General features: G+C 64.6%; 175 protein-coding genes, 1 tRNA gene, 2 other RNA genes, 6 pseudogenes and 1 riboswitch (2 of these 185 cut by a window edge). Of the genes and pseudogenes, 86 read left to right on the top strand and 98 right to left on the bottom strand.

The window, feature by feature from the left end:
- The 9 genes from btuB to XarjCFBP7645_RS02365 form a co-directional block, all read right to left on the bottom strand.
- Window positions 1–90, bottom strand: partial view of a TonB-dependent vitamin B12 receptor gene (gene btuB / locus XarjCFBP7645_RS02320; RefSeq protein WP_104536086.1) — the start only. Its footprint begins 1,788 nt before the window's first position; 90 of the gene's 1,878 nt are visible here — the first part of the coding sequence; the start codon lies at window positions 88–90; the stop codon falls past the left edge of the window.
- Between the two features lie 116 nt (window positions 91–206).
- A riboswitch (cobalamin riboswitch) is annotated at window positions 207–429 on the bottom strand.
- A 720-nt stretch (window positions 430–1,149) separates the two neighbouring features.
- Window positions 1,150–2,436 carry an O-acetylhomoserine aminocarboxypropyltransferase/cysteine synthase family protein gene (locus XarjCFBP7645_RS02330; protein WP_104536088.1) on the bottom strand — a complete coding sequence of 429 codons (1,287 nt, stop codon included), beginning with the start codon at window positions 2,434–2,436 and terminating at the stop codon, window positions 1,150–1,152.
- A gap of 210 nt (window positions 2,437–2,646) precedes the next feature.
- A complete protein-coding gene (clpB, locus tag XarjCFBP7645_RS02335; protein WP_104536089.1) occupies window positions 2,647–5,232 on the bottom strand; it encodes an ATP-dependent chaperone ClpB in 2,586 nt (861 codons plus the stop codon).
- A gap of 242 nt (window positions 5,233–5,474) precedes the next feature.
- Complete coding sequence (locus XarjCFBP7645_RS02340) at window positions 5,475–6,248, bottom strand: ATP-binding cassette domain-containing protein (protein ID WP_104536090.1); 774 nt, start codon at window positions 6,246–6,248, stop codon at window positions 5,475–5,477.
- A complete protein-coding gene (gene ssuC / locus XarjCFBP7645_RS02345; protein ID WP_104536091.1) occupies window positions 6,245–7,039 on the bottom strand; it encodes an aliphatic sulfonate ABC transporter permease SsuC in 795 nt (264 codons plus the stop codon). Before ssuC ends, XarjCFBP7645_RS02340 begins: the two co-directional genes overlap by 4 nt.
- A gap of 163 nt (window positions 7,040–7,202) precedes the next feature.
- On the bottom strand, window positions 7,203–8,186 hold the full coding sequence (locus XarjCFBP7645_RS02350) for an aliphatic sulfonate ABC transporter substrate-binding protein (RefSeq protein WP_104536092.1): 984 nt from the start codon (window positions 8,184–8,186) through the stop codon (window positions 7,203–7,205).
- Between the two features lie 11 nt (window positions 8,187–8,197).
- Complete coding sequence (gene mgrA, locus XarjCFBP7645_RS02355) at window positions 8,198–9,238, bottom strand: L-glyceraldehyde 3-phosphate reductase (RefSeq protein ID WP_047127064.1); 1,041 nt, start codon at window positions 9,236–9,238, stop codon at window positions 8,198–8,200.
- 16 nt (window positions 9,239–9,254) lie between these two features.
- Entirely contained in the window at window positions 9,255–10,583 is a 1,329-nt protein-coding gene (locus tag XarjCFBP7645_RS02360) for an LLM class flavin-dependent oxidoreductase (protein WP_104536093.1), read from the bottom strand.
- A gap of 64 nt (window positions 10,584–10,647) precedes the next feature.
- Window positions 10,648–12,903: a TonB-dependent receptor gene (locus tag XarjCFBP7645_RS02365; RefSeq protein ID WP_258079490.1), complete on the bottom strand. Its 2,256-nt coding sequence runs from the start codon at window positions 12,901–12,903 to the stop codon at window positions 10,648–10,650.
- A gap of 271 nt (window positions 12,904–13,174) precedes the next feature.
- Between XarjCFBP7645_RS02365 and XarjCFBP7645_RS02370 the strand changes: the two genes are divergently transcribed.
- Window positions 13,175–13,483, top strand: coding sequence for a GIY-YIG nuclease family protein (locus XarjCFBP7645_RS02370; protein WP_104536094.1), 309 nt, complete (start codon window positions 13,175–13,177; stop codon window positions 13,481–13,483).
- A 45-nt stretch (window positions 13,484–13,528) separates the two neighbouring features.
- A complete protein-coding gene (locus tag XarjCFBP7645_RS02375) occupies window positions 13,529–14,236 on the top strand; it encodes a glutathione S-transferase (RefSeq protein ID WP_104536095.1) in 708 nt (235 codons plus the stop codon).
- A 128-nt stretch (window positions 14,237–14,364) separates the two neighbouring features.
- Here the strand turns inward: XarjCFBP7645_RS02375 and XarjCFBP7645_RS02380 are convergent, their stop codons facing one another.
- The 5 genes from XarjCFBP7645_RS02380 to XarjCFBP7645_RS02400 form a co-directional block, all read right to left on the bottom strand.
- Window positions 14,365–15,180, bottom strand: a complete 816-nt coding sequence (locus tag XarjCFBP7645_RS02380) for a DUF3014 domain-containing protein (RefSeq protein WP_104536096.1) — start codon at window positions 15,178–15,180, stop codon at window positions 14,365–14,367.
- Window positions 15,181–16,152: 972 nt separating this feature from the next.
- Window positions 16,153–17,322, bottom strand: a complete 1,170-nt coding sequence (locus tag XarjCFBP7645_RS02385) for a lysozyme inhibitor LprI family protein (protein ID WP_104536097.1) — start codon at window positions 17,320–17,322, stop codon at window positions 16,153–16,155.
- Window positions 17,319–18,920, bottom strand: a complete 1,602-nt coding sequence (locus tag XarjCFBP7645_RS02390) for a hypothetical protein (protein WP_047127069.1) — start codon at window positions 18,918–18,920, stop codon at window positions 17,319–17,321. The genes XarjCFBP7645_RS02385 and XarjCFBP7645_RS02390 overlap by 4 nt, the downstream gene beginning before the upstream one ends.
- A gap of 136 nt (window positions 18,921–19,056) precedes the next feature.
- Window positions 19,057–19,929 (bottom strand): FG-GAP repeat protein, encoded by an 873-nt coding sequence (locus XarjCFBP7645_RS02395; protein WP_047127070.1) that lies wholly within the window; start codon window positions 19,927–19,929, stop codon window positions 19,057–19,059.
- Between the two features lie 11 nt (window positions 19,930–19,940).
- Window positions 19,941–20,414 (bottom strand): DUF3574 domain-containing protein, encoded by a 474-nt coding sequence (locus XarjCFBP7645_RS02400; protein WP_047127071.1) that lies wholly within the window; start codon window positions 20,412–20,414, stop codon window positions 19,941–19,943.
- Window positions 20,415–20,643: 229 nt separating this feature from the next.
- Between XarjCFBP7645_RS02400 and XarjCFBP7645_RS02405 the strand changes: the two genes are divergently transcribed.
- The 7 genes from XarjCFBP7645_RS02405 to XarjCFBP7645_RS02430 all read left to right on the top strand — a co-directional run bounded on the left by XarjCFBP7645_RS02405 (window position 20,644) and on the right by XarjCFBP7645_RS02430 (window position 32,361).
- Complete coding sequence (locus XarjCFBP7645_RS02405; RefSeq protein WP_104536098.1) at window positions 20,644–23,079, top strand: TonB-dependent receptor plug domain-containing protein; 2,436 nt, start codon at window positions 20,644–20,646, stop codon at window positions 23,077–23,079.
- Window positions 23,080–23,205: 126 nt separating this feature from the next.
- Complete coding sequence (gene otsB / locus XarjCFBP7645_RS02410; protein ID WP_104536099.1) at window positions 23,206–23,964, top strand: trehalose-phosphatase; 759 nt, start codon at window positions 23,206–23,208, stop codon at window positions 23,962–23,964.
- Between the two features lie 49 nt (window positions 23,965–24,013).
- Window positions 24,014–25,792, top strand: coding sequence for a glycoside hydrolase family 15 protein (locus XarjCFBP7645_RS02415; RefSeq protein WP_104536100.1), 1,779 nt, complete (start codon window positions 24,014–24,016; stop codon window positions 25,790–25,792).
- On the top strand, window positions 25,789–27,156 hold the full coding sequence (gene otsA, locus XarjCFBP7645_RS02420; protein ID WP_104536101.1) for an alpha,alpha-trehalose-phosphate synthase (UDP-forming): 1,368 nt from the start codon (window positions 25,789–25,791) through the stop codon (window positions 27,154–27,156). The genes XarjCFBP7645_RS02415 and otsA overlap by 4 nt, the downstream gene beginning before the upstream one ends.
- A 329-nt stretch (window positions 27,157–27,485) precedes the next feature.
- A complete protein-coding gene (locus XarjCFBP7645_RS02425; RefSeq protein WP_181126209.1) occupies window positions 27,486–29,924 on the top strand; it encodes a glucose/quinate/shikimate family membrane-bound PQQ-dependent dehydrogenase in 2,439 nt (812 codons plus the stop codon).
- 233 nt (window positions 29,925–30,157) lie between these two features.
- A complete protein-coding gene (locus tag XarjCFBP7645_RS21595; RefSeq protein WP_181126144.1) occupies window positions 30,158–30,406 on the top strand; it encodes a hypothetical protein in 249 nt (82 codons plus the stop codon).
- 86 nt (window positions 30,407–30,492) lie between these two features.
- Window positions 30,493–32,361 carry a methyl-accepting chemotaxis protein gene (locus XarjCFBP7645_RS02430; protein ID WP_104536719.1) on the top strand — a complete coding sequence of 623 codons (1,869 nt, stop codon included), beginning with the start codon at window positions 30,493–30,495 and terminating at the stop codon, window positions 32,359–32,361.
- A 435-nt stretch (window positions 32,362–32,796) separates the two neighbouring features.
- Here the strand turns inward: XarjCFBP7645_RS02430 and XarjCFBP7645_RS02435 are convergent, their stop codons facing one another.
- The 4 genes from XarjCFBP7645_RS02435 to rluD all read right to left on the bottom strand — a co-directional run bounded on the left by XarjCFBP7645_RS02435 (window position 32,797) and on the right by rluD (window position 35,632).
- Window positions 32,797–33,222 (bottom strand): thiol-disulfide oxidoreductase DCC family protein, encoded by a 426-nt coding sequence (locus XarjCFBP7645_RS02435; RefSeq protein WP_181126146.1) that lies wholly within the window; start codon window positions 33,220–33,222, stop codon window positions 32,797–32,799.
- A 70-nt stretch (window positions 33,223–33,292) separates the two neighbouring features.
- Window positions 33,293–33,817 (bottom strand): DUF4166 domain-containing protein, encoded by a 525-nt coding sequence (locus XarjCFBP7645_RS02440; RefSeq protein ID WP_181126147.1) that lies wholly within the window; start codon window positions 33,815–33,817, stop codon window positions 33,293–33,295.
- Window positions 33,818–33,819: 2 nt separating this feature from the next.
- A complete protein-coding gene (gene pgeF, locus XarjCFBP7645_RS02445; protein ID WP_104536104.1) occupies window positions 33,820–34,635 on the bottom strand; it encodes a peptidoglycan editing factor PgeF in 816 nt (271 codons plus the stop codon).
- Between the two features lies 1 nt (window position 34,636).
- Window positions 34,637–35,632, bottom strand: a complete 996-nt coding sequence (gene rluD / locus XarjCFBP7645_RS02450) for a 23S rRNA pseudouridine(1911/1915/1917) synthase RluD (RefSeq protein WP_016901271.1) — start codon at window positions 35,630–35,632, stop codon at window positions 34,637–34,639.
- A 120-nt stretch (window positions 35,633–35,752) separates the two neighbouring features.
- On the opposite strand from rluD, the gene XarjCFBP7645_RS02455 reads away from it, so the two are divergent.
- Together XarjCFBP7645_RS02455 and XarjCFBP7645_RS02460 are read left to right on the top strand one after the other, a co-directional pair.
- On the top strand, window positions 35,753–36,634 hold the full coding sequence (locus XarjCFBP7645_RS02455; protein WP_104536105.1) for an outer membrane protein assembly factor BamD: 882 nt from the start codon (window positions 35,753–35,755) through the stop codon (window positions 36,632–36,634).
- 336 nt (window positions 36,635–36,970) lie between these two features.
- Window positions 36,971–37,957, top strand: a complete 987-nt coding sequence (locus tag XarjCFBP7645_RS02460; RefSeq protein WP_104536106.1) for a hypothetical protein — start codon at window positions 36,971–36,973, stop codon at window positions 37,955–37,957.
- Window positions 37,958–37,966: 9 nt separating this feature from the next.
- On the opposite strand, the gene XarjCFBP7645_RS02465 is transcribed toward XarjCFBP7645_RS02460, so the two are convergent.
- The 3 genes from XarjCFBP7645_RS02465 to sucC form a co-directional block, all read right to left on the bottom strand.
- Complete coding sequence (locus XarjCFBP7645_RS02465; protein ID WP_104536107.1) at window positions 37,967–39,607, bottom strand: NAD+ synthase; 1,641 nt, start codon at window positions 39,605–39,607, stop codon at window positions 37,967–37,969.
- Between the two features lie 426 nt (window positions 39,608–40,033).
- On the bottom strand, window positions 40,034–40,909 hold the full coding sequence (gene sucD / locus XarjCFBP7645_RS02470; RefSeq protein ID WP_011038208.1) for a succinate--CoA ligase subunit alpha: 876 nt from the start codon (window positions 40,907–40,909) through the stop codon (window positions 40,034–40,036).
- A gap of 24 nt (window positions 40,910–40,933) precedes the next feature.
- The gene (gene sucC, locus XarjCFBP7645_RS02475) at window positions 40,934–42,103 is read right to left on the bottom strand and encodes an ADP-forming succinate--CoA ligase subunit beta (RefSeq protein ID WP_104536108.1); all 1,170 of its coding nucleotides are present in this window, start codon (window positions 42,101–42,103) and stop codon (window positions 40,934–40,936) included.
- Window positions 42,104–42,335: 232 nt separating this feature from the next.
- Between sucC and XarjCFBP7645_RS02480 the strand changes: the two genes are divergently transcribed.
- Both XarjCFBP7645_RS02480 and XarjCFBP7645_RS02485 read left to right on the top strand, forming a co-directional pair.
- Window positions 42,336–43,949 carry a sensor histidine kinase gene (locus XarjCFBP7645_RS02480; protein WP_104536109.1) on the top strand — a complete coding sequence of 538 codons (1,614 nt, stop codon included), beginning with the start codon at window positions 42,336–42,338 and terminating at the stop codon, window positions 43,947–43,949.
- A gap of 184 nt (window positions 43,950–44,133) precedes the next feature.
- On the top strand, window positions 44,134–45,528 hold the full coding sequence (locus XarjCFBP7645_RS02485) for a sigma-54-dependent transcriptional regulator (protein ID WP_104536110.1): 1,395 nt from the start codon (window positions 44,134–44,136) through the stop codon (window positions 45,526–45,528).
- Window positions 45,529–45,816: 288 nt separating this feature from the next.
- On the opposite strand, the gene pilB is transcribed toward XarjCFBP7645_RS02485, so the two are convergent.
- Together pilB and XarjCFBP7645_RS02495 are read right to left on the bottom strand one after the other, a co-directional pair.
- Window positions 45,817–47,553: a type IV-A pilus assembly ATPase PilB gene (gene pilB, locus XarjCFBP7645_RS02490; RefSeq protein WP_104536111.1), complete on the bottom strand. Its 1,737-nt coding sequence runs from the start codon at window positions 47,551–47,553 to the stop codon at window positions 45,817–45,819.
- Between the two features lie 144 nt (window positions 47,554–47,697).
- Window positions 47,698–48,129, bottom strand: a complete 432-nt coding sequence (locus tag XarjCFBP7645_RS02495) for a pilin (protein ID WP_104536112.1) — start codon at window positions 48,127–48,129, stop codon at window positions 47,698–47,700.
- A 350-nt stretch (window positions 48,130–48,479) separates the two neighbouring features.
- Here XarjCFBP7645_RS02495 and XarjCFBP7645_RS02500 point away from each other — a divergent pair, with 350 nt between their 5' ends.
- From XarjCFBP7645_RS02500 to XarjCFBP7645_RS02540, 7 genes and pseudogenes are all read left to right on the top strand, one after another.
- Entirely contained in the window at window positions 48,480–49,736 is a 1,257-nt protein-coding gene (locus XarjCFBP7645_RS02500; protein ID WP_104536113.1) for a type II secretion system F family protein, read from the top strand.
- Between the two features lie 6 nt (window positions 49,737–49,742).
- Window positions 49,743–50,606 carry a prepilin peptidase gene (locus tag XarjCFBP7645_RS02505; RefSeq protein ID WP_002812278.1) on the top strand — a complete coding sequence of 288 codons (864 nt, stop codon included), beginning with the start codon at window positions 49,743–49,745 and terminating at the stop codon, window positions 50,604–50,606.
- A 13-nt stretch (window positions 50,607–50,619) separates the two neighbouring features.
- Complete coding sequence (gene coaE / locus XarjCFBP7645_RS02510; protein ID WP_104536114.1) at window positions 50,620–51,249, top strand: dephospho-CoA kinase; 630 nt, start codon at window positions 50,620–50,622, stop codon at window positions 51,247–51,249.
- A gap of 101 nt (window positions 51,250–51,350) precedes the next feature.
- Window positions 51,351–51,935: pseudogene (locus XarjCFBP7645_RS22150) on the top strand (DUF6531 domain-containing protein); the annotation flags it as partial.
- Window positions 51,936–52,313: 378 nt separating this feature from the next.
- Entirely contained in the window at window positions 52,314–55,670 is a 3,357-nt protein-coding gene (locus XarjCFBP7645_RS02525) for an RHS repeat-associated core domain-containing protein (RefSeq protein ID WP_429001456.1), read from the top strand.
- 1 nt (window position 55,671) lies between these two features.
- Window positions 55,672–55,884: a hypothetical protein gene (locus tag XarjCFBP7645_RS02530; protein ID WP_104536118.1), complete on the top strand. Its 213-nt coding sequence runs from the start codon at window positions 55,672–55,674 to the stop codon at window positions 55,882–55,884.
- A 588-nt stretch (window positions 55,885–56,472) separates the two neighbouring features.
- Complete coding sequence (locus XarjCFBP7645_RS02540; protein ID WP_104536119.1) at window positions 56,473–56,868, top strand: SymE family type I addiction module toxin; 396 nt, start codon at window positions 56,473–56,475, stop codon at window positions 56,866–56,868.
- 102 nt (window positions 56,869–56,970) lie between these two features.
- On the opposite strand, the gene XarjCFBP7645_RS02545 is transcribed toward XarjCFBP7645_RS02540, so the two are convergent.
- The 4 genes from XarjCFBP7645_RS02545 to rimK all read right to left on the bottom strand — a co-directional run bounded on the left by XarjCFBP7645_RS02545 (window position 56,971) and on the right by rimK (window position 60,575).
- Entirely contained in the window at window positions 56,971–58,305 is a 1,335-nt protein-coding gene (locus XarjCFBP7645_RS02545; RefSeq protein WP_181126148.1) for a sensor histidine kinase, read from the bottom strand.
- Window positions 58,298–58,975 carry a response regulator transcription factor gene (locus XarjCFBP7645_RS02550; RefSeq protein ID WP_006448355.1) on the bottom strand — a complete coding sequence of 226 codons (678 nt, stop codon included), beginning with the start codon at window positions 58,973–58,975 and terminating at the stop codon, window positions 58,298–58,300. Before XarjCFBP7645_RS02550 ends, XarjCFBP7645_RS02545 begins: the two co-directional genes overlap by 8 nt.
- 90 nt (window positions 58,976–59,065) lie before the next feature.
- A complete protein-coding gene (locus XarjCFBP7645_RS02555) occupies window positions 59,066–59,443 on the bottom strand; it encodes a hypothetical protein (protein ID WP_230608563.1) in 378 nt (125 codons plus the stop codon).
- A 226-nt stretch (window positions 59,444–59,669) separates the two neighbouring features.
- Complete coding sequence (gene rimK / locus XarjCFBP7645_RS02560; RefSeq protein WP_167337518.1) at window positions 59,670–60,575, bottom strand: 30S ribosomal protein S6--L-glutamate ligase; 906 nt, start codon at window positions 60,573–60,575, stop codon at window positions 59,670–59,672.
- Window positions 60,576–61,059: 484 nt separating this feature from the next.
- On the opposite strand from rimK, the gene glgX reads away from it, so the two are divergent.
- Window positions 61,060–63,198: a glycogen debranching protein GlgX gene (gene glgX, locus XarjCFBP7645_RS02565; RefSeq protein ID WP_104536120.1), complete on the top strand. Its 2,139-nt coding sequence runs from the start codon at window positions 61,060–61,062 to the stop codon at window positions 63,196–63,198.
- Window positions 63,199–63,285: 87 nt separating this feature from the next.
- Window positions 63,286–63,411, top strand: coding sequence for a hypothetical protein (locus XarjCFBP7645_RS21855; protein WP_258079066.1), 126 nt, complete (start codon window positions 63,286–63,288; stop codon window positions 63,409–63,411).
- A gap of 138 nt (window positions 63,412–63,549) precedes the next feature.
- Here the strand turns inward: XarjCFBP7645_RS21855 and XarjCFBP7645_RS02570 are convergent, their stop codons facing one another.
- Together XarjCFBP7645_RS02570 and XarjCFBP7645_RS02575 are read right to left on the bottom strand one after the other, a co-directional pair.
- On the bottom strand, window positions 63,550–63,942 hold the full coding sequence (locus XarjCFBP7645_RS02570) for an H-NS family nucleoid-associated regulatory protein (RefSeq protein ID WP_047127095.1): 393 nt from the start codon (window positions 63,940–63,942) through the stop codon (window positions 63,550–63,552).
- Window positions 63,943–64,030: 88 nt separating this feature from the next.
- Window positions 64,031–64,417: a hypothetical protein gene (locus XarjCFBP7645_RS02575; RefSeq protein WP_047127096.1), complete on the bottom strand. Its 387-nt coding sequence runs from the start codon at window positions 64,415–64,417 to the stop codon at window positions 64,031–64,033.
- A gap of 992 nt (window positions 64,418–65,409) precedes the next feature.
- On the opposite strand from XarjCFBP7645_RS02575, the gene XarjCFBP7645_RS02580 reads away from it, so the two are divergent.
- Both XarjCFBP7645_RS02580 and XarjCFBP7645_RS02585 read left to right on the top strand, forming a co-directional pair.
- A complete protein-coding gene (locus XarjCFBP7645_RS02580) occupies window positions 65,410–67,680 on the top strand; it encodes a methyl-accepting chemotaxis protein (RefSeq protein WP_104536722.1) in 2,271 nt (756 codons plus the stop codon).
- A 99-nt stretch (window positions 67,681–67,779) separates the two neighbouring features.
- Window positions 67,780–70,020: a methyl-accepting chemotaxis protein gene (locus XarjCFBP7645_RS02585; RefSeq protein ID WP_047127097.1), complete on the top strand. Its 2,241-nt coding sequence runs from the start codon at window positions 67,780–67,782 to the stop codon at window positions 70,018–70,020.
- Window positions 70,021–70,288: 268 nt separating this feature from the next.
- On the opposite strand, the gene XarjCFBP7645_RS02590 is transcribed toward XarjCFBP7645_RS02585, so the two are convergent.
- The 3 genes from XarjCFBP7645_RS02590 to XarjCFBP7645_RS02600 all read right to left on the bottom strand — a co-directional run bounded on the left by XarjCFBP7645_RS02590 (window position 70,289) and on the right by XarjCFBP7645_RS02600 (window position 73,514).
- A complete protein-coding gene (locus tag XarjCFBP7645_RS02590) occupies window positions 70,289–71,617 on the bottom strand; it encodes an acyl-CoA thioesterase/BAAT N-terminal domain-containing protein (RefSeq protein WP_181126149.1) in 1,329 nt (442 codons plus the stop codon).
- 107 nt (window positions 71,618–71,724) lie between these two features.
- Window positions 71,725–72,429, bottom strand: coding sequence for a LytR/AlgR family response regulator transcription factor (locus tag XarjCFBP7645_RS02595; RefSeq protein ID WP_230608565.1), 705 nt, complete (start codon window positions 72,427–72,429; stop codon window positions 71,725–71,727).
- Entirely contained in the window at window positions 72,426–73,514 is a 1,089-nt protein-coding gene (locus XarjCFBP7645_RS02600; protein WP_181126150.1) for a sensor histidine kinase, read from the bottom strand. The genes XarjCFBP7645_RS02595 and XarjCFBP7645_RS02600 overlap by 4 nt, the downstream gene beginning before the upstream one ends.
- A 539-nt stretch (window positions 73,515–74,053) precedes the next feature.
- Between XarjCFBP7645_RS02600 and XarjCFBP7645_RS02605 the strand changes: the two genes are divergently transcribed.
- The 7 genes from XarjCFBP7645_RS02605 (at window position 74,054) to XarjCFBP7645_RS21600 (ending at window position 82,965) form a co-directional block, all read left to right on the top strand.
- Window positions 74,054–74,605: a sigma-70 family RNA polymerase sigma factor gene (locus tag XarjCFBP7645_RS02605; protein WP_230608567.1), complete on the top strand. Its 552-nt coding sequence runs from the start codon at window positions 74,054–74,056 to the stop codon at window positions 74,603–74,605.
- Entirely contained in the window at window positions 74,598–75,596 is a 999-nt protein-coding gene (locus tag XarjCFBP7645_RS02610; protein ID WP_104536122.1) for a FecR domain-containing protein, read from the top strand. The genes XarjCFBP7645_RS02605 and XarjCFBP7645_RS02610 overlap by 8 nt, the downstream gene beginning before the upstream one ends.
- A 133-nt stretch (window positions 75,597–75,729) precedes the next feature.
- Window positions 75,730–78,837, top strand: a complete 3,108-nt coding sequence (locus tag XarjCFBP7645_RS02615; RefSeq protein ID WP_104536123.1) for a TonB-dependent receptor — start codon at window positions 75,730–75,732, stop codon at window positions 78,835–78,837.
- Between the two features lie 32 nt (window positions 78,838–78,869).
- The gene (locus XarjCFBP7645_RS02620; RefSeq protein ID WP_230608571.1) at window positions 78,870–79,667 is read left to right on the top strand and encodes a Slam-dependent surface lipoprotein; all 798 of its coding nucleotides are present in this window, start codon (window positions 78,870–78,872) and stop codon (window positions 79,665–79,667) included.
- Window positions 79,668–79,752: 85 nt separating this feature from the next.
- Window positions 79,753–81,243 carry a surface lipoprotein assembly modifier gene (locus XarjCFBP7645_RS02625; protein ID WP_258079491.1) on the top strand — a complete coding sequence of 497 codons (1,491 nt, stop codon included), beginning with the start codon at window positions 79,753–79,755 and terminating at the stop codon, window positions 81,241–81,243.
- 22 nt (window positions 81,244–81,265) lie between these two features.
- The gene (locus tag XarjCFBP7645_RS02630; protein WP_047127102.1) at window positions 81,266–81,886 is read left to right on the top strand and encodes a biliverdin-producing heme oxygenase; all 621 of its coding nucleotides are present in this window, start codon (window positions 81,266–81,268) and stop codon (window positions 81,884–81,886) included.
- A complete protein-coding gene (locus XarjCFBP7645_RS21600) occupies window positions 81,883–82,965 on the top strand; it encodes a TonB family protein (protein WP_181126151.1) in 1,083 nt (360 codons plus the stop codon). Before XarjCFBP7645_RS02630 ends, XarjCFBP7645_RS21600 begins: the two co-directional genes overlap by 4 nt.
- Before the next feature lie 256 nt (window positions 82,966–83,221).
- Here XarjCFBP7645_RS21600 and XarjCFBP7645_RS02640 read toward each other — a convergent pair whose 3' ends face one another.
- Window positions 83,222–83,665, bottom strand: a complete 444-nt coding sequence (locus XarjCFBP7645_RS02640; RefSeq protein WP_104536124.1) for a BLUF domain-containing protein — start codon at window positions 83,663–83,665, stop codon at window positions 83,222–83,224.
- Between the two features lie 870 nt (window positions 83,666–84,535).
- Here XarjCFBP7645_RS02640 and XarjCFBP7645_RS22155 point away from each other — a divergent pair.
- A complete protein-coding gene (locus tag XarjCFBP7645_RS22155; RefSeq protein WP_181126152.1) occupies window positions 84,536–84,823 on the top strand; it encodes an energy transducer TonB in 288 nt (95 codons plus the stop codon).
- Between the two features lie 10 nt (window positions 84,824–84,833).
- Here XarjCFBP7645_RS22155 and XarjCFBP7645_RS02650 read toward each other — a convergent pair whose 3' ends face one another.
- The 5 genes and pseudogenes from XarjCFBP7645_RS02650 to XarjCFBP7645_RS02665 all read right to left on the bottom strand — a co-directional run bounded on the left by XarjCFBP7645_RS02650 (window position 84,834) and on the right by XarjCFBP7645_RS02665 (window position 90,321).
- Complete coding sequence (locus XarjCFBP7645_RS02650) at window positions 84,834–85,946, bottom strand: cytochrome-c peroxidase (protein ID WP_104536126.1); 1,113 nt, start codon at window positions 85,944–85,946, stop codon at window positions 84,834–84,836.
- A 77-nt stretch (window positions 85,947–86,023) separates the two neighbouring features.
- Window positions 86,024–88,786, bottom strand: coding sequence for a secretin and TonB N-terminal domain-containing protein (locus XarjCFBP7645_RS02655; RefSeq protein WP_104536127.1), 2,763 nt, complete (start codon window positions 88,784–88,786; stop codon window positions 86,024–86,026).
- A gap of 73 nt (window positions 88,787–88,859) precedes the next feature.
- Complete coding sequence (locus XarjCFBP7645_RS02660) at window positions 88,860–89,579, bottom strand: FecR family protein (protein ID WP_258079492.1); 720 nt, start codon at window positions 89,577–89,579, stop codon at window positions 88,860–88,862.
- Window positions 89,580–89,672: 93 nt separating this feature from the next.
- A pseudogene (locus XarjCFBP7645_RS22160) lies at window positions 89,673–89,837 on the bottom strand (FecR/PupR family sigma factor regulator); the annotation flags it as partial.
- Window positions 89,827–90,321 carry a sigma-70 family RNA polymerase sigma factor gene (locus XarjCFBP7645_RS02665; protein ID WP_104536129.1) on the bottom strand — a complete coding sequence of 165 codons (495 nt, stop codon included), beginning with the start codon at window positions 90,319–90,321 and terminating at the stop codon, window positions 89,827–89,829. The gene XarjCFBP7645_RS02665 and the pseudogene XarjCFBP7645_RS22160, both read right to left, overlap by 11 nt.
- 1,213 nt (window positions 90,322–91,534) lie before the next feature.
- On the opposite strand from XarjCFBP7645_RS02665, the gene XarjCFBP7645_RS02670 reads away from it, so the two are divergent.
- The 3 genes from XarjCFBP7645_RS02670 to XarjCFBP7645_RS02680 all read left to right on the top strand — a co-directional run bounded on the left by XarjCFBP7645_RS02670 (window position 91,535) and on the right by XarjCFBP7645_RS02680 (window position 98,937).
- Window positions 91,535–92,512: a sensor domain-containing diguanylate cyclase gene (locus tag XarjCFBP7645_RS02670; protein ID WP_181126155.1), complete on the top strand. Its 978-nt coding sequence runs from the start codon at window positions 91,535–91,537 to the stop codon at window positions 92,510–92,512.
- Between the two features lie 413 nt (window positions 92,513–92,925).
- On the top strand, window positions 92,926–95,760 hold the full coding sequence (locus XarjCFBP7645_RS02675; protein ID WP_104536130.1) for a PAS domain S-box protein: 2,835 nt from the start codon (window positions 92,926–92,928) through the stop codon (window positions 95,758–95,760).
- Window positions 95,761–95,871: 111 nt separating this feature from the next.
- Window positions 95,872–98,937 (top strand): PAS domain-containing hybrid sensor histidine kinase/response regulator, encoded by a 3,066-nt coding sequence (locus tag XarjCFBP7645_RS02680; protein WP_219842083.1) that lies wholly within the window; start codon window positions 95,872–95,874, stop codon window positions 98,935–98,937.
- A gap of 71 nt (window positions 98,938–99,008) precedes the next feature.
- On the opposite strand, the gene XarjCFBP7645_RS02685 is transcribed toward XarjCFBP7645_RS02680, so the two are convergent.
- The 3 genes and pseudogenes from XarjCFBP7645_RS02685 to XarjCFBP7645_RS02700 form a co-directional block, all read right to left on the bottom strand.
- The gene (locus tag XarjCFBP7645_RS02685) at window positions 99,009–99,527 is read right to left on the bottom strand and encodes a hypothetical protein (RefSeq protein ID WP_104536131.1); all 519 of its coding nucleotides are present in this window, start codon (window positions 99,525–99,527) and stop codon (window positions 99,009–99,011) included.
- 682 nt (window positions 99,528–100,209) lie between these two features.
- Window positions 100,210–102,000, bottom strand: coding sequence for a YbhB/YbcL family Raf kinase inhibitor-like protein (locus tag XarjCFBP7645_RS02690; protein WP_104536132.1), 1,791 nt, complete (start codon window positions 101,998–102,000; stop codon window positions 100,210–100,212).
- Window positions 102,001–102,555: 555 nt separating this feature from the next.
- A pseudogene (locus tag XarjCFBP7645_RS02700) lies at window positions 102,556–102,738 on the bottom strand (zinc-dependent alcohol dehydrogenase); the annotation flags it as partial.
- Between the two features lie 730 nt (window positions 102,739–103,468).
- Between XarjCFBP7645_RS02700 and atpC the strand changes: the two are divergent.
- Window positions 103,469–104,011, top strand: coding sequence for an ATP synthase F1 subunit epsilon (gene atpC / locus XarjCFBP7645_RS02705; RefSeq protein WP_230608577.1), 543 nt, complete (start codon window positions 103,469–103,471; stop codon window positions 104,009–104,011).
- A gap of 69 nt (window positions 104,012–104,080) precedes the next feature.
- A complete protein-coding gene (locus XarjCFBP7645_RS02710; RefSeq protein ID WP_047127114.1) occupies window positions 104,081–105,586 on the top strand; it encodes a DASS family sodium-coupled anion symporter in 1,506 nt (501 codons plus the stop codon).
- 476 nt (window positions 105,587–106,062) lie between these two features.
- On the opposite strand, the pseudogene XarjCFBP7645_RS02715 reads toward XarjCFBP7645_RS02710, so the two are convergent.
- The 3 genes and pseudogenes from XarjCFBP7645_RS02715 to XarjCFBP7645_RS02725 form a co-directional block, all read right to left on the bottom strand.
- Window positions 106,063–106,260, bottom strand: a pseudogene (locus XarjCFBP7645_RS02715) (site-specific integrase); the annotation flags it as partial.
- 142 nt (window positions 106,261–106,402) lie between these two features.
- Window positions 106,403–106,476: transfer RNA gene (locus XarjCFBP7645_RS02720), tRNA-Gly, on the bottom strand.
- Window positions 106,477–106,580: 104 nt separating this feature from the next.
- Complete coding sequence (locus XarjCFBP7645_RS02725; protein ID WP_104536134.1) at window positions 106,581–108,365, bottom strand: autotransporter outer membrane beta-barrel domain-containing protein; 1,785 nt, start codon at window positions 108,363–108,365, stop codon at window positions 106,581–106,583.
- 190 nt (window positions 108,366–108,555) lie between these two features.
- Between XarjCFBP7645_RS02725 and thiS the strand changes: the two genes are divergently transcribed.
- From thiS to XarjCFBP7645_RS02745, 4 genes are all read left to right on the top strand, one after another.
- Window positions 108,556–108,756: a sulfur carrier protein ThiS gene (thiS, locus tag XarjCFBP7645_RS02730; protein ID WP_016903326.1), complete on the top strand. Its 201-nt coding sequence runs from the start codon at window positions 108,556–108,558 to the stop codon at window positions 108,754–108,756.
- 49 nt (window positions 108,757–108,805) lie between these two features.
- On the top strand, window positions 108,806–109,600 hold the full coding sequence (locus tag XarjCFBP7645_RS02735; protein WP_054592191.1) for a thiazole synthase: 795 nt from the start codon (window positions 108,806–108,808) through the stop codon (window positions 109,598–109,600).
- Window positions 109,601–109,773: 173 nt separating this feature from the next.
- Window positions 109,774–110,532 carry a tRNA (guanosine(46)-N7)-methyltransferase TrmB gene (gene trmB / locus XarjCFBP7645_RS02740; protein ID WP_104536135.1) on the top strand — a complete coding sequence of 253 codons (759 nt, stop codon included), beginning with the start codon at window positions 109,774–109,776 and terminating at the stop codon, window positions 110,530–110,532.
- Between the two features lie 74 nt (window positions 110,533–110,606).
- Window positions 110,607–112,469: an SLC13 family permease gene (locus tag XarjCFBP7645_RS02745; protein ID WP_046344012.1), complete on the top strand. Its 1,863-nt coding sequence runs from the start codon at window positions 110,607–110,609 to the stop codon at window positions 112,467–112,469.
- A 19-nt stretch (window positions 112,470–112,488) separates the two neighbouring features.
- Here the strand turns inward: XarjCFBP7645_RS02745 and XarjCFBP7645_RS02750 are convergent, their stop codons facing one another.
- Window positions 112,489–112,830, bottom strand: a complete 342-nt coding sequence (locus XarjCFBP7645_RS02750) for a Rieske (2Fe-2S) protein (protein ID WP_047127119.1) — start codon at window positions 112,828–112,830, stop codon at window positions 112,489–112,491.
- Window positions 112,831–113,073: 243 nt separating this feature from the next.
- Between XarjCFBP7645_RS02750 and XarjCFBP7645_RS02755 the strand changes: the two genes are divergently transcribed.
- The 5 genes from XarjCFBP7645_RS02755 (at window position 113,074) to XarjCFBP7645_RS02775 (ending at window position 117,541) form a co-directional block, all read left to right on the top strand.
- Window positions 113,074–113,349 (top strand): hypothetical protein, encoded by a 276-nt coding sequence (locus tag XarjCFBP7645_RS02755; protein WP_046346044.1) that lies wholly within the window; start codon window positions 113,074–113,076, stop codon window positions 113,347–113,349.
- A 216-nt stretch (window positions 113,350–113,565) separates the two neighbouring features.
- Window positions 113,566–114,279, top strand: a complete 714-nt coding sequence (locus XarjCFBP7645_RS02760; protein WP_016903332.1) for a fumarylacetoacetate hydrolase family protein — start codon at window positions 113,566–113,568, stop codon at window positions 114,277–114,279.
- A gap of 60 nt (window positions 114,280–114,339) precedes the next feature.
- Complete coding sequence (mscL, locus tag XarjCFBP7645_RS02765) at window positions 114,340–114,771, top strand: large-conductance mechanosensitive channel protein MscL (RefSeq protein WP_046344017.1); 432 nt, start codon at window positions 114,340–114,342, stop codon at window positions 114,769–114,771.
- A gap of 109 nt (window positions 114,772–114,880) precedes the next feature.
- Window positions 114,881–116,299: a M28 family peptidase gene (locus tag XarjCFBP7645_RS02770; protein WP_104536136.1), complete on the top strand. Its 1,419-nt coding sequence runs from the start codon at window positions 114,881–114,883 to the stop codon at window positions 116,297–116,299.
- A gap of 189 nt (window positions 116,300–116,488) precedes the next feature.
- Window positions 116,489–117,541, top strand: coding sequence for a LacI family DNA-binding transcriptional regulator (locus tag XarjCFBP7645_RS02775; RefSeq protein WP_016903335.1), 1,053 nt, complete (start codon window positions 116,489–116,491; stop codon window positions 117,539–117,541).
- A 237-nt stretch (window positions 117,542–117,778) separates the two neighbouring features.
- Here the strand turns inward: XarjCFBP7645_RS02775 and XarjCFBP7645_RS02780 are convergent, their stop codons facing one another.
- A complete protein-coding gene (locus XarjCFBP7645_RS02780) occupies window positions 117,779–120,715 on the bottom strand; it encodes a TonB-dependent receptor (protein ID WP_104536137.1) in 2,937 nt (978 codons plus the stop codon).
- Window positions 120,716–120,856: 141 nt separating this feature from the next.
- A complete protein-coding gene (locus XarjCFBP7645_RS02785) occupies window positions 120,857–124,327 on the bottom strand; it encodes a glycosyl hydrolase 2 galactose-binding domain-containing protein (RefSeq protein WP_104536138.1) in 3,471 nt (1,156 codons plus the stop codon).
- Window positions 124,328–124,546: 219 nt separating this feature from the next.
- Here XarjCFBP7645_RS02785 and XarjCFBP7645_RS02790 point away from each other — a divergent pair, with 219 nt between their 5' ends.
- Together XarjCFBP7645_RS02790 and XarjCFBP7645_RS02795 are read left to right on the top strand one after the other, a co-directional pair.
- On the top strand, window positions 124,547–126,511 hold the full coding sequence (locus XarjCFBP7645_RS02790) for a glycoside hydrolase family 97 protein (protein ID WP_104536139.1): 1,965 nt from the start codon (window positions 124,547–124,549) through the stop codon (window positions 126,509–126,511).
- 301 nt (window positions 126,512–126,812) lie between these two features.
- The gene (locus XarjCFBP7645_RS02795; protein WP_258079493.1) at window positions 126,813–128,300 is read left to right on the top strand and encodes a neprosin family prolyl endopeptidase; all 1,488 of its coding nucleotides are present in this window, start codon (window positions 126,813–126,815) and stop codon (window positions 128,298–128,300) included.
- A gap of 55 nt (window positions 128,301–128,355) precedes the next feature.
- Here the strand turns inward: XarjCFBP7645_RS02795 and XarjCFBP7645_RS02800 are convergent, their stop codons facing one another.
- The 8 genes and pseudogenes from XarjCFBP7645_RS02800 to cysD form a co-directional block, all read right to left on the bottom strand.
- Window positions 128,356–129,870 carry a carboxylesterase/lipase family protein gene (locus XarjCFBP7645_RS02800; RefSeq protein ID WP_039512353.1) on the bottom strand — a complete coding sequence of 505 codons (1,515 nt, stop codon included), beginning with the start codon at window positions 129,868–129,870 and terminating at the stop codon, window positions 128,356–128,358.
- Window positions 129,867–130,790 (bottom strand): TrmH family RNA methyltransferase, encoded by a 924-nt coding sequence (locus XarjCFBP7645_RS02805; protein WP_039812226.1) that lies wholly within the window; start codon window positions 130,788–130,790, stop codon window positions 129,867–129,869. Before XarjCFBP7645_RS02805 ends, XarjCFBP7645_RS02800 begins: the two co-directional genes overlap by 4 nt.
- Before the next feature lie 323 nt (window positions 130,791–131,113).
- A pseudogene (locus XarjCFBP7645_RS02810) lies at window positions 131,114–131,296 on the bottom strand (GNAT family N-acetyltransferase); the annotation flags it as partial.
- Window positions 131,297–131,361: 65 nt separating this feature from the next.
- Window positions 131,362–134,037 (bottom strand): M1 family metallopeptidase, encoded by a 2,676-nt coding sequence (locus tag XarjCFBP7645_RS02815; RefSeq protein WP_104536142.1) that lies wholly within the window; start codon window positions 134,035–134,037, stop codon window positions 131,362–131,364.
- 295 nt (window positions 134,038–134,332) lie between these two features.
- A complete protein-coding gene (locus XarjCFBP7645_RS02825) occupies window positions 134,333–137,458 on the bottom strand; it encodes an efflux RND transporter permease subunit (protein WP_104536144.1) in 3,126 nt (1,041 codons plus the stop codon).
- On the bottom strand, window positions 137,455–138,528 hold the full coding sequence (locus XarjCFBP7645_RS02830) for an efflux RND transporter periplasmic adaptor subunit (protein WP_047130381.1): 1,074 nt from the start codon (window positions 138,526–138,528) through the stop codon (window positions 137,455–137,457). Before XarjCFBP7645_RS02830 ends, XarjCFBP7645_RS02825 begins: the two co-directional genes overlap by 4 nt.
- A gap of 257 nt (window positions 138,529–138,785) precedes the next feature.
- A complete protein-coding gene (cysN, locus tag XarjCFBP7645_RS02835) occupies window positions 138,786–140,702 on the bottom strand; it encodes a sulfate adenylyltransferase subunit CysN (protein ID WP_258079494.1) in 1,917 nt (638 codons plus the stop codon).
- 59 nt (window positions 140,703–140,761) lie between these two features.
- On the bottom strand, window positions 140,762–141,670 hold the full coding sequence (gene cysD, locus XarjCFBP7645_RS02840; protein ID WP_104536146.1) for a sulfate adenylyltransferase subunit CysD: 909 nt from the start codon (window positions 141,668–141,670) through the stop codon (window positions 140,762–140,764).
- Between the two features lie 178 nt (window positions 141,671–141,848).
- On the opposite strand from cysD, the gene XarjCFBP7645_RS02845 reads away from it, so the two are divergent.
- The 3 genes from XarjCFBP7645_RS02845 (at window position 141,849) to XarjCFBP7645_RS02855 (ending at window position 146,233) form a co-directional block, all read left to right on the top strand.
- Window positions 141,849–143,696: an assimilatory sulfite reductase (NADPH) flavoprotein subunit gene (locus XarjCFBP7645_RS02845; protein ID WP_104536147.1), complete on the top strand. Its 1,848-nt coding sequence runs from the start codon at window positions 141,849–141,851 to the stop codon at window positions 143,694–143,696.
- A gap of 108 nt (window positions 143,697–143,804) precedes the next feature.
- The gene (gene cysI / locus XarjCFBP7645_RS02850; protein ID WP_016903595.1) at window positions 143,805–145,511 is read left to right on the top strand and encodes an assimilatory sulfite reductase (NADPH) hemoprotein subunit; all 1,707 of its coding nucleotides are present in this window, start codon (window positions 143,805–143,807) and stop codon (window positions 145,509–145,511) included.
- The gene (locus tag XarjCFBP7645_RS02855; protein WP_016903594.1) at window positions 145,508–146,233 is read left to right on the top strand and encodes a phosphoadenylyl-sulfate reductase; all 726 of its coding nucleotides are present in this window, start codon (window positions 145,508–145,510) and stop codon (window positions 146,231–146,233) included. The genes cysI and XarjCFBP7645_RS02855 overlap by 4 nt, the downstream gene beginning before the upstream one ends.
- Before the next feature lie 129 nt (window positions 146,234–146,362).
- Here the strand turns inward: XarjCFBP7645_RS02855 and XarjCFBP7645_RS02860 are convergent, their stop codons facing one another.
- From XarjCFBP7645_RS02860 to XarjCFBP7645_RS02870, 3 genes are all read right to left on the bottom strand, one after another.
- Complete coding sequence (locus tag XarjCFBP7645_RS02860) at window positions 146,363–147,901, bottom strand: PepSY-associated TM helix domain-containing protein (RefSeq protein WP_016903593.1); 1,539 nt, start codon at window positions 147,899–147,901, stop codon at window positions 146,363–146,365.
- Entirely contained in the window at window positions 147,901–149,904 is a 2,004-nt protein-coding gene (locus XarjCFBP7645_RS02865) for a TonB-dependent receptor (RefSeq protein WP_181126211.1), read from the bottom strand. The genes XarjCFBP7645_RS02860 and XarjCFBP7645_RS02865 overlap by 1 nt, the downstream gene beginning before the upstream one ends.
- A 194-nt stretch (window positions 149,905–150,098) precedes the next feature.
- The gene (locus tag XarjCFBP7645_RS02870; RefSeq protein ID WP_104536148.1) at window positions 150,099–150,533 is read right to left on the bottom strand and encodes a DUF2946 family protein; all 435 of its coding nucleotides are present in this window, start codon (window positions 150,531–150,533) and stop codon (window positions 150,099–150,101) included.
- 282 nt (window positions 150,534–150,815) lie between these two features.
- Between XarjCFBP7645_RS02870 and XarjCFBP7645_RS02875 the strand changes: the two genes are divergently transcribed.
- The gene (locus XarjCFBP7645_RS02875) at window positions 150,816–152,012 is read left to right on the top strand and encodes a GAF domain-containing sensor histidine kinase (protein ID WP_104536149.1); all 1,197 of its coding nucleotides are present in this window, start codon (window positions 150,816–150,818) and stop codon (window positions 152,010–152,012) included.
- Between the two features lie 242 nt (window positions 152,013–152,254).
- Here XarjCFBP7645_RS02875 and XarjCFBP7645_RS02880 read toward each other — a convergent pair whose 3' ends face one another.
- Both XarjCFBP7645_RS02880 and XarjCFBP7645_RS02885 read right to left on the bottom strand, forming a co-directional pair.
- Window positions 152,255–152,536 carry a hypothetical protein gene (locus XarjCFBP7645_RS02880; protein WP_104536150.1) on the bottom strand — a complete coding sequence of 94 codons (282 nt, stop codon included), beginning with the start codon at window positions 152,534–152,536 and terminating at the stop codon, window positions 152,255–152,257.
- 197 nt (window positions 152,537–152,733) lie between these two features.
- On the bottom strand, window positions 152,734–153,717 hold the full coding sequence (locus XarjCFBP7645_RS02885) for a LysR family transcriptional regulator (RefSeq protein WP_104536151.1): 984 nt from the start codon (window positions 153,715–153,717) through the stop codon (window positions 152,734–152,736).
- A 162-nt stretch (window positions 153,718–153,879) separates the two neighbouring features.
- Here XarjCFBP7645_RS02885 and cobA point away from each other — a divergent pair, with 162 nt between their 5' ends.
- From cobA to XarjCFBP7645_RS02905, 4 genes are all read left to right on the top strand, one after another.
- Window positions 153,880–155,085, top strand: coding sequence for a uroporphyrinogen-III C-methyltransferase (gene cobA, locus XarjCFBP7645_RS02890; protein WP_104536152.1), 1,206 nt, complete (start codon window positions 153,880–153,882; stop codon window positions 155,083–155,085).
- A 16-nt stretch (window positions 155,086–155,101) separates the two neighbouring features.
- Window positions 155,102–156,061, top strand: a complete 960-nt coding sequence (cysK, locus tag XarjCFBP7645_RS02895; protein ID WP_104536153.1) for a cysteine synthase A — start codon at window positions 155,102–155,104, stop codon at window positions 156,059–156,061.
- A 225-nt stretch (window positions 156,062–156,286) separates the two neighbouring features.
- A complete protein-coding gene (locus tag XarjCFBP7645_RS02900; protein ID WP_104536154.1) occupies window positions 156,287–156,793 on the top strand; it encodes a methyltransferase family protein in 507 nt (168 codons plus the stop codon).
- A 196-nt stretch (window positions 156,794–156,989) separates the two neighbouring features.
- Window positions 156,990–157,529, top strand: a complete 540-nt coding sequence (locus tag XarjCFBP7645_RS02905) for an O-acetyl-ADP-ribose deacetylase (RefSeq protein WP_104536155.1) — start codon at window positions 156,990–156,992, stop codon at window positions 157,527–157,529.
- A 163-nt stretch (window positions 157,530–157,692) separates the two neighbouring features.
- Here XarjCFBP7645_RS02905 and XarjCFBP7645_RS02910 read toward each other — a convergent pair whose 3' ends face one another.
- The 8 genes and pseudogenes from XarjCFBP7645_RS02910 to gap form a co-directional block, all read right to left on the bottom strand.
- Window positions 157,693–158,697, bottom strand: coding sequence for a class I fructose-bisphosphate aldolase (locus XarjCFBP7645_RS02910; protein ID WP_104536156.1), 1,005 nt, complete (start codon window positions 158,695–158,697; stop codon window positions 157,693–157,695).
- Between the two features lie 293 nt (window positions 158,698–158,990).
- On the bottom strand, window positions 158,991–160,457 hold the full coding sequence (pyk, locus tag XarjCFBP7645_RS02920) for a pyruvate kinase (RefSeq protein WP_104536158.1): 1,467 nt from the start codon (window positions 160,455–160,457) through the stop codon (window positions 158,991–158,993).
- Between the two features lie 344 nt (window positions 160,458–160,801).
- On the bottom strand, window positions 160,802–161,449 hold the full coding sequence (locus tag XarjCFBP7645_RS02925; RefSeq protein ID WP_104536159.1) for an HAD family hydrolase: 648 nt from the start codon (window positions 161,447–161,449) through the stop codon (window positions 160,802–160,804).
- Window positions 161,446–162,621: a phosphoglycerate kinase gene (locus tag XarjCFBP7645_RS02930; RefSeq protein WP_104536160.1), complete on the bottom strand. Its 1,176-nt coding sequence runs from the start codon at window positions 162,619–162,621 to the stop codon at window positions 161,446–161,448. The genes XarjCFBP7645_RS02925 and XarjCFBP7645_RS02930 overlap by 4 nt, the downstream gene beginning before the upstream one ends.
- Window positions 162,622–162,930: 309 nt before the next feature.
- Entirely contained in the window at window positions 162,931–164,289 is a 1,359-nt protein-coding gene (locus tag XarjCFBP7645_RS02935; protein WP_104536161.1) for a DUF3999 domain-containing protein, read from the bottom strand.
- Window positions 164,286–166,745: pseudogene (locus XarjCFBP7645_RS02940) on the bottom strand (DUF2339 domain-containing protein); the annotation flags it as partial. The gene XarjCFBP7645_RS02935 and the pseudogene XarjCFBP7645_RS02940, both read right to left, overlap by 4 nt.
- A 504-nt stretch (window positions 166,746–167,249) precedes the next feature.
- The gene (locus XarjCFBP7645_RS02945; RefSeq protein ID WP_104536163.1) at window positions 167,250–167,720 is read right to left on the bottom strand and encodes a hypothetical protein; all 471 of its coding nucleotides are present in this window, start codon (window positions 167,718–167,720) and stop codon (window positions 167,250–167,252) included.
- Window positions 167,721–167,937: 217 nt separating this feature from the next.
- Window positions 167,938–168,939 carry a type I glyceraldehyde-3-phosphate dehydrogenase gene (gene gap / locus XarjCFBP7645_RS02950; protein WP_016902270.1) on the bottom strand — a complete coding sequence of 334 codons (1,002 nt, stop codon included), beginning with the start codon at window positions 168,937–168,939 and terminating at the stop codon, window positions 167,938–167,940.
- Window positions 168,940–169,173: 234 nt separating this feature from the next.
- On the opposite strand from gap, the gene XarjCFBP7645_RS21290 reads away from it, so the two are divergent.
- The 9 genes from XarjCFBP7645_RS21290 to XarjCFBP7645_RS02995 all read left to right on the top strand — a co-directional run bounded on the left by XarjCFBP7645_RS21290 (window position 169,174) and on the right by XarjCFBP7645_RS02995 (window position 175,562).
- The gene (locus tag XarjCFBP7645_RS21290) at window positions 169,174–169,590 is read left to right on the top strand and encodes a hypothetical protein (protein ID WP_146096265.1); all 417 of its coding nucleotides are present in this window, start codon (window positions 169,174–169,176) and stop codon (window positions 169,588–169,590) included.
- Window positions 169,591–169,689: 99 nt separating this feature from the next.
- Window positions 169,690–170,313, top strand: a complete 624-nt coding sequence (locus XarjCFBP7645_RS02960; RefSeq protein ID WP_104536165.1) for an OmpW/AlkL family protein — start codon at window positions 169,690–169,692, stop codon at window positions 170,311–170,313.
- Window positions 170,314–170,432: 119 nt separating this feature from the next.
- Window positions 170,433–171,047 (top strand): OmpW/AlkL family protein, encoded by a 615-nt coding sequence (locus XarjCFBP7645_RS02965; RefSeq protein ID WP_104536166.1) that lies wholly within the window; start codon window positions 170,433–170,435, stop codon window positions 171,045–171,047.
- A gap of 89 nt (window positions 171,048–171,136) precedes the next feature.
- Window positions 171,137–171,952: a S1/P1 nuclease gene (locus XarjCFBP7645_RS02970; protein ID WP_104536167.1), complete on the top strand. Its 816-nt coding sequence runs from the start codon at window positions 171,137–171,139 to the stop codon at window positions 171,950–171,952.
- Window positions 171,953–171,965: 13 nt separating this feature from the next.
- Window positions 171,966–172,790, top strand: coding sequence for an MBL fold metallo-hydrolase (locus XarjCFBP7645_RS02975; RefSeq protein ID WP_104536726.1), 825 nt, complete (start codon window positions 171,966–171,968; stop codon window positions 172,788–172,790).
- Between the two features lie 75 nt (window positions 172,791–172,865).
- A complete protein-coding gene (gene modA, locus XarjCFBP7645_RS02980) occupies window positions 172,866–173,642 on the top strand; it encodes a molybdate ABC transporter substrate-binding protein (RefSeq protein WP_104536168.1) in 777 nt (258 codons plus the stop codon).
- A 15-nt stretch (window positions 173,643–173,657) separates the two neighbouring features.
- Complete coding sequence (gene modB, locus XarjCFBP7645_RS02985; RefSeq protein ID WP_181126213.1) at window positions 173,658–174,344, top strand: molybdate ABC transporter permease subunit; 687 nt, start codon at window positions 173,658–173,660, stop codon at window positions 174,342–174,344.
- Window positions 174,344–174,958 carry a molybdenum ABC transporter ATP-binding protein gene (gene modC, locus XarjCFBP7645_RS02990; protein WP_104536170.1) on the top strand — a complete coding sequence of 205 codons (615 nt, stop codon included), beginning with the start codon at window positions 174,344–174,346 and terminating at the stop codon, window positions 174,956–174,958. The genes modB and modC overlap by 1 nt, the downstream gene beginning before the upstream one ends.
- A 46-nt stretch (window positions 174,959–175,004) precedes the next feature.
- Window positions 175,005–175,562, top strand: coding sequence for a flavin reductase family protein (locus XarjCFBP7645_RS02995; RefSeq protein ID WP_104536171.1), 558 nt, complete (start codon window positions 175,005–175,007; stop codon window positions 175,560–175,562).
- Between the two features lie 18 nt (window positions 175,563–175,580).
- Here the strand turns inward: XarjCFBP7645_RS02995 and XarjCFBP7645_RS03000 are convergent, their stop codons facing one another.
- The 4 genes from XarjCFBP7645_RS03000 to XarjCFBP7645_RS03015 all read right to left on the bottom strand — a co-directional run bounded on the left by XarjCFBP7645_RS03000 (window position 175,581) and on the right by XarjCFBP7645_RS03015 (window position 177,965).
- Window positions 175,581–176,135, bottom strand: coding sequence for a hypothetical protein (locus XarjCFBP7645_RS03000; protein WP_258079495.1), 555 nt, complete (start codon window positions 176,133–176,135; stop codon window positions 175,581–175,583).
- A 27-nt stretch (window positions 176,136–176,162) separates the two neighbouring features.
- Window positions 176,163–176,238, bottom strand: a non-coding RNA gene (locus XarjCFBP7645_RS03005) — sX9 sRNA.
- Between the two features lie 70 nt (window positions 176,239–176,308).
- Window positions 176,309–177,607, bottom strand: coding sequence for a TonB family protein (locus XarjCFBP7645_RS03010; RefSeq protein WP_104536173.1), 1,299 nt, complete (start codon window positions 177,605–177,607; stop codon window positions 176,309–176,311).
- Window positions 177,597–177,965 (bottom strand): BlaI/MecI/CopY family transcriptional regulator, encoded by a 369-nt coding sequence (locus XarjCFBP7645_RS03015; RefSeq protein ID WP_104536174.1) that lies wholly within the window; start codon window positions 177,963–177,965, stop codon window positions 177,597–177,599. The genes XarjCFBP7645_RS03010 and XarjCFBP7645_RS03015 overlap by 11 nt, the downstream gene beginning before the upstream one ends.
- A gap of 151 nt (window positions 177,966–178,116) precedes the next feature.
- On the opposite strand from XarjCFBP7645_RS03015, the gene XarjCFBP7645_RS03020 reads away from it, so the two are divergent.
- The 3 genes from XarjCFBP7645_RS03020 to XarjCFBP7645_RS03030 all read left to right on the top strand — a co-directional run bounded on the left by XarjCFBP7645_RS03020 (window position 178,117) and on the right by XarjCFBP7645_RS03030 (window position 182,285).
- The gene (locus tag XarjCFBP7645_RS03020; RefSeq protein ID WP_104536175.1) at window positions 178,117–180,075 is read left to right on the top strand and encodes an acetyl-CoA hydrolase/transferase C-terminal domain-containing protein; all 1,959 of its coding nucleotides are present in this window, start codon (window positions 178,117–178,119) and stop codon (window positions 180,073–180,075) included.
- Between the two features lie 567 nt (window positions 180,076–180,642).
- Window positions 180,643–181,566: a L,D-transpeptidase family protein gene (locus XarjCFBP7645_RS03025; protein ID WP_181126214.1), complete on the top strand. Its 924-nt coding sequence runs from the start codon at window positions 180,643–180,645 to the stop codon at window positions 181,564–181,566.
- A 2-nt stretch (window positions 181,567–181,568) separates the two neighbouring features.
- Window positions 181,569–182,285: a M23 family metallopeptidase gene (locus XarjCFBP7645_RS03030; protein WP_104536177.1), complete on the top strand. Its 717-nt coding sequence runs from the start codon at window positions 181,569–181,571 to the stop codon at window positions 182,283–182,285.
- Between the two features lie 55 nt (window positions 182,286–182,340).
- On the opposite strand, the gene XarjCFBP7645_RS03035 is transcribed toward XarjCFBP7645_RS03030, so the two are convergent.
- Window positions 182,341–183,102: an SDR family NAD(P)-dependent oxidoreductase gene (locus XarjCFBP7645_RS03035; protein WP_104536178.1), complete on the bottom strand. Its 762-nt coding sequence runs from the start codon at window positions 183,100–183,102 to the stop codon at window positions 182,341–182,343.
- Window positions 183,103–183,203: 101 nt separating this feature from the next.
- Between XarjCFBP7645_RS03035 and XarjCFBP7645_RS03040 the strand changes: the two genes are divergently transcribed.
- Window positions 183,204–184,175: a LysR family transcriptional regulator gene (locus XarjCFBP7645_RS03040; protein ID WP_181126215.1), complete on the top strand. Its 972-nt coding sequence runs from the start codon at window positions 183,204–183,206 to the stop codon at window positions 184,173–184,175.
- A gap of 285 nt (window positions 184,176–184,460) precedes the next feature.
- On the opposite strand, the gene fhuE is transcribed toward XarjCFBP7645_RS03040, so the two are convergent.
- The 14 genes from fhuE to XarjCFBP7645_RS03110 all read right to left on the bottom strand — a co-directional run bounded on the left by fhuE (window position 184,461) and on the right by XarjCFBP7645_RS03110 (window position 203,492).
- On the bottom strand, window positions 184,461–186,653 hold the full coding sequence (gene fhuE, locus XarjCFBP7645_RS03045) for a ferric-rhodotorulic acid/ferric-coprogen receptor FhuE (RefSeq protein ID WP_104536180.1): 2,193 nt from the start codon (window positions 186,651–186,653) through the stop codon (window positions 184,461–184,463).
- A 441-nt stretch (window positions 186,654–187,094) separates the two neighbouring features.
- Window positions 187,095–189,095 (bottom strand): transketolase, encoded by a 2,001-nt coding sequence (tkt, locus tag XarjCFBP7645_RS03050; protein ID WP_104536181.1) that lies wholly within the window; start codon window positions 189,093–189,095, stop codon window positions 187,095–187,097.
- Window positions 189,096–189,331: 236 nt separating this feature from the next.
- Window positions 189,332–190,612, bottom strand: coding sequence for a dicarboxylate/amino acid:cation symporter (locus tag XarjCFBP7645_RS03055; RefSeq protein ID WP_181126156.1), 1,281 nt, complete (start codon window positions 190,610–190,612; stop codon window positions 189,332–189,334).
- A 539-nt stretch (window positions 190,613–191,151) separates the two neighbouring features.
- The gene (locus XarjCFBP7645_RS03060; RefSeq protein WP_104536183.1) at window positions 191,152–192,885 is read right to left on the bottom strand and encodes a BatD family protein; all 1,734 of its coding nucleotides are present in this window, start codon (window positions 192,883–192,885) and stop codon (window positions 191,152–191,154) included.
- Complete coding sequence (locus XarjCFBP7645_RS03065; RefSeq protein WP_104536727.1) at window positions 192,882–194,735, bottom strand: tetratricopeptide repeat protein; 1,854 nt, start codon at window positions 194,733–194,735, stop codon at window positions 192,882–192,884. Before XarjCFBP7645_RS03065 ends, XarjCFBP7645_RS03060 begins: the two co-directional genes overlap by 4 nt.
- Window positions 194,732–195,739, bottom strand: coding sequence for a vWA domain-containing protein (locus XarjCFBP7645_RS03070; RefSeq protein ID WP_104536184.1), 1,008 nt, complete (start codon window positions 195,737–195,739; stop codon window positions 194,732–194,734). The genes XarjCFBP7645_RS03065 and XarjCFBP7645_RS03070 overlap by 4 nt, the downstream gene beginning before the upstream one ends.
- Entirely contained in the window at window positions 195,736–196,197 is a 462-nt protein-coding gene (locus XarjCFBP7645_RS03075) for a DUF4381 domain-containing protein (RefSeq protein WP_104536728.1), read from the bottom strand. The genes XarjCFBP7645_RS03070 and XarjCFBP7645_RS03075 overlap by 4 nt, the downstream gene beginning before the upstream one ends.
- Window positions 196,198–196,199: 2 nt before the next feature.
- Complete coding sequence (locus XarjCFBP7645_RS03080) at window positions 196,200–197,162, bottom strand: DUF58 domain-containing protein (protein WP_104536185.1); 963 nt, start codon at window positions 197,160–197,162, stop codon at window positions 196,200–196,202.
- 22 nt (window positions 197,163–197,184) lie between these two features.
- Window positions 197,185–198,204, bottom strand: a complete 1,020-nt coding sequence (locus XarjCFBP7645_RS03085) for an AAA family ATPase (RefSeq protein WP_046344109.1) — start codon at window positions 198,202–198,204, stop codon at window positions 197,185–197,187.
- 313 nt (window positions 198,205–198,517) lie between these two features.
- Complete coding sequence (locus tag XarjCFBP7645_RS03090) at window positions 198,518–200,464, bottom strand: type IV pilus secretin PilQ (RefSeq protein WP_104536186.1); 1,947 nt, start codon at window positions 200,462–200,464, stop codon at window positions 198,518–198,520.
- Window positions 200,465–200,483: 19 nt separating this feature from the next.
- Window positions 200,484–201,017: a pilus assembly protein PilP gene (locus XarjCFBP7645_RS03095; protein WP_104536187.1), complete on the bottom strand. Its 534-nt coding sequence runs from the start codon at window positions 201,015–201,017 to the stop codon at window positions 200,484–200,486.
- The gene (locus XarjCFBP7645_RS03100) at window positions 201,014–201,679 is read right to left on the bottom strand and encodes a type 4a pilus biogenesis protein PilO (protein WP_104536188.1); all 666 of its coding nucleotides are present in this window, start codon (window positions 201,677–201,679) and stop codon (window positions 201,014–201,016) included. Before XarjCFBP7645_RS03100 ends, XarjCFBP7645_RS03095 begins: the two co-directional genes overlap by 4 nt.
- Window positions 201,676–202,434 carry a PilN domain-containing protein gene (locus XarjCFBP7645_RS03105; RefSeq protein ID WP_104536189.1) on the bottom strand — a complete coding sequence of 253 codons (759 nt, stop codon included), beginning with the start codon at window positions 202,432–202,434 and terminating at the stop codon, window positions 201,676–201,678. The genes XarjCFBP7645_RS03100 and XarjCFBP7645_RS03105 overlap by 4 nt, the downstream gene beginning before the upstream one ends.
- Entirely contained in the window at window positions 202,434–203,492 is a 1,059-nt protein-coding gene (locus XarjCFBP7645_RS03110) for a pilus assembly protein PilM (RefSeq protein WP_104536190.1), read from the bottom strand. The genes XarjCFBP7645_RS03105 and XarjCFBP7645_RS03110 overlap by 1 nt, the downstream gene beginning before the upstream one ends.
- Before the next feature lie 217 nt (window positions 203,493–203,709).
- Here XarjCFBP7645_RS03110 and XarjCFBP7645_RS03115 point away from each other — a divergent pair, with 217 nt between their 5' ends.
- Both XarjCFBP7645_RS03115 and XarjCFBP7645_RS03120 read left to right on the top strand, forming a co-directional pair.
- Complete coding sequence (locus tag XarjCFBP7645_RS03115) at window positions 203,710–206,136, top strand: penicillin-binding protein 1A (RefSeq protein ID WP_104536191.1); 2,427 nt, start codon at window positions 203,710–203,712, stop codon at window positions 206,134–206,136.
- A 229-nt stretch (window positions 206,137–206,365) separates the two neighbouring features.
- Window positions 206,366–207,016, top strand: a complete 651-nt coding sequence (locus XarjCFBP7645_RS03120; protein WP_104536192.1) for a hypothetical protein — start codon at window positions 206,366–206,368, stop codon at window positions 207,014–207,016.
- Between the two features lie 102 nt (window positions 207,017–207,118).
- On the opposite strand, the gene XarjCFBP7645_RS03125 is transcribed toward XarjCFBP7645_RS03120, so the two are convergent.
- From XarjCFBP7645_RS03125 to XarjCFBP7645_RS03165, 9 genes are all read right to left on the bottom strand, one after another.
- Window positions 207,119–208,408: a citrate synthase gene (locus tag XarjCFBP7645_RS03125; RefSeq protein ID WP_024938127.1), complete on the bottom strand. Its 1,290-nt coding sequence runs from the start codon at window positions 208,406–208,408 to the stop codon at window positions 207,119–207,121.
- A 230-nt stretch (window positions 208,409–208,638) separates the two neighbouring features.
- Entirely contained in the window at window positions 208,639–208,881 is a 243-nt protein-coding gene (locus XarjCFBP7645_RS03130) for a type B 50S ribosomal protein L31 (RefSeq protein ID WP_024938126.1), read from the bottom strand.
- Between the two features lie 71 nt (window positions 208,882–208,952).
- The gene (locus XarjCFBP7645_RS03135; RefSeq protein WP_104536193.1) at window positions 208,953–209,891 is read right to left on the bottom strand and encodes a nucleoside hydrolase; all 939 of its coding nucleotides are present in this window, start codon (window positions 209,889–209,891) and stop codon (window positions 208,953–208,955) included.
- Window positions 209,892–210,011: 120 nt separating this feature from the next.
- The gene (gene recG, locus XarjCFBP7645_RS03140) at window positions 210,012–212,156 is read right to left on the bottom strand and encodes an ATP-dependent DNA helicase RecG (RefSeq protein ID WP_104536194.1); all 2,145 of its coding nucleotides are present in this window, start codon (window positions 212,154–212,156) and stop codon (window positions 210,012–210,014) included.
- 29 nt (window positions 212,157–212,185) lie between these two features.
- Window positions 212,186–212,566 carry a RidA family protein gene (locus tag XarjCFBP7645_RS03145; RefSeq protein WP_011038342.1) on the bottom strand — a complete coding sequence of 127 codons (381 nt, stop codon included), beginning with the start codon at window positions 212,564–212,566 and terminating at the stop codon, window positions 212,186–212,188.
- Window positions 212,567–212,835: 269 nt separating this feature from the next.
- Entirely contained in the window at window positions 212,836–215,007 is a 2,172-nt protein-coding gene (locus XarjCFBP7645_RS03150) for a RelA/SpoT family protein (RefSeq protein ID WP_104536195.1), read from the bottom strand.
- Window positions 215,008–215,134: 127 nt separating this feature from the next.
- Window positions 215,135–215,434, bottom strand: a complete 300-nt coding sequence (gene rpoZ / locus XarjCFBP7645_RS03155; RefSeq protein WP_002812428.1) for a DNA-directed RNA polymerase subunit omega — start codon at window positions 215,432–215,434, stop codon at window positions 215,135–215,137.
- A 127-nt stretch (window positions 215,435–215,561) separates the two neighbouring features.
- Entirely contained in the window at window positions 215,562–216,173 is a 612-nt protein-coding gene (gene gmk, locus XarjCFBP7645_RS03160) for a guanylate kinase (RefSeq protein ID WP_104536196.1), read from the bottom strand.
- Between the two features lie 112 nt (window positions 216,174–216,285).
- Window positions 216,286–217,146, bottom strand: a complete 861-nt coding sequence (locus tag XarjCFBP7645_RS03165; protein WP_054592128.1) for a YicC/YloC family endoribonuclease — start codon at window positions 217,144–217,146, stop codon at window positions 216,286–216,288.
- 109 nt (window positions 217,147–217,255) lie between these two features.
- Here XarjCFBP7645_RS03165 and rph point away from each other — a divergent pair, with 109 nt between their 5' ends.
- The 8 genes from rph (at window position 217,256) to XarjCFBP7645_RS03205 (ending at window position 224,950) form a co-directional block, all read left to right on the top strand.
- Window positions 217,256–217,981: a ribonuclease PH gene (rph, locus tag XarjCFBP7645_RS03170; RefSeq protein WP_024938119.1), complete on the top strand. Its 726-nt coding sequence runs from the start codon at window positions 217,256–217,258 to the stop codon at window positions 217,979–217,981.
- Window positions 217,978–218,370, top strand: coding sequence for a VOC family protein (locus tag XarjCFBP7645_RS03175; RefSeq protein WP_104536197.1), 393 nt, complete (start codon window positions 217,978–217,980; stop codon window positions 218,368–218,370). Before rph ends, XarjCFBP7645_RS03175 begins: the two co-directional genes overlap by 4 nt.
- Window positions 218,367–218,966, top strand: coding sequence for an RdgB/HAM1 family non-canonical purine NTP pyrophosphatase (rdgB, locus tag XarjCFBP7645_RS03180; RefSeq protein ID WP_166774176.1), 600 nt, complete (start codon window positions 218,367–218,369; stop codon window positions 218,964–218,966). The genes XarjCFBP7645_RS03175 and rdgB overlap by 4 nt, the downstream gene beginning before the upstream one ends.
- 16 nt (window positions 218,967–218,982) lie before the next feature.
- Window positions 218,983–220,140: a radical SAM family heme chaperone HemW gene (hemW, locus tag XarjCFBP7645_RS03185; protein ID WP_104536199.1), complete on the top strand. Its 1,158-nt coding sequence runs from the start codon at window positions 218,983–218,985 to the stop codon at window positions 220,138–220,140.
- Between the two features lie 224 nt (window positions 220,141–220,364).
- Window positions 220,365–222,788 carry a DUF1631 domain-containing protein gene (locus XarjCFBP7645_RS03190; protein WP_104536200.1) on the top strand — a complete coding sequence of 808 codons (2,424 nt, stop codon included), beginning with the start codon at window positions 220,365–220,367 and terminating at the stop codon, window positions 222,786–222,788.
- Entirely contained in the window at window positions 222,785–223,132 is a 348-nt protein-coding gene (locus XarjCFBP7645_RS03195; protein ID WP_104536201.1) for a PilZ domain-containing protein, read from the top strand. Before XarjCFBP7645_RS03190 ends, XarjCFBP7645_RS03195 begins: the two co-directional genes overlap by 4 nt.
- Window positions 223,133–223,197: 65 nt before the next feature.
- Entirely contained in the window at window positions 223,198–224,523 is a 1,326-nt protein-coding gene (gene pepQ, locus XarjCFBP7645_RS03200) for a Xaa-Pro dipeptidase (RefSeq protein WP_104536202.1), read from the top strand.
- 28 nt (window positions 224,524–224,551) lie between these two features.
- Window positions 224,552–224,950: an XVIPCD domain-containing protein gene (locus tag XarjCFBP7645_RS03205; protein WP_104536203.1), complete on the top strand. Its 399-nt coding sequence runs from the start codon at window positions 224,552–224,554 to the stop codon at window positions 224,948–224,950.
- A gap of 174 nt (window positions 224,951–225,124) precedes the next feature.
- On the opposite strand, the gene XarjCFBP7645_RS03210 is transcribed toward XarjCFBP7645_RS03205, so the two are convergent.
- Complete coding sequence (locus tag XarjCFBP7645_RS03210) at window positions 225,125–226,465, bottom strand: aminopeptidase P N-terminal domain-containing protein (protein ID WP_104536204.1); 1,341 nt, start codon at window positions 226,463–226,465, stop codon at window positions 225,125–225,127.
- Window positions 226,466–226,478: 13 nt separating this feature from the next.
- Complete coding sequence (locus XarjCFBP7645_RS03215) at window positions 226,479–227,021, bottom strand: YecA family protein (RefSeq protein ID WP_104536205.1); 543 nt, start codon at window positions 227,019–227,021, stop codon at window positions 226,479–226,481.
- Between the two features lie 237 nt (window positions 227,022–227,258).
- Between XarjCFBP7645_RS03215 and XarjCFBP7645_RS03220 the strand changes: the two genes are divergently transcribed.
- From XarjCFBP7645_RS03220 to XarjCFBP7645_RS03250, 7 genes are all read left to right on the top strand, one after another.
- Window positions 227,259–227,480, top strand: a complete 222-nt coding sequence (locus XarjCFBP7645_RS03220) for a TIGR02449 family protein (protein ID WP_024938110.1) — start codon at window positions 227,259–227,261, stop codon at window positions 227,478–227,480.
- Window positions 227,477–227,776, top strand: a complete 300-nt coding sequence (locus XarjCFBP7645_RS03225) for a cell division protein ZapA (protein WP_016903560.1) — start codon at window positions 227,477–227,479, stop codon at window positions 227,774–227,776. Before XarjCFBP7645_RS03220 ends, XarjCFBP7645_RS03225 begins: the two co-directional genes overlap by 4 nt.
- A 96-nt stretch (window positions 227,777–227,872) precedes the next feature.
- Window positions 227,873–228,057: non-coding RNA, 6S RNA (gene ssrS / locus XarjCFBP7645_RS03230), on the top strand.
- A gap of 276 nt (window positions 228,058–228,333) precedes the next feature.
- Window positions 228,334–228,924: a 5-formyltetrahydrofolate cyclo-ligase gene (locus tag XarjCFBP7645_RS03235; protein ID WP_104536206.1), complete on the top strand. Its 591-nt coding sequence runs from the start codon at window positions 228,334–228,336 to the stop codon at window positions 228,922–228,924.
- A complete protein-coding gene (locus XarjCFBP7645_RS03240; RefSeq protein ID WP_104536207.1) occupies window positions 228,921–229,391 on the top strand; it encodes an EVE domain-containing protein in 471 nt (156 codons plus the stop codon). The genes XarjCFBP7645_RS03235 and XarjCFBP7645_RS03240 overlap by 4 nt, the downstream gene beginning before the upstream one ends.
- A 106-nt stretch (window positions 229,392–229,497) precedes the next feature.
- Complete coding sequence (gene rpiA, locus XarjCFBP7645_RS03245) at window positions 229,498–230,145, top strand: ribose-5-phosphate isomerase RpiA (protein WP_104536208.1); 648 nt, start codon at window positions 229,498–229,500, stop codon at window positions 230,143–230,145.
- A gap of 163 nt (window positions 230,146–230,308) precedes the next feature.
- Window positions 230,309–230,686: the 5' portion of a DUF192 domain-containing protein gene (locus XarjCFBP7645_RS03250; RefSeq protein WP_104536209.1), read on the top strand. Its footprint extends 72 nt past the window's final position; only the first 378 of its 450 coding nucleotides appear in the window; its start codon is at window positions 230,309–230,311; the stop codon falls past the right edge of the window.

Here is a 230,686-nt window from a genome sequence, read left to right on the forward strand (position 1 = left end):
GGCGGCCTCGGCATGGGCCAGGGTGGCCACGCACAGCGACAGCCCCACGGCCAGCACCGCACGACGCGGCAAAACGGAAGAAAGGGACATCGACTGCTGCTCCTGGAACCGCGCCTACCCGCGCGGGGGCAATGGGGGCGGCAGGCAGCAACGGGCCAGGCGTCCAACGCCGCAGCGCCAGACGATCAAGGCCACGCCCACCGCGTGCCGGTTCAATCCCTCAGGCCGGTCTCCGGGCTCGCGAGTGGAAGCCTGCGCCTCCGATGCCGCGCCTTCCCATGCGACTGCACAGTGGCGTGTTGCGGCATCTGACCTCGCCCACCGTTGCGGGGGCAGCTCCGGCATTGCAGCTCGCCAAGGCGATCCGCGCACCGGATTCCCGTTTAAACCACCGCAACTCCGGCAGTCACCTCAGGGGCGCGCATGGTAGCAGGATTGTCCGGCGGCGCCTCGGCGGTCTCCGGCAACCGGCCAAGCGCAGCGCCACACGCCTGGATGGTGAATCCCTACTCCCTTCTCCCACCGGGAGAAGGTGCCCCGAAGGGGCGGATGAGGGTACGGAGCGAAGCCTCATGCCATGCTTGGGGACAGTGCATGCAAGTTTTAGCCAAATGGCAGCGCTGAGCTCGACCTAGCACATGTGAGTGGGCGTCGCCCCCGCCGTACGCTCACCCCAACTCCCGCTCTGCGCCCCGGCCCGCGCTTGCGGCGCGGGCGCTCCAAGGCACGCGCGCCCATGGCGCGCCAGCTTTGCCTCCTCGCCCCGAAGGGAGAGGGACTTCGAGCCGAACTTCATTGGCGTGTTCAAGATTTCCGGGTCATGGAAGTGACGTGCCGAGACGGCAGCGTGGCCGGGGATCGGCGGAGAGCGGCACACGGATGTGCCGCGACGGCGAGTCAGACAGGATCTCTGCCGAGCCGAAAAGCCGATCCCCGGCCGCGCTGACGCCCTGACCGAAGCTAGTACCGACAGGCAGTGTGCTTCGCCGTACCCTCACCCCAAGCCCCACTCCGCGCCACGGCCCGCCCTGCCAGCGCGGGGGCACCACGTCACGCGCCGGTGGCACGCAAGCTTCGCCTTGGCGCCACGTTGGAGAGAGGCCAGCTCGCCCCCTTCGCCTATTCCAACCAGAAAGGGGCTCTAAAACCTCACGCCCCCTGCAGCGCCTGCTCCAGATCCGCCAGCAGGTCGTCGATATGCTCGATGCCGATCGACAGCCGCACCGTGTCTTCGCTGACCCCGGCATGTTCCAGTTCGGCCGGTCCCAGCTGACGGTGCGTGGTCGATGCCGGATGCGTTGCCAGCGACTTCGCATCGCCGATGTTCACCAGCCGCGTGAACAACTGCAGCGCATCCAGAAAACGCGCGCCTGCCGCGCGCCCGCCGGGCAGGCCGAAGGTCAGCACGCCCGAACCATGCCCGCCCAGATACTTCTGCGCCAACGCATGCTCCGGATGCTCCGGCAGCGCGGCGTAATTGGCCCAGGCAACCCGCGCGTGCTGTTGCAGATACCTCGCAATCGCCAGCGTGTTGGCATTGATGCGCTCCATCCGCAGCGGCAGCGTTTCGATGCCTTGCAGGATCAGGAACGCATTGAACGGCGACAGCGCCGCGCCGGTATTGCGCAGCGGCACCACGCGCGCACGGCCGATGTAGGCCGCTTCGCCCAGCGCTTCGGTGTACACCACGCCGTGATAGCTCACGTCCGGCTCGTTGAGGCGTGGAAACCGCTGCCTGTGTGCGGCCCACGGAAAGCGCCCGCTGTCCACGATCGCCCCGCCGATGCTGTTGCCATGGCCGCCCAGGTACTTGGTCAGCGAATGCACCACGATGTCGGCGCCGAAGTCGATCGGCCGCAGCAGCGACGGCGTGGCCACGGTGTTGTCCACGATCAGCGGCACGCCGTGCGCATGCGCCACCGCGGCCACGGCCTCGATATCGGTGATGTTGCCGCGCGGATTGCCGATCGACTCCACGAACACTGCTTTGGTACGCGCATCGATCAAGCCGGCAAACGCCTGCGGATCGCGATAATCGGCAAAGCGCGTGCCGATGCCGAACTGCGGCAAGGTATGCGCGAACAGATTGTAGGTGCCGCCATATAAAGCACTGGAGGAGACGATATTGTCGCCGGCCTCGGCGATGGTCTGGATCGCATAGGTCACCGCGGCCTGCCCGGAGGCCAGCGCCAGCGCACCGATGCCGCCTTCCAGCGCAGCCACGCGCTGCTCCAGCACGGCGTTGGTCGGGTTCATGATGCGGCTGTAGATATTGCCCTGCACCTTGAGGTCGAACAGGTCCGCACCGTGCTGGGTATCGTCAAAGGCGTAGGCGACGGTCTGGTAGATCGGCACCGCCACCGCCCGCGTGGTGGGATCGGGCTGATAGCCGCCGTGCACGGCGATGGTTTCGGGCTTCCACTGCGGATCGGTCATGGCGCGGCTCGCTCGGACAGGAGTGCCGACCATAGCCGGCCCTGCACGCGTGTCTGCAAACCAGCAGTGATGACCTTATGCCGCCGCGTTGTGAGCGCAAACGATGCGCCGCATGCGCCATCCCCCTCATGCAAACGGGCACTGCCTGCGCAGTGCCCGTTGCTTGCTTCAACCACTGCCAGCGATGCGGCGCACACGCCGCGCCGCGTCTCAGCCCTTGCCAAACACCAGCCGCCCACCCTCGGCACGCACACGCACCGTATCGCCGCTGATGTAATGCCCGGACAGGATCTGCTGGGCCAGCGGGTTTTCCACCTGCGACTGGATCGCCCGCTTGAGCGGGCGCGCGCCATACACCGGATCGAAACCGACATTGCCGAGCAATTCCAGCGCGGCATAGTCCAGATCCAGCTTGAGGCCGCGCTCGGACAGGCGTTTTTCCAGCCCGTGCAACTGGATGCGCGCGATCGACTTGATCTGCGCCTTGTCCAGCGGATGGAACACCACGATGTCGTCGAGCCGGTTGATGAACTCCGGGCGGAAATGCGCCTGCACCACGCCCATCACCGCCGCCTTCATCTGCGTATAGGCCTCGGCGCTGCCGTCGCCGGACAGCTCCTGGATCTGATGCGAGCCCAGGTTGGAGGTCATCACGATGACGGTGTTGCGGAAGTCCACGGTGCGGCCCTGGCCATCGGTCAGGCGGCCGTCGTCGAGCACCTGCAGCAGGATGTTGAAGACATCGGCATGCGCCTTTTCCACCTCGTCCAGCAGGATCAGCGAATACGGGCGCCGACGCACCGCCTCGGTGAGATAGCCGCCCTCCTCATAGCCCACATAGCCCGGAGGCGCACCGATCAACCGCGAGACCGAGTGCTTCTCCATGAACTCGCTCATGTCGATGCGGATCATCGCCTCGGTACTGTCGAACAGGAAGTCCGCCAGCGCCTTGCACAACTCGGTCTTGCCCACGCCGGTCGGGCCCAGGAACAGGAACGAGCCGCTCGGACGATTGGGGTCGGACAGGCCGGCGCGCGAGCGCCGCACCGCGTCGGAAACGACCTTGATCGCCTCGTGCTGGCCGACCACGCGCTGGTGCAGCTCGTCTTCCATGCGCAGCAGCTTGTCGCGTTCGCCCTCGAGCATCTTGTTGACCGGGATACCGGTCCAGCGCGACACCACTTCGGCGATTTCCTCGGCGGTCACACGGTCCTGCACCAGCTTGAAGTCGTGATGTTCGACCTCGTTGGCCAGCGCCATCTGCTTTTCCAGCTGCGGCAGCACGCCGTACTGGATCTCGCTCATCTTGGCGTAGTCCTGGCGCCGTTGCGCGGCTTCCAGCTCCAGCTTGGCGTGCTCGATCTGCTCCTTGACCTTGGTGGTGCCCTGCAGCGCGGCCTTTTCCGACGTCCACAACTCGTTGAGGTCGTAGAACTCGCGCTCGAGCTTGTCGATGTCGGTTTCCAGATCGGCCAGGCGCTGACGCGAGGCGTCGTCCTTTTCCTTCTTCAGCATCTCGCGCTGGATCTTGAGCTGGATCAGGCGGCGCTCCAGGCGATCGAGTTCCTCCGGCTTGGAGTCGATCTCCATGCGGATGCGCGATGCCGCCTCGTCCATCAGGTCGATCGCCTTGTCCGGCAGCTGGCGGTCGGTGATGTAGCGGTTGGACAAGGTGGCGGCGGCAACGATCGCCGGGTCGGTGATCTCCACGCCGTGATGCACCGCGTAGCGTTCCTTCAAGCCACGCAGGATGGCGATGGTGTCTTCCACCGTCGGTTCGCCCACGAATACCTTCTGGAAACGCCGCTCCAGCGCCGCGTCCTTTTCGATGTACTTGCGGTATTCGTCCAGGGTCGTGGCGCCGATGCAATGCAACTCGCCGCGTGCCAGCGCCGGCTTGAGCATGTTGCCGGCGTCCATCGCGCCATCGGCCTTGCCGGCGCCGACCATGGTGTGCAGCTCGTCGATGAACAGGATGATCTGGCCTTCGTTCTTGGACAGGTCGCTGAGCACCGCCTTTAGCCGTTCTTCGAACTCGCCGCGGAACTTGGCACCGGCGATCAGCGCGCCCATGTCCAGCGACAGCACGCGCTTGCCGCGCAGGCCTTCGGGCACTTCGCCATTGATGATGCGTTGCGCCAGGCCTTCGACAATGGCGGTCTTGCCCACGCCGGGTTCGCCGATCAGCACCGGGTTGTTCTTGGTGCGCCGCTGCAACACCTGGATGGTGCGGCGGATCTCTTCGTCGCGGCCGATCACCGGATCGAGCTTGCCGCTCTCCGCACGCGCAGTCAGGTCGATGGTGTATTTTTCCAGCGCCTGGCGTTGTTCCTCGGCGTTTTCCGATTGCACGGTCTCGCCGCCGCGCAGCTTGTCGATGGCGGCTTCGATCTTCTTCTTGTCGCCGCCGGCCGCGCGCAGGGCCACGCCCAGCGGGCTGGCATCGTCGGCGGCGGCCAGCACGAACCACTCGCTGGCGATGAAGGCATCGCCATGTTGCTGGGCCAGTTTGTCGGTCTGGTTGAGCAGGCGGTTGAGATCGTTGCCGATCGATAGGTTGCCTTCCTGCCCGGAGACCTTGGGCAGCGTGTCCAGCGCCTCGCCCAGCCGCTCGCGCAGCAGCGGCACGTTGACGCCGGCCTGCGACAGCAGCGGACGCGTGCTGCCGCCACTCTGGTCCAGCAATGCGGCGAGCACGTGCACCGGCTCGATGATGTTGTGGTCACGGCCCACGGCCAGCGACTGTGCATCGGCCAGCGCCTGCTGGAACCGCGAGGTGAGCTTGTCCATCCGCATGGGAAGAATCCTCTGAACTGGTGGCCGGCGACGCCGGCAATACCGTGCAGATGCGGTTGCTGTGCGGGGTTTCAAGGTTTGGCGAGTACGGCAGCGCCGATGCGGGGCAGCAGGACCGGCTCACACGGTGGCATATGGGCTACGCGATATGGGCTCGCCCGTTGGGCTTGGCCGACCCAGGCCGGCGGACAAATCGTTAGACGATCCGCCGCAGCGGCAGCGAGGCAGGCGCCCCCAACGCCCTACTCCGCAGCAAGATTCTCCGCCGCCTCTGGCGTCGCCACTAGCGACGCCCCCAGCAGACGCGACAGCACCTGCGCCTGGATTGCCGCCAGGGCCGGCGCGCCGGGGGCACGCGGATGCGGCACCGGCACCGGCAGGTCCAGGCCGACCTGGCCGTGCTCGATCAGCACGATGCGATCGGCCAGCGCGCTCGCCTCGGCCACATCGTGGGTGACCAGCACCAGGGTGAAACCGAACTGCCGCCATAACTGCACGATCAGCTGCTGCATCTCGATGCGCGTCAACGCATCCAGTGCGCCCAGCGGTTCGTCCAGCAACAGCAGCCGCGGCCGATGCACCAGTGCGCGCGCCAGCGCCACGCGCTGGCGTTGACCACCCGACAACGTCGCCGGCCAGTCGCCGCCGCGTGTGCCCAGCCCCACCGCGTGCAGCGCCGCCTGTGCCTGCGCGCGCCCGGCACGCCCCAGACCCAGCGCCACGTTGTCGATCACGCGCTTCCACGGCAGCAGCCGCGCGTCCTGAAACATCAGCCGCACCGCATCGCGCTGCGCTGCCAGCGCTGCATGACCGCTGTCGACCGCGCCGGTATCGGCCGCCTCCAGCCCGGCGATCACGCGCAGCAAGGTGCTCTTGCCGCAGCCGCTGCGCCCGACCACCGCCACGCTGGCGCCGGGTGCGATCTCCAGGTCGATGCCGCGCAAGACCTCGCTGTCTCCGTAATGCTTGCCGACACCGCGCAGGCTCAGCGGCAGGCCAGGGTCGGTCGCGCTCATCGGCGCAACGCCGCACGCTGTTGCTGCGCCGGATGCCAGCCCAGCCACCAGGCTTCCAGGCCGCGTGCGGCCAGATCGGCCAGCTTGCCGAGCAGCGCGTACAGCACGATGGCCACCACCACGATGTCGGTCTGCAGAAACTCGCGCGCGTTGGTCGCCAGATAGCCGATGCCGGAACTGGCGGAAATGGTTTCGGCCACGATCAGGGTCAGCCACATCAGGCCCAACGCAAAGCGCAGCCCGACCAGAATCGACGGCAACGCGCCGGGCAACAACACATCGACAAACAGCTGCGGGCCGCGCAAGCCGTAATTGCGCGCCATCTCGATCAAGGCCGGGTCCACGCTGCGGATGCCGTGATAGGTATTGAGATAGATCGGGAAGAAGGTGCCCAGCGCCACCAGGAACAGCTTGGCGCCCTCGTCGATCCCGAACCACAGGATCACCAGCGGGATCAGCGCCAGATGCGGCACGTTGCGCAGCATCTGCAAGGTGCTGTCGAGCAGGCGTTCGGCCACGCGCGACACGCCGGTGAGTAGGCCCAGCGCAAATCCGATGCTGCCGCCGATGGCCAGGCCCACCGCCGCGCGCCAGCTGCTGATCGCCAGGTGTTGCCACAACTCGCCGGTTTGTACCAACGTCACTGCGGCACGCAATACCGCATCCGGCGCGGGCAGGATGCGCTGCGGCAACCAGCCGCCGGAGGCCGCAATCTGCCAGGCCACCAGCAAGGCCAGCGGCACTAGCCAGGGCACCAGCATGTTGCCTAAACGCTGCGAGCGGCGACTCATCGCGCGGCCTTGCTGGTGGGGCGCTGCAGCAAGACAACGGCGTGCGCATGGCCGCTCACGGATGCTCGGCACGCGTTCCCGCTTGCGCGTGCGCTCTTGCTTGCCCGTGCGGTCCCGCTTGCGCGTGCGCTCCTGTTTGCGTGTGTACTCCTGCTTCCACGCATCACCTGCCCGCCGCCTGCTTGCCTGCCGCTTGCACCGCGGCAACCGCGGGCGCACGCCATACCGCCGGGGCCACCAGCACGCGCCTGGGCAACAGGCGCTGCGCGTAGAACAGATCGGCAGTGCCCTGTTGCGCCTTGATGACCTCGGCGCTGAGCGGTTGCACGCTGGCCGGCGGGCGATGCGCCAGCGTGCGCTCGACCACCGCAGGCGACAATCCGCTGACCTGCGCCAGCACCTGGATGCTGCCGGCGCGGTCGCGCTCCAGCAAGCCATCGGCCTGGTTGAGCTGTCCCATCACCTGCTGCACGAACGGACCCCACGCGGTGGCGTAACGCCGCGAGGACAGAAAGAACCCGCCGGTCAATCCCAGCCCTTCGCCGTTGGCGAGCAGGCGCGCGCTGCCATCCAGCGTCAATGCCGAATACCACGGGTCCCAGATCGCCCAGGCATCCACCTGCCCGGCCGCGAACGCCGCACGTGCGTTGGCCGGCGACAGATACAACGGCGTGATGTCGCGCATGCTCAGGCCGGACTTGGCCAACAACCGCAGCAGCAGGTTGTGCGCGCTGGAGCCTTTCTGGAAGGCAACCCGCTTGCCCTTGAGGTCGGCCACGCGCCGCAGCGTGCTGCTGGCCGGCACCAGGATGGTCTCGGCCTTGGGCGTGGGCGGCACCCAGCCCACGTACAGCAGATCGGCACCGGCGGCCTGCGCGAACAGCGGCGGAATATCGCCCGCACCGCCCAGGTCGATGCTGCCCACGTTCAAGGCTTCCAGCAGCTGCGGGCCGGCCGGAAACTCGACCCAGCTGATTTTGGTGCGCGGAAAGCGCTGCTCCAGCAACCGATGCTGCTTGGCCAGCACCAGGCTGGATACCGCTTTCTGATAGCCGATACGCAGCTGCGCCGGCTCGGCCGCCAATGCGGGTTGCAGCCACGCGATGCCGGACAACAGCAAGGCAGCAATCAAAAAGCGGTAGCGCATCGGAGCGTTCCTCATTGCCAGTCGGTGGAGGGTTTTTCCCAGAGGTTGACGCCACCTTCGACCGCAAAGCGATCGATCTCGGCCAACTCGTCCGCACTGAACTCGGGCGACTGCAAGGCCGCGACGTTTTCGACCAACTGCTCCGGGCGGCTGGCGCCCAGCAGTGCCGAGCTCACCCGCGCATCGCGCAGCACCCAGGCCAGCGCCAGCTGCGCCAGACTCTGCCCACGCCGCTGTGCGATCGCATCCAGCCCGCGTGCGCGCTGCAGGTTGGCCTCGGACAGATGTTCCGGCCGCAGCGACTCGCCGCCGGGACGATTCACGCGCGCGTCGCCGGGTACGCCATTGAGGTACTTGCCGGTCAACAGCCCCTGCGCCAGCGGCGTGAATGCGATCACCCCCGCGCCGACCTCGTCGGTCGCCTCGAACAGCTCATGCTCGGCCCAGCGATTGAACAGGTTGTAGGCCGGCTGATGGATCAGCAGCGGCACCTTCCACTCGCGCAGCAACGCGGCGATCTCGCGCGTGCGCGCCGCCGAATACGACGACACGCCCACATACAGCGCCTTGCCCTGCTGCACCGCGCTGGCCAATGCGCCGGCGGTCTCTTCCAACGGCGTGTCCGCATCGAAGCGGTGCGAGTAGAAAATATCCACGTAGTCCACGCCCAGCCGCTGCAGGCTCTGATCCAGGCTGGACAGCAGGTATTTGCGCGAACTGCCGCCCTGCCCGTACGGACCCGGCCACATGTCCCAGCCGGCCTTGGTGGAGAGGATCAATTCATCGCGATACGGCTTGAAGTCTTCACGCAGCAGGCGGCCAAAGTTGATTTCCGCACTGCCATACGGCGGGCCGTAGTTGTTGGCCAGATCGAAATGGGTGATGCCCAGGTCGAAGGCGGTCCGCAGCAATGCGCGCTGCGTATCGATCGGCGTGCTGTCGCCGAAGTTGTGCCACAGGCCCAGCGACAGCGCAGGCAGGACAAGCCCGCTGCGGCCGACACGGCGGTAGGCGATACGGTCGTAACGATCGGGATGTGCGAGATAGGTCATCAGGGTATCCGGTGAGTCAGCGTGCGCTGAAGCGATTGACGGGGCGTGCCAGCCCCAGATGATCGCGCAGGGTGCGCCCTGCATATTCACGCCGGAACAGTCCACGCCGCTGCAGCTCGGGCACCACATGCGTGGCCACATCGGCCAGGCCGCCGGGCAGGTGCGGCACCAGCACGTTGAAACCGTCCGCAGCCTCGCCTTCGAACCAGGTCTGCAGCTCGTCGGCAATCTGTTTCGGTGTGCCGATCAGGCTGTAGTGCCCGCGCCCGCCTGCGATGCGCCGACCGAGCTGGGCAATGCTCAGTTGCTCCTGTCCGGCCAGCTCGGTGAACAACTGCTGGCGGCTGCGCTGGCCGGTTTCGGTGAGCGGCAATTCCGGCAACGGGCCATCGGGCGGATAGCCGGACAGATCGAAGTTGCCCAGCATGCGCGACAGCAGCGCGATGCCGACCTCCGGCTCCACCAGCTCCTGGAACTGCGCGAACTTGTCCTGCGCCTCGGCCTGGCTCTGCCCCACCACGATGAACACACCCGGCATCACCTTCAATGTGTCGCGTGCGCGCCCGAACCGTTCCAGCCGGCCCTTGATGTCGGCATAGAACGCCTGCGCCTTGGCCAGCGACGATTGCGCGGTGAACACCACCTCGGCGGTTTCCGCAGCCAGCGCGCGCCCGGGCTCGGACGAGCCGGCCTGCACCAGCACCGGATGCCCCTGCGGCGCACGCGCGATGTTGAGCGGACCGCGAACCTGGAAGTGCGCGCCGCGGTGATCCAGCACATGCAGCCGCGCCGGATCGTAGTGCACGCCCGCAGCGGTGTCGGCGATGAAGGCATCGTCGTCCCAGCTGTCCCACAGCCCCGCGACCACCTGCTGGAATTCGCGCGCCCGCGCATAGCGCTCGGCATGCACGTAGTGCGCGTCGCGGTTGAAGTTCAACGCTTCGTCGGCGGCATCGGAGGTGACCAGATTCCAGCCGGCACGCCCACCGGACAGATGATCCAGCGAGGCGAACTTGCGCGCCACGTGGTACGGCTCGTTGTAGCTGGTGGTCATGGTGGCGATCAGGCCGATGCGCTCGCTCACCACCGCCAACGCGCTCAGCAGCGTGAGCGGTTCGAACAGGCTGGAACGCGCCATCCGCGACGCCACCGGTCCACCGGCCGCAGCCAGGCTGTCGGCGAGAAACACCGCATCGAACTTGGCGGCTTCGGCGATGCGCACCATCTGGCGATAATGGTCGAACACCAGCGGGTCGGCACTGGCCTGCGGGTGCCGCCATGCGGCCACGTGATGGCCGGTGGCCATCAGGAACGCCCCGAGCGAGAGCTGTCGTGCAGCGCTCATCGCAGGCCACCGTGCGTGGTGCCTGCACTGCACGAATCAGCGTCAAAAACCATCACGGACATCGTCAAAAATCCTTGTGCAGTTGCAGCCCGACATAGCGCTGGTCGTCGCGTGGCACCAGCCGGAACACGTTGCCGGTGGCATTGGCCAGCAATGGGGCGTATGAACGGTCGCCCAGATTGCGGCCGAGCACCGCCACCCGCCAGCCATGCACATCGTCGGCCAGCGCGATGCTGGCGTTCCAGATCGCATACGGGCCCTGGATGGTCTGCGGGGTCTGGCTGAGGTCGTACTGCACGCTGTCCTGCCAGCTCACGTCGCCGTTGAATTCCAGCGCCAGGCTGCCGCGCAACGGCACCCGGTAACCAGCACGCAGATTGCCCTTCCAGTCCGGCGAAAACGGCAACGGCCGGCCATCGACATTGCAGTTGGCCGCCGCTGCGGTGGGGCAGGCAAACCGCTGGATGCGCGCCTGCGTGAAGGCCAGCGAGGCGGCCAGGCTGAGCCGCTCGGTGGGCCGGTAGTCCAGATCCAGTTCCAGGCCCTGCGTGCGCACCTGCCCGGCGTTGATCAGGCGCGTCACCACCTGCCCGGCCACGGTGTCGAAGAAGTTGGCCTGGTAGTTGGCGTATTCGGTATGGAACAACGCTATGTTCGCACTGAGGCGATCGTCCAGGGCACGCGCCTTCAGGCCCAGCTCCCAGGCATTGGAGGTCTCCGGCTTCAGCGGCGGCGTATCGCGCGGCTGCATGTTGAAGAACACGTTGTAGGCCGGGCCCTTGTAGCCGCGCGAATAGGTCAGGTAGCCGGTGGTCTGCGCATCGACGTCGTATTGCAGGCCGGCGCGGCCGGACACGCCGTTTTCTGCGGTGCTGCCACGGCTCGCGGTGGACGGCTGGATGCCGGTGACTGCGGTTGCGGAACTGGACACGCGCTGGTGCCGGTAGTCGAGCGTATCGCGGGTAAAGCGCGCACCCAATAGCGCACGCAGATCCGGCCGCCAGTGCCAGGTGGCCTCGCCGAAAACGGCATAGGTTTCCGCGCGGGTGGCGTAATCGGCCACACCCACAGTGCTGGCGGTCGGCGTCGTCACCGTGCGCCGATAGGTTTCGTCGCTGCGCGCATGCAGGTAATACAGCCCGGCGACCGCTTCCAGCGCACGGTCGCGCGGGGTCTGGATGCGCACTTCCTGCGAATACTGCGTGTAGCCCAGGTCGCCACGGTCGTGCGAGGACGGAAACGCCGCGCTGCGCTGCGCGGTGCGGTCGCCATCCTGGAACTGGGTGTTGTCCCATTGCCTCCACGCGCTGATCGAGGTCAGCAGCGCATCGCCGAGTTGCTGGTCCAGCTGCAGCGAGGCACCCTTGTTGATGTCGTCCAGATACGTGCGGTAATCGCTGTTGATCTGCCGGTTGTCGGCACTGGCGACGACCGGTGCCAGCGCCGCGGCGAAATCGGCACGCGTGCTGGCCACCACCACACCGCTGGGCGCGTCGCTGTGCGATTGCAGGTAGTCGGCGAGCAGCGTCGCGTTCAAGTCAGGGTTCGGGCTCAGGTCCAGCCGCAACCGCGCGCCGGCGCGGCGGTAGCCGTTGACGGTCTGGCCGTCGGCCACATTGCGCACGTTGCCGCCGTAGGCGGCCCACAACGCCGACACGCTGGCCTTCAGCAGCTCCGGCACCAGCGTGCCGCCGACGCTGGCACGCACGCGGTCTTCGTCGCCGCCAGCGAAGTGCGAGTAGTCCACAGAGCCGCCGAACAGCTCCGGCGCCGGCTTGCTGACGATATTGAGCACGCCGGCCGAGGCGTTCTTGCCGAACAAGGTGCCCTGCGGCCCGCGCAGGACTTCGATGCGTTCGACGTCGAGCAGGTCCAGCGTGGCCTGGCCCGGGCGCCCCAGCACCACGCCGTCGATCACCGTGGCCACACTGGGCTCGACCCCTGGCGAGGTGGAGATGGTGCCCACGCCACGCAGGAACAACGAGGTGTCCTTGTTGGAGGCACCGCTGCGAAAGGTCAGGCTGGGCACCAGCGCCGGCAGGTCGGCCACGCTGTTGCGATTTTCGCGCTCCAGCGTCTCGCCCTGCACCACCGATACCGCCACCGGCACCTGCTGCAAGGTGGTTTCCCGGCGCGTGGCGGTCACGGTGACCGCGCCCAGGGTCTGCGCACCGCGCTCCGGAGGCGCGGCAGCCTCGCCCACTTCATCGGCCAGCACCGGCGCACATGCCCATGCCAGACTCCACGCCAGCACCTGCGGCCTGGCCAACCATCTCGAAGCAGCGAGGATCCTTGCAGGGGTCCGGTGTCGCGCAGGCATGTACGTCCTTTCGTGGCGTCGGCTGTCTTGCAGCAGCGCGGGGGAGATGTGCGAATCGGCGAGCGCTGTGCATGCACGCCGACCCGGGCGCAGCGCAGGCCGAAGCGGCGCTGCAATGCGGTAGCGCATGCTGTTTGCAGCGGCCGCGAGCGTCAAATAACCAATGTTTAGGTGGTTATTCACTCACGCGTCGCCGCGTACCGGCCACCCGTGCCCAGCGCTCGCCAAGAACATCGCTGCACGACGCCAGGCCAATGGCGATAATGGGTATATGGATGCACCCAAGCCCTGGCACCTCTATCTGCTGCTGTGTCGCAACGGCAGCTATTACACCGGCATCACCAACGATCTGGAGCGGCGTTTCCAGGCGCATCAGCGTGGGACCGGTGCGCGCTACACGCGTGCAAATCCGCCGCTTGAAGTGCTCGCCAGCCATCCGTATGCGGACCGTGCCGCAGCCTCGCGCGCAGAGTGGCAGCTCAAGCAGCAACCGCGCGCGCGCAAGCTGGCCTGGTTACTGGCGCAACCGCACGACGGCACCGGGTCACAGCCCGCTGACGCTTCGATCACGCCCGCCTAGCCGCGCGGTTTCTACGCTGCAGCGTCGTCAATCGCGGAGCAGCGCATGCACTATCAGCTCTATTACTGGACCGGCCTGCAGGGCCGTGGCGAATTCGTCCGGCTCGCACTGGAAGAGGCCGGCGCCGACTACACCGATGTGGCGCGTGTCCAAGGCGATGAAGTGATGAATGCCTTTCTGGAAGGCACCAACGCCGGCGCTCAGCCATTCGCGCCGCCCTTCCTCAAGATAGGTGACGCAGTGGTTGCGCAAGTCGCGGCCATCCTGCATGTCATCGGACCGCAACTGCAGCTGGTGCCGGACTCGGACGCACAGCGCATCGACGCATTGCAGTTGCAGCTGACCATCGCCGATCTGGTGGCCGAGGTGCACGACAGCCATCATCCGATCGCCACCGGCCTGTATTACGAAGACCAGAAAGCCGAAGCCGCCAAACGCGCCAAGGATCTGCGCGACAACCGCCTGCCCAAGTTCCTGGGCTACTTCGAGCAGGTGCTGCAACAGGCCGGCGGAACGCACGTGCTGGGCACGCATTCCTACGTGGATCTGTCGTTGTTCCAGCTGATCAGCGGGCTGGAATACATGTTCCCCAAGCGCATGAAGACGCTGTCAGCCGAGCTGCCAGGCCTGAAAGCCCTGCAACAGCGGGTGGCCGCCCGCCCACGCATTGCGGCCTATCTCGCTTCCGAACGGCGCGTGGCATTCAATACCAAGGGCATCTTCCGCCACTATCCGGAGCTGGACGCGGCATAAGCGATGGCCGGGCGCGTTGCATCGCGTGCTGACCAACCCGCGTTGCTCCCATGCTGGAATGGTGCACGAGGCTGCATCCATGCATGCAAGGCCGCATTCGGGCGGCCTTCTCCTCACCACACGCCGCGTCAACGTCCCTGCAGCAACGCCGTCCGGATGCGCTGCAACTGCGCCTTCACTGCAGCCGCTTGCACCGGTCCCAGCCGCAGCAACGCCTTTTGACCGACCGACAGCGACTCCAGCGCGGGATCGACAAAACGGTACCGGCCACGCTCGTCGCGCTGCACCTTGATCGGCTGTGTCGGCTCGGGTGTGCGCAGCAGATGATCGATCACATCGATCACGCGGTCGTTGAAGTAGCGGTCCGGCGCGCCCAGATCGGCATAGGCCTGCTGGAACAGCGGATAGAAACGCACATAACTGCGCACCAGTGCCTGTGCATCCACCTGGGTGAACGCTGCCACGTAAGGCGCATACCGCGCCGCATTGGCCTGATCGACCACCACATTCCCGCCGGCATCGGACACCGCAAACTCGCCCACCACCGGCTGCAGCACCGAGGCGCGACGGCTGATGCTGGGCTGGGTGAGATTGTCGATCATCACCACCACGCGTTCGATCAGGTGCTTGCGCAGCACGATCGACAACGCGCCATCGTCCTGCACCAACTCCAGCAAGGCCTGCCACGCAGCTGCATCGCTCTGTGCCAGCGCGGGAATCGCGGCGTCCGCGGCATCGGCCGAGGGCTGCTGCACCGGATGCCGCGGCCCCGCCGGTGCCGGCGGCGCCGGGGTCACCGCCGCTGCCACGGCGCTGGCGGTCCGGCTGATCGGCGCAGGCAATGCACCCGGCGCAGTGGGTGACCCTCTGAATAGCCACCAGGCGGCGCCAGCCACCACCGGGGCCGCTAGCAGCCACGGCCAACGCGAAGACTTGGATTGCATCGTGGAACTCCTTACATCGACAACATCCAGGGTGTGACCATGAGATATCGCGGTGGTTCCATCGATGTGCGGCGATGACGCGATCAAGCAGGCATGTGCATCGCGCGTAAGCGATTGGCACGCGAGGATGACTGTCTCTGGCAGCAAACGCTGGCTGCAGCGCTAGAACTCACAGCCGAGTTGGTCAAGCGCACCTCATGCTCTGCTTGCAACCATGCACACCGACCATCTCGACTGGCCCTTGCAGCCAAGCCGCACATCATCTGCTCTACAGTCGGCGCATTCGCACCGCTCAATACCTTCCAAGGCGACCGAGCGCTTGAGCTTCCGCAGCGCCTGGACGTTCCAAAGCCGAGTTGGTCGCCTGCGCGGTGCCCTCACCGCTTGCGGGACACGCCGTGAATCCGTCCATGGAGGCTCCTTGGCGGCATCCATGCCGCCAAGGGTCCCGCAACCGGCGAGGACACCGCACCAGAGAGTTGGTTGGCCGCTTTCTTGAAAGCTTGTCGCTTGGCTTGCGGTAGCAGATGAGACGTTTGTAGGTTGCGTATTGAAAGCCCGTCTGCTGCTCGGGTTGCGATGGAAAAATGCTGAAAGGTTGATCGAACACACGGTGATCCGACCAGCGCATGCCATGTACCGCTTGCAACCATGCACACCGACCATCTCGACTGGTCCTTGTCCGCCCACCGTCGCGGGACCTTACGCGGCATGGATGCCGCGTAAGAGCCTACACGGACGTACTTGCGGCGTGTCCTGCGATGGTGGGCGGGCAAGGGCCCTGCAGCCAGGCCGCAGATCGCATGCTCTAGCTCTGGTTTTGGTTTTGGTTTTGGTTTGGCTTTGGCTTTAGCTTTGGCTTTGACTCTCGCTCACCCACATCGCCAACTCTCGAACCAGAACGACCAGCGTCGCTGCATCAAGCAACAACGCCGCCCGCCCGATGGCCGCGAGTGGCAATGTCCGCCGCTTTCAGCTTGCGAAATCCAGCCGCGCATCCACCCAGGCCGCCACGATGGCGGCGGCGACCTGCTCGGCCTGTTTCGCAGGCAGGCGCTTCTCGCGCACCAGCCATGCGGCAGTGTCGGCGCGCACCTTCGGCAGCAACGCGCGCACGGCCTTGCGCTGCGCCGCCGGCCAGTCGCTGTCTTCCCCGGTCCAGGCCGCAATCGCCTTGTCCGGATCGTCGCCGTAGCGCTTGCGCAATGCCGGTGTCAGGTACAGCAGTGGCGATACCGACGCGCGTAACGCGATGATTTTCCACTCGGCGTAACTGGCGTAGCGAATGGTGCCGGCGTCCTTGCTCAGGGCCTCGATCAACCCGTCGAAACCGGCATCCAGCTGTTTCCAGCTGGCCAATGCAAACAAACCGCCCGGCGGCTCGCAGATCGGCGCAAACCCGTCGCGGGTGGAGCCATACAGCGACCCAAACGCCTCATACGCCGGCTCGCCCACTGCAGCAAAGATGAAGCAATGCACGTAAGGACGATGATCACTGTTGTCGCGTTCGATCCACATCCGCAGCAATGTCAGCACGCGTTCCTGCGCCTGCATGGCGGGCATGCCATCCGCATCGTCGAGCAAGGATGCGGCGAAGTCGTCGACCTTGCGCAGCGCCTTGCGCGCACTTTCAAACCGCGCACTCGCCAGCTTTGCATCCACGCCCGCGGCGGGAACGAACTGATGCAGATACGCCAGCCACGCCGAGGCCAGCGGCGTGTCGTAACCCTGCAACTGGCGCGCCGCCTCGGCAGGCGCGGCGGGAATCTCGGCGATGATGCGGTCCAGCGCCTGTTGCTGCGCAACGAGCGCCTTGGCCAGCACATCGGCCCTGGCCTTCAATGTGCGTTGCAGGCACTCGTCCGGCTTGGCGTCCTGCGCGCAGGCATTGCGCTGCCGCAGCCAGGCGCGTTGCTGATCACGCACGCCTGCGACCGCGTTGCGCGGCGTGGTGTCCACCAGCGCCCGGTAGGATTCGTCCAGCTGATCGTCCAGACTGCCCAGCGCCGGCACCGCACACAGCCGTTTTTCGACTGCGGTGCCTGCCTGCTTGCAATCGAACGACGCCGCCCAGGCACCGCCGGCGCCAAGCAACAGTGCGCCACCGATGAGCACCCGCAACATGCTGGAGCAGGCTGTCATTGCACTGCGTCCTTGCGTGCGGGCAGCAGCGAGAGCAGCAGCAGGGTCACCGCCAACGCAACATAGGCACCGACGAACTGCCAGCTGATCACGCGCGCCAGGCCGTGCAGCGACCACGGAAGATAGATGCCGCCGCGCGGGTCCACCGAATGGATCAGGCCGAACAGCGTCAGCCCGGCGGCCACCAGCAGAAACACCGCACCGCGGCGCAGCCGGCTATCGATCATTGCCACCACTGCGGCGATCCACAGCATCGCGGTGATGATGAAGCCGTTGCCCAGCGCGAAGATCACCGCCAGCTCCGGCAAGCCATGTCCATCGAGTTTGGTGGTCAGTGCGACCAGTTGATCCGGCGGGATCCAGCCGGGCGCCTTGATGGTCAGCAGGTACGCCACCGACGGCAGAAAGCCCAGCACCATCGCACCGGCGTGCTGCCTGGGCGTGGCCTGGAACGCCTGCGTGGTGATGTCGATCGACACGTACACGATGATCGGTGCCAGCACCGCCAGCGGCAGCCATTGCACCAAGCCGGAGATCACACCCAGCATGCCACCGATGCCGACGAACAGGCCGGTCAGCAGCGTATAACCGGAGCGCGCGCCCATGTGCTTGTAGGCCGGCTGGCCGATGTAGGGCGTGGTCTGTGCCACCCCGCCGCAGACGCCTGCAACCAGCGTCGCCAAGGCTTCCACCAGCAGGATGTCGCGGGTGCGGTAGTCATCGCCCGCCGCACGTGCGCTCTCGCTGACATTGATGCCGCCCACCACCATCAGCAGGCCGAACGGCAGCAGCAACGGCAGGTACGCCACCGTGGCCGGCAGGCCGTCGATGAAGCCCAGGTTCGGCAGCGGCAACACGATCTTCGGCGGCGTCCATTCCGGCACCGCGAAGCCCGGTGCGCCCAGGCCCGCCAGTCCCAGCCCGTAATACAGCGCAGTGCCGATCACGAACGCCACCAGCACGCCGGGCAGCTTGGTCGGCAAGCGGCCCTTGGCCAGCAGCACGTACAGCAGCAGACCCAAAGTGACGAAGCCGGCCACCGGCGAACGCAGGGTTTCCAGCAGCGGCAATAGGCCCATCAGCACCAGCGCGATGCCGGCGATGGAACCGAGCAGGGCGGCGCGCGGCAGCGCGCGCGTCACCGCCTCGCCGACGAACGACAGCACCAGCTTGAGCAGGCCCATCACCACCAGCGCGGCCATGCCGAGTTTCCAGGTGGCGATGGCGGCCGCCTGCGGGTCCAGCCCCTGTGCCTTGAAACCGACGAACGCCGGGCCCAGTACCAACAGCGCCATGCCGATGCTGGTCGGCGCATCCAGGCCCAGCGGCATCGCGGTAACGTCGTCGCGGCCGGTGCGTATGGCCAGCCGTCGCGCCATCAAGGTGTAGAGCAGATTGCCCACCAGCACGCCGAACGCGGTGCCGGGAAACATGCGCCCAAACACCACCTCGGCCGGGAACTGGAACATCCCGACCAGCGCCATCGCGATGAAGCCGAGGATGGAGAGATTGTCGACGACTAGGCCGAAGAAGCCATTGAGGTCGCCAGCGACGAACCAGCGCGGCGAGGCCGCGGTACGCGAGGAAGGGGCCGACATGGGAACCAGGAAGCGTGGGGATCGGCCGATGGTAGCCGCTGCCCCGCACGTGCGACAGCGGCGCGGTGGATCAGAGCGTGTCGCCGCGATTGCATCGGTCTGCTCCGTGCCAGGCGGCTGCGTGGCACCAACGGCGCTACTTCATCGCCGCAGCGACCTCGATCCAGCCGACGATGTCGCCACGGCCGGTACTGCGATAGCGTACCTGCATGCGCGTGGCATCGGCGCTGACATCCAGCGCGTCGGCCCGATCGCCTTGCACCAGATAGCGCTTGGTGCTGGTCGCCGTCGGGGTGGCGTATAGCGGCAGACGCGCCACCCGCACGCGCAGTTGCACCGGCATCGGCGCGTCCAGCGTGGTGCCGATCTCGCTTGACACCTTCGCCCCGTGCACGTCGTAACGCGGCCACACCGAGAGGGGCATGTCATCGCCGGTGCCTGGATCCAGCAAGGTCTGGATGTCGGGCGAGGCGATCGGCTGCTGCGTCCTGGCCACATACAAGCGCCCGTCGGCCGCATAGCGATACACATCGGCGTACCACATCGGCCCGCCGCGGCAGGAACTGGTCAAGCTGCGCTGCTGCTTGTCGGGCGTCAGATTGAAGAAGCCTTCGCACTGCACCGCCGGGCGCGTGGGCGCGGTCAGCGCACGAAAGCGGCGCTGCGCCGGATCGAACACGAATACCAGCACCGCTTCGTTGACCTGGCCGAGCATCGCCGACACCGCAAGATCCGGATGTCCGTCGAAGTTGTAGTCGTCGCTGTCCACGCCGGCGCCGCCTTCGCCCTCGTCCACGTTCGCGTCGAACCATTGCTCCTTGCCGCCCGGGCCCAACACCACATGCAGGCGTGTGCCGACCAGTGTGGCGGTCGCCTGCGTGTTTGCGTCGAGCGTCACCTGCACACTGGTTTCGCGTGCAAAGGACGCAAACGACAGCCCGCCCAGTGCGACGAACAGCAGCTTGCGCGCAGCGCTCACGCGCGTTCGGTGCAGATGTTCACGGCGCATGGTCGCCAGGCTCAGAACGACACCTCCACCGCCTGCCGCGACCACAACACCGACTGGTGGCCGGTGGCCTGCTTCCAGGCCAGGCGGATCGCCTCGATGTCGTTGCGCCGCTGCGGGGTGTCCTCGTGCAGGATCACCAGCACCTTGGTGCCCAGCCGGTTCGGCTCCTTGGCGCCGCGGAACAGCCACTGGCCGTAGGCGTCGAACACGGTCAGACCGTCGGGAAAGCGCGGGGTCACTTCCTTGTCCAGAAACGCCCGCCACTGGGTTTGGTCGATGGTGCGGGTCTGTGGGCGGTCGGCCGGGCCGGTTTCCTCGCCCACGCCGAAGTACAGCTCGCTGCGCACCCAGCCGCGCGCGGTCGCCGGCCGCGCCGCATCGCCCTGCAGGCTGGCAGTGGTCGATCCCGGCGCGCCACCGGGGGTGGTGGCGCAGGCGGACAGCGCCAGCATGGCGGCAAGCAGGCAGGACGGCAGCAATTTCATCGACTTCTCCACGAACGGGTACGTTTAAGACGGATCGGGGGCGGGCTCATGCAGGGCCGGCATCAGCTGATGCCGGCGTGCGCGCACTGTGCCATCTCGCACACGCCTGAACAACGCGATAATATCTCTCTATCCGGATGAATGTGGACGATCCGAACCCCTTTGCGCCCCTGCCCGGCCGGATGCCGCCCGCGCGGCGCGTTCGCAATTGCTGTCGCAGGAGAGAGAGATGACCCGCCCCACCCTTTCGGCTATCGGCCTGGCCGTAGCCGCCGTGTTGAGCGCCAACGCCCAGGCCCAGCAGGCCGCCCCCGGCGCCACCACGCTGGACACCGTGATCGTTACCGGCACCCGCGCCAGCGACCGCACCGTGCTGGAATCGACCGTGCCGGTGGACGTGCTCACCGCCGAGGACATTCGCAAGGCCGGCGTGGTCAACGGCGAGCTGGGCAGCGCACTGCAGGCGCTGCTGCCCTCGTTCAACTTCCCGCGCCAGTCCAACTCCGGCGGTGCCGACCACATCCGCGCCGCGCAGCTGCGTGGACTCTCGCCCGATCAGGTGCTGGTGCTGGTCAACGGCAAGCGCCGCCACACCTCGGCGCTGGTCAATACCGACAGCAAGATCGGCAAGGGCACCACGCCGGTGGATTTCAACTCCATCCCGATCAATGCGATCAAGCGCATCGAAGTGCTGCGCGACGGCGCCGGCGCGCAGTACGGCTCGGACGCGATCGCCGGCGTCATCAACGTGATCCTGGACGACAACCCCGAGCGCGGCGAGCTGGAAGCCAGCTTCGGCGCCTACAACACCGAGGTGGAGCCGATCGATCGCCGCGTCACCGACGGCCAGACCAGCTACGCCAGCGCCAAGGTCGGCAGCCTGCTCGGCGATGATGGCGGCTTCTTCAAGGTCGGCCTGGAGCTGAAGAATCGCGAGGCGACCAATCGCGCCGGCTTCGACCAGATCCCGTCGTTCGAGGAACAGACCCCGGCCAATCTGGCGCTGGCCGGCAAGCGCAATTACGTGCTCGGCGATGGCGCCACCAAGGGCCTGAACGCCTGGCTCAACACCAAGGTACCCTTCAGCGCCAACGGCGAGTTCTACGCCTTCGCCACCTACAACCAGCGCGACACCGAAGGCGCCAATTACTTCCGCTACCCGGACGGCAGCGCCAACTGGCGTGAGCTCTATCCCAACGGCTACCGCCCGATTTCCGAGGGCGAAAACCGCGATCTGCAGATCGTCGCCGGCGCACGCGGGCAGCTCGGCAACTGGGACTACGACGCCAGCGTCAACCATGGCCGCAACGACTTCACCTACCGGCTGCGCAACTCGCTCAACGCCTCGCTCGGCCCGGGCAGCACCACGCGCTTCAAGACCGGCGATTTCGGCTTTGCGCAGACCGTGGCCAATCTGGATCTGACCCGCGTGTTCGATGCGGCCGGCGCCACCCATACCTTCGGCACCGGTGCCGAATTCCGCCGCGAGCAGTACCGCACCCATGCCGGCGACCCGGCCAGCTATGCGGCCGGCTCGTTCACCGACCGCCCTACCGGCTCGCAGGCCGGCGGCGGGCTGACCCCGCAGGACGAGGCCGACCTGTCGCGCAACGTGGCCAGCGCCTATGCCAACGTGTCCAGCCAGTTCGGCGACAAGTTCTCCACCGACCTGGCCGGCCGTTACGAGCATTACCAGGATTTCGGCGGCCAGTGGACCGGCAAGCTGGCGGCGCGCTACGCCTTCGCCCCGGCGTTCGCGCTGCGCGGTGCGGTCTCCAACAACGTGCGTGCGCCCTCGCTCAGTCAGATCGGCTACGAAGCCACCTCCACCGGTTACGACGCGGCCGGTCGCCTGACCCAGGGCCGCCTGCTGTCGGTCAACAACCCGATCGCACGCGCGCTCGGCGCCACCGACCTGAAGCCGGAAAAATCGCTCAATTACAGCCTGGGCTTCACCAGCCAGCTGGGCGACCACTTCGACCTGTCGCTGGACTTCTTCCAGATCGATATCGACGACCGCATCGCGCTGTCCGAAGACATCACCGGCACCGCGCTGACCGACTTCGTGCAGCAGAACTTCGCCGTCGCCGGCGTGCAGAGCGCCAGTTATTTCCTCAACGCCGCCGACACCCGCACCCGCGGCGCCGAGCTGGTCGGCAACTGGCGCCAGTACGCCTTCGGCGGCGACCTGCTGCTGACCGGCACCTACAGCTACGCCAAGACCGAGTTGAAGAACGTCATCGGCACCCCGGCGCAGCTGCTGGCGCTGGACCCGGACTATGTGCTGTTCGGTGTCGAGGAGAGCAACACGCTCACCGATGCGGCGCCACGCACCCGCGCTTCCCTGGCCGCCAACTGGAACAACAATCACTGGAACCTGCAGACCCGCGTCAACCGCTACGGCAGCGCCACGCGTGTGTTCGACTTCGGCGGCGGCTTCGTGCCACGCCAGACCTATGGCGCGGAATGGCAGCTGGACCTGGAAGCCGAGTACCACCTGGGCACGCAGTGGACGCTGGCGATCGGCGGCCAGAACATTCTCGACAACTACTCGGACCGCTCCATCGACGACATCGCCTACTTCGGCAACCTGCCCTACGACGTGCTCTCGCCGATCGGCAGCAATGGCGCGTATTGGTATGGGCGGGTGCGCTACTCGTTCTGACGCCGGGATTGGTGGATTGGGGATTCGGGATTGGCAAGGGCGGCTAGTCGCCAATCCCCATTCCGAATCCCCACTCCCCGCTGTTGCATAACCTGAATATCACATCGCCTTGCGCACACTAGCGCGATGGCAGACGTGCACTCCCCCCTTCCGTCGCCGCCATTGCTGGACGATGCCTGCGCATTGTTTCTGGACGTGGACGGTACCCTGATCGACTTTGCCGACAGCCCAGAGGCTGTGCGGCTCCTGCCCGAGGTCCGTGCGGCCATCGGCCAGCTTAGCGACCGCCTGCATGGCGCAGTGGCACTGGTCAGCGGACGACCATTGTCGCAGCTGGACGCCTTGTTCGCGCCGTTGCTGCTTCCGGCCGCCGGCCTGCACGGGCACGAGCTCCGTGGCGATATCGCCGCACGCGTCGCAATGCCGCAGGACACCTCCGGGTGGCTGCATGGCCTGCACGAACGCGCCGCCACACTCGCGCATCGGCATCCTGGCGTGCTGGTCGAAGACAAAGGCGTCAGCGTCGCGCTGCATTGGCGCGCGCAACCGCTTGCCGGCCCCGAGGTTCTCGCCTTTGCGCAGCAGGAAATCGCCCAGCTTTCCGGGTATCGCCTGCAACCGGGCGACCACGTTGTCGAATTCGTGCCCGAAGGCAGCAACAAGGGTCTTGCGGTCGAACAGATGATGCAGCACGGCGCATTCGCCGGCCGCACGCCGGTATTCGTCGGCGACGACCTCACCGACGAATTCGGCTTCGCAGCGGCCAATCGCCTCGGCGGCTGGAGCGTGCTGGTCGGCGATCGCGCCCGGACCAGCGCGCGCTTCCGCGTCGATGGCACTGGCGACGTGCATGCGTGGCTGCAACGCAACGTGCGCCAGTCCTGAACGCGGCGCGCCGTCCCCTCTTTTTCTTCAAAAGGATCGTTCGCACTCCATGACCGAGCCAAACCTGGATCTGGGCGTCATCGGCAACTGCAGTTTTGGCGCATTGGTCGATCGGCAGGCGCGTGTGGTGTGGAGTTGCCTGCCGGCGTTCGACGGCGACCCGGCGTTCTGTTCGCTGCTCTCGCCCAAGCGCGAGGGCGGCGACTTCGCCGTGGAGCTGGAAGACTTCGCCAGCAGCGAGCAGCACTACCTGCCCAATACCGCAGTGCTGCGCACCGTGTTGCGCGACCACCACGGTGGCGAAGTGGAAGTCATCGATTTCGCGCCGCGCTGGCGCAACAACGGGCGTTTCTATCGGCCTGTCAGCATCATCCGGCAGATCCGCCCGCTCGCCGGCAACCCGCGCATCATCGTGCGCGCCCGCCCGCTGGCCGACTGGGGCGGCCGCACTCCGGAAACCACCTGGGGCAGCAATCACATCCGCTGGGTGCTCCCCGAATTCACCCTGCGCCTGACCACCGATGTGCCGGTACGCTTCGTGCGCGACGGCCTGCCGTTCGTGCTCAGCCACCCGGTCAACCTGGTGCTGGGCGTAGACGAATCGCTGACCCGCTCGCTCACCGGCTACGTACAGGAAGCGCAGAAACGCACCGAAGAATACTGGCGCGAATGGGTGCGCTACCTGTCGATTCCGCTCGACTGGCAGGAAGCGGTGATCCGCAGCGCGATCACGCTCAAGCTGTGCCAGTACGAAGACAGCGGCGCCATCATCGCGGCGATGACCACCTCGATCCCGGAGGCACCCAATACCCCGCGCAACTGGGATTACCGCTATTGCTGGCTGCGCGACGCCGCATTCGTGGTGCGTGCACTGAATCGATTGGGCGCCACGCGCACGATGGAGCAGTTCATCGGCTACATCTTCAACATCGCCACCGCCGACGGCACCATGCAGCCGCTGTACGGCATCGGTTTCGAATCGCAGCTGGAAGAGCACGAAGTCGAAACGATGGATGGCTACCGCGGCATGGGTCCGGTGCGCCGGGGCAACCTGGCCTGGATCCAGCAGCAGCACGATGTCTACGGCAGCGTGGTGCTGGCGTCCACCCAGCTGTTCTTCGATCTGCGCCTGAAGGATCAGGGCGATGCGGACACCTTCCGCCGCCTGGAGCCGCTGGGCGAGCGCGCCTTCGCGCTGCACAACGTCCCCGATGCCGGCCTGTGGGAGTTCCGCGGCCGCGCCGAAGTGCATACCTACACCGCCGCGATGTGCTGGGCTGCCTGCGACCGGCTGTCCAAGATCGCCGACCGGCTGGTGCTGCCCGAACGCAGCGTGTACTGGCGCGAGCGCGCCGACACCATCCGCGAGCGCGTGCTGAGCGAGGCATGGAGCGAAGAGCGCGGTCATTTCACCGATACCCTCGGCGGTCACCGCCTGGATGCATCGCTGTTGCTGCTGGCCGATATCGGCATCGTCGCCAACGACGACAGCCGCTTCGTGCGCACGGTCGAAGCGGTTGGCCGCGTACTCAAGCATGGCGATGCGCTGTATCGCTACATCGCACCGGATGACTTCGGTGAGCCGGAAACCAGCTTCACCATCTGCACATTCTGGTACATCGACGCGCTGGCCGCGATCGGTCGCAAGGAGGAGGCGCGTGAACTGTTCGAGCGCATTCTCTCGCGCCGCAATCACCTCGGCTTGCTGTCCGAAGATCTATCGTTCGAAGACGGCGAAGCCTGGGGGAATTTCCCCCAGACCTATTCGCATGTGGGTTTGATCATTGCAGCGATGCGCTTGTCGCGGAGCTGGCAGGAGGCGTCATGAGTCGTTTGGTGGTGGTATCCAACCGCGTTGCGGTGCCCGGCGAAAACCGCGCCGGCGGGCTGGCGGTTGGCCTGTTGGCTGCGCTCAAGGAGCGCGGCGGTGTGTGGTTCGGCTGGAGCGGCAAGACCGTACGCGGCGACAGCGGCGGCATGCACGAGCAGACCGAGGGCGACATCAAGTTCGTCACCATGGACCTCAACAAGCGCGACATCGATTCGTACTACAACGGGTTCGCCAATCGCACGCTGTGGCCGCTGCTGCACTTCCGGCTGGACCTGGTCGATTACGACCGCGCCACCCGCGAAGGCTATATGCGTGTCAATCGGCTGTTCGCCGAGAAGCTGGCGCCGTTGTTGAAAGACAGCGACACGTTGTGGATCCACGATTACCACATGATTCCGCTGGGCGCGATGCTGCGCGAGCTGGGGGTGGGTTGCAAGATGGGCTTCTTCCTGCACGTGCCGATGCCCTCGGCCGATCTGATGCAGGCGATGCCCGATCATGCACGTTTGTTCAGCACGTTCTATGCCTACGATCTGGTCGGTTTCCAGACCCAGCGCGATGCCGAGCGCTTCAAGGCCTATGTGCGCCTGTTCGGTGGTGGCCGCATTCTCGACGGCGACATCGTCGAAGGTCCCGGCGGGCGTCGCTTCAGTGCCGCGGCCTTCCCGATCGGGATCGATACCGACCTGATCGCCCACCAGGCCAAGGCCTCGGTCGGCAAGCAGGCAGTGCGCGATCTGCGCGAAAGCCTGCGCGGCCGTCAGCTGGCGATCGGCGTGGACCGGCTGGATTACTCCAAAGGCCTGCCGGAACGCTTCCAGGGATTTGAGCGCTATCTGGAGCGCTATCCGGACCAATCCGGCAGCCTGACCTATCTGCAGATCGCGCCGGTCTCGCGCGGCGACGTCAATGAGTACCGCCAGCTGCGCGGGCAGCTGGAGCAGATCGCCGGCCATATCAACGGTGGTCATGCCGAACCGGATTGGACGCCACTGCGCTACGTCAACCAGAACTTCAGCCACGCAACCCTGACCGGTTTCTATCGCGCGGCCTCGGTCGGGCTGGTCACGCCGCTGCGCGACGGCATGAATCTGGTCGCCAAGGAATTCGTCGCGGCGCAGGATCCGCAGAATCCAGGCGTACTGGTACTGTCGTTGCTGGCCGGTGCAGCCGACGAGATGAAGGAGGCGCTGCTGGTCAATCCACACGATCTCGACGGCGTGGCCGATGCGATCGCCACCGCGGCAAGCATGCCGCTGGCAACCCGCATCGAACGCTGGCGGGCGATGATGGATCATCTGTGCAAGAACAACATCAATCATTGGCGCCAGCGCTACCTGCAGGCGCTTGCAGATATCTGAATCCGGCTTTCGCGAGCTACCGGCACGCAGACGCGCTGCGCACCGGCAGCGCCCCGCTCCCCTCTGGCACGCCGGTTCTCGTTCCGTCACGGACACGAACGTCGTTGCGGTCTAAAATATTCACATGAGTAGCGCTGAGGACCCTGGGAGGGGCTGCGCGTTCATATCCGGACGTTCTGGTTTAGGACGTTTTTGTTAGATCGAAGGCCGCCCTTTGCCAGCCCGTGATCTTTCTCCCTCCACGACTCGCCACCGCCTGCCGGTGCCTGGGTCCTTCCTGACATCTCAAAATGACTGATCAATCCTCAAAACGTGGACTAGGCACCTGGCTGCTGGTGGTCTATGCCGTGGTGATCGCCGTGCTCGGTGCGGTGCTTGCCTACGAGGGCGGCCGCCTGGTCGCCGTCGGTGGTTCCTGGTATTACCTGCTGGCGGGCATTGGCCTGTTCCTGGCCGGCGTATTGTTGGCGCTGGGCAAGCGTGCCGGCCTGTGGCTGTTTGGCGCCACGCTGGCTGCCACCATCGCCTGGGCGCTGTGGGAAGTGGGCCTGGATGGCTGGGGTCTGGTGCCGCGTCTGGCCTGGATGTCGGTGCTGGGTCTGCTGCTGCTGCCGTTCTGGGGCGTGGCCCGTCGACGCATGCAGCCGTTGTCGGGGCTGGGCTATGTGCTGGTGACCGGCGTACTGCCGATCCTGGGCGCGACTCTGATCCTGTGGCCGTTGCTGCTACCGCGCAATGTCGAGCTGGCCGATGCCTCCACGCTGCCGGCCGGGGACGCTGCGCCGTTCAGCCGCACCAACGTGCCCAGCCCGGACGGCAACGTCGCGGCCAACCACGATGCCAGCAACTGGACCTCGTACGCCGGCTCCAACCTGTCCAACCATTACACCCCCGGTGCGCAGATCACTCCGGAGAACGTCAAGAACCTGAAGGTGGCCTGGGAATTCCATACCGGCGATCTGAAGCCGGCCGGCTCCAAGTTGGGCTACGCCTTCCAGAACACCCCGCTCAAGGTCGGCGACCTGCTCTACATCTGCACCCCGACCCAGAAGGTGATTGCGGTGGAAGCGGCCAACGGCAAGGAGCGCTGGCGCTTCGACCCGCAGACCAACCCGAAGGCGATGGCCGGCGTTGCCGCCACCACCTGCCGCGGCGTGTCTTACTACCAGGCGCCGCAAGGCACCGCCGAGTGCCCGACGCGGATCTTCTGGCCGATGGTCGACGGCCGCCTCGGCGCGCTGGACGCGCAGACCGGCAAGCTGTGCACCAGCTTCGGCACCAACGGCTTTGTCGATCTCAATGCCGGCACCGGCAACACCAAGCCGGGCTTCGTCGGCCCGACTTCGCCACCGGTGGTGATGCGCGGTGTGGTGATCCAGCCCACCGGGCAGGTGCGCGACGGCCAGGAAGGTGATGCACCGTCCGGCGTGGTGCGCGGCTTCGATGCGCTCACCGGCCAGCTGCGGTGGGCCTGGGACCTGGGCAACCCGGCGATCACCGCCGAGCCGCCGGCCGGGCAGACCTATACCCGTTCGACCCCGAACGTATGGTCGCTGATGGCCGCCGACGACGAGCTGGGACTGGTCTATCTGCCGACCGGCAACGCGTCCGGCGATTTCTTCGGCAAGGGCCGCACTCCGCAGGATGAGGAATACACCGCCGCGCTGGTGGCCGTGGATGCGGCCACCGGCAAGGAGCGTTGGCACTTCCGTACCGTCAACCACGACCTGTGGGATTACGACATCGGCCCGCAGCCGAACCTGGTCGACTGGCCGGTGGCTGGCGGCGGTACCCGTCCTGCGGTGATCCAGGCCACCAAGTCCGGCCAGGTATTCGTGCTGGACCGCGCGACCGGTGCACCGATCATGCCGGTCAAGCAGATCGCCGTGCCGCAGGGCACCGATCACGGCGACTGGACCGCGGCCACGCAGCCGATCTCGCCGGGCATGCCCAATACCGTGGGCGCACCGAGCCGCGAGTACGAGACCATCGTCGAGTCCGACGCCTGGGGCATGACCCCGTTTGATCAGCTGGCCTGCCGTATCCAGTTCAAGCAGCTGCGCTATGAGGGCATGTTCACCCCGCCGACCCTGCAGGGCTCGCTGGCCTTCACCGGCAACCACGGCGGCATCAACTGGGGCGGCGTGTCGGTCGATCTGCAGCGCGGCATCATGGTGATGAACAGCAATCGCCTGCCCTACACCCTGCAGGTCTACACCCGCGAAAAGATGGACGAACTGGGCGTGGTGTCGGTGTTCGACGGCAAGAGCAAGACGCCCGGCTACATGGCGCAGAAGGGTCTGGCCTACGGCGCCCGCAAGGAGCCGTGGATGTCGCCGCTCAACACGCCGTGTGTGGCACCGCCGTGGGGCTACATCTCCGGCGTGGACCTGCGCACGCAGCAGGTGATCTGGCGGCGTCCGCTGGGCACCGGTTACGACCAGGGCCCGATGGGTATCCCGTCCAAGACCAAGTTCGAGATCGGCACGCCCAACAACAGCGGCTCGCTGGCCACCGCCGGCGGCGTGACCTTCATCGGCGCGACCCTGGACGACTTCATGCGCGGCTTCGATACCCGCACCGGCAAGCAGGTCTGGGAGACCCGCGTGCCGGCCGGCCCGCAGGCCGCCCCGCTGAGCTACACCATCGACGGCAAGCAGTACATCGTGGCCGCCGTGGGTGGGCACGACCGCATGGAAACCAAGTCGGGTGACAGCGTCATCGCCTGGGCACTGCCCGACGACGCAGGCGCCAAGCCGGCGAAGTAAGCCGACGCGGCATCAGCAAGTTCTGCATCGATAGACCGGTCATCGCGAGATGGCCGGTTTTTTTTTTGGGGATTCGGGATTCGGGATTCGGGATTCGGGATTCGGGATTCGGGAATCGGGAATCGGGAATCGGGAATGGAAAAGCGCTTTTCTGTTGCCGTCCGGGTTGGGCTGGATCTGTGGTGCGCCGGATTCCCGATTCCCCATTCCGCGCTCTTCGATGCGTCGCGCGGATGGCGCTGCTGGTGCGTCTTGGCCGGGTGCGCGCGATCGGATCGCGCGGGGTAGCGGCCTGCGAAGTGCCTGCGGGGATCTGCCGATATTTCACTCAAAATTTACAATTGCAAGGCCGGCGTGCAGGTGTAAAAGACGGTGTCGCGGTGCGCTTAGCTGCTCTGAAGCGGCTTCCAAAACAAACACATCGGCATTTCAGGGATCCGGCCCGACAGATTCCGACGAACGGCGATTTCACGCCGTCATGATTCGGGCTGGAGCGCCGATACCCATGGAACCCCACGCAGTGCAGGACAGCGCTCCCCACTTCGAATCACGCAGTTGGACTCAGCCTATGTCGCCCTCACACGATGCCACCGCCGTCTGCCGCCCGCGCTCCGGCCGCAACCTTGCGCGTGCCGCCACGACCGCATGGCTGCCTGCCGTTGCACAGATCGGGCTACTGGTTCTGCTGACCCTGTACGCCGCCACGCTGCTGCCGGGCGGTCTCTGGGGCGGGTTGGGGCGCTTGCTACCGGCGCTGCTGGTGCTGGGCGCGGCAAGCGCCGGGCTGTGGTGGTGGCCGCGCCGTCGCAACGTCGCGCAACTGGAACAGATCCTCGGCACGGTGACGGCCATCGGTGACGGGCGCTTCCAGCGTCTGGATCTGCGCCATGCCTCCGGCGAGCTCGCGCCGGTGCTGCACGCCCTGCAGGCAACCCAGGACAAGCTGGGCATCCACATCGATGTGATGGAACAGGGCCTGCGCCATGGGCAGTTCGTGATCAAGGCGCTGGACGATCTGGACACCATGATCCGCATCGCCGACGACGACGGCCAAGTGCTATTTGCCAACCGCAAACTGCTCGCGATGCTCAAGCGGATCGAGCCGGATGTGCAGAGCTTTCGCCCCGGCTTCCATGCCGATGGCTTCGTCGGCGGCAGCATCGGCGACATCTATCCTGACAGCCAGGCCGCGATCGACCGCATGCGCGCATTGACCACCTCCGGGGCGGTGCGCGCGCCCTTCTTTGGCCGCCAGATCGACTTCGTCTACAGCCCGATCATCGCCGCCGACGGCACCAAGCTGGGCACCATCGCGCAATGGATGGACGTCACCGCACAGGTCAACGCCGAGCAAGCGCTGATCCAGATCATCGATGCCGCCGCGGCCGGCGATTTCAGCCGGCGCATGCAGATCGACGGCATGGACGGCATGTTGCGGGCGCTGGCCCAGGGCATCAACCGCATCTACGACTCGGTGGAAATCCACCTGGCGGCGCTGGCACGCGTGATCGGCGCCATGGCAGAAGGCGACCTCACCCAGCGGGTGGACGGCGATGCGCACGGCATCTTTGCGCGTCTACGCGACGACACCAACCAGACCGTGACCCGGCTGACCGAGATCATCGGCGGCATCCAGGTCGCGTCGGACACGATCCGCCGCGCGGCGGTGGAAATCGCCGCCGGCAACACCGACCTGTCCGAGCGCACCGAGCAACAGGCGGCCAATCTGGAAGAAACCGCCAGCTCCATGGAAGAACTCACCTCCACCGTGAAGCAGAACGCCGACAGCGCGCTGCAGGCCAATCGGCTGGTGGTGGGCACCGGCGAAGTCGCGCACAACGGCGGCCAGGTGATGGACGATGTGGTGTCCACCATGGGGCAGATCAGCACCGCCTCGCACAAGATCGGCGAGATCATCGGCGTCATCGACGGCATTGCCTTCCAGACCAATATCCTGGCGCTCAATGCTGCGGTGGAAGCCGCCCGCGCCGGCGAACAGGGCCGCGGCTTTGCGGTGGTCGCCTCGGAAGTGCGCGCCCTGGCGCAGCGCTCGGCCGATGCGGCCAGGGAGATCAAGACGCTGATCGCCGACTCCACCGGCAAGGTCGAACGGGGCTCGGGCCTGGTGCATCGCGCCGGCGCGACCATGCGCGAGATCGCCGGCTCGGTCAAACGCGTCACCGACATCATGAGCGAGATCACCGCCGCCAGCGCCGAACAATCCAGCGGCATCGAACAGGTCAACCGCACCGTCGCGCAACTGGACGAAGTCACCCAACGCAATGCCGCGCTGGTGCAGGAAGCCACTGCCGCTGCGCGCAGCCTGGAAGAGCAGGCCGTGGAGCTGGCCGATGCAGTGTCGATCTTCCGCCTGCAGCCTGCGCACAGCGGCGAACAGAAGCTAGCGCGCGCAAGCTTCAAAAACGCGGCCGCGTAAGCCGCCGGCATCCCAAATCACGAAATTACCGTAGGAGCGCACCCGGGCGCGACGACGCTTTCCCGGTAACGCCACATCGCGCCCAGGTGCGCTCCTACACAAAGCAGGCATGCCCGTCCGCCATCTCAGATCCCGCACGCGGCCGACCAACACGCCGATCAGCCAGCCATCGTAGAAATCAGCGCGCTGTCGTAGAAGCGCACCTGGGCGCGACGACGCCTTCCCGGTAACGCCGCATCGCGCCCAGGTGCGCTCCTGCACAAAGCAGGCATGCCCGTCCGCCATCTCAGATCCCGCACGCGGCCGACCAACACGCCGATCAGCCAGCCATCGTAGAAATCAGCGCGCTGTCGTAGAAGCGCACCTGGGCGCGACGAAGCCTTCCCGGTAACGCCGCATCGCGCCAAGGTGCGCTCCTACGTCGGGCGGTGGGCGCTAGCCCAGAAACCGCTCGCGCTGCTCTGGGCTCGGCAGCATGCAATGGTCAGTGCGACCGAACCAGCGGTAGCGATTGCGTGCAATCAGGCGATAGCCGATGTCGCGCACGCTGCGCGGCACAACGCGCAGCACCGTGACCAGCCGCCAGAAGCCGCCCAGGCCGGCCAGCACCCGCACGATCGCATCGCTGTCGGTCCACGCACCGCGGTCATCCACCAGCAGAAACGACAACGGGTCGTCCGGATCCAGGCCATGCTGCTGCAACAGCGCGCGCCCGGCCTGGCCCTGCATTGCGGCAAAGCGATAACGCCCGCGTCGATCGTGACGCAGTAGGAACCTGACCCAGCCATTGCACAGCAGGCACACGCCATCGAACACGATGGTCGCGGGCACCGCGCATGGCTGACGACCAGGCGGCTCCACGCGAGACGGCTTCGAGTGAGCAGGCTCCAACTGAGACGGCTCCAGCCCAGACACGTCAGCGAGCGCTGGATCAGCGCGGTTCAAGCCAGCCCTCGTAGCGAATGAACGGGCCGACCAGCGGCAAGTGCACGTCGACCAGGAATCCGTAACGCCCGGCGTCGGCATGCTCGCGGCACCGCACCTGCTCGAACCAGCGCGCGGGCAACGGGATCCAGCCCAATGCCCACACGCGTGTGGCCTGCCAGTACAGCGATTGCGCATCGGCGCGTAACGCGAATTCGAACCGCACCGCGCCCAACTGTTCGCGCAAGCCAGTGCCATCGCGCCATAGGCGCGAATGCATCGGCAGGCCGCCAAACCGCCGATGCCAGCGCTCGCCGGTCGCGTCGGCAAGAAACTCCACTTCGACCTCCACCTCGCCACTGCGCGGCAACCGGCTCAGCAACGCCAACAACGGGACCAGCGCATGCATGCCGCGTTGAATCTTTGCCCGTCCCACGAAGATCTGCCGCTGCTGCACCGAATGCAGCGCGCGCACCGGCGCAGGCAGCCGCGCAAACGCGTCCTGCCCCAGCACCTGCGCGAACAACGGCATGTTCAGGGCGCGATCCAGGCCAGCGTGGCCATGCGTCCGCTGCGGCGGTCGCGACGATGCGAGAAGAAGCGTTGCGGCTCGGAAATGGTGCACAGCCCGCCGCCGTGGATGGCGCTGGCCGGTACACCCGCATGCTGCAGGCGCTGACGCGCCAAGGCATACAGGTCCACCCGCCAATGCCCCGGGCGGGTCGCAACAAATGCGCGTTGCGCCTGCGCATCGTGCGCGACAAAGGCGTCGAACACGTCTTCACCGATTTCATAAGCCTGTGGTCCAGCTGCCGGCCCCAACCATGCCATCATTTGCTGCGGCGGCGTGCGCATCGCCGCCACGCTGCGCTCCAGCATGCCGTCGGCCAGGCCGCGCCACCCTGCATGCGCGGCGGCCACTTCGCTGCCATCGCCAGCGGCGAGCACGACCGGCAAGCAATCGGCGGTGAGGATCGCCAGCACCACGCCGGGCACGGCGGTCAACGCTGCATCGGCGACCGGTTCCTGCGCACCTGGCGCGCCAGTGCTTGCTGCGTGCTGCTGTTCGCCGGGCGCGAGCACGGGCGCGTCGACACGCAACACCTCCACCCCATGTACCTGACGCAGCCACTGCGGGGTGCCGGGCAGTGCCAGCGCCTCGACCAGCAGCGCCCGGTTGCGTTCCACCTGCTCCGGCGCGTCGCCCTCGGCGCCGTTGCGGTTGCCGAGGTTGAGCGTGTCGAACGGCGCCAGCGAGCCACCCAGCCCATAACGCAACGTGGTCAGCGCATGGACGCGCGGCGGCGCCGGCCAGGCGGCGGGCAGCACGAAGGGGGCGGCGGTGGCCACGTCAGCGGCGTGCCAGCTCGGCGGCGCGTGCGCTGTCTTCGCGCAGCGCGGTCATCAGCCGCTGCAGATCGGCCGGCACCGGCGCGCTGGCGCGCACCGGCTCGCCGCTGACAGGGTGCAGGAATTCCAGGGTTTCGGCATGCAGCGCCTGGCGTTTGAAGGTGCGCAGCTCGTGCACCAGTTCGTCGCTGGCGCCCTTAGGCAGCTTGAGCGCGCCGCCGTACAGCGGGTCGCCGACGATCGGCGACTTCAGATGCGCCATGTGCACGCGGATCTGGTGGGTACGCCCGGTTTCCAGCCGACATTCCAGCGCGGTGTGCGCGCGGAAGCGCTCGCGCAGGCGGTAATGGGTAACCGCATCGCGGCCATCGTCGCGCACCGCCATCTTCAGGCGATCGCGCGGATGGCGGTCGATCGGCGCGTTGGCGGTGCCGCCGGAGACCAGCGCGCCCACCACCACCGCCAGATACTGGCGATGCACATCGCGTGCGGACAGCTGTTCCACCAGCGCCGTCTGCGCCTGCACGGTACGCGCCACCACCATCACGCCGCTGGTGTCCTTGTCCAGCCGGTGCACCACGCCCGCGCGCGGCACCGCTGCCAGCGCCGGGTCGCGGAACAGCAAGGCGTTGACCAGGGTGCCGTCCGGATTGCCCGCGCCCGGGTGCACCACCAGCCCGGCCGGCTTGTCGATCACCAGCACCTGGTCGTCTTCGTACAACACGCTCAGCGGGATGTCCTGCGGCGCGGCGTGGGTCTGGGTTTCCAGCACCACCTGCACCTGCACGCTCTCGCCGCCGCGCAAGGTGTCGCGCGGGCGCGCCATTTCCCCGTTCAGCAGCGCATCGCCGGACTTGATCCACTCCGACAACCGGGAGCGCGAGAATTCGGGGAACAGCTCGGCCAGCACCGCATCGAAACGCCGTCCTGCGGCGTTGTCGGGCACGATGGCCTGGCGGATGGACGGGTCGAGGGGTTCGGCAGATGGGTCGGACATGGACACAGGCACTCAGGCAAAAGCGGGAATTTGGGGGTCCGGGCGACGGGAGTCAGTCGCCGGACAGGCCACTAGGCTATCATCGCGCTCTCGTTTTCCTGATGCGTCCTGCCCAGACCCATGATCCGACGGTCCACGTTTTCCGCGCCTGTGCGCCTTATTGCCCTCATGCTGGTTATGGCGTTCGTCGTCACCGGCTGCCACCGCGGCGCCAAGGACAAGAATCCCGATGAAGGCATGCCGGTCGAGCAGCTCTACGGCAAGGGCCACGGCTTGATGGAGAAAGGCAACTGGGCCGGCGCCGAAGCCAGCTACAAGCGCCTGATCGCCCAGTATCCGTACGGCCCGTACACCGAGCAGGCGATGATCGAAACCGCCTACGCCCAGTACAAGGCCGGCAAGCATGACGACACCGTGTCCAGCGTCGACCGCTTCATCCGGACCTATCCGACCCATCGCAACATCTCGTATCTGTATTACCTGCGCGGGCTGGCCAACAGCAACCGCGACACGGTGTTCCTGCGCCGTGTGTGGTCGCTGGATCCGAGCCGTCGCGATCTGTCCTCGCCGCAGCAGGCCTACAACGACTTCAACACCGTCACCGACCGCTACCCGAACAGCCGCTACGCGCCGGATGCGCGCAAGCGCATGATCGAGCTGCGCGACGTGTTCGCCCAGCACGAGCTGGACAACGCGTTGTACTACCTGCGACGCAACGCCTGGGTCTCGGCGGCCGGTCGTGCCAACTACCTGCTGGAAACCTATCCGCAGAGCGCCTACCAATATGACGCGGTGGCGGTGCTGGCCGAGGCCTATACCCACCTGGGCAACAAGACCCTGGCCGCCGACGCGCGCCGCGTGCTGGAGCTCAACAGCCCGCAGCACCCGTGGCTGACCGGCAACTGGCCGAAGTATCCCTGGGCCATCCGCAAGCTCAACCCGTTCGCCGGCGAGAAGTCCGCCGCCACCGGTCAGCGCAACGCACAGATGAGCCGCGACTGAGATCATCAGGCGCTGGTGTGATGAAAAGGGGCCGCAAGGCCCCTTTTTGTTAGTGCGGCAATGCGGATGCAGCAACACGCCTGCGGCGGTGCCGGCGCGCCGATTGCCGCAGGCGCCTGCGGTGCTCGACGACAGTGACGCCTGATCGACCGAGAGATCGGCCGTCCTGCGTTACTCGTACGTGTCCCGCCCTCCCGCAGCGGGTCACCCCTGTCTGCGGCAGCTGCGGGCATGTCGCCAGACCCGGCACTAGGTCACCGAACCGCACCTGCGCGCTGCCTATACTCGGCCTGGAAGAGGATCCGACGCTCCGCTGGCGCCAACCCAGGAGGCCGCATGTCCCGCTGCATCGTCCCGTTCGTGCTCGTCCTGTTGCTGGCGGCCATGGCCACCACCGCCACCGCAGCACCCATCGTCTACGGCGTCAACGCCCACGACAACCGCCCCGCCTACCCCATGGCCCAGGCCGAGGCCCGCTTCAAGCTGCTGGCCGCGCGCAATCTGCGCAGCTACCGTTTCGATGTAGACCCGCGCGACTACGCAACGCTGGATGTCCTGGTCCCGCTGGCGCGCAAGTACGGCATCACGCTGCGCCCGATGGTCTACCCGATGTCGCGCGGGATCGGCTACCAGCTGGCACGCCGCTATGCCGCCGACATCAAGGTCTGGGAGATCGGCAACGAACAGGATCTGGTACGCGCCGAGGCCGATGCGCGCATCGCGGCAATGACCACGATGTACCTGGGCATGCGTCAGGCCTCCAACGAACTGGGCGCCGGCCTGCGCTTCACCATCAACATCACCGCCTGCAACAGCGACGACCGCAGCGCCGACGCACGCTGCCCCGGCGATCGCAATGGCTCGCTGTGGTTCCTGGCCAAGGCCAAAGCGGCCGGCTTCGACTTCGACCACATCAGCTTCCACTACTACGCCTTCCACCAGGATGCCGGCTACTGGGCCGAGTTGTATCTGGGCCAGCTGCGCACCGCCGCGCAGACCTACCACACGCCGGTATTCTTCAACGAGCTCAACTGTGCGGAGATCTACACCGGCAATACCAGCGGCGGTGCCGAAGGCGACCGCGGCTGCTACGACAGTCTGGCGCAGCTGCTGCGCAACGTGCGCGCCAACTATGCCGACGTGGTGTCCGAAGTGAACGTCTACGAATTGCTGGACCAGACCACCATCCAGGGCGCCGAAGGCCATTTCGGCCTGATGTACGACCTGGCGCGGCCCAAGCCCACCCTGGACCTGCTCGCCCGCTTCGCTCAAGCACCGGCCGCCGCAGCGGTGGCCGGTGCGCCGGGCGACCGACCGCAATAGCCGGTCGGGCTACTGCCCGGAGTAGCCATTGGTGATCGGGTAACGCCGCTCGCGGCCGAACGCACGCCGCGACACCTTCGGCCCAGGCGCGGCCTGGTGGCGCTTCCACTCGTTGAGCCGCACCAGCCGCAGCACGTGTTCCACCGTATCGGCGGCATAGCCGGCCGCGACGATGTCATCGCGCGACTGCTCCTGGTCGACGTAGCGATACAGGATGCCGTCCAGCACATCGTATGGCGGCAGCGAATCCTGATCGGTTTGGTTGTCGCGCAACTCGGCCGAAGGCGGGCGCGAAATCACTGCCGGCGGAATCACCGGCGCCCCACCCACGGTATTGCGCCATTTGGCCAGGCCGAACACCTCGGTCTTGTACAGGTCCTTGAGCGGCGCATAACCGCCGCACATGTCGCCGTAGATGGTGGCGTAACCCACTGCGTATTCGCTCTTGTTGCCGGTGGTCAGCAGCAGCCCGCCGAACTTGTTGGACAACGCCATCAGGATCACGCCGCGGCTGCGCGACTGCAGGTTTTCTTCGGTGATGTCCGGCTGGGTGCCTTCGAACATCGGTCCCAGCGCGGCGAGCAACCCTTCGAACGCCGGCTCGATCGCGATGGTTTCCAGCCTGACGCCCAGCGCGCGGCATTGCTCGTCGGCCAGATCGTTGGACAGATTGGCGGTGTAGCGCGACGGCAACCGCACCGCGGTGACGTTGTCGCCGCCCAGCGCATCGACCGCCATTGCCAGCACCAGCGCCGAATCGATGCCGCCGGACAGGCCCAGCCAGACCTTGCTGAAGCCGTTCTTGCGGCAATAGTCCTGCAACCCACGCACCACGGCGCGCCAGGCCAGCGCGTCCATGCTCTCGTCGCCATCGTCCACCCACACCACCGGGGTGAAGCTGCGCTCGCCGGCGATGTAGTCCACCACCAGCCACTGATCGACGAAGGCGGCAGCGGCCGGATGCACGGTGCCGTCGCCATCGGCCACCACCGATGCGCCGTCGAACACCAGCGCGTCCTGGCCGCCGACCACGTTGAGATAGGCAATTGCCGCCCCGCTCTCGCGGGTGCGCTCGGCCAGCAGGGCATCGCGCTGGGCATGCTTGCCGCGCTCGTAGGGCGAGGCGTTGGGCACCAGCACCAGCTCGGCGCCGGCCTGCACGGTCCTGGCCAGCGGCTCGGCAAACCACAGGTCCTCGCAGATCACCACGCCCACCTGCACGCCCTTGACCGTCACCACGCAGTTGCCGCCATCCGGGTCCACGTCGAAGTAGCGGCGCTCGTCGAACACCGCGTAATTGGGCAGTTCGCGCTTGCGGTACGTTGCTTCGGTACGCCCGTCGCGCAACACGCTGGCGGCGTTGTAGACCACGCTGCCGGCGCTCTGCGGCCAGCCGACCACCGCCACGATCCCTTGCGTGCTGGCGGCGATGCGCGCCAGCGCTTCCTCGCAATGGGCGAGAAAGCCGGGCCGCAGCAGCAGATCCTCCGGCGGATAGCCGCTGATCGCCAGCTCGGGAAACAGCACGATGTCCGCATCGAACTCGTCGCGCGCTGCCGCGATGAAATCGATGATGCGGTCGGTATTGCGCGCCACGGCGCCGACCGGGAAGTCGAACTGCGCCATGGCGATGCGAAGCGTCTGGGACATTGGAAGGCCTATGCGAATGCAGCTGGAGAGGCATGGCGGGGCCGCATCCGGCAAGAGACCGGGATGCAGACCGGCGTCGCCGCCAAGCCTGCATTATTCCAGAAGCACGCCGGCATGCAGGGATCTGCTGCTGCCCCCGTGTTACTGGTCCACTGCGTGCGCGTCGCCTGCGTGGATGATGGCCGGCTGCGTCGTCATCGCTCGTGGATTCGTTGCCGAGCATGCACAACAGCCAAGGGCTCTAAATCGAACCGTGCAAGCCGATCGACCTAGCCGACAAGGCACTACAGACAACGACGATCGACCAAACCGCTGGCACGACGCATCGCTTGGCCACCGGCTCCGGCAATCAGATATCGCCGCCACAAAAAAAGGCCGCCCGAAGGCGGCCTTTCTGACGCTCACACGCTTGCGCGCGCAGCGTGCTTACTTCACCAGCGCAGCGATCGCCGCACCCAGATCGCCCGGCGAACGGACGGTCTTGACGCCGGCGGCTTCCATCGCCGCGAACTTGCCTTCGGCAGTGCCCTTGCCGCCCGATGCGATCGCACCGGCGTGGCCCATGCGCTTGCCGGCCGGAGCCGATGCACCGGCGATGAAGCCAACCACCGGTTTCTTCACAAACTGCTTGATGTACTCGGCACCGGCTTCCTCGGCGTCGCCACCGATTTCGCCAACCATGATGATGCCTTCGGTCTGCGGGTCTTCGTTGAACAGCTTGAGGCAGTCGACGAAGTTCAGGCCGTTGATCGGGTCGCCACCGATACCGATGCAGGTGCTCTGGCCCAGGCCCACTTCGGTGGTCTGCTTGACCGCTTCATAGGTCAGGGTGCCCGAACGCGACACGATGCCGATCTTGCCCGGCTTGTGGATGTGGCCCGGCATGATGCCGATCTTGCACTCGCCCGGGGTGATCACGCCGGGGCAGTTCGGCCCGATCAGCACGGTGTCCGGATGCGAGCGGGTCAGCACGTTCTTGACCCGCAGCATGTCCAGTACAGGAATGCCTTCGGTGATGCAGACGATGACCTTGATGCCGGCCGCAGCCGCTTCCAGGATGGCATCGGCCGCGTACGGCGGCGGCACGTAGATCACCGACGCATCGGCGCCGGTGCTCTGCACGGCATCGGCCACGGTGTTGAACACCGGCAGGTCGATATGCGTGGTGCCGCCCTTGCCCGGCGTCACGCCGCCGACGACCTGGGTGCCGTACTCGATCATCTGAGTGGCGTGGAAGGTGCCCTGCTGGCCGGTGAAGCCCTGCACGATCACCTTGGTGTTCTTGTTAATCAAAACGGACATGGATAGTTCCTTCGGTGTCGTGAATCAGGCGGCGTTCTTGACAGCTTCGACGACCTTCTTGGCACCGTCGTTGATGTTGTCGGCCGGGATGATGGCCATGCCGCTGTCGCGCAGCAGCTGCTTGCCTTCCTCCACATTGGTGCCTTCCAGGCGCACCACGACCGGAACCTTGACGCCCACTTCCTTGACCGCAGCGATGATGCCCTCGGCAATCATGTCGCAGCGGACGATGCCGCCGAAGATGTTGACGAAGATGCCTTCGACCTTGTCCGAGGACAGGATCAGCTTGAACGCTTCGATGACGCGCTGCTTGTTGGCACCGCCGCCCACGTCCAGGAAGTTCGCCGGCTCGCCGCCGTTGAGCTTGATGACGTCCATGGTGGCCATGGCCAGGCCTGCACCGTTGACCATGCAACCGATGTTGCCGTCCATGGTGACGTAGTTGATGTCCAGCTCCGACGCGGTGACTTCGGTCTCGTCTTCCTGCGTCTTGTCGCGCATGGCGATCAGCTGCTTCTGACGGAACGCGGCGTTGTCGTCGCTGTCGAACTTGCCGTCCAGCGCATACAGGTTGCCGTCGTCCAGGATCGCCAGCGGGTTGATTTCAACCAGCGCCAGATCCTTTTCGTTGAACAGCTTGTACAGGTTCACCATGATGCTGGCGAACTGGCCGGCCTGCTTGGCGGTCAAGCCGAGCTTGAAGCCGAAATCGCGACCGTGGTAGCCCTGCACGCCTTCGACGAAATCGACATTGAGCGCGTGGATCAGTTCCGGGGTTTCGGCCGCGACCTGCTCGATTTCCACGCCGCCTTCCGAAGAAGCGATGTAGGTGATGGTCTTGGTGCCACGGTCGACCAGCACCGACAGGTACAGCTCCTTGACGATCTCACCGGCGGTGGTCACCAGCACCAGGTTGATCGGCAGCTCGACGCCGGCGGTCTGATAGGTGGACATCTTGGTGCCGAGCATCTTGGCTGCTGCGGCCTTCACATCGTCGGTGGTCTTGCAGAACTTGACGCCGCCAGCCTTGCCGCGGCCGCCCGCGTGGATCTGCGCTTTCACCATCCAAGGGCCCTTGCCCAGGGAATTAGCGGCTTCGACCGCTTCGTCCGGAGTAGCCGCGACCTTACCGGCCGGGACGGGAATGCCGTACTCGGCAAGCAGCTGTTTTGACTGGTATTCGTGGAAATTCATGCGTCACCGTGGGAAAAGGAAACGACCGCTGCGTGCAACGCAGACCGCCAGGGCGGCACGTCAAGAGACGCGAACGGGCCGCCTATTGTGGCTGACCGCGCCGTGCGGCGCAAAATTCGGCGATATTGCCCGCCCGATCGCAGCGCTTGCATGCAGCCCGGCACTGTGTGCACGCGCGGCACAGATCACGCACTTGCCTATACTCGCGGCTCGTTCCAGCGGGGGAATCGGTTTGCCATCCAGCGCATCGCTTATCGACCGGTTCCAGTCAGCGCCGCAGCGCGAGCTGTACTTCTTCTCGCTGTATCGGGTGCTGGTGGCCGGCTTGATCGCCGCGCTGGTGTTCAGCCCGTTATCCGACGCCATCCCCGAGCCGCGCTACCCGCGCCTGGCCGCCGGTGTGGCGATCGGGTATCTCTGCATGGCCGTGCCGCTGCTGTTCTGGGGCCGCAGCGAGCGCCGCCTGACCACCACCGTGTTCTGCTCGGTGCTGGCCGACATCCTCGCCGCCACCCTGGCCACGCACGCCCTGCCCGGCGCCAGCGCCGGCATCGCGATGATGTTGCTGTTCAATGTCGCCGCCGCCTCGCTGCTGCTGCGCTTGCGCTACGGCATGAGCATCGCGGTGCTCGCCAGCGGCGCCATCGTGCTGGAATACCTGTGGACCCTGCTCGAAGGCGGCGGCGCCGCCCGCCCGGTGGCCGAATTGGCCATGTTCGCCACCAGCTACGTCGCGGTGGCCTTCATCTGCGAACAGATCGGCTCGCGCGCGCGCCGCAACCAGGTGCTGGCGGAAGAACGCGGCGCGCAGGTGGCCAATCTCTACGAAATCAACGAACTGATCATCCGCCGCATGCGCACCGGCGTGCTGGTGGTCGATACGCACAACCACATCACCCTGGCCAACGAAGCGGCACTGGCGCTGCTGGGCGATGGCGACCAGCGCAACGCCCCGGCCGACCTGTCACTGGCCGCACTCACCCCGGAACTGGCGCGCCGCCTGCAACGCTGGCGCAGCGGCTGGCGCGAGGAAGAGGCCCCACTGCAACTGGGCGCGGACCGCCCAGAAGTGCAGCCGCGCTTCGTGCGGCTGCTCGCCGACAGCGACCTGGTACTGGTATTTCTGGACGATGCCAGCGTGGTGTCGCGGCGCGCCGAATCGCTCACCCTGTCGGCGATGGGACGCTTTTCGGCCAGCCTGGCGCACGAGATCCGCAACCCGCTGGCGGCGATCAGCTACGCCTCGCAGCTGCTGGAAGAATCCCCCGACATCGGCGCTGCCGACCGCCGTCTGCTGCAGATCATCCACCAGCAATGCCAGCGCACCAACGGCATCGTCGAGAGCGTGCTCGCGCTGGCCCGCCGCGAGCGCGCAAGCCCGGACAACCTGGATCTGGCCGCCTTCGTGCGCCGCTTCGTGGTCGAGTACCGGCAGACCCTGTCGATGGAAACCGACATCCTGGAGGCCAGCATCCAGGGCAATGCCGTGCATGCCTTGGTCGACCCCAAGCATCTGCACCAGATCCTGACCGCATTGGTGCACAACGCACTCAAATACGGCCGGGTCATGGACGAGCCGGCGCGGGTGAAGCTGCGTGTGGAGCGCATGGAGCGCATGGCGGTGATCGACGTGGTCGACCGCGGCCCCGGCATCCCGGAGACCGTGGCCGCACAACTGTTCCGCCCGTTCTACACCACCTCCGAACACGGCACCGGGCTGGGCCTGTATATCGCCCAGGAACTGTGCCGCGCCAACCAGGCGCAACTGGACTACGTGTCGGTGCCGGGCGGCGGCGCCTGTTTCCGGATCCTGTTGCAGGGGCCCAATAGCCTGCTCGGGAAGTGAGCCAGAGCGTTGCGACATGCCTGGAGCAAGCCCAGTGCGCATATGCTGCGATCGTGTGCCTGCGGCCAGCCGCTGCGCATCGTGCTTTATCCAACCGGCGCAGCGTTGTTGATCGCGTGAATCGTTCCGCCCGACCCCGCCCGGCAATTGTCGACTGTCATCGCCGTGGGCTATCGTGCGCCACATGAACGAACCGAAAAGTGCACTGGTTGTCGATGACGAGCGTGACATTCGCGAACTGCTTGTTCTCACCCTGGGCCGGATGGGCCTGCGCATCAGCACCGCGGCCAACCTGGCCGAAGCCCGCGAGCTGCTGGCCAACAATCCCTACGACCTGTGCCTGACCGACATGCGGTTGCCCGACGGCAACGGCATCGAACTGGTCACCGAAATCGCCAAGCACCATCCGCAGACCCCGGTGGCGATGATCACCGCGTTCGGCAGCATGGACCTGGCGGTGGAAGCGTTGAAGGCCGGCGCCTTCGACTTCGTCAGCAAGCCGGTGGACATCGGCGTGCTGCGCGGCCTGGTCAAGCACGCGCTGGAACTGAACAACCGCGACCGCCCCGCCCCGCCCGCGCCGCCGCCGGAACAGGCCAGCCGCCTGCTCGGCGACTCCAGTGCGATGGAAAGCCTGCGCGCCACCATCGGCAAGGTCGCGCGCAGCCAGGCGCCGGTCTACATCGTCGGCGAATCGGGCGTGGGCAAGGAGCTGGTCGCACGCACCATCCACGAACAGGGCGCGCGCGCGGCCGGGCCGTTCGTGCCGGTCAACTGCGGCGCCATTCCCGCCGAACTGATGGAAAGCGAATTCTTCGGCCACAAGAAGGGCAGCTTCACCGGCGCGCATGCCGACAAGCCCGGCCTGTTCCAGGCCGCGCATGGCGGCACGCTGTTTCTGGACGAAGTAGCCGAATTGCCGCTGCAGATGCAGGTCAAGCTGCTGCGCGCGATCCAGGAAAAATCGGTGCGCCCGGTGGGCGCCTCCAGCGAGTCGCTGGTGGACGTGCGCATTCTCTCGGCCACCCACAAGAACCTGGGCGACCTGGTCTCCGACGGCCGTTTCCGCCACGACCTGTACTACCGCATCAACGTCATCGAACTGCGCGTGCCGCCGCTGCGCGAACGCGGCGGTGACCTGCCGCAACTGGCCGCGGCCATCATCGCGCGCCTGGCACATAGCCACGGCCGGCCGATTCCGCTGCTGACCCAGTCCGCGCTCGACGCGCTGGACCAATATGGCTTTCCCGGCAACGTGCGCGAGCTGGAAAACATCCTCGAACGCGCCCTGGCCCTGGCCGAAGACGACCAGATCAGCGCCAGCGACCTGCGCCTGCCCGCCCACGGCGGCCATCGCCTCGCCGCCACTCCCGGCAGCGCCGCCGTCGAACCCCGCGAAGCGGTGGTCGACATCGACCCCGCCTCGGCCGCCCTGCCTTCCTACATCGAGCAACTGGAGCGCGCCGCGATCCAGAAGGCGCTGGAGGAGAATCGCTGGAACAAGACCAAGACCGCCGCGCAGCTGGGCATCACGTTTCGGGCGTTGCGTTACAAGTTGAAGAAGTTGGGGATGGAGTAGAAGAGCCGGGATTGGGGATTAGGGATTAGGGATTGGGGGAATCGGGAATCGGGAAACGTTGCCGTTCGATTGCTCTTGTGGGGCCGAAGCGAAGTCGATATCAGCACACGCATGGCTCGCCTTCGATTACCTAATCCCCACTCCGACGCCCCGCCGCTCAGCCCTTTCACGTCGGCGCAAGAAGCTGCACGAGGGCGGCTCAGAGCACCTCCAACCCGCAAGACAAAGCACGCTACATGCCCTTCTCCCGCCTGCGGGAGAAGGTGCCCGAAGGGCGGATGAGGGCGCTCAGTCCTTGGTTACGCGATTGATCTCGGCCAGGCTGGTCACCCCGTGCGCTGCTTTCATCAATGCCGACTGACGCAGATCGCGGATGCCGATCTTCTGCGCCGCTTCGGCGATCTGCATCGCGTTGCCGCCTTCCAGCACGATCGCGCCGATCTCGTCGGTCATCGGCATCACCTGGTAGATACCGGTACGGCCCTTGTAGCCTTCGGTACACTCGTCGCAACCGACCGCCTCATACAGCTCGATCCCGGCAGCGATCTGCGCAGGCGTGAAGCCTTCGGCCAGCAACGCATGCTCGGGCAAGGTCGATTTGCGCTTGCAGTTGTTGCACAGGCGCCGCGCCAGACGCTGCGCGATCACCAGGGTCACCGACGAGGTGATGTTGTACGGCGCGATGCCCATGTTCATCAAACGCGCGATGGTCTGCGGCGCATCGTTGGTGTGCAGCGTGGACAGCACCATGTGACCGGTCTGCGCGGCCTTGATCGCAATCTCGGCCGTCTCCAGGTCGCGGATTTCGCCGACCATGATGATGTCAGGGTCCTGGCGCAGGAACGAGCGCAGCGCCGCGGCGAAAGTCATGCCGCGCTTGTTGTTCTGCTGCACCTGATTGACGCCGGGCAAACGGATTTCCACCGGGTCCTCAGCGGTGGAAATGTTGCGCGTCTCGTCGTTGAGGATGCCCAGCGCCGTATACAGCGACACCGTCTTGCCCGAACCGGTCGGCCCGGTCACCAGCACCATCCCGTACGGTTTGTGGATCGCCTCCAGGAACAGCTTCTGCTGGTCCGCCTCATAGCCCAGCTTCTCGATGCCCAGCTTGGCCGCGCTGCCGTCCAGGATACGCAACACCACCTTTTCGCCGAACAATGTCGGCAAGGTGCTCACACGGAAGTCGATCTGTTTGGTCTTGGACAAATTGAGCTTGATGCGCCCGTCCTGCGGCACCCGCTTCTCGGCGATATCCAGCTGCGACATCACCTTCAGACGCGCGGCGATGCGCTGATTCAGCTTTACCGGTGCCTTGGCCACATTCTTCAGCAGCCCATCGATCCGCAGCCGCACCCGGTAATCGTCTTCATAGGGCTCGAAATGGATGTCGGAGGCTCCCCGCCGGATCGCATCCACCAGCACCTTGTTGACGAACTTCACCACCGGCGTGTCGTCGCCCTTGGCATCGACCCCGGAATCCCCGCCGGCGCCCATGTCCTCATCCCCGGCCGACACGTCCAGATCGCCCATGCCCTCGTCATCGTCCCCGAGCGACGAGCCCAACGACGCGTTGCTGGCCTGCCACTGCTCCAAGGTGCGACGGATCTGGTCCTCGTCGACCAGGATCGGCTCGACCACCAGATTGGTATGGAACTTGATGTCGTCCAGCGCCCGGGTCTGGGTCGGGTTGCTCACCCCCACGAACAACCGGTTGCCGCGCTTGAACAGCGGCAGCACCTGGTACTTCTGGAGCAACTCTTCGCTGACCAGCTTCATGGCGTTCTGGTTGGCATCGAACACCGATACGTCCATCAGCGGCATGCCGAACTCGACTGCGTTGGCGGCGGCCAATTGCGCTGCGGAGACTAGCTTCTTTTCAGAAAACCACTGTGGAAGAGGGATCTTGGCAACCGCAGCTTGGTCCATTGCATTTCGCGCAGCAGCCTCTTCCAGCGCGCCATCCTGAACCAGGCGCCTAGCGATTCCTGTTATACCAACCAGATTGACAGAAGCTCCAGTGCTCATTTTAAACCTCAGATCTTCATTATTCCAATTTCGATCGAAATCTTAGACCAATACCATCAAATTTAACCACACGCCGAATCTTTGTGTTGACAAAAAACAAGGCCCTGAAAAAACAGGGCCTTGTCGACCGAGCCACTGGGCAGATTAGCCAGCGGTACGGCAGCTGGCCGGAACGTGCTTCGATTCGCCGGCGGTATAGCTGCAAGCCCAAGTGATGGGCGAGTCCTTATCGGCTTGAGTAGGCGTCAACTTCAGAATTGGCTCAACCTTTGCGCCGGTGTTCTTGGAAGTGCCGGTGACCACACCATTAGCAATCACAACGCTCGCGACCTTGTCGGTAGTTTGACCAGAATACCCAGCCGCAGCGTTATTGGTCACGGCAGTTGCCAAAATACCTTGAGACTGCGCTGTTTCAGACACCGCCAACTTGGCTGCGGACATCGCAATCATGGTCTCACTGACCTTGCTTCGAATAGTGTAATCCTGATACGCAGGAAGAGCGATAGCAGCCAAAATTGCGATAATCGCGATAACGATCATCAATTCAATGAGAGTGAAACCTTGTTGCTTTTTCATTAGACATCCCCAGAGAGTGGTTTAATTAAATCCCTTAGACTTTTTCAGCTAGAGCTTTGAGTCTCAGGGCCCTGCAGGTATACGACATGCATCTTCCATGCCAGCGTTGCGCATCATTGCACAGCCTTACCGACGCCAGCATGCTCAGACCATTCGGCAATGTAAACAGGCAACTCTCGCAATTGGGACCCAGAAGGCAGTGTGACGTAGTTGGTCACTTTTCGTCTGGAATGTACCCAACTGTGCTCAAAGGCGACATAGGACCATCCCCTAGCCAGGGGATGTCCAAAGCGCTGAAACCCGCTACTATTGCCTCAATTGCGGCCTGGGGTGGCCGAAGGAAAGGGCACATGTCAGTCGCACGTCGCGCTATGAAAAATGAAACGGCAGGCCGGGGCAGCCAGATGCAATCGTTCTTGTGGGAGGGGACCGACAAGCGCGGCGTTAAGATGAAGGGAGAACAAAGCGCCCGCAATGTAAATATGTTACGTGCTGAGCTTCGCCGTCAAGGAATCATGCCGTCTTCAGTAAAAGCGAAGCCCAAGCCGCTTTTCGGAGCAGCCGGAAAGAAGATTACACCAAAAGATATTGCGTTTTTCAGCCGCCAGATGGCGACAATGATGAAGTCCGGAGTGCCAATCGTAGGCTCATTGGAAATCATTGGCGAAGGGCATAAAAACCCGAGAATGAAACAAATGGTTGGCCAAATACGGACGGATATTGAAGGCGGATCATCTCTCCATGAAGCGATCAGCAAGCATCCCGTGCAATTCGATGAGCTGTATCGCAATCTTGTAAGAGCTGGTGAAGGGGCAGGCGTATTGGAAACCGTTCTAGATACAGTTGCCAGCTACAAAGAAAATATCGAGGCCCTAAAGGGAAAAATCAAGAAAGCTTTATTTTACCCTGCAATGGTTGTCGCGGTAGCAATAATAGTTAGTGCGATTCTCCTCATTTTCGTCGTCCCACAGTTCGAAGAGGTATTTAAAGGCTTTGGAGCCGAGCTACCAGTATTTACGCAAATGATCGTTAACGCCTCACGATTCATGGTTAGCTATTGGTGGATAATACTTATAGCAGGGGCGGGCTGCGTTACCGGGCTACTCTTCGCTTACAGACGTTCACCACGCATGCAACACAGCATGGATCGGCTGATTTTGAAATTCCCTATTATCGGCCAAATCATGCACAATAGTTCTATTGCACGTTTTGCTAGAACTACCGCTGTTACATTTAAGGCGGGCGTCCCATTAGTTGAAGCACTCGGCATTGTAGCGGGCGCCACCGGCAATAAAGTATACGAGGAAGCCGTACTGCGCATGCGTGACGATGTGTCAGTGGGCTATCCAGTAAACATGGCCATGAAGCAGGTCAACCTGTTCCCGCACATGGTGATTCAGATGACTGCAATCGGCGAGGAGGCGGGTGCGCTGGATGCGATGCTGTTCAAGGTTGCTGAATACTTCGAACAGGAAGTCAATAACGCCGTTGACGCGCTTAGCAGCCTGCTTGAGCCGCTAATCATGGTGTTCATTGGTACCATCGTAGGCGGCATGGTCATTGGCATGTATCTTCCGATCTTCAAACTCGGCGCAGTGGTTGGATAAGACGTAATGGCATTTCTAGACCAGCATCCCGGTCTCGGCTTTCCCGCCGCGGCCGGACTGGGACTGCTGATCGGCAGCTTCCTGAACGTGGTGATCCTGCGCTTGCCCAAGCGCATGGAGTGGCAGTGGCGGCGGGATGCGCGCGAGATCCTGGAGCTGCCGGACATCTACGAGCCGCCGCCACCGGGCATCGTGGTGGAGCCCTCGCACGACCCCGTCACCGGCGACAAGCTCAAGTGGTGGGAGAACATCCCGCTGTTCAGCTGGCTGATGCTGCGCGGCAAGTCGCGCTATAGCGGCAAGCCGATCTCCCTCCAGTATCCGCTGGTGGAGTTGCTGACCTCGATCCTGTGCGTGGCCAGCGTCTGGCGGTTCGGCTTCGGCTGGCAGGGCTTTGGCGCGATCGTGCTGAGCTGCTTCCTGGTGGCGATGTCGGGCATCGACCTGCGCCACAAGTTGCTGCCGGATCAGCTGACCTTGCCGCTGATGTGGCTGGGCCTGGTCGGCTCGATGGATAACCTCTACATGCCGGCCAAGCCCGCCCTGCTGGGCGCGGCGGTGGGCTATGTCTCGCTGTGGACGGTGTGGTGGCTGTTCAAGCAGCTCACCGGCAAGGAAGGCATGGGCCACGGCGACTTCAAGCTACTGGCCGCGCTCGGTGCTTGGTGCGGGTTGAAGGGCATCCTGCCGATCATCCTGATCTCCTCGCTGGTCGGCGCCATCCTCGGCTCGATCTGGCTGGTGGCCAAGGGCCGCGACCGCGCCACCCCGATCCCGTTCGGCCCCTACCTGGCCATCGCTGGCTGGGTGGTGTTCTTCTGGGGCAACGATCTGGTGGACGGCTACCTGCACTTCGCAGGCCTGCGTTGACCGGGCCGCGACGATGAGCGACTTCATCGTCGGCCTCACTGGCGGCATCGCGTCCGGCAAGAGTGCTCTGGCCGCAGAGTTTGAGAAGCTGGGCGTGCCGGTCATTGATGCCGATATCGTCGCGCGGCAGGTGGTGGCGCCTGGCCCCATTCTCGATGCGATCGTGGAACGATTTGGTCCGGATATCCTACTGCCGGACGGCACACTGTACCGACAAGCACTGCGCCAGATCGTCTTCGCCGATCCAGCCCAACGGAAAGCGCTAGAGGCGATAACCCATCCTGCCATTCGTACAGAACTGCAGCGCACCGCTCAGGAAGCCTTGGGCCCTTATGCGATCGTCGCAATTCCCCTGCTGACCGAAGCGGGCGGCCGTGCTACGTACCCCTGGCTGGATCGCGTCCTGGTCGTCGATGCACCGGTCGAACTACAGCACACCCGACTTATGCAACGCGACGGCAGTACGCCGACACTGGCGGATCAGATAATTGCCGCACAAGCTTCTCGTGAACAGCGGCTGGCATTGGCGCATGACATTGTGAGAAACAACAGCGATCCAGGAGACCTAGTTCGGGATGCTCATAGATTGAACACAAATTACCTCGCACTTGCAGCCTCAAAGCGGATTCAAGTCCGGAAATAGCGCCCCCCCTCCTTCCCCTTAATAATTTCAATACAAAGAAGAGAGTTTGCATGGACGCAAGTCGCCCATTAGGCATAACAATTATTCTTGTCCTCGCTCAAATGTTTAGCGCGCCCGCGAAGGCACAGGACGGATGCGATGACCAGTACGTCCCACTCTGTGCGAGTGAGGCACTTGCGTACGAACGCGCCACCAGGGATGCAGCAGCTTACTTCGCTGCGAACCCAAAAAATGATTACGGCGACGCCAACAAACTGTGTCCCACCATTAAGACAAAATACAACGGCCCTTACGTCTGGGCTGCAGGTGTCCCAACTATCGATCGCCAGTGCACCGAAGAGGGTGATGGGTACAACGTTCCGGTCTTCCGCGCCCAGTTCAAGGTTGAACCGCCACCTGGCCTTGAGAATCCCCCTGTTGACCCGGGGAAAAATAATCAATGCGACGCAACGACGGGCCCAACTCAAGTAGGCAACCCGCTCAACTTGGTAACAGGTTACAAAACGGAGCTTGCCGTCGACTATGTCGACCGTACCGGACATTTGACCCTAAAGCGCCACTACACCAGTGCGCAAGTAGCCCACAATCCGTCAGGAACACTTGGATTAGGTTGGCGGCACGGGTTTCAGAGTGGAGTCATGGCGTATCAATCGACCGAACCTCGCCTTGTCAGGCCGTCGGGTAACAGTTACGCATTTACGCAATTAGGCTCAGAGGGAGTTTTCGATAAAGACGTTAACGAGCGAATCGCCATCTTGACCGCGAATGGCCAGCCATCGGGCTGGCGTGTCGATACGCAAGATGACAGTGCAGAATACTTTGATGCCAGAGGCAAGTTGGTCAGAGTCGAGTACAAGGATGGGGATATCCTGACGCTCGGCTACAATGCGGACAACCAACTGATCGCCGTGCAGGATCGCAAGGCTCGCGCTCTGAGATTCAGTTACACGGGTGGCAAGCTTATTTCTGTACTTCTGCCTGACGGCGCCTCCGTGGAGTATGGCTATCAAGGTTATCGACTAACTTCGGTGGAGCACCGTTCGAATACTCGAGCATTTGCAGGCATGGTTCGCTACACTTACGAAGACGAAACCCACCCGGAATTTCTGACAGGAATAATAGACGAGAATGGTCAACGCTACGCGGCATGGAGTTACGATCAATATGGTCGCGCAGTAACCAGTCGCCATGGAGGAAAAGATTCACCCATCGATCTGGTAACAGTGAGCCGCCAGATCAACAAAACCTCAGTGACAAGCCCTCTCGGCGATGTTGCGGAGTTTGGACATACAGTCCAGTTCTCACGTGCGAAAATCATATCTTCACAGAAATCTTGCGCAACCTGCGGAGGTCAGTCGGTACAGTCCAGAACCTATGATGCAAATGGCTATCCGGATCTGAATGTCGATTTTCTCGGCATTACCAAGGATTTCGACTACGACGCCAGAGGCCTCTTGGTGCAGGAAGTCGAGGCTTCCAATAACGGACAGGGCCATCGGCGTATGCTCCAGACGCAATGGCACCCTTGGTTTCGCGTCCCCGCCGAAAGACGCACCTATGACGCAGCAGGTGCATTGGTTGCCACAACAGCTTGGTCCTACAACAGCCGCGGCCAACCTATGACAATCATTGAGCGCGGCAAAGCAAATGAGCAGCCACGTACATTTGTTATCCATTACTGCGAAGACGCGGACGTGTCTGCAGGCCAGTGCCCACTGCCAGGACTGGTCAAGGAATTGATTCGCCCTGGTCTGTCGGGACCGACCACCTACCTCTACTTTCCCAAGGATGATCCGACCTGTATTAGCTCGACAGCTAACTGCCTGCATCGCAAGGGCGACCCAAGGAAAATCACCAACGCCCTAGGTCAAGTCACCGAATACCTCGCCTACGACGGCGCCGGCCGCCCGCTGTCGATCAAGGACGCCAACGGCATCATCACCGACTACACCTATCACCCGCGCGGTTGGCTGACCGCCAGCAAGGTGCGCGGCGCGGACGCGTCCAGCGAGGCCGATGACCGCGTCACCCGCATCGACTACTGGCCCACCGGCCTGGTCAAGCAGGTCACCCAGCCCGATGGTGCGTTCACCGCCTTCACCTACGATGCGGCGCATCGGCTGACCGATATCGCCGATAACGCGGGCAATACCGTCCACTACACCCTGGACAACGCCGGCAATCGCGTCAAGGAAGACACCAAGGACGCGACCGGTACGTTGAAGCGCACGCTCTCGCGTGTCTATAACCAGCTCGGCCAACTCAAGACGCACGCCACCGCGGCCAGCGACCCCACCGATTTCGAGTACGACGCCAACGGCAACGCCACCAAGGTGACCGATGCGCTGGCAACCGCAACCCAGAGCGAATACGACCCGCTCAACCGGCTCTCGCGCACGCTGCAGGATGTGGCCGGCATCAAAGCCAACACCACCTTCGACTACGACGCGCTGGATAACCTCACCAAGGTCACCGACCCCAAGGGCCTGGATACCAAATACGAGTACAACGGCTTCGGCGATCTGGTGAAGCTCACCAGCCCGGATACCGGCGTCACCAGCTACACCTACGACAGCGCCGGCAACCGCGCCACCCAGACCGATGCGCGCGGCAACACCACTGCCTACGGCTACGACGCGCTCAATCGCCTGACCAAGGTCACCTACCCCACCACCAGCCTCAACGTCACCTATACCTACGACGTGACGCAGACGGTCTGCATGAGCGGGGAGACCTTCTCCATCGGCCGCCTGACCAAGATGCAGGACGGCGGCGCCATCACCCAGTACTGCTACAACCGCTTCGGCGATCTGGTGCGCAAGGTGCAGACCAGCAACGGCAAGGCGCTGGTGCTGCGTTACGACTACACCGTCGGCGGCCAGCTGCGGCGCATGACCTATCCCGATGGGGCGGTGGTCGATTACGTGCGCAACACCCAAGGCCAGACCACCGAGGTCGGCGTGACCCCGACCGGCGGCAGCCGGCAGGTGCTGCTGGGCAACGCCAGCTACTACCCGTTCGGCCCGGCTGCCGGCTGGACCTACGGCAATGGCCGCACCCTCGCCCGCCGCTACGATCTGGACTACCGCCCGCAGGCGATCCAGGACCCCCGCCCAGACGGGCTGGAAGTCGGCTTCGGCTTCGACCCGGCCGGCAACCTCACCGCATTGATGCCCGCTGGCAATCCCACGCCGGAGATCGGCCTGGGCTACGACGCGCTGGGCCGCCTGACCGGCCTCAAGGACGGCCGCACAGGCACGCTGATCGACGGCTATAGCTTTGATGCCACCGGCAACCGCCTCAGCGCCAAGGTCGGCACAGCCACGCAGGCCTACACCTACCCGGCCGACAGCCACCGCCTCAGTTCCGTGGCCGGCGTGGCCCGCAGTTACGACGCCACCGGCAACACCACCGCCATCGGCGGTACCGCGCGCCAGTACACCTACGACACCACCGGCCGCATGACCCAGGCCCGCCGCGCGGGCGCGGTGACGATGAATTACCGCTACAACGGCCGTGGCGAGCAGGTGCGCCGCTTCCTCGGCACCACCAACACCTACACGCTCTACGATGAAGCCGGCCACTGGCTGGGCGACTACGACACCAATGGCGCGCCAAAACAACAGGCGATCTGGCTGGACGATCTAGCAGTCGGCCTGCTGGCAAGTGCAAACAAACTGCACTACATCGAACCGGACCACCTGGGCAGCCCACGCGTGGTGATCGACCCCACCCGCGATGTGGCGGTGTGGACGTGGAGCTTGAAGGGCGAAGCCTTCGGCAACACCGCGCCGAATCAGGATCCTGATGGCGATGGTGCGGCACTGGTGTTGGATATGCGTTTTCCGGGGCAGCGGTACGATGCGGCCTCTGGCCTGAACCAAAACATACACCGCGAGTACGATGCAGGCACTGGACGCTATTCGCAGTCCGATCCAATCGGGTTGGATGGTGGAATCAATGCGTATAGCTATGCAGCAGCAATGCCACTTACATGGATTGATCGATTTGGTCTTGCACCAAACCAAGGATGTGTTGCGGCATGGGTTGGAACGTGCAGCGTTGTGGGTGGTGGCATCGGATACTGGGGCGGTGGGATTATTGGTGGTGCCGGAGGAACCTTTGTAACGCCCGTGGCAGGAACTGCAGGCGGCTTTGTCGCAGGCTCGACACTCGGAGGCCTGGGGGGCGCGTCGGCTGGTGGCCTGATAGGAGGTTTAGTTGGTAGCGCTACTTGCCCTGACGACGACGAGAAAGAGGATTGTGAGAAGCTGCTGCGCGTCGATACTGACACATGCACTGCAATCACTAGGAGGCGCGGCGCCAGAGCCGGTGCTGTTTGTCATGCGTCCGCTTCTCAGCGATACGCCGCTTGTCTAAGGGGCGATCCTATTCCGACACTTAACACCTGGAACAATTGATATGAGCGAGCATAGCCATCTTGTTTGCGTTGACGAAGGGTTACGCAAGCTCTTTGTTTATCGCGTCAGTGCGGAAGGAAAAAAAACCTTGCTGACTGATGTTGCTCTTCCATCTGAGCAGGGCTGGTCAATCGACCTAGAACATATTGCAAAGCAACTAGGCGAGAACTTACTCATGGACTCCCCTGCGGCGCGACGGCTTTTGGAAATCTGAAACTGAGGCTGCACAAGGAAGCGCAGACGAAAACCGCTTGTCGTGCACTTAGTGATCGGGGCCGCCATCTTTGGCCCCGGAGCATAGTTAAGCTAAAGCAAAACTCGCATGGGACCCAACAAGAAAATTTTCCAATCAAGCCGGAATAGATAATCTTTTACACAGCAGTTGCGAAGCAATCATGATTTTTCTCTGGCAACTCGCAGCCGGCTCTTTTATTCCTCAGCCTGACCAGACATCCTTGTCGAAAGACCACAGGGCAGTTGACATCCCACACAACCAGTAGCAACCTCTGCCTCAAGGAGCGTAGAAACTCCTCTCATAGCGGTACCCACCTCCGTCAAACCGGTGGGTTTTTTGTGCCTGCTTGCAGGCGCAAGCCGACGCGATGCCTGCGTCGGGAGGGCGGCTAATACAACACTCCTTCGGGAGGAATACGCCCGCCGGCTATGAGCGGTTTCTAACCTCCCGACATCCCGTCGCCGGCCGGCGACGGTGCCTGTTCTTCGAAGGAGGCGTTGTCATGACAGATGCATCGGTATTGGCTGGTGGGCGTCATCGCCCCGTGGTGCTGGCGGAGGTGAGGCGATGAGCCGGGTGAAGTCTCCAAGCTCCAAACGGCCCAAATTGAATGCCAAGCGCGCCGCTGCCGCCAAGCGGGCAGCCACGCCGGTAAAGGACGCACAGCCCATGCAGCTGGTGCCATCGCCCACGTTCGATGTGGACAACCTCGCCTTCGACCGTCGCCACAAACCTCGCGTGGACGATCTGCCGCCGCGACCACCGCGCAAGGCGCGCACGCCCACGCGCTGCACGGTGGGCTATGCGTTCTACGATGCCGAGCCGGGCCGGCCGCACAGCCAGCGCATTCCGAGCGTGCGCTTGCGCGGGCTGTGGCTGGAGCAGTTGGGGTTTGCGGTTGGGTGCAAGCTGCAGATCACGGCGCGTGCGGGCGAGTTGGTAGTGACGGTGGTGGAGCGCTGAGCTGGGTTTTGGGTGCGGTTGTTGTCTGCAAGCCCCGGCGTGGGGGCGTCATGGGTAAAGCCCTCGCGCCCGGGTGCGCTCCTACGGGAGTGCGGTTGGTGGTTAGCGATGGAAGGCGAGTGTTGCGATGACGCCGCGCTGCTGGCCTGGGCGCACGCTGACGCGCCAGCCGTACAGGTCGCATAGCCGGCTGACGATCGACAGGCCGATGCCGCCGCCTTGCGAGTGGCCGGCGTGAGTGCCGCGGTAGCCGCGCTGAAACAGTTTGGCGGCGTCTTCCTCGCTCAGGCCGGGGCCGGAGTCGATCACTTCCACCGCATCGCCGAGCACGCGCACGCGTACCTGGCCGTCCTGGGTGTACTTGACCGCATTGCCGATCAGGTTGCCCAGCGCCACCGACAAGGCGGCTTCGGGCGCGTCGATGACCAGGTCGCGCTCGCCTTCCAGCAGCAGCTCCAGCGGCTTGCCGCCGAGCTGGGCGCGGTGCGCGTCGACCAGCTGTTCGGCCACCTTGGCGACATTGCTGCTGCCCTGCCCGCGTTCGTTGCGCGAGAGCAGCAGCAGCGAGCCGATCAGGTCGCTACACTGCAGCTCGGCGCGCTGGATGCGCTGCAGGCGCTGCAGCATCTTTTCGTCGAGATTGGGCTTGGTGAGCAGCAGTTCGGTGGCACCGCGGATCACCGCCAGCGGGGTGCGCAGCTCGTGGCTGACGTCGGCGTTGAATTCGCGGTCGCGCTGCACCACTTCGGTGAGGCGGGCAGAGTAATCGTCCAGCGCTTCGGCCAGCTGGCCCACCTCGTCGTCCGGGAAGTGCGCGGCCAGCGGCTTGGGCTCGCTGGTGCCCCCTCGGTAGGCGCGCAGGCGTGCAGCCAGGTCCGATACCGGGCGCATGACCTTGGATGCGGACCACCAGCCGATCAACAGCGAAAAGCCGCTGAACACCAGCACCGACAGCATCAAGGTGCGCTTGAGCTGGATCTCGCCCTTGATGGTCTGGGTCATGTCATAGGCGAGGAAGAACCACTCGCTCGGCGTCTTGCGCACCGCCAGCTTGTACGAATACGCGTTGCCGTTTTCGTCCACGCCGGAGATGGTGTGGATGCCGTCCGGGAACTGGTACCACTCCGGCTGTTCCAGCCGCAGCGCCTCGAACTTGTCGCTCTTGACCACCCGCCCGCGCATCTGCTGCACCGGCAGATCGGGGTTACGCAGCGGGTCGGAATAGAAGCGCTGCGCAAAGGCGTCGATATTGCGGTTCATCACGTCTTCCACCAACTGGTTTTCCACGCGCGAGCGCGCCCAGTTGGTGGCGAAGGCGAACAGCGTGGTCAGGCAGAAACCCAACAACACGAACGACAGAATGATGCGGCTGCGCAGGCGCCGCCGGTAGCGGCCGCGCCTGCGGGCGGGCCGCGCGCCGTTATTGCTTTCAGGCATCGGGCGAGGCGATGCGGTAGCCGATGCCGTGACGGGTCTGGATCATCGGCACATCGAAAGGCTTGTCGACCACCGCACGCAGGCCGTGGATATGCACGCGCAGCGAGTCCGAATCGGGCAGCTCCTCGCCCCAGACGCGGGTTTCCAGTTCCTGGCGGGTGACCACGGCCGGCGAGGCTTCCATCAGCGACTGCAGGATCTTCAAGGCAGTGGGGTTAAGCTGCAGCAGCTTGCCGCGGCGACGCACTTCCAGCGTGTCCAGGTTGTATTCCAGATCGCCGGTTTCCAGCACGCGGGTGTGCACGCCCTTGCCACGACGCGACAGCGCGTTGAGCCGGACCTCCACTTCCTGCAGCGCGAACGGCTTGATCAGGTAGTCGTCCGCGCCGGAGTCGAAACCGGCCAACTTGTTGTCCAGCGAATCGCGTGCGGTGAGCATCAGCACCGGTGTCTGCTTGCGCGCTTCGTTGCGCAGCTTGCGACACACCTCGATGCCATCCATGCCGGGCAGGTTGAGGTCGAGCACGATGGCGTCGAACTCGTGCACCACGGCCAAGTGCAGACCGGTCACGCCGTCGGCGGCAAAGTCCACCGTGTGGCCGCGGTCTTCGAGATAGTCGCCCAGATTGGCGGCGATATCGCTGTTGTCTTCGATTACTAGAATTCGCACTGGAACCTCATTGGTTAAGCTGTTTTTAGCGCTGGCGCCGAGAAATGTCGTCCTGACTCACCGTCGTCTGACGGCAACACTCGGCGGCGGTCATACCCTGTCTGCTACTCGTCTGCGAACCAGATGCACGCGCGCGCCGGCAATTGGCCGACCATCTTCGCCTGCCTTGATCAAAATCTGGGTGACGGGCTCCTGATCACCATGCAACGCTGCGCGCTGGTCCGGCTGCAGCACGACGACGTCCGGCTGCGCCTCCAATGCGGCATGGTTGCGATCGGGTACCGCTGTCACCTTAGCGCGCTCATCCTGACTGATCTCGGAGTGCTTCTCGCTTTTGTGCAGATCGCTACGCACCTGCTCCGCCGGGGGCTTGAGCTGCATGTCGCCACCGACCGCCGCTGCGCAGGCGGAGGTGATCAGCAAACCGATCACGCCGAACAGCATCGCGATGCTGACTTGCCTTGCCATGCCGACGCCTCCTTGTGTGCCTGAGCGATTTAACATCAGCGAATGTAGACGCGAAGCCTGGGGGCAGCAAGCCGCCACATAAAAAGGCCCAAGTGCGACAACGCACCTGGGCCAAAAGTTCATCCCGATCACCGTCACTGCCGAGAGCGGAGCCACGGTCGGATGAGGCTAGCGAGGAAAGGATTAGATTTTTGTTAAATTTTCGATAACAAAGTTGGTGGCCCGATCAGCGGATCGAGTGCTCCAGGTGCTGGATGATCGCCGCCGCCACATCCACTTCGCAGACCCCTTCCACCCCTTCCAGTCCGGGGGTCGAATTGACCTCGAGCACCAACGGCCCGCGCCGGGAACGGATCAGGTCCACACCGGCCACCGCCAGGCCCAGCGCGCGTGCCGAACGTACCGCGACGTCCTGCTCCTGCTCGGTGGCCTGGGCTACCGCGGCACTGCCGCCCAGATGCAGGTTGGAACGAAAGTCGCCCTCGGCCGCCTGCCGGCGCATGGCGGCAACGACCCGGTCGCCGACCACGAAGCAGCGCAGGTCCGCCCCCTCCGCTTCGCCGATGAACTCCTGCACGATGAAGTTGGCGTATAGCCCGCGCAGCGCCTCGACCACGCCGCGCGAGGCGCTTGCTTTCTCGGTCAAGATCACTCCCGCGCCCTGCGCGCCTTCGTTCAACTTCACCACATGCGGCGGCGGGCCGAGCATCGACAGCAGGTCCTGGGTGTCGTCCGGGTTGTCGCCGAACACGGTCACCGGCATGTCGATGCCTTGCGCGGCCAGCAACTGATGCGCGCGCAACTTGTCGCGCGAGCGCAGGATGGCGTCGGACGGGTTGGGCGTGTAGGTGCCCATGAATTCGAGCTGGCGCAACACGGCGGTGGCATAGCGCGTGACCGAGGCGCCGATGCGCGGGATCACCGCGTCGAATCCGGTGATCGGCTTGCCCTTGTAGTGCAGGCTAAAACCGTCGGCGGCGATACGCATGTAGCAGCGCAGCGGGTCGAGGATGCGCACGGTGTGGCCACGCTTGCGCCCGGCCTCGATGAGCCGCCGGGTCGAATACAACTTGCTGTTGCGGGAAAGAATGGCGATCTTCATCGCGGCAGGTGTACGGCGCGGCCTGGACATGGTCGGAGTCTGATGACGGAGTGACCCAAGTCCGTAGGTCTGCCGGTCGATTGCACACGCGGGCAGCGTCACGGCCCTGCACGTTGCGTTCGACGGGTGTGCGACGGCCCCGAGAATGGGAGCTGGAGCGACGCAGCAAGGCAGCTGTCACACTGCATGCGCTGCGCGGCTTCGACGGCCTGGATGCTAGCAGGGCGGCTGCGCAGCACTCAAGCGCGTGCGTACGTCGGCGCAGGTGATGTACGACGCAGGATGTGTGGCGGCGGTCGCGCAGACAACGCAGCAGACGTGCCCGATTCGACGCATCAGATCCGCGTCGGCGCGCTCGTCGCCGGTGTCTGCGCCAGAAAGAATGATTGGCGACCGCGCGCGGCGTCGACCGCCCTCACGCCGCCCCCCTGTCGTCATGACGCAGTTTGCACAGCTGAACCCGCAATGCTTGAGCTCCCTCAATGCCGGCATGCCGGCGCACCCGAGACTCTCAATGCGACGTCCAGCAAGCGCGGCTTACGCCAACCCCTCCCGCATCCGCCAAGGACGCCCGTTTCCGCGCGGCGCCGTCTTCGATGGCCAGGGCACCAATTTTGCGTTGTTTTCCGCGCACGCCACGCGCGTGGAACTGTGCCTGTTCGACGAACAGGGCACCGAAGTGCGGGTGGATCTTCCGGAATACACCAACGAGATCTGGCACGGCTACCTGCCCGACGTCAAACCCGGCCAGCGCTACGGTTACCGTGTGCATGGCCCGTATGAGCCGACCGAAGGCCACCGCTTCAATCACAACAAGCTGTTGATGGACCCCTACGCGCGCGAGATGGATGGCGACCTGATCTGGGCAGACGAACTCTACGGCTACACCGTGGGTCACCCCGATGGCGATCTGAGCTTCGACGAGCGCGACAGCGCGCCGTTCATGCCCAAGTGTGTGGTGGTCGAAGACACCTACGACTGGGAAGACGACGCGCGCCTGCTCACGCCGTGGAACGAGACGGTGATCTACGAGACCCATGTGCGTGGCTACACCATGCGCAACCCGCAGGTACCCGAAGCCGTGCGCGGCACCTTTGCCGGCCTGGCACAGCCGCAGGTGCTGCAATACATCAAGGACCTGGGCATCACTGCGGTGGAGCTGTTGCCGGTGCATGCGTACCTGGACGACCAGCACCTGCTGGACAAGGACCTGCGCAATTACTGGGGCTACAACACCATCGGCTTCTTCGCGCTGAAGTCGCGCTACCTGTCCAGCGGACATCGCGACGAATTCCGCGACATGGTCAAGGCCCTACACAAGCAGGGCCTGGAAGTGATCCTGGACGTTGTCTACAACCATACCGCCGAAGGCAGCGAGCTGGGGCCAACGCTGTCGTTCAAGGGCATCGACAATGCCAGCTATTATCGCCTTGCCGAAGACAAGCGTTACTACATCAACGATACCGGCACCGGCAATACGCTCAACCTGAGCAACTCGCGGGTGATCCAGTTCGTCAACGACTCGCTGCGCTACTGGGCCGGCGAGATGCATGTGGATGGGTTTCGCTTCGATCTGGCAACGATCCTGGGACGCGAGCCGAGCGGTTTCGACCAGCGTGGCGGTTTCCTGGATGCCTGCAACCAGGATCCGTTGCTGTCGGAGGTCAAGTTGATTGCCGAACCCTGGGACTGCGGCCCCGGCGGCTATCAGGTCGGTCACTTTCCGCCAGGTTGGTCGGAATGGAACGACAAGTTCCGCGACAATGCGCGCGAATTCTGGAAGGGCGAGGACGGCAAGCTGGCCGAGTTCGCCACCCGCTTTACCGGCTCGGCCGATCTGTTCGATCGTCGCGGCCGCCGCCCGTGGGCATCGGTCAACTTCATCACCGCGCACGATGGATTCACCCTGCGCGACCTGGTGAGCTACAACGAAAAGCACAACATCGCCAATGGCGAGGACAATCGCGACGGTTCGTCCAACGATGGTTCCTGCAATTACGGCGAAGAAGGCGACACCGATAACGCGGACGTGCTGCAGATCCGCGAGCGGCAGATGAAAAACCTGCTCGCCACGCTGCTGCTCTCGCAGGGTACGCCGATGATGCTTGCCGGTGACGAGCGTGCACAGTCGCAAGGCGGCAACAACAACACCTATTGCCAGGACAACGAAATCACCTGGCTGGACTGGGAAAACGACCCCACCGATGGCCGCCTGACCGACTTCGTCAAGGCGCTGACGCAGTTGCGCAAGCGCTACCCGATCCTGTCGCGCGGCCGCTTCCTCAACGGCCAGTACAACGAAGAAGCGGGCCTGCGCGATCTCACCTGGCTCAATCCGGGCGGCACCGAAATGGACGATGCGCACTGGACCGATGCCGGCGCGCGCTCGGTGGGGCTGCTGCTGGAAGGCAAGGCACAGACCTCCGGCGTCAAGGAACTGGCCAACGACGCCACCTTGTTGATCGTCATCAACGCCTACCACGAAGGCGTGACCTTCACCCTGCCCTCGGCCGACGAACCGGTGCACTGGAAGTTGGCGCTCTCGACCGACGACGCCCTGGAAGTGGACATGATGCCGGCCGGCGCCAGCGAATTCCTGGCCCCGCCGCGCAGCGTGTCGGTGTTCGAGTGCAAGAACGACCAGTCATCCTGACGCGGTGACACGAACTCGCGGCCCGCCGGATTTCCGGCAGGCCGCGAGTTTTTTTATTGCTTCGATATGTGCGCCGGATGCTTCGGCGTGAACAGGATCCACGCCACCGATCCGTGGATGCCGACGCTGCAGGTCGTGTGCGGCGACAGCCTTGCCGGTGATATCCAGACGCTACATCGCGCGCGGGGCGAGCAGAATCGCCGCTGGCGCTGACGCAATCGCAGATGGGCTTCACGCCTTGCCGGCGAAACAGCCCGGAGCTGCAGCTGATATCAGTGATGTGTCAGGCGATGCGGGGCAGCGCACTACGCATCGGGTTGTCATTCAACCCGACCTTGAATACGCGAAAACTCAGCCTGGATAGAGGGGGAATCGCTTATCCGGATGGTTGGCCTTCCATTCCTTGTAAGAGCTGGTGCCTTCCCATGCCTTGAACGCGCGCGGGGTGCGACCACGCCCGGACCAGGTTTCGCCGGAATGCGGAATCCAGTATTTGGCCACCACGTCACCCGTGGACGACAGCGGCCCCTTGGATTTGCCGGTCATCGCCAGTGAGGCGATCTGGGACTTCTGCTTGGCATTGAAGCGGCTGCCGAACTGGGTCAGCACCTCGACCACCTGGTCGAACGCTTCCAGCGTCTGGGCATACTTCAGCTGGGCTTCTTCCTGCTCGAGCTTGCGCAGCTCTTCCAGCAATTGGGCTTTGGCGGCGGCAGAGGGTGAAGCGGGCGGAACCTGGCGCATTGGCAAAACTGAGGTTGAAAGGGTCAGCGAGTATTGCCGTTGCGCCGGCTAGCGTAAAGCGGCAGGGCACGCCCGGGCCTTGCTGCGCTCAGCGATGGCGCAGCAAGGCATGCTCGCGCGCCATGGTCAGCACCGGCCCGATGCGCCCGGCCCGGACCAGTTCGCGGCAGTGCTTGCCGACGAACTCGACCCTCGGCGCCGAAAACCACTGAATCACCCGATCCAGCTCGCCGGCGTTGATGGACCAGGCGTGGCAGACCGCCTCGCCCAGCTCTTCCACGCCCACCAGCCCAAGCTCGCGGATCTGCTCGGAATCCAGCGCAAACATCTCCAGCACCTTGCTTGCATCGTCCGGCGTGCCGTACCCAAAACGCATCTGCTCTGCGCAGCAACCACTTGAGGCTGCACGCGCGGATTCGGCGCGCCGTATGTCCTTGAGAAGTGCGCCGATGAGTTGGGGATGCGTGGTCGTCATGGTACTGGCTCGATGAGGGCTGCCACTATGCCCATCGCCGCGAGCCTGCTCAATCAGGAGGTTCCTGACCATTCGGCAGGAAACAGCGAAGCGAGCAACTTGCGTCATTCTTCCCGGGGCACCTTGCAATCGCTGTCCGGTCCAGACGCTAGGCGTTATGTCCGGCCGCATCGCTCAAGAGAGGGCGACCGGCAACCATCTGCGGTCCGGTTCTTGACGGATAGACGAACTCCCGAGCCCGGTTAACTGTGTGATGAGCCGGCCACACGCTGCATTACTGCATCGCGGAGCGGGCCTGGCCCAGCGACAGGAGACTCCAAGGCCTGCGCAGCTGCGGCCAAACGTTTCAATAGAAAATTCCTATTTGCTAGCAACCCACTTTCACATCACCATCACCTGGCCGGACGTGAGGCCATGAGGCCGCTCCATCTCACGGGGTGTGGAGCACACCCACAGCCGGCATGGCCAATGGCGCTTGTATGCGAGGGAAGCATGCATCTCATCCGGGTTCACCAACGTGCTGTCCATACAGCACTGTTCGTCAGCTACATTGCCCTGCTTTCCTACGCGGGCTGGATTTTCACGCACCTGCCTTAGCGTCGGCGATAGCTGCTACGGCCTCGCGCCCCAATGATGACGCGTCACTGGGCGAGTATGGCGACCGTCGGCATCGTGGACACTGTCCAGCAGCATCCCGACGTATCTTTCGAAGCACTTATTTGAGGTCACTTGGCTCGACCAGGACGCTATTGGTGCGCCTGTCGGTCTGTGCAAACACACGCGCTCAGGCGAGGGACTGCAGTGCCCAGCCAGCGTGCCCGATGGACATCAGGCCCTCGCACCCGACAGCAGGCGACTTTTCTGAAGGGCAGAACTACGGTTTGGTGATCGAAATTCCAGTTTTGAAGAAGATTGCCGCTATTGGGACCAATGACAGCCGGCCACCAGCCACGGCCGTCGCTGCTTACCCTGTGATCTTCTTTAGGACGTCCATGATTGCCTTCCTTCAACGTTACAACGTCGGACACCGCTTGGCTGTCGCTTTCGGAATTCTGATCCTTCTTTCGGGCCTGCTTGTGGCCACGGGGCTAGGCACGATGGCTGAGGCACGGGCACAGCTGGACTTCATCGTTCTCGACCGCACCGCCAAGATCCAGATTGGCAACGGGATGCTCGACGCAAATTCCTCGCTGCTGATCGCACTGGGCACTTATTCGATGGCAACCAGTGAAGAGCTCAGTAAGGAAGCACTCGACACCATCACCACGCAGCGTGAGCGCTACACCGATTTACGCACCAAGTTGGACACGCTCTCAAGCTCGGAGGAAGGTCGAAAAATTCGAGCTGAAATGGACGAGCGCCGGGCGACTTCGGTGAAGTTCAACGACGACGTCATGGCGCTGGCTGGCAAGAATGACAAGACTCAGGCCCAGGTCATCCTGAGCGAGAAGGCGCGCCCCGCCATTCTGGCTTGGCAGGGCAAGATCCGTGAACTCGTCACCCGCCAGGAAGGCCAGAGCCGCCAAGCGTATGCGGACGCCGTCGAGTCGATGGATCGGGGTAAGCTCCTGCTCATCCTGGGTGGCGCGATTGTCGTGTTGGTCAGCAGTCTCCTGGCGTGGCTCATCACCCGCAGCCTGACCCAGCCGCTAGCCCGCGCTACCAGAGTTGCCGAGGCTATCGCCCGTGGTCAGCTAGGCAACGACGTGCGCACGCACGCCAAGGACGAAACCGGGCAATTACTGCGCGCCATGCAGGGAATGCAACACCAGCTTCAGGCCTTGCTGGGCGCTCAGGGCGACATGGCCAAGCGCCACGACGAAGGCCAGACCAGCTTCCGTATGGACGCCACTGCGTTCCCGGGCGACTACGGCCGTATGGCGAAAGACACCAATGACCTGGTCGCTTCCCACCTAAGCGTGCAGTCCGATCTGGCACGGATCATGGGACGCTACGCCATCGGCGACCTGAGTGAACGCATGGAGCAACTGCCAGGCGAAAAAGCCGTGCTGACGCAGACCATGGATGAGGTCAAGACAAACCTGTCCGGTATGAACCATGAGATCAGACAGTTGGCGCAAGCCGCTGCCAACGGCGACTTTAGCGCACGCGGCGACGCCGAGCGGTTCCAGTACGACTTCAGGATCATGGTCGAGAGCTTGAACCTTCTCATGGCCACTGCCGACGGCAACCTGCATTCCCTGTCCTCGCTGCTCCAGTCCATTGCCGCAGGCGACCTCACTGCCCGCATGACGGGTGAGTTCAAGGGAGTCTTTGCTCAGATGCGCGACGATGCAAACACCACCGCCTTGCAGCTGGCAGAGATTGTCGGACGCATCCAGCAATCGGCCGTTTCGATCAACTCGGCCGCACGTGAAATCGCTGCCGGCAACCAGGATCTGTCGCAGCGCACCGAGCAGCAGGCCGCCAATCTCGAGGAAACGGCTGCGTCGATGGAGGAGCTGACCTCCACCGTTCGCCAGAATGCCGAGCACGCACGGCAAGCCAACCAGTTGGCGATCGGCGCGGCAGATGTGGCATCGCAGGGCGGGAAAATCGTTCACAACGTCGTGGGAACCATGGCGGGGATTGAAGCTTCGTCCAAGAAGATTGCGGACATCATCAGCGTGATCGACGGCATCTCATTCCAGACCAACATCCTGGCCCTGAATGCTGCCGTCGAAGCAGCGCGCGCTGGCGAACAGGGGCGCGGGTTTGCCGTGGTCGCCTCGGAGGTGCGGACCCTCGCCCAGCGCTCCAGCGCCGCAGCCAAAGAAATCAAGACGCTGATCGACGACTCGGTCGAACGCGTGGCCGAAGGATCAACCCTGGTCCACACAGCTGGCTCGACCATGGCGGAAATCGTCGCCAGCGTGCAACGCGTCACCGACATCATGGGAGAGATCTCAGCGGCCTCTCAGGAACAGTCCGCTGGCATTGAGCAGGTCAACACCACGGTCACTCAGATGGATGAAGCGACACAGCAGAACGCAGCACTGGTTGAGGAAGCGACCGCTGCGGCCCGTGCCATGGAAGAGCAAGCCACGCAGCTCACCGGGGCAGTGGCGGTGTTCAAGATTGATCAAGAGAACGCTCTTCCGGTCCAAGCAGCTCCTGCTGCAACCGCCATTGCTAGCTCAAGCAGCAGGAAGACGGCAACGCCACTGAAGACGCCTGCAGAAGTCCTCGCACGACGACGGGCACCACACAAACCCCAGCCCGTCGCCAGCTCCACAGATGGCGCAGGCTGGCAGGAGTTCTGATCCAGCCGACATTGGCCAACGAATGCCCAGATCGCCTCAGCTGGCCGATACGGCGATCGATTCTCCCGACGCACAGATTCTTCTTCACCAAGGCCTACCATGCTAGCCACGATCAAGAGCAAATTCCTGTTGGCATTGCTAGGAACACTGGTTCCCAGCATCCTGCTCTGCCTGTTCCTCCTCCACAGCCTGCACAATTCCAAGGACAGCGTCGGCACGCTCTATAACCGTGATTTCAACGGCTCCGTGCTTGCCAGCACTATCGATGGTCAGTTGACCCGAGTCGACATCAACATCCTGCGTATGATCGCGATCGGATCCCCTGATTTGATTGCGCAGTGGAAGCAGGAAAACGAGAACCGCTTCACTCAGGTCGAAGCCAACATCGCTGAGCTCAAACGGCTGTTGAACAACGAGAGCGAACATTTCGCCCAGTTGCAGAAGATCACCACGAGTTATGCACTGATGCATGAAGGCATGCGGCGCCAAGTTGAGTTGATCGAAGCCGGCGATATTGCCGGCGGCGCGGAAGTCAACCGCACCCAGGTCAAGGACAATGCCGACGCCACCTTCGCCGGGCTTGCCACGCTGCGCGAAGAGCTAGGCAATTCGGCCCAACTGCGTTATCGGCAGCAGCAGGCTGCCAACACGCGTGCAATGACGCTCTCGGCAATTGCGCTAGCACTGATCACCTTAGCCGGCATCAGCATTGCCCTGATACTTGGCAATGCGATTTCTCGTTCGATCCGAGGGGCGGTGACGGCTGTTGAACACCTGTCAAACGGAGTGCTCGATGTCGACGTCAAGGTCACGGGTAAAGACGAGACCGCACAACTGGCCAAGGCGGTCTATCGTATACGTGACCGTTTGCAGGGCGTCATCGCGGCGCAGCTGGAAATGGCGCGCCAGCACGAAGTTGGTGCGATCAGCTATCGCATGGATGAAGATACATTTCCAGGAGAGTATGGCCATATGGTGCGAGATGCCAATGCATTGGCCAGCTCGCACATTGCCGTCATGATGCGCCTGGCACAGATTACCGGACGCTATGCCATAGGCGATCTTTCCGAGGATATGGATCGTCTACCCGGCGAGAAAGCCGTGCTCACCGAGACGATGGATCAGGTCAAGCACAATTTGACAGCAATCAACAGGGAAATAAGTCGCTTAGCCTCAGCTGCCGCAGCAGGCGACTTCGCTGTGCGGGGAGACACCGAGCGCTTCCAGCATGACTTCCGTGCAATGGTCGCAAGTCTCAATCAACTGATGTCCACCTCCGACACCAATCTGCAATCGCTATCTTCCTTGCTGCAATCCATTGCACAAGGAGACCTGACTGCGCGGATGACCGGTGAATTCAACGGCGTGTTTTCCCAGATGCGGGACGATGCCAATGCCACTGCAGCGCAACTTGCGGAAATCGTGGGACGGATCCAGCACTCTGCACTGTCGATCACCACCGCAGCAACCGAAATTGCTGCCGGCAATCAGGACTTATCACACCGGACCGAGCAACAGGCCGCCAACCTGGAAGAGACAGCTGCCTCTATGGAGGAACTGACGTCTACGGTGAAGCAAAACGCCGAGCATGCACGCCAGGCCAATCAGTTGGCGATTGGCGCCGCGCATGTGGCGTCCCAGGGGGGCGACGTGGTGAACAAGGTCGTGGACACCATGTCCGGTATCGAAACCTCGTCCAAGAAGATTGCTGACATCATCAGTGTGATTGATGGAATTTCCTTCCAAACCAATATCCTTGCGCTGAATGCTGCAGTGGAAGCTGCCAGAGCCGGCGAGCAAGGACGCGGGTTTGCGGTGGTTGCCTCTGAGGTCCGCACCCTGGCCCAGCGGTCCTCCAGTGCAGCGAAGGAAATAAAAGAACTCATTGATGACTCCGTCCAACGAGTTGCCGAAGGCTCCTCTTTAGTGCATAGCGCCGGCTCTACAATGGCTGAGATCGTTGCTAGCGTGAAGCGCGTCACCGACATCATGGGCAACATCTCGGCAGCCTCGCAGGAGCAGTCGGCTGGCATCGAACAGGTCAATATGACTGTCACTCAAATGGATGAAGCCACTCAACAAAACGCGGCACTGGTTGAGGAAGCGACTGCAGCAGCACGCTCGATGGAGGAGCAGGCAACGCAGCTAAGTGAAGCGGTCTCAGCGTTCAAAATTTCGGCAGGACACAACATCGCTACGGCGGCCACTGGATTCACTAAGAATTCCATGGCGAGTCCACCAGCGCTGCACAAAATAAAGGGAAATCATACAGTCACCTCAAGGCAGGTAACGCCAGCCCCTTCGAGCAGCTTAGCGGCTAGCAGTTGGCAGGAGTTCTAGTTCCCAAATTTGCCCTCGGGGCCCCACTGGCGGGCCCTGTTCTTCTAGCCTCAGTTCCACTTCACTCCTGAGCTGCCAAGCGCGGTAACACCGGCCATCGAATTGAGGGCATTGCTTATGTGAAGCCGCTACGGGAGCTCAGCGAGGCAGGGCTTTTGTCCGTCGCGCGTCGCATCCGATCCTCCTTGAGTGCTCGCGGGTTGAACGCCAAATGGGGAGCCACCTGGTTCAAAGAGATGCGGGAACTCAACCATGTGGGCGAGCGCGCCTAACGCGTGTTTCCCAGGGCAGATCGCAAGAACTCGATGACAGCCGCACCGCTCTCTCGGTCAGCTCGCGCATAGCCCTCGGGGGTGCCACCGACTTGAAGATGAGGTCCTAGGTCATGGCGGTGAGTTGTCGGCTGCCACAGCGGCGAGATCAAATGCCCGGCATCGCTGAAATACATGATCTGATCGTGCGTGCCATGCGCATGCCGAGCCAAATAGCGTTGCGCCACCGCCGCCATTTCACCAGACAGACCCAGCCGATCGTCTCCTGCAGCGACGAGCATGAGCGGGCCGTTGATCTTTTCAATCGGCAACAACGCGGCTTTCAGCGTCGACTGGATCTCGGCTTCCTTTTCATCCAGCCAAGAAGCGTCTTCACGATAGGGCAGGAAAGGCAGATCCTTTCCCTTGAATGTCAGACCAGGCTTGTTGACTGCGCGGAAATCGGCCGGCGCTACATCCCGCTGTATTCCGCGGAATGGTGCCGGACTTCCCACGAACGAAACCACCGCGCGGAGCCGTGGGTCGTGTGAGGCAGCGGCCATCGCGATGGTTCCGCCCCATGAGCCACCCAATACACCAATCCCGGAAGGATCCACATAGCTCTGGTCTTGTAGCCAAGTCACGCCCATCGAGACAGGGTCAATCGGCACCCGCACGAGATCCTTGGGCAATCCAGGCATGCGGTAATAAGCCACAGACATCGCCACAAACCCATGAGAGGCAAGCCAGGCCGCATACATGTTGGCACTCTCGATCCCGCCCTCGGAGCCCCCGAGAGTGATGACGGTCGGATGGCGACGTCCATCTACCAGCGCGCCTTGGGGCGCGTAGACGTTGGCCACAAGTCCATCGGATGTTACCGGAAACGCGCAGACGTCCTTGCCATCGATCCATCGTCGCAGCTTCACTGTGTCGACCACTCTTCCGCCCGACACCACGTCAAGAGTGAACTCGGCTGGTGAAAACCGCAGATCCCCGGGTCTTCTCTGAATGGGAAAAGGCAAAGGTCGTGGCGGACCCTCAGGCTGCATCGACCAAAACAGACCGGTTTGATCAATTCCCATGTAGCTCCCCGCCTCAGCCGCGGTGATTGCCGGGTCGACCATGCCGTCTAGATCCGCGCGATACACCGCGCTAGAGCGCCAGATGATGCCTTTGGCATCCTTCATCGCAAGCCTGAGCTCCACGAGCTCCGTAGGGCGCATTCCTGACACGTGCACACCCAAGGGCGCATCGGCCTGGCTATCCAGCGAAGAAACGTGAAGCGTTGCGGCATTGGCGTGGGCGCAGGCGAGTAGAAGTAAGAGAAGGGCGAGTCGGCGCATGTCAGGACGGCCTGAGAAAGGGCAAACGAGCATGTCTGCCAGGCGCTTCTTGCAACGGCTATTTGGCACGAGTCGTGTGCCCAGGGGCCTCAATCGTGCAACAGCCGCTAAAACAGGCGAGGTAGGCGCGCTTCCAGCTGTGGTCGGAATTGCCGGCTGACCCGAAGTGTTGTGCCATCTAGAAGTTCGAGTTGGGCATCCTGGTTTCGCGCCGAACGGATCGCCACGACACGCTTCACATTCACCAATGACGATCTATGGATACGAACGAACCCATGCGACTCAAGACTGTCTGCCAGGCTTGCCAGGCTATCGCGGCGCAAGTACGTGTCCTTTCCGGCATGGATACAGACGTAATGGCCCGCCACCTCGACATAGTCGATCTCCGCCGGTGACAAGTAGACAGTCCGATCACCCACCTCAACAGCCAGGCGGGCAATCTCCGCACCCCTACCGTCTATGCGCTGACGCACGCGCCGCATCGCAAGCTGTAGACGCTTGGGATCTACTGGCTTGAGAAGGTAATCCAATGCACCAGCGTCGAAAGCGCACACCGCGTGCGTACTGTAGGCAGTGATAAAGATGATATGCGGCACAACTGATTCGAGATGCTTCACGAGGTCCAGGCCACTCCCATCGGGCAGACCGATGTCCAACAGCAGTAGGTCGACATCTCCGAGCTGTGCGCGCTCAAGCGCCAGTTCGAGGGTGGCCGCTTCACCCACCACGACCACATCAGACTCAGACGCGAGGAAACGAACAAGCCGGTCTCGCGCAAGCGCTACATCGTCCACAACTAGAGTGCGAATCACGACGCCTCTGCCTCCCTCAGGGGGAGACAGATCGTTGCGACAAAGCATGTCTCCTGACGTTCAATCGACAACGATGCCGTGGCACCGTGGGTGAGAGCCAATCGCCGCCCCAGGTGATCCAACCCTATGCCTAGCCCACCGGGTTGCTTGCCGCAGACGGGGTTCACAACCGTGATGATGAGTTCCGCGTTTTCGACAATAGCCTTCACTTTGATCCGAACCAGCCCACCAATACGCGCTCCATGCTGGATGGCGTTTTCTAGCAATGGTTGCAGTGCCATGGACGTAACGGCGGCGTTCCAAGCTCGAGGCTCTATGTCGATGTCGAATGTGATGGTGCCGGACAGCACCTGGTGCAGCTCGATGAACTCGGCGCTCGCGCCTATTTCCTCCCTTAGCGACACCACAGGTGCGCTTTCCAGCATCGCGCGAAGGATATTCGCTACATGGCCAAGCGCACGGTCTGCCCGGGTGGCGTCACGATGCCCAAGCTCCCCGATCGCATTGAGCGCATTGAAGATGAAGTGCTGGTGCAGCCTAGACCGCAGCGCTTCTTCGTCCAGTCGGGCCAGCACGACCTCTCGCTCACTTCTCAAAATCAGGTGTGTCCAAAGCTGCCCTACCCCCATGACGACCAGATAGAGCGGAATGGCGAACAGCGTCGTGGCAGCGAGTGCGCGCTGACCGCTGCGAAGATCAAGCCCTCCCGCGCCCACGAACCCTGCTAGTTGCAGGAGACCATGCCCAAGCACCCAGCCCAGCGCCGTCAGCACCGGTATGGCAAACAGTCCAGTCAAGGCGATCAATGCCAGATGGCGAATGCTGTCCCCTGTTCCAACGATCCATCGCCTGGCGAGTCCAAGAAGCGTTGGGGTGGCCACTGCCCAGGGCACGTAGCTGCCGACTAGAAACAGGAAAGCCTTCAACAGGCCGGGAGCGCCTTGCGGGTCCTCGGCCAGCGATGTCATGGCTACTGCAGGGGTATAAGCGAGCGCAAGCATGAGCCAAGGCACCGCTACGCCCGCGTAGCGGAAGCGCGCCGAAACCGATGAAGGGTTGGAAATGGAAGAAGTGCGCGCCCGCATGGACAGTAATGCTCGGAGCCGATAAGTGTCCGGGGCAAAGTGCCGGCCACTCATTCTCGCCTGCCCTGCTCCGCCTTGGTAGTGGGACTGCCGAGCGCCTCTTTGGGGAGGATCGGTCCTGTCGCCGTGGGCGCCGCTGTAAGGCAGCTCGCACACCACCGTTGGTTCCCTCGGACTGGTGGATCTAGCCGGCAGCACGGCTATCGCACGCGCCGGGATACGTCAGATCCTGAAACGCGCCGAGGTCCGCTGGACGCCCAGCGCGTTGAGCCAGGTCACTGGTGGCCACAGTCGCAATCGACGAGAAGAACGCCCTGATTTCGCCGCTCCGCTTCTTAGGACGGCTTGCGTTATCGCTGCTCACACCTGTTTTCTGCAGAGCTCTTCGCTGCATCCACCATCTACCGGGAAGCCCCCAGGCCCAACCGATCGATGCTATTTGGAGACGGCGCGACTTCGACCAGGATGCGCGGTTCTTCACTCCGCCTTCTGCGGTCTGCATCTGTTTGCACTAGCAGGGCCCCTGGCCTAAGATGTGAATGATTCTCATTTATGGCGATAGGATGATGCGTGATTCCGCCCTTGTATTGACAGGTGAGGCTCGCCTTCAGCTCCAGAACATCTATGTTGATCATCACAGCTGGCTTAAATCCTGGTTGATCAGGAAGCTCGGCAACGACGCCTTGGCACTGGATCTGGCGCAAGACGCCTTCATGCGCTTGATCTGCTCGCGCATACCGACCGACGCCATTCGCATGCCTCGCGCTTACCTCACCACCGTTGCACATGGCTTGGTCGTCAATCATTGGCGTCGCCAGTCCATCGAGAGGGCTTACCTAGATGCGCTGGCTGCCCGGGGCGAGATGGCATCCCCTTCTCCTGAAGAGGCAAAGCTTGCTCTAGAGGCGTTGGAGGAGATCGATGCCTTGCTCGATGGGCTTCCTGCACGATCCCGGCAGGCGTTTTTGCTCTCTCAACTCGATGGCTGGCCCTACGCCAAGATTGCCAGGCATCTCGGGATCACCGTCAACATGGTCCAGAAAGCCATGATCCGCGCGCTTCAAGGCTGTTACCGCGCCAGCTATGGGTAACGCTCGCGCACGCGTCCTGCCACCAGAGGTCATCGACAAAGCGATCCATTGGTATGTGCGCTTGGCCTCCGGCCAGCCTGACCATCAACAGCAGGACGCTTTTGCACAGTGGCAACGGGCCGATCCCGATCATGCCGAGGCCTGGCGACGGATCGAGGCGCTCGGTGGAAGCATGACGGACCGCCTCGCGTCCATTCCAAGCAACGTCTCGCGTGAGGTGCTCGGCAGCGCGAATGCCTCGCCGCAGCGACGCCACGCGTTGAAAGTCCTGCTCTGGGGTAGCACAGGGCTGGCGGGCAGCTGTCTATTGTCAGGACCTCTCGGCCTTTCGCGACAGTGGCATATCGCCACCGCTGATCTTCGAACCCAGGTCGGCGAACAGAAGCGTCTCACGCTACCCGACGGCACCGTGCTTCGCCTGAATACCGCAAGCGCGGTGGATGTGCGCTTTGACCAAGCGACCAGACGCATCATCCTTCACGAAGGCGAAGTGGACATCGTCACCGCACCAGACGCGTTGGGCCGGCGCTTCGTCGTAGAAATGCCGTCGGCAACGCTAGTGCCCATTGGCACGCGATTCGGGGTCCGCCTGAGCGACGGCGGCGTGCTTTTGACGGTACAAGAAGGCGCTGTCGACCTAACGAGAGAGACAACATCCTCCCTGCGGGTTCCCGCCGGATACCAGGTGTTTTTTGATCATCAGCGCTCGGGACGCCTGACGCCCCTTGATGAAAGCGCGGTGGCTTGGACGGCTGGCCTGATCCGAGCCAATCGCATGACTCTTCACGACTTCTTGGCCGAGTTGTCGCGCTACCGACGCGGCTGGATCCGCTGCGAGGCATCGGTCGCGCAGCTTCGTCTCACTGCGCTCTACACCTTGGTCGGGGCCGACCCGGTCAATGCCATCCTGGACACCCTGCCTCAAGTCCTTCAGGTCTCCATCCGACGTGTGTCGCCTTGGCTGATCCTGGTTGGCCCGGCAAAGCACTGAGCCATTTTCGTGAGATAGCGAATAATTTTCGCTGCATGGTGGCAGATTTGGCGATCTCGATTGGCAAACCTCATGAACACCCGCTTTGATCAGCAAAGCGGGCAAGCCTTCACTTCTGAGGATTGCCTTCGCCATGGCGGCACAACGCCCCTTTCCCGCCTCCACCACCCGGCGCGCTCGACGCCACCCACTTGCCCTTGCCGTTCTGCTGGCTCAACTTGCCACTGGCACGACGGCCCTGACTGCCCTTGCGCCGCCCGCGCACGCCCAGCAGGCCACCATTGCCTTTGATGTCTCGGAAGGACCGCTCGATCAAGCCCTGCTGAGCTTCGGCCGCCAGGCAGGACTTGGGGTCGTCGTAAATGCATCGCTGACCAAAGGCCTGAGGAGCAATGGCCTCAAGGGCAACTTCACCGCCCATGACGGCGCGGCGCGGATTCTGAGCGGAACAGGCCTGGAGGCCAGTCAGCAGGGCCAAAGGCTGATCGTGCGCGCAGTCCGCTCGTCAGCACGCACCACCGATATGCTGCGGGTCGGCGGAAACTTGGGGGCGAGCCAGGGCAAGGAACGGGACCGCCGGAGTGCCGACGACGTCTACGACCTCGACATTTCCACCGCTTATATCGATCGTGCCACGATTGAACGCTTCAAGGGCAAGACACCGTCAGATCTTGTCAACGGAATCCCGGGGGTTTTCAGCGGTGATGCGCGCAACAGCGGCGCGCTGGACCTCAACATTCGCGGCATCCAAGGGCCAGGACGCGTGCCTGTCACCATTGATGGCACCGAGCAGGCGCTTACTGTCTGGCGTGGCTATAACGGCGCGAGCAACCGCAACTACATCGACCCGTTTCTGATTGGCGGCATCCAAATCCTCAAAGGTCCGTCGCTGACCCGTCATGTCACCACAGGCATCGGTGGCGCGATGGTGGTGAACACGCTAGATGTCGAAGACATCCTGGACGAAGGTCAAACCATTGGGGCGGAATTTCGCCTGGAAGGCAGCAGCAATGCGGTGAGGCCACGCCTGCCGACGCTCCACACGGGCGAAGACTATCGAACGGTGGACGGCTTCCCACAGCAAACGCCCAACATCCCTTACACCGACCGCACCTTGATGTTCCAACCGCGAAGTGGCGGAGGTGGCGCCAATGTCCTCGGTGGCGAGGATTACGCCTATCGTTTGGCATTGGGATGGAGGGCCACGGAGGATCTCGATCTGCTGGCAGCGTACAGCTATCGCGAGCGTGGCAACTATTTTGCCGGTAAGCGTGGCGCAGGCTACTACTCACACCCGCGCAGCAGCAACGCCGACGACTACATCTTGTCCATGGCCAACTACTGGCTGCCGGGCAATGAGGTAGCCAATACGTCGAGCCAAATGGAATCTTGGCTCTTTAAGTCCACTTGGCGCATCACGCCCGATCAAGTGCTGCAGTTAGGCTACCGAAGCAGCTCGTCGCATTACGGCGAGGTGATGCCGTCACGCATCATCGAGTCAGAAGATCGCAGCGCCGTCCAATGGCCACTGAGTCGGGTGGATACCCAGGCCTGGAACGCCGAATACAAATGGCAACCTCAAGACAGCCGCGTCATCGACTTCTATGCCAATTTCTGGCGAACCGACACCCAGAGTGACACCTACACCGCAGGTGGCTTCCCCAACTATGCGCAAGGCCCGGGATTTCCCCTCCTGAGGAACACGGCGCTTGCCAACGCCCAAAATGCCCGCAATGGTGTGACACTGAGCAACACGCTGCATTTGACTGATCAGCTGGACTTGACTGTGGGAGGAAGCTTTCAGCACGAAAGCCTCACCTCCACGGATGCGTATTTTGGCGTAAGCGATGGCTGGCGTATGTATCCGCGTGCGGGCCGACGCGAAGAGCGACAAGGCAACTTCCAATTCGAGTGGCGTCCATTTGAAGCACTCGCGCTCAGTGCCGGCGCACGCTACTCGTCTTACTGGGCCTTTGACGATTTCCTCGACAGCCACCAGGATGACATTCGCCAAGCAGTCACCACGGGCTACACCACCCGCTACACCACCGTGGGTACCTACACCCAGGCTGAGCGCGAAGCGCTGATCGAAGACCAACTTGCGTCCAATCGCGAACTGCTCGAACTGGAGATCATTACGCAAGAAGAGTTCGACGAGATTGCCGCACTGCTTCTGACCGATGTGCCGACCACTTACAGCGTGGATCACCAAGGCGTGTGGCAAGCCGATGCAGACGGCCGGTTCACCAAAGCCGGCAATGTCTGCCTGAATGGCTCGCTCGAGACAGATCCGGCAGCGGTGGGTCAGCTTTGCCAGACCTCCGCTGTTTCTGAAATCAGGCCGGCATCGGCGACAAAGCGCAAAGACCACGGCTGGACGCCGTTTTACGCTGCCACGCTCTACCTGGATGATTACAGCCGCATCTATGTTCGCTACGGTGAGACGCTTCGCTATCCGAGCATGTTCGAAAGCACGATCGCTTTCTCGGCCTCATTGGACGCCGAAGGTGTCAAACCGGAGCATGCGCATAACGTGGAGGTGAGCTATGTCTACGACCTGGCACAGCTGCTGTCGCCAGAATCAGTGGCAGACATCAAATTTGCCTACTACAAGAACAAGACGCGTGATGTGATCGAACGCGACCCCAGTTTCAAGTTCCGCAACATCGACAAGCAAATCATCGAAGGCGTGGAGTTCCAGGGCCGATATGACTCAGGGCGCGTGTTTGCGGATCTTGCAATCAACTACAACTTCAAAAACGAAGTCTGCGACGAACAGACGGCAGCGTTGCTATCGAGCACGAATGGCTATGTCGTCGGCAGCGGCGTCATCGTGCCCAGTTGTGTCGACTATGGCTTTGTGGGCGGCTACTTGCTGACGCAGAGCGCTCCACAGTTCTCATCCAGCGTTTCATTGGGCGGACGCTTCATGGACAAGCGCCTGGAGCTCGGCACACGTCTGAGCTACTACAAGCAGTACGAAAATGCCGATCTCGACTGGTTTAGGCGGAACTCGATTCAAAGCGGGGACGGCCGACTGGTCTATACCTTCAATGTCCCCTTCTCCTGGGCCAGCACGATGCTCGTCGACGCCTATGCCACCTACAAGCTCAGCCCCAGGCTGACGATGGAACTTACGGGCACCAATCTCACAGATCGCTACTACGTCGATCCGGCGACGCGATCACTCATGGCAGCACCTGGCCGGACTATCAAGCTGAGCCTAACGGGCCGCTTCTGAGCTCACGATCATGGACAGTAACCGGGGCAAGGATGTCCACTTCCTTCCAACAAGAGACCGAAGAAATGAAAATTCAGAAACCAATGCTAACCGTTGCCGTAGGCGTCACCGTCTTGCTGCTGGGCGGTGTTGCGCAAGCGGCGAATTTTGTCGGCAGCTCGACCAACGAAGGCTATGTCAAGGTAGGCGTTTCCACGGTCAGTGGCGGTCCGCATCAAGCGGGCTTTGCGGGCGTTGCGGTCAACTCCACGGGCCTGGACAAGCCGGTCGATTTCAAGGGCCTGGCGTCCTATGGCGGCACCGGGTCGGTCAAGGTGTTGAATTTCCCGTACAGCGGTGCCCCGAGCAGTCACGACAGCCTGGGCGTTTTTGCCTTCGCGCAGGTCGGGACGCAGGACGTCTGGTTCGGAGAGTGGTATTCGCGCAAGGACAACGCAGAAGGGCTGAACACCCATACCGTTTACTTCATGGGCGACAACGCCGATACCGCCATTCCAGCCTCTGGTACGGCCAGCTACAACGTCGTTGGCATCAATAACTACAGCTCCGGCAATCAACTGACCGGCACCTTTGATGCAAACTTCGGCACGCGTCGCCTGACCGGCTCGATCCAGAATGGCGCCGGCTTTGCCGTCAATGTGGGCACCGCCACCATCAACACCAACGCCAGTATCTCAGGCACCAATGCCACAGCACGCCAGTCCGGAACGCTAGTCAGTTCCAATGGTGTGGTGTCGGGCCAGTTCTACGCCGGGCAAACCGCACTGGCAGGCACTGCCAACTTCACCGGTGTGCAATACGACACCGCCTTTGGCGGCTCGAAGAAGTGAGTTGATCGGCTGATCGCTTGATATTGCAACCACAGGACAAGCCAGGCCAAGCCAGTCCTGTTCCTCTTTTTTTGGCCGATTCCCTATGCATGCAATCAAGACATCCCCCACCTGGGGTGTCCTACTCACGCTTGTCATCATGACATTCCCCGGGCGGGCGCTTGCGCAGCAGCAACAAGACGACATGCGCCGCCTCCTGGAACAGCGCAACCAAGCGCAGTCCGACGCACGCGAGCGAGAAATCATGAAGGAGGAGACAGACAAGGCCAGACCAACGATGGTCGTAGAGGGGCATGAATACACCGTTGAGCACAATGCCAACGACGTGGGGCGCGCGCTTTATATCGCGCTCCAGAACAAGCAATGGTCGGCAGCTCAATCTTTGCTGGATGAATATCTCACACTTGCCAACCGCGATCCGCTGCTGGTCCACTATGCCCAGGGCGCGATCGCAAGACTCCATGGCGACTACGCCCGAGCCCAAGCGGAATACGCCGCCCTTCTGGACCTGAAAGCCGATTTCCTGCCGGGGCGACTTGAACTGGCCCGCGTGTTCTTCGAGGATCAACAGAACGCTGAAGCGAGGGCGCTGTTTGACGCCATCGAGCAGTCGATCGACCGCAGTGACCCCAAAACCGTGGGCGTGCTCGGCAGTATCGACAACTTCCAGCAGGCCCTTGTCGAGCGCGACCGCTGGCAAGGCACTGCGGCGCTCGGCCCGGCGTGGAGTGACAATGTCAATCGCACTTCGGCCAGTTCCAACTGCCTGATTTCGCTTGATGGACAGTGCTACTTCAATCGCAGCACCCCCGATGCGGCGAAGTCATTTGGCTTCGAATACGACGCGGCCATCGAGAAGCGTTGGAGTATGAAGGGTCATCACGGCGTCTATGCCCGCACGACCCTGTTTGGCCAAGGCTATCGAGACAATAGCCAGTTCAACGAAGTCACCGCCGTGATGCAGTCCGGATACAGCTTCAAGTCCGGCCGAAACGCGTTCGTGCTTGCGCCTTCTTTCGAGTACTACGGCTTAGGCAACCACACCTTGTATGGCGCGCCAGGACTCCATGCCGAGTGGTCATGGACCACGTCCCCTACGTCCTTGATAAAACTCGAGGGGGACTGGAAGCGCTTGGGCTACCGAAGACAAGACTACGGCACTTACCTCGATGGCGAGACCACCTCGGTCTTTGCCAACGTCTTCAAGAGCTTCGGCGAGAGATGGATGGGCTTTGCCGGCATTGACGCGGTCAAAAGCCAAACGGAGGAAGAGGCAGATGGATTTTTTCAGCGCGGCGTTCGCCTTGGCGGTTCGTTGCAATGGCCGAAGGGTGTCCAAATGACCCTCTTTGCTTCGTCGCGCTGGCGCAGCTACGGAGCGTATAGCGCCGTGCTGGAAGCACGTCGCAGGGATCACGAACAAGGCTACACCCTCATCCTTCGTGCCCAACATCTATCGTGGGCGGGTTTCAGCCCGGTGCTGACGTTCCGGCGAAACCAGGTCAAAAGCAACATCGACTGGCTTTATAGCTACGACCGCGATGCAGTGAGCCTGAAATTCGAACATGCGCTGTAAACCTATTCCTTCGAGCATCCTCATGACGGCTCCCGACCCAAGCCAAAGCGTCGCCAGACATCTCAAATCCCGGACGCACGACGCCCATGAGGCGCTTGACCAGCGCATCATGGCGAGCGCCCCGTTTTCATCCATCACGCGCTACGTCCAGTTTCTACACGCGCAGCGCCGCTTTCACGCCACCATCGATCCCCTTTTCAAGGATCCAATCCTTCAACATCTAGTCCCGGAACTTACCGGGCGTCGTCGCTTGCATGAGATCGAACAGGATATTGGCGACCTGTCGCTCGGCATCCAAACGCATCGGGGTGCCGTGGCCGTCGATTTCTCCTCTCCGGCCACAGCCTGGGGTTGGCTCTATGTCGCAGAGGGCTCCAAGCTCGGCGCCGCCATCTTGCTCAAACACGCCCGAGGGCTCGGTCTGAGCGAAACCGCTGGCGCACGCCACTTGGCCGCCCACGCCGATGGCAGAGCCCGGCACTGGCGCTCGTTCGTCAATGCGGTGGATCAACTCCCCTGGACGGAACCCGAGCTCCGCCACATGGTCGAGGGCGCACGGCAGGCGTTTTCAACCATGCAGGCGTTGGTTGAACAAGAGATGCATCTGTTCGGGTGCCGCTCCGAAACGGAGTCTGGTGATTGAAACGCCTGGCCTGGCTCTTTTTGGGCTTTGTGCTGGTGGGCCTAGGCATCATCGGCGCCTTGCTGCCTGTCATGCCAACGACCATTTTCTTGATCCTGGCGGCCGGGTGCTTTGCCCGCTCGTCGCCGGCGCTTGAGGCCACACTTCTGAGCCATCCACGCTATGGCTCGGCGCTCCGGGCGTGGTCTGAGGAGAGAGCCATTTCCAGCAGGGCAAAGCGCTACGCCACGCTCGGCATCGCGTTTGGAGCGGTCTGCTTTTGGCTTGCCGCCAGACCGTCCTGGCCGTTGGGCATCGGCGTTGCGCTCGGACTAGGGCTTTGCACGCTCTGGATCCAAACCAGGCCGCTGCCGCGCATAGAGCAGCCCTCGCAGGACAAGGCTGAGCTTACAGCCAAGCTTTTCGCCCACGGTCTGTCCTGGGGCGGCCACGCCCTGGTGCTTTACGTGCTCTTGTGTCACTGGCCCGAACCTGCACGGCCAGCGGCAACGGAGCAGATCCGGGTTCGGCTCACGGTCTTGCCCCCCGCCGCTCCACCTGTCCCCGTGGTCGAGGAAATTGCAGCCGAGCCGCTGAAGGGGACCGAGGCGAGGCCGAAACCAGACACATCATCATCGCCAGAAGTCAAAAAGAGTAGGCAGGCAGCGCCTGTTACTCAGTCGCAATCGGTGAAAGACGTTGTTGAGACGCTTGCCCTCGACGAGGACAGCTCGACTTCGGAAAGCGTTCCGACACCGTCGCCGGCGTCGGCACCGCCGTCTCTATCGTTGCCTCCGAGCGCGCAGACGGGAGGAGAGGTCGATCCCGATTGGGAGGGCGAAGTGCTCACGCGACTTGAGAAATTCAAGCGCTATCCCCGGCCCGCCCGGGTTCGCCGTGAGGAAGGGACAGTGCTCATTCGAGCCTTGATCGATGGCAGCGGACATGTGCTGTCCGCCCAAGTAAAGGAAACCAGTGGCTCGGCTCTACTGGACCGCGAAGCCTTGGCGACGTTTACCAGGGCCGAGCCGCTTCCCCCTCCCCCTAGAGCGACCGTACCGGCAGAACTGAATGTGCCCGTGCACTTTTTTCTCCGCTAGGCAGCGACCAGGGGCCCAGGCATGCGCCATCCAGCTACTGCCGATCAAAGAGCGTCATATGGATCCACCAGGCCCCCGAATGACCACATGTGTGGGACAAGGCCACCTAGGCACTACCTAGAGGCCCGAACCAGGACATGCCTCTCGCGCGAGAAGGCAGCGTTCGATTCGCTCTGCGCATGCTGCGATCTGCTCGAACACCGGCAACGCGTTACGTTGTGAAACGATCGCACCCAATGCTCGATTCGGCCCCTTCTCAAAACGCCAGCAACTGCTGAATGACCTCGGGCTTTTCCCCGAGAGCACCCAGTGCGAGTCGCGTCCGGCTCCAACGCTGCGCGCTGACTTCCAAGATCGAACCTAGCTGCACTTTCCGGCAGGCCATCTGCCATTGCGGAAAATGGCGTGCAGTGATTCGGTCGTTGTACATTTCGGCGATCAGGTCATGGCGGCTCGATCGTTTGATGCGATCGTAGGTATCGAACAGATTTGCTGGCGGCCCCTCGATGTATTGAAAGAACCTAAGGCCGTCATAGAGCAGAACCCCGGTAATGGACAGTTGCGCATTGACTGCACTCGAAGAGACCAACAAACGATCGATTTCAGCAACAGACCACGGGCGGCGGACCTCACTGACGTAGGCAACAGCGCGCAAAGGAGGATTTGGCAAACGAATGGTCTCAATGACATCCACGTCCATCCATGCACGCAGATCTGAACATGCCGGCAAGTCCTCAAGCCGGATAGGTTGCAAGTATCGCTTCGACCATCGCAGTCGACAAGTACGCCCTTGTTGTGGGCCATCGACCTGGCCCTGCGCACGAAGGGCCGTAGCCTGCCAGCCCAGCCCAGCCGTACGCCACACTACCCCACACCTAAACTGGGCGATTCCCGCCTAAATTTAATCTGCCACGAAAACGCTTTGAAGCAAATCGGGGAAAGGGAAAAGACGGCACTTAGATTTGAGGCATGGCCGGTTGTTCCGTCGGCAAGGGACACCACACGACATCGTACGACGTGGTTCGGCAGGACGCTTTGTGTCTGAACCTCCCCCTCAAACGTCGGCAACACGACGCGCAAGGTGTAAAATAGAATGAATCTCATTTACACCCTTCCCATGCTCCGTGCTGACGGCCCTACACCCCCACCAGATGGTCGCTGGTCAAAGCTTGCGGCGGTCTGCACTACCGCCGTCATCCACGCACTCATCGCGTGGCTCGTGTTGGATCAAAGTCGCTTTGAGGCCAGCATTTCGCCTCAAGAAGAGGTTCGGATGCATCTCACCCTTGTTCCTGCAGCCGCGCCACCCACCCTGATCGCACCGGTCCAGTCACCCGACCACGTTCCACAACAGTCACAAAGCATTTCTTGGTCCCAACCTCGCTTAGAAGCACCCATTGTCGAGCGTCCGACACGGCAGCCCACGCCCGCCTCATTACCCCGCATTGGCCCGATGCCGCTGTCCGATGTTGTCGAACATTCAATGGCAGCGTCACCGGGGCAAGACGATGCTCTGTCTCACGCCACTGCTCCAGACTCGTCCCCAGCCCCGCCAGGGCCTGCCGCCGGAATGACAGACCCAAATTGGGAGGGGCGCGTCCTGGAGCGCTTGCAGCGGTTTCGGCGCTATCCGACTACCGCCAAGGCACATCGGCAAGAGGGTGTCGTCTTCGTGCGTGCTCTGGTCAATCATCAAGGCCGGGTGCTTGCCGCACGGGTACACCTGGGAAGCGGCTACTTGGTGCTCGATGATGAAGCGCTAGGCACCTTTGCTCGAGCGCAGCCGTTTCCTCGCCCGCCCCACACTTTGCCCGACCCGGTGGAACTGGAAGTGCCCGTAGAATTTTTCTTGCAATAGCAGCAGGCCTTCAAAGCGTTTCCAAGAACGCCACGATCGCGTCGCGCTCTTCTTTTTCTAGGCCAAGGGGCCGCAGTAAGGGATCAGGTTTTGGGAAGAGTGGATCATCGACCTGCTCCCCTTTAGGCTTTGGTCTTGGCATGCCTGCGTTGTAGGCGTTGACAACACTGCGCAGATCCGTGAACCCGCCTGTATGCATGTAAGGCCCTGTCTTCCGCACATTGCGCAGTGATGGCGTGCGGAACTTTCCACTGTCGTGAACATCCTGAGTGACCTCATATCGGCCCAGATCCTGGCGCGGGCGCCCATAGAAATGAAGCCCAAGATTGTGGAAGCGGTTGTCCGCAAGCGTGGGCCCGCTATGGCAATTCATGCAGCGCGCTTTGGTTCTGAAAAGATGCAAGCCCCACAGCTGCTGATCGGTCAACAGCTCCCGTTGCCCTTGTAGAAATCGGTCGTAGCGATTGGCGCGAGGCACCAGGCTTCGCTCGAAGGCGGCCAGCGCCTGAGCAATGTCCGTCTCCGTGATGCGTGATGAGCCAAATACATCCCCGAACTCGCCGGGGTAATCTTCGCTTCGATTGAGCCGTTCCACCATGGCAGGAGACGAGAACGCCATTTCCTTCCCGTCCTCGATGGGGTGGCGGATCTGCTCCTCCAACGAGCCGGCACGTCCATCCCAGAAGAGTGACTCGGCGAAACCAGACATGACCACACTTGGCGCGTTGCGGCGTCCTTGTTGCCGATCGTGGCCGAAGGACACACTGCGCCCATCTCCCCATCCAAGCTCTGGATCGTGGCAGCTTGCGCACGCGATCTGTCCTGAGCTCGATAGTCGCGGGTCTTCGAAGAGTTTCCTTCCAAGAGCAATTTTCTGCACGGTTGTTGGGTTGTCAGCAGGTGTCGGCGCTTTCGCAGGTAAGGGAGCGAGTTCTTGCCATACCGCGCCTTCGGAGATACCAGGCTTCGGCCACGACGCTTGCGGCCCTGCGTAAGCCAGGCGCAGACACGCAACGTCCACGCTGTTGGATGACAAGGCGAGCGTTGCCCGGCAGTCCCTAGGAACGAGTTTGTTCGTCCTCTCCGGCACGGCAGGGCCCGGAACACAGCAGGCGGCCAGCATCAGCCACCAACGCCAACATCGCGACTCAGCGCGTGCCACCTCTCAACCACCCAACCGCATTGACTGACCCTCCTTCATTAAAACCGATACCCCGCTTCCAGCCAGTAGCTGCGCCCTTGCTCAAAGTAAGACGATGACGATGTTGTGCCAGCAACCTTGTTGATGCGATTGAGCACATTCATGGCTTCCACACGCACATAGAGCTGCTGCTCGGATGGCAAGCGGAAGCTGTATTCGAGTGTGGTGTCCACGGTGAAGGCACGTGGATAGCTCACATCGCGATAGACGTCATAGACCTCTCCACCAACGTCTTCACTTCCTTGCTGCACGATATCGCGAAACCCATCGCGATATCGCAAAAAATTGCTCCAGAGAAGCTCGCCTGGCCCGATATCCACGCGCGACTGCGTTGACAGGCGTGCTGTCCACTTGCGCGCGAAGTCGGTCGCCGGCAGATCGTAGAGCCAAACCCGGTTGCCTTTATAGAGCACCAACTGGTCGCTCTCATCGCTCCAGCTGGTTTGGTAGTTGCTGTAATTTCGCCGGGTGTCGGTGTAGTCGAAGGCAAACTGCACCTGCGTCCGACTTAGACCCCACACCAGGCTGTTTTCAGGGCTCACGCTCAGCGTGTAGACATCGCTTCGGCTACGCCCGTTGTTCACATACTCGTAAACATTGCTGGTGAATGCGCCCGATGAATCGTTACTTCGAACCGATTGCCGCAGCACCTCATCGCGGTTATCACGACTGACATACTTCAGACTCAGATCCAGTCCTTTCCAACGTTGATCCAGTCCGATGGTCCATTCATTGGTATACGGGATGTCGACATCGCTCAGCCGGTTGGTCGAACCAGCAGATGCGCCCTCGATACTCTCCCATGCCGCGCGCACACTCGTGCGTGTCTTGACCAGGGTCAGGCGCTCACGACCCTCGCGAAGCAGGTAACTGAAGAAGTTGCGTCCGTAGTAGCGGTTGAGCCCACCCGTCAGGATCGTGGTCTTGTCGCCGAATACATCCCAGGACGCGGCTAACCGTGGAGAGAGCGTGGTCTTGCCCCAAATGCTGTCTTGGTCCAGACGCACACCACCACGAAGACTCACGTTTCCAAGGCGCACGTCGTCCTGTAACCACACAGCATAAGCCTGCCCGCTGACCTTGAACTCTCCTGCTTGATAGGTGGCTTGCCGGCGAAAGTATTGACCACGCCCGGCGACAACCGTTCCGGTGACAGAGGTCAGGACCGGTGACAGCGAGCAGCTATCCGTGTCCACTGCGCCATTGCTACTGGTGCAGCTTGTGGTGGCATAGGGTTGCAGGTAGTTGTAGTGGTCATCGAGGCGCTCGTAGTTTGCCTCTCGATGCTGGAAGGACACGCCCAGCTGCATAGTGTGTTCGGTCGCTCCCCAGGCAATGGGCTCCCGATCGAACTGGGCTTGATAGCCCACCTTGCGATCATGCTGATCGACATTGCCCCAGCTTCCTTCCCGGCTACTGTTGTTGACGCCCCAATCGAATTCCCGTGACTTGGCCCAGGACTTCCAGTAGTCGACCTGGCTTCGCCGGGAGCTTTCCAGATCGCTGTAACTCAAGGTATTGCGCATCATCCAGGCCCCGCGCTCGACATTGGCACGCAGCGCGACAACAGGACCACCAGATTTCAGATCGAACCACGAGTTCTTGGCGCTTTGGATGAAGTAGCGATCATCGGTTGGCGCATAGGTGATGCTTGCACCGAGCTCAATGCCACTGTCGCTTTTCCAATCGGCCGACAAGGACGCCGCTGTGTTCTGCCGGGTTTGCGTTTTGCTGTTGGCATCGCTGCTGCTCTCATCCCCCGAGGCATAGCCTCGAAGAGGGATTTCCGAGCGTGTCTGCGTAACGGTTCCAATCAGCCCAATACCGCCCTCGGTCCGCCCTTCCAGTCGCGCCCCGAATTTGAACTTGTCGAACTCGGGCTGGAAATCGCTGGTTGCAGACTGCTCGAAATCCTGCTCTTGCCCCTCGGGGACGATGATGTCATTCCACACCGAACGCGCCATGCGGAACCAGACCTTGCCGTGTAAACGATCGCCTGCCTTACGGGTTTGGGCGTCCACCACCCCGCCGGTGAAGTTGCCGAAGGCCGCCGGCACGTTGCTGTCGTAGACGGTCACGCCTTCGAGCAGATCGGTGTCAACCGCGATGCCCTGCGACTGGCTGGGCACATCGGCATAGTGGTCAGGGTTATCGAAGACCGGGTCGATGTCGTTGTTGAAGCTGATGCCATCGATCAGGAACAGGTTCTGGTAAAACGGCGCACCGTTGATGCTGAAATCTGCCGGGCGGATTTCGCCGGCATTGCGCGAGCTTCTGGCGGTGTCGCTGAACTGAACTGAGGGGTTGATGCGCAACAGCGTGGCGAGATCAGCCTCCCCCCGGGGCGCTGCGTCGATGTAGCCCTGATCCAGTGCAACCCCCTCCGAGTAAGGGAACGTGCGCTGCGCTCCGATGCGCAAAGGCGACAGTGGAATGATCCCGCTGCTCGCAGCAGGCGCGCGAAGCAGTGTGTAGCTTCCATTGGCGCGTGCAAGCAAGCGCAGACCTGAGCCAGATAGCAGGCGCTCCAGGCCTTCACGATCGGTCACATTGCCATCGAGCGATGGCGCCGTGAGCCCCTTGGTCAAGTCGGGATCGAAGGACAGTGCGATCCCGCGCCCGGTGGCAAACGCGGTAAGCGTTGCGCCCAGCGGACCTTCAGGCAATCGAGTGGGTGTTGCCTGGGCAAACGCCGAGCTGGAGACGGTAGCCAGGGCCAGAACTAAAAGACGGATCCGTAGGGGACGGCAAGAACGACGCATGACAGCGCTCAAAATGGGGGTTCCTTCACTTGCCCCGCGAAATTGAAAAAAGGGTCACGGCGACTGCTTTCTTTTATTTTGGGACGACCGTCGTCCACCAGCCGTTGGCTCGGCGCTGAATGGTCAAGCCATGGGTCTGGGCGATCATGTCGAGGCTCTGGTCGATGTGAGCCAGTGGAAACACGCCTGACACCAAGAGATGCGCCACAGACGGATCACAGCGCAGCACGCCATGCCGATAGCGACCAAGCTCTTCAAGCGTCTGCCCGAGTGGCTCTGCATTGACGACCAACAGGCCCTTTGACCACCCTGTCACTTGCTCGGTTGGCTTCGGAGCGACGCCGCAGCGATTGCGGTCAAACCAAACCGCGAAGCCCGCATCCACCCGACAGAACGAGCGCGTGTTCGCTCCAAGCTCAATGCGCACCGCCCCGTCGAACACCGCCACATGGGTTCGATGCTCTCCAACGCGCACATTGAAACGGGTGCCCAATGCCTGCATCCATCCATGGGGTGTGGCAACCCGAAAGGGTCTCGGGGAGGGCGTGGCGTCTGGCGCGGTCGTGATCAGCACCTGACCGTGTTGCAGGCGCAGCAAGCGGTGCTTCGCACCATATGCCACGTCCAGCGAAGTTGCGGTATCGAGCTCTATCTGGCTTCCATCTGAGAGTTGCCGGTGCTGCCGCTCCCCAGTCCCCGTCCTGAAGCGTTGATCCCAGTTCGATTGTTCCCAAAGCTGCAAGGCAAGCCACCCAGTCGGGGCAGCGAGTAGCCAGGCGCCCAGGTGCTTCATGGCCAAGCGACGACTCGGGCGCTTGGGACGATCCAACACGGGCCTTGCAATCGAAGGTGGGACCGCCGTGATGGTCCCTAAGAGTTCTTCAACCCTTCGCCATGCCCGCGCGTTATCGGGGTGCTGCTGCTGCCAATGCACACACGCCGCTTGGTCTTGAGCTCCACCGTGTTCGCCCAATCGCACGACCCATTCGGCGGCTTGTTCAAGCACGCGGGCATCAAGGGGCGTTGGGGACTTGGTGTCGTCAGGGCGCATAGGCCAAACATGCGAGCCAAGCACGCTTCATATGTCGCTTGACGGTGCTCAGCGACAGATCAAGCTTGCAGCCAATCTCGTCATACCCAAGGTCGTCAAACTGTGCCAGCAGAAAGACTTGGCGCACGGGCACAGGTAACCCGTCGAGCATTGCATCAATGAGGCAAAGCGCCTCGCAGACGATCGCTCGCTCCTCTTCAGAGGGCACGATTGCAACGGGAACCGCAGCCAAGCTTTCCAAGTAGGCGCGTTCCAACGATTGGCGACGGAACCAGTTGGCCATGAGGCCCTTGGCCACCGTCGTCAGGAACGCGCGTGGCTCTTTCAGTCTGCAGAGGTCACGCCCACCGAGCAAGCGAGTGAACGCATCCTGCGTCAGGTCTTGCGCAACCTCTCGGGACCCAACCCGGCCACTGACCCAGCGCTGCAGCCAAGGCTGATGATCGCGGTAAAGCGAGGCAAGCAATGAGTGGTCGACAGCCATGAAGAACCCTTGGAAGCAAGGGCGGCTCCAAACCACGTGGCTGACCCGAAGATGAGATTGATTCTCGATTATGACAGACGTGATTGTCGCTGGCTACCTCTACGCTCTAGCACCAGATGACAACTGTGCAGGACTTTGCCAGCGTCGTCAGACTTGGCACGAGGTGAACAGCGCCGACCGCTGATTGTTTCGCATCGCGACGCAAAGCCAAGCTGCGCCGCTCGCAGGCGGTGTCTTTGCAAGGCCTGCGAGCGCAAGCTGCTGGAGAAGCCGCGGTTGTCCGGCTGCGTCAGGAGCCGGTCCATAGACCTGTCTCGTCAGGCCTATGGACTGCCAATTCCTCCACCGCGGAGCCTGCGTGCCACAGAGCGGGCATCCCTGTTCCTCGCTGCTAGCGCACCACAGTGAAGTGCCTGGGGCGACACGGCAACATCAGTCCAGCCGACCAGCCGCCGCGTATAAACAGCGGGCGAGTCGACTGGCGCTCTGCACTGCAGTGCGCATGGTCCCCCTTCTTCATTGGTCATCAACCCGAATTGTGCGATGGTCAAACGACTTTCACTTCTGAGGATCACCATGCGACGTGTCCTTTTCTTTTCCCTGGCAGCCCTATGCGCAAGCTGTGCCCATACAGAGCAGCCCAAACAACGCGCTTATGGTAACGATGCACTGCCGAGCGCCGAGAGCGTAGCGTTTGAGAAGACGGACGCGAGACTACGTTACAGAGATGCGCGTATTGAATGGGATGCAAAGCAATGCGCCGTTTATCAAGGCGTCGCTGCAGATGGACAGATTCGCAGCGAAGCGCTGCACGATGCCGAAGGGCGGCCACTATGTGCCAAGACACCTTGACTGTTGCCACGCGCCGAAGGGCCACACGCGTCCTGTAATCATGACAACAAGCACTGCCCAGTTATAGTCGCGAAGCGACTGACCTCCTCTTGAGCTCGCTACAGCGAGAACATGCCTGAGGCAGCGCCGTGCGCTGCCTCAGGCTAAGCTTAGATAATAGGGATTGAGCCGATCGTTTGTCGGCGCGCATAGGGCCTGCGCTATTACGGCCATTTCTTCAGAGCGTGTGACCTGAAGTTCAGCGCCAATACCAACGACGCGCACGTGGAACACATGGCGCGCGTCGCGAACTGCACATGCGCACTGTGTCTTCAGACCAGTCTCTACCTGCCGCTAAAAGGAGAACCCAAGGAGCAATCCGATGCCCGGTTCCCTCAAAACCCAACTTCCGTTCACTTCGGTAAGCGAAACGTTGGACGAGTTGCTCGTGCGCCTAGCGGAACTCACCCCGCTCAAGACCTGGATCTTTGCAGAGATCAAGAACGATCACTGGATCATCCGTGCCTGCACGGATTCTGCGTTCGGGTTGAAAGTAGATCAGTTCCTTACTTGGTCGGAGTCGGTGTGTCGGCAAATGATCGTAATGGGCGGGCCGCAATGCGCCGAAGATCTAAAAAAGGTCGACCATCTTGCTCAGGCTCCAGCCGCGCTTGGCCTTGGCATTGCAAGCTACCTCGGAGTGCCGGTCAGAATCCCCGGCCAGATGGAAGGAATGCTCTGCGGTATCGACAAGCACATAGCAGACAACGAACTGAGCAAGTTCCTGCCGCTGGCGGAAACCTTTGGCAGAGTGCTTGTCGGCGCATGGGCGCAGCACCTCTCGGAGGATCAGCCAACTACTGACACACCTTCTGCGAAAACGGCGGACCAGCTGACTGGCCTGCATGATTTCAGCGCGTTTAGGGAATTGGTGCATAGCGCAGCAAGGAAAAATCGAAACGAGCCAGGTGGCATCCTGCTTTTCAGCATGAATCCAGGCAGCGCAGGGAATCACGTTGCCGCAAAAAGCGAAATCGAGACGGCTGCAGGCATCCTTCAGGCCGCAACGCGCCCACAAGATGGGCTCGCGCATGTAACGCCCGGAAGTTTCGCCATCTATTTGCCTGGTATCAGTGAAGCGGGATTGCTTTCCGTCGCGCGTCGTATCCGAGTGTCTCTCGCTGCATGTGGGATCAACTCCAAATGGGGCGCGAGTTGGTTCAACGATCTGGACCAATTCGACAAGGCAGACCATGCACTCAAGCGTGCAATCTTGCAGATGAGCGGTTCAGCAGAAGCCATTTCGGCTCAGGACCCAGCCCCTTTCTCCGGACGGGCAGACACCGAGCGAACTGCTTGAGCGTCTCGCCGAGCCGACCCTGCTGAAGACCCGTTGTTTTTGCTCAGGTCGTCTGGCTTGCACGATGCAGAGGGGTGAATGGCGCCCAGAACCAAGCAGCCTTCCGTGACACCCTATGGCAACCACGCATCATCGTCGTAGCACCGAGCGAGGCGACATCTCGCTATTGAGGCGGACACCCGCCTCGGGCGACGCCCCGGTTCAGACGACCGACCTCGGACAGCCTGCCTGAGGCGCCTTCTACCTGGCGGAGGTCCTGGACACTGTGCTTCCCCCGGGGATGGCTAGCGAGGCGCCGCAGGCGTCGGCCCGGGGAGATCGTCTCGATGACGTGCTGACCACCAGGGTCGCGATATGCTCAGGATCGTACGACGCCGCGACGGCGGCGTTTCGCTCAGCACGCCGTTCATGGCATGACCACACATTTCAAGACGACACGAATCTCCATGCCATTGCCCCCTGCTGTTCGCCATGCGGCCATTCTCGACAGTGCCACTGACTTTGCGATCATCGCGACCGATCTGGATGCCCGCATCACCGACTGGAATAGCGGAGCCGAAAACGTCCTGGGCTGGAGCGAGACTGATATGGTGGGTCAGACCATCGACCGCATTTTCACTCCCGAGGACAGAGCCCAGAATCGTCCCGAGGTTGAAATGGCTACGGCGATCGCTCACAGCAGTGCCGAGGATGAGCGCTGGCACATGCGTGCCGATGGGTCGCGCTTTTGGGCGAGCGGCAGATTGACGCCCCTCTACGCGGATGCGCGCCACATCGGCTTCTTGAAGATTCTGCGCGATCAAACAAGCGCCCGGCTGGTCACCGAACAGGTCCACGCCAGCGAAGCCAAGTGGCGTAGCACCTTCGATCGTCTCGTGGAAGCACTGATGATCGGCGAGGTAGTGCGTGACGTCCAAGGCCAGGTAGTTGACTGGCGCTATCTCGAGGTCAATCCGGCGTGGGAACGCATGGTTGGCGCGACGCGTGAGCAGGTCTTCGGTCGAACCGTCCGTGACGTCATCCCGGGTGTCGAAAATGCGTGGATAGACGAGTTCGCCAACGTTGTCGATACGGGCGAACCGGCAGCTTTCGTACGCGAGGTCGGTGTCTGGTCGCGTTGGTTCGAGGGTCGCAGCTTTCCGCTTGGCCACGATCGGTTCGGTTGCCTATGCTTCGAGGTGACCGACCGTCGCAAGGACAATGCGAGACGCGACACCTTGTTGGCGCTGGACGAGCGCATCCGCGACCTGAGCGATCCTGGCGAAATCGCGTTTGCTGCCGCGCAGGTGTTGGGAGAGATGCTTGGCGCGAGCCGCGCCGGCTACGGCGACGTCGATGAGCAAGCTGAAACCATCAAGATCGAGCGTGACTGGAACGCAAAGAATGTCATCTCCCTCGTCGGCACGCACCGCTACCGTGACTTCGGCAGCTTTGTCGACGAACTGAAGAAGGGCAACCTCGTCGCGATCAATGATACGGCCACCGACAGGGCCACCGCCGCAAGCGCAGACGCCTTGAAGGCAGTAGGGGTGGGATCGCTTCTCAACCTGCCGGTCATGGAGCGCGGCCAGTTCGTCGCCATGCTGTTTCTGAACTGCCCAACGCCTCACACCTGGACGCCGCACGAGATCGCGATCGTCCGCGATGTCGCCGAGCGTACTCGGGTCGCAGTGGAACGTCGCCGGGCCGAACAGGCGCTCCATGTGTTGGCAGAGACGTTGCAGCAACAGGTCGAGCAGCGCACTCATGAGCGCGACCGGGTGTGGCAGGTCAGCCGGGACATGCTGGGCGTTGCCGATACGGACGGGGTCTGGCTTAGCGTCAATCCTGCCTGGTGCGACATCCTTGGCTGGCCCGAAAAGGCGTTCGTCGGCAAGACCTCGGAATGGCTGGAGCATCCCGATGATCGTTCGAAAACACGGCAAGAGATCGGCAATATTGCGGATGGCAATCCGACGATGTTCTTCGAGAACCGCTTTCGGACAATCGATGGCGACTACCGGTCGCTGTCCTGGTCTGCCGTCGCGGTCGCCGATCGCCTCTACTGCGTTGCGCGGGACGTGACCGAGCAGAAGCAGCGTGATGCCGCGCTCCTTGAAGCCGAAGACCGACTGCGTCAGAGCCAGAAAGTCGAAGCGGTAGGCCAGCTCACCGGCGGCGTGGCGCACGACTTCAACAACCTGCTGACGGTGATCAGAGGGTCAATCGATCTTCTGCGTCGACCCGGCCTGGCGCCAGAGAAGCGTACCCGCTACCTCGACGCCATCTCCGATACCGCCGATCGGGCCGCCCGGCTGACCAGCCAGTTGCTCTCCTTCGCCCGCCGCCAGGCGTTGAAACCCGAGACATTCGATGCCGGGGCCAGCATCGAAACCCTGCGAGAAATGCTCGGGACATTGACCGGCTCGCGTGTGGCGGTCGAGATCGAGATGGACTCCGGTCCCTCTCTCGTCAGAGTTGATCGAAGCCAGTTCGACACTGCCATCGTCAACATGGCGGTCAACGCGCGCGATGCCATGTCCGGCACAGGCACGCTGACCATCGACGTTCGCGCAGCAAACGCGATACCGCCGCACCGCACGCATCCGGTCGTCCCCGGACAATTCATTGCCGTTTCGATCACCGATACGGGCATTGGCATTGCGGACGACCAGATTGAGCGCATCTTCGAACCGTTCTACACCACCAAGGGCGTGGGGCATGGCACCGGCCTGGGTCTGAGCCAAGTGTTCGGCTTCGCCAAGCAATCCAGCGGCGACATCCTCGTGCGCAGCACGGTAGGACGGGGCACCACCTTCACCCTCTATCTCCCCAAGGCCCATGAGGACGAGTTGCAGTCCACGCTAGTGCCGGAAGCGGTTTCGCCGCTGCCCAAGGGCGCCTTTATCCTCGTTGTTGAGGACAATAGCGAAGTGGGATCCTTCGCGACCCGGGCCCTCGCAGAGCTTGGCTACAGGACGCAGTTGGCGGTCGATGCCGCAAGCGCGCTTGTCGAGCTCGGGAGCGATGGAGCCGGCTTCGACCTGGTGTTTTCAGACGTAGTGATGCCGGGTATGTCCGGTATCGAACTCGGCCAGGAGATCCACCGCCGGATGCCGCACCTCCCTGTCGTGCTGACCAGCGGGTATAGCAACGTCCTTGCCGAACAGGACCGCCACGAGTTCGAGCTTCTGCAAAAACCCTACTCGCTCGAGGAGCTGGCAAGGGTTCTGGCAAAGGTGTCCGCAAGTCGACGCCCGATCAACTAGCTGGCAAGAAATTATCTGCCCGCCGCCGCCCGGCGTCTGAGACAATTTGGGCGGGGAACTGTCGTCTTTCAGACGCAGACAACAGCCATCAAGTCCGGGGTGCAGGTAAGCGTGGCGAGCGAAGATAATCCAACTGATAGCCACGCTTCTCTGGATGCTGTGGCCCTGTTCGCAGGTCCTGGCGAGGTGCGCGCAGTCGCACGTGAACTGGACTGGTCGCAGGGTCCTTTGGGACCGACGACCGACTGGTCGCCAGCGGTCCGCACGATGGTGCGGACGATGTTCGACTCACCATTTCCAATCTGCTTGTGGTCGGGCCCACATTACGCGCTGATCTACAACGATGCCTATCGCAGGATTCTGGCGGCCAAGCACCCTGCAGCGCTTGGTCTTCCGGGGGCCGTGGTTTGGGCAGAAATCTGGGAGGAGCTTCAACCTCAGTTCGATGGCGTGCGGGCGAGAGGGGAACCGGTCTACCACGAGGATGCACCCTTCGTCATGGCACGGTTGGAAGGCGGCGGAACGGAAACCGCCTGGTTCAACTACTCATTGTCTCCTTTGCGCGATGAGGATGGCAGCATCGCTGCGGTCCTCAACATTACCCCCGAAACAAGTAGCCGGGTCCTGCTTCAGCGTCGCCTCGACCAGGAACAGGCCGCGTTGGCCTTGAGCGAGGATCGGCTGCGTTCGCAGGTTGCTGTCGCAAAAACCGACGCTGAGCGCGTGCAACTGACACTTGCGGCCGGAGCGATCATCGGCACGTGGTTCTGGAACTTGTCCACTGACCAATTCACCGTGGACGAGGCTTTTGCCACTGCTTTCGGGCTTGATCCGGCCCTCGGCCGGGAGGGCATTCCGCTCGCCCAGATCGTCGCCACGGTTCACCCGGACGATCAGGCCGGCCTGGCAGCGGCCATCAACCATGCAATCAGCAAAGGGGGGCGTTACGCTCACCAGTACCGTGTCCGTCGCCGCAATGGCCGATATCATTGGCTGGAGGCCAACGGCCACGTCGAGCATAGTCCGGACGGTACCCCGCTGCGCTTTCCTGGCGTTTTGATTGACGTCGAGGAGCGGCGTGCTGTCGAAGCAGAGCGAGAACACGCCATCGCTGCGCTGCGCGAGCTCAATGCAGACCTGGAACGCAAAGTGCTGGAGCGCTCATTTGCACGCGGGCGGACTTGGCAGGTCAGTCCTGACCTTCTGGTCGTCATCGGCGGCAATGGATGCTTCGAATCGGTAAATCCGGCCTGGACAGCCACGCTTGGCTGGTCTGAGAAGGAGCTGACCCAATCGGACTTTCTCAGGTTCGTGCACCCTCAGGATCTGGTCAACACGCAAAAGGCCTGGGCGGATGCCAGCGAACGTCGATTGCCTGTGCTGCACTTTCGAAATCGCTATCGTCACAAAGATGGCGGTTGGCGGTGGCTCGCCTGGGTCGCCGTCCCGGATGAAGGAAAAGTCTACGGTTCGGCGCGTGACGTCACGCTAGAGGTCGAACAAGCGATCATTCTCAAGGAAAGTCAGCAGACCAACAAGCACGTGCAGGCCGCACTCGCTGCTGGTGCCATCATTGGCACTTGGAACTGGAACTTTGAGGATGACTTTTTCACGTTTGACGAGGGGTTCGCGTTTGCGTTCGGTCACGACCTCAGTTCAGCGCAGACGGGGTTGCCGATCGACGCGGTGCTCGTTCACGTGCACCCCGAGGACAGACCTGGGCTGAACGCAGCGATCGCCCAGACGATAGAGCGCGGCGGCGCTTACGCGCGGCAGTATCGGGTCAGGCGTGCGGACGGCAACTACTACTGGATCGAAGCCAACGGCCGTGTCGAATTCGATGCCGCCGGCAAATCCACCAACTTTCCCGGCTTCATCATCGATGTCGATGAACGCGTGAGCCTTGAAGCGGAGCGTGACCGGGCCACGGCTGAGCTGCGCACCCTCAGCAACACGCTTGAAACCCGAATAGCCACACGTACTGCCGAACTGATGCAAGCCGAGGAGTCGCTGCGGCAATCGCAGAAGATGGAGGCGGTGGGCCAGTTGACCGGAGGCCTGGCACATGATTTCAACAATCTTCTGACGGCCGTCACCGGCGGTCTGGAGATCCTCGCGGCGAAGGTTGCCAAGGGCGAATACGGCAAGCTCGACCGCTATATCGCAATGGCGCAGACTGGCGCCAACCGGGCCGCGGCATTGACCCAACGGCTTCTCGCCTTCTCGCGCCGGCAGACCCTGGCCCCAATCCCGACCGATGTCGACAGACTGATCGCGAGCATGGAGGAGATGATCGACCATACGCTCGGACCTGAGTTCGAGGTCAAGGTCGTCTCGATCCCAGGCCTGTGGCCAGTGCTCGTAGATGCTCCGCAGTTGGAGAATGCGCTTCTTAATCTGGGCATCAACGCACGCGACGCCATGCCCGATGGTGGGCTGCTAACGATCGAGACTAGCAACGAGCGGCTTGATGCACGCGCCGCAGCCGACCAGGATCTACCGGAGGGCGAATACGTCTCAATTTGCGTAACCGACACCGGCATCGGCATGCCGCCAGAAGTGATTGCGCGTGTCTTCGATCCGTTCTTCACCACCAAGCCCATCGGTCAGGGCACAGGGCTTGGACTGTCGATGATCTACGGTTTCGTGAGGCAATCCGGCGGACAGGTGCGCATCTACTCCGAAGTGGGCAAGGGCACGACGATGTGCCTCTACCTGCCGCGATACCTGGGAGACGTAGCAGCTACCGAGCAGGAGGCGGGCAATGTTGACGCCGGCAAGGCGCTACCAGGCGAGACGATATTGGTCGTCGAGGATGAAATCGCAATCCGGCAACTCGTCGCCGACGTTCTTAGCGATGCCGGTTATCGCGTATTGGAGGCCCCGAACGGCCCGGCTGGAGTCAAACTACTGCAATCAGAGGAGCGGATCGATCTGCTCATTACCGATGTGGGACTTCCGGGTGGGCTCAACGGCCGGCAGGTTGCCGATGCTGGACGTGTCGTTAGGCCGGCGTTGAAGGTTCTATTCGTCACTGGCTATGCCGCCAACGCAGCCGTGGGCGCCGGGCACTTGGACGAGGGGATGCAAGTGCTGACCAAGCCCTTCAATATCGCTGAGCTGGAGATGCGCATCAGAGAAATGATCGGAAACGAAAGTGCAGCGTTACCGTCCTGACACGGATCCGAATGCGCACTTTGTCATTGCTGAGCCGCCGACGGTCGCTTTTATCATTCGTACCGACTGGCTTATGCAGGGAGGACCAGATCCGGATCACCTACTTGCCATTTGAATAACCGCGCAAAGGCCTCGTCTGCCGACACGGTCAGCCAATCCCGCGGATCCCCGTAAATGCAAAGCGGCCGAACGAGAGGCTCCGACTTTGACAGCGCCGTCAATAACGAAAACTCGAATGTCGACACTCCGCCTATCATCCTACTGGAGACAATGACCGGGCAGAATCTTGGCTTGTCGATCGAGGTATGCCATTGCCCCATGGAGGATTTACCTGACGAGGGAAACAGAGAGGCAAATCCGAACACTTTAATGAAGTATCTCTTGTCATCCCATAGCGCACGGTCATCCGGATTCAAATCCTCAAACGCTTGGTCATAGATGAAAGGTGTCCGTCGAATTTTCTTGCGTCCGAACTTTGCTCGAAACGCGCGTGTCAGCAGCCCATCTCCCGTAACCACATCCGCATGGCGATGTCGCTCCACCAGGGTGGGCTGCTGTGTTTTCTCTAGGATTTGCAGGACTTTGATCAAGAATCCTCCGCTGCATCGTCCGAAAGATGGATGATGTTCTTGAGTAGACAGATCCCCCTGCAGGTATTTAGCAGGCAACGAGCTCAAGAGCCAGAAGCCGCATAAATCGTTAATATTTAATGGCGAGGCCAGGTGCCGGGGTGACAAATGGCCACCGCTCTCGCCTCAGGGCTGCAGATGCTGTGCCGGTCCGTCAACGGGCGCGTCCAACCAATCGGATGTCCAGCTCAAGCTTTCCGCCTTCGCGCACGTGGTCGTCGGCTGGGGGCGACGCAGCAACTCGGCCTGGGTGTTTGCCCTGTAGTCGTCGTCGTGTGGTCGTCATTCGACTGGCCACGGTAGTCATGCTTACCAACCCGGCCAAGGCTGCGTTGTGCCGATACACGCCATGTACTGCTTGAACGGCGCTGTCGTATCAACGACTGACTCGCCGTATTGCCTGCCGCCGTCGCGCCCCAGGCCTCGCACAGATCCCAGAGAGCATGTCCGGTAGAGAGCATGTCCGGTGTTGCGCAAGTACTGACTGCACGAGCATGCGCGCGACCGGAAACAGGCAGATCAAAACCCTGCCGATACACCAGCCCCGCGTGGAACTGTCGCGCTACCAACGAGTACAGTTCGCTCGGTGCCTGCTCGATCCGAGCAAATTCTGCCCGTAACGCAACAGGCTTCTGGCCAACGATTATTTCAGCGGAGCAACGGCTTGCGCATAAGTGCCTACCGTTTCGCCTTTTGCCAGCACATGGCCCGACGCAGCGGCAAGTATCTGGTCTCGTGTCGCGCCGGGCTTGACGTCCAGCATCGTGTCGAGCGCGAAGACCTGGAAGTGATAGTGGTGCGGTTGATCGCCCACCGGCGGGTGGGGTCCGTAGTAGCCAACCGAACCGCGGCTCGTTGTTCCCTGAAGCACACCCTCGGGCTCGGTCAGGCGCATTTGCTCCTGCAGGCCTTCCGGCAACCTGGTGACGTTGGCGGGAATGTTCCAAGCCACCCAATGGACGAACGGCGTGATGGGCTTGGCATCAGGGTCTTCCACGATGACGACGTAAGACTTGGCGTTGGCAACCGCTTTCCAAGACAGTGCGGGCGAGACGCCATCCGCATAGTCGCTAAAACGCTTGTCCATCCTAGCGCCATTGGCGAATGCGGGTACCGTAACGGCCAGTGTCCCCTTGCTGTCGGTTTCGGCACGAGTAAGGGCAAGTGGCACTCCATTACCCTGGTTGACCTGCGCCTGCATCGATGCCGACGGCGCCTCGATGGACTGCCCCGCTGCTGCACCAGCGCGAGCTGGTGCGCCCGTCGCGGAGATACGGTAGATGACGCCATTGACGTCGTCAGAGACCAACAGAGCACCACCGGCCGTTTCAGCAAGACCTACCGGCCGAGCAAAATGTTTCGTGCCGCCCTCGGTCAGGAAGCCGGTAACGAATGGTTCGAAAGCAACGGGCTTGCCGTTCTCGAACTTCACTCGGACCACCTCGTACCCGGATGCCGGCTTCCGGTTCCACGATCCACGGAAGGTGATAAACGCGTCGCCCCTGTAATCGGACGGGAAGGAAGTGCCATGGTAGAAGTGGAACTGCATGGCCGCAGCGTGAGCCGTGTAGCCCATCACCATCGGTTCGCTGATGGCCGCCCACTGCTTTTTCGTCATCTCGCCCTGCGGCGTGCTCTGCGGGTTGACCCCATCCCTGCCCCAGATATGGGGCCAGCCGTATTGCTTGCCCTTGCTGAGGTGGTTGAGCTCCTCAGGCTGGACCTCGTCTCCCAGGAAGTCCATGCCTTGGTCCATGCCCCACAACTCGCCGGTCGCTGGGTCCCAATCGAAGCCGATGGTGTTGCGCAGGCCGCTCGCAAAAATGGTGCGGGACTTCCCGTCGGGCGACACCCGCAGCATCGTCGCGTGCTCGGGATTGGTTTCGTTGCAAGCATTGCAGGTCGAGCCGATGCTCAGATACAGCATGCCGTCAGGGCCGAATGCCATCGTCCGGTTCGGGTGCTGCCCGCCATCCGGCAGATCGCCCGCCAGCAGCGTCAGCGGCCCCAAGGTTCCGTCTTTCAGAATCGGAGCAACGAACAACTCCTTGACCGTGACCAGGTAAAGCTGGCCGTCGCGAATAGCCAGTCCATGCGCGCCCGACCTATTGGCCACTACTTTGGGAGGTGCGTCCAGCCTGCCGTCGTCGTTGGCATCTTTCAGAAGCAAGATATCGCCCTGATCGCGACGGGAAACGTAGATGTTGCCGCCCGGAGCGACCGCGATGATGCGCGCATTCTTGAGTCCGGTTGCAAACGCCTTAATTTGGAAGCCGGCAGGGATCTTCAGGCCAGCGATCTGCTTGGACGTAGCGTCGACCTTGTCGGGCTTGAACGTGTGGACTTGCGCCTGCACGTCAGTGCCATCGCCCTGCTGCGCGTGTGCATGACTTACCAACAAGCCGAGCAGTGTTACGGACAAGATACGGCGCATGTGGCTCTCCCGATGCGTGAATGAAGGGTTCGATGACTGCCTAATGGATTGGCAGCCGATAAGCCCTTCTTGCACGAGCTGCGTGACGGGAACAGCAAGGAAACCCCCACTTCCCTTTGGCCACGGCTATGTCCGCCCATGTGAAATTGGACACTCGCCCCAATCGACGCGAGCCCACCCAGTGGGGGGACTCAATGGCTACGGTTGGCGTTGGATGTGCAACGTCCTGCGCAAGGGATTCCGTGGCCCTACCGAGTCAGATGGTCCTTGATGAGATCGAGCGCTCCCCGTTCGGCGGAGAGCGTGCGGGTCAGCCCGATGTCGACGCCCTCTGAGGTCGATAGACCCGCACCGCGCCGGACCTTGGCCACGATGCTCCCGCTGTCTGAGTAGTGCCCTGATCGGCTGCGGTTCGAACGTGCCGGGACGGTCATGAGCATCAAGACCTGGCGGAGAAGGGGCAGGATGCAACTGAAACGAAGCCTGCTGATCTTCGCAACACGTTGCATCCCCCCACGTCCCCGGCGTGCGCGCCGCCAATTACCACAGGCCTGCTCAATCCGCGAAACTCAAAACCACGCGACCTTCGATGGTGCCTTGGTGCATGCGGATAAACACATCGTTGATGTTCTCAAACCGGTCGGTTTGGACCGTCGCGGCTACCTTTGCCTGCTCTGCGAAGCTGAGCGACTCTTGCAGATCCAAACGACTGCCGACGAGCGATCCCAGCACGGTCACCGGGGCAGCAAATGACATGACCATTGCATCGGCATAAACATTCGTCGCTGCATACACCATGCTTGGCTACTCCCTGTTGCTGGGAGAAGTGCTTTCCACACGCGTGTTGTGTCGCGTTTTCTGATTGGTTGGTGATCTGCAGTAGCGGGACCTGCCATTACCGCGAACCGCGCAGGCGGTGTCCTGATGGAGAACACGTCGTCTGCAATGGCTGTGGGTCTGTGCTTGCGACGCGCGTGGCGACAGATCTGCCACCGTGCGCCGAGAAATGGCTGCCGTAGTCGTATTGGTGCAGGTCCTCCTCAGCAGCAAAAGCGTGGAGTGCAGCCTAACGACTCAGACTCAAAGCTGCTTTGAGTTCAATCAATTTTTTTTGTGCCACGAGCGCGTTCCAGCCAGAGCTAAGCCGATCTTCTTATGCCCAGGACCCGATCTCCAAAAAACGCGCTGCGGTTGGATGTCAGTTCTTCGAATGGCAAGTATTACGTAACTCACATAACTAGATCCGCATCGCTCACGTTCTCTCTTGCAAGCAAGCTCACTTGGTTTTCCCGCACATTCCATCTTCCAAGCTGAGTTGATCGAGATCAAGGCAGAAGTGTATGGTGCACTGCACCATGGAACATGAGATGGACATCGTTGGGCGTTCCCTGCAGTGCCCAGTCGTGCCGCAGCAAGAAAGAAAGGCTGTTGTGAAACAACAGTGCCAGACCGTTCAAGGAGTTTTGAAATGAAGCTTGGTGGAAACCTATCACTCGTTGCAGGTGCTGCCCAGAGCGGCGAAGCCTCTTCGGTTAAGGCCTCAGACGAGTACGACATGCACTCGCACACCTCAGCTCACCCCAGACCCGACTTCATCACCAACGCACAGCAGACGTTCGCGCTGACCGTAGTGAGTCTGACGGGAGCCCAGTGGGAGGGGAACGTTCGGGAGGTCAGTCTTCCAGGGGAACAGGGTCGATTTGGCGTGATGGCAAGACATACGCCAATGCTGAGCACGCTGCGCGAGGGCATGATCCTCATCTATCCGGAAACGAGCGAGCCGCCTTTCCAGCTGTATGTATCAGGGGGCTTCGTCGAGGTCCAACCGACTCACGTCACCGTTCTGGCTGACTTGGCGCTGAGAAGCGAAGACCAGGACAAGGCGAGGGCCGAAGTCGCGAGAAATGCCGCGAACTCTCCCATGGCGACATCTTTCACGGATGACGCTTATGCTCAAACGCATACCGAGCTTATGCATCGCTTCGGGGCAAGCCCACGCGCCAAGCCTTGATGACTGGAGCCACTGCGCATATCGCTTCAAGCGTTCTCCGCTTGTTGGACAGTCAAAAGAGGGCCGGTCATGCCAAGTCGCTTCAAAGCAGCATTTACGTATTTCAATCAGGCGGTTCCGTTCAAGCTTCCTCAGGCCTTGGTGACAACGGCGGTGCTTATCGCATTGCTATTGCTTCCATGTCCTGAAGGACTGACGCCCAAGGCTTGGGGGTTGGTCGCCATTTTTCTGACCACGATCATCGCAATCATCCTCAAGGTAATGCCCATTGGGGTTATGGCGATGATGGCCCTTGTCATCGTCGCACTGTCCCAAGTCACCTCAACCAACTCGAAGGGTGCGATCACTGACGCGCTTTCTAGTTTCTCGAGCCCGCTCATCTGGCTGATCGTGGTTGCGATCTTGATTTCGCGTGGTCTGAAGAAGACGGGCTTGGGAAACCGCATCGGAATGTTGTTCATTGCGTTGCTGGGTAAGCGGACCCTGGGCATCGGATACGGCCTGACGATCTGCGAACTCTTGCTCGCCCCCTTTACACCCAGCAATACCGCGCGTGGCGGGGGCATTGTTCACCCGATCATGAGGTCGATTGCCAACTCGTTCGATTCTGACCCGGCGAAAGGCACGCAGGGCAAGGTCGGAACCTACTTGGCGTTGGTGAATTACCATGCCAATCCCATCACGTCGGCAATGTTCCTCACCGCCACAGCACCCAACCCGCTGGTGGTCGACTATGTCGCCAAAGCGACCAACCAACAGCTGCACCTGTCCTGGACGACTTGGGCCCTCTGCATGTTTCTACCCGGGTTGGCCTGTTTGATCATCATGCCTCTGGCCATTTATCTGCTCTCTCCTCCGGAACTGAAAGTCACTCCCAACGCAGTCGATTTCGCCAAGGGTCAATTAAGGCAGATGGGCGCGCTGACGGCGAAAGAAAAAGTGATGATCGGGACCTTTGGCTTGCTGTTGGTCCTTTGGGCCAACGTGCCCGCGATGATTTTCGGTGCCTGGTGGACCTTGGATCCCACCGTTGTCGCATTCGTCGGCTTGTTTGCGCTGATCATCACCGGCACCTTGGACTGGGACGATGTGCTTTCCGAAAAAAGTGCCTGGGATACGCTGGTGTGGTTTGGCGCACTGGTGATGATGGCCGAGCAGCTCAACAAGCTGGGCGTGGTTGGCTGGTTTACCGAGGCAATGAAGGGCGCCATCATCGCGAGTGGAATGGGATGGAAAGCGATCGCCGGCGTGCTCGTCTTAGCCTTTGTCTTTTCCCATTACCTGTTCGCAAGCACGACCGCCCACATCAGCGCGATGCTGCTTGCGTTCTTAGGCGTGGGGGCACTGCTCATCCCCCCGGACTACGTCATTCCCTTCATGCTCATGATGACTGCGTCTTCGGCGATCATGATGACACTGACTCACTACGCCACCGGCACCTCGCCCATCGTCTTCGGCAGCGGCTACGTCAGCTTGGGCACTTGGTGGAAGATCGGACTCGTCATGTGCCTGCTTGAGCTCCTCATCTTCGGGCTCGTCGGAAGCATGTGGTGGAAAATCCTTGGCTTCTGGTAAATAGGCCCACGGACACGGCGCGTGGCGCTGCGCCTCACAACGGAGTATTTGCCATAGTGGAGTAACACCTTCGCATTCCGCACGAGATGCGGCCAGACAGGCCACTCAACATTTTCAAGGAATCCAACAAAGCACGTATATCGATGTCGTTCCGCCATTGGCTTAGGGCCAGAACGTTGTCCTTGCGGCGAAACCTCTGCGCGTCAACGGCGTTGAACTAACTGTCAGAGTTGTCAAGTGGCCAAACAGCAGCACACATCACTGGCTTGTGTCCTGCAGGAGAATCAGGGCCTTGGTCATTAATCCGACCATCATCTGTCCGCCACCTGGTTACTGCCGAGAGCCCTTCAATTTTCCGCGACTATTAAGTGGAAAGCGAGACCGACAAGTCTGGCGAGAGCGGTTCTACCCGAGCTCGCCTCTTCTACGCAGTCCAAGAACCAGAGGAAAAATCACCCCGCCGGGGCCGACGCAGTGAAGCGCCGGCCGCTCTCGTGATTGACGCTTTGACCCTTTGCACCCTGGCGTACGAAGAAGCCAGGCACCCCACCGATGGTCTCGATGTCCTCCAGTCGGAGCTGGGCGATTGGATTGATGCGAGCGCCCGGATAGAGGCCCAGGATCGGGCCAAACCAGCGATGCGGATATTCGGGCACTTGTTTCGGAAGTTTCACCAGCAGGCCGGCCGGGCGCGACATCATCAGAGGCTTGGGCAAGATTGATACCTCGATTGATACCTCAGGGGGCATCGCTCGGAATCATCAATCGGCCGAAATATCCAACCTAGTCAATCACTTAGAGACCTGGCGGAAGCTCTGGAGCGGGCGATGGGAATCGAACCCACGTCAGTAGCTTGGGAAGCTACAGCTCTACCATTGAGCTACGCCCGCACGGCGTTGCGAGAGTTTAGGCGGGTGCGGGGGCCGGGCGCAATGCACAGATGTGACGAGGGCAGGTTGCCCGGCCCTCGTTTGCAACGCGTGTGGTGCGTGGATCAGAAGTTGCCGCTGAAATTCACGAACAGCGTCGCGTCGCGGGCGCTGCGCTGGGCGGTGGTGGTGCTCAGGCCGATGTTGCTCTGCAGGCCCCACAGGCCGGTGCGGGCGCCCAGCACGACGGTCGCGTAGTTGCGATCGAAGTTCTGGCCCGGGACGGTGTACATGCCCACTTCCGGCATCGACTGCAGCCAGGCGCTGGCTTCGGTGCCGTCCTTGAACTCGTGGTCGTAGGTCGCCTGCAGGTACGGCTTGACCATTGCACCATCCAGGCGCACCTGGAAGCCGATGCGGCCGACCATCGAGTCGATGTCCTGATCGGCGTAGCCCAATGCGGTGGAGCTTTCGTTGCTCTCGGTGTAGCCATCGAGCTTGAGCTTCTGCCAGGTCAGGCCGACCACCGGGCCGTACTTGACGTTGCCTTCGCCCAGCGAATAGCCGGCGTTGACCGCGGCAGTGAGATTGCTGCCGTCCGGCGAGCCGCTGTGCACGCGGGTGGCCGGCCCCAGCTGCACTTCGCGGTCGACGTCGTAGCTCAGCCAGCTGTAGCTGACCTGCGCGTTGACCCAGACCGGGCCGGTGTACCAGCCGAAGAAGCCGCCCAACGTGGTGTCGTCCTGCTTGAAGCTGCCGTTACGGTTGCCGAAGTCGGCGTCCATGCTGCCGAAGCCGGCAAAGCCGCCGAACACCAGGTCGCCCGCAGTCCAGTCCACACCGAACAGGCCGGCCGGGGCCATGCCGTCGTACAGATCGGCGTGGTCGTAACGCTGCATGTCGCCACGCACGCTACCCCACCAACGCAGGCCATCGGCGTCCGGCTTGCCGTCCAGATGCCAGGCCACCTGGTCGGCACGCGCGCGGCCGATCGCCTGCGCCGAATGCGTGAGCACCTGCTGCAGACGCGGCGCTTCCAGCAGCGAGATGGCGTACTCGCCCAGGATCTGGTGGGTGGCGGTGGTCGGGTGGATGCCATCGGCGAACACATAGGTGTTGGGCGCGTTGGCGGCGACCAGGCTGGTCGGGTTGCAGGCCGGCAGCGGCACGGCGGGGTTGCAGGCGGTGCTGGTGACGTTGCTGAAGCCGTAGGTGCCCGGATCGGCGACCACTTCCTGCAGGATGTGGAAGGTGTCGACCGGGATCACGCGCAGGCCGGCCGACCGCAGGCCATTGAACAATGCGGTGTTGTAGGCGGTTGCCGCAGCAGTGCCCTGCGCCATCGCGGCGGCACCGCCGGCACGGAAGCGCGGGGTGATGCCCACGTCCGGAATGGTCGGCACCATCACATAGCGCGCGCCGGCGGCCTGCAAGGCGCCGACCGCACCGACCTGCGCAGTGACCGCGTTGCCGATGATGGCCTGCGCCTGGGCCGGCACAGCTGCAGCGGCGAGCAGATCGTTGGCGCCGCCCCATACGGTGTAGAGCGCATTCGGGTTGGCCTGGCCGCCGTTGGCGCTCAGGTAGGTGTTGATCTGGCTGGTCACCGAAGGCGCGGCACCGAGCACGCTGGTCGAACCGGCCTGGATGCGGGCACCGCCGGCGGCGTAGTTGTCGCCGGTCTGGCCATTGCCGTTGGGCGCGGCATTGGTGCCGTAATGGTCGGCGACGTACTCGGCCCAGACCCAGCCCGGGTTGGTGGTGAACTTGCCGGTGACGGCGCGCGAGGCGGCCGGCAGCAACGGGTTGTAGTAACCGCTGTCGGTGAGGCTGTCACCGAAGAACACGGTCTGGTCGAACTCAGACGCGGCCATGGCCGGGGTGGCCGCAATGGCGATGGCCACGGCCATCAGGGAACGGATCGGGCGAAGGGTTGAAGCCATGGGAGTGCCTGCTCAAGGTAGTGTGGAACTGGACCGGACCTGCTGACGTACGCCGGCGAATGGCGCATGGTTTCACCCTCGCCGCCCGCGCTCACGCTGCATTGCCGCATAACGCAAAAACGCGCGCCCTGACGGCACGCGATGCCACAATGATGACATGAACATTCAACTCAACGGCACCCCGCGAGACATTCCCGACGACCTGCTGCTGGCAACCCTGCTGGAGCAGGAAGGTCTTGCACAACGGCGCGTGGCGGTGGAGATCAATGGCGAAATCGTGTCGCGCGGGCGGCATGCCACGCACCGGTTGCGTGCCGGCGATGTGGTGGAGATCGTGCACGCGCTGGGCGGCGGTTGATGCGACGCGCAGGCCGGCGCAGCTGCGCGCGATCGGTGATAATCGCCCGATGACCAATACCGCCCCCTCTGATGCGCTGATCATCGCCGGCAAGCCCTACCGTTCGCGCCTGCTGACCGGCACCGGCAAGTTCAAGGACCTGGACGAAACCCGCCTGGCCACCGAAGCGGCCGCCGCGCAGATCGTCACCGTTGCGATCCGCCGGGTGAACATCGGCCAGGACCCGAACGCGCCCAGCCTGCTCGATGTGCTGCCGCCGGATCGCTACACGCTGCTGCCCAACACCGCCGGCTGCTACACCGCCGAGGACGCAGTGCGCACCTGCCGGCTGGCGCGCGAGCTGCTGGACGGCCACAACCTGACCAAGCTGGAGGTGCTCGGCGACGAGCGCACGCTGTACCCGGATGTGGTGCAGACGCTCAAGGCCGCCGAACAACTGGTGGCCGACGGCTTTGAGGTCATGGTCTATACCTCCGACGATCCGATCCTGGCCAAGCGCCTGGAAGAGATCGGCTGCGTGGCGGTGATGCCACTGGCCGCGCCGATCGGCTCCGGGCTGGGCATCCAGAACAAGTACAACCTGCTGGAAATCATCGAAAACGCCAAGGTACCGATCATTGTCGATGCCGGCGTAGGCACGGCATCGGATGCGGCGATCGCGATGGAGCTGGGCTGCGACGGCGTGCTGATGAACACCGCCATCGCCGGTGCGCGCGATCCGATCCTGATGGCGAGCGCGATGCGCAAGGCGATCGAGGCCGGACGCGAAGCCTTCCTGGCCGGGCGGATTCCGCGCAAGCGGTATGCCTCGGCGTCGAGTCCGGTGGATGGCGTGATTGGATGAGTGGGTGGGCTGCTTTGACATTGCCGTCGATGCGCACCGCCTGGCCGTGTGACGCGCCGGATGTGGCCGTTGCTGGATCGCGCGTTGCTGCACGTGCTCCCTCACGCCGTACCCTCACCCCAACCCCTCTCCCCAAGGTAGAGGGGCTTTTGTTTTTTGATGTGACTTAACTCATGACTGATCCTTTCACCAGCGACGGCGCCAAGATGCCGCCCAAGCCCTTCACCATCGAAGAGGGCCGCCGGCAGGTGCGCAGCTTCGTGCTGCGCCAGGGCCGCTTCACCCCGGCGCAGCAGCGCGCGTTCGACGAGTTGTGGCCGCGCTTCGGCCTGGACTACAGCGGTGCGCCGCGCGATCTCGATGCGGCCTTCGGCCGTCCCGCACCCAAGGTGCTGGAGATCGGCTTTGGCAATGGCGCGGCACTGCGCTTTGCCGCGCAGCAGGACCCCAGCCGCGACTACATCGGCATCGAGGTGCATGCGCCCGGCGTCGGTCGCCTGCTCAATGCGCTGGACGATGATGGCAGCACGCATGTGCGCCTGTATCACCACGATGCGGTGGAAGTGCTCGAACACGAGATCGCCGATGGCGCGCTTGACGAGGTGCGCATCTACTTCCCCGATCCGTGGCACAAGAAGCGCCACAACAAGCGCCGCCTGATCCAGCCGGCGTTCGCGCAGCTGGTGGTGCGCAAGCTGCGCGATGGCGGCCGCCTGCATGCGGCCACCGACTGGGCCGATTACGCCGAACAGATGTGGGACGTGCTCGACGCCACCCCGGGCCTGGTCAATCGCGCAGGCCCGCGCGGCCACGTCGAACGCCCCGCCTGGCGCCCGCAGACCCACTTCGAAACCCGCGGCCAGAAGCTCGGCCACGGCGTGTGGGATCTGGTTTATGACCGGGATTCGGGAGCGGGGATTGGGGATTCGTAACAGCGCTACCCCGCATACTCGACGCCGCAGTCGCCTGACCAATCCCCACTTCCGAATCCCGAATCCCCGCCCCGATGGACACCGCGCTGACACTGACCAACGATATGAAGCTCGTCCTCGGGCTGGTCGGTTTCACGATGGCGATGTTTTTGTTCGAGCGCATCCGCGCCGACGTGGTGGCCTTGATCGTGCTGGTGGTGCTGGGCGTCACCGGGCTGGTGGCGCCGGAAGAACTGTTCGGTGGTTTTTCCGGTAACGCGGTGATGAGCATCATCGCCACCACCATTCTCGGTGCGGGGCTGGAGCGCACCGGTGCGTTGAATCGGCTGGCGACCTGGTTGCTGCGGCGCTCGCACGGCAGCGAACAACGCTTGATGATGATGACGCTGGCCATCTCCGGCCTGAATTCGTCCTTCATGCAGAACCCGTCGGTGATGGCCTTGTACCTGCCGGTCGCCTCGCGTCTGGCTGCGCGCACCGGGCTGACCTTGCAACGCATGCTGCTGCCGATCGCCGCGGCCATCGTGATGGGTGGCGCGCTGACCATGGTGGGCAATTCGCCGTTGATCCTGCTCAACGATCTATTGGTTTCCGCCAACAACAACCTACCTTCGGGCATGGCCAGCATCGAGCCGTTGACGATGTTCGCGCCGCTGCCGATCGGCGTGGCCCTGCTGATCGCCGCACTGCTGTATTTCCGTTTCTACGGCGACCGCAAGCTGATCGAAGAAGAGCGCCTGATCAACGAAGGCGTCACGCCCTCACGCACCGAGAGCTATTTCGCCAAGACTTATGGCATCGACGGCGATGTATTCGAGCTCACCGTCAGCGCCGAAAGCCCGCTGGTTGGCATGACCCTGGGCGAAGCCGAAGCGCTGCACGACGCGCCGTTGTTGCTGGCCCTGAAGACCGGCAACGACACCCGCCTGGCGCCGCCGGCCGACATGCGCATCTGGGTCGGCAGCGTGCTCGGCGCGATGGGCCCGCGCCAGGAAGTGGCCGACTTTGCGCAGAACCAGTTCCTGCGCATGTCCTCGCGCCTGCGCAACCTGGGCGACCTGTTCAATCCCAGCCTGGCCGGCATTTCCGAAGCGTTGATTCCGCCCAACTCGCGGCTGATCGGCAAGACCGCCGCCGAGTTGCGTCTGCGCAAGCAGAGCGGCATCAGCCTGCTGGCGATCAACCGCGACAAGCAGGTGATCCGCGAGGACGTGCGGAATGTGGCGCTGCGCGGCGGCGACATGCTGGTGTTCCACAGCATCTGGCAGGATCTGGCGCAGGCAGCGGAAAGCCGCGATTTCGTGCCGGTGACCGACTTCCCCAAGGGCGAGCAGCGCCCGCACAAGTTCAAGATCGCCATGGCGATCTTCGCCTTCACCATCCTGATCGCGCTGACCTCGCGGCTGCCGGTGGCGCTGACGTTGATGACTGGCGTGGCCTGCATGCTGGTCAGCGGCGTGCTGCGCATGGACGAGGCATACGCCTCGATCAACTGGAAGACCATCTTCATGATGGCCGGCCTGATTCCACTGGGCTGGGCGATGGACAGCAGCGGCACTGCGGCCTGGGTTGCAGGCCACACCATCGACCGCCTGCCCGAGGGCATTCCGGTGTGGGCACTGGAAATCAGTCTGGCGCTGCTGACCACCGCGTTCTCGCTGGTGATCAGCCATGTCGGCGCCACCATCGTGATGGTGCCGATCGCGGTCAATCTGGCATTGGCAGCCAACGGCAACCCCACCGCGTTCGCACTGATCGTGGCGTTGTCGGCATCCAACAATCTGATGACCGCATCCAACCCCGTGATCTCGATGGTAGCCGGCCCGGCCAACTATCAACCGCGCGAGCTGTGGCGCGTGGGCGCACCGCTGTCGCTGATCTACATCGTGGTGATGGTGTCGATGATCAACCTGATGTTCTGGTGGGCAGCGCGCTGAGCCGCACCACCTTCAGCAGTCACCCAAGCACCACCCGCTCGCCCTCGATGCGCACCGGCACCGCCAGCAGCGACTGACCACGGCACGGGCCGCTGATGCATTCGCCGCCACTTAGCTCGAACGCTGCGCCGTGCGCTGCGCACACCAGATGGCCATCCTTGGTCTTGAGGAACTGGCCAGGCGCCCAATCCAGGCGGCGGCCCGCATGCGGGCAGACGTTCAACCAGGCCCGTACCTGGGCGCCATCGCGATACAGCACCAGCGACTCCGGGCCGCCGTCCCAGACCGCCTCGACTTCCAGAAATCCGGCATCGGGAATCTGCGCCAGTTCGGCAAGCGTGGTAGACGATGACGAGGACATGCGGTCAGCTGTGCGAAAACGGACTGCGATTGTGGCACGCGTCTGCATCGCTCTGACGTGGTGGCTACCGCCCGCGCTGTTGCTGGCCCACGGGCGCTGCTACGGGCCTGTAAGGCGGCGTGCCCCACCACATCGGATGTGATGGATTTAAAAAAACGACCCTGAACTTAACGAAGTTTTCACTCAATGACATGCAACCGCAACGATACTGCCTGCCTGTTTCCTGCCCGGCAGCCCACCGCCATGCCTGCACGTCTCTTCCAATTCGGCAACCTCCACCATCTGTTTGCCCCGCGCAAGCCGCGTCACCCGCTGGTGCGGGTTGCCGCCGGCCTGGCGGGTCTGGTCATCCTTGCGGTGCTGATCTTCTTCAGCGTGTTCGTGGGCGCGGCGATGATCCTGGGCGGCATCGCCTGGAAGCTGTTGAGCAAGTCGAACCGTCGCACGCCGCAGCAGGCACGTGTGGTCGAGGCCGAGTACCGTGTGGTGCGCAAGCCCGCGCTGCCGTTGTCGCACTGAGGCGTCATTCCACCGCCTCCAGCGCGGTGAACATCCAATCCCGAATCAGTCGCGCAGGTATTGACCGGTCTGCGCGAGTTTGCGTGCGCCGATGCAAGCCGTGATAGCAGACCTGCCAGCCAGACGTTGTGCCGCACTGCACGCTGCAGCGCGGCGGTTCCGTCATGCACAGCCAAACGGCTAGACTCACGTGTCCTGTTCCCCAAGGATGCGTGCATGACCCACGATGTGATTCCCGCCGCCGATGTTCCGCGCATTCCGGTGGTTGGTGGCGGCAACTTTCCGGTGCACCGCATCTACTGCGTCGGCCGCAACTTTGCCGATCACGCGCGCGAAATGGGCGCCACTGCGCCAGCCTCCAAGGCAGAGCGTGGCCAGCCGACGTTTTTCATGAAGCCTGCCGATGCGATCGTGGTCGGTCATGGCGACCACATTCCTTATCCGCCCGGCACCAGGGAACTGCACCACGAAGTGGAGCTGGTGGTGGCACTGGGCAGCGATGCGCCGGCCGGTGAATTGCCGGTGGAGCAGGCAGAAGCGCTGATCTACGGCTATGGCGTGGGCCTGGACCTGACCCGACGCGATCTGCAGGCGGCCGCCAAGGCCAAGGGCCTGCCGTGGGACATCGCCAAGGGATTCGACCACTCCGCGCCGATCAGCGAGTTGGTGCATGCCGGCGAAGTAGGCGCGCTGGAAGCCTTGAACCTGTCGCTGGAGGTCAACGGCCAGGTACGTCAGCAGTCGTTGCTGGATCAGATGATCTGGAACGTGCCCGAGATCCTGCATGAGCTCTCCAAGCTCTACGCATTGCGCGCGGGCGACCTGATCTTCATGGGCACGCCGGCCGGTGTCGGCCCGCTGCTGCCGGGCGATCAGTTCAGCGCACGCCTGGAAAACGTCGCCGAGCGCCACGGCATCATCGCGGGCTGACACCCAGCCCGCTACGATCACGCCGCGGCAGTTGGTCCGCGACCGCATCTGGAGTGCGCTATGGGAATGGTCAGCGAATTCAAGCAATTCGCGATGCGTGGCAATGTCATCGACCTGGCGGTCGGTGTCGTCATCGGTGCAGCGTTCGGCAAGATCGTCACTGCGCTGGTGGAAAAGATCATCATGCCGCCGATCGGCTGGGCCGTCGGCAATGTGGATTTTTCGCGCCTGGCATGGGTGCTCAAGCCAGCCGGCGTCGATGCCACCGGCAAGGAAATTCCGGCGGTGGCGATCGGCTACGGCGATTTCATCAACACCGTCGTGCAGTTCGTGATCATCGCCTTCGCGATCTTCATGGTGGTCAAGCTGATCAACCGCCTGACCCACCGCAAGCCTGATGCCCCCAAGGGCCCGAGCGAAGAAGTGCTGCTGTTGCGCGAGATCCGCGATGCGTTGAAGAACGACACGCTCAAGACACCTGGCGTGCCGTAAGCGGACACGTCCGCTGCGCGACTTCGTGCAGGAGGATGACCTTTCGCACGCAGACGGGGGACCTCGCGCTGATAAGCTCGGGGTCCCCTTGTCGTTGGAGCCGCCCTGCATGCGTCGCCTCGCTGTTGCCATCTCTGCCCTCCTCGCCTGCGCGCCCGCACTCGCCGCACAGACCTCCATCGCCGATGACGCACTGCGCACCGCCGCGCAGCTGCGCGAGCAGGCCCTGGCCGACGCCACCGGCTTTGCGGTGGTGGAATCGTTGACCACCGAAGTGGGCCCACGCATTGCCGGCGGCGAGGCCGACCCGCGCGCGGTGGCCTGGGCCAAGGCCAAGTTCCAGTCGCTGGGCTTTGACAAGGTGTGGACCGAGCCGGTGAGCTTTCCGAAGTGGCAGCGGCGCAGCGAACAGGCCGCGGTGATCGGCGCGCATGCGCAGCCCCTGCACATCACCGCACTGGGTGGCAGCCCGGGCGGCACCGTCGAAGGCGAGGTGGTGCGCTTCGAAAACCTGGCCGCACTGCAGGCCGCACCGGCCGGCTCGCTGGCCGGCAAGATCGCATTCGTCGATTACCAGATGACCAAGGCGCGCGACGGCAAGGATTACGGCAATGGCGGCGCAGTGCGCAGCAAAGGCCCGTCGGAAGCGATCCGCAAGGGTGCGATCGGCTTCGTGATGCGCTCGGCCGGCACCGACTCGCACCGTGTGCCGCATACCGGCATCACCCGTTTCGATGAAGGCGTGACGCCGGTGCCGGCAGCAGCGTTGTCGGTACCCGATGCCAACCAGCTTGCGCGCCTGACCGCGCTGGGCAGCACGCGTGTGCGGCTGGCACTGGATTGCGGCTGGGATGGCACGGCGACCTCGTACAACGTCATCGGCGAAATCACCGGGCGCAGCAAGCCGAAGGAAGTGGTGGTGATCGGCGGGCATCTGGATTCGTGGGATCTGGGCACCGGCGCGATCGACGACGGCGCCGGCGTGGCGATCACCATGGCCGCAGGCCACCTGATCGGCCAACTCAAGCAGGCGCCCAAGCGCAGCATCCGCGTGGTGGCCTTCGCCAACGAGGAGCAGGGCCTGTACGGCGGCAAGGCGTATGCGGCCGCGCACGGCAAGGATGCCAAGGACATGGCGCTGCATCAGATCGGCGCGGAGAGCGATTTTGGTGCCGGGCGCATCTATGCGTTCAACACCGGCTCGGCGGCACCGGACGAGTCGCGCGCAGCGACCAGACAGATTGCCGAGGTACTCGCGCCGTTGGGCATCGCGTATGAGCCGAGCAAGGGCGGCCCCGGCCCCGATGTCGGGCCGATTTCCGCCAAGGGAGGTGCCTGGGCGTGGCTGGCGCAGGACGGCACTGACTACTTCGATCTGCACCACACCGCCGACGACACGCTGGACAAGATCGACCCCAAGGCGCTTGCGCAAAATGTCGCGGCCTACACGGTGTTTGCGTACCTGGCGGCCGAAGCCGATGGCGATTTCGGCAGCCGCGCAAAAAGCGTGCAGCCGCCGAGCGAATAACTGCATTTGCAGACGTCGCGGGCGCACCTCGGTTGAGTGCGCGCGGCATAGAGCACGCGCACACCGCGCGTGATCTGTGCCGATACCGACATCGCAGTGCCGATTGCCAGCGCCCAGGCACGTCCTGGTCGCTGCAGGTCTCAAGCACGCCATCCGCCTTTCGCTTCCACTCCAGGACGAGCACACACAATGGCGGCCAAGCGCCAACGCAGTGCGAACAACGCGGCAACCCTGCTGGATGTGGCCAAGCACGCCGGCGTCTCGCCGATGACGGCTTCGCGCGTCATCAACCGCCACCCACATGTCGGCGAGGAGATGCGCGTGCGGGTAGAGGCCTCGGTCCAGGCATTGGGGTATCGCCCTAACCTGGCCGGCCGTTCGTTGCGCACCAGCGGCCTGTTGCGCATCGGCGTGCTGTACAGCAATCCCAGCGCGGCCTATCTCAATCAATTCATGCTCGGCCTGCTCGAACAGAGCAGCCTCAATGGCAGCCAGGTGCTGGTGGAAAAATGCGGCGCCATCCGCAGCCAGCGTGCCGCCACCGAGCGCTTGCTGGCGGCCGGCGTGGACGGCGTGATCCTGCCGCCACCGCTATGCGATTCACGCCAGACCATCGCCGAACTCGATGCACGCGGCATCCCGGTCGTGGCGGTGGCGAGCGGTGCACCGATGGCGCAGATCAGCTCGGTGCGCATCGACGATTACCAGGCTGCGCGCGCCATCGTCGATCACCTGATCGAACTGGGCCATCGCCGCATCGCCTTGATCAAGGGCGACCCCAAGCACACGCCCAGTGCATTACGTGCCAACGGCTATCTCGACAGCCTGCAGGCTGCCGGCCTGCCTGTGGCCGAAGAATTGATGGCAGACGGTCTGTTCACCTATCACTCCGGCCTGCTCGCCGCGCGCAGCCTGCTCTCGCAGGCGCAACCGCCCACCGCCCTGTTCTGCAGCAACGACGATATGGCGGCAGCCGCCGTTGCGGTCGCACACGGACTGGGCTTGCGCGTACCCGAGGATGTATCGGTCGCCGGCTTCGACGACACCCCGGTCGCCACCACCATCTGGCCCGAGCTCACCACCGTGCATCAACCGGTCACCGCGATGGGCCGCGCGGCGGTGTCGCTGCTGGCCGATGCGATCCGCCAGCGACGCAAGGGCGATCCCGCGCAGGGCGTGCATCAGGTGATGAAGTACACCGTGGTCAAGCGCGGCTCGACGGCGGGGCCGCCGGCGCGCTAAGCGCCGCATCGATCGGCATCGGGTAACGCCTGCGCCATCACGTTCAAAAAAACGGCCACATCGCTTCCCGACGATGCGGCCGAATGGGAGGGTGCCTGACGTTGCCGTCAGGCGTACTGCAGCGCCGCAATCAGCGGCGACGGGAAGAAAGCGCAATGACCGCTTGGAGAGCGACAACAGCGAAACATGCGCGACCCAGCGCGGGGGTGCGCTGTGTCGCACAACGGTGCAGCCGGATCAGAAGCGCAGACGCAAGCCCGCGTAGTAACGACGCTCGAAGATGTTCTGGTCGTAGTAGTGGTTGGTCCACTGCGCGTAGCGCCGCTCGCTTTCGCCAGTCAGATTGGTCGCCTGGGCGTACAGGGTCAGGTGATCGTTGACGTCGTAGCTGAAGGACGCATCGAGATAGCCCACGTCGTCGTTCCAGATCGCCAGCTCGTCGCCCCAGGCACCGCTGTTGACCTGATTGAAGCGCTTGCTGCGCCAGTTGTAGGCCACACGCGCCTGCAGCTTGTCCTTCTGGTACCACAGCACCGCGTTGGCCTGGTGCTTGGAGTTGTCGCCGATCGGCAAGGTGTTGCCGTCGATATCGGTGTTGTCAGTGTCGGCGTCGGAGAAGGTGTAGTTGATGTTGGTACCGAAGCCGCTCAACCAGCCAGGCAGGAAGTCGAAGGCTTGCTGATACCCCACTTCAAAGCCCTTGATCTTGCCGCCACCGCCATTGACGATGCGCTCCACCGGGCCACCCAGCCGCGCCACGCCATCGGCGTCGGGCAACAGCTCGATATTGGTCACTGTGGTGGGGAACGACTTCACATCGATCAGGAACGCACCCACGCTGACCAACGACGCATCGGAGAAATACCATTCCCACGAGGCGTTGTAGTTGGTGGCGCGATACGGATCGAGATCCGGATTGCCGGAGCGTCCATTGAGGAACAGCACCGCATCCGAGGGCAACGCGGGATTGCGCGGTGGCGTGCCGTTGACCGCATAGAAGCTCACCAGCCCGCGCCCGAGATCGGGCAGGTCCTGGCGCGCAACAGCCTTGTTGTAGGCAAAGCGCAGCTTCTGCGCATCGGTGATGTCCAGCGACAGGTTGGCGGTGGGCAGCACGTCGGTGTATTGGCGATTCAATCGATTGGTACCGATCGCCGGGCTGACGCCGTTCCATTCGACATTGCCGATGAACACATTGCCGCTGCTCAGGTACTGGTCGATCGCCAGCTTGGTCTGCACGATGCGCGCGCCGATGTTGGCCGTCCACGGGACCGCGCTACCGGTACCGCCTTCCAGATTGGCCAGAAAATACGCTGCGGTGCTCTTTTCGGTGACCTTGTAGGAGTCGGCGGCCTGCTGGTAGGCCACGTTGCCCGGGTACAGGCTGTTGAGATAACCCACCGGGTCCTTCATGACCTGCGGGTTGATCGCGGGCAGGCCCTGGCTGCCCAGGCCGGTGACCTTGAGCGGATCGAAGTCGTTGAAATACGCCCAGTAACCGGGAATCGAATTGAACGGCAGCAGGCGCGCTTCGGAGACGCCGCTGCAGGTGTCCACAATCAGCGGATCCTTGAAATAATACAGCGAACGGTTCGGGTCGGCGCAGCTGGTCGATACTGGCGACAGATAGCGATAGGTATCCAGCTTGACCTCGCGCTCGCCGTAACGGATACCGAACTGGAAGCCGCGCACCACGCCCTCGTCGAACTCGAAGGTGCCATCGGCGCGGAACGCGTCCATCGTCGCTTCGATCTTGTTGCCCTGCGCCCAGGTCGACATCAGCTGCCAGTTGTCCGGGTTGGACACGTCGGTGCCGAGGTTGACCGCCGGATAGGTGCCACGGAAATCCACCGAGGCATCCACTGTCGGCAAGCCGTTGGCGTTTGCCCACTGCGTGACGCCGCCGGCGCGCGTGATCTGGTCGCCACGCGTCACCACCGCATCGGCACGCGCTTCGTCGTAGGTGCGCTGCGCATCGCCATGCACCCAGCGGAACGAGGCACGCAAAGGGCCGCCATCATCGAAGCGCAACTCCAGGTTGGTGTTGAGCGCGTCCGAGTCGGCAACGCCGGCCATCGAGTGGGCCTGGAAGCGGTTGTAGCGGAACTGGCCGTATTCCAGCACGCCGTTGGAATCGACCACCGACCCGGGCTGCAACTGGTTGGTGGCCCAGCCGGTGTGCAGCTGCGCCGCCACCGAGGTGTCCTGGTCTTCGAGCTTGGTGTAGGCGGCATCGGCCAACACCGTCCACGAATCGTTGATGTTGAACTGGAACGAGCCGTTGATGCCGGTGCGCTGGCGATCGGTGCTGCGGTTGTCCAGTTCGGTGGCGACCCAGTTGTAGAAATAGTCGCGCGGCAGATTGCTGGGGTCGGTGTTGCTGCCGATGCGCCCGTCGCCGTTGAAATCGAAGCCCACATTCTGCTCGGTGGATTTCTGCGCGCCATTGGAATACACGCTGGGGTGCTTGTTCTCCAGCGTGGCATCCGAATAAGACACGGCCAGCAACGCACCCCAGCGCTCGGTGCGGAAACTGGCCAGGCCCGAGTACAGCTCGTTGAGTTCCTGCACGCGGTCGCCGTAGGAGCCTTCGGCCTGGCCGCTGAAGGTCCAGCCTTCCGGCAGGTCGAACGGGCGCCGCGTCTTCAGCGAGACGGTACCGCTGATGCCGCCATCCAGATCGGCGGCGGTCGGCGACTTGATCACATCCACGCCACTGAACAGCGTCGGTGGGATATCGACGAAATCCGGCTGCGCGCGGCCGATATTCGGCTGGCCGTATTGATCGCCGCCACCGGCGCTCAGGTACAACTCGCCGTTCATGGTGGTCTGCACCTGCGGCATGCCGCGGATATTGAGCTGCGAGCCCTCGCCGGCCGAACGCCGGATCTGCACGCCGGGCACGCGTTGCAGCGAATCGGTGATGGTGACATCGGGCAACTTGCCGATGTCTTCGGCAGAGATCGAGTCGATGATCTGCGCGGCGGTGCGCTTGTTCTCGATGGCCTCGGCCTGCGCGCCACGCACGCCCTTGACCATGACCTTGTCCAGGTCGGTGACCGCGGCGGCATTGCCGGCATCCTGTGCGCCTGCGCTGCCGGCAAGCAGGGTGAGTGCAGCCGCGAGTGCGGCGGCCAGTGGGGTGTGGCGGGTGTTCGAATGCAGCTTGTTCATGGTCCCCTCCCAGGGATGACGACAATCCACGACCGTTTCGAATGGCATTGCAGCAACGGCAATGCGGTATTGGCTGACGCGCAATCGGCGCGTCAGTGCGAACGCCGTGCGCGGGCACGGCGCGGCAACGCGCTGGCGCCGCTACGGAGGCCCGTTGGCAACGCCTGTTGATGGTTCGACATTCCAGCCGCGCACCTGCAGCGTGGCATTGCGCAAGCTCGCCGCGGACGGGCCACGGATCTCGATCTCGCGCTGCTCGCCCGGCACCAGGCTGAGGTAGTTGTCGCTGTAGTACGCCGGCAGGATGCGCTGGCCTTGCGCATCCACCAGGGTCAGCTTGGTGTTGAGCGCAACCTGCTGCGAGGCATTGCGCACGCTGGCGCGCAGCACCGGTTCGGCGCCCTCCTGCAGCTGCGTGCTGAGCTGCACCGGCACTGCCGCCAGCGCATCCAGACCGCGCATGGCCGCCGCATCGCGCGCCACCCAGTAGAAATTGCGCGAACGCACGACCGCGTCGCGATCGAGCAATTGCAGCCGCACAAAGCCAAGGCCATTGGTGTCCTTGAGCAACGGCGCCAGTTGCAGCACCGGTGCCGACACCGCAACCGCCGCGGCCTCCAGCGCTTGCTCGCGCTGCTGCAGCAACTTTCCGTCGGCGGCATAGACTTCTGCGCGTACGCGCAGGCCGCTCACCGGCTCGGCCGCGTTGTTGACCACCACCACCTCGTGGCCGGGCAGGTTCATCTGCACATGCAGCATCTCTGCCGCGTTGCGCACACCGTAATAGGCCGCGTGGGTGTCGTAGTCGTGGCTGTAGATCTGCCACATGTTGCTGGGCCAGGCCGGATGGCTCATCCATAGCAGCCGCCCGCTGTTCTTGCTCCACAGCTGCGCGTTGAAGCCTTCGAAGATGGCGCGGTGGGTGTCGTAGTTGAGCAACTGCGCCTTGCGTTCGAAGTCGGCCAGGCTGGTCGGCGCGCCGAGCTTGTCGGTCAGCGAGCGCATGAAGCTGGCGGTGTCGCCGTTACCGGACTGGTGCCAGTCGTGATACGCCCAGGCATCGCCGATCGGCCACTGGTCCTGCGCCGCAGGTACCGATGCCTGGAACGACTCCAGGGTGGAGAACGAGGGCGTGCCCACTTCCACCGAAAAGCCCTGCGCCAGCTTGTTGAAGTACGCCACCGGCTCGCGGTAGTTGTACGGGCCGCTGCCCTGCAGATTGATCTCGTTGGAACTGCCGGTATACCAGCGCGTGCCATCGAGTTCGGCCACCAGCTGGTCCAGGCCTTCGTTGAGGATCGGAGCCGGCACGCCTTCGTTGCGTCCGAACCACAGCACGATGGAAGGATGATTGCGGAAGCGCTTGATCACCTCGGCGGCGTTGTCCAGGAACAGCGCTGCGTCGGCCGGCTCCATGTTGTAGTTCTGGGTGGACTGCCAGAAGTCGTTGAGCACCAGCATGCCGTATTCGTCGGCCAGCTCGAAGAAGCTGGCTTCGGTGTTCTGCCCCACCCAGTTGCGCACCACATTGAAATGCGCATCGCGCTGCAGACGGAAGTACGGCTCCAGCCGCTCGCGCGAGACCCGCTTGCGCCAGTCGTCCATGCCCCAGTTGCCGCCCTTCACCGCAATACGCACACCATTGATGCGCAGTGCCAGATGCGGGGCCAGGCTGTTGTCGTCGAGCTGCTGCACCGCCGGCGAGGACAAGGCGCCGGGATACAGGGATTGCGCATTGCCGCCGGGTACCGGACGGATCGCTGCATGCCGCACGTCGACGATGCGCTCGCCGCGTTGCCGGGCCTGATTGAGATCGACCAGGACGCGGCGCAACGCGCCATCGTCGTCGAACAACGACAGTTCGTAGGTCACCTGACGAATGCCAAAGCGCAGCTGCTGCGCGTCCGACGGCGTACCGGCCACCTCGACGCTGGCCTGCAAGGTGTACAGCGCCGGCTCGCCATAGCCGTTGGGCCACCACAGGCGCGGATTGGCGATGACCAGCTGCGGCGTATCGGCGGCGGTGAGCTTGAGCGTGCTGCCACCGGCCGGCACCGTGACCTCGCGCCGGATGCGCACATCGCCGAAGGCCAACTGCAACGTGCCCTGCACTGCTGCGGCAGTGTCGTTGCGCAATGGCAGGTTGATTTCGAGTTCCGCGCGGTGATGATCCGGTGCCAGCTTCGCGGTGATCACTTGCGTATCACCGAGCGCCACTGGACCGGTGGCATGCAGCTGCACGTCCTGCCACAGACCGGCATTGCGATCGCGCACCGCCGGAATCCAGTCCCAGCCTTCGCTGGCGATGAAGGTCGGCCCGTCCAGCGCCTGCATGCCGCCATTTTCGCCGACACCGGCCGTCATCGACTGTTCGTGCGCGATGCCGGGATGTGGCGGCGGCGACACCCGTACCGCGACGACGTTCCTGCCCGGCTTGAGCTGCTTGCTGACATCGAAGCGACCGCGTGCGAATGCGCCGCGGGTGCGCCCGACCTGGGTGCCATTGACCCAGATCTCGCCGGCGTAGTTGATGCCGTTGAACAGCAGCTCCAATCGCTTGCCTTGCAGTGCTGCAGGCACATCGAAACTGCTGCGGTACCACCAATCCTGCCGGCTCAGCGATTCGGGAATCGCCATGTTGTTGAGGCCGATATCCGGATCCGGATACACGCCACGATCGACCAGCGTGGTGAGTACCGTGCCCGGCACGGTCGCGGCGCGCCAGCGGCTCTTGCCGGCGGCGTAATCGCTGCGCGACAGCGTCGCACCGCTGGCCTGACCGAGCTCTGGTGCCGCAGCGAGTTGCCATGCACCGATCCGCCATGCGGTGGCATCCAGCGGCTGCAGCGCAGGCGCCTCCGATACCGGCCTGGCGACCGGCGCCAGGAAGGGCGCGGCACTGCGCGGCAGGGTCGCCGCCGCTTGTGGTGCGAGTTGCCCTGCCATCTGCTTGACCTGCACGCGCCAGCCGGGCGATGCGTCTTCGAAGCGCTGCAGCGCAGGATCCGGTGTCTGTCTGGCAAGCCGTGCGATGGTTGCCGCATCCAGCGCACCGGACTGCACGGTGAAGCCTGCGATCTCGCCGCCAAAGTGCTGCGTATACGCCGCCGGTTGCTGGCGCGGGCCGAACACCAGCGTGGGCGCGACCGCGCTTTGCTGCACGCTGCCGCTGGCCACCTGGCGGCCATTGGCATACAGGCTCAGGCGCGTACCCTGCGCAATCGCGGCAACCTGCGTCCAGACACCGGCGCGCAGCGGCTGCTTGCTGCGCAGCACATGCTCGGCGCCTTGGGCAAAGCCCAGCATGCCGTTGTCGACGACGAAGAAGCGGCCAGCCGCCTGCGGATCACCGAGCCCGGCAATCAAGGCCGGGCCGGTGGTCCCGCTGGAGGGCCGCACCCAGGCGGACACGCTCCAATCCGCATCAGCGGCCAGCAGCGGTGTTCCGGCGGCGAGCTTCTTGCTCAGCCCGAGACCGCCCGCGAGCACGCGCACGTCGTAGGGACCGGGCGGATCGGCATCGGCGGGTGCAGCCTCCACTGCAGTCCAGGCGATGCAAACACACAACAACCACAGCGCTCCACGGCGGAACGCCTTGCGAACCATCAGCATTAGAGGCCTCTCCCAAGCTCTACTGCCAAGCAACGGTGCACACCACCTCGACGCAACCGCCAAGGCGACGCGTCGTCGCCTTGTCATTGCATCTGTCGTGATGCCGCCCGTGGCTGCCGCCCCTGTTTCAGCGGCCATGGTGCGAGGTAACGTTACCCCAGGTGGATATCGACGACAACCGTTCTGCGTTAGGGTTGGCGCTCCCAGGAGGAGGGACCCATGCGAAACCTGATCCAGTCCGCATTACCGGCGGCGTGCGCGCTGCTGTATTCGATCGCGCTGCCTGCAGCTGCGCAGCGTTTGCAGGTGCAGTCGCCCGACGCACGTACGCAGGTGGAATTCACGCTGCGAGCGGGCGGCGTGCCGACCTATCGCGTGCTGTATCGCAACAAAGTCGTGCTCGACGACGCCCCGCTCGGACTGGATCTGGGCCGCGCCGACACGCTCGGCAAGGCGATGACGCTGCAGGGCAGCACCACCGAAACACATGACAGCCGCTTCGCCCTGCCCGTGGGCAAGACGCGTCAGGCACGCGATCACTATCGTCAATTGCGCGTGCAGTTGTCGGACCCCAAACAGCGACGCCTGACGGTGGAATTGCGCGCCTACGACGACGGCGTTGCGCTGCGTTATGTGCTGCCAAATGCCGGCGAGGTGCGGATTCGCAATGAGCTCACCGGCTTTGCATTCCCCGGCGATTACCCATGCTGGACCTTGAACCTGGGCCGCTTCGGCACCAGCCACGAGGGCGAATACGATGCGATTGCCGCATCCAGACTGCGCCCGCACAATCTGCTCGAGTTGCCGCTGGTGTGCCAGACCGATGCCAGCGGCACCACGCTGGCAATTGCCGAGGCGAACCTGCGCGATTATGCCGGCCTGTATCTCACCGGCCGCGAGGATGGCAGCCTGGGCGTGTCGGCGAAATTATCGCCACGCCTGGACGACCCCACGCTGGCCGTCAGCTTTGATGCCAAGGGCCGTGATTTCGCCACGCCTTGGCGGGTGATCATGCTGGGTGACAGCCCGGCCAGCCTGATCGAATCCAATCTGATTTCCGCACTCAACCCGCCGCCAGCCTTCGATGCGAGCTGGGTGCGCGCGGGCAAATCGGCATGGGATTGGTGGTCCGGCTCACTGGCCAGCGGCGTGGCACAGCCGGGCATGAATACCGCCACGATTCAGCGCTACATCGATCACGCGCAGCAATTGAAACTGCAATACATGCTGATCGACGATGGCTGGTATTTCGGCAGCACCGGCGATGGCCAGTACAACGTCGATGCCGATATCCGCCGCCCGGTGGAGCAGCTCGACCTGCCGGGTCTGGTGGCCTACGCACGGCAGCGCGATGTCGGGCTGTGGCTATGGGCGCATTGGCGCGCGCTGGATGCGCACATGGACGAAGCACTCGCCTGGTATCAGCAACTCGGCATCAAGGGCATCAAGGTCGACTTCATGGACCGCGACGACCAGCAGATGGTGGATTTCTACCACCGCCTGTTAGCCAAGGCCGCCGAGCACAAACTGCTGGTGGATCTGCATGGCGCCTATCACCCCACCGGCCTGACCCGCACCTATCCCAATTACCTCACGCAGGAAGGCGTGCTCGGCGCCGAGTACAACAAGTGGACCACTCGCATCACCGCCACCCACAACCTCACGCTGCCGTTTACGCGCATGTTACTCGGGCCGATGGATTACACACCGGGTGGCTTCCGCAATGTGCGCCCGGCCGAGTTCAAGATGCAGCACATCGCACCGCAGGTGATGACCACGCGTGCGCAGCAACTGGCGATGTATGTGGTCTACGAAAGCCCGTTCGCGGTGGTTGCCGACAGCCCGGAACAATACGAAAACGTTCCGGCAGCGCAGTTCCTGCGCGATGTGCCGGCGAGCTGGGATGAGACACGCGCACTCGATGGCGCGATCGGCGAACACATCGCGCTGGCGCGGCGTAGCGGCAAGGACTGGTACGTGGGCGCGATGACCAACGAGCAGGCACGCACGCTGACCTTGCCGCTGGCATTCCTGGGCAAGGGTAGCTGGACCGCCACCATCTACGCCGACGGCGCGGCCCCGACGGAGGTGCGTATCGACACGCGCAAACTCACCTCCAACGACAGCCTGCAGCTGCCATTGGCTGCAAACGGTGGCGCCGCCGTGCGACTGCAAAAAAAGTAAGAACAGCCATGCTTATGGTGGGGTGACCGTGCACACCTTTGCGCATCGGCAACGCGCCGTACGCAAGGGTGTGCATGATCATCGGCACGGCATCCGCTTAGCGCATTGCGCTTGCGGTGTGCCTGATATCACGCAATGCGTGTCTGCCGATCCATTTGTTTTTTAGGCAGTTAGGATGCGCACGCCTTCAACGCAGGCATGCGCCGGCTAGCCAAGCCCGGATGCCACTGCAGACTGAAGGCGCTGTCCTGCAGGGTGCGCCGCGTGCAGGCAGTTCCGTTCCGGCGCCAGGGGAAAACACATGATCTTCCGTTCTTATCGGCCGATGTCGATCGGCCGCGCCGTTGCTGCGCTCTGCGTTTGTGCACTCGCTCCCGCCGTTGGCGCCGCCACGCTGCTACCGCCATCGATCTCGGCCAGTAGCGACCGCAGCATCGACACACTGATGCCACCGCTGCTGCGAACACCTGCCACCGCAAGCATCGCAGCCGTGCGGCGCGATACGCTGCGTACGTCGCTGCAGGCATCGCGTGCATTTCCGCAGGTCACGCGCGACTTCAAGAAGTTCCTGGATGCGCAGGCGCAGCTCGATTACGCCACGCGTGGCGCCACGGCCAAGGTCAGCGGCCCCAGCGCGTTCGCCGAAATGCAGCGCTATGTGTTCAATCGTTACAACGGCCTGACGGTGCTACGCAGCGTGCATCAGGACGGCAAGGTGTTCGACTGCATTCCGCGTGAGCAGCAGCCGGCACTGCGCGATGGCAGCGCGCCGGCGGCGCCGCCCGCCACCCCGGGCAACATCGGCACCGTCACGCCGATCGATGCGGTGCAACGGTGCGACACCGGCAGCGTGCCGCTAGAACGCATCGGCCTGGCCGAGATCAGCAAGCATGCGGATCTGCGCAGCTTTCTGCGTGGCACCACCCCTAGCGTGATTGCGCCCAGGCAGGCAGATGCCGTGCCGGCGGCGCAGGAGGCGGCATCGGTGGTGCATTACTACTCCACCATCTACCTGGACACCGCAGGCTCGCCGGTGACCGGTGCCGGCGCCGATCTCAACACCTGGGTGCCGACCGTCACCGCCAACGATGCGCAATCGATCAGCCAGATCTGGCTGGGCGGTTACACCCGCCAGGGCGTGATCCAGACGCTGGAAGCCGGTTGGCAGACACAGCCCGGGGCCGGTTGGGGCACGCGGCCGATCCTGTTTATCTACTCCACCCAGGATGGCTACATCACCACCGGTTGCCACAATCTGGATTGCGCCGACTTCGTGCAGACCAGCACTGCCAACGTGCTTGGTGCAGCACCGGCCGGTGGCTTCAGCACCGCAGGCGGCAAGCAGGCAATGCTGCATGTGGAGTTCCAGCGCAATGCCGACGGCTACTGGTGGTTCGGTTTGAATGGCGAATGGATCGGCTACTACAAGTCCGAGCTTTACGCGGGCGATATTGCCGAGGGCAGCGCGAACATCTTCATCTCTGCGGGCGGCGAAATTTCCACCTTGGATGGTCGTCCCAGCGCACCGATGGGCAGCGGCCGATTTGCCAACGCAGGCTATCGCCAGGCCGCGTTCCAGGCCAACCACTTCTATCGCGATGCGGCGATGGCCGCCCATCCCGCGCAGCGCCTGTCGAGCTTGAATGTGAAGCAGCCGTCCTGCTACACGCTGGCGATGGCCGGTTACACCTATCCGTACGCACTGGGCGCAGGCGTCAGCCGCACCACACTGTCGCCGGAAATGCAGAACGGCGGCTTCTACTTCGGCGGGCCGGGCTGCGCACGCTGAGTTAATTGAGTTGCATTGAGTCAATCGCGCGTACCGTGTCGGTACGCGCGATCGATTACGGCAAGTCCACGCCTGCGCACACCGCCGGGCGTGCATCCTTGAGCAGGCGCACGCCATTGGCGTCGAACTGCAGTGCCGCATGCTTGGGCGCAAATGCAGGCCAGGCCGGCAAGCCCTTGGTGTTGGGATCGCCACGCTGCACGAACGCGGCCCAATAGCGCTGCAGACTCACCGGCGGCTGGCCGATCGGCAGATCCTTGAACAGGAACGGCAACTCGGCGCTATGCGTGACCTGCCCGCCCGGTGCGGCGGTATCGAACACGTAATGCCACACCGGCACGCCAAGCGCGACCTGATGCTGGGCGACAGTTACTGCCGGGCAACGGAAGGTCAGATCGGTGGACAGCTGCATCGCTGCATCGCCCTGCCGTGCGGCACGCTGCGCCGCATGCGTGCGCTGCGCTTGCAGCACGGCATCGGCCTGCGCCGGATAGTCGCGACGCAGCCGCGCCTGCGCGCCCTGTTTGCCGCCGTATTCCAGCTCCTGCACCACATAGCCGATCAACAGCGGCACCTTGGCCTGCGCGCCCTCGGCCAGCAACGCGGCCGGCGCACGCGGCAGCACGCGCCCATCGACGACCGCCTGCAGCCAGATGTAGCCATCGTCATCCAGTGCCGGCACGTCGACATCCTGCCCAGCCTTGATCAGCTGCTCCACCGGCAGCGCACGCAACTGCGCCAGGCGCGTGGCGGGGTCGTCGATACCTGCACGCTTGGCGATCTCCACGCCCAGCGCGCGATTGTCTTCCAGCGAACGCGCCGGCAATCCGAAACCGGCGGTGCCGCTCTGCTCGATCGCCGCCGAAAACAGGCCGCGTGCCAGCGGGCTGAGCATCAGCAAGCCCACATCCTGGCCACCGGCCGACTGCCCGGCGATGGTGACCCGCGCAGGGTCGCCACCGAACTGCGCAATGTTGTCGCGCACCCACTGCAGCGCGGCGATCTGATCGAGCAAGGCGTAGTTGCCGGCGGCTTGATGGTCGCCATCGCGCAATTCCGGCAGCGACAGGAAGCCGAGCGCACCGAGCCTGTACTGCAGCGTCACCACCAGCATGTCCTGTGCGACCAGGTTGGTCGGCAGATGACCATCGGCGCCACCGGCCACATTGGCGCCGCCGTGGATCCAGACGAACACCGGCAGCGGCTTGGCCGGCTGCAGCGTGGGCGTCTGCACCTCGACGTAAAGACAATCTTCCGTACCGCGCCTGGCCATGGCATCGTTCCAGCCCAGCGCCGGTTGCACGCACGGGGTGGCGGCCTGGGTGGCATCGCGCACGCCCGACCAGGCAGCGGCCGGTTGCGGCGGCTGCCAACGCAGCGCGCCCAGCGGTGGCGCGGCAAACGGAATCGCGCGAAACACCGCACTGCCGTCGTCCTGCCACTGCCCGCGCACCAGGCCATGATCGGTGCGCACCTGCGGCGGTGCGGCAGGCGTGGATGCCGCTGCAGCGTGCGCGCTGACGCTCAACGCACAAGCGGCGGCAAGCAGACCGGCACACAGGCGCATCACGACTCTCCACCCAACGCGCGGGCACGCCAGGCGGCCTGGAACACGGCGGTGGCCGAGGCCACGTTGAGGCTTTCGACCTTGCCGCTGCCGCGGATCGACAACTGCAGGTCGCAATCGCGCGCGAACTGGCGGTCCATGCCCTCGCTTTCCGCGCCCATCACATACACCAGCCGTTGCGGCAGCGCGGCGGCGAACACGTCCTGCCCGCCCTCCACCAGCGTGGCCGCCACTGCGAAACCGGCCTGACGCAGCTGCGCCATCGCCGTTGCGGTGTCGGGCAGTTGCACCAGCGGCACCGCTTCGGCGCCACCTTCGGCCACGCGCGCGGCTGCGCCGGACAGACCCAGCGTGGAGCCGGCAGGCAGCAGCAGGCCGGCCACCCCGAAGTGCGCGGACGAGCGCAAAATCGCGCCGAAGTTGTGCGGGTTGCCCACGCCATCCAGCCACAGCGCCAGCACCGGCCCCTGCGGCAACGCGGCCAGCCAGTCCTGCAACGGCTGCGGGGCGACGCGCAGCACATCGGCCACCACGCCCTCGTGGTGGGTGCTGGCGGCGAGCTTGCTGAGATCGGCTTCCTCGACCACGCGGTAACCGATGCGCTGGGCCACGCACCAGGCCAGCAGGGCCTTGAACTGCGGAATGCGCGCCTCGCTCAGATACAGCTTGCGCACCGCCTCCGGGCGCGCCTTGAACACGGCCTGCACTGCGTTGATGCCGTACAGCCGCAGCTCGCGCGCGTTGCCGCCGGACGACGTCACCGCGGACTGCGCAGCAGCGGGCGCGTAAGCCGTTGGCGCCTGCTGTGCCGGCGGGCGCGCTGCCGGTGTGCGCGGCGCGGCGCGGCCCCAGGGATTGTGCGAGGCGCCGGAGCTGCCGCCATCGCGCGGCGGTCGTCCGCCCCGTCCATCATGCTGTGTCATCGTCGTATCCAGGGTTCGTGTTGCTTGCTGGCTCTGCGGGGACCGTATCGCCCCTTCCGCCACCAGCGGTGTTCGTCATCCTGCAGGCCGGCATAGCCGGCGGTGCAGACGCATTGGCGACGATGGTAAGCCACTGGCGCAACGAGCCGTATACGAGGTAGCCGAAGCGCGGCCTTCGAGGCCCTGCAGCTCGGGTGAATCGTGTTGACGTTGACGCTATGCAGGACACACGGGATTGGTGCCGATGCCGGTGACGGATCTGCACCAACCCGCAGTGCGCAGACGCGCCTGGCCCACGCGTTCGCCAGCGCACGTGGCCGGGATCAGTCCAGATCGGCCGGCAACTCCACCCGCGCGAACACGCGCAAATCGTGCAGCCCATCCGGCCGCATGATCGCGCAGCGGCTGCAGCCTTCTTCGACGAAGCCATTGCGCAGCAGCACCCTGGCCGATGCCGGATGGTCCCGCCGCGCCCGACTGGCGGAACATGCAGTTGCCTGTAGCCGTTCCTGATGCGATGTGCGCGGTATCGCCACTGCCGATACCGCACACCCGGGCGGCAGGCCGCGGCTCAGCGCTTGGCGGTTTGCGCCTGCTTGAGCGCGGCGCACAGACGGATGGTCTCGCCGGTCTGCGCCATGCCGCGGTCGGCGCCGCTGAGCGTGGCCAGGCGCGGCTTGAAGAACGCATCCAGGCGGTCGGCTTCTTCCACGCTGCAACCGCCGGACGCGCCCAGCGCCGGCAATCCGCCGCCGTCGAACGAACCGCTGCGCTGCACGATACGGTCGAAGTTGGCAGTGAACCACGGCCACATCGACGCATGCGAGACCTCGTAACTGTGACCGCGCATCAGCAGGCTCTTCATCTCGCCCACCTTGATCGCATCGGTCAGCGCGAAATCACGCACCTGCTTGAGCAGCGCCGGGTCCTGCAGCGTGCCCAGGGCGGCGATCATGGCGTTGCGCTGCGCCGGGTCGGCATGCGTGCGCAATGCGTCGATCAGGCTCTGCACCGCCGGTGCGCCGCGCTCCTGCGCGGTCACTGCCAGTGCGGTGCCGAGCAGATCCGGATTGGCTTTGGAGAAGTCCAGCGCACCATTGCCGCCGGCCAGGACCGCATCGCCCTGCGCCAGCAGTGCCTTGCGCACCTCCGCGTTCTGCAGGCGCAGCGCGAACAGCCCGGCCAGCGCCGAGCGCAGGCTGGTGTCGTCGATCGACTCGCCGCCACGCCGCGTGTAACCCAGCTGACGCAGACGCGGCAGATACGCCTGTTCGGCCGCCTTGCGCAGTACGTCGCGCTGGGCCTCGCTGGTGGCCTGGTAACGCCAGATCCACACGAAGCGGTTCAGCAGCGCCGTGGACACATCGGCCGATTCGGACGGCGCCAACTGCTTGAGCGCTGCCAGCACGGCCTCGCCGTCGGTATCGCCGTGGCGGTAGGCCGCATCGATCGCATCGGCATAGGCCAGCTGTTCGTTGTCGTCGAGCTGGCCGACCTGCTTGCCCAGTTCAGCCAGCTGCTTCTTGGGCAGGCTGAAACGGTAGTAGCCGGCGCCACGCGCGTTCGGGAACACCCAGGTGTTCTTGCCGGCACCGTCCAGCACGATGCTACCGCTGCCGTCTGCGAGCATCTGGCAGGCAGTGCCGACCTGGTTCTTGCCCTTGCCGTACTTGACGCACACCGGCACGTCCCATTGCTGCGCGGTGGAGCCGGTGGAACCCAACGGCAGATAGCGTTGCTGCTGCAGCTTGACCACGGTCTTGCCGCCTTCGCGGGCAAGCTGGGTCTGCAGATACGGCACGCCCGGCTGATTGAGGAAGCTGCGGAAGGCGGCCTTGAACTCCTCGCCCTTGCCGGCGGCATCAGCGATCGCATCGACCAGATCGTCGGCGGTGGCGCTGCCGAACTTGTGCTTGGCGATGTAGGCGCGCATGCCTTGGCGGAACACGTCTTCGCCGACGAAAGCCTCGAACATCGCCAGCACCGCCGCACCCTTCTGGTAGGTGATGCCGTCGAAGGCGGTCTCGATATCGCCGTTGCCGGTGATCGGCTGGCGGATCTTGCGCGCGCTGACCAGGCTGTCGTTGTCCATCGCATGCTGCGCGCCGCCGATGCGGTCCAGATTGGCGCGGTATTCCGGGTGCAGCTGCATGGTGATCTTCTGCTGCATCCAGGTGGCGAACGCCTCGTTCAACCACAGGTCGTCCCACCACTCCATGGTGACGGCGTCGCCGGTCCACTGGTGGGCCAGCTCATGCGCATTGGTGTTGAAGGAGCGCTGCACGTTCTCGGCCGGCGAGTCCTTGTCCAGCAACAACAGCCAGTCGCGGAAGGTAACGAACCCAGGGTTTTCCATTGCACCGGCGCTGAAGTCCGGGGCGGCGACCAGATCGAGCTTGTCGAACGGATAGCCGAAGGCGTAATAGTCCTCCAGCGCGGCAATGATCGCCGGGGTCTGGTCCAGCGCCGGGGTGATGCGCGGGCCCTGGCCCTTGGCGGCGATGCCGCGCAGCGGGGTCGGGTTGGGGCGCTGCGGGGTGGCCGGCATGGCCGGCACGTCCACCACATCCCATGGGCCGGCGGCGTAGGCGACCAGATAGGTCGGCAGCGGCACGGTCGGAGCGAAGGTCACCGTCTTCCAGCCCTTGCCGGCCGGCTTGGTCGAGGTGGCGATGGTGTTGGCCAGCGCCTGGTCGTCGGTGGGCACGGTCAGGCTGAGGTCGAACGGGGTCTTGAATGCGGGTTCGTCGAAACCGGGGAACGCGTAGCGCGCGCTGATCGGCTCCATCTGCGTCATCGCATAGGCCTGGCCCTGGTACTTCACCTGATACAGGCCCTGCAGCTGCTGATTGAGCGGCGCGCTGTAGACGATGTCCACGGTGAGCGTCTGCGGCTGCAGCGTGCGGCCGAAATCCAGCCGCACCACACCGGCCTGCGCATCGGCTTGCACATAGCGTGCGGTCAGCGCCTTGCCCTTGACCGGCTTGACCGTGACCTTGCTGACCTTCAGTTCCTTGCCGTGCAGCCAGAGGTGATCGGAGGCCTGCTTGAGCTGCACGCGGATGCTGGTGCGCCCGCTGAACTCGCTCTGGTCCGGATCGATCTTGAACGACAGGCTGTAGCGCTCGGGCACCGCCCAGGTCGGCAGGCGGCCATTGGGCACCGGCTCGCCGGAGGACTGCGCCAGCGCGGTGCCGCAGCACAGCGCAAGGAGAGAGGGTGCAAGCAGGCAGGCGAGACGACGCATTGGCGATTCCGGGCAGGGTAACCGCCGAAGTCGACCACAGCCGGGCATGCCTGTCATGTGACCTTAGTCATTGCGCTGCCGACGCGGTGGGCGCGCCGCCCGCAAGGGCAACCGGCCGCGCTGCGGCGTCGCATCAATCGCGCTGGCCTGGCGCTGCCGCGCCCGCTGGGCACAGCCTGCGCCCCGCTGTTGGATTTTGTTCGCAATGCAGCCGCATGCAAACGCCGCGATCAAGGCCGGCCGCAGCATCCCGCGTCGCCGACAACCGGCAGCAGCGCACCGCTGCCGGTATCACTCAGGCGTGACCGCCTACCGAGGGCGTCTGCGCCTCCAGGGTTTCCAACTCGCGCGCCACCGCCTCGGGCGACTTGGTGAATGGCGCGATCAGGCTGTAGAACGCCGGCACCACGTACAGCGACAGCAGCGTGGACAGCGACACGCCGAAGATCACCACCACGCCGATCGTGGCGCGGCTGGCCGAGCCGGGCCCACCGGCGACCACCAGCGGAATCGCGCCGACCACCGTGGCGATCGAGGTCATCAGGATCGGACGCAGGCGCACCGATGCCGATTCCACGATCGCCTCATGCACGCTGCGGCCTTCGTCGCGCAACTGATTGGCGAACTCCACGATCAGGATGCCGTTCTTGGCCGCCAGGCCCACCAGCATCACGATGCCGATCTGGCTGAACAGGTTGAGCGTGCCGCCGGTGAGCCACAGGCCGACCAGCGCGCCGAGCACCGCCAGCGGCACGGTGAGCATGATCACCAGCGGATGGGCGAAGCTCTCGAACTGCGCGGCCAGCACCAGGTACACCACCAGCAGGGCCATGCCGAAGGTCAGCAATACCGCGCTGCCGGATTGCTGGTACTCGCGCGATTCGCCCTTCCAGTCCACCTGCGCATACTCGGGCAGTTCCTCGCGCGCGGCCTGCTGCGCCCAGGCAATCGCCTCGCCGAGCGGGTAGCCCGGCGCCAGGCCGGCACTGATGGTGATCGCACGCAGGCGGTTGAAGCGATTGAGGGTACCGGCCTCGGCCACTTCGCTGAGCGTGACCAGGTTGGACAGCGGAATCAGCTCGCCACGCGTGGAGCGCACGCGGATGGCGGTGAGGTCTTCCGGCGCCATGCGGCCCTCGCGCCCGGCCTGCAGCATCACGTCGTACTCCTCGCCGTTGTCCACGAACGTGGTGACGCGGCGCGAGCCCATCATCGCTTCCAGCGCGCCACCGATCGCGGTCACCGGCACGCCCAGGTCGGCTGCACGCAGGCGGTCGATGTTCACGCGCATCTGCGGGCGGGTTTCCTTGTAGTCCGAGTCCGGGCCGACCAAGCCGGGATTGGCTTCCATGCGCTGCAGGATGCGGTCGCGCCACTGCGCGATCTCCGCATAATCCGGCCCGCCCAGCACCAGCTGGAACGGCTGCCCGCGGCTGCGCACCAGGCCGCCGCTGACCTGCGTGCGTGCGCGCACGCCGCTGAGCACATTGAGTTTCTGCTGCAGTTCGTCGGCCACTTCGGTGGTCGGGCGCGTGCGTTTTTCCCAGTCCTGCAGGAACACGCTGACCCGGCCGGTGTGCATCTCCTCGCTGCTGCCAAAGCCGCCGGGCACGCGCGGATTGGCGCGCACGATCGGCTTGTCCGGCCCCACGTAGGGGCCGAGGATCGCCTCGACCTGATGCATCTGCCCCACGGTGTAATCGAAGCCCGCGCCCTCGGGCCCGTCGATCATGATCTGGAAGTTGCCGCGATCCTCGGCCGGTGCCAGCTCGGAAGGAATCCTCCCCATCAACCACGCGCTGGCCCCCAGCGCCAACAGCATCAGCAGCGCGAAGATCCAGGTGCGATGCACATGCCGCTCCAGCGAGCGCCCGTACGCGCCGGACACCGCCTGCATGCGGCCATCGAACCAGCGATGGAAGCGATTGGGTTTGGCCTGCCCATGCGAGCGCAACAGCTTGGACGACATCATCGGCGTCAGCGTCAGCGCCACGAAGGCCGAGATCGCCACCGCCGCTGCCAATGCCACCGCCAGCTCGCGGAACAGGCGCCCGGTATTGCCTTCCAGAAAGCCCACCGGCAGGAACACCGCCACCAGCACCGCGGTGGTGGCAATCACCGCGAAGGCAACCTGCCCGGTACCGCGCCTGGCGGCCACCAGCGGCGGCTCGCCCAGGTCGATGCGGCGCTGGATGTTTTCCACCACCACGATCGCATCGTCCACCACCAGGCCGATACACAGCACCAGCGCGAGCAAGGTCAGCAGGTTGATCGAAAAATCGAACGCGTACAGCGCGATGAACGCGGCGATCAGACACACCGGCACCGTCACCGCCGGAATCAGCGCCGCACGTGCGCTGCCGAGGAACACCCAGATCACCACCAGCACCAGCACCACCGCTTCGATCAGCGTGTGGTACACGCGCTCCACCGCCGCGTCGATAAACGTCGTGGTGTCGAAGGCGACAAAGATGTTGGTGCCCTGCGGCAGCGACTTCTGTACCTCGTCGGCCTGCGCGCGTGCCTCGCGTGCAACGTCCAGCGCGTTGGCGGTGGAGTTGCGCACGATGCCCAGGCCCACATTGGGCACGCCGTTGCTCTGGAAGTAGGCGCGGCGCTCGGCCGAGGTCAGCTCCACCCTGGCCACGTCGCCCAGGCGCACCACATAGCCGCCCTCGCCCTTGCCGAGCGGCAGCTTGGCAAAGTCCTCGGGCTTGAGATAACTGCGCTCCACGCGCAGGGTGAAATCGCGCTGCGCCGATTCGATGCTGCCGGCCGGCAGCTCCACGTTCTCGTTCTGCAGCGCCGCTTCCACATCGGCCACGGTGAGTTCGCGCGCGGCCAGTTGATCGCGGTCCAGCCAGATCCGCATCGCATAGCGCTGGCGCCCGCCGATACGCACCTGCGCCACGCCGTCCAGGCTGGAGAAACGGTCCACTACGTAGCGCTCGGCGTAGTCGGACAGCTGCAGCGTGTCCATCGTGCTGGAGCTCATGTTGAGCCACAGGATGGGGTCGGCGTCGGCCTCGACCTTGGAAATCTCCGGCGGGCGCGCCTGGTCGGGCATGCGATCGGAGACGCGGCTGACCGCATCGCGCACGTCGTTGGCGGCGGCTTCCACATCGCGCGACTGCACGAACTCGATACTGATATCGGAAGCGCCATTGCGGCTGCGCGCCTCGATGGTCTCGATGCCTTCGATGCCGGCCAGTGCGTCTTCCAGCACCTGGGTGATGCGGCTTTCCACCACCGCCGCCGAGGCGCCGGTGTATTCCACATCCACCGACACGATCGGCGGATCGATCGCCGGCAACTCGCGCAAGGTCAGCCGGGTGAACGACATCACCCCCAGCACGATCAGCAGCAGGCTCATCACCACCGCCATCACCGGGCGGGTAATGGACAGGTCGGAGAGCTTCATCGTGCTGCCTGCGGGTGCGCCGCTGCAGATGCGGGCGCAGCCTGATCGACCACCTTCAGGCCCGGACGCAGCTTGCCGGTGCCGTCCACCACGATGCGCTCACCGGCCTTGACCCCGTCGAGAATCTCCACCTTGCCGTCGCGGCGCTCGCCCAGGCGCACGTCGGCGCGCTCCACGCTGCTGTCGGGCTTGACCCGGAACACGTAGGACTCGCGCCCCACCTGCACCACCGCAATTTCCGGGATCACCACCGCCTGCCGCGCCGGCTGGAACAGGCGCACATCCAGCAGCATGCCAGGGCGCAGGCGGCGATCGCCGTTGGGGAAATCCGCGCGCACCGTCACCGAGCGGGTGGTCTCGTCGATGCGCGAATCGATCGCCGCCACCACGCCTTCGAACTGCTGGCCCGGATACGCCGCCGCGGTGCCATTGACGGGGTTGCCGAGCTGCACCAGGCCGAACTGCGACTCCGGCACCTGGAAGTCCACGTACATGCGCGCCACATCGTCCAGCGTGGCGATCACCGTGCTGGAGGTGATCAACGAGCCCGGGCTGATCTGACGGATGCCGAGCACGCCGGAGAACGGCGCACGCACCTCGCGGTCGGTGATCTCCGCGCGCATCTGCTGCACGCGTGCCTGCGCCGCATCGCGCAGCGCGCGTTGCGTATCCACGGTGGATTTGGCCACCAGCTGCTGGCCAACCAGACTCAACTGGCGCCGGTACAGCTGATCGGTTTCTTCGAAGGTGGCCTGGGCGGCCGTCAGCGCCGCCTGCTGCGAATTGCCGCGCAGCCGCAGCAGCAACTGCCCGGCCTTGACCTCGTCGCCGCTGTCGAAATTGACCTGCTCCACCACATCGCTCACCGCCGCGGTCAGCGCCACCGATTCGCGCGCACGCACGGTGGCGATCGACTGCACGGTCGAGTTCCAGGGCTGGGTGGTCACCGCCTGCACAGAGACCGGGATGGGTTTTGCGGCGGCCGGCGCCGCGGCCTGACGGCTGCAACCGGCCAGCGCGACGGCCAACAAGAGCGCTGCGCCGAAACGCGCGCTGGGTCGAACAAGCATCGGAACATCCTGGCGGGGTACGTCGAAAGTTTAACGACCTAGCCGCCATGGAGTTGACAGAAAGGGCGTGCTTTGCACCATGACCAAAGACCCTTGCTGTCGTCGGCGCGATGCGCTGGCCAGCGCAGCCACAAACATGGCGGCGTGGTGCCGGATGGGGTGCGGCCGCCGCTCGGGCGCTGCATACACGCATTCATGCGTGGCTTTGCGTTGCCCACACCCACCTGACCCCTGCCGCTATGTCCTGTCAGCCACGCTCAGCGTTCCAGCCCGAGAAACGCGAGCACATGACGCGCCAGCGCCTCTACGTTCTCACCATCGGCGTGAAGATGGACCTCCGGCGCCTCCGGGGCCTCGTAGGGCGAATCGATCCCGGTGAAGTTGGGAATCTGCCCGGCCCGCGCCTTGCGGTACAGCCCCTTCACATCGCGCGCCTCGGCGACCGCCAGCGGCACATCCACGAACACCTCGACGAAGTCTCCGGCGTCGAAGCGCTCGCGCGCCAGCTGCCGCTCGGCGCGGAACGGCGAAATGAAGCTCACCAGCACGATCAGGCCGGCATCGGCCATCAGCCGCGCCACCTCGGCCACGCGGCGGATGTTTTCCACGCGGTCTTCGTCGGTGAAGCCCAGATCGCGGTTGAGCCCATGGCGCACGTTGTCGCCGTCCAGGATGAAGGTGTGATAGCCCAGCGCATGCAACCGCTTGTCGACCAGATTGGCGACAGTGGACTTGCCCGCACCCGACAAGCCGGTGAACCACAGCACGCGCGGGGCCTGGCCCTTGATGCGCGCGCGCGCGGCGCGATCCACGTCCAGATGCTGCCAGTGCACGTTGCCGGCGCGCCTCAACGCAAACTCCAGCGTGCCGGCGGCCACCGTGGCATTGCTCTGCCGGTCGATCAGGATGAAGCCGCCCAACACGCGGTTGCGCGCATACGGCGAGAACGCGATCGGCTCGTCCAGCGCCAGATTGCAGTAGCCCACCTCGTTGAGCTCCAGCCGCTTGGCGGCCAGGCGCTCCTGCGTGTTCACATCGACCTTGTGCTTGATCTCGCTGATGCTCGCGGTGACCGTACGCGTGCCGATCTTGAGCCAGTACGGGCGGCCCGGCAGCAAGGCGGTATCGTCCATCCACAGCAGATGCGCGGCGAACTGGTCGGCCACTTCCGGCGGGTCGTCGACGGCGGCGATGATGTCGCCGCGGCTGATATCGATCTCGTCGCGCAAGGTCAGCGTGACCGCCTGGCCGACACGTGCGCTGTCCACCTCGCCGTCGGCATTCAGCACCGATGCCACCCGTGTGCGCCGCCCGGACGGCACCACCACCACGGCATCGCCCACGCGCACCTGCCCGGCCGCGATGGTGCCGGCGTAGCCACGGAAGTGCTGATGGGGGCGATTGACCCACTGCACCGGCAACCGGAAGCCGCTGCCGGCTTCCGGCGTCTCCACGTGCACGGTGTCGAGATGCTGCAGCAGATGCGGGCCGCGGTACCACGGCATCCGCGGCGATGGGCTGGACAGATTTTCGCCAGCCAGTGCCGACAACGGAATGCACTGCACATCGGCAATGCCCAGCTGCGCGGCCAGCGCGCGATAGCCCTCGGCGATGTCGGCAAAGACCTGTGCGTCGTAGTCCACCAGGTCCATCTTGTTGACCGCCAGCACCACGTGGCCGATGCCCAGCAACGACACGATGTAACTGTGCCGGCGCGTCTGCGCCAGCAACCCCTTGCGCGCATCCACCAGCACCACCGCAACATCGGCAGTGGATGCGCCGGTGGCCATGTTCCGCGTGTACTGCTCATGCCCGGGGCAGTCGGCGACGATGAACTTGCGCCGCTCGGTATCGAAATAGCGGTACGCCACATCGATGGTGATGCCCTGCTCGCGCTCGGCGGCCAGCCCATCCATCAACAACGCATAGTCGATACCCTCGCCCTGCGTGCCATGCCGACGGCTATCGCCCTCCAGCGCGGCAAGCTGATCGTCGAACAGGCGCTTGCTGTCGTACAGCAAGCGCCCGATCAACGTGCTCTTGCCATCGTCCACGCTGCCGCAGGTGATGAAGCGCAGCAGCGGCTTGGCTTCGTGTTGATGCAGGTAAGCGCTGATGGCGCCGGGAATCGGGAGTGGGGAATCGGGAATCGCAAAGGCGACCTCTTCCCTCATCACGTTTGCGGCGAACTGCTGTTTCGATTCTCCATTCCCGATTCCCGATTCCCTGCCCATCAAAAATACCCCTCAAGCTTCTTCTGCTCCATCGACGCACCTGGCGCATGATCGATCATGCGGCCCTGGCGTTCGGAGCTGGTGCTGACCAGCATTTCGGCGATCACCGCTTCCAGCGTGTCTGCGGTCGATTCGATCGCGCCGGTCAGCGGATAGCAGCCCAGCGTGCGGAAGCGCACCGAGCGCAGTTGCGGCGTCTCGCCGTCGTGCAATGGCAGGCGCTCGTCGTCGACCATGATCCAGGCGCCGTCGCGCTGCACCACCGGGCGCGGCGCGGCGAAATACAGCGGCACCACCGGTATCCGCTCGCGGTAGATGTACAGCCAGATATCCAGCTCGGTCCAGTTGGACAGCGGAAACACGCGCACGCTTTCGCCGGGTTTGGTGCGCGCGTTGTAGAGATTCCATAGTTCCGGGCGCTGGTTCTTGGGGTCCCAGCGATGACGCGCGTTGCGGAACGAGAACACGCGCTCCTTGGCGCGCGACTTCTCCTCGTCGCGGCGCGCCCCGCCGATCGCCGCATCGAAGCCGCCCTGCTCCAGCGCCTGCTTCAGGCCCTGGGTCTTCATGATGTCGGTATGCACCGCCGCGCCATGGCTGATCGGGCCGACGTCCTGGGCGATGCCATCGGGGTTGATGTGCACGCGCAGGTCCACGCCGGTTTCGGCCGCGCGGCGGTCGCGGAAGGCGATCATCTCGCCGAACTTCCAGCGCGTGTCCACGTGCAGCAGCGGGATCGGTGGCGGCGACGGCGCGAACGCCTTGAGCAGCAGATGCAGCAGCACCGAGCTGTCCTTGCCCACCGAATACAGCATCACCGGGGCCCGGAATTCGGCGGCGACCTCGCGCAGGATGTGGATGCTTTCGGCCTCGAGCCGATCCAGGTGTGACAGGGGCAGCAGGGTCATCGGGGTTCGTGGGCGTCGGCGGGCAGACCAGCCGATGGTAGGGCAAGGCGCCGCAGTGTGTGGCGCGGGCAACCCGCACCCAAATAAGCGGCCGGCATAACGCGATAACGGCTCATCCTTTCTGGACGCGGCGGCGCTTCCATAACCTCACTGGTCTCATCAACCGCCCTGGATCCGAATGACCGCCGCCAGTTCCGCGCTACCGCCCAGCCCCTTGCCCGACGAGCGCAAGGCGCTGCTGGAACGGTTGGTCGACGGCCTGGATGCCGCGTCACTGTGGTGGCTGTCCGGTTACACCGCCGGCCTGGCACAAGGCCAGCCGCCGCGGCCGCTGGCGGTGTTGCCGGGCGGCCAGCCGCATGTGCAGTCGCAGGAAAGCCGGCGCCTGACCGTGCTGTACGGCAGCCAGACCGGCAACGCACGCCGGGAAGCCGAGCAGCTGGCAGCCGAGGCCGGGGCCGCCGGCCTGAGCGTGCGTCTGCTGCGCGCCGACCAGTACCCCACCCGCGAACTGGCCAGCGAGCGGTTGCTCTACGTGGTCATCAGCACCCAGGGCGAGGGCGACCCGCCGGACGATGCGATCGGGCTGGTGGAATTTCTGGCCAGCCGCCGCGCGCCCAAGCTGCCCGAGCTCAAGTACGCGGTGCTCGGCCTGGGCGATTCCAGTTACGCGGATTTCTGCGGCATCGCACGCCGCATCGACGACCGCCTGGCCGAACTTGGCGGCAGCCGCGTGCAGCCGCGCGGCGAAGCCGACCTGGAGATCGACAGCGTCGCTGCGCCCTGGCGCGCGCAGGCGCTCAAGCACGCACGCGAGCAGCTCAGCAGCGGCCCGCCATCGGCCACCATCACGCCGTTGCGCAGCAGTGCAGCCGCACCGGTGTGGTCGCATCAGCAGCCTTTCCCTGCCGAACTGCTGGCCAACCAGATCGTCAGCGGGCGCGACTTCAAGGGCCCGCAGTTCCGCGTGTACGCATTGCCGAGCAAGCGCGTGCGCCATCTGGAATTTTCGCTGGAAGGCAGCGGGCTGAGCTACGAGCCCGGCGATGCGCTGGGCATCCGCCATCGCAATCCGCCCGCGCTGGTGGATGCGGTGCTGGAGACGCTGCGCCTGGATGGTCGTGCCGCGGTCACCGTCGGCGCAGAGACGCTGGCCCTGCACGAGTGGCTGGCCACCCGGCGCGAACTGACCAAGCTGTCGCGGCCGCTGCTGGCCGCCCATGCGGAGCGTGCGCGCGCCGACGAGCTGCAAGCGCTGCTCGCCCCCACCCAGACCGCCGGCCTGGCGTCGTTGCTCACCGATCACCAGCTGATCGACGTGCTGCGGCGCTGGCCGGCGGATTGGGACCATGCCGGCCTGCTGGCCGCGCTGCGTCCGCTCACCCCACGCCTGTACTCGATCGCCTCCAGCCGCAAGCGCGTAGGCGAGGAAGTGCACCTGGTGGTGCACGAACTCACCTACCAGGCGCACGGGCATGCGCACCTGGGCTCGGCCAGCGGCTTTCTGGCCGCATTGCGCGAAGGCGACACCGCACCGGTCTACATCGAGCCGAACGCGCGCTTCCGGCTGCCGGCCGATACCGATCGCGACATCCTGATGATCGGCCCGGGCACCGGCGTGGCGCCGTTCCGCGGCTTTGTGCAGGAGCGCGCCGAAACCGGCGCCAAGGGCCGCAACTGGCTGTTCTTCGGCGCCCAGCATTTCAATACCGATTTCCTGTATCAGGCCGAGTGGCAGCAGGCCTTGCAGCGCGGCGAACTGCACGCGCTGGAAGTCGCGTTCTCGCGCGACCAGGCCGAAAAGATCTACGTGCAGCATCGCCTGCGCGCGCGCGGCGCCGAGGTCTACGCCTGGCTGCAAGGCGGTGCGCATCTGTACGTGTGCGGGGCGATCGGCATGGGCAAGGACGTGCACGCCGCCCTGCTCGACATCGTCGCCACCCACGGCGCCGTGGATGCAGAAGCCGCCGCGGCGTATCTCACCCAGTTGCAGGTGGAGGGGCGGTATGCGCGTGATGTCTATTAGTGCTGGGAATCGGGATGGGGGAATCGGGAATCGGAACAGCCCGCAACTGACCTTTCCTGGCAGACCAAGCCGCTTTTTTCGATTCCCCATTCCCGACTCCCGATTCCCATGACTCACTCCGTCGAAGACATCAAATCCGAAAGTCGCCGTCTGCGCGGGTCGCTGGAACAGAGCCTGGCCGATGCGGTGACCGGTGCGTTGCGCGAGGACGATCAGACCCTGATCAAGTACCACGGCAGCTATCAGCAGGACGATCGCGACATCCGCGATGAGCGGCGTCGGCAGAAGCTCGAACCGGCGTACCAGTTCATGATCCGCACCCGTACGCCGGGTGGAGTGATCTCGCCCACGCAGTGGCTGGCGCTGGATGGCATCGCCACGCGGTACGCCAATCATTCGCTGCGCATCACCACGCGCCAGGCGTTCCAGTTCCATGGCGTGATCAAGCGCGAACTCAAGGCGACCATGCAGGCGATCAACGCCACCTTGATCGATACGCTGGCCGCCTGTGGCGATGTCAATCGCAATGTGCAGGTCGCGGCCAATCCGCTGCTGTCGCAGGCGCATGCCACGCTGTATGCCGATGCCGCGCGGGTGTCCGAGCATCTGTTGCCCAACACCCGTGCGTATTACGAGATCTGGCTGGACGAAGAGCGCGTGTCAGGCTCCGGCAACGAAGAAGAGCCGATCTACGGCGACCGTTACCTGCCGCGCAAGTTCAAGATCGGTTTCGCCGCACCGCCGCTCAACGATGTGGACGTGTTCGCCAACGACCTGGGCTTCATCGCGATCCTGCACAACGGCGAGTTGCTCGGCTACAACGTCAGCATCGGCGGCGGCATGGGCGCCAGCCATGGCGATGCGGAAACCTGGCCGCGCGTGGCCAATGTCGTCGGGTTTGTCACCCGCGATCAGTTGCTGGAGGTGGCCACCGCCGTGGTCACCACCCAGCGCGACTTCGGCAACCGTGCGGTGCGCAAGCGCGCGCGCTTCAAGTACACCATCGACGATCACGGCCTGGACACCATCGTGGCTGAGATCGAACGTCGTGCTGGCTTTGCGTTGCAACCCGCCAGGCAGTTCGCGTTCGAGCACAACGGCGACCGCTACGGCTGGGTCGAGGGCGACGATGGTCTGTCGCATCTGACCCTGGCCCTGCCTGCCGGGCGCATTGCCGATACCGACACCGCTGCGCACCTGAGCGGCCTGCGGGCGATTGCGCAATTGAACGTCGGCCAGTTCCGCATGACGCCCAACCAGAACCTGGTCATCGCCGGCGTGCTGGCCAGCGAGCGTGCGCGCGTCGATGCCCTGGTCGCGCAATACAGCCTGGATGCCGGCAATCGCGCGCCCACCGCGCTGGCACGCGGCGCAATGGCCTGCGTGTCGCTGCCGACCTGCGGCCTGGCGATGGCCGAGGCCGAACGCTACCTGCCCGATTTCAGCGCGGCCCTGCAGCCGGTGCTGGAGCAACACGGACTGGCCGACACCCCGATCGTGCTGCGCCTGTCCGGCTGCCCGAATGGCTGCTCGCGCCCGTATCTGGCCGAGATCGCGTTGGTGGGCAAGGCACCCGGCCGCTACAACCTGATGCTGGGCGGCGACCGCCGCGGCCAGCGCCTGAACACGCTGTACCGCGAAAACATCACCGAAGCGGACATTCTCGCCGCACTGGAACCGCTGCTGGCGCGCTATGCGGCCGAACGCGATCAGGCCGGAGACGAAGGCTTCGGCGATTTCCTGCATCGCAGCGGCCTGATCGCCCTGCCGCCCTACCCCACACACCGTCACCTCGACCTGGAATTGCTCGCATGACCGCGCTGCCCGCTGCATCGATCACTGCGTCCGCGCTGGACGACCTGGACGCGCTCAACGCGCAACTGGAAGGTCTGCGCGCCGACGAGCGCGTGGCCTGGGCACTGCAACACGGCCCGCAGGAGGCGGCACTGTCGTCCAGCTTCGGCGCGCAGTCGGCGGTCACGCTGCATCTGCTCACCCAACAGCGCCCGGACATTCCGGTGATCCTGATCGATACCGGCTACCTGTTCCCGGAAACCTACCGGTTTGCCGACGCGCTGGCCGACCGGCTCAAGCTCAACCTCAAGGTGTACCGCCCGCTGGTCAGCCGTGCCTGGATGGAAGCGCGCCACGGCCGCCTGTGGGAACAGGGCATGGTCGGCATCGACCAGTACAACAACCTGCGCAAGGTCGAACCGATGCGCCGCGCGTTGGACGAGCTCAACGTAGGCACCTGGTTCACCGGCCTGCGCCGCAGCCAGTCCGGTGGCCGCGCACAGACGTCGATCGTGCAAAAGCGCGGTGAGCGCTACAAGGTCAGCCCGATCGCCGACTGGACCGACCGTGACGTGTGGCAATACCTGCAGGCGCACGACCTGCCCTATCACCCGCTATGGGAACAAGGCTACGTGTCCATCGGCGACTTCCACACCACACGCCGCTGGGAACCGGGCATGCGCGAGGAGGACACGCGCTTCTTCGGGTTGAAGCGCGAATGCGGCATCCACGAGGACATCTGAGCGCGGCGCAGCGCGCGCTCGCTACGAAGCAGGCCTGCACCACTACGCGTCGAGTTTGCCGGTGGGCACACCGCGAAGCGCATCCCTGACTCGGCGCGTCCGCAGCGCATTGAGGTGACGCGCACGTGCTCATGGTGCGGGAACACGTGCCTGATTGCGCTGCATCCAGTAGCGGTCGGACAGCCACATCAGCAATAACGACACCCCGACCAGCGGGAAGATCAGCCCGCAGATCATCAGCAGCACCAGCAGACCGCGCAGCGTGCGCGGATCGGCCGGCAACGGCGGCACGCCCAGGCCGCCGACCGGGCGACGCTTCCACCACATCACCGCCGCGCTCACGCACAGCAGCACGATCGCCGCGCAGGCCAGCAACAGGATCACCTGATTGGCAGTGCCGTATTGCTGGCCCAGATGCACATTGATGCCCCACTCCAGCGCGCGTCCCACTGGCCCGTAATCGCGATAGCGCATGTCCAGCAGCACCGCGCCGCTGTACTGATCCAGATGGATCACGCGCTGGCGCTGCAGGTCGGCCGGATAGACCGAGGCGGTATACACCCCGGTGGCGCCACGCGGTGGCGAGACGCTGTAGCCCGGCACGATGCCGAGCGCATCGAACCGCGCCATCGCCGCATCCAGCCCGATGGCGCCGTGACCGGGCGCAGCGACATTGCCGGTGCCGCCGTGCGCGGCATGTTCCGACTGCATTGCATGTTCTGACGGGCTTGGCTGTTCCGCGTGTTCCGAATGTTCTGAATGTTCCGCACCCGACAGCGTCACACCCACCCGCCCGTCATGCAGACCCTCATCCACCCCCGCGGCTCCACGGCCAGGCACCACAGACTCCGGCACACGCGCCTGCCGCAAAGACCACGCCGGATCGGTCGTCTCGGACAAACGCTGTTGCGACATCGGCTGCTGCACCCGCACACCGGCCGGATACCCGAAATCCTGCCCATTGACCCAGCGATTGACCTGCGCGCCCCACAGCCACGACCACGGCATCCCGGTGAGCGCCAGGAACAGCAATATCGCACCGACGCTGGCACCGGTGACCGCATGCAGATCGCGCCAGAACAGCCGCTGCCCCGGCGTGCCGCGCACGCTGACCACGCCGCCGCGGCGCCCGCGCGGCCACCACAGATACACACCGGTCAGCACCAGCACGATCGCCCAGCCCGCCGCCATTTCGATCAAGCCGCGCGCAAGCGGCCCGATCAACTCGAGACTGTGCAGCCGGCGGATTGTCCAGGCCAGGGTGCCGTGCTCGGGCAGCGCACCGAGCACGCGTGCGCGATACGGGTCGACATACACCACCTGCCGCACCGCGTGCGTGTCCACCAACCCGATCTCGGTACTGGCATCGGCGCGTGCGGGCGTGGTGTAGCGAAACAAGCTGCCGCCATACCTGCGCTGCGCCGCATCGACGAGGCGTTGCGCAGACACCCGCCGCTCGCCCACCGGCACGACCTTCAAGCCATGGTGCACGCTGCGGTCGATCGCATCCTGGTACAGGAATGCCGCACCGGTCAGCGCCAGCCAGACGATGAAGGGCAGCACCAGCAAACCGGCGTAGAAGTGCCAGCGCCACACCGCGCGATAGAAACGCCAGCGGCCATCCCGGGGCGGATCGGTGACGCGGCCATCGCCCATGATTGCGCGCATCAGAAGCTCCAGTCCCAGGACAGCGACAACGCACGTCCATCGCCCGGCGAATAGCCGGAACTACCGGTGTCGTACCACGCATACACGTACGCGCGATCGGTGACATTGCGCAGCTGCAGGCTGAGCGCGTTGCGTGCGTCAAGGTTCCAGCGTGCGCCCAGATTGAGCAGGGCGTAACCACCGGTGCGCCCCAGCGTATTGCTGCGCTCCAGATAATAATCGCCTTGCGCATTGCCCCAGGCGCTCAGCTGCACGGCCGCGGTGAGCTGCCATTCCAGCCCGGCGGTGGCCAGCCAGTGCGGTACGTTCTCGATCTCCTTGCCGCGCGTGGCCGGCGCACTCGGGTCCGGCGTGGCGATGCTGGCCTTTTGCCGCGAATACGCCATCCAGGCCCGCCAGTGTTCGGCCGGCTGCAGATTCAGTTGCGCATCCCAGCCGCGCCGCAGCGTGCGCCCGACATTGGCCACATCGCCGACACCGGCCACGCCATTGACGCCCAGGATGGTGGCAACTTCCCCAGAAGCGCGTTGCTCCCAATACGCCAGGCGGCCGTCCATCACCGCCGATGGCGCGAACTTGAAACCGGCCTCCCAGCCGTCATTGATCGACGGGCCGAGATTTGCCGGCTGGCGCCGGTACGTACCGTCGCCGCTGCCGATCTGGAAGCTGCGCCCCCAGTTCGCGTACACGCTGCTTTGCCCGGCCAGCCGATAGCTGCCACTGAACTTGGGCTGCTTGATGGTGCCGTACTCGTAAGTGGGTGCGTGGATGCCGGCACGCACATCGTGCAGCTGCCCATCGACACGGTCGATGCGATAGCCCGGCACCAGCTGCAGCCGCTCGATCGGGGTCAGCACCGCCTGCACGTAGGCCCCGCGCGTGCGCAGGTCGTAGTCCCAATCGCGCAATTGCGCGCCGCGCACCCGTACCACCGTGCGGTAACGCTGCGACTGATTGTCCTGCCACTGCGCATCCACGCCGGCTTCGAGATTGGCCGCCAGCGCGCCCCAATCCGGCTGCCAGTTGCCGCGCAACAGCAGGCCGCGATGGGTCTCGTCGGTATCGCGTTCCTGCTGCAGGCCGGCTGCGGAAAAGCGCACCCAGCGCCGATTGCGGTAGTCGTTCTGGTAGGCCTTGGCGCTCCACTGCGCAGCGGCGCCCAGCGTGCCGTCCGCATGCAATGCGGTCTGCCGCAACTGGCGTTCGCTGCGATCGTCCTGCGCATAAGCCGGCGAACTGCGTGGCGCCGCGCGTGCGCTCGCCGCATCCAGATAACCGGCTTCCAGTGCGTGATTGTCGTAGTAACGCGTGGTGAGCCCGGCACGCAAGCCGCCATCGGGGTCGGTATAGAACCACTTGCCGGCCACGCTGCGTTTGCGCGCGTCGGCGTGCTCGCGATAGCCATCGGAATCGCGCCAGGCCAGCACATAGTTCTGGCTCCATGCGCCATGTTCGAAGCCCTTGCCCAACTGCACCTCGCGCGCACCGAAACTGCCGGCCGTCACGCTCAGGCGGCCATCGTTGCCGCCGGTGCGGGTCAGCACATCCACGCTGCCGGCGATCGCATGCAGACCGTAGCGCGCATCGTTGGTGCCGCGCACGATCTCGATCGCGCTGATGTCCTGCGCAAACACCGCATCCAGATACGGCATGCCGCCGGCGTTGTCGTTGCTGGGGACGCCGTCGATCAGCAGCTTCACCGCATTGATGCGCCCCTCGCCATTGAAACCACGGAACGAAAACCGCCCCGCGTCGGTGCCCATGCGGAACTGGGTGACCTGCACCCCCGGCGCGCGCATCAGCAGCTCCCAGCTGTAGTCCACGTGTTGATCGTGCAGCAGCTCGCCACCGATCACATCCACCGAACTCAGCACGCGTGCGGTGCTCGGGCTGCGCCGGGGCTGCGCGTTCACCTGCACCTTGCCCAGGGTCAATGCCGCATCCTGCGCCTGTACATTGCAGGCAGGTCCCCACACCAGCGCCAACGATGGCGCGTACCACAGCGTTTTCAATAATCGCAACCGCATGACCAACCCTTCGCCGTGCCGGCACGGCAGCACCGCCGTGCGCCGCGGCAACACAGCGGGCACAGGCATCACTTCAGAAAAACGGGTCGTCCATGCAGCTGCGTGCAGGCGCGCCGGAAGATCGGCACGCAATCGCTACGACGCAGCGGACGCCCGCGATGGGGCCAGACTCACGCGTGCAGCGGCGGCCCACGCGCCCCGAGTGCGGCCCAGCGCACCATCGATGCTGCGCGCACCTGCCTGTGCAGCAGCGCCGGCGCCGGCCGCCCTTGCAGCAGGCACAGCACCAGCAGCGCCAGCCACGGCAGCAGGCGTGCGGCCAGCACGCAGTAGTCGCAGGCCTCGCCATGCGCGCCTGCGTGGTCGCCGGTGTGCGGCTTGAGCGGCAATACAGCGACGTCATGCTGGTGCGCGGCGGTCTGCGTCATGAGGCCCGGGTGGCCCGCATGCAGCGAACCGCCCGCGTCCGGCGCCGGCCCGCTCGTGCACATCGGCTCGACCGCCTGTGCCTGGCTCCAACGACTGATCAGTGGCACCACCAGCATCAACAGCACCGCCAGGCAGGCAAGCAGGTGCAGGCAAGGGTGGCAGCGGAGCGAACGCATCGCGCGAGTGTAAGCCGCCACATGCCGCAGGAGCGACGATGGTGGCCGGTGCGCGACCGCATGTCGCACCCCTCAACATCGGCCCTCGCCAGCAGCGACAACGGGCGGCGGAGTTTGCCGACACGATCCGAACCCCGCCGACGCACAGGTGCCGCCCTGCACGGTCAATGCACCTCACTGCCGAGGTCGGTAGTCACGGTTCCGGCAGTGGGCGTGACGGCGCGCACATGGCGGCCCCTGGCATGCCCTATGCTTATACGTCATCCCATTCACTGCGCGCGCATGAGCACCGTCCTGTCCGATCCAGCGGCCGAGCCCCTTCCCTGCGCTGCCAAGCCGCCGAGCGAGGCATTGCGCCTTCAGGCGTTGCGCAGTTACGGCATTCTCGACACGCCGCGCGAGGCCGCTTTTGAAGACATCACCAGGTTGGCCTCGATCATCTGCCAGACCCCGATCGCGCTGATCAGCCTGGTGGATGCCGATCGTCAGTGGTTCAAGAGCGAACTCGGCATGGGCGAGCGCGAAACGCCGCTGTTCAAGTCGATGTGCGCGCACGCGCTGCTCGACAGCGACGTGCTGGTGGTTCCAGACACACGCAAGGACGTCCGCTTCGCACGCAATCCGCTGGTGACCGGCGAGACGCCGCTGCATTTCTATGCCGGTGCCGTACTCAAGACCAGCGAAGGCCTGCCGCTGGGCACAGTTTGTGTGCTCGACCGCCAGCCGCGCCAGCTCAGCGCCGAACAGGTCGATGCCCTGCGCGCACTTGCGCGCCAGACCATGGCGCAGCTGGAACTGCGCCGCGCACTGCAGGTGGCCGAGGAATCCGACCGCTACCGCAGTCGCCTGATGGCCATCGCCGGGCACGACCTGAAGACCCCGCTGCGCACCGCCGCCTACGCCATCGACAAGATGCGCCGGCATGCCAATGTCGATTCCATCCCGACCCTGGTCACCGCGCGCGATGCGATCAATCTGGTGGCGCGCAACCTCGACGAGCTGGCCACCCTGGCCGCCGCCAGCGAGACCGCCACGCCGGACCTGCAGCCGCTGGCGCTGGAGGACGTGCTGCATGCGGTGCTGGGCGTATGGCGGCAGCCGGCGATCGACAAGTGTCTGGCCTTGCGCCATGTGGCCACCTCGTTACGCGTGCGCAGCCATCCCACGCTGCTGACCACCTTGCTCGGCAATCTGATCGGCAATGCGGTCAAGTACACCGAACGCGGGCGCGTGCTGGTCGGCGTCCGGCGTCGCCCCGGCCATGCGGTGGTGGAAATCATCGACAGCGGCATCGGCCTGAACCTGGATCACCCCGAACAGGTATTCCAGGCCTTCCGTCAGGCCGACCCGCGCAGCGACGGGTTGGGCATCGGTCTGTGGATCGTGCGCCGCACCGCCGAGACCCTGGGCTGCGAAGTGAATGTGCGCCCACGCCCGGGCGGCGGCACCTGCTTTTCGGTACGCATCCCGCTGGCCTGACGATGGCTCTACGGCGCCGCGTCAAGGTGCGGTTGCGCCAAGGATTTACGACAGCGCAGCGTGCCACTGAATGCGGGCGGACCACCCCCCCGCCGCCCCGGCAGCAGCAGGGAGAATCACTGCCAGCGCGCGCTCGGGCCAGCGCGGGCGGCCGCGCAGGCCATTGGTACCCGACGATTTTCGGTAAAGCGGACAATGCAGCACAGCATTTGATAGGCCGTCGCAGACCATCATCGACCGTCTCAGACCTGTGGATCGCCCGCATCCTGGCGGGCGAACCAGTCCGCCGAATGCACCTCTTCCGCCGCAACCTCCAGCAGCTGGTGCAGCACCGCCAGCGGAATCTGCACCTGGGTACCGTCGGCCAGCAGTTCTACCCACAACGATTCGTCCTGGGGATCGGCCAACACCGTCAGCACTGCGTGCTCATGTCCCTCGACACTGGCCGACAATTGCAACGACATGCCTCCGTCCTGGTCGGGCGACCACAGCCGGCTGAGGGGCGGACGCAGTGGCTCGGTCATCGCTTGCAGCACCTCACAGTGGCGAACGGGGGCGCGTGCAGTCAACCGAATCGGTACACCGCGCAGACCGCAGTGTAATCACAGTCGCCATCGGTACGCGGGCAAGCAGCCCTCAGCAGACCGGAGCGCTCTCACAGGCACCGCAGACGTCGTGAGCAGGTGTGGGGCCAGGCGCGCGGCAGGCTTCGACAGGCAGCTCAGCTGGTAATGGTCTGGGTCAGCGATTCCCAGGTCGGCGGCAGTGGCCAGGCCGGGGCCTGGTTGCCGTCCAGCACGCGGCGCAGGTCGCGCTTGTCGATCTGCGGCGCCAGCACGTGCACCAGATCCAGGGCGTAGTCGCGCAGCACGCGGTCGCGCGGCAGCACCGCCCAGGCGATGCACTCGGCGATCGGCGCCGGTGCCGGCCAGGCGCGCAGGTCCTCGTCGCTGGCGCTGACCGCCATCTCCGCCACCAGCCCGACGCCCAGCCCGGCACGCACATAGGTCTTGATCAGGTCCGCATCCAGGGCCGTCAGCGCAATGCTCGGCTCCAGCCCGACCTGGGCGAACGCGCGCTGCAGCGACGAGCCCGGCCGCGTGGAGGATTCGTAGCTGATCAACGGGTGCTGCGACAAGGCCTGCATGTCCGGCGCGGTGCGTGCCTGATCCAGCGGATGGTCGCGCGGCACGATCACCAGCCGGCGCCAGCGATAAAGCGGCACCGCGATGCCGGCGCTCGGTTCGCCACCGGCAGTGCTGACCACCGCAATGTCCGCATCGCCCTGGCTGAGCAGATCCAGCGCCGCACTTTCGGCCGCCTGCTGCAGATGCACGCTGACCTGCGGATAGGCGTGCTTGATCTGCGCCACCGCCGGCGGCAGCACGAAGCGCGCCTGAGTGTGGGTGGTGGTCAGGGTCAGCTGGCCCTGGCTCTCGCGGCGCTGGTTGGCCGCGTAGGTGCGGATGTTGTTGGCTTCCGACAGCACCGAGCGCGCGCGCTCGATCACTTCCACCCCGGCCGGCGTCACCGCATCCAGGCTGCGCCCCTTGCGCACGAACAGCAGAAAGCCCAGTTCGTCCTCCAGCTGCTTGAGCTGTTTGGACAGACCGGGCTGGGTCGCATGCACACGCGCGGCGGCGAGCGTGATGTTGAGCTCGGCATCGGCGATGGCGACCAGATAGCGAAGTTGGGTCAGCGTCATGGGCTTATATCCAAAAAAGCGCGAGGCGCCACGAAGGACTCGACTGTAGAGGAGTTCTGCGTGCGAGCTTATAACCGAACGCTATTTTCAGGGTGTATGAAGTCATTTCCGACGGCTATATGCCGGCGTTACGGTCTGCCCTCCCCTCTCGATGCGCTGGCCGTGCCCTCTGTGTTCCCGCTTCTTGCCGACCTGCGTGGCCGTGCCGTCCTGGTGATCGGCGGCGACGCCGCGGCCGAGCGCGCCACTGCCGCCCTGCTGCAAGCCGGCGCACTGCCATTGTTGGGTGCGCCGGAACTCAGCCCGCAACTGCGCGACTGGGCGCAGACCGGGCAGCTGCGTTGGCTGGTGGGGCAGTTCGAGCCGGCATGGCTGGAACTACCCGATCAACCGGTCTGGCTCACAATCGCCGCCAGCACTGCGCCTGACCTCAACGACGCCCTGCGTGCCGCGGCCAGCGCGCGCCGCCTGCTCACCCACGACGCCACGCCCGCCATTTCGGCGGCGACACCTGCACCGCCCGCGGCGCCCCGCACCACGGTCGGCCGGCTCTCTCCCGGCAGCGTGGCCCTGGTCGGTGCCGGTCCCGGCGATCCCGGTCTGCTCACCCGGCATGCCTTGCGCGCGCTGCGTCAGGCCGATGTGCTGCTCTACGATCGCCTGGTCAGCCCGCAGATCCTGCAACTGGCACGTCGCGACGCGCTGCGCGTGGAAGTCGGCAAGGCCGCCCAGGGCCACAGCACGCGCCAGGAGCAGATCCACGCACTGATGCGCGAGCACGCGCGCGCCGGTCGCCGCGTGGTGCGGCTCAAGGGCGGCGACCCGTTCGTGTTCGGCCGCGGCGGCGAAGAGCTGGAATTCCTGCGCGCGCACGGCATCGGCTTCCAGGTCATTCCCGGCATCACCGCCGCGATCGCCTGCGCCGCCTATGCCGGCATACCGCTGACCCATCGCGACCATGCGCAATCGCTGCGGCTGATCACCGCGCACTGCAAGGATTCATTGGACACGCTGGACTGGCAGGCGCTCGGCCAGGAACGCCAGACCCTGGCGTTCTACATGGGCGTGGCCGGCCTGGACGGCATCCAGCAACGCCTGCTGCAGGCCGGCCGCGCGCCCGCCACCCCGTTCGCGCTGGTGGAAAACGGCTCGCGCCCGCAGCAACGCGTGATCACCGGCTCCCTCGCCAGCCTGGCCGCCACCGCGCAGCGGCATGCCGTGCGCGCCCCGGCCCTGCTGCTCCTGGGCGAGGTCGCCGGGCTGGCCGCCAGCCTGCACTGGTTCGGGGCGGCGCCGTTGACCGGGCAGTCGCCTGCGCGCTCACCCATCGCAACGCCCGACACGCCCACACTCGCCCACGCAGCCTGATTCCGACGGAGACCCCATGGCCCTGTACGACAACATCCTCGACACCATCGGCCGCACTCCGGTGGTCAAACTCCACCGGCTTGCGCCGGATCACGTGACCTTGTATGTCAAGGTCGAGTCGTTCAATCCCGGCGGCTCGGTCAAGGACCGTCTGGCGCTGGCCATCATCCTCGATGCCGAACAGCGCGGCCTGCTCAAGCCCGGCGACACCATTGTCGAAGCCACCTCCGGCAATACCGGCGTGGCGCTGGCGATGGTGGCCGCCGCGCACGGCTACAAGTTCGTCGCCACCATGGTGGAAACCTTCTCCATCGAGCGCCGCAAGCTGATGCGCGCCTATGGCGCCAAGGTCATCCTGACCCCGGCGGCCGAACGCGGCAGCGGCATGGTGCGCAAGGCCAAGGAGCTGGCCGAGCAGCATGGCTGGTTCCTGGCCAGCCAGTTCGCCAACCCGGCCAATCCGGCCTACCACCGCAACACCACTGCAGCCGAAATCCTGCGCGACTTCGCCGGCCACCGGCTGGACCATTTCGTCACCGGCTGGGGCACCGGCGGCACGCTCACCGGCGTGGGCGAAGTGCTGCGCGTGGCCCGCCCGGAAGTACGCATCACCGCCACCGAGCCGGCCGGCGCTGCCCTGTTGCAAGGCCAGGACTGGAAGCCGCACAAGATCCAGGGCTGGACCCCGGACTTCGTGCCGGAGGTGCTCAACCGCGAGGTCGCCCACGAAGTGCTGAGCGTGGAAGACACCGACGCGATCAGCGTGGCGCGCCGTCTGGCCGCCGAAGAAGGCATCTTCACCGGCATCTCCGGCGGCGCCACCGTCGCCACCGCATTGCGCGTGGCCGAAAGCGCGGTGCCCGGCGCGGTGGTGCTGGCGATGCTGCCCGATACCGGCGAGCGCTATTTCTCCACGCCGCTGTTTGCCGACATCAACGAAGGCTCCGACGACGATTGGTTGGCCGGTCTGCCCTGACGCTCGTGCATCGTTTGCTTGCACGCACAGGCCGCGCCCACGGCGCGGCCTGTGTGCCCATGGTCGATCCAGCCATTGCCCCGGCCTCCTCGACGCGTAACTGCCTATTGCCGCACACACGCCCGATGGCAGTTCGCATTTGCAGATTTGCGTATGCAGTGCGGTGCGCACTCCCGCCCATGTCAAGGAAACGTTAAGATAACGGCGGATGCAAGGAGAACCGTCGTGAGCAACCAGCCGTATGGACACAGCGACACCCGCGTTTGGCGGGCGCCATGGCTGGTCAAGATCACCTCGCCTGCGCACTTCGCGTTGGCCATGGGCCTGGGCGCCTGGCTGCAGAGCGCACTGGAGCTGCCATTGCCTGCGCCAACGCCGTTGGCCTGGATCGAACTTGTCGGCGGCGTGATCGCCTGTCTCGGACTGGCGCTGGCGGTGCGCTGCTTCATCCTGTTCGCGCGTCGGCGCACCACCATCATGCCTAGCGGCCATCCCTCGCTGCTGGTGCTGGATGGCCCGTATCGCTTCACCCGCAACCCGATGTACGTGGCGCTGGTGCTCAGCTATGTCGGCCTGTGCCTGCAGCTCGGCCTGCTGTGGGCAGTCGCCTTGTTGCCGCTGCCATGGCTGGCCCTGCAGCTGTACGTGATTCCGTTCGAAGAAGCGCGTCTGCGCAACGAATTCGGCCGCCAATACAGCGCCTACTGCGCGCGCGTGCGACGCTGGTTGTAAGCGCCCGACCTCGGAAGATCGCTGAGCGGCGATTGAGCCGACCGATCGCATCTGCAGGTTAGCGCTTGCCCTATTGCCACCGCTGCAGCCGTTTTTTGGCAATCTCAGCCGATGAGATGAAAGGGCGATAGCGTGCCCATTCCGCGACGCGCGCCCCATCACGCGTTCCTCATGCAAATCCCCTAATTATCGCGCCATGAAGATCGAAGTCTGGCAAGGCGACATCACCGAACTCGACGTGGACGTCATTGTCAACGCCGCCAACGAATCGTTGCTGGGCGGTGGCGGTGTCGATGGCGCCATCCACCGCGCTGCCGGCCCGCGCCTGCTGCAGGCCTGCGAGGCGTTGCCGCAAGTGCGTCCGGGTGTGCGCTGCCCCACCGGCGAAATCCGCATTACCGACGGTTTCGATCTCAAGGCACGCCATGTCTTTCATACCGTCGGCCCGGTCTGGCGCGACGGCAAGCACAACGAGCCGGAACAACTGGCCAACTGCTACTGGCAGTCGTTGAAACTGGCCGAGCGGATGATGCTGCATTCGGTCGCCTTCCCGGCCATCAGCTGTGGCATCTACGGCTATCCGCTGCATCAGGCCGCGCGCATCGCCGTGACCGAAACCCGCGATTGGCAGCGCTCGCACAAGGTGCCCAAGCACATCGTGCTGGTGGCCTACAACGAGGCAACGTACAAGGCCTACCAACAAGCCCTGGCGGCGCAGGAAACCGCCGCCGCCTGACACCCGTGCGAGGTGGAGGTTGAGATGACGAGCGCCGCAAGGCGCTCGTTGCGTTTGGGAAGTCGTTCGGGTGCAGGGCAATCCACACAGACAAAAACGCCGGCATCGCTGCCGGCGTTTTTTTGCTAGGTGTGATGCGGCCCTAGAACGGCCGGCACGCCGATCAACCCTTCCACTTGCCCAGCGCGGCCAGGCCGTTTTCCTTGGCACGCTCATAGATGATCTGCTGCGCCTTGGCGAAGTTGCCGCTCATGTCCTTGGCCCACAGCTTCAGTGCCGCCTGCTGCATCGCGCGGCCATACGAGAAGCTCAGCGGCCACGGCAGATTGCCGAGCTGGTGCATCTCGTTGAGATGCGCGGTGGACTGCTCGTCGGTCTGGCCACCGGACAGGAACACGATGCCCGGCAGAATCGCCGGCACGGTCGACTTCAGGCACATCACGGTGGACTCGGCCACTTCCTCGACGCCGGCCTGTTCATCGCAGCCCTTGCCGGAAATGACCATCGAGGCCTTCAGGATGGTGCCTTCGAGCACGACATTCTGCTCGTACAGCGCACCGAACAGCGAACGCAGCGTGGCTTCGGTGACCTCGTAGCAGGTCTCGATGTCGTGGTTGCCGTCCATGATCACTTCCGGCTCGACCATCGGCACCAGGCCCTGCTCCTGACACAGCGCGGCATAACGCGCCAGCGCATGCGAGTTGGCCTCGATGCAGGTGCCGGACGGGATGTCTTCGCCGATGTTGATGACCGCACGCCACTTGGCGAAGCGGGCGCCCAGCGTGTAGTACTCCTCCAGCCGCGCGCGAAGACCGTCCAGACCTTCGGTCACCAGCTCGCCCGGCATGCCAGCCAGCGGCTGCGCGCCCTTGTCGACCTTGATGCCCGGGATGATGCCGTGGGCAGTCATGTACTCGGCGAACGGCACGCCGTCCTTGGTCTTCTGACGGATGGTCTCGTCGAACAGGATCGCGCCGGAGATGTAGTCGCTCAGCTTGGGCGTGGTCAGCAGCAGTTCGCGGTAAGCGCGGCGGTTTTCTTCGATGTTCTCGATGCCGACGCTGGCAAAACGCTTGGCGATCGTGCTGGTCGATTCGTCGATGGCGATGATGCCCTTGCCCGGGGCGACCATGGCCTGGGCGGTTTCGGCAAGCTGTTCGATGCTCATGTGGTTCCTGTGGCAGCTGCGGGGGAGAACGAAAGTATAGCGACGAAAGTCGCAGACATTCCTTCACGGAATGTCTGCAACCGATTACACCTGTCCTGCATGACAGGATGCGTGGCGCGGCGCGCAGCGTGATGTACACGCTGCGCGCTGCGTGCTCCTGCAGGCGCATTCGCACGACAGACCATCCGCCGCACAGCACAACGGCGACCCGCAGGCCGCCGCTGTGCTTGCACGCAACGATTTGATTCACCGCGTGCGTCGACCGGCGACGCACGGGCTGCTCAGGCCAGGCGTTACAGCTCGCCCAGGCCGCTGGCGCGGCCGTCTTCGCCCACTTCCAGCAGACGCAGCGTGTTGGTGGCGCCATGGGTTTCCATATGCTCGCCGCTGGTGAACACCACGCGGTCGCCCGGTCCCATGCGCTCGTTCTCCACCAGCAGACGGATCGCCGCACGTGCGGCTTCGCGCGGGGTCAGGCCGCGGCTGTCGAAGCTGATCGGGAACACGCCACGCATCATCGCCATGTGGCGGCGTGCGCCATCGTGACGGGTGAAGGCATAGATCGGCATGTTGGAACGGAAGCGCGACAGATACCGCGGCGTGCCGCCAGACTCGGTCAGTGCAACGACACCAGCCAGACCGATGTGCTCGGACAGGAACATAGTCGCCATCGCGATCGCCTGGTCGGCGCGCTGCAGGTTGCGTTGCGCCGCTTCGAAATCGGTGTCGAACTCGAACTGGCGCTCGGCCCCCAGACAGATGCGTGCCATCGCTTCCACCGCCCGCACCGGATAGGCGCCAGCAGCGGTTTCGGCCGACAGCATCACTGCATCGGTGCCATCGATGACCGCATTGGCCACGTCGAGCACTTCGGCGCGGGTCGGGATCGGACTTTCCACCATCGACTGCAGCATCTGCGTGGCGGTGATCACCACTTTGTTCTGCGCCAGCGATTCGCGGATGATCTTCTTCTGCAGGCCCGGCAATTCGGCATCGCCGATTTCCACGCCCAGATCGCCACGCGCCACCATCACCACGTCGGACGCTTCGACGATCTCGACCAGGTTCTCGATCGCTTCGGTGCGCTCGATCTTGGACACCAGCGCGGCATCGCAGCCGTGCTGACGGGCGATACGGCGCGCGTCGTTCATGTCTTCGGCGTTACGGCAGAACGACACCGCGATGAAGTCCACACCGATCTTTGCGACGATGCCGATCAGTTCCTTGTCGCGCTCGGTCAGCGCGCCCAGCGACAGGCCGCCGCCCTGCTTGTTCAGGCCCTTGCGATCGGACAGCACGCCATCGTTGAGCACGGTGGTGACGATGCGTTGACCCTGCACTTCGGTTACCTGCAACTGCACCAGACCATCGTCCAGCAGCAACACGTCGCCGGGGGCTACGTCCTGCGGCAGGCCGAGGTAGCTGACGCCGACCTGGTGCTGGTCGCCCGCAGGCGCGTTGGGGTCGGCCACCAGGTCGAAACGCTCGCCGGTGGTCAGCTTGATCTTGCCTTCGGCAAAGCGCTCGACGCGGATCTTCGGACCCGGCAGGTCGGCCAGGATGCCGACTTCGGCACCGACGCGCACGGCCGCGGCGCGCACTTCGGCAGCGCGCTTGGCCTGGCCGGACGGGTCGCCATGGCTGAAGTTGAGGCGCACCACGTTGACGCCCGCCTTGAACAAGGCTTCCAGCACACCGGGCGGATCCGTCGCCGGTCCGAGCGTGGCGAGGATCTTGGTGCGGCGTTGACGTTCTTTCATGAGGGCCTCCCTGTAAAAGCCGCGAAACTTAACACACGCGTCACCTACCAACGATGGCATTGCGGCATAGCCATCCTCGTATTCCGGCATGTCCTGTAGACAGTGCGGGACAGTACGTACGCCTTCCGCAGCGCGTTGGCACGCGGCGGGATGTGATGGGTGGGCTGCCACCCTAACGCGGCAGCGGTGAAGGTCGCACGGGGCGCAGCGGCGATCGGACGGCGGCGAACGGCCAGCGTGGCGCGGATGCTGCACCCCTCTCGCAACGTGCGCGTAGCGCCATCCACCGACGAGCGCCGGCCGCGCTCGCCTGGCGATGGGCGCAACTGCGTTGTCCGTCAGTCCTATGCATTGATCAAGGCGCGCAACCCGGCGGGCGTCCGTGCGATCGCACCGGCACCTGCGGCACGCAGCTCGGCTTCGTCGCCGAAGCCCCACAATACGCCGATGCTATGAATGCCGTGGTGGTTGGCACCATCGATATCCATCCGACGGTCGCCGATCATCACGCAGCCGGTCTTGGCGATGTCCAGGCGCCGCAGCGCTTCGGCGATCAGGTCCGGCTTGAAGCGGCGCTCGCCGTCTTCGCTGGCCCCGATCACGTCCTCGAAGCACGCACCGAACGGCAGATGCTCGACGATGCGGCGCGCGTAGCGCTCGTTCTTCGAGGTCACCACCGCCAGGCGATGGCCGGCGCGGTGCAGGTCGGTGACGACCTCGCCGATACCGTCGAACACGCTCAGTTCGGTCCAGCCCACCGCGTCGTACCGCCCGCGGTACGCCGCCAGTGCGCGCTGCACCAGCTCCGGATCTTCGGGAAAACAGTCGGTGAAGCTGTCGCGCAGCGGCGGGCCGATCCACGCGCGCAGGGTCTGCGGCGACGGACGCGGCTGGCCGACCTCGTCGAAGGCATGCACGATGCTGGCGACGATGCCCGGCTCCGAATCGACCAGGGTGCCGTCCAGATCGAAGAACAGCGTGGCTGCACTCACTTGCCGCGCGCCTGCAGCGCTGCCACCGCCGGCAAGGTCTTGCCTTCCAGAAATTCCAGGAAGGCGCCGCCGCCGGTGGAGATGTAGGTGACGTCCTTGGCGATGTCGTACTTGTCCACGGCCGCCAGGGTGTCGCCGCCACCGGCGATCGAGAACGCCTTGGAGCCGGCGATCGCACGCGCCAGCGTCTCGGTGCCGTGACTGAAGGGCTCGAACTCGAACACGCCGACCGGCCCGTTCCACACCACGGTGCCGGCGCTGGCGATCAGCTCGGCGTAGCGCGCGGCGGTCTGCGGGCCGATGTCCAGAATCAGGTCGTCGGCCTCCACGGCCTCGAGCGACTTCACCGTCGCCTCCGCATCGGGCAGGAACTGCTTGGCGACGACGACATCGGTCGGCAACGGAATCTCCGCACCGCGCACCTTCGCATCGGCGACGATCTGGTTGGCGGTGGGAATCAGATCCGGCTCGCTCAGGGACTTGCCGACGTCATGCCCGGCCGCAGCAATGAAGGTGTTGGCGATACCACCGCCGACGATCAGCTGGTCGACCTTGTTGACCAGGTTGGACAGCAGCTCCAGCTTGGTGGACACCTTGCTGCCGGCCACGATCGCCAGCAGCGGCTTGGCCGGGTTGTCCAGCGCCTTGGCCAGCGCGTCGAGTTCGGCCATCAACAGCGGACCACCGGCAGCCACTGGCGCGAAGCGGATCACCCCATGCGTGGAGGCCTGCGCGCGATGCGCGGTGCCGAAGGCATCCATGACGAACACATCGCACAGCGCGGCGTACTTGCGCGCCAGCGCCTCGTCGTCCTTGCCCTCGCCGACATTCATGCGGCAGTTCTCCAGCAGCACCACCTGGCCCGGCGCCACCTCCACGCCGTCGACCCAGTCGCGCACCAGCGGCACGTCCACGCCCAGCAGCGCAGTCAGGCGCGCGGCCACCGGCGCCAGCGAATCTTCTTCGGTCCAGCTGCCTTCCTTGGGGCGGCCCAGGTGCGAGGTGACCATGACCGCAGCGCCCTTTTCCAGCGCCAGCTTGATGGTGGGCACCGAGGCGGTGATGCGCTGCTCGGAGGTGATCTGGCCGTTGTCGATCGGCACGTTGAGATCCTGGCGGATCAGCACGCGCTTGCCGGAGAGATCGAGGTCGGTCATGCGGATGATGGACATGGGGTCAGCTCGCTAGGTCTGGGGAATGGAGAATGGGGAATCGAAAAAGCAGCCGGTACACGTGGCGCCAGTGTCTGGGCGCTGCGCGGATGGATGGCTTGGGACAGCCGTGGCACGCTGGCGTTGCGCCCGCATGCAGGTCGCTGAGATTGCAGCTTGCCTGTCGCGCATGTCGCTGGCCGTGCGGCTGGCGATGCGGGAGATGGTCGGTCGAAGACGACGGGCAATGCGGCTGCCTTGGCGACGGGGGGTGCCCATTGTCGGACCTTCGCGCCGCAGCGGCAAACCGCGGTGCGGCGCGCGCGTGCGTCAGGGGCTGCGATCGGTCGCCGAGCTGCGCAGCAGGCTCGCTGCGAAACCACCGACCAGCAGGGCGCCACCGATCAGCAGCGCCCATAGCAACCAGCGCTTCCAGTCGCGCGGCGAAGCGGCCGGCTGCAGTGCGGCGTCGCCGGCCAGCGGCTGTGCCTGCGCAGCGACGCTGGCCTGCGCCGGTTGCCATTGCGCTCCGCGTTCGCGGCGCAGTGCCTGCAGCATCGAGGCCAGCGGCGCGGCGCCACGGTGCAGCCGCGCGCTGCCGGCGACCACCGCATACGGCGGCTGCCCCTGTGCGAGGAACATCATCCGCTCCGGCTGGTAGCCCAGACGCAGCGTCGGCAGCGCAGTGCTGCGCCCCTGTGCGGCGAACAATCGCCACTGGCGATCACGCACCGGGGCCGACAGCTGTTGCGGTGGCGACGCGGCGGCGGTGCCAGTACCCAGGCGATACGCCAACCACGGCCCGGCACGTTGCAGCCACGGCGCGTCATCGGCATCGCGGCTTGCCACGGTCCATTCGACGGCCTCGGCCTGGCCGCCGCTGACATCGACCTGGGTGATCGGAAAGCGCCCAGGAAAGGCATACACCACTGCCTTGTCCTGCGCAGTGCCCGGCAATTCCAGCCACTGCGATTGCAGTGGCGCCGAGACGCCATCCAGTTCCGCATCGACCACGCGCAAGGCCGGCAGTTCGCCGGACACCGGCACGATGCGCAGATAGCGCGCGCCCGCGTCCAACGCGATGCGGCGCTGCTGCAGACGCTGCGCCTGGTTGTCCAGCGCCATCACGGTGGCATCTGCGGCGAGCAGGTGCCAGTCGCGCAGATCGTCGCTGCCTTCCACGCGCAGCCGGGCCTGCACCGGCGTGTTGCCGTCCCAGTCCAGCCAGAGCGCACGCGGACGATCGCGCAACGCGCTGGCATCGATCAGCCAGCTGCCCCCGCCATTTGCAACGGCAGCGGTGCCGGTGGCGAAGCGGCCTTCCAGCCGACGCACCGCGCCACTGGCATCGCGTTCGGCGATCAGTTGCAGATCGCCGTTGGCAGGCGCCGCACCGGCCGGCAGCGCGAACAAGGGCAGGCGTTGCCGGCGCGGCGCGGCGGCCGGCGCGGCATCCACCGGCAAGAGCGCGGCCGGCATTTCCTCGCCACGCGCATCGATCACGGTGACATCGCCCAGCCCCGCGTCATGGGCGCTGCGATAGATCGCCGCGTTCAAGCGCAGCTGATACATGCCGGCGTCCGCGCCGGTTACCTGCAGCGGCCACTGTTGACGATAGTCCTGGCGCACATCGGCTGCCTGCGCCAGCAGCGGCACCAGCAGCAGCCATCCCCATTGCCTCGATTTCATGCCTGATCCTTGTCCACGCCATCGTCTCCGCCAGCCTGCTCTTCGGCCACCGGCTGGCGCGGCGGCGCCGGTGCCAGATAGCCCACCACGGTGCACAACAGGCCATAGGCCACGAACGAGCCGATGCCGAGTAGATCGCCCAGATGCTGGCGGTCGACCAGCACCAGCTTGGCCAGCACCAGGCCCATCAACAACGCACCACCCAGCCACAGTCCACGCTGACCGCGCCGCGAGCCGATCACCCAGCCCAGCACGCCCAGCACGCTCCAGACGATGGTCAGGCTGGTCTGAGACAGAGTCGCGCCGATCAACCCGGCATCCCACGCCACGCCACCCCAGTGATGCACGCTGTGCAAGGTGCTGCCGGTGATCAAGGCCCAGCCCGACACGCCCAGCGCAGTCACCCGCCACCGTTGCACGGCCAACGGCGCCTGCGCAGACCAGGCCCAACGCGCCAGCAAGGCCAGCACCGCCAGCTGCGCCAGCTCGGCCGGGTTGAGCACGGGCAGCCATGGCAATGGCGCCGCACTCACCGGGTCCAGCAGCACGATCAACCAGCCGATGCCCAGCACCGCGAACACACAGCCCAGCAAGGCATTGCGTGCCCGATCGAAACCCGCACCCTGCGGCCACGCCAGCCACGGCCAGCGCAACAGACCCACTGCCGCCACGATCAGCCAGGGCGCGGCCAGCAAGGCGCACCGCCAGCCATTTGCCAGCATGAACGTATCGGCCAGCCAGGCCACGCCCAACGAGGCCACCAGCGGCCACAGCAGCCACCAAATGAACTGTGCGGCCACCGCGCCGGCACCGTGCTGCATGCGCAGGCACCACAGCGCGCGCGTGCCTGCCACGGCGAACGCCAGCCAGGCCAGCGCCCCCCAATGCGCGAACGGTTGCGTATGCGCATGGCTCTGCCACAGCGCCAACGGCGCGGCCAGCGCCAGCCCGAACATCGCCGTCCACACCAGCGCCGTTGCCGGGCGACGGCGGTGCACCTCGGCTGCCAGCCACACGCTGAGCGCGACAAAGCCCAACAGCAGATCCGGCTCGCTGCGCAGATCGCCGGCAAAGCGCAGGATCTCGTGCACACCGCACAGCGCCCACCAGCCCAGCCCCCACAGATACGCCACCAGCGCGCGGCGCGGCTGCCCCGCAGTGCGCAGGAACCAGGCACTGGCCCAGCCGGCCAGCGCAAGCAGCAAGCTGCTCATGCAGGTGGCGTTGGCAACGGCCACCGCGTCGTAGCGCCATGCATCCACGCCGAACGCGACGCCGACCGCCGCCAGCAACTGCAACGCCACCCCGCTGAACTGCGAGATCCGACGCTGCTGCCGCAGCCCCAGCCACAACAAACCGACGCCTTCGAGTGCGAAGACGCTGGCAGTGGCGCGCGCCGACAATGCCAGCGGCACCGCCAATGTCGCAAAACCGACCGCCAGCATCGCATGCGCCTGGCCCAGCAGGCGCGTGGAGGCACGCCGCAGCAACCAGCTGGCCAGGCCTGCGTACAGCGCAGCCACCGCCAGCGCACACAGCGCCAGCGGCAAGCGCTCGCCATCCAGCAGGCGCGCCTGCAATGCGAAGGCCACCAGCGGGGTGCCGAACACCAGGCTACCGTCGATGAGCTTGCCCGCACTGCCATCGCCGCGACGCGCGTGCAGTACCGGAATCGCCACATACATGACGAAGAACAACAGCAGGAAAGGTTCGGTCGTGGCGAATTTCGCCGGGGTGTACTGCAGCGCGCCCCATAGCGTGCCGATGCCGAAGGTGAAGGCGAATCCGAGCAGGTTCAGCACCCGCCACGGACGTGTCCAGGCGATCGCCACGATGCCGGCATTGAGCACTGCGTAGTACGAAAACAGCGCAACATGATTGCCGCTGCCGGTGGACAGCCAGATCGGCGCAAGGAAGCCGGCCAGCACGCCCAGTACCGCCAGCGTGCGCGAATCCTGCATCACCGCCAGCACGCACATGCCGGCAATCAGCACCACGCTGATGCCCATCGCCAGACCCGCGCCGAGCAGCCCGTACAACTTGAACGCGGCAAACACCGTCAGCAGCAAGCCGCCGATGGCCCCGCCCTGCAACGCCAACGCGAAGCCCGGCCGCTGCAGCCGTTGCTTCCAGCCGAAAACCAGGCCGGCGAGCGCCAGCACACTGATGCCGGCCAGCCGCAGTTCGATCGGCATGCGCATCCAGCCCTGGTCGCTGGCGTATTTCAACAACGATGCCACACCGGCCAGCAACACCAGCATGCCGACCTTGACCGGCACATTGCCTTCGGTGAACCAGCGCTTCACTGCGCTGGCCACGCGCGTCAGCGGGCCTGGCCCGGATGGGACGGCGTGCGCTGGCTGTGCGAACTCGGCAGGCGCAGCGGTCAGCGGCGGTGCTTGGGCTGCGCTGCGCGCCGGCGACGATGCGGGAGCTTCTGCCGGCAATGATGGCGGCACTGGCAGTGGTGCGACCGAGGCCGGCGTCGGCGCGGCTTGCAGATCTGCTGCGCGAGGCAGCTCAGGCTCGCCAGACGCAGACATGCCGACGTCGGACGTCGCGTGCGGCTCCCACGCCCCGGCAGGCGGTGGCGTGGGCGCTGACCTGTGCACCGCCGCCGCGTCCGCGCCTCCGGTGTCGCTGGCCTGCCATTGCGCAAGCCGCTGTTCCAGCGCATCCACGCGCCGCCGCAGCCCGGCGATCCACACCAGGGCGATCACCAACCCTACCGGCACCGCAAGCAGCAACAGCACCACCAACACAATCATCGTTTCCAACGCACAACCCCTGGGTCGGCATCCGGCCGAATGCGCGAACCATACAGGCTCAGGACGCATCTGGCAGCCAATCACTGCCTGAAGCGCAGCGACGCGATGCCGTTAGCGGCACCCGCACATGCTGGCCACATGCACGCACATCCACCCAAAAAAAAACGCCCGGAACAACCGGGCGTCTGACACTTATTCGCGGTAGCCGCTGTCGTTCTTGTTATGGATGATCCAGATCAGGTTGCCGCCGGTGTCCATCGACTTGCCGGCAAACACCAGGCGCCCCTGGCCCTTGTAGGCCATCTCATAACGGTAGCGGTCGCCACCGAAGAAGAACGGGATGAACGCCTTGCCGGTCACGTAAGAACCCTGATCGTTCGGTTGACCAATCAGGTCGGTGACCTGCTTCATCGGCATGCCGATCTTCAGCTGGGTGAACTTGCTGTCAGGCGCCGGCTTGCCGGTGATCTCGCCTTCGTAATCGTTGACGCCCTTGACCGTTTCGCCGTAGCCCGCCTCGACGTCGGACGACTTGATCACCTCGCCATCGGCGTTCATCCAGGCCGGCGTACCGGCTTGCTTCTTCGCCGCCCAACTGGTCGACGGAGCCGACACCGCAAACACCACACCGAGCGCCAGTACGCCCGCCAGAAATTTACTCATGAGTTTTGTTCTCTCGATCCATGGAGTTCCCCGATCCTTCGTACACGACACGGGAACGACCGCCGTGCCCGCAAATTAGCGCACGTAGGCCTCCCAAAGTCCACTTCCCGTACTGACGACGACGCGGCGACGGTAGATGCACACATCACATTCCGGCAGACACAAAACAAAAGGCCCCGGCATGCCGGGGCCTCTACGCATCGCCTGAGCGCCAGGTTTACTTCGCGACAACCCGCACCATTTCCAGGCACTTGTTGGAATAGCCCCACTCGTTGTCGTACCAGGACACCAGCTTGACGAAGGTCGAGTCCAGCGCGATGCCGGCGTCGGCGTCGAACACCGAGGTACAGGTTTCGCCGCGGAAGTCGGTGGCCACGACCTTGTCTTCGGTGTAACCCAGCACGCCCTTCAAGGCGCCTTCGCTCTGCGCCTTCACTTCGGCGCAGATCTCGGCGTAGGTGGCCGGCTTTTCCAGTTCGACGGTGAGGTCGACCACCGACACGTCCGAGGTCGGCACGCGGAAGCTCATGCCGGTCAGCTTCTTGTTGAGCTCGGGAATCACCACGCCCACGGCCTTGGCGGCACCGGTGGAGGAGGGAATGATGTTCTCCAGGATGCCGCGCCCACCGCGCCAATCCTTGTTCGACGGGCCGTCCACGGTCTTCTGCGTCGCCGTGGCCGCGTGCACGGTGGTCATCAGGCCGCGCTTGATGCCCCACTTGTCGTTGATCACCTTGGCCAACGGCGCCAGGCAGTTGGTGGTGCACGAGGCGTTGGAGACGATCGCTTCGCCTTTGTAGGTCTTGTCGTTGACGCCGAACACGAACATCGGCGTGTCGTCCTTGGACGGTGCCGACAGGATCACCTTCTTGGCACCCGCGTCGAGGTGCTTCTGCGCGGTTTCCTTGGTCAGGAACAGGCCGGTGGACTCGATCACCACATCGGCGCCGACCGCGTCCCACTTGAGGTTGGCCGGGTCGCGTTCCTGCGTGAGGCGGATCTTGTTGCCGTTGACGATCAACGTGTTGCCGTCGACCGACACATCTGCCTTGAAGCGGCCATGCACCGAGTCGTACTGCAGCATGTAGGCGAGGTAATCGGGCTCGAGCAGGTCATTGATGGCCACGATCTCGATGTCATTGGCGAAGTTCTGCACCGCAGAGCGCAGCACGTTGCGGCCGATGCGACCGAACCCGTTGATGCCAACCTTGATTGCCATGTTCACTAGCTCCTGCGGCCGCGATGGCGCGGCGGATGGAAAGGGACGCCCATTCTAGCAGCGTCGCACTCGCACGGCCGTGCTGCAGCCGGCGTTGCAGCATGTGGCGCGAGGACGTTGTGCCACGGTGCATGCGTGGTGGGAAACCGGAAACTGCACAAACCTGCGTGGCTGTGCCGTCAACCGGCGATGCGATGCGCGCGCGGCAGCGCAGGCGCGGCACTGCGCGCCGATATGTTTTCTGATTCGGCGACCCATGACGATCTGGCCCACCGCATGGAAGCGACGATCGGCACAGCGACTGATTTTCGATATATCCAGTTATTTCAACAACTTGATATTTACGCCGATACGCTGAAAGGCGTATTCATCCATCTGCCGAACCGCGGCATGTCGGCGGGCCGCGAATGTCGCTGCTGGCCCTGCCTGCCGAGGCACCCATCGATCACAACCGAGATTCTCCATGCGGCGCACCCTCACTGTTCCACCGCGCATGCAGGCATCGCGTTACTCCTCGGGTGCCCCTCGCGCCAAGCGCATGGCATGACAGATCCGACGCAATGCACCGGTGCGATCACCGGCACGGCGCGGATTGCTGGTGTCGGTGCCGGCCCCTTGCTCGCATCCACGCTTGCTCGCATCCACGCATGACCTGCAGCGTCGTTGCGCCGACGGATTGATCAGGATCAAGGCATCCATCGGGCAAAGCCCCAAGACTTCCTCCATCCTCTGCACACAACGAGAGTTTCCATGCGCATGCGCTCTACCCTTCTGCTCGCCGGCCTGGCCGCCACCTTCGCCAGCGTTCCCGCACTGGCTCAATCCAAAGGCGACTGGACCGTTGCCGTCGGTGCCCACCAGGTCGCTCCCAAGTCCGATAACGGCCGTCTGGTCGGCGGCACGCTCGAAGCGGACGTCGGCAAGGACATCAAGCCGACCTTCACCGCGGAATACTTCATCGCCGACAACCTGGGCATCGAAGTACTGGCTGCGCTGCCGTTCGAGCACGACATCGCGCTGCGCGGCCTGGGGCGTGTCGGCAGCACCAAGCATCTGCCGCCGGTGATTTCGCTGCAGTACCACTTCAACAGCCAGGGCAGGCTCTCGCCGTTCGTTGGCGCGGGCATCAACTACACCCGTTTCTTCAGTACCGACACGCGCGGCGCGCTGGCCGGCAGCGAGCTGGAACTGGACGATTCCTGGGGCCTGGCGCTGCACGCGGGCCTGGACTACAAGCTCAGCGACCGCGGCGCGCTGCGGGTGAATCTGCGCTGGATCGACATCGACACCGAAGCGCGCCTCGACGGCAACCGCATCGGCACGGTCAACATCGACCCGCTGGTCTACGGCGTGGCCTACGTGCACCGGTTCTGACCCAGCCAGCGTGCGCGATGCATCTCTGGCACACTTGGCGTCCAGGGACGTGAATCCACCGCCGGAGCTGCGGACAGGTTGGTCACGTCGACCGCCTGTCCGACCTATCCGGGGATTCCATGAGCATGCTGATCCGTACCGCCCTCGCCATCGCACTGGCCGCCTCGGCCGCGCCCGCCCTTGCACAATCGGCCGGCCACTGGACCACGGGCTACGGCGCCGGCTATGTCGCGCCCAAGTCCGACAGCGGCAGCTTCGGCGGCACGCGTGCGGAGATCAAGGGCGCACCGACGCTCTCGTTCACCTACGAATACTTCCTGCGCAACAATCTTGGCATCGAGGTGCATGCCGCGGTGTCGGGCAAGCACGATCTGCAGCTTGAAGGCGTCGGCAAGGTGGGCAGCTACTGGTCGGTGCCGCCGAGCGTGCTGTTGCAGTACCACATCAACGGCTACGGCACGGTGTCGCCGTTCGTGGGCGTCGGCATCAACTACACCACGTTTGTCGGTGAAGACGTCGATGACGCCTTCGGCAATGGCGATCTGCGCTTCGACGATTCGGTGGGCGCTACCGCGCATGTCGGTGTGGACTTCATCTTCAACGATCGCAGCGGCCTGCGGGTGGATGCGCGCTGGACCGATTCGCGCAGCAACGTCGACTTCAATGGCAGCCGGCTGGGCAAGGCGCGGATCGATCCATTGACCTACGGCGTGTCGTACCTGGTGTACTTCTGAGCATGCCGCAGACGCCACGCTGAGCCGAGGCTGTGCTTCGACAGGAAACGGCCATCAAACCGTCCCGGGCCGATGCGTACAATTGCCGGATGAAGACCTTCTCCCCTCGCATCATCGTTCTTGCCGCGACCGTTGTCGCGGCACTGCAACCCATCAGCGCCGTCGCCTGGGGGCCGCAAGGCCACCGTCTGGTGGCGCGCATTGCCGAGACCGAACTGAGCCCGCAGGCGCAAGCGCAGGTGGCGCAATTGCTCAAGGGCGAAGCCAATCCGACCTTGGCCGGTGTCGCCAGCTGGGCCGACGAGCTGCGCGAACACGACCCCGAGCTGGGCAAGCGCTCCGGGCCCTGGCATTACGTCAATCTTGGCGAACACGACTGTACGTATGCGCCGCCGCGCGACTGCCCGGACGGCAACTGCGTGATCGCCGCCCTCGACCGACAGACCGCGCTGCTTGCCGACCGCAGCCAGCCCCTGGACGTGCGCCGGCAGGCCCTGAAGTTCGTGGTGCATTTTGTCGGCGACATCCATCAGCCGATGCATGCCGGCTACGCGCACGACAAGGGCGGCAATGAATTCCAGCTGCAGGTCGCTGGCAAGGGCAGCAACCTGCATGCGCTGTGGGACAGCGGCATGCTCAACGACCGTCATCTTGGTGACGATGCGTATCTGCAACGCCTGCTGGCGTTGCCGGCGACCGCTGCGACATCGTCGGTGCTGCCACCGCCGGCCGCGGCATGGGCGCAGGCTTCCTGCAAGATCGCAATCACGCCTGGCGTCTATCCAGACAAACATGTGTTGCCGGACGACTATATCGCGACCTATCGTCCGCTCGCCGAGACCCAATTGCGCGAGGCCGGCGACCGACTGGCCGCCGTGCTCAACGCGGCGCTGGCCGCGCCCTGAGATGGAGACGCCGATGCAGCCCGAGGTGCTTGCGTTCTTTCACGCCGACAGCAACACCTTCACCTATGTGGTCGCCGACGCGGCAACCGGGGCGGCAGCGGTGATCGACCCGGCGCTGGACTATGCGGCAGACACCGGCGAGGTCGGCACGCACGCCGCGCAAGCCATCGTCGATGCCATCGCCCAGCATGGCTGGCAGGTGCAGTGGCTGCTGGAAACCCATGCGCATGCCGATCACCTGTCTGCCGCGCAATGGCTGAAACGGCACTGGCCACAGGCGCGCATCGGTATCGGCGACGGCATCCGGGATGTGCAGCAGACGCTCGCGCCACGCTATGCGTTGCCGGATGACTTCTGTGCCGATGGCTCGCAGTTCGATCACCTGTTCGCCGACGACGAGCGCTTGGAACTCGGCAAGCTGCAGGTGCGTGTCATCGCGGTGCCTGGGCATACCAGCGACAGCATCGCGTACCTGATCGGGGATGCGCTGTTCCCCGGTGATTCGTTGTTCATGCCGGACGCCGGCACCGCGCGCTGCGATTTCCCCGGTGGCGATGCACGGCAACTGTTCGCCTCGATACAGCGCATGTACGCGCTCCCCGAGGACACGCGCGTGTTCGTCTGCCACGACTACGGCCCGGGCGGCCGTGAGGTGGCGTACCAGACCAGTATCGGCGAGCAGCGGCGCAGCAATATCCACGTGCGCGACGGGGTGGAGATCGATGCATTCGTGGCGCAGCGTCAGGCACGCGATGCCACGCTGCCCGAGCCCAAGCTGATCCGGCCCGCATTGCAGGCCAATCTGCAGGCCGGCCGCTGTGGCGGAGTATCTGCGTAGCGTTGGTTGTGCTCGCTACGCGGGATGCATGGCACAGCCGCTATGATCGGCGCCTTATCCCGTTGGAGCTTCCCTATGCGCACGATCGGTTTCTGGCAGCGCGCGTTCTGCGTGCTGATGCTTGCCCTGCCCGCCCTGGCCATTGCGCAGACCGCGCCGGTGACGGTGTTTGCTGCAGCCAGCCTGAAGGAATCCATGGACGAGGCCGCGGCCGCTTACGAGAAGGCGACCGGCACGCCCGTGCGCGTCTCCTACGCCGCCAGCTCTGCACTGGCACGCCAGATCGAGCAAGGCGCACCGGCTGACGTATTCTTTTCGGCCGACCTGGAATGGATGGACTACCTGCAGCAGCGTGGCCTGGTCGTACCGGCGCAGCGTCACAACCTGCTCGGCAATACCCTGGTACTGGTCGCTCCGGCCACCAGCAAGCTGCGCGTGGATCCGCGCCAGCCGGGCGCGATCGTCAAGGCGCTCGGCGACAGCGGCCGGCTGGCGGTCGGCCAGACCAACAGCGTGCCGGCCGGAAAGTATGCCGCCGCAGCGCTGCGCAAGCTCGGCCAGTGGGATGGCGTGAGCAATCGCCTGGCCGAGTCGGAAAGCGTGCGTGCCGCATTGATGCTGGTCTCGCGCGGCGAGGCGCCGCTTGGCATCGTGTACGGCTCGGATGCACGGGCCGAACCCAAGGTGCGCGTGGTCGCGACCTTCCCCGACGATAGCCACGATGCCATCGTGTATCCGGTTGCCGCATTGAAGAACAGCAGCAATGCCGGCACGACCGCGTTCGTGCAATGGCTGGGCAGCAAACCGGCCAAGGCGATCTTCGTCCGCCGTGGTTTTTCGCTGAAGGATTGAGGCGCACCGTTGTCGATGTTCACCCCGCAGGAGCTGACCGCGATCGGCCTGAGTCTCAAGGTCGCCATCGTTGCGGCCATCGCCAGCCTGCCACCGGGCATCGCCTGCGGCTGGCTGCTGGCGCGGCGGCGCTTTCCGGGCAAGGCGCTGCTGGATGCCTTGCTGCATTTGCCGCTGGTGATGCCGCCGGTGGTGACCGGCTACGCGCTACTGGTGGTGCTGGGCACGCAGGGGCCGGTCGGTCGCTGGTTGCTGGAACATCTCGGCATCCAGTTCGCGTTCCGCTGGACCGGGGCAGCGCTGGCGTGCGCGGTGATGGGATTTCCGTTGATGGTGCGCGCGATCCGCTTGTCCATCGAAGCGACCGACCGTCGCCTGGAAGCGGCTGCCGCCACGCTTGGTGCGGGTCCGCTGCGGGTGTTCTTCAGCATCACCTTGCCGCTGGCCTGGCCGGGCCTGGTGGCCGGCATGGTGCTGGCGTTTGCCAAGGCCCTGGGCGAATTCGGTGCGACCATTACCTTCGTATCCAATATCCCTGGCGAAACCCAGACCCTGTCGTCGGCCATCTACGGGCTGATGCAGGTGCCGGGCATGGAATCGGGCGTGTGGCGACTGGCCGGCGTTGCGCTGGCGATCTCGCTGGCGGCGCTGCTGCTGTCCGAGTGGCTGGTGCGCAGACCGCATCCGCGCGAGGACAGCTGATGCTCGATATCGATCTGCAGCTGCAGCGCGGCAATTTTCAACGGCATCTCCATATCCAGGACCAGGCGCGCGTGGTGGCCCTGGTCGGGCCTTCCGGCGCGGGCAAGACCACGGTGCTCAACGCGATCGCCGGGCTGGTGCGGCCGCAGGCCGGGCATATCCGCATCGACGGGCGCTGCCTGTACGACGCCCGGCAAGGCGTCAACCTGCCCACGCACAAACGCAGGATCGGCTACGTGTTTCAGGATGCGCGGCTGTTTCCGCATCTGGATGTGCGCCGCAATCTGCGTTACGGCCGGCATGCCGGCGGCACGGCGCCGTTCGGCTTCGACGACGTGGTGACGCTGCTGGGTATCGCGCCGTTGCTGCAACGCCGGCCGCGCAATCTGTCCGGGGGAGAGGCGCAGCGGGTGGCGATCGGCCGCGCCTTGTTGTCGCAACCGGCGATCCTGCTGTTCGACGAGCCCTTGTCGGCACTGGATCAGGCGCGCCGCGAAGAACTGATTCCCTACCTGCAACGCGTGCGCGACGAGATCCGCCTGCCGATGTTGTATGTCAGCCACAATCCCGATGAAGTACAGCGCATCGCAGATAGCGTGCATGTGCTGGAATGAGCGCATCGGCACAGTCCACCACCGCATCCAATCTACTGGTGTGTCCATGAAACAGTACCGAAAGCATGCATTCCCGGTGGAGCAGGCGCGCCGCTTCCTCGAACCCGGGCCGGTGGTACTGGTGAGCTCGGCCCACAAGGGCCAGCGCGACATCATGACCATGGGCTGGCATATGGTGCTGGAGTTTTCGCCCTCGCTGATCGCATGCTGCATCGCTCGCGGCAACCACAGCTTCGAACTGGTCCGGCGCAGCAAGCAATGCGTGATCAACCTGCCGACAGCCGAGCTGCTCGACACCGTGATCGGCATCGGCAACAGCAGCGGTGCACAGATCGACAAGTTCGACCACTTCGGACTGACTGCCGTCCCCGGCCAACGGGTCGCAGCGCCAGCCATCGCCGAGTGCTACGCCAGTTTCGAATGCCGCCTGCACGACGGCCGGCAGATCAACCGCCATGCCCTCTTTGTCTGGGAAGTGGTGAACGCGCAGGTGGCCAGGCGGCCTGCGCTTCCCAGGACGGTGCATTACCGCGGCGATGGCCGCTTCATGCTGTCCGGCGACGAAGTCTCGCGGCGGCGCCTGTTCGCACCCGACATGCTCTGATCGCAGCGATGTGCGCGTTCAATGCGCCGCCTTGCCGGTGCGCACGCTGACCTTGCCCTGCCACACTTCGAAGGTGAACGCGAACGACAGCGTCACCGGTACCGGTACCTGGCTGATGGCGCCGCTGCAATCGTCCAGCGCGGCCGGCTGCGCCACACCTGCGGCAAACGTGCACAGCGCGGCCGGAACGAACTGCCATTGCTGCACCGTGGTACGCACCGACTGCACCAGATCGGCGTTGTCCGGCAGCAGACCGGCCGCGCATTCGTCGCGATCGGACATGGGGTCGACGCGCTGTACCGCACCTTCAGCGGTCAGGATCACATGCGCGCACACAGTGGTCGGCGACAAACTCTGCCGTGGCGAATCGGCCGGCAGCACCGGCGCGTCGCTGCGCAGCGCGCGCGGCATCCGGAAGCGCTGCGCCGGCGCCAGTGTGTAAGGCTGGATGGAGCCGCCGCCGTCGCCGCCCGACTGCGCGCTCAGCATGCGCTGGTCCACCGAATCTTCGCGCTGGCTGCGCTGCTGTTCCTGCACGCCTTGCGTTGCACATGCGCCAAGCGACAGCGCCATGATTGCGGCGCAGATCGAATTAGGAACGGCTGACAACATGTGGCGAGCAGTCGTCAGGTAGGCGTGGCCGGCGCGCAGGAACCGGACTGTAAGAGTGGTATCTGCCGATTCCAGGCACCGGCCGCGCCTACCTGACAGTTGTGCTGCCGTCTTGCCGGTCGCTCTGAATCGCATCACGGCCCCTCCTGTATCGCGCAGCCCACTGAAGCACAACCGGCAAGGCGGCTGGACGCTGCCGGATCCGATAGCGCAGCACCTGCATCCGCAACGGTTGACGTTTGCTCCGGCGCATCCAGTGCGAACTTCACCGGCACGCGTACCGTTGAAGCAATCGCCCTGCCATGTGCATAGGCAGGCTTCAGCCGCCACTGGCGCGCTGCCTCCAGCACGGCTTGATCGAACACGCCGGCCGGCGCGCTCCGCACGACAGCGATGTGCTGCGGTACGCCGCCAGGGTCGACCTCAATCTGCAGTTCGACAAAGCCCTCGATACCGCCGTCGAACGCGGCTGCCGGATACCTCGGCGGTTGCATCGTGGCGAAATCCACCGCATTGCCGGCCGCCAGCGTCGGTTGTGCCGCTAACACAATGCGCGCCGGCTGCAGGGCCCAGGCCGTGGTACTGATCGTCGCCGCGAGCAGCAGTACCATCGCCACGCGCCAGCGCGCCTGTCCGGCAGCTACTGGCGAAGCACGCAGCGCCGCGATCCGTTGCGTCAACGGATGCGATGCAGCCCAATGACAGGCGAGCGGCGTAAAGCCGGCACCAAGCTGGGTCTTGAGCATGGCGGTGGCGTAACTGCGGCGCTTGCCCGGATGTTTCGCCAGCACGGCCGCATCGCAGGCCAGTTCCTGATCCAGCCGGAACGCACGCCAGGCCAGATGCATCAGCGGGTTGAACCAGCCGATGCAGAGCATCAATGCCGCCAACAGATTGGCATGTAGGTCGCCACGGCGCAGATGCAGGCGCTCGTGCGCCAGGATCAGGGCGCGCTCATCGACGTTGTAGCGCTCACCGAAATCCGCCGGCACCACGATGCGCAGACGCCAGAGTCCCAACGATGCAGGAAGACCGACATCGCGCGTGGCCGACCAGAGCCGGTCGTCGAGCCGCTGCAACGGCCCCAGGCTGCGCATGAAACGCCGTTGCCGCATCCACAAACCGATCGCCATCACTACCGCGCCGCCCAGCCACGCTGCTACCAGCCATGTTGCCCACGCCTGACCTTCGCCATGCACGCCGGAGGGCGCTGGCATGGCAATCGGCGCCGGCAGTCCCGGCACTGTGATGCCGAAAGACGGGCCGGGCAACAAGGCCGCCACCAGGGCCAGCGGGACGCAGGGCCAGATCGCATACGCCGCGGCGGCACCCGACAGCTGGCGCAATGGGCGACGCAGGAGCAGGCAGACCAGCAACGCAGCGGTGATGTACAGCGTTGCGCGCGATAACGGGATCCAGGCCTCAGGGTTCATCGTCCAGCTCCTTGATCAGTTGTTTCAGTTCCGCGATATCGGACGCGCTGAGTTTTCCGCGCTCGCTGAAATGCGCCACCAGTGGCGCCACCCGCCCGCCGAACAGGCGCTGCAGCAATCCCTCGCTCTGTTGCTGCACCCACTGCTCGCGCGCCAGCACCGGCGAATAGAGATAACGTCGCCCTTGTTTGACCGCGCGGATTGCGCCCTTGCCGAGCAGGCGGTTGAGCAAGGTCTTGACGGTGGGCTCGGCCCAGTCGCTGTGCCCTGCCAGCGCGGCGACCACGTCGTCTGCGCTGCGCGGCGCCGCATCCCAGAGCACCTGCATCACCACCGCTTCGGCGTCACTGATCGGCATGCGATTACATCCGTAATTTTTATCGATTACGCATGTAAAACTTGCGTCTGTCAAGCCCTTCCCGCTTGCCTTGCAGGAGACGCATGCATCGACCCGGCCTTGTCGGCGATCCAGATACCTGCCCCACCATCGCCTCGGCTACCCTGCACCGATGACTGAACACCTCACCGACCTGCCCAGCGCGGTTGCGCATATCCTGCAACGTCTCGATGGCCCGCTGCGCGTCGGCGCGCCGTTGGGCATCGGCAAGCCGCACCGGTTGTTGAACGCCTTGTATGCGCAGCTTAAGCACACGCCGACGTGGCCGCTGGCGCTGTATACGGCGCTGTCGCTCAATCCGCCCAAGCCCGGCGCGGGACTGCAAGCGCGCTTTGCTGCGCCCTTCCTTGCGCGCCATTTCGGTGCGGATTTCCCGCGTCTTGCCTACGTCGATGACATGTTGCGCGATGCGCTGCCGGCGCATGTGCAGGTGGAAGAGTTCTACATGCAGTCCGGCGGGCTGCTGCACTCCACCCAGGCGCAGGCCGACTACACCAGTCTCAACTACACCCACGCTGCCGCAGCCGTGGCGCAACGCGCGCCGAACCTGATCGTGCAGAAGGTGGCACGCGAGCCCGGCGGCACCCGCTTGTCGTTGTCGTGCAACAACGACATCACCCAGGACACGCTGGATGCGGTGCAGGCACTGGGCCTGCCGCGCCCCATGCTGGTGGCGGAAGTCGACACGCAACTGCCGTGGATCGGCGGAACCGCGGCAGTGGAGGAAACCTTCTTCGACCTGGTGATCGACCTGCCAGGCCAGTCGCCGCGCCTGTTCGGGTTGCCCAGGCAACCGGTGAACACCGTCGACTACGCCATCGGTCTGTATGCCAGCGCGCTGGTCCGCGATGGCGGCACCTTGCAGATCGGCATTGGCACCCTGGCCGATGCGCTGAGCCATGCGCTGGTGTTGCGACATACCGACAACACGACTTATCGACGCGTGCTGCAGGCGCTGGACCCGGAACTGGAACAGCATCCTGCCGTGCGCGCCAGCGGTGGCCTGGCGCCGTTCCAGATTGGCCTGTACGGCTGCAGCGAAATGCTCAACGAAGGGTTCAAGCAGTTGGTGGACAGCGGTGTGATCCGCCGCAAGGTGCACGACGATCTGGCGCTGATGCAGCGCATCGCCGACAGCAGTGCCGACGCGGCCGATCATGCGCGCCTGGCACGCGAAGGCGAGTTTCTGCATGGCGCGTTCTATCTCGGCTCGCCGGACTTCTACCGATGGCTACGCGATCTGGATGCGGGCACGCGCGATGCCATCGGCATGCGCCGCATCAGCGAGATCAACCAGCTGTACGGCGGCAACGAAGCACTGGAGCGCCTGCAACGCCGCGATGCGCGCTTCTTCAACTCCTGCATGATGGCCACTGCACTCGGCGCGGCGGTGTCCGATGGGCTGGAAGACGGCCGTGTGGTTTCTGGTGTCGGCGGCCAATACAACTTCGTGGCGATGGCACATGCCTTGCCGCAGGCCCGCAGCGCGTTGATGCTGCGGGCCACGCGTGACGCCGGTGCACACGCAGCGAGCAATGTGCGCTGGAACTACGGGCACACCACCATCCCGCGCCATCTGCGCGATCTGTACATCACCGAGTACGGCATCGCCGACCTGCGCCACCAGACCGATCAGGACTGCGTACTGGCGATGGCCGGCATCTGCGATGCACGCTTCCAGAACGCATTGCTGGCGGCCGCCAAGGCATCGCGCAAGTTGCGTGGCGACCCTGCACTGCCCGCGCGTGCACAACGCAACACGCCGCAGGCGCTGGAACAGGCGCTGGCGCCGTTCCGTCGCGATGGCAGCCTGCCCGACTACCCACTCGGCAGCGACTTCACCGAGGTCGAGCAACGTGTGCTGCGTGCCCTGACCTGGCTCAAACGCGCGACTGCCGGCAACAGCGCGAAGCTGACGACCGTCTGGCGCGCACTGCTGTCACGCGATACCGGCGATGCAAGCCACGGCGCCTGTCTGCAACGGATGGCATTGGATGCGCCGCGCAGCATCGCCGAACACGTGCAGGCACGGCTGCTGGCGTACGCCTTGCGGAAAACCGGAATGCATTGAAACATCCGTATCGCAAGAAGCGATGCCGTGGTGCGCGAAGCGAACAACCCACGGGGTGCCGCAGTCTTTGGCCCGTTGATGATGACCGGCATGACCGCGCATGCCGCTCCTCGCCTCACCGATCTGCACTGCAAGGGCATGCATGTGCAGGATGGACCAGCGCGGATCGGAGCCGGCAGCAAGCAAGCGCTTGCAAGGGTTGCCGGAGCCGTGAAGCGCCTTTGGCGTTAGACGTTACCGCCAACCTCACGCTCAACACAGCGCAGTGGACAGCACACGCAGCGCAATCGGGCGAAAAAGACCTGGCTGCAGCGCATCTACACCCTGCGCCGCCGCCCGGGTAGAAGCATCAGTAGCAGGCGATCGGCAACTGGGCGGCGACGAGATCGTAGATACCCACTCCCGACTCGTATCGCTACAGCCTCCTCAGTCAGTCTCGGTGCAGCCATTTCACGCAGACCACGCAGGCGGCTCGGGCAAGGTGCGCGCATGTCTCCTCCGGACCTGCTCATGCCATCACGTATTTACGCTCGCGTTTGCTTGCTCTCCCTTGCCCTGGGCACCTCCCTGTCCGCACTGGCGCAAGCGCCGCTGCCCCCTGCGGCACCTTCGCCGACAGCAACCCCGGCTGCGACGGTCGCGCCGACTGGTCCGCGTTCGGATCTGCATGCACAGGTGCTGCTGGATCGCGCGCATTTCTCGCCGGGGCAGATCGACGGCGAGCGTGGTTCCAATCAGAAGCGTGCGGTGTCGGGGTTTCAGGCAGCGCACAAGATCAAGGTCACCGGTGAGCTGGATGACGCCACCTGGCAGGCCTTGCAGGCCGACACCACGCCGGCGCTGGTGCAGTACACGCTCACCGATGCCGATGTGGCCGGACCGTTCCAGCCGATTCCGAAGGGACCGGCCGAACAGGCCAAGCTGACGTCGCTGGGCTATACCTCGGTGGACGAGGCGCTGGGCGAGCGTTTCCATGCCGATCCGGAACTGCTGCGCCAACTCAACCCCGGCGTGGATTTGAGCAAGGCCGGCGGCGTGATCCAGGTACCGAACATCGACGGCGCCTCCCCCTTGGCCAAGCCGGCCAAGCTGGTGGTCGACAAGTCCGAGTCGACGCTGCGCCTGTTCGATGCCGACGGCAAGGTGTATGCGCAGTTCCCGGTCTCTTCCGGCAGCAAGCACGATCCGCTGCCGATCGGCCGCTGGAAGGTGCTGGGCGTCGCGCGCGACCCGGTGTTCAAGTACAACCCCAAGCTGTTCTGGGACGCCAAGAAGGGCGATCAGAAGGCCACCCTGCCCTCCGGCCCGAACAATCCGGTCGGACGCGTGTGGATCGACCTGTCCAAGCCGCATTACGGCCTGCACGGCACGCCGGAGCCGGGCCATGTCGGCAAGACCGAATCGCACGGTTGCGTGCGTCTGACCAACTGGGACGTGGTCAATCTGGCAGGCGTGGTCGGCCCGTCCATGCCGGTGGTGATGCAGGAGTAAGCATGAAACTGCTGATGATGCTGGTGGTCGGTGTGTTGCTCGGTGCGGCCGGCTATTGGTGGCTGGAACGCCAGGCGCCGCAGGCAACGGTGGCGGCAGCGTCCAACGCTGCACCCGCTGTAACAGCGCAACCCGACGCGGCAGGGGCTGGAATGGCGGCCCCTTCTGCCGCTGCGCCACCCGTTGCCGCGTCGGCGCCATCCAGCCCGATGACGCCTGCTGCAGACACGCCAACCGCACCGGCATCCGCACCCTCTCCTGGGGCTGCAATTTCAGGCAGCGGCCTGCTGATTCCGGTACAAGGCATCGGCAGCGGCCAGCTGCAGGACACCTTTACCGACGCACGCAGCGAAGGCCGCGTACACGATGCCATCGACATTCTTGCACCGACCGGCACACCGGTGCTTGCAGTTGCAGATGGCACGGTCGAGAAACTGTTCAACAGCGAGCGCGGTGGCCTGACCGTGTACCAGTTCGACCCGAACGGGACGTACTGCTACTACTACGCCCACCTGGAGCGCTATGCCGACGGCCTGGCAGAAAAGCAGCAGATCACGCGCGGCCAGGTCATCGGCTACATCGGCAGTACCGGCAATGCCGATCCTGCCGCACCGCATCTGCACTTCGAGATCCACCGCCTGGGGCCGGAACAACAATGGTGGAAGGGCGAGGTCTTGAATCCTTACCCGGTATTGCATGGCGATCAAACCCTGCAGTGATGCACCGAGCAGCGATGCACGCACAGGCCTGCGCGTGATGCGCAGGCCTGTGCATTCAGATCAACATCCCGCCCGATACTTCGATGCGCTGCGCATTGATCCACCCCGTCCCCGGCGCGAGTAACGCGGCAACTACCGGCCCGATATCGTCCGGCAGTCCTGGGCGTCCCAGTGCCGTGACCGACGACACCATCGCATTGACCTGTGCGTTATCGCGCACGCTGCCGCCGTTGAAATCCGTTTCGATCGCACCCGGTGCCAGCGTGTTGGCACGAATGCCGCGCGCGCCCAGTTCCTTGGCCAGATAGCGGGTGAACACCTCCACCCCGCCTTTCATCATCGCGTAAGCCGATGCGCCGGGCAGCGCGAAGCGTGCCAGGCCACTGGACACGTTGAGGATGCGTCCGCCGTCTGCGATCAGCGGCAGCAACGCCTGGGTCAGGAAATACGGCCCCTTGAGATGAATGTTGACCAGGGCGTCGAACTGCGCCGGCGTGGTGTCGGCGATGGCCGCATGCAGCCCGCTACCGGCGTTGTTGACCAGCGCATCGACATGCGTGCGGTCCCAACCGGCCAGCACCTGCTTCAACTGCGCGGCGAATGCCGCAAACGACCCGGCGTCGGCGACATCCAGCGGCAGGGCGTGCGCGCGGCGGCCGAGCGCGTGGATCTCAGCGACCACGGAGGCCGCCTCCTCTGCCTGGCTGCGATACGTCAGCACGATGTCGCTGCCATCGGCAGCGAGCGCAAGCGCGGCGTTGCGGCCCAGGCCGCGGCTGCCGCCAGTAATCAGAGTGATCGGTGTGGTGGTCGACATGGATGGACTCCGTTGTGTGGTGGGATGCGATTTGAAGCGATCAACACAGCTGGCGCGTGACCGCTGGGCGGGCGTGACAACGCCCGACGGTGCCAAGACTATTGCGCTTGCCGCGCCGCATAAATCGGTCCAACCTGATAGCACCGTTCAAGAACGTCGACCAATCGATGGACACCCTGCAATCGCTGCGCGCCTTCCTGCGCGTCGCCGAGCTCGGCAGCTTCACCCGTGCCGCCGAAACGCTGGGGCTGCCCAAAGCCAGCGTCTCTACCGCCGTGCAGCGACTCGAGGCTTCGCTGGGTACGCAGCTTTTGCATCGCACGACGCGTCGCGTACAACTCACCGGCGACGGCGCCGCGTTCTATCAGCGCAGCCGCGATCTGCTCGACGACATGGACGAGTTGCAGAGCATGTTTCAACGCGAACGCAGCCAGCTACGCGGGCGCTTGCGGGTGGACATGTCCTCCGGCATCGCGCGCAACTTCGTGATTCCCGCACTGCCCGGGTTCCTGGCACAGCACCCCCAGCTGGAAGTGGAGATCAGCGGCACCGACCGCCGCGTCGATGTGGTGCGCGAAGGTTTCGACTGCGTGTTGCGCGTGGGCACGCTCGAAGACACCAACCTGGTCGCGCGACCGCTCGGCGCGTTTCGCATCATCAATTGCGCCAGTGCCGACTACCTCGCACGACGGGGCACGCTGCAGTGCCTGGACGATCTGGCACACCACGACCTGGTGCATTACGTGCCGACGCTGGGCCAGCGATCGCCCGGCTTCGAGTACCGCGACGGACACGCCTACCAGCTACTGCCGATGCACGGCCTGGTGACGGTCAACAACGGCGATGCCTATCTTGCTGCGGCATTGGCAGGCCTGGGCATCATCCAGGCGCCGGCCAGTCCGTTACGCCAGCACCTGGACAGCGGTGCCTTGATCGAGCTGCTGCCCGCCATCGCGCCGGAACCGATGCCGGTCACGCTGCTCTACGCGCAGCGTCGCCATCTGCCGCAACGCGTGCGAGCGTTCATGGACTGGGTTGCAGAGGTGATGGCGCCGCATCTGGAACCACTGTAGCCCGGGGCCGCCTCGATGCGACTGATGGCACGTCAGCACGCATGCGTACGCAGGAAGTGTCTCTATCGCTTGGCGCCATTGGCGGGAGGCATCTTCCTGCGCGCCACGTCGACACCACTCAAGCAAAGCGATACCAGCACGCAGTTACGGCATTGCGGTAAGCGCAGCAGATCTACGCTCTGCCCCGCGGATGCAGACACAAAAAAACAGGCACCTGTTGCAAGGTGCCTGTGCATGTGGCGGCAACAGACCGGGCGCTGAAATCGCGCCCAGCCCGGTCTGCGATCAGAACGTGTAGTTGAAGGTCAGCATGCCGTTGCGCGATGCGCCCCACGCGCCATAGCCGCCGTTGAACTGCGAGTAGTAGCGCTTGTCGAGCAGGTTGTCGACATTGAGCTGCACCGAGAACTGCGGCGACAACCGATAGCGCGCAAACGCGCTGACCAGTGCGTAAGCGCTCTGCTGAAAGGCGCCGTAGACCGGGTCCACATAGTACGAGCGGTTCTGCCAGTTGACGCCACCACCCACGGTCAGATCGCTCCACGCGCCTTGCGGGGTGTAGCTGTTGAACAGTTTGAGGGTGGTGCGCGGCAGATGCGTATTGATCGAGGAGCCGTTGTCATCGCGGGCGGTGTAATGCGAAGCGCCGAAGGTGGTGCTCCAGCTCTCGGTCACCCGCCCCGACACCTCGAAATCGAAGCCTTCGCTGACCACGCCGCTGGCGGCCTCATACGCCGACTCGGTGCTACCGGGGACGAAGCCGCCGGTAGCCACGCCCAGGTTGTCCTGCTCGATGCGGAACACCGCAAGCGAGGCGTTGAGCCTGTCGTCGAACCAAGCTGCCTTGACGCCGGCTTCGTAGCCCTTGCCGCTCAACGGATCCAGGTAGCCGCCATTGGCATCGCGCAGGGTCTGCGGGTTGAAGATTTCGGTGTAGCTGGCGTATGCCGACCACACGTCGTTGATGTCGTAGACCAGACCGGCGTACGGCGTGACTTCGTTCTGGGTGTCAGAAAACGGCAGCAATTGCTGCGTGGTGAAGTCTAGGTTGCGGCCTTCGATCTGCCAGTCGGTATAGCGTGCGCCCACCAGCAGCGTCAGCGGCTCGGCCAGCGAGAAACGCGCAGCCACATAAGCGGCCTTCTGCTTGATCGTGCCGTCGCTCTGCACCAGCAGCGGACTCCAGTTGGGCTCCGGATACGCGCCGTTCCAGCCGAGGTAGCTATCCAGCGGCGCCGGGAAATCGAAGGTGCCATTATTGACGTACTCGCGGCGGTTGTAGCTGGCGCCGGCAACCAAATGATGCTCGCGGCCAAACAGCTGGAACGGGCCTTCCGCATAGACGTCGGCGCCATCGGCCTTGCGCTCGGTCTGGTAGTTGCCCGAATACGGCACCACGCCACCACCGGTGGTGCGATCGAGTCCGAAGATCGTGTAGTACGGATAGAACAGGTGATTGGCCGCTTCGGTCTTCTCGTGGCTCAGATTGGCCTTGAGATTCCAACCGTTGTCGAAACTCTGCTGCAGGCTGGCGAAGGTGCGCTGCAGGCGCGTGTCCCAGAAGGTCCAGTCGGCCGCCGGATTGAACGAACGGTCATAGTTCGTACGGGTACCATCGCTGAAGAACAGAGGGAAGCCGCCCCAGGTGACGTCGTTCGATTCCTTCTTCTGGTACTCGTAACCCACGCTCAGCAAGGTGCTGTCGGTGAGGTCGGCATCGATGATCGCCGAGCCGATCTTCTTGCGCAGGCCGTAGCGGTCCATGTCCGATTCGCCATCCTGGTAGACGCCGATCACGCGCGCACGGACGGTGCCTTCGGGGCTCAGCGGCACGGTGACATCGGCCACGCTGCGGGTCTTGTTGAAATCGCCACCGCCCACCGACACGGTGCCGGTGAAGTCGCGGCTGAGCGCATGCTTGCGCACCAGGTTGATCGAGGCCGACGGATTGCCCGAGCCGGTCAGCAGGCCGGTGGCGCCACGCACCACTTCGACACGGTCGTACAGCGCCACGTCCAGCGCCGAATCGCCATAGCTCCAGGCCTGTTCCATGTAGGCCGGGATGCCGTCGAACTGGTAGTTGTCGATGTAGAAACCGCGTGCGAAGAATTCCAGCCGCTCGCTGTCGCTCTGCGCCACCGAAATGCCGGTGACGTTGTTGAGCACGTCGGTGATGCTCTGCAGGTTCTGGTCGTCCATGCGGTCGCGGGTGATCACGGTGACCGATTGCGGAATCTCCCGCAACGACAGGTCCATGCGCGTGCCGGCGGTGGTCTTCTCCACCGTATAGCCCTTGGCCTGTTCGCCCTGCACGATCAACCGGTCCAGGGTGGTGACCTGGGCATCGGCGGCGGCCACGGGCGTCTCGGCCAGCACCTGGCCGGCGGCCATGGTGCACAGCGCGGCACACAGCGCACGCGGCAGGACATGGCGACGCGCGCCCACGGAAGCAAGACGCAATTCGGTACTACGGATCATCGGAGACTCCAACGCAGACGGATCAGACCACGCGCTGCGAAGACGCCGCGCCGGCAACAAGGGGAGGAAGCGTGTGCCTTACCACCGGCAGCGCACCATTTTAATGGGAATGATTCACATTTTAAATAGTGGATTGACAAATTTTTAGCATCCGTTCAAGCCAAGCGAACGCTACAGAAATGCCGCCGCATGCTGCCGGCGGGCGCATTGCGTAGCCGGCGTATCGAGAGGATCAGCCCGGTTTAACCGAGCCGCCGCAGGGCTTGGCGCACCACACGGCCACGCCAGTTGCTGACCAGGATCCGTGCATCGGCGCTGGTCGACGACGGGCACCGACACGTGCAATGCCCCGTTGCACGGTGCCGCATCGCGCAGCGCGCACGAGGCCCCACAAAAAAGCCGGCTTTCGCCGGCTTTTTCTTCCAGGCGCCGCGTCAGGCGTTACAGCGCCTTGGCCGCAGCAACCACATGCTCGGCGGTGATCTTGAAGTACGCGTACAGCTGATCGGCCGGTGCCGAGGCGCCGAAGGTATCGATGCCGACCACATCGCCATCCAGACCCACATATTTGCGCCAGAAGCCGGTCACGCCCGCTTCCACCGCCACGCGCTTGCGCACCGCATTCGGCAGCACCGACTCGCGATAGGCCGCATCCTGGCGATCGAACACGTCGGTCGACGGCATCGACACCACGCGTGTCTTCAGCCCGGCCGCGTCCAGGGTCTGCTTGGCTTCCACCGCCAGCCCGACTTCCGAACCGGTGGCGATAAGGATCACGTCGGGCGTACCACCTTCGGCATCGGCCAGCACATAACCGCCGCGCTCGATCAGTTTGAGCTGCTCGTCACTGCGCGGCTGGTGCTGCAGGTTCTGGCGACTGAACACCAGGCAGCTGGGGCCGTCCTTGCGGGTGATGGCGGCCTTCCAGCTCACCGCCGATTCCACCGCATCGCCCGGGCGCCACACATCGTTGTTGGGGATGTAGCGCAGCGAGGCCAGGTGTTCCACCGGCTGATGGGTCGGGCCGTCTTCGCCCAGGCCGATCGAGTCGTGCGTATACACGTGGATGGCGTGGGCCGGATTCAACGCGCTCATGCGCACGCCGTTGCGCGCGTAATCGCTGAACACCAGGAAGGTGGCGTCGAACGGAATGAAGCCGCCATGCAGCGCCAGGCCGTTGGCGATGGCGGTCATGCCGAACTCGCGCACGCCGTAATAGACGTAGTTGGCGTTCGGGTCATCGGTGGCGACCGACTTGCTGGCCTTCCACAAGGTCAGGTTGGAATGCGCCAGGTCGGCCGAACCGCCGATCAGTTCCGGCAGCAGTGGCGCGAACGCTTCGATCGCCAGCTGCGAGGCCTTGCGCGAGGCGATGGTCTGGCCTTCCTGCTGCGCCTTGGCGATGTAGGCATCGGCCTGGGCGATGAAGTCGGCCGGCAGCTCGGCGTGCGAGCGGCGGGTCAGCTCGGCGGCTTCGGCCGAATACTGCTTGCCGTACTTGTCGAACAGCTGCTCCCACTCGGCCTGACGCAAGGTGCCGGTGCCACCTGCGCGCCAGCCGGCGTAGATCTCTTCGGGGATTTCGAACGGGCCGTACGGCCACTCCAGCGCCTTGCGGGCGCCTTCGAGTTCTTCCTTGCCCAGCGGGGCGCCGTGCGAGGATTCCTTGCCGGCCTTGCTGGGCGCGCCGAAGCCGATCTTGGTGCGGCAGCAGATCAGCGTGGGCTTGTCGGTGTTGTCCAGCGCGGTCTCGATGGCGGCCTTGATCTTTTCGGCGTCGTGTCCGTCCACATCACGGATCACATGCCAGCCATAGGCCTCGAAGCGCTCCGGGGTGTTGTCGCTGAACCAGCCGGCGGTGTTGCCGTCGATGGAAATCTGGTTGTTGTCCCAGAACGCGACCAGCTTGCCCAGGCCCCAGGTGCCGGCCAACGAGGCGGCTTCATGGGAAATGCCTTCCATCATGCAGCCATCGCCCATGAACACCCAGGTACGGTGGTCGACGATTTCCAGCTCCGGGCGATTGTAGCGCTGCGCCAGCAGCTTCTCGGCCAGCGCGAACCCGACCGCATTGGCGAAACCCTGCCCAAGCGGGCCGGTGGTGGTCTCCACGCCGGGGGTTTCGCTGCGCTCGGGGTGACCGGCGGTCTTGCTGTGCAGCTGACGGAACTGCTTGAGCTGCTCGATCGGCAGGTCGTAGCCGGACAGGTGCAACAGCGCGTACTGCAGCATCGAGCCGTGGCCGTTGGACAGCACGAAACGGTCGCGGTTGAACCACTGCGGGTTGTTCGGGTTGTGCCGGAAGAAATCGTTCCACAGCACTTCGGCGATATCGGCCATGCCCATCGGCATGCCGGGATGGCCGGATTTGGCGGCTTCGACCGCATCGGCGGCGAGAAAACGGATGGCGTTGGCCAGCTGGCGGCGGGTGGGCTGGGTCATGAGCGTCTATGGAAGCGGAGGGAACACCGCTGGAAGCGGAGCCGCTTATTCTCCCACAGAGCGCGTTAGGGAGCCGGGATTGGGGAGTCGGGAATGGAGAATCGGGAATCGGGTGCAGTGCTGCATTCGTCGCTGACGCCGCTGTCACCAAAGCGACCGCTGCGGGGCAGCAGGACGTTATATCACACGTACCGATCGCTACAGCCCGCTCTTACCCACTCACGATTCCCGAATCCCTATTCCTCGCCCTTGGCAACCAGTGTTGTCAGCGCCAGATCGCCGGTCACATTCAGCGCTGTCCGGCACATGTCCAGGAAGTGATTGACGCCCAGGATCATGCCGATGCCGACCGGGTTGACCCCAACCATCGCGCAGATCAGCGCCACCACCGGCAGCGAGCCGGACGGCACGCCGGCGGTGCCGATACCGCCCAGGATGCAGACCAGCATCACCATGAACTGCTGGCCGATGCTCAGGTCGACGTTGAAGAACTGCGCCAGGAAGATCACCGTCACCCCTTCGAACAAGGCGGTGCCGTTCTGATTGGCGGTGGCGCCCACGGTCAGCACGAAGCGCGACACCCGCGGCGGCAGGCCCATCTCGTCGGCCACGCGCAGGGCGGTCGGCAGGGTGGCGTTACTGGACGCGGTGGAGAACGCCATCATCGTGGCCGCCTGGGTCTGCCGGAAGAAGCCGACCGGCGAGCGCCCGGCGAACTTCACCGCCAGCCCGTAACTCACCACCATGTGCAGGCCCAGCGCCAGCACCACCACGCCCACGTAAGCGCCCAGGCGGATCAACAGATCGAAGCCGAACAGCGCGGCCAGATTGAACATGAAACAGGCCACCGCGTACGGCGCCAGGCGGATCACCAAGCCGATCAGGGTCATCGAGATTTCGAAGATGCCTTCGATGCCGCGCTTGAGCGTGGCCACTTTTTCGTCGGCGGTGAGCACCATGCCCACGCCGAACATCACCGCAAAGAACATCAGCGACAGGATCGCGCCGTTGCTGGACGCCGCAGCGATGACGTTGCTGGGCACGATCGACAGCAGCATGTCCATGCCCTGCGGCTGGGTGCCGGAGCTGGAGATGATCTCGCGGGTGCGCTCGGCGTTCTGCTGGATCAACTGGTTGGCCAGTTGCGGGTCCACGCCGGCACCGGGCTTGAGCACATTCACCAGCACCAGCCCAAGCAACACCGCCACGCCGGACAGCACGACGGTGTAGCCCAGGGTGCGCCACCCCACGCGCCCGAGCGCACGGATGTCGCCCATCTCGGAAATGCCCATCACCAATGCCGAAAACAGCAACGGCACGATCAGCATGAAGATCAGGTTGAGGAAGATCTGCGAGAACGGGGTGGTGACGTACCTGGTGACCACGCGCACCCAGTCGGCATCGCTGCCGGCCAGATAGTAGACAGCCAGACCCAGCAGCAGACCGACGGCGAAGCCAATGCCCATCTTCCAATGCAGGGGCAGGTCCGGGCGGCGTGCGGCGGGGGATGCAGTCATCTGGTCGGGCCTTGATCTGGACACAAGCCCCGGAGCTTAACAAACGCCATCGACGCGGCCACCTACCCGGCCTGCCGCGGTGCGCCTGCCCGAGGGTAGGTGCAGCTCCCCACGTCAGCCGATACGGGCGCTGGAGCGTTCGACAAACCTGGCGCGCCCACCGTGGGGCATGCACAGCCGCCACTTGGAACTGCGTGTACCGGGCCGCGATGCCCAATCGCTTTTGGGACGCGGTGGGATCCGGCCATGAGCTCTTGCTCGCAAGCATGCACGCCGACCATCCCGACGGGTCCTTGCCCGCTCACCGTCGCGGGCGCTTACGCGGCATGGATGCCGCGTAAGCGCCTACATGGACGTACTTGCGGCGTGTCCCGCGAGGGTGGGCGGGCAAGGGCCCTGCAGCCAGGTCGCAGACCCAACGCCTTGTTTTAAGCAGCACAGGTGAAGAACCAGGTGCAACCGGAATCAATGCGTCAGAGCGGGACTGGACATGGTGACCATCTAGACCCAGTCAGCAACTTCCGATGCAGCGAAACCGATCAAGGCGCCGGCGGATACAGCGGCGCCAATACTTCCGGCTCCGCCGCCGTGGCATGCCGCCAACGCGGGCCCTTGGCAAAGGCCTCGCGCAATGCCGAACGTGCACTGGTCACGTCGCCATCGCCGCCCCAGCGGGCACGCTGCATCTGTGCCACCGCTGCCCGCTGCGCCGGGTCGCTCGACGCTGCCAGCACGCTGTCGATATCGGCAACGCCGGCCATGCCGCACAGCACTGCAGCCACGTCGTCCATGCCGCCGGTATCGAGCGCGCGTCGCAGCTCGGCCACACCATGCGTCACACGCCGACCGGGCGCAGCTGCATCGCTGGCGTCGATCACCGACGCGCCGTGCGAACCGCCGCGACGCCGTAACAAGGCCCACACCAGGGTGGCAATCCACAGCAGCGCAAACCCGATCGCCGCGGCGATCCAGCCCCATGGCCGTTGCGTGGCCGCGGGTTGCTGCAGGCTCAGCGTGCCGCCCGCAGCAGTTGTCGCAGCGTTATCCGGTGTCGGATTGGATGCTGGCGCCGGCGCAGGCGCCGCAAACGCGCCGCTGCCTGCCGCCACATCCAGCGTCAGGTCCGGCAATGCCGCGGTCTTGGCCGCCGCCGCGCCCACATCCCACCACGCCACCTGCAAGCCGGGCACCACCAACGGACCGGCGCGGTTGGGCACGATCGAATAGCGGCGGGTCAGCCGCAACTGCGGCGAACCATCCACAAAGCGCTCTTCGTACTGCGCGGGCTCGGCGAACACTTGCGCGTCGGGCACGCTCGGGGTCGGCAATTCCGGGAATTGCGCCTGGGTGGCGCCGCGTGCGCTAGCTTCCACCACCAGTTGCGCCGCTTCACCGGCGGTGGCACGCTGCGGCGTGGTCGTATACCGCAACTGCAGGCTGCGCAACGGTAGCCACGGCTGCGGCGCGTTGGCCGGTTGCGCGCGCACCTGCAGCGGGATGCTGGCGCTACGTGCGCTCAGCTCGCCATTGCCGCGACCGAAGTAGTCGTCGAAGAAGCCACCGACCGAACGGCCATTGAAACGCGCCGACGGCAACACCAGGCGGCCGCTGCGCTCGGGCACCAGCAGATAGCGCCGCTCGACCACGTTGTATTGACGGTTATTGAGTACCTTGACCGAACTGACGTCGTCGCCGATACGCTGCAGCGATGCACCCTCGAGCGCTTCCAGGTCCAACTCGCCGGACGCCAGTTGCGTGGCGAAATACAACCGCACCACCACGCCCACACTTTGCTGCACATAGGGCTGCGGATCGTCCACCTGCGTCTGGACAAAGGCATCCTCGTCGCCCTGCGCCGCCGCTGTTGCGCTGGGCGCGCCGCTGCCGGCATCGTTTGCCGAAGCCCCCACCTGCAGCCGCAACGGCTCGGTGCGCTCGTTGCCCACGCGGATCGCCGGCACGATCAGCTCGCCGCTCCTGCGCGGCGTCAGCACCACACCGAACAACGCGCGCATCGCCACCGACCCATTGCTCACCTGCATCTGCTGGTTGGCACTCTTGGCCCCCAGCGCGAAGTCGTTGCGCAACGGCGTGTAATCAGGATCGACACCACGTTGATCGGTTTCGATATTCAGCATCACCACGTCGCCGGCATTGGCGCTGTCGCGGTCCAGCCACGCGCGCGTGACGGCACCCACCGGTGCACAGGTGAGCAACATCACGCCGGTCAACATGCCGATCGCCGCGCGGCGCAAATGGTGTGTGCCGATCATCGTCCGTCCCGTTGCCTGCGTTCGTGTTCCAACCTGAATTTGGTGCGCAGCAAGCTGCCCGGATCGTCCGGCACCCGCCGCAGCCAGGCATCCACCGCCTGACGCTGCTCGCGTTGCTCCGGCGTTTCGTTCGCCGTCGCCGCGGCGGCCTGCTTGCCGTTTGCATCGGCGCTCCTGTCGCCAGCCTGCGCCATCGCCTGCTGCATCTTTTGCCGCTGCGCGGCATCGGCCTGCTGCTGCGCCTTGGCGTCGGCCGATTGCGGCGCTGCGTCCTGCTTGCTCTGCTCGCCCTGGCCGGCGTTGGACTGCTGGTCCTGCGAGGCTGCGTCCTGCGGCGTCTGCGCAGACGACTGATCCTTGCCGTCCTGTTTGCCCTGTGCATCCTGCTTGCCTTGCCCGTCCTGGCCAGCGTTTGGAGCGCTCTGCTTGTTCTGCCCGGACTGATTCTGGCCGGGGCTGTTCTGCCCGGATCGCTTCTGCTCGTCGGACTGGCCTTTGCCGTCCTGGCCCTTACCGTCTTTGTTGTTCTGCTGCTGACGCTTGCGCGCCGCATCCACTGCCGCACGATTGGCGATGGCGTCGGGCTGATCCGGATGGTGCTTGAGCGCCCGGTCGTAGGCCGCAATCGCTTGATCGTACTGGCCCTGTCTGGCCAGCGCGTTGCCGAGGTTGTACAACCCCTCATCGGTGGGCACATTTTCGAAGGCTTTTTGTGCCGCGGCAAAATCGCCCTTGCGATACGCCTGCACGCCGGCATCCAGGCGTTGCTGCTGCACCTGGTCGGCGCGTTGCCACAAGGTGTCCTCGGCAGCATGCGCAGGCTGGGCCAACGGCAACACGCACACCAGGGCCAATACCGCCACAACCGCACGCCGCCGGAACGCCAGCAGCGCCAACAGCATCACCGGCAGCAGCAGCCAGTAGCCCTCGTCCAGCCAGGTCTTGCCACCGCTGGACTCGGCGGTTTCATCGGCCAGCGGCTGTTGCGCCGGATCGAGCATGCCCAGCGCACGCAGGTCCGCATCGTCGGCGGTGATGCGCGCATAGCGACCACCACCCTGCCCGGCAAGATCGCGCAGGCTGCCTTCATCCAGCCGTGTCTGCGCGATCTCACCGGTCGTGGTGCGATACGCCGCGCCGCGCGCGCTCCCCACGCCGAGCGCGGACACGCTGAATCCACGCGAGCGCGCCAGCCGTGCGGAACTCCCGGCCGCACGATCGGCGCTGTCGCTGACCAGCAGGATGTCGCCTTGCTTGAAACCTGCCTGCAGCAGCAACTGCGTAGCCGCGTCGATCGCTGCATCGGCGCGCTTACCCTCCACCGGCATCACCGATGGCGACAGCGCATCCAGGAACAACGCCACATTGGCGGTGTCTTCGGTCAATGGGGCAACCGTGAAACTCTCGCCCGCATAGACCAGCAGTGCAACTTCGCCACCGGCGCGCTTGCGCAACAACGTGACCAACTTGGCCCGCGCCTGCAGCAGACGCGATGGCGGCAGATCGTTGGCCATGATGCTGGAGGACAGGTCCAGCGCCACCACCAGCGGCATGCTGGAGTGATACACCGGCCGCTCGGTCTGCCGCCAGCTCGGACCGGTCATCGCCACCACCGCCAGCGCATAGGCCAGCGCAGCCAGCACGAATCCCAGCCATCCACGCCGACTGCCGGACACCAGCAAGGTCGGCAACAGATGCGCATCCACGCTTTGCCGCCACACCTCCGCATCGCGTCGACGCAACTGCCACAGCACTGCCGCCGGCACGATCGCCAGCAGGGCCCAGAGCAAACCCGGACGCAGCAGATGCAGCGACTGCAGCCAGCCTGCCAGTTCGGTCAGCGCGTTCATCGCCATCTCCGCGGCAACACACAGGTCAGCAGCGCAATCACGATGGCAGCGCCCAACGGCCAGTAGTAGCGTTCCACGCGCGGCTGCATCGACGGGCCGGGCGCCTTGACCGGCTCCAGTCGATCCAGCTCGGCATAGATGCCGGCCAGTTCTTCCGTATCGCGGGCGCGGAAAAAGCGCCCACCGGTTTGCGCGGCGATCTTGCGCAAGCCGTCTTCGTCGATATCGTCATTGCCCGCGGCAGGAATCGGCACGCCGAACAACGAATAACCGCCATTGCCGCCGAAGGCGATCGTATGCACGCGCACGCCTTCGGACTTGGCAAGTTCGGCGGCCTTGAGCGGATTGAGCACGCCTGCGGTATTGACGCCATCGGTGAGCAACACCACCACGCGCTGGCCCTGCTTCTGCTCGCGCAGCCGTTTGACCGACAACGCGATCGCATCGCCGATCGCCGTTTCTCGCCCGGCCAGTCCCACCACACTGTCGGCCAGCTGGTCGCGCACGGAGGTCAGGTCGGCGGTCAACGGCGTCAATGCGTAGGCGCGCTGACCGAATACCAGCAGGCCGACCCGATCACCGTCGCGACGATCCAGAAAGTCCGACAACACCGCCTTGGCGGCGGTCAGGCGATCCACCACATTGCCGCCGAGCACCATGTCCGGCTCGCTCATGCTGCCGGACAGATCCACCGCCAGCATCATCTGTCGCGCCTCACGCGGCGGCTGGATCACATCGCCCAATTGCTGCGGGCGCGCAAGCGCCGCGCACAGGAAGAACCAACCCAACCAGGCAAGCCAGCGCGGCACCCGCAGTACCGGCGCGCTCTTCGCCTGCGCAACCGCATGCAGTTGGTCGGCGTAGGGCACGCGCAGCGCGGCCGTATCGGCGCGGCGCTGCGGCCAGAACCACATCAGCAACGGCAGCGGCATCAACCACCATGCCCACGGCCATGCGCAGTGCGCCAGCGCATCCTGCCATTGCGACCACTGCAGCCAGTTCATCGCCGGCCTCGCATCAAACTCAGAAACCGCTGCCGCGCCAATGCCTGCACCGCATCCAGGTCGGACACCGCCGGCGCGCGTTGAAAGCCGCCGTCCAGCAGCGCGCGCCCCGGTCCTTGCGAAAAGGCCTGCGTCTTGCTCTTGCGCCCGTCCAGAAACTGCAGCCATGCCTCGCCGTGCAGCCGGTCGGCCTGCGCATCGACGCTGCGCGCTGCGCGCCGCAACAACACCGACAACGCAGCCAGGCGCTGCGCGGGGGTCGTTGCGCGCTGCAACTCGGCATCGAATGCCGCCAGCCAGCGCCGCTGCTGACGACGGCGACGCCACCACACCCATCCTGAGGTGCCCAGCACCAGGACCACTGCCGCGATCACCAGCCACCAGCCCAGCGCCAGCGGCCACCACGACGGCGACGGCGGCAGATGGACATCGCGCAACGGCAGCGTTTGCGGCGACACCGTCACCGGCTCCGCACGGCGGCGCTGCCGCCCAACCAGGCATCGCTGGCATCGTCGGTGGACAGGCGATGCAGGCGCACACCGCGTGCCTGCAGGACCGCGGTCAATTGTTCCAGCGGCGCCACGAATTCGGCCTGCCAACGCGCACGTCCGGCCTGCGTGGTCAGGTCGATCGCAATGCGCTCACCCCGTACATCGAAGCTGAGTGCGCGGGCCGGTGGCGCCAGCTCCAGGGGGTCGACCAGCACGATCACCACCACCTCGTGATGCAAGGCCAGACCCGACCAGCGTGTGGCAGAAATCCTGCTGGCGCTGCGCGCATCGGCCAGCACGGTCAGCCGCGCACCCGGGCGCAACAGCCGTGCGGCATGGTCCAGTGCCACCTCCAGGCCCGCATCGCCGGACGGCGGCTGCGCGTACCAGCGCGCCAACGCATCCAACACCGGCAATACCCCGCGTTGACCCGAGCGCGGCGCAATCGGCGCCTCGCTGGCAGTGCCACGCAGCGCAGCGATCCGGTCGCCCTGCCGCTGCGCCAGCCACGCCGCAACGGCGCCGGCACGTGCGGCCTGCACCGATTTGTAGCGCACCCGCGTGCCGAAGAAGAGCGCTGGCGAGGTATCGGCCACAATCAGACTCAAGCGTTCGCGCTCGGCCTGAAATAATTTGGTGTGCGCACGTCCGGTACGCGCGGTGACGCGCCAGTCGATATGCCGCGCATCGTCGCCGGCCACGTACTCGCGCGACTCGGCGTATTCCATTCCGCGCCCGCGCGTCGCCGCCGGCACCGGCCCGACCAGCCCATGGCGACCACGACCTGACTGCCCGCGGTGGGTCGTGGTGCCGCGCAGCGCGATCAGCTCCGTCAGCGTCGGCCGCAGTCCATCGCCGACGATCGACGCAGGAGCGGTGACAGGAGAAGAAGACGGCATCGAAGACATCGGATTCTGGTCAGAGGACGGCATACCTCAGCAACACGCTACCCGATCAGGGCAGCGGAATCTTTTCCAGCAAGGCGGCGACCAGACGTTCGCCATCCCAGCCTTCGGCAGTGGCTTCGTAGCTGGGCAGCACGCGATGACGCAGCACGTCCGGGGCAATCGCGCGAATATCGTCCGGGGTCACGTAGTCGCGCCCGGCCAGCCATGCACGCGCACGTGCACAGCGCTCCAGCGCGATCGACCCACGCGGGCTCGCGCCCCAGGCAATCCGCCGCGCCAATGCCGGGTCGTAGCGCTGGGCATCGCGCGACGCGAGCACAATCTCGATCAGATAGCGTTCCAGTTGCGGCGCCAGATGCACGTCCAGGACCACCCGACGCGCGGCAAAGACATCTTCCAGCGGAATCTTGTCGGGCACCGTCTCGTGCTTTTCCAGGGTATCGCGTGCGGCGTCACGTGCCAGACGCAGGATCTCCGCCTCGGCGTCGGCCTGCGGATAACCGATGCGCACGTGCATCAGGAAGCGGTCCAGCTGCGCCTCGGGCAACGGGAACGTACCTTCCTGCTCGATCGGGTTCTGCGTGGCCATCACCAGGAACAGCTGCGGCAGCGCATAGGTGTGCCGCCCGACAGTGACCTGGCGCTCGCCCATGGCTTCCAGCAATGCCGACTGCACCTTGGCCGGCGCGCGGTTGATCTCATCGGCCAGCAGGATCGGATGGAAGATCGGCCCGGGCATGAACTCGAACCGGCTGTCCTGCGGCCGCCAGATCTCGGTGCCGGTCAGATCGGAGGGCAACAGGTCAGGGGTGAACTGCACCCGCGCGAAATCCGCTTCCAGGCGCGAGGCCAGTGCGCGGATCGCGGTGGTCTTGGCCAGCCCGGGCGCGCCTTCGACCAACAGATGACCATCGGCCAGCAAGGCGATCAGCAACCGTTCGACCAGCGCAGACTGGCCCACGATGCGCTGCGCCAGTGACTCGCGCAGCAAGGTGAATTGACGGTGCAACCGGTCCTCGGCGGGCGCGGCAGCGGCTTCTGGGGGCAACAGCGGCGGTGCGTTCATAGGCCCAGTGTGACCGATTCGAGCACGATTGGTTCACTCGATGGCTCTAGAGCATTCAGTCAGTGACTCCCGGCATGAAGCGCGTCACACAAGCAGGAACCTTTGTATCCATCGCGTTTTGGCAACCCGATCAGGCTAACCCGATCAAAGCCAAGACGGGCAACGGCTCCGGAAGTTCTAGCAGTCGCTGACAACAAGACACAGACAACTGCTTGCGGTCGCGCCGTAGGGCCAACAGCCGGTCTGCGTTACTCACACGCTTCACCATGAAAGAAAGGCCGCTTTCGCGGCCTCTCTTTGATATGCCTTCTCCTTACGGAGTGGCACTTGCAACGCGTAACACCTTTGGGGTAACGAAGACAAGCAACTCGGCTTTTTCCTTGCTGCGTCCACGTTTCTTGAACAAATTTCCGAGAAAGGGGATGTCGCCTAGGAAGGGAACCTTGGAGACGCTCTCACGGTCCGTAAATTCATAAACGCCACCGATTACCACCGTCTCGCCATCACCCACCAACACAGCGGTATTGACTTCACGACGATTGATTTCCGGCACAGTGCCATAGCCTTCCAGAATGATAAACCGCGCGACTTCGTCTTTCTTAACATTCATGTTCAGAAAAACGCGATTGTCATTCGTAATGGTCGGAGTGACTTTCAGCTCAAGCAGCACTTCCTTGAATTGCACGTTGGCTTGCGCGGCCGAACCTGCAGCACCGCCACCGCTGATGGTCACATAACCAATTTCCCGCCCCTGCTTGATGACACCCTCACGCTGATTGGCAGTGACAATTCTGGGATTTGAAACGACTTCGCCACGCCCTTCCTCCTGCATCGCCGAGAGCTCGATGTCGAGATTGAAATTGGAACCAAGCAGCGTATATGCAAGACCTGCCGCCCTGCTGTTGGTAAACCCGCTTGCACCAAGGTCCACGTTCAACCCAGATGGGAATAGGTGCGAAGGTAACGTTGTGCTTGTGCCTGTGTTAGCAAGTTCATTGGCACGCTGAGCGGAGGTATTCTGGAAATTGACATTACTATCCAATGAGCCACTCAAAATACCGCGACCGGTTGAACCAGTAATGCCAAACCGCGCACCGAGGTCACGCGCAAACGTATCAGTCGCGATCACAATACGGCTTTCGATCAACACCTGATCCACCGGCCGATCGATATGCGAAATCAGCTCGCGCATCTGCGCGACCTTCTTCGGAATATCGCTGATCATCAGGGTGTTGGTGCGTTCGTCGGCGACCAGACGGCCACGCGGCGACAAAAACCCGTTGTCCTGCTGCCCTGCGCCGCCTTGTCCACCTTGACCGCCGCCCTGACCACCGCCACCAATCCCCTTGGCCTCCGTCAGCGCTTTGAAGATCACAGCCGCGTTGTGGTAATTGATCTGCACGTAATCGGTGATCAGATCCTCGCGGTTCTCGATCGCGATGCGGGCGTCTTCCTTGTCCTGCTCGAACTTGGCCAGCTCCGGCTGCGGGGCGACCCACACCACACCGCCGTCGCGGCGCTTGTCCAGGCCCTTGGCGCGCAGCACGATGTCCAGCGCCTGGTCCCACGGCACATTCATCAGTCGCAGCGTGACATTGCCCTGCACGGTGTCGGAGGCGACGATATTGAGGTTGGATTCCTCGGCGATCAGCTGCAGCACGGTGCGTACCGGCACGTCCTGAAAGTTGAACGTCACCGGACGGCCGCTGTACCCGCGCGCAGCGATCTGCGCGGCGGCCTGGGTGACTGCCGCGGCGCTGACGCCGCCGACCGCAGGCTGTCCCTTGCGCGGCGTGATTTCGACCACGTACTCGTTGCCGGTCTGGTAGGCCAGCGAATCGAACGCGCCCTTGGTCGACAGCACCAGCTGCGAACCCGAGCCGGACGGCTTGACCTCGACACGCTGCACCGGCGTTGCGAAGTCGGTGACGTTGAGCGGACGCTGCAGTTCGGCAGGCAACCGTGCGTTGCTGATGTCGACCAGCACGTTATCGCCCTGCGTGCGCAGATCCGGACTGGCACCCTGGCCATCGAACTGCAGGATCAGACGGCCAGCGCCATCCTCGCCACGTTTGAAATCGATCTTGGACACCGCCAGGCTCGCCGGAGCGGTCTTGGCCGGATCCTGCACAGGTTGCTTCAGTGCCGCCGCCGCGAACGCGTCGCCACTCGCCAACGCCAGCGCGAACCCCAACGCGCAGGCCTGGAGTACCGCGTGGCGCCGAACCGGACGCAGCCGCTGGGCATTGGAAAACGTCATCGTGCTATCCCCTATCACTTTATTGATCATCCAATGCGAGCGCGGCCGGCCGTTCAAGCCATCCACCCGCACCGTCCGGCACAAGTTCAATCAGCTCGATGCGGTCTTCGTAGACCCCGGTAACCCGGCCATCGCTCTGTCCCAGATACACGCCCGGCCGCACCCGGTAAGTCACCTTGTCAGGTGCCATGACCAGGGCGATCAGGCCCGAGCCGCCGCCAATGGTCCCCACCATGTCGAGGGCGTCGAGCGGGTAGGCCTCCAACGGCTCCTTGCGCCGGTTCGGATCCGGACGCGTGCCGTTGCCGCCTTCCGCACTGACCCAAGCATCGCTGAACGGGTCGCGCATCGACTGCGCCGCATATTCGAACGTCTCGAACTGCTGCATCACCGGCAATGGCTCCAACGGCGGTGCCGGACGTGCACGCACTTCGGCGACCCAGGCTTCCAGATTCGGCGCATCGCCCGGTGTGCTGGTGACACCGCGTGTACACGCCGGCAATACAGCAATTAGCGCCACGCAGGACAGGATCTTGAGCAGTTTCATGGTCATTGGCCGCCCTTCTTCGCAGCGTCGGCCACAGCCTTCTCCTGCTCGGCCATTTCCTCATCGTCCAGATAACGATAGGTCTTGACCGTGCCGGACAGTTCCAGCGCCCCGCGCGGGGTGATACCGGCCTTGGGATCCTTCGGCTTGAGGTTGATGTCGTGCATGGTCAGGATCACCACGCGCGGCAGCGACGCGACACCGCTGACGAAGGCACCGAACTGGTGGTAGCTGCCCACCATGCGCAAGGCGATCGGCTTCTCGGCGTAGAACTCCTTCGGCGACTCAGGGCCCGGCTGGAACAACTCGTTGGACAGGCCGCTGGACAGCGCAGTCTGCGAGATGTCGATGATCAGATCCGGCATTTCGGTCTTGCTGGGCAGCTGGCGCAGCATCTGCTGCAGCACCTGCTCCATCTGCGCGAGCTGCTGCTTGAGCGGCTCCAGATTCACCGCGCGGCCCTGCTGGGTCTCGAACTCGGTACGCAGCTGCGTTTCGGCGCCTTCCAGGCCTTCGAGTTCATCGCGCTTGCCGCTGATCAACAGGAACCAGGCCAGCACCAGGATGAACAGACCGACCACCACGCAGAACACGATGCGTGCCTGCTGCGGCCAACCGCCGATGTTGTTGAAATCCAGATCGCTGAGTTTGAATGATTTCTTACTCATGACGCCGCCCCCTCCTGCGGCCGAGTGGCTGACGCCGGCGCTGGCTGCACGGGTGCAGGAGCAGCGGCCGGCGACGCGGCAGGCGCAGGTACTGCAGGTGTCGCCGCTGGCGTACCGGCCGGCGCTGCACCCGGCGCTTGCGCATCGGCCGGTGCGGTGCCGTCCTTGTCGGCCTCGTTCGGATTGGCCAGCTTGACCTTGAGTGTGAACACGTACGGCAGCGTCTTGGTGTCCATCGACGATCCCGCAGGCTGCCCGGCCTTGTCCTGGCTCTTGGCCTCGATGATCGACAGGTCCGGGTTGGTCATCCAGCCCGATCCTTCCAGGTTGCGCATATAGGTACTGACGCGCGCGTTGGACTGCGAACGCCCTTCCAGGGTCAGGATGTCGCCGTCCTGCTTGATGTTGGTCAGGGCCACGCCATCGGGAATGGTCCGCACCAGCGAATCGAACAGATGCACCATCTGCGAGCGATTGGCCTGCAGCTCCTCGATCACCTTCTTGCGGGCAAGCAGGCGGTCCTTCTTCTTGTCGAGCTCCTTGATCTCTTCGTTCTGCGCCTTGACCTTGTCGATTTCGGCGGTCAGGAACGCATTGCGCTCGGCCTGGCCGCTGATCTGCGCGTCGTAGTAGAACCAGATCAGGACCGACAGCAGCACGCCGCCCAACGCGGCGAAGCCCAGCATCGAATAGAACTCACGCTCGCGCGCCTTCCGGCGCTCGGCGCGCCAGGGCAAAAGATTGATTCTTGCCATCAGTCAAAGCTCCTCAGGGCCAGGCCGGTGGCGATCATCAATGCAGGTGCATCCAGCGCCAGCGCATGCGCCTGGACCTTCGGGCCCAGCGTCATCTGCGCGAGCGGGTTGGCGACCACGGTGGTCACGCCGAGCTGCTCTTCCACCATCTCCGGCAGGCGCGACAGCGCAGCGCAGCCGCCGGCCAGCACGATGCAGTCGACGCGATTGAATTCGCTGCCCGCGTAGAAGAACTGCAGCAAGCGGCTGATCTGCTGCACCGTCGCCTCCTTGAACGGCTCCAGCACCTCGACCTCGTAGCTCTCCGGCAAACCGCCCTGACGCTTGGCCAGGCCAGCCTCTTCGTAGGTCAGCCCGTAACGGCGCATCACCTCGTCGGTGAGCTGCTTGCCGCCGAAGACCTGCTCGCGGCTATACAGGCTGCGACCGGAGCGCAGCACGCTCAGCGTGGTCATGGTCGCGCCGATGTCCACCAGCGCAACCACCGCATCGGCAGCCACCGGCAACTCGCTGGCGACCAGGGCAAAGGCGTTCTCGACCGCGAAGGCCTCCACGTCCATCACCTTGGCAGTCAGACCGCCGAGTTCCAGCGCGGACTGGCGCAGTTCCACATTCTCCGAACGCGAGGCGGCCAGCAGCACCTGGACCATGTCCGGGCTGTTGGGCATCGGGCCGAGCACCTCGAAGTCGAGATTCACTTCCTCGATCGGGTACGGAATGTAATTGGTGGCTTCCAGCTCGACCTGCGCCTCCAGATCGCTCTCGTCCAGATCGGCCGGCATCGGAATCAGCTTGGTGATCACTGCCGACCCGGCCACTGCAGCCGCCGCGCTCTTGGCCTTGCTGCCGGAACGGTTGATGGCGCGGCGAATGGCTTCGCCCACCGCCTCGACCTCGACGATGTTCTTTTCCACGACCGCATTGGGCGGCAACGGTTCTACCGCGTAATGTTCCACGCGAAAGCGGTTCCCGCTGCGCGACAGCTGCAAGAGCTTGACCGCAGTGGAACTGATATCGACACCAATCAGTGGCGATTGACTCTTGGGTAGAAGCCCCACGGAAACTCCCCTGCCGATGGGCACTTGGACGCTTGTCTGCGCCCTCGTATTAATAATCAAATTTTAACAGTTGACAAGCCCTTCACGAGCGAGGCGATGGCCCACGCGCCGTGACCCCCAGTGCTGTCTTCTGCGATCCCCAGAGTTCGGCCCCAGCCAAACCCGGCGTCATCTATACTCTGTGACCAAGAAATCTGCAATCGGAATCTCTCTCAACATGCCCCGTATTCGCCGTTGGCTGGGCTGGATCCTGGCCGCGTTCGTGGTGCTCGCTTTGCTTGGCGCTATTGCTGCCGGCGGCCTGTATTACGCCATTTCCTCCAAGTTGCCGGATGTGCAGTCACTCAAGCAGGTCCAGTTGCAGGAGCCGATGTACGTCTACTCCAGCGATGGCCGCCTGATGGCCGTCTATGGCGAGACCCGGCGCTACCCCATCCAGATGAAGGACGTGCCGCTGCGCCTGAAGCAGGCCTTCCTGGCGACCGAGGATGCTCGCTTCTACGAGCACGGCGGCGTGGATTACAAGGGCATCGCCCGCGCGGTATGGCTGCTGGCCAGCACCGACGCCAAGCGCGTGCCGGGTGGCTCGACCATCACCCAGCAGGTGGCACGGCAGTTCTTCCTCAGTTCCGAATACAGCTATACCCGCAAGCTCGCCGAGATCCTGCTGGCGCGCAAGATCGAGAGTGAGCTGAGCAAGGACGAGATCTTCGAGCTGTATCTCAACAAGAGCTTCTTCGGCAATCGCGCCTACGGCGTGGGTGCTGCGGCCGAGTACTACTACGGCAAGAAGATGAGCGAGTTGAGCCTGGACGAGATGGCCTCGCTGGCCGGCATCCCCAAGTTCCCGTCCAGCGGCAACCCGATCAGCAACCCGGAGCGCGCGCAGGAACGTCGCGATTACTACGTGTTGCAACGCATGGCCGACCTGGGCTTTGTCAGCCAGGCCGAAGCCGACGCCGCAAAGGCGGTGCCGATGCACGCCAAGCCGCACGAGCCGCCGGTCGAGGTCTACGCCCCGTACGTGGCCGAACTGGTGCGTCAGGAAATGATCGCCAAGTACGGCGGCGATGTGCTCAACAAGGGTTACCACGTCACCACCACCATCGATGCCACGCTGCAGACCGGCGCCGATGCGGCGGTTGCCGAAGGCCTGCGCCTGTACGACCACCGGCATGGCTGGCATGGGGTGGAGCAGCATTTCGATGTCGCTGCCGATGCGGATGCGCCGGCACTGGCCAAGCATCTGTCGGGCGTGTTCACCCAGGGCGGCCTGCGCGCGGTGATCGTGGCACGCACTAATGCCGATGGCGGCGTGACCGTCGTGCAGAGCGACAAGACTGAGCTGACCCTGCCGGCCAGCGCCAGCCGCTGGACCAGCAAGACGCCGGCCAAGCTGCTGACGCGTGGCGACCTGACCCGCATCCGTGCGGGTGAAAAAGACGGCGAATGGATCATCGACCAGCTGCCGCGCGGCCAGGCCGCGCTGGTGTCGCTGGATGCCAACAGCGGTGCGCTGCGTGCGCTGGTCGGCGGTTTCAGCTTCGCCGGCAACAAGTTCAATCGCGCCACCCAGGCGCGCCGCCAGCCCGGCTCCAGCTTCAAGCCATTCGTGTATGCGGCAGCGTTCGAGAAGGGCTTCAACCCGGCCTCGATCGTGCTCGATGCACCGGTGGTGTTCCGCGACCGCCGCGGCAAGACCTGGTCGCCGCAGAACGACGGCGGCGGCTTCCGCGGCCCGATGCGGTTGCGCGAGGCGTTGGTGCAATCGCGCAATCTGGTGTCGGTCCGCTTGCTGGACGCGATCAGCGTCGATTTTGCGCGTAAATACATTAGCCAGTTCGGCTTCCAGGAAGCCGAGCTGCCGCCCAACCTGTCGATGTCGCTGGGCACCGCGTCGCTGACGCCGTTGTCGGTGGCGCGTGGCTATGCGGTGTTCGCCAATGGCGGCTCGCGGGTGGAGACCTGGATCGTGGACGAGGTCAAGGACCGCGACGGCAATGTCGTCTTCAAGGAAGTGCCGGCGGTGGCCTGCCGTACCTGCGCATTGCAGGGCGGCAATGTCGCGCCGGTGAGCCAGGTGGTGGACGGCTTCAACTTCGGGGCCCCCGCGCTGCCCAAGTCGATCGAGCCGACCACGGCGACGCCGGCCACGCCGGCGGAGACCGCCCCGGCTGCCACCACCGAAACCAAGATCGCGCCGCGTGCCATCGACGAGCGTACCGCCTACCAGCTGGTGTCGATGATGCGCGACGTGGTCCAGCGCGGCACCGGCACTGCGGCCAAGGTGCTCGGGCGCGAGGACGTCGGCGGCAAGACCGGCTCGACCAACGATCACCGCGACGCCTGGTTCTCCGGTTTCGGCGGTCCCTATGCCACCACGGTGTGGGTGGGTCGCGACGATTTCCGTTCGCTCGGTTATCGCGAGTACGGCGGCAAGGCGGCACTGCCGATCTGGATCGACTACATGCGCGTGGCGCTGAAGGACAAGCCGATCGCTACCAATGACCCGCCCGATGGCATGACCCAGGCCACAATCAACGGCGCGGTGGAATGGGTGAAGAACGAGGATCTGGATCGTCTGCAGGACTATGACTACGGCCTGCGGGAACAGCAGGACGAGAAGGCGTTCGATATCTTTTGAGGGCTGGGATTGGGGAATCGGGAATCGGGAATCGGGATTGGGGAATCGGAACGGCTTCGTCCGCTCGATTCCCTGATCGGTTTTGCGGCATTGACGGTCTTCAGGTTCAGTAGAAGGCACTGGGCAATCACCGTTGCGTGATTGCCCTTTCGGGGTAAGCGCGACGCGTTCGCCACCTCTTCATGCCGCTGTTGTAGAGTCGAACCAGGTTCATTAGGGGAGCCCGGTCATGCATCACGCGCGCGAACACGCCGATACGCGAACCCGAGAACGGCGCCACCGTCTGGCGCACGAAGCGGCCCGGTTGATGGCCGAAGGCGGCATCCGCGATTTTCATCAGGCCAAGCTCAAGGCGGCCAGCCGGTTGGGCATCCACGACGACGCATCGCTGCCCCGCAATCGCGAGATCGAAGATGCATTGCGCGAGCATCAACGCCTGTTCGCCGGGCCTGGGCACGGGGTGCGGCTGCGCCAACGCCGCGAGGCCGCATTGCGCGCGCTGGAGTTCCTCAGCCCGTTCCAGCCGCGCCTGGCCGGCCCGGTGCTCGATGGCACGGCCGACGCCAATGCGCCGGTACAGCTGCAGCTGCACAGCGACGATGCCGACGCCGTGCAGCGATTTTTGGAAGAACATCGCATTCCGGCCGAACTGCGTACGCGCCGGCTACGGCTGGACCGCGAGCGCACTGCCGAGTTTCCGGTGTGGTTGTTCAGCGCCGAAGAGCTGACCTTCGACCTGACCGTGCTGCCGTATGACGCCCTGCGCCAGGCGCCGTTGTCGCCGCTGGACGAAAAACCGATGCAGCGCGCCTCCGCCGCCCAGCTGCGTCAGCTCTTGGCAGAAGACGACAGCGGCGACGCCCTGCCCCGCGCGCGCTGATCGCAGCGCGTCATCACGCGCGCGCGCCGACCACATCGCTACCCCGTAAAAGCAAACGCCCCGCAATGCGGGGCGTTCGTTCAAGCAGACAACCGCAAGCGCTTAGCGCTGACCGGCGTCGGTGTAGTCGCGCTTGTCGTAGCCGGTGTAGATCTGGCGCGGACGGCCGATCTTCATTTCCGGATCGACCTGCTGCTCCAGCCAATGCGACACCCAGCCGGCGGTGCGTGCGATGGCGAACATCACGGTGAACATTTCCACCGGAATGTTCAGCGCCTTGTAGATCAGGCCCGAGTAGAAGTCGACGTTCGGATACAGCTTGCGCTGCACGAAGTAGTCGTCCTTCAGCGCCGCTTCTTCCAGCTTCAGCGCCACTTCCAGCAGGGGATCGTTGACACCCAACTCGCCCAGCACCTTGTGGGTCATCTCGCGGATGATCTTGGCGCGCGGGTCGAAGTTCTTGTAGACGCGGTGACCGAAGCCCATCAGACGGAACGAGGAGTTCTTGTCCTTGGCCTTGGCCACGGCGGACTCGACGTTGTCGGCGGTGCCGATCTCTTCCAGCATCTTCAACACGGCTTCGTTGGCGCCACCGTGTGCCGGGCCCCACAGCGCGGTGATGCCCGCTGCGACCGAAGCGTACGGATTGGCACCGGTCGAACCGACCAGACGCACGGTCGAGGTCGAGGCATTCTGCTCGTGATCGGCGTGCAGGATGAACAGCAGATCCAGCGCCTTGGCCACCACCGGATTGATCTCCAGCGGCTCGCTCGGCACTTCGAACATCATGTGCAGGAAGCGGTCGACGTAGTTGAGGTTGTTGCGCGGGTAGCGGATCGGCCAGCCGATCGAATAGCGGTACGCGGCAGCAGCCAGGGTCGGCACCTTGGCGATCAGACGGATGGCGGCCTGGCGGCGCTGCTCCGGATCGTTGAGGTCCAGCGTGTCGTGGTAGAACGCCGACAGGGAGGCAACCGAACCGGCCAGCATGGCCATCGGGTGGGCGTCATGACGGAAGCCACCGAGGAAGTTCTTCAGCGACTCGTGCATCATCGTGTGATGCGTGACTTCGTGGTCGAACTTCTTGAATTCGTCCGCGGTCGGCAGCTCGCCGTTCATCAGCAGGTACGAGACTTCGAGGAAGCTGGACTTCTCGGCCAACTGTTCGATCGGGTAGCCGCGATACAGCAACACGCCGTTGTCGCCATCGATATAGGTGATGGCCGACTTGCAGCTGGCGGTGGCGGTAAAGCCCGAGTCGTAGGTAAACAGACCGGTTTCTTTGGTCAGCTTTGAAATATCGACGCAATCATTGCCAAGCGTGGGCTTGAGAACCGGCAGAACGACCGACTTGTCGCCGGCGTTGAGCGTGACCTGATCAAGATCGGACACTGTGTACGCTCCTTCAGTGGAAGGCACCTGTCACCAAGCGGGCAGGCACGTGATGGAAGTCCAGGGCATCGCCCCGGATCACGTCATTATCGCACAGCAACATTTTGGCCGTCGCTTGGACAGAAGTCGTAGACGGCCCCGTCGAAGGCGTGAAAGCGAAGTTGCCAACGCCCCAAAAAACAACGGCCGCGCAATGCGCGGCCGTTGCCGGTACAGCCCGTCCTGCAAGCTCAGCGCGCGTAGCGCTTCTGGAACTTGTCGATCCGGCCGCCGGTGTCGATCACCTTGTGCTTGCCGGTATAGAACGGGTGCGAGGCCGAGGAAATATCCACCTTGATCAGCGGATATTCCTGGCCATCTTCCCACTTCACGGTCTCTTTCGAGCTCATGGTGGAACGGGTCAGAATCTTGAAATCGGACGTCACGTCGTGGAAGACGACGTCGTTGTAGCTGGGATGAACGTTATCTTTCATGGACTTGGCGCCGGGCTGCCTGGATAAGCCGGGCATTATAGCGGCCACCAGGCGCTCGGCGCAAGATCGCCCTAGCTTGCCGCCAGGGCCCCTGCGACCAGGCCGAAGAATCGCTGGCGATCGTAGTCCAGCAACAGGTTGGCGTTGTCGGGGGTGCCATCCCGGCGATCCCAGTCCACCAGGGTCATGCCGCGGGTGTGGGTGCCGGTCAGCTCGATATGCACCGGCCGCTGCTCCAGCCGCTGCGCGCCCTCCGGGTGCAGCGCGAACGCCATCGCCAGCGCGTCGGCGGCGTACCAGTACTCGCCGCGGCTGTCTTCGGACCACAGGCGGGTCTTGCGCGAGATCTCCTCGTAGAAACGCGCCTGCGCGGAGTCGGCCGTCAGCCATTGCTCGACATCGCGATGCAGCAGACCGTGCGCGACGGTGGCTTCCCAGTCGGCCACGTCGAACTGCGGAAAGCCGCGGAACACGATATGCGCCGCTTCCGGGTCGAAGCCGATATTGAATTCGGCTGCGGCGGTGATGTTGCCGTGCCCGGTCAGCGCACCGCCCATCACCACCAGCCGCGCCACGCGCTGCGGCAGGGTCGGATCCAGCGTCAGGGCCAGGGCCAGATTGGTCAGCGGGCCGAGCGCGACCAGCAACAGCTCGCCGGCGTATTCGTGCGACAGGCGCAGGATGGCCAGCGCGGCGTGCTCGGTCTCGGCAGTGCGTTTGGCCGGCACCAAGCCGACATCGCCGAAGCCGTCGATGCCATGCACATGCGCCGCGTCCACCGAGGGGTGCAGCAGCGGCTGCGGGCAGCCCGCATAGACCGGTATATCCTCACGCCCGGCAATCTCGCAGACCTTCAAGGCATTGCGCACGGTGTGCTCCAGGCCCACGTTGCCGGCGGCGATGGTCAGGCCAACGACGTCATGCCGGGTATCGTTGAAGGCCATCAGCAAGGCCAGCGCGTCGTCCACGCCCGGGTCGGTGTCGATCAGCAGCGGTATCTTGTTTGTCATGGGATTGGGAATTGGTCATTCGGGATTCGTTGCCGCATCTTCGCAAGGATCGGCCGGTCACGCGAACCTACAGGCCGCAGCAGCTAGCTCTGACCAATCCCGAATCCCAATCCCCGCCGCTCACGCGGCGGCGTAACGCACCGCGCTGCCGATCCAGCGCGCGACCACGCGGTCGGCAATCTCCGGCGCTTCGGCCAACAGCCGCTCGGCGAGCACCTGCACGCGCGGCAACAGTCCGGCATCGCGGGTGAGATCGGCGATGCGGAAACTGGCCAGGCCGGTCTGCCGCGTACCCAGCAATTCGCCGGGGCCGCGCAGCTCCAGATCCTTTTCCGCAATCACGAAGCCGTCGCTGGTCTGGCGCATGGTTTCCAGGCGTTGCCGCGCCATCATCGACAACGGGGCCTGATACAGCAGCACGCAGCTGGACGCGGCCGCGCCGCGCCCGACCCGGCCGCGCAACTGGTGCAACTGCGCCAGACCCAGGCGCTCGGCATTCTCGATGATCATCAGCGAGGCATTGGGCACGTCCACGCCGACCTCGATCACCGTGGTGGCGACCAGCAGATCGGTATGGCCCTGCTTGAAATCCAGCATGGCCTTCTGTTTTTCCGCCGCTTTCATGCGCCCGTGCACCAGCGCCACGCGCACGCCGGGCAATTGTGCGGACAGGGCTTCGAAGGTGGCCTCCGCCGCCTGGGCTTCAATCCTTGGCGGGCCACTGGGCGCGCCCTTGCCGGGCTCTTCGCTTTCTTCGATCAAGGTGCAGACCCAATACGCCTGGCGCCCCTCGGCGCAGGCGGCGCGGATGCGCTCGACCAGGTCCGGCCGACGCTCGGCACTGAGCACGATGGTCTGCACCGGCGTGCGCCCGGGTGGTAGTTCGTCGATGGCCGAGACATCCAGATCCGCATAGGTGGACATCGCCAGGGTGCGCGGGATCGGCGTGGCGGTCATCACCAATTGATGCGGCACGCTGCCGGCGGCCGCACCCTTGTCGCGCAAGGCCAGGCGCTGGTGCACGCCGAAGCGGTGCTGCTCGTCGATGATGGCCAGCGCCAGATCGTGGAAGACCACCGCCTCCTGCATCAGGGCATGCGTGCCGACCACCACCTGCGCCTGGCCGGAGGCCACCTCGGCCATCGCTGCGGCGCGTGCCTTGCCGGTGACCTTGCCGGCCAGCCAGACGATGCGCACGCCCAGCGGTTCCAGCCAGCCACGCAGGTTGGTGAGGTGCTGCTCGGCCAGCAGCTCGGTCGGCGCGGCCAGTGCGACCTGCTTGCCCTGCTCCACCGCCAGCATCGCCGCCAATGCGGCGACCACGGTCTTGCCGCTGCCGACATCGCCCTGCACCAGCCGCAGCATCGGCGACGGTCTTGCCAGGTCGTGGGCAATCTGCGCGAACACGCGCTGCTGGGCACCGGTGAGCTGGAACGGCAATGCCGCGCGCAGTTGCCGCACCAGGGTGCCGTTGCCAGGCAGCAGCGGTGCGTGGAAGCGCTGCAAGGCGATACGCTGGCGACGCAGGCTGAGTTGATGCGCCAACAGTTCTTCGATCGCCAGACGCTGCTGGGCCGGATGCCCGCCTGCGAGCAGCTGCTGCGGGTCGGTGTTCACCGGCGGGCGATGCATGGTCAGCAGCGCGGCGCGCAGCGAGGGCAGTTGTTCGTCCTGCAGCCAGTGCGGCGGCAGCAGTTCCAGCGCGGCCTCGGCCGGCAACCGCTCCAGTGCCTGGCCGATGAGTTTGCGCAACGTGGCCGGGCCTACACCTTCCAGCACCGGATAGACCGGATCCAGGCTGTCACCCAGCCCGGCATCCTCGCCCGGTGCCAGCACGCGGTAACTGGGGTGCACGATTTCCCAGCCGTTCTGTCCCGGCTTGGGCGTGCCGAACACCCGCAACCGCGTGCCCGGTGCGAACTGCGCGACCTGCGCCGCGCGGAAATGGAAGAAGCGCAGCACCACGCTGCCGTGCGACTCGTCCGAAACCGCCACCCGCAACACCGGCCGGTAACGGAAGCCGCGCTCCACCGCATCCACACGCCCTTCGATCTGCGCAGGCACACCGCTCTGTAACTGCGCGATCGTGGTCAGCCGCGTGCGGTCTTCGTAGCGCAACGGCAGATGCAGCCACAGATCCTGCAGCGTCAAGATGCCGCGCGCAGCGAATTTCTCGGCCACCTTGGGGCCGACGCCGGGCAGACTGGCAAGCGAGGCCTGGCCTGCAGCGGCCAGGCGCGGGGTGGCGGTCGCTGCGCGCGGCACGACAAGGCGCTCGGATCAGCCGCGCTGGATCAGTCGAGCACCATCACCGCATCGACCTCGAAGCCGGCGCCCTTGGGCAGGCCGGAGACCTCGATGGTCGAACGCGCCGGGAACGGCGCCTGGAAGTACTCCTGCATCACTGCGTTGACGGCGGCGAACTGGCCGAGATCGGTGAGGTACAGGCCCAGCCGCACGATCTTGTCGAGCGAGCCGCCGGCCGCTTCGGCCACCGCCTTGAGGTTGTCGAACGCGCGGCGTGCCTGCGCGCCGATGTCGCCCGGCACGATTTCGCCGGTGGCCGGATCCAGCGGGATCTGCCCGGAGAAATACACGGTGTTGCCGGCACGCACGGCCTGCGAATACGGGCCGATGGCGGCAGGCGCCTGGTCGGTATGGATGATCTGGGACATGGAAGCTCCACTGCAAAGGTGTGTGCAGCAGTTTAGGCGTTTGTGCGGATTTGCTCGACTGTTGCGCACGGTCTTGTTGCGACGATGCTTGCGACGATCGCCGGATACCGTCCCGTCGTACCGAACAGATCGCGCTGCAATGGCGGCGTGGAGCTTGACCGCGCACCTGCACGACGACGCATGCTACCTGCCGCCGCACCATGCCTGAGACACGGTGCACGCTGTCGGCAGTGGGCCGCAGCGCTGCCTAACGGCAGGACATGCAATCCTTACTGCCGCCCCACGCTCTGCACCACATGCAGCCGCCGCAGCCGGCGCATCACCTCGGCCAGATGGCGGCGGTCGCGGACCTGAATGTTGAAGCGCAGCACCGCCGCATTGAAATCGCGGTCCAGGTAATCCACGCGTTCGATATTGGACTGGCTCTGCGCGATCGCCGCGGCCAGCTGGGCCAGCACGCCGGTGCGGTTTTCCACCTCGACCACCAGTGCGGTGTCGTAATCGCCGGTCACGCCCGAGTCCCAGTCGATCGGCACCCAGCGTTCGGGCGATTTGCGCAGCTCGGCCAGGTTTGGACAGTCCAGACGGTGCACCACGATGCCCTTGCCGGCGGTGTGGTAACCCATGATTTCGTCGCCGGGAATCGGCTGGCAACAGTTGGCGAAGCTGATCACGCCGCGTTCGCTGCCGTCGATCAGGATCTTTTCGTGCGAATGCTTGGAATGGCCGCCACCGCGCAGTTCGGCGTAGGCCATCAGCGCCTGCGCGGCCTGGGTCGGCATCCAGTTGCCCAGCGCCACATCGGCCAGCAAGGCTTCCAGGCGTGGATAGCGATGCTCGGTGAGGAAAGCGTCCAGGCGGCCCTTGGGCAGCCGCTCCAGCGAGCTGTCCATCGCTTCCAGCGCGCGATCGAGCATGCGGTGGCCGAGCTGCACGGCATCCTCGTGCTCGAGCTGCTTGAGCTGGTGACGGATCGCGGTACGCGCCTTGCTGCTGACCACGAACTCCAGCCACTGCGGCTTGGGCGTGGCCGAGCGCGCGGTGATGATTTCCACCGCCTGGCCGCTGGCCAGCTTGGTGCGCAGCGGCACCAGCTTCTTGTCCACCCGCGAAGCGACCGCGCGGTTGCCCACGTCGGTATGCACCGCATAGGCGAAATCCAGCGCGGTGGAGTTGCGCGGCAGCGCCAGGATCTTGCCCTTGGGCGTGAACAGATAAACCTCGTCCGGGAACAGGTCGACCTTGACGTTGTCCAGGAACTCCAGCGACGAGCCTGCCGCGCGCTGCGAATCGATCAACTCCACGATCCAGTCGTGCGCACGGCTCTGCGCGCTGTTGGGCGAGGCCGAGCCGACCTTGTAGGTCCAGTGCGCGGCGACGCCACGTTCGGCGATCAGGTCCATCTCTTCGGTGCGGATCTGCACTTCGATCGGCGAGCCGTACGGGCCGAACAGCACGGTGTGCAGCGATTGGTAGCCGTTGGCCTTGGGGATGGCGATGAAATCGCGGAAGCGCCCGTCCAGCGGCTTGAAGGTGGCATGCACCGCGCCCAGCGCGTGATAGCAATCGGCGACCGAGCGCACCACCAGGCGGAAGCCGAACACGTCCATCACCTGGTCGAAGGTCTTGTTCTCTTCGTGCATCTTGGAATAGATGCTCCAGGGCGTCTTGATGCGGCTGACCAGACGATGCTCCAGCCCTTCCTTGGCCAGCCGCTGCGACAACTGCACCTCCACCTGCGCCATCGATTCGCGCCGCACGACCGGCTGGCTGCGGATATGTTTCTCGATGATGGCGTGACGCCAGGGATACAGCGCGCGGAACCCCAGGTTCTGCAGCTCGGACTTGATCAGGCTCATGCCCAGGCGCTGGGCGATCGGCGCGTAGATCTCGAGCGTTTCGCGCGCAATGCGGCTGCGCGCCTCGCTGCTCTGCGCGCCCAGGGTGCGCATGTTGTGCAGGCGGTCGGCCAGCTTGATCATGATCACGCGCAGGTCGCGCGACATCGCCAGCAGCATCTTGCGGAAGCTCTCCGCCGCCGCTTCCTGGCGGTCTCGGAACTTGAGCTTGTCCAGCTTGGTGACGCCATCGACCAGCTCGGCCACCGCTTCGCCGAATTCCGACGCCAGCTCTTCGCGGGTCAGCGGGGTGTCTTCGATGGTGTCGTGCAGGATCGCGGCGATCAGCGATTCCATGTCCAGGCCGAGCTCGGCGAGCACACCGGCCACCGCGACCGGATGGGTGATGTAAGGCTCGCCCGACTTGCGGGTCTGGCCGGCATGCGCGGTGGCGCCCACTTCCCAGGCACGCCGCAGGATCGGCAGCTGCTCCTTGGGAAGGTAGCTGGCCGCGCGTTCGAGGTGCAGGACGTAGTCGGGGATGGCCTGGTCGGAAGACGGAGACGTCACGACGGTCGCCTGGGCAGTGGGGCCTGGGTTCATGCCGGAAGACTATGCCAGCAACGCAGTCACGGCAAACGTTTGCACACTGCACACGCCGAAGCGGGCCTGAAACGAAAACAGCCCGCACGTGGCGGGCTGTTCAGATCGATCGCAGCGATGCGAACGATCAATCGTCGTTCTTGGACATGTCTTCGTCGGCGACGACTTCGGCAGCGGCCCATTCCAGCGCTTCGCGCTCGGCGCGCTCGCGCTCGGCCTTCTCGACTTCGTCGATCAGCGCATTGTCGATCCGGCGTGCGGCGATTTCGCGCAGCGCCATCACGGTGGGCTTGTCGCTGGCGTCGGCATTTTCGATCAACGGCTGCACGCCGTTGGCGAGCTGACGGGCGCGCTTGGACGCCATCATGACCAGCTCGAAACGGTTGTTCACGACTTCCAGGCAATCTTCTACGGTAATGCGGGCCATGCGGGCTCCCGGCGACCGGTAACGGCCGCGCATCGAATGAGGGAAAGGGGGCGGAGTGTACGCCCGAGCCGCCGTCACGGCAACCTGGGCCTATTCAGTTTCCTTTGGAATCAGGGATTTGACCCACTCAGTCCAGCAAGGCCTGGATCAACTCCGCGTGCCGCTGCTGTTGCGCCTGCCGGCGCAGCCGGCTGGCGGTGAAGATCGCGCACATCTCCGAGACAGCGGTGTCGAAGGTCTCGTTGATGATCACGTAATCGAACTCCTCGAAATGCAGCATCTCTTCGCGGGCGGCAGCCAGACGCTGCGCCATCACGTCCTCGCTGTCCTGGCCGCGCTTGCGCATGCGCTCGTCCAGCGCCTGGCGCGACGGCGGCAGGATGAACACGCTGACCGCATCGGGCACCTTCTGGCGCACCTGGCGTGCGCCCTGCCAGTCGATCTCCAGCAGCACGTCGTGACCGGCCGCCAGCTGCGGCTCCACCGACTGCCGCGCGGTGCCCTTCCAGTCGCCGTGCACCAGCGCATATTCGAAGAAGTCGCCCGCTTCGATCATGCCCTGGAACTCGTCGGCGGAGACGAAATGGTAGTGCTCGGCATGCCGTTCGCCCGGCCGCGGCGCGCGCGAGGTGAACGAGATCGACAGGGCGATCTTGGGATCGCGCGCCAGGGTGGCGTTGACGATGCTGCTCTTGCCGGCGCCGGAAGGGGCCGCAACGATATAGAGGGTGCCGCGCATTTTAGGGAATAGAGAGTCGGGAATGGGGAATGGGGCACCGCGCCAAGCAAGCAGGCCAAGGGTGAATCGTACCTGCTTTGACGATTCCCCATTCCCGATTGCCTATTCCCGGCTATTCGATGTTCTGCACCTGCTCGCGGATCTGGTCGATCAGCACCTTCAGATCCACCGCGGCGTTGGAGGTGCGGCTGTCCACCGACTTGGAGCCGAGCGTGTTGGCTTCACGGTTGAACTCCTGCAGCAGGAAGTCCAGGCGGCGGCCGACCGGCTCGCGTTGCCTGAGCACGCGGCGGATCTCGGCGATGTGGCTGGACAGGCGGTCGAGCTCTTCGTCCACGTCCAGTTTCTGCAGCCACAGCACCAGTTCCTGCTCGGCGCGCCCCGGGTCCACCGGATGCGGCAGATCGGCCAGGCGGGCGGCCAGCTTGGCGCGCTGACCTTCGCGGATGACGGGAATCAGCGTGCGCACCTCGGCGGCGATGCGTTCGATCGCATCGACCCGCTCGCTGATCGCATCGGCCAGCTTGCCGCCTTCGCGCTCGCGCGCGGCAACGAAACTGTCCACCACCTCGTCCAGCAATGCCAGGGCCTGCGCCTGCAATGCCGGCGCGTCCACGTCCTGCACCTGCAGCACGCCGGGCAGCTGCAGCAGATCGGTGAAGCCGACCTGCAGCCTGGGAAACATGCCGTCCAGGCGCGTGGCCAGTGCACCCAGTTCCTGCAGCAGCGATTCGTTCACCGCCAGGGTCTGCGCGTTGTCCGGCGCGCGCAGGCGCAGCGCCAGATCCAGCTTGCCGCGGCTGTTTTTCGCTGCCACGCGCTCGCGCAGCAGCGGCTCCAGCGCACGCAGTTCTTCGGGCAGGCGCACGCCCACTTCCAGAAACCGATGGTTGACCGAGCGCAGCTCGCAACCGAGCGTGCCCCAGGGCGTGATGCGTTCGCCACCAGCAAACGCGGTCATGCTTCGAATCATCGTCAGTCCCGTGCCTTCAAAGCGCGAATGGTACCCTAGCGGCCCGCGCTGACTGACCGCCCCGCCACGCGCCGACCCAGACCCACCTCCCGACTTCCGGACTCATCGCATGACCTTTTCCCGTCCCAGCGGCCGCACGGCCGACCAGCTGCGCCCGGTGCGCATCGAACGCGCCTTCACCCGTCACGCCGAAGGCTCGGTGCTGGTCAGCTTTGGCGACACCCGCGTGCTGTGCACCGCCAGCGTGGAAAACCGCGTGCCGGGGTTCCTGCGCGGCAAGGGCGAAGGCTGGGTGACCGCCGAATACGGCATGCTGCCGCGCTCCACCCACACCCGTTCCGATCGCGAAGCCGCGCGTGGCAAGCAAGGCGGGCGCACGCTGGAAATCCAGCGCCTGATCGGCCGCGCACTGCGCGCCTGTGTGGATCGCAACGCCCTGGGCGAGCGCACCATCACCCTGGACTGCGACGTGCTGCAGGCCGATGGCGGCACCCGCACCGCCGCGATCACCGGTGCCTACGTGGCGCTGGCCGATGCGGTGAACCTGCTGCTCAAGCGCGGCGACATCAAGAAGCACCCGCTGATCGGCGCCGTGGCCGCGGTGTCGGTGGGCATCTATCGCGGCGAGCCGGTGCTGGACCTGGATTACCCCGAAGACAGCGACTGCGACACCGACATGAATGTGGTGATGAATGATGGCGGTGGCTTCATCGAGCTGCAGGGCACCGCCGAAGGCCACGCCTTCCGTCGTGACGAACTCAACGCGCTGCTCGCACTTGCCGAACAAGGCATGAGCGAATTGTTCGCCCTGCAACGCGCTGCGCTGGCCGGATGAGCCGGCGCATCGCCCTGACCACCCTGCTGGTCGCCGATTACGACGCGGCAGTCGCCTGGTATACCGGCGCGCTGGGTTTCCAGGTGCTGGAGGATCGCGCACTTGGCGACGGCAAGCGTTGGGTCGTGATCGGCCCAGGCGGCGCGCAGGAGGCCGCCTTGCTGCTCGCGCAGCCGGCCGACGACGCCCAGCGCGCGCGCATCGGCGACCAGACCGGTGGGCGGGTGGATCATTTTCTCTACACCGACGACTTCTGGCGCGACCACGCGGCGATGCAGGCGTTCGGCGTGGAATTCCTGGAAACTCCGCGCGAGGAGCCGTACGGCACGGTTGTGGTGTTCCGCGATCTGTACGGCACCAAGTGGGACCTGCTGGAGCCCAAGCAATGAAACAACTGGTCCTGGCCAGCGGCAACGCCGGCAAGCTGGAAGAACTGCGCGCCATGCTCGCCGGCCTGCCGCTGCGCATCGTGGCGCAAGGCGAGCTCGGCGTGGACGATGTGCCGGAAACCGGCCTGACCTTCGTCGAGAACGCCTTGATCAAGGCGCGCCACGCCAGTGCGGTCACCGGCCTGCCGGCACTGGCCGACGACTCCGGCCTGATCGTCGATGCCCTCGGCGGCGCACCCGGCCTGTACAGCGCGCGCTACGCCGGCAGCCCGACCGATGCGAACGCCAACAACGCCAAACTGCTCGATGCCATGCGCGCCGTGCCGGCCGAGCGCCGCAGCGCGCGGTTCTACGCGGTGATCGTGCTGCTGCGTCACCCGGAAGACCCGCAGCCGCTGATCGCCGAAGGCAGCTGGGAAGGGGTGATCGCCACCGAGCCGCGCGGCGATGGCGGCTTCGGCTACAACCCGGTGTTTCTGGACCCGGTGCATGGCCTGACCGCGGCGCAGATGGATAGTGCGTTGAAGAACCGGCTGAGTCACCGTGCGGTGGCGCTGGCCACGCTGCAGCACAAGCTGCACGCCCTGTCGCTGTGACCGATGGCCTGATGCAGTGCCCGACCTGATCCCACCGCCGCTGTCGCTCTACGTGCACCTGCCCTGGTGCGTGCGCAAATGTCCGTACTGCGATTTCAATTCGCATGCGGCCAAGGGCGCACTCCCGTTCGAGGAATACGTGGATGCGTTGATCCGCGACCTTGATGCGGACCTGCCGCTGGTGTGGGGACGCGTGGTGCATTCGGTGTTCTTCGGCGGTGGCACGCCGAGCCTGTTTCCGCCGCAGGCCATCGACCGCTTCCTGCAGGCGGCTGCCGCGCGGCTGCGCTTTGCACCGAATCTGGAGATCACCCTGGAAACCAATCCAGGCACCGCCGAGCATGGCCGCTTCGACGGCTACCGCGCCGCCGGCGTGAACCGGCTGAGCTTCGGTGTGCAGACCTTCGACGATGTGGCGCTGCAGCGGCTCGGTCGCATCCACGACAGTGCCGAGGCCGAGCGTGCGATCAAGCTGGCACAGGATGCCGGCTACGACAATTTCAATATCGACCTGATGTATGCGCTGCCCGAGCAGACCCTGGCGCAGGCCGAACGCGATCTCGAACGCGCCTTTGCGTTGCAGCCCACCCACCTGTCGCATTACCAGCTCACGCTGGAGCCGAACACGGTGTTCTTCGCGCGGCCGCCCAAGGGCATTCCCGACGACGATGCGGCCTGGGACATCCAGGAGCATTGCCAGCGCCTGCTGGCCGAGGCCGGCTACGCGCAGTACGAAGTGAGCGCCTACGCCAGGCCCGGGCGGCAATGCGCCCACAACCTCAATTACTGGCGCTTCGGCGATTACCTGGGCATCGGCGCCGGGGCGCACGGCAAGATCAGCTCCGGCGCCGAACAGCATGTGCTGCGACGCTGGAAGCACAAGCACCCGCAGAGTTACCTGGCCAGCGCCGGCAGTGCGGCGTCGATCGGTGGCGACGAGATCGTGCCGCGCGAACGGCTGCCGTTCGAATACATGCTCAACCTGCTGCGCCTGCACGAGGGCTTCGCGCTGCGCGATTTCGAAGTCTCCACCGGCCTGGCGGCGTCGGTCATCGAGTTGCCTGTGGCCCGTGCGATCGCGCAAGGCTGGATGACCGCACAGGACGGACGCGTGGTGCCGACCGAGCTGGGCCGCCGCTTCACCAATGACGTGGTCGAGCTGTTTCTTGCCTGACCGCGGCGATCGCGTGGCGGCACTACACAGCCATCACGCCGCACCGTGGTCGGTAGCGCACGCGACGGCAGCGGCGCACAGATCCGCCGACTTCGCGCCACGTGCGCCTTCCGCACCAGGGCGGCGACCGCATCTGGCAAGGCGCGTCGTGCGCCCTCGCGGTCGCTGACCAATGGAAAAACATGCTACATAGCTCACGCCTCGCACCGAGCCCGCCTCCCCGGATGTCCACTCCCGCCTCTTCCCTGCAGCACACGCTCAGCGGCCCGATCGCCGATGCGCCGGTTTCCGTGCGCGGGCGGCGCCTGCTCGCCGCGCTGCACGTGCACTGCGTGCAGGCGCTCGACGGGCCGCTGCGGCTGACCATCGTCGAACTGGAACGCGAGCTGCTGCATCAGGCCGAGCATGCACGCAACAGCCAGATCCAGGCCGAAACCTACGCGCAGATGCGCGGCCTGCGTGACCACATCGATCGGTTTCCGCAGGCATTTCTGCAGCAGCTGGCGCAGGACCTGGCCACGCTGCGCGATCGCCCATCGCTGACGCCAGCAGCCGATGCTTCAGCGCATCCGCAGATGCTCACCCTGGTGGAAGACACCGATATCGATCGCGATATCGTGCTCAGCGAGATTGCGCGTCGCGAGACTTCCCGCAGGGCCGCTGCGCTGCAATTGCTGGCGCAGCGAGTGGCGGTGATCGGCGCGGTGGCCGAATTCGAACTGGAAGCATTGCCGCTGGGGCCTTACGCCCTGTGCCGCGTGCTGCGCCAGTGCGGCCAGACGCTGGGACTGAGCCTGGATGGGCAGCTGACGCTCTACCGCGTGTTCGAGCGTCAGGTGATCGAGCGTTTGAACGATCTGTACGAGCGCGCCAACGGCACGCTCGCGCAGGAAGGCATCCTGCCGGGGCTGATCTATCACCCGTACCTGGTCAAACCCACACAGGAGCAGACGCGACGCGCACCGCCTGCACCGGCCACCGCACCGAAGGATGCTGCGGCCGGCCGCGCGCGCGCGCTGCCGCCGCGCAACGGGCGACCTGCAACCGGCTGGAGCGGGCAATCGGCGCCGACACCATGGCAGAGCGCCCTGCTGGATCCGCCGGCTATGCCGATGACACTGGCAGGGGCGACATACGGTGAGCAGGCAGCCCCTGCCCTGAGCGATGCAGTGCAGGCGCTCGGCGGCCTGATGTCGTCGGCGCGTCAGTCGCAGGCGGCCGGCGAGGGAAGCACAGCTGCGCATCACCGTTCTGCAAATCACGGCGCAGCGCCTGCGACAGGCGCGCAGGCAACACCTGAAAGATCACCTCCCCAGCTTGCCTCCACGGCCGTGCCCAAAGCCGCGCTCAGCGACGCGCTGGCCAGCCTGCAGGGCACGCTGGCGGAACAGGTAGCGGCAGCGCAGCCCACCGGCATCGATGCGGTGCAGCGGCAGGTACTGGCGTTGCTGCGGACGCAACACGGCTCCGACGCCACGCTGTCGCCGCAGGACACCGACACCTTCGATCTGCTCGGCCTGCTCTACGCGCAGATGCAGCGCGAAGTGCGCGAGCAGACCCCGGCGCAGGCCCTGCTCGCCAAATTGCAGGTCCCGGTGGTGCGGGCGGCCTTGGCCGATACGCATTTCTTCGTGCGCGACCAGCACCCGGTACGCGAATTGCTCAACACCGTGGCCGAGTCCGGCGCGGTATGGCTGGGCGACGACGACGTCGACCCGCAGCTGCTGCACAAGCTGGGAAGCGCAGTCGACAGGATCCTCAACGACTACCAGGGCGACGAGGCCGTGTTCGCCGCGGCCAACGACGATATCCAGGCGCATCTGCGCGCATTGGCGCGCAAGGCCGACCTCGCCGAGCGGCGCCATGTGGATGCGGCGCGTGGCAAGGAGCGGCTGGAGTCGGCCAAGCAGCAGTCCGAGGCGCGCATCGAGCAGCTGTGCGAGCAGAGCGCCCCGCCGCGTTTCGTGCAGTCGCTGCTGCGTCAGGCGTGGTCGGACGTACTGACGCTGACGCTGCTGCGCCAGGGCGAGCAATCGCCCGAATGGGACGAGCGCCAGGCACTGACCGCGCGCATCGCCGAAGTCACCTGCCTCAGCAAGGAGCAACCTACCGACATCGCGCTCGGCGCCGATATCGAAACCGCGCTGCTGCAGGTCGGCTATCACCAGGATGAAGCCGCAGCGATCGCGCGGCGCCTGTCCACGCCGGGCGGCGAGGACGAGACGACCTCGCGCACCGAGCTCACCGCCAGGCTCAGGGCGCGCACACGGCTGGGCGACCAGGGCGACAGCGCATCGCACCAGGAAACAAACACCCCGCGTTCGCCGGCCGAAGAGGCGTGGTACACGCAGCTGCGCAGCCTGCCGTTCGGCAGCTGGTTCGAGTTCGTGATCAACCAACAGGGCGACCTGCGCCGGCAACGGCTGTCCTGGTACAGCCCGATGACCGGCAACGCGCTGTTCGTCAATCAGCGTGGGCAAAAGGTTGCCGAGCACTCGCTGGATGGATTGTCGCGGCTGATGGCCGGCGGCCAGGCGCGCCTGCTGGTCGAAGAGAAATCGCGCCTGATCGACCGTGCCTGGCATGCCACCGTGCGCACGCTGCGCAGCCTGGCCGGCCAGGCGCCCGCTGCAGAGGTCAACCCATGATCCAGGACACCCGCCGCGCACCGCGCCGCCAGCCTTCGGACCTGGTACCGGTCACCGACATGCTCAGCGAGGCGCAGATCGGCCGGGTCGGCAATATCTCGGAAACCGGCATGCTGCTGCTGGCCTCGGTTCCGCTGCATGAGGATGCCTTGTATCAATTGCGCTTCAACCTGCCCGAGCGCAGCGGCCGTGCCACCGAGATCGATGTCGGCGTGCATCTGTTGTGGACCGAAGCCGCGCACGCACCCGGGCAGGCCTGGGCCGGCTTCCGCTTCCTGACCATGTCCGGGCCGCATCGCCAGCGCCTGCGCGCCTGGATTGCCGAAGAACACATGCTGGGCTGAAGGACAGCATCACCACGATTGCGGCAAAATCACGTCCTGCCTTTGCATTGCCGATCGAGCCCCGCATGCCCCAGCCGTCCTTGAGCCCTTTGTATTCCGATCACCTGCGCACGCTGATCGCGCGCGCAGACGAGGCGCTGCAGCGCGGCGGCTTCGACCACCTGGTGGTGCCCAGCGGCAGCTTGCATTACCAGGTATTCGACGACCGCGACTATCCCTATGCGGTCAATCCGCACTTCAAGGCCTGGGTGCCACTGACGCGGGTGCCCAACAGCTGGCTGGTCTACACCCCCGGCAAGCGCCCGACGGTGATCTTCTGCCAGCCGTTCGACTATTGGCATGTCGTGCCCGACGCACCGAGCGGCTGGTGGGTGGAGCACTGCGACATCCACATCATCCGCACCCCGGACCAGGCCTTGGCGTTGCTGCCCAGGCAGATCGACCGTTGCGCCATCCTGGGCGAGGCGCAGAGCGCGCTCGGTGCGTATGTGCCCAACAATCCGCAGCCGGTGCTCGATTACCTGGACTACCAGCGCGCCTTCAAGACGCCATACGAACTGGCATTGCTGCGCATCGCCCAGCAGTTGGCAGTGCGCGGCCATCGCGCCGCCGAAGCGGCCTTTCGCGCCGGCGAGAGCGAGTTCGGCATCCATATGGCCTATTGCGCCGCTGTCGGTCAGGACGCCAACGAACTGCCCTACGGCAACATCATCGCGCTCAACGAACACGGCGCGGTGCTGCACTACACCGAACTCGGCCAGCGGCCGCCACAACCGCTGCTCAGCTTCCTGATCGATGCCGGCGCTTCGGCCTACGGCTATGCCAGCGACATCACCCGCACCTATGCCGCCGACCCCGGCAGCGAATTCCAGGCCCTGATCGACGCGGTGGATGCCGCACAGATCCGCATGGGCCAGGGCGTGCGCAGCGGCGTGGATTACAAGCAGTTGCATGTGGATGCGCATCTGGCCTTGATGGGCATCCTCAAGGACTTCGGCATCCTCACCGTGTCGCCGGAAGCTGCGCTCGCCACCGGCGTCAGCGCCGCATTCTTCCCGCACGGGCTGGGCCATCTGATCGGCCTGCAGGTGCACGACGTGGCGGGCTTTGCGGCCAGCGACCGCGGCGGCCGCATCGAACGCCCCGCCGGCCACCCCTATCTGCGCCTGACCCGCGTGCTGGAAGCGGGCATGGTTGTCACCATCGAACCGGGGGTGTACTTCATCGACATGTTGCTGGACGACGTGAAGAAGAACGGTTACGCCGCCAGCGTCGACTGGGCGCGCGTTGCGCAGTTCAAACCTTACGGCGGCATCCGCATCGAAGACGAGGTGGTGTGCACCGATGGCGCCCCCGAAAATCTGACCCGCCCGGTGTTTGCCGCCTCTTGAGTCATTCCGCACAGCACGGAGCATCGCCATGAACGATCCACGCCAGTCCTCGCACCCCGACCATCCGATGTATCAACAGATCCAGCGCGGCGTGCATGCAATCGATGCGGCACATGGACGCACACCCGACCAGACCAGCGACCGGCTCAGCGCGGCCCTGTTGCCGCTGGCCAAGGAAGGCGGCCTGTCGCGCGTGGATCATGTGCTGATGAGCGAGGCCAATAATCGCGGCGTGCACGGCGGCGAGAACGTGTTCGTGGTGCAGGGCGACCCGGCCAACCCGGCGCATCTGCGCGCGCACATGAAGACCGAACAGGCATTGAGCACGCCGGAAGCGCAATCGTTCGCGCGTGCGCAGCAACTGGCTGCGCCAGGCGAACAGATCCAGCAGCCCGAGCGCACCCAGGCGCCACAACTCGGTCAGTAGAACGGCTCGCAGCAAAACGGCCGGGCGCTTCTTGCCCGCGAGGCGCCCAGCAGAGCGCAGCCCGAACGATGCCGCCGGCCTCAGCCAGATGCGCCGGGCATCCGGAACCACACCTTCAGCGCGCGGGTTGCTGCTCCGACCTACCTCACGACCGCTCACAACGGCATTACCGCGTTATGCGCGCACTGCGTCGCGGTTGGCCATCTCCGCTTCGATCTCGTCGGCGCTGCGCGCCAAGGCATCGGTCAGCACCCGATGGCCTTCGGCAGTGATCAGCACATTGTCTTCGGTGCGGATGCCGATGCCGCGCCACTTGGCTTCCACCGTGGTGTCGTCGGCAGAGATGTAGAGCCCCGGCTCGATGGTGAACACCATGCCGGGCTCGAGCAGACGCGAGTCGCCCGCCAATCGATAGTCGCCCACATCGTGCACATCCAGCCCCAGCCAATGGCCGGTCTTGTGCCGGTAGAAGCGCTTGTAATGGCCGTCGGCGATATTGCGCTCCAGCTTGCCCTTGAGCAGGCCCAGCTGCAGCAGCCCTTCGGTCAGGGTCTGCACCGCGGCCAGATGGCCGGCTTCGTAGGCCGCGCCGGGGCGCGCCTGCGCCAGCGCGGCGGCCTGCGCAGCGCCGACCAGATCGTGCAGCGCGCGCTGCGCCGGGGTGAAACGGCCGTTGATCGGAAAGGTGCGGGTGATATCGGCCGCATACCCGCGGTACTCGGCGCCGGCATCGATCAGCACCAGCTCGCCATTGCGGCTGCGCGCGTTGTTGGCGCGGTAGTGCAGCACGCAGGCATTGCTGCCGGTGCCGACGATGCTGCCGTACGCCGGCCACGCATCTGCGGCGCGGAACGCGCACTCCACCTCGGCCTGCAGTTCGTACTCGTGCACCCCCGGCCGCGCCAGCCGCATGGCGGCGCGATGCGCGCGGACGCTGATGTCGGCGGCGTGCTGCATCAACGCGACTTCGTCGCGCGACTTGAACAGCCGTTGCTCGTGCAGCAGATGCCCGAGCTCGAGGAATTCGTGCGGCGGCTGCGCGCCGTGGCGCACCTGCTCGCGCACGCGCTTGAGCCAGCCGATCAACTTGAGGTCGAAGTCGACATCGCGCCCGAAGTGATAATAGACGCGGCTGCGCCCTTCCAGCAGGCCCGGCAGGATCTCGTCGACATCGTCGATGGGATACGCATCGTCCATGCCGTAGCGCTCCACCGCCCCATCCTGGCCCTCGCGCGGGCCATCCCAGGCTTCGCGCTCGGCGTCGCGTTCGCGGCAGAACAGGATCGCCTCGCCATGCTTGCGTCCGGGTACCAGCACCAGCACCGCTTCCGGCTCGGGGAAGCCGCTCAGATACCAGACATCCGAATCCTGCCGGTACGGATAGTGGGTGTCGTGACTGCGCACCCGCTCGGGCGCGGCCGGCAGGATCAGGATGGCCTGATCGCCGGCCATCTGCATCAGCTGCCTGCGCCGCCGCGCGTACTCGGCCGCGCCGATCCCGGTGAGCTTTTTCATGGCGGTCGTGCGGTCAGTTCAGACGTTGGCGGAAGCGCGGCCCCATCACGCAGTCGCCATGCAGCAACAGCACCGCCACGCGCACGAACTCCTCGATCTCCGCCAGGGCGGTGTCGTCTTCGTCGGCCGCATCGAAATCGTCGCTGGACGCCTGCGCCAGCCGCGCCAGGTCCTGCAGCGCCTCTTCGCCTTCTTCGGTCAGCGCCGGGCGCTGCTGCGCCGCCAGGCCGAAGCCGCCCAGAAAGGCGCGACACCAGTCGAACAAGGCATCGGTACGCGCCGCCAGCGGTGCGCCGTCGTCGATCAGCAGCAGTTCGAAGGCGAAATCGCGGTCTTCCAGTTGCGCCACCGTGGCCTGACGCATCCGGTCCAGCGCCCCGCCCTGCCTGGGTGCCACCTGCGCGCCGTCGGCCAGAATGCGCGCCAGCCAGTCGCCGCTGTCGGCACCCCCACCGGAGAGCCACCCGCACAGCCCGCCATGCAACTCCGCTGCGGAGGAAGCCAACTCCAGCTGGCGACTTTCGTTTTGCACAGCGGTTACATCGGGCAGGTCCATCGGGTCTTCCAGGCTGGGAACGGGAGATGCCGGCGCATGGGCCGGCGATTCGACTTCCCAGTGTATCAAGGCACCCGGCGTCGGCCGCTAGCGGCGCCTTCCATGCAGCGTTCCACGCGCATGACGCCTGCCGGATCAGGCATCGCGCAAGGCCTTGTCGGAATTGGCCCGACGGCGGGTACGCAGGCTGCGCCGGGGCGCTTGACCGCCGCGCGCACGCGCCCCTATCGTGGAGGGATGGACAATGCTGCTGCCCTCGCCCAGATCCGCGCACTTGCCGCCCGTGTGGAGGCCCTGGTCGAACGCAGCCAGCGGCTGACCGACGAGAACCGCAGCCTGCGTCACCAGCAGGAGCAGTTGATCGGCGAGCGCGCGCAACTGTTGACCAAGAACGAACAGGCGCGCTCGCGCGTGGAAGCGATGATCGTGCGGTTGAAATCCCTGGAGCAGCACACGTGAGTAACAACGAGCCGGTCAGCGTGCGTATTCTGGATCGTGAATATACGGTTGGCGTCACCGCCGACGAACGCGAGAGCCTCACCGCTGCGGCGCGCCTGCTGGATCTGCGCATGCGCGAGATCCGCGGCAGCAATCGCATGGCAGCGGTGGATCGCGTCGCGGTGTTGGCCGCACTCAACTTGGCGCACGAATTGCAGCAGCTGCGCGATCAGCAAGCGCTCTACGACCGTGAATTGGCCAACACGCTGGATAGCTTGAATCGCCGCCTGGACAGCGTGTCCGACACACCGCGTTGAGGTGCAGTTCGCACTGTCGTCGCAAATATGAACTTTCAATTGCGCCGGCCGACGAATGGGCTAGCCATCGCGCAGCAGAGGTCTATACTTCACCTGCGTTCTCTGCTGTAAACGACAGCGTGCAAAACATTCGCCTTGTCCCTTAATTACGACCACGGGGGCACGACGAAGCCGGGAGTGCAAGTCCGCCTTGTAGCGGGAAGCCCGATGGCCTCACAACGTTCCCACTTGAACCCCGGGTTCAAGGTCGTTTCGCCCGCATCGTTCATGGCGGAGAATGCAAATCTGAAACGGCGCCTTCGGGCGCCGTTTTTTTTTGTGTGTCTGCAGCGCACGGCACGCGCACGCACAGCCTGGTCGCGTCCTTGCCGCAACGACTGCGCCAACAAGACCTCATGCATGCGTGCGCAAAGCACAACGTTGCCAGCGCTGCATGCGCATGCGCTCAGCGACCGGCGGGAGAGTTGCCGGAGCGGGCGATCCGTCGGCACACGCGCCGCTAGGCAGGAGCGTCCACGCCATCGACAATAGCCCCCTGCCTATCGCTGCGAGACACCATGACCGACGACCGAGACGCCTTGCGCCAGCAGTTGCGCGCACTGCGCCGTAGCCTGCCGGCAGCGCAGCGACTGGCCGCCGCCGATGCGCTGGCCGAGCGCCTGCTGGCGCTGCCGTTCGCGCCGCAGACCGGTGCGGTGGCCGGGTACTGGGCGATGGATGGCGAAATCGCGCTGCACCGTTGGCAACTGAGCCTGCCGGCCGGCGTACGGTATTGCCTGCCGGTGCTGGACGGGCGCGTCTTGCGCTTTGCGCCGTGGCGGCCGGGCCAGGGGCTGGTCAGCAACCGCTACGGCATCCCCGAGCCGGACGTGGCACGCACCGAATTGCTTGCACCCGAAGAGATGGCGCTGGTGGTCACGCCGTTGACCGGCTTCGATGCGCAGTGCCGGCGGCTGGGCATGGGAGGGGGCTGGTATGATCGCAGCTTCGCGTTCCGGCACCGCCAGACGCCGCCGCCCTGGCTGGTCGGCGTCGGCTTCGCCGCGCAGCAACTGCCCGCCTTGCCCGCCGAGTCGTGGGACGTGGCGGTGGATGCGATCTGCACAGAACACGCCACCTTCCTGAAAGACGACGCCGTTTCCGTATGACTGCCCGCAAGCGCTACTGGTTGATGAAGTCCGAGCCGGACACGTTTTCCATCGATGATCTGGAGCGCGTCGGCACCGAGCCGTGGAACGGCGTGCGCAACTACCAGGCGCGCAACTTCATGCGCGACGGCATGCATGTGGGCGACGGGGTGTTGTTCTACCACTCCAACTGCAAGGTGCCGGGCATTGTCGGCATCGCCAAGGTCGCCAGCGCAGCGTATCCGGACGACACCCAGTTCGATCCCAGATCCGACTACCACGACCCCAAGGCCACCCGCGAAGATCCGCGCTGGATGCTGGTGGACGTGGCCTTCGAGCGCAAACTCAAGCGCACGATCGCACTGGACGAAATCAAGCAGCAGGCCGACGCACTGGGCGAAGGCTTCCCGCTGATCGCGCGCGGCAACCGCCTGTCGATCCTGCCGGTCACCGCCGCGCAATGGAAATTGTTGCTGGCGATGGAGTAGCCGGGAGGAGAGATTCGGGATTTGCGATTTGTAAATCCCGGCTCAGCCCAGCCGCTCTTGCGATTCCCCAATCCCGATTCCCGATTCCCCAATCCCGAGCCCCCAAATGTCCGAAGCAAAACGCCTGGCCGCCGAAAAAGCGATCGATTACGTGGAAGACGGCATGATCGTCGGGGTCGGTACCGGTTCTACGGTGGCCTACTTCATCGATGCCTTGGGCCGCATCAGCCATCGCATCAAGGGGGCGGTGTCCAGCTCCGAGCAGAGCAGCGCGCAGCTCAGGCGCCATGGCATCGAGGTGCTGGATCTCAACCACACCGGCAATCTGTCGCTGTACGTGGATGGCGCCGACGAGTGCGACCCGAACCGTTGCCTGATCAAGGGTGGCGGCGCGGCATTGACGCGCGAGAAGATCATCGCCGAGGCCAGCGAGCGTTTCATCTGCATCGTCGACCCGAGCAAGCAGGTGCCGGTGCTGGGCAAATTTCCGCTGCCGGTGGAAGTGATTCCGATGGCGCGCAGCCTGGTGGCCCGCCAGATCCTGGGGCTCACCGGCGGTCAGCCGGTATGGCGCGATGGTGTGGTCACCGACAACGGCAACGTGGTGCTGGACGTACACAACCTGCAGATCACCGACCCGGTGGCGCTGGAGCGCAGCCTGAACCAGATTCCCGGCGTGGTCTGCGTGGGCCTGTTCGCGCGTCGCCCGGCCGATGTGGTGATCGTCGGTGGCGAGCCGCCGCGGGTGATCTGAGCGACCGCGCGCGTGCACGCGCATGCGCAGTTGCGGCCCGCGTTGCGAAGCGACAGCGGGCCGAACGCCTGTCACATGCGATGACGGGACGACGCACCACAGCAGCTTGACGCACGCAGCCGCTTGGCAGATGGTGCGGCATCCCTGTCCACTGGTATGCCGCATGCGCCGTCTTTGCCTCCTCGCCGTTGCGTTGTTGATCCTGCTCAGCGGCTGCGCCAGCAGCGGCGGCAGCTGGGTGGAACTGGCCGGCACGCGCTACCAGGTGGAGCTGGCGCAGAACGATGCCGACCGCGCCAAAGGCCTGATGTTTCGCGATGCCATGGCGGACGATCACGGCATGCTGTTCGTCCACGACCGCCAGGAACCGCTGGCGTACTGGATGAAGAACACCAAGATCGCGCTGGATATCCTGTATTTCGACAATGAGCGCCGGCTGGTGTCGCAGCAGCGCGACGTGCCGCCGTGTTCGGCCGGCGATGCCTGCCCGCCCTACCCCAGCAAGCGCCCGGCCCGTTACGTGCTGGAACTCAATGCCGGC

The organism is Xanthomonas arboricola, from assembly GCF_002940665.1.
GTDB classification, from domain to species: Bacteria; Pseudomonadota; Gammaproteobacteria; order Xanthomonadales; family Xanthomonadaceae; genus Xanthomonas; species Xanthomonas arboricola_B.

Excerpts from the sequence above, each read along its gene's own strand:
- XarjCFBP7645_RS02960 (WP_104536165.1), top strand. The coding sequence starts at position 169,690 with ATGCGCATGCGCTCTACCCTTCTGCTCGCCGGCCTGGCCGCCACCTTC.
- XarjCFBP7645_RS02905 (WP_104536155.1), top strand. The coding sequence starts at position 156,990 with ATGAAGATCGAAGTCTGGCAAGGCGACATCACCGAACTCGACGTGGAC.
- XarjCFBP7645_RS02935 (WP_104536161.1), bottom strand. The coding sequence starts at position 164,289 with ATGAAATCGAGGCAATGGGGATGGCTGCTGCTGGTGCCGCTGCTGGCG.
- XarjCFBP7645_RS02495 (WP_104536112.1), bottom strand. The coding sequence starts at position 48,129 with ATGAAAAAGCAACAAGGTTTCACTCTCATTGAATTGATGATCGTTATC.
- XarjCFBP7645_RS03195 (WP_104536201.1), top strand. The coding sequence starts at position 222,785 with ATGATCCAGGACACCCGCCGCGCACCGCGCCGCCAGCCTTCGGACCTG.
- atpC (WP_230608577.1), top strand. The coding sequence starts at position 103,469 with ATGAAGCTTGGTGGAAACCTATCACTCGTTGCAGGTGCTGCCCAGAGC.
- XarjCFBP7645_RS02880 (WP_104536150.1), bottom strand. The coding sequence starts at position 152,536 with ATGACCGAGCCACTGCGTCCGCCCCTCAGCCGGCTGTGGTCGCCCGAC.
- rpoZ (WP_002812428.1), bottom strand. The coding sequence starts at position 215,434 with ATGGCCCGCATTACCGTAGAAGATTGCCTGGAAGTCGTGAACAACCGT.
- modA (WP_104536168.1), top strand. The coding sequence starts at position 172,866 with ATGCGCACGATCGGTTTCTGGCAGCGCGCGTTCTGCGTGCTGATGCTT.
- XarjCFBP7645_RS03080 (WP_104536185.1), bottom strand. The coding sequence starts at position 197,162 with ATGCCGTCCTCTGACCAGAATCCGATGTCTTCGATGCCGTCTTCTTCT.
- XarjCFBP7645_RS03060 (WP_104536183.1), bottom strand. The coding sequence starts at position 192,885 with ATGATCGGCACACACCATTTGCGCCGCGCGGCGATCGGCATGTTGACC.
- XarjCFBP7645_RS02965 (WP_104536166.1), top strand. The coding sequence starts at position 170,433 with ATGAGCATGCTGATCCGTACCGCCCTCGCCATCGCACTGGCCGCCTCG.
- XarjCFBP7645_RS02540 (WP_104536119.1), top strand. The coding sequence starts at position 56,473 with ATGAGCCGGGTGAAGTCTCCAAGCTCCAAACGGCCCAAATTGAATGCC.
- XarjCFBP7645_RS02570 (WP_047127095.1), bottom strand. The coding sequence starts at position 63,942 with ATGCGCCAGGTTCCGCCCGCTTCACCCTCTGCCGCCGCCAAAGCCCAA.
- XarjCFBP7645_RS02790 (WP_104536139.1), top strand. The coding sequence starts at position 124,547 with ATGCGAAACCTGATCCAGTCCGCATTACCGGCGGCGTGCGCGCTGCTG.
- thiS (WP_016903326.1), top strand. The coding sequence starts at position 108,556 with ATGAACATTCAACTCAACGGCACCCCGCGAGACATTCCCGACGACCTG.
- XarjCFBP7645_RS02395 (WP_047127070.1), bottom strand. The coding sequence starts at position 19,929 with ATGCGCCGTGAACATCTGCACCGAACGCGCGTGAGCGCTGCGCGCAAG.
- XarjCFBP7645_RS02805 (WP_039812226.1), bottom strand. The coding sequence starts at position 130,790 with ATGACACAGCATGATGGACGGGGCGGACGACCGCCGCGCGATGGCGGC.
- XarjCFBP7645_RS03100 (WP_104536188.1), bottom strand. The coding sequence starts at position 201,679 with ATGAGTAAGAAATCATTCAAACTCAGCGATCTGGATTTCAACAACATC.
- XarjCFBP7645_RS21595 (WP_181126144.1), top strand. The coding sequence starts at position 30,158 with ATGGCGCTGCTGGTGCGTCTTGGCCGGGTGCGCGCGATCGGATCGCGC.
- XarjCFBP7645_RS03020 (WP_104536175.1), top strand. The coding sequence starts at position 178,117 with ATGACTGAACACCTCACCGACCTGCCCAGCGCGGTTGCGCATATCCTG.
- gmk (WP_104536196.1), bottom strand. The coding sequence starts at position 216,173 with ATGCGCGGCACCCTCTATATCGTTGCGGCCCCTTCCGGCGCCGGCAAG.
- fhuE (WP_104536180.1), bottom strand. The coding sequence starts at position 186,653 with ATGATCCGTAGTACCGAATTGCGTCTTGCTTCCGTGGGCGCGCGTCGC.
- trmB (WP_104536135.1), top strand. The coding sequence starts at position 109,774 with ATGACTGATCCTTTCACCAGCGACGGCGCCAAGATGCCGCCCAAGCCC.
- XarjCFBP7645_RS02525 (WP_429001456.1), top strand. The coding sequence starts at position 52,314 with ATGGTTCGCTACACTTACGAAGACGAAACCCACCCGGAATTTCTGACA.
- XarjCFBP7645_RS02360 (WP_104536093.1), bottom strand. The coding sequence starts at position 10,583 with ATGAGCGCTGCACGACAGCTCTCGCTCGGGGCGTTCCTGATGGCCACC.
- XarjCFBP7645_RS02970 (WP_104536167.1), top strand. The coding sequence starts at position 171,137 with ATGAAGACCTTCTCCCCTCGCATCATCGTTCTTGCCGCGACCGTTGTC.
- XarjCFBP7645_RS22155 (WP_181126152.1), top strand. The coding sequence starts at position 84,536 with ATGACAGACCCAAATTGGGAGGGGCGCGTCCTGGAGCGCTTGCAGCGG.
- XarjCFBP7645_RS03115 (WP_104536191.1), top strand. The coding sequence starts at position 203,710 with ATGCCCCGTATTCGCCGTTGGCTGGGCTGGATCCTGGCCGCGTTCGTG.
- XarjCFBP7645_RS02615 (WP_104536123.1), top strand. The coding sequence starts at position 75,730 with ATGGCGGCACAACGCCCCTTTCCCGCCTCCACCACCCGGCGCGCTCGA.
- XarjCFBP7645_RS02860 (WP_016903593.1), bottom strand. The coding sequence starts at position 147,901 with ATGCGCGCAATCATGGGCGATGGCCGCGTCACCGATCCGCCCCGGGAT.
- XarjCFBP7645_RS02365 (WP_258079490.1), bottom strand. The coding sequence starts at position 12,903 with ATGCCTGCGCGACACCGGACCCCTGCAAGGATCCTCGCTGCTTCGAGA.
- XarjCFBP7645_RS02780 (WP_104536137.1), bottom strand. The coding sequence starts at position 120,715 with ATGAACAAGCTGCATTCGAACACCCGCCACACCCCACTGGCCGCCGCA.
- XarjCFBP7645_RS02440 (WP_181126147.1), bottom strand. The coding sequence starts at position 33,817 with ATGCCGTTGTTCGCGCAGGTGCTGGGGCAGGACGCGTTTGCGCGGCTG.
- XarjCFBP7645_RS02855 (WP_016903594.1), top strand. The coding sequence starts at position 145,508 with ATGACCGCGCTGCCCGCTGCATCGATCACTGCGTCCGCGCTGGACGAC.
- XarjCFBP7645_RS03065 (WP_104536727.1), bottom strand. The coding sequence starts at position 194,735 with ATGAACGCGCTGACCGAACTGGCAGGCTGGCTGCAGTCGCTGCATCTG.
- gap (WP_016902270.1), bottom strand. The coding sequence starts at position 168,939 with ATGGCAATCAAGGTTGGCATCAACGGGTTCGGTCGCATCGGCCGCAAC.
- XarjCFBP7645_RS21290 (WP_146096265.1), top strand. The coding sequence starts at position 169,174 with ATGTTTTCTGATTCGGCGACCCATGACGATCTGGCCCACCGCATGGAA.
- XarjCFBP7645_RS02995 (WP_104536171.1), top strand. The coding sequence starts at position 175,005 with ATGAAACAGTACCGAAAGCATGCATTCCCGGTGGAGCAGGCGCGCCGC.
- XarjCFBP7645_RS03000 (WP_258079495.1), bottom strand. The coding sequence starts at position 176,135 with ATGGCGCTGTCGCTTGGCGCATGTGCAACGCAAGGCGTGCAGGAACAG.
- XarjCFBP7645_RS02875 (WP_104536149.1), top strand. The coding sequence starts at position 150,816 with ATGAGCACCGTCCTGTCCGATCCAGCGGCCGAGCCCCTTCCCTGCGCT.
- XarjCFBP7645_RS02460 (WP_104536106.1), top strand. The coding sequence starts at position 36,971 with ATGTCCCGCTGCATCGTCCCGTTCGTGCTCGTCCTGTTGCTGGCGGCC.
- XarjCFBP7645_RS03035 (WP_104536178.1), bottom strand. The coding sequence starts at position 183,102 with ATGTCGACCACCACACCGATCACTCTGATTACTGGCGGCAGCCGCGGC.
- XarjCFBP7645_RS03145 (WP_011038342.1), bottom strand. The coding sequence starts at position 212,566 with ATGTCCCAGATCATCCATACCGACCAGGCGCCTGCCGCCATCGGCCCG.
- modB (WP_181126213.1), top strand. The coding sequence starts at position 173,658 with ATGTTCACCCCGCAGGAGCTGACCGCGATCGGCCTGAGTCTCAAGGTC.
- XarjCFBP7645_RS02545 (WP_181126148.1), bottom strand. The coding sequence starts at position 58,305 with ATGCCTGAAAGCAATAACGGCGCGCGGCCCGCCCGCAGGCGCGGCCGC.
- ssuC (WP_104536091.1), bottom strand. The coding sequence starts at position 7,039 with ATGAGTCGCCGCTCGCAGCGTTTAGGCAACATGCTGGTGCCCTGGCTA.
- XarjCFBP7645_RS02485 (WP_104536110.1), top strand. The coding sequence starts at position 44,134 with ATGAACGAACCGAAAAGTGCACTGGTTGTCGATGACGAGCGTGACATT.
- XarjCFBP7645_RS03210 (WP_104536204.1), bottom strand. The coding sequence starts at position 226,465 with ATGAAAAAGCTCACCGGGATCGGCGCGGCCGAGTACGCGCGGCGGCGC.
- XarjCFBP7645_RS02455 (WP_104536105.1), top strand. The coding sequence starts at position 35,753 with ATGATCCGACGGTCCACGTTTTCCGCGCCTGTGCGCCTTATTGCCCTC.
- XarjCFBP7645_RS02390 (WP_047127069.1), bottom strand. The coding sequence starts at position 18,920 with ATGTCGGCCCCTTCCTCGCGTACCGCGGCCTCGCCGCGCTGGTTCGTC.
- XarjCFBP7645_RS02625 (WP_258079491.1), top strand. The coding sequence starts at position 79,753 with ATGCATGCAATCAAGACATCCCCCACCTGGGGTGTCCTACTCACGCTT.
- XarjCFBP7645_RS02870 (WP_104536148.1), bottom strand. The coding sequence starts at position 150,533 with ATGCGTTCGCTCCGCTGCCACCCTTGCCTGCACCTGCTTGCCTGCCTG.
- XarjCFBP7645_RS03030 (WP_104536177.1), top strand. The coding sequence starts at position 181,569 with ATGAAACTGCTGATGATGCTGGTGGTCGGTGTGTTGCTCGGTGCGGCC.
- XarjCFBP7645_RS03105 (WP_104536189.1), bottom strand. The coding sequence starts at position 202,434 with ATGGCAAGAATCAATCTTTTGCCCTGGCGCGCCGAGCGCCGGAAGGCG.
- XarjCFBP7645_RS02330 (WP_104536088.1), bottom strand. The coding sequence starts at position 2,436 with ATGACCGATCCGCAGTGGAAGCCCGAAACCATCGCCGTGCACGGCGGC.
- XarjCFBP7645_RS02845 (WP_104536147.1), top strand. The coding sequence starts at position 141,849 with ATGACCGCCGCCAGTTCCGCGCTACCGCCCAGCCCCTTGCCCGACGAG.
- XarjCFBP7645_RS03070 (WP_104536184.1), bottom strand. The coding sequence starts at position 195,739 with ATGAACTGGCTGCAGTGGTCGCAATGGCAGGATGCGCTGGCGCACTGC.
- XarjCFBP7645_RS02370 (WP_104536094.1), top strand. The coding sequence starts at position 13,175 with ATGGATGCACCCAAGCCCTGGCACCTCTATCTGCTGCTGTGTCGCAAC.
- XarjCFBP7645_RS02655 (WP_104536127.1), bottom strand. The coding sequence starts at position 88,786 with ATGCGTCGTTCTTGCCGTCCCCTACGGATCCGTCTTTTAGTTCTGGCC.
- XarjCFBP7645_RS02375 (WP_104536095.1), top strand. The coding sequence starts at position 13,529 with ATGCACTATCAGCTCTATTACTGGACCGGCCTGCAGGGCCGTGGCGAA.
- XarjCFBP7645_RS02575 (WP_047127096.1), bottom strand. The coding sequence starts at position 64,417 with ATGACGACCACGCATCCCCAACTCATCGGCGCACTTCTCAAGGACATA.
- XarjCFBP7645_RS02430 (WP_104536719.1), top strand. The coding sequence starts at position 30,493 with ATGTCGCCCTCACACGATGCCACCGCCGTCTGCCGCCCGCGCTCCGGC.
- XarjCFBP7645_RS02405 (WP_104536098.1), top strand. The coding sequence starts at position 20,644 with ATGACCCGCCCCACCCTTTCGGCTATCGGCCTGGCCGTAGCCGCCGTG.
- XarjCFBP7645_RS02415 (WP_104536100.1), top strand. The coding sequence starts at position 24,014 with ATGACCGAGCCAAACCTGGATCTGGGCGTCATCGGCAACTGCAGTTTT.
- XarjCFBP7645_RS02670 (WP_181126155.1), top strand. The coding sequence starts at position 91,535 with ATGCCCGGTTCCCTCAAAACCCAACTTCCGTTCACTTCGGTAAGCGAA.
- rimK (WP_167337518.1), bottom strand. The coding sequence starts at position 60,575 with ATGTCCAGGCCGCGCCGTACACCTGCCGCGATGAAGATCGCCATTCTT.
- sucD (WP_011038208.1), bottom strand. The coding sequence starts at position 40,909 with ATGTCCGTTTTGATTAACAAGAACACCAAGGTGATCGTGCAGGGCTTC.
- XarjCFBP7645_RS02630 (WP_047127102.1), top strand. The coding sequence starts at position 81,266 with ATGACGGCTCCCGACCCAAGCCAAAGCGTCGCCAGACATCTCAAATCC.
- XarjCFBP7645_RS02770 (WP_104536136.1), top strand. The coding sequence starts at position 114,881 with ATGCGTCGCCTCGCTGTTGCCATCTCTGCCCTCCTCGCCTGCGCGCCC.
- XarjCFBP7645_RS02640 (WP_104536124.1), bottom strand. The coding sequence starts at position 83,665 with ATGGACGTGGATGTCATTGAGACCATTCGTTTGCCAAATCCTCCTTTG.
- XarjCFBP7645_RS02785 (WP_104536138.1), bottom strand. The coding sequence starts at position 124,327 with ATGCTGATGGTTCGCAAGGCGTTCCGCCGTGGAGCGCTGTGGTTGTTG.
- XarjCFBP7645_RS02400 (WP_047127071.1), bottom strand. The coding sequence starts at position 20,414 with ATGAAATTGCTGCCGTCCTGCCTGCTTGCCGCCATGCTGGCGCTGTCC.
- otsA (WP_104536101.1), top strand. The coding sequence starts at position 25,789 with ATGAGTCGTTTGGTGGTGGTATCCAACCGCGTTGCGGTGCCCGGCGAA.
- XarjCFBP7645_RS03120 (WP_104536192.1), top strand. The coding sequence starts at position 206,366 with ATGCATCACGCGCGCGAACACGCCGATACGCGAACCCGAGAACGGCGC.
- XarjCFBP7645_RS02975 (WP_104536726.1), top strand. The coding sequence starts at position 171,966 with ATGCAGCCCGAGGTGCTTGCGTTCTTTCACGCCGACAGCAACACCTTC.
- XarjCFBP7645_RS02760 (WP_016903332.1), top strand. The coding sequence starts at position 113,566 with ATGACCCACGATGTGATTCCCGCCGCCGATGTTCCGCGCATTCCGGTG.
- otsB (WP_104536099.1), top strand. The coding sequence starts at position 23,206 with ATGGCAGACGTGCACTCCCCCCTTCCGTCGCCGCCATTGCTGGACGAT.
- XarjCFBP7645_RS03055 (WP_181126156.1), bottom strand. The coding sequence starts at position 190,612 with ATGACTGCATCCCCCGCCGCACGCCGCCCGGACCTGCCCCTGCATTGG.
- XarjCFBP7645_RS02620 (WP_230608571.1), top strand. The coding sequence starts at position 78,870 with ATGTCCACTTCCTTCCAACAAGAGACCGAAGAAATGAAAATTCAGAAA.
- XarjCFBP7645_RS03015 (WP_104536174.1), bottom strand. The coding sequence starts at position 177,965 with ATGCCGATCAGTGACGCCGAAGCGGTGGTGATGCAGGTGCTCTGGGAT.
- XarjCFBP7645_RS02350 (WP_104536092.1), bottom strand. The coding sequence starts at position 8,186 with ATGCGCTACCGCTTTTTGATTGCTGCCTTGCTGTTGTCCGGCATCGCG.
- rph (WP_024938119.1), top strand. The coding sequence starts at position 217,256 with ATGACCTTTTCCCGTCCCAGCGGCCGCACGGCCGACCAGCTGCGCCCG.
- XarjCFBP7645_RS02825 (WP_104536144.1), bottom strand. The coding sequence starts at position 137,458 with ATGAAGCTCTCCGACCTGTCCATTACCCGCCCGGTGATGGCGGTGGTG.
- XarjCFBP7645_RS02725 (WP_104536134.1), bottom strand. The coding sequence starts at position 108,365 with ATGGCCGTGGCCATCGCCATTGCGGCCACCCCGGCCATGGCCGCGTCT.
- clpB (WP_104536089.1), bottom strand. The coding sequence starts at position 5,232 with ATGCGGATGGACAAGCTCACCTCGCGGTTCCAGCAGGCGCTGGCCGAT.
- XarjCFBP7645_RS03130 (WP_024938126.1), bottom strand. The coding sequence starts at position 208,881 with ATGAAAGATAACGTTCATCCCAGCTACAACGACGTCGTCTTCCACGAC.
- XarjCFBP7645_RS02590 (WP_181126149.1), bottom strand. The coding sequence starts at position 71,617 with ATGCGCCGACTCGCCCTTCTCTTACTTCTACTCGCCTGCGCCCACGCC.
- glgX (WP_104536120.1), top strand. The coding sequence starts at position 61,060 with ATGCGACGTCCAGCAAGCGCGGCTTACGCCAACCCCTCCCGCATCCGC.
- XarjCFBP7645_RS02555 (WP_230608563.1), bottom strand. The coding sequence starts at position 59,443 with ATGGCAAGGCAAGTCAGCATCGCGATGCTGTTCGGCGTGATCGGTTTG.
- sucC (WP_104536108.1), bottom strand. The coding sequence starts at position 42,103 with ATGAATTTCCACGAATACCAGTCAAAACAGCTGCTTGCCGAGTACGGC.
- cysD (WP_104536146.1), bottom strand. The coding sequence starts at position 141,670 with ATGACCCTGCTGCCCCTGTCACACCTGGATCGGCTCGAGGCCGAAAGC.
- XarjCFBP7645_RS02580 (WP_104536722.1), top strand. The coding sequence starts at position 65,410 with ATGATTGCCTTCCTTCAACGTTACAACGTCGGACACCGCTTGGCTGTC.
- XarjCFBP7645_RS03135 (WP_104536193.1), bottom strand. The coding sequence starts at position 209,891 with ATGACAAACAAGATACCGCTGCTGATCGACACCGACCCGGGCGTGGAC.
- XarjCFBP7645_RS02795 (WP_258079493.1), top strand. The coding sequence starts at position 126,813 with ATGATCTTCCGTTCTTATCGGCCGATGTCGATCGGCCGCGCCGTTGCT.
- XarjCFBP7645_RS02690 (WP_104536132.1), bottom strand. The coding sequence starts at position 102,000 with ATGCGCCGTATCTTGTCCGTAACACTGCTCGGCTTGTTGGTAAGTCAT.
- XarjCFBP7645_RS02755 (WP_046346044.1), top strand. The coding sequence starts at position 113,074 with ATGCCTGCACGTCTCTTCCAATTCGGCAACCTCCACCATCTGTTTGCC.
- rdgB (WP_166774176.1), top strand. The coding sequence starts at position 218,367 with ATGAAACAACTGGTCCTGGCCAGCGGCAACGCCGGCAAGCTGGAAGAA.
- XarjCFBP7645_RS03150 (WP_104536195.1), bottom strand. The coding sequence starts at position 215,007 with ATGAACCCAGGCCCCACTGCCCAGGCGACCGTCGTGACGTCTCCGTCT.
- coaE (WP_104536114.1), top strand. The coding sequence starts at position 50,620 with ATGAGCGACTTCATCGTCGGCCTCACTGGCGGCATCGCGTCCGGCAAG.
- XarjCFBP7645_RS02750 (WP_047127119.1), bottom strand. The coding sequence starts at position 112,830 with ATGTCCTCGTCATCGTCTACCACGCTTGCCGAACTGGCGCAGATTCCC.
- XarjCFBP7645_RS03175 (WP_104536197.1), top strand. The coding sequence starts at position 217,978 with ATGAGCCGGCGCATCGCCCTGACCACCCTGCTGGTCGCCGATTACGAC.
- XarjCFBP7645_RS02815 (WP_104536142.1), bottom strand. The coding sequence starts at position 134,037 with ATGCGTCGTCTCGCCTGCCTGCTTGCACCCTCTCTCCTTGCGCTGTGC.
- modC (WP_104536170.1), top strand. The coding sequence starts at position 174,344 with ATGCTCGATATCGATCTGCAGCTGCAGCGCGGCAATTTTCAACGGCAT.
- XarjCFBP7645_RS03095 (WP_104536187.1), bottom strand. The coding sequence starts at position 201,017 with ATGACCATGAAACTGCTCAAGATCCTGTCCTGCGTGGCGCTAATTGCT.
- XarjCFBP7645_RS02340 (WP_104536090.1), bottom strand. The coding sequence starts at position 6,248 with ATGAGCGCGACCGACCCTGGCCTGCCGCTGAGCCTGCGCGGTGTCGGC.
- XarjCFBP7645_RS02745 (WP_046344012.1), top strand. The coding sequence starts at position 110,607 with ATGGACACCGCGCTGACACTGACCAACGATATGAAGCTCGTCCTCGGG.
- pilB (WP_104536111.1), bottom strand. The coding sequence starts at position 47,553 with ATGAGCACTGGAGCTTCTGTCAATCTGGTTGGTATAACAGGAATCGCT.
- XarjCFBP7645_RS02660 (WP_258079492.1), bottom strand. The coding sequence starts at position 89,579 with ATGAAGCACCTGGGCGCCTGGCTACTCGCTGCCCCGACTGGGTGGCTT.
- XarjCFBP7645_RS02380 (WP_104536096.1), bottom strand. The coding sequence starts at position 15,180 with ATGCAATCCAAGTCTTCGCGTTGGCCGTGGCTGCTAGCGGCCCCGGTG.
- mscL (WP_046344017.1), top strand. The coding sequence starts at position 114,340 with ATGGGAATGGTCAGCGAATTCAAGCAATTCGCGATGCGTGGCAATGTC.
- XarjCFBP7645_RS03205 (WP_104536203.1), top strand. The coding sequence starts at position 224,552 with ATGAACGATCCACGCCAGTCCTCGCACCCCGACCATCCGATGTATCAA.
- XarjCFBP7645_RS02675 (WP_104536130.1), top strand. The coding sequence starts at position 92,926 with ATGACCACACATTTCAAGACGACACGAATCTCCATGCCATTGCCCCCT.
- XarjCFBP7645_RS02885 (WP_104536151.1), bottom strand. The coding sequence starts at position 153,717 with ATGACGCTGACCCAACTTCGCTATCTGGTCGCCATCGCCGATGCCGAG.
- XarjCFBP7645_RS03090 (WP_104536186.1), bottom strand. The coding sequence starts at position 200,464 with ATGACGTTTTCCAATGCCCAGCGGCTGCGTCCGGTTCGGCGCCACGCG.
- XarjCFBP7645_RS02735 (WP_054592191.1), top strand. The coding sequence starts at position 108,806 with ATGACCAATACCGCCCCCTCTGATGCGCTGATCATCGCCGGCAAGCCC.
- rpiA (WP_104536208.1), top strand. The coding sequence starts at position 229,498 with ATGTCCGAAGCAAAACGCCTGGCCGCCGAAAAAGCGATCGATTACGTG.
- XarjCFBP7645_RS02930 (WP_104536160.1), bottom strand. The coding sequence starts at position 162,621 with ATGTCCATCATCCGCATGACCGACCTCGATCTCTCCGGCAAGCGCGTG.
- XarjCFBP7645_RS02585 (WP_047127097.1), top strand. The coding sequence starts at position 67,780 with ATGCTAGCCACGATCAAGAGCAAATTCCTGTTGGCATTGCTAGGAACA.
- XarjCFBP7645_RS02605 (WP_230608567.1), top strand. The coding sequence starts at position 74,054 with ATGATTCTCATTTATGGCGATAGGATGATGCGTGATTCCGCCCTTGTA.
- XarjCFBP7645_RS02710 (WP_047127114.1), top strand. The coding sequence starts at position 104,081 with ATGCCAAGTCGCTTCAAAGCAGCATTTACGTATTTCAATCAGGCGGTT.
- mgrA (WP_047127064.1), bottom strand. The coding sequence starts at position 9,238 with ATGACCTATCTCGCACATCCCGATCGTTACGACCGTATCGCCTACCGC.
- pepQ (WP_104536202.1), top strand. The coding sequence starts at position 223,198 with ATGCCCCAGCCGTCCTTGAGCCCTTTGTATTCCGATCACCTGCGCACG.
- XarjCFBP7645_RS03190 (WP_104536200.1), top strand. The coding sequence starts at position 220,365 with ATGTCCACTCCCGCCTCTTCCCTGCAGCACACGCTCAGCGGCCCGATC.
- XarjCFBP7645_RS03235 (WP_104536206.1), top strand. The coding sequence starts at position 228,334 with ATGACCGACGACCGAGACGCCTTGCGCCAGCAGTTGCGCGCACTGCGC.
- XarjCFBP7645_RS03240 (WP_104536207.1), top strand. The coding sequence starts at position 228,921 with ATGACTGCCCGCAAGCGCTACTGGTTGATGAAGTCCGAGCCGGACACG.
- XarjCFBP7645_RS02650 (WP_104536126.1), bottom strand. The coding sequence starts at position 85,946 with ATGCTGGCCGCCTGCTGTGTTCCGGGCCCTGCCGTGCCGGAGAGGACG.
- XarjCFBP7645_RS02775 (WP_016903335.1), top strand. The coding sequence starts at position 116,489 with ATGGCGGCCAAGCGCCAACGCAGTGCGAACAACGCGGCAACCCTGCTG.
- rluD (WP_016901271.1), bottom strand. The coding sequence starts at position 35,632 with ATGTCCGACCCATCTGCCGAACCCCTCGACCCGTCCATCCGCCAGGCC.
- XarjCFBP7645_RS02530 (WP_104536118.1), top strand. The coding sequence starts at position 55,672 with ATGAGCGAGCATAGCCATCTTGTTTGCGTTGACGAAGGGTTACGCAAG.
- XarjCFBP7645_RS03010 (WP_104536173.1), bottom strand. The coding sequence starts at position 177,607 with ATGAACCCTGAGGCCTGGATCCCGTTATCGCGCGCAACGCTGTACATC.
- XarjCFBP7645_RS02945 (WP_104536163.1), bottom strand. The coding sequence starts at position 167,720 with ATGAGTAAATTTCTGGCGGGCGTACTGGCGCTCGGTGTGGTGTTTGCG.
- cysN (WP_258079494.1), bottom strand. The coding sequence starts at position 140,702 with ATGAGGGAAGAGGTCGCCTTTGCGATTCCCGATTCCCCACTCCCGATT.
- XarjCFBP7645_RS02910 (WP_104536156.1), bottom strand. The coding sequence starts at position 158,697 with ATGAGCATCGAACAGCTTGCCGAAACCGCCCAGGCCATGGTCGCCCCG.
- cysK (WP_104536153.1), top strand. The coding sequence starts at position 155,102 with ATGGCCCTGTACGACAACATCCTCGACACCATCGGCCGCACTCCGGTG.
- XarjCFBP7645_RS02830 (WP_047130381.1), bottom strand. The coding sequence starts at position 138,528 with ATGCTTGTTCGACCCAGCGCGCGTTTCGGCGCAGCGCTCTTGTTGGCC.
- XarjCFBP7645_RS03215 (WP_104536205.1), bottom strand. The coding sequence starts at position 227,021 with ATGGACCTGCCCGATGTAACCGCTGTGCAAAACGAAAGTCGCCAGCTG.
- XarjCFBP7645_RS02505 (WP_002812278.1), top strand. The coding sequence starts at position 49,743 with ATGGCATTTCTAGACCAGCATCCCGGTCTCGGCTTTCCCGCCGCGGCC.
- cysI (WP_016903595.1), top strand. The coding sequence starts at position 143,805 with ATGACTCACTCCGTCGAAGACATCAAATCCGAAAGTCGCCGTCTGCGC.
- pyk (WP_104536158.1), bottom strand. The coding sequence starts at position 160,457 with ATGAAAGAACGTCAACGCCGCACCAAGATCCTCGCCACGCTCGGACCG.
- XarjCFBP7645_RS02500 (WP_104536113.1), top strand. The coding sequence starts at position 48,480 with ATGTCAGTCGCACGTCGCGCTATGAAAAATGAAACGGCAGGCCGGGGC.
- XarjCFBP7645_RS02465 (WP_104536107.1), bottom strand. The coding sequence starts at position 39,607 with ATGTCCCAGACGCTTCGCATCGCCATGGCGCAGTTCGACTTCCCGGTC.
- tkt (WP_104536181.1), bottom strand. The coding sequence starts at position 189,095 with ATGACCCAGCCCACCCGCCGCCAGCTGGCCAACGCCATCCGTTTTCTC.
- XarjCFBP7645_RS02600 (WP_181126150.1), bottom strand. The coding sequence starts at position 73,514 with ATGCGGGCGCGCACTTCTTCCATTTCCAACCCTTCATCGGTTTCGGCG.
- XarjCFBP7645_RS03165 (WP_054592128.1), bottom strand. The coding sequence starts at position 217,146 with ATGATTCGAAGCATGACCGCGTTTGCTGGTGGCGAACGCATCACGCCC.
- XarjCFBP7645_RS02610 (WP_104536122.1), top strand. The coding sequence starts at position 74,598 with ATGGGTAACGCTCGCGCACGCGTCCTGCCACCAGAGGTCATCGACAAA.
- XarjCFBP7645_RS02665 (WP_104536129.1), bottom strand. The coding sequence starts at position 90,321 with ATGGCTGTCGACCACTCATTGCTTGCCTCGCTTTACCGCGATCATCAG.
- XarjCFBP7645_RS03220 (WP_024938110.1), top strand. The coding sequence starts at position 227,259 with ATGGACAATGCTGCTGCCCTCGCCCAGATCCGCGCACTTGCCGCCCGT.
- XarjCFBP7645_RS02385 (WP_104536097.1), bottom strand. The coding sequence starts at position 17,322 with ATGACAGCCTGCTCCAGCATGTTGCGGGTGCTCATCGGTGGCGCACTG.
- XarjCFBP7645_RS03085 (WP_046344109.1), bottom strand. The coding sequence starts at position 198,204 with ATGAACGCACCGCCGCTGTTGCCCCCAGAAGCCGCTGCCGCGCCCGCC.